This is a genomic window from Agromyces sp. Y558 (assembly GCF_059445415.1).
In genome coordinates this window covers 2,167,436-2,397,491 of sequence record NZ_JCAIUH010000001.1, presented here as the reverse complement: position 1 = coordinate 2,397,491, position 230,056 = coordinate 2,167,436, and the positions used below count along the sequence as shown (strand labels likewise).

Genomic DNA, 230,056 nt, shown 5'->3' with positions numbered 1-230,056 from the left:
CCCAACGCCGAGACGTAGTCGCGAAGCGAGGCGAGCACGATGTTCTCGCGAACGCTTCGCTCGAGCAGTACGCCGAGCTGCTTGCGGTCTTCGGAGAGATACCCGATGCCGAGCCGAGCAGCCTCTGCGGGATTCCCGATCGTCACCGGCCGGCCGTGCACGAGGATCTCCCCGGACTCGATGCGGTCGGCGCCGACGATGGCACGGGCGACCTCGGTGCGACCAGCGCCCATGAGCCCCGCGAATCCGAGGATCTCGCCGGCGCGCACGTCGAAGCCGACGTCGCGCAGCAGGTGCTTCGTCGTGAGCCCGCGCACCGAGAGCACGGGCTCGCCGCTGCCCGTCGCGACAGGCGGGCGCTGTTCGCCCGAGATCTCGCGTCCGACCATGAGCGAGATGATCTCTCGCGGCTCGGTCTCGGCGGTCACCCGCGTGCCGATGTACCGGCCGTCGCGCAGCACCGTGATGCGGTCGGAGATGCGCGCGAGTTCCTCCATGCGGTGCGAGATGTAGATGACGCCCGTGTCTGGAGTGCGGAACCGCCGGATCAGCTCGAAGAGCACATCGACTTCGGTGTCATTCAGGGCGGCGGTGGGCTCGTCCATGATGAGCACCTTCGCGTCGAACGAGAGCGCCTTGGCGATCTCGACCATCTGCTGTCGCGCGACCGTGAGCCGTTCGACCCGCTCGGTGGGGTCGAGGGCGAGCCCCAGTCGGTCGAAGAGGTCTTGGGCTCGCCGGTTGAGGGCTCGCTCGTCGAGGAACAGGCCGCCGGCCCGGTGCTCGCGGCCGATGAAGATGTTCTGCGCGACCGTGAGGTCGGGCATGAGGTTGAACTCCTGGTGGATGATCGAGATGCCGAGCTCCTGAGCATGGCGCGGCCCTTCGATCGTGAGTTCCTTCCCGTTCAGGCGGAAGGTGCCGGCGTCGGGCGTGTAGATGCCCGCGAGGAGCTTCATGAGCGTCGACTTGCCGGCGCCGTTCTCGCCGACGAGGGCGAGCACTTCGCCGTGTCGGAGGTCGAGTCGCACATCGGCGAGCGCCTGAACGCCGGGGAAGCCCTTGCTCACCCCCTCGAGGTCGAGTAGCGGGGTCGCAGCGTCGGCATGTGCGCTCATCACGCAGCCCCGGTCGGCGTGTACGCGTTCACGACGCCCTTGCGCAGCACGATGTTGCCGCATGGTCGCAGCTCTCCCGTGCGCACGATCAGTTGCGCCGCGGCGGCCCGGTCGTAGAAGGCGAATCGCTCGAGCTCTTCGACCCGGTCGGCGGCCGCGTCGGCAGCCGCGACGAGTTCGTGCTGCACGGGCAGCCGCTCGCCACCCTCGGCCGCCATGAGCAGCACTGCAGCGCCCTCGTAGGTATCGAGCGGGACGACGGTGCGGATCGCGGCGACCACGTCGGCCGCGTCGAGTGCCGCGGCCTCGACCACCAGTGCCCCGACCCGGTGGGCGGGAAAGTTCGCGTCGGCGACGACGAGTTCGTCGCCGTGACCGAGCCGATCGAGCGCGGCGAGCAGTTCGCCGCCGAGGATCGGGTTGATGCCACTCAGCACGTGCGCCTCGCTTCCTTGAGATTCGGGATGAGTGTACTACTCATCCGATGTTTCAGCGGGTTTCACTCCGATTTGTTGCCACTCTGTATTTATATAGCGAAAGACATCCGATTACTCGCGCGAATACACGCGTTCGGCAGTGCCACCCAGCACAGCGTCTCGCTCGGACGGAGCAAGCTCGGCGAGACATCCGCTCATGACCGCCCACGTCGACTGATAGCCGCCGTGGGGCACCGACATCGGCCAGTCGCCGCCGTACATCAGGCGAGCCGGCCCGAACGACTCGAGCGCGATCTCCCAGAGCGGCTGCACCGTCGCACTGCCGTACGGCACTCCCGGCAGGTGCAATCCCGAGAACTTCGCGACCGTGTTCGGCAGCGCGGCGACCGCCTCGAACTCGCGTCGCCACGCGTCGAAGTCGCCGCGGCCGACAGGCGGCTTGGCGAGGTGGTCGATCACCACGGTGAGCTCGGGGATCGCGAGTGCGAGTCGCCGCGCCGCGCCGAGGTGGCGCGGCCAGGCGTCGGGCACGTCGAATGCGAGGCCGCGCCGGGCGACCTCGGCGAGCGAGGCGCGCACGCCGCGCAGCTCGAGGAACCCGTCGCGCGGGTCGTCGTGCACGAGGTGACGGATGCCGCGGAGCGCGGTCTCCCCCTCGAGCGCGTCGAGCGCTGCGAACGCCGCGGCGCGATCGTCGAGCGGCACCCAGCCGACGACGCCCGCCACCCAGTCGTGATGCGCGGCGACCCCGAGCATGAATCGCGTGTCGGCGAGCGAGTCATCGGCCTGCACGAGGATGGCAGCGTCGATGCCCGCGGCAGCGAGTTCCGCCCGCGCCTGCTCGGGCCCGAAATCCGCATCGAGCGGCCCGAGCTCAGGCGTGATCCACGCGTAGTCGCTCACCGAGCGATCCCAGAGGTGCAGGTGCGCGTCGATCGTGCGGGCCGGCGCGGTCACGGAATGAGCCCCTCGTCGCGCAGTCGGATCCACAGGGCGTCGGGAACCGGTGCGTGCACCCGAGCGGCGTTCTCGGCGATCTCGGCCGGGCGCGCCGAGCCGACGACGACCGATCGCACAGCAGGGTGCCGGAGCGGGTACTGCAGCGCAGCGACCGGCAACTCGACGCCCTCGGAGCGGCAGACTTCGGCGAGCCGGGTGGCGTGCGCCAGCACCTCGGGCTGCACCGCGCCGTAGTTGTAGCGGCCACCCTCCGCCGGTCTCGACGTCGAGAGCAGGCCGGAGTTGTAGACGGCGGCGGCGACGACGCCGACCCCGCGCTGCTCGCACAGCGGCAACAGCTCGGCGAGCGCCGGCTGCTCGAGCAGCGTGTAGCGCCCGGCGATCATCACGAGGTCGAGGTCGCCTTCGCGAACCGCGCGCGCCGCGGCATCCGCAGAGTTGGTGCCGATGCCGATGGCGGCGACGACACCTTCGTCGCGAAGCTTCGCAAGTGCGGGCAGCCCCTCGCCGATGCCTCGATCGAGGTCGTAGACGTCTGGGTCGTGCAGGAATGCGATGTCGATGCGGTCGAGACCGAGGCGTTCGAGGGAGTCCTCGAGGCTTCGGCGGATGCCGGCCTCGCTCGGGTCGAAGCGGCGTACCGTGCTGTTCGGCACGGCGAAGTCGAACGCCAGGTCGTCGCCGCCGGCGAAGTCGGGGTTCGGGTCGAGCACTCGCCCGACCTTCGTCGAGAGCACGAAGTCTTGGCGGGGCTTCGCGGCGAGGTAGGAGCCGAGTCGCCGTTCGGAGATGCCGAGCCCGTAGTGCGGTGCGGTGTCGAAGTAGCGGATGCCGCTGTCCCATGCCGCGGCGAGCGCGGCCTCCGACTGCGCGTCGCTCACATCGCGGTAGAGGTTGCCGACCGAGGCCGCGCCGTAGCCGAGCGGGCCGAGCCGCTCGGCGGAGGTGACGTCAGCGGTCATGCAGTCACCTCCCCGACCTGCGCACCGCGCCACGTGTACTCGTCGACGGATGCCGCGAGCATCTCGGTGCCCGCTCCGGGCGTGGTGGGCGTGAGGTACCGGCCGCGACGCACCACGGCCGGGGTGACGAAGTGCTCGTGGAGGTGGTCGACGAATTCGATCATGCGTCCCTCCATCGTGCCCGAGAGCGAGACGTAGTCGAACATCGAGAGGTGTTGCACCGCCTCGCAGAGCCCGACACCACCGGCGTGCGGGCAGACGGGCACGCCGAACTTGGCGGCCAGCAGCAGGTTCGCGATGTTCTCGTTGACGCCGCCGACGCGCGTAGCGTCGATCTGCATGACGTGCATGCCGCCGGCCTGCAGCAGTTGCTTGAAGACGATGCGGTTCGCCACGTGCTCGCCCGTCGCCACCTTGATCGGCGCGACGCCGCGGGCGATGGCCGCGTGCCCGAGGATGTCGTCGGGGCTCGTGGGCTCTTCGATCCACTCCACGTCGAATTCTGCGAGCGCGTTGACCCATTCGATCGCCGCGTCGACGTCCCACCGCTGGTTCGCGTCGATGGCGATCGGGAATCCGTCGCCCACGGCGGCGCGTGCGATGCCGAGCCGGCGGATGTCATCGGCGAGATCGGCGCCGACCTTCAGCTTGATCTGCGGGTAGCCGTCGGCGACCGCCTCGCGGCAGAGCCGGTCGAGCTTCTCGTCGGAGTATCCGAGCCAGCCGGGCGTCGTCGTGTATGCGGGGTAGCCGATCTCGAGGAGTTCGGCCGTACGCTCGGCGCGACCGGGTTCTGCCGCGCGGAACAGCTCGAGCGCTTCATCCGGAGTGATCGCATCGCTGAGATAGCGGAAGTCGACGAGCGCGACGAGCTGTTCGGGCGAGAGCTCGGCGACCAGGCGCCAGAGCGGGAGGCCTGCTCGCTTGGCCTTGAGGTCCCAGAGTGCGTTGATCGCCGCGCCGATCGCCATGTGCATGACGCCCTTCTCGGGGCCGAGCCAGCGCAATTGCGAGTCGTGGGCGAGCAGGCGCCAAGCGGAGCCCATGTCGTCGAGCAGTGCCTCGACATCCTGGCCGAGCAAGTGGCCGCGGAGCGCGTCGAGCGCCGCGACCTCGACATCGTTGCCGCGCCCGATCGTGAAGACGAATGCGTGCCCCTCGAGGCCGTCAGCGGCGTCCGTGCGGATCGTGAGGTACGCCGCCGAGTAGTCGGGGTCGGGGTTCATCGCGTCCGAACCGTCGAGTTCGAGGGAGGTCGGGAAGCGGATGTCCCGGGTATCAACTCTGACGATGGTGCTCATGACGTCCTTTCCTGGCGACCCGAGTCGTGGCGATCCTGAGCATAAACATCCGATGTCTCTCCTGTCAACCGCGCGAAGATATGCAAGAATCTCTCTGAATCGGCCTGCGCCTCACCCAGACTTCAGATGTTCACGCAGAGCCACGAATGGAGCAGACCAGCATGAGATTCGCCCGGCTCGGCAATATCGGCACCGAGATCCCCGTCATCATCGAGGGCGACCGCGCGCTCGACCTGCGCTCGATCACCGCCGACATCGACGGCCGCTTCCTGGGCGGCGACGGTATCGAGCGCGCTCGGGTCGCGGCTGCCGGCGGCGAACTCCCCGAGGTGCAGGATGCCTCGAGCCTTCGAGTCGCGGCTCCGATCGCCCGCCCCTCGGCGGTGTACTGCATCGGCATGAACTACGCCGCACACGCTGCCGAATCGGGCTCCGAGCCGCCCACGCAGATCGTCATGTTCATGAAGTCACCGAACACCGTGGTCGGCCCGTACGACGACGTCGCGATCCCCCGCGGCAGCGAGAAGACCGACTGGGAGGTCGAGCTCGGCGTCGTGATCGGTCGCCGCGCGAGCTACCTGGACTCCCCCGCCGATTCCCGCGCGCACATCGCGGGCTACGTCACGGCGAACGATCTCTCCGAGCGCGACTGGCAGATCGCGATCTCGGGCGGTCAGTGGTCGAAGGGCAAGAGTGCGCCCGGGTTCTGCCCGACCGGCCCGTGGCTCGTCACCGACGACGAGCTCGACGCCGACGATGTGCACCTCACGAGCTTCGTCAACGGCGAGCCCCGACAGGACTCGCGCACGAGCGACCTCATCTTCAACGTCGACACGATCGTGTGGACGCTCAGCCAGTACCTCACCCTCGAACCCGGCGACCTCGTGCTCACGGGCACGCCGGAGGGCGTCGCCCTCTCGGGCCGGTTCCCCTATCTCACCGCCGGCGACGTCGTCGAACTCGAGATCGAAGGTCTCGGCCGGCAACGCCAGCAGTACGTCTCATCCTGATTCGAGCCGCCTGACCCGGGCCGCCTGACCCGATCCGCCTGAACCGAATCGCCCGACCCGATCCGCCCGACCCGAATCGCCTGACCCGATGCGCCCGAACCGAATCACCTGACCGACTCGAAAGGTTCCAACACATGAGCAACGAATTCAGCGGCCTCGTCGCGATCGTCACCGGCGGGGCATCCGGCATCGGAGCCGCGATCGCAGCCCGCCTGCAGAGAGGCGGTGCCCGCGTCGTCGTGTTCGACCTGCAGCCGGATGCCGCGGCCCACGCCGATCTGGCCGTCGACGTCGACGTGGCCGATGACACCAGCGTGCGGGCCGGCGTCGAGCGCGTGGTCGCAGAGCTCGGCCGCATCGACATCGTCGTGAACAACGCCGGCATCGGCGCGCAGGGCACGATCGAGGCGAACGCCGACGACGAGTGGCACCGGGTGCTCGACATCAACGTCGTCGGCATGGTGCGCGTCGCTCGTGCTGCCCTGCCGTACCTCCGCGACTCCCCCGCCGCCGCGATCGTCAACACCGCGTCGATCGCGTCGACGGCGGGACTGCCGGAGCGCGCCCTCTACAGTGCCAGCAAGGGCGCCGTCGCGGCGCTCACCCGGGCGATGGCCGCCGACCACCTGCGCGAGGGCATCCGCGTGAACGCCGTCAACCCGGGCACCGCCGACACCCCATGGATCGGCCGCCTGCTCGCCTCCGCCGATGACCCTGCCGCTGAGCGCGCCGCCCTCGAAGCACGCCAACCGCACGGGCGCTTGGTGTCGGCCGACGAGGTCGCCGAAGCCGTCGCGTACCTCGCGAGCCCCGCCTCCGGATCGACGACCGGAGTCGCGATCGCCGTCGATGGGGGCATGCAGGAGTTGCGGTTGCGACCGGCGGCGAGCTGACGCGGCATCCGTTCGCGTGATCGTCTTGTCGACGCGAGGGTGCTCGAAGCGACGTTCGTTGTACATCGCGCACATCGCATTGGCCGAGTCGCCCGATAGCCTGAACAAGTGAAGTTCGCGCACCTGAGAGTCGAAGGCCAGACGATCCCTCGACTCGCGGCGGTGGTCGCGGATTCCGCGATCTTCCTCGACGAGTGCATGCAACAGCCGCCGCGCGATTTGCAAGATCTCATCGAACGCGGCGCCGAGGGCCTCGCCGAAGTGCGCGAGGTGGTCGACTCAGTTGTCGCGCTCGGCAACGACACGACGCCAGTGACTGAGCTCCGGCATTCCTCTGCCGTGTTGCGGCCGGCGCAGGTGATCGCGATCGGTGCGAACTACGCCGCGCACGCCTCCGAGCTGAAACTGCGGTCTGAGACGGCGATGACGATCTTCTCGCTCTGGCCGAACTCGCTGACCGGTCACGGCGCAACGACCACGTGGCCCGACGACCTCACGACGCAGGTCGACTACGAGGCCGAGCTCGGCGTCATCATCGGCCGGCCGGCGCGAGGCGTGCACGTGCGCGACGCCCTCGACTACGTGTGGGGCTACACCGTCGTCAACGACATCACCGCGCGCGACCTGCAGTTCAGCGAAGCGCAGTGGTCACGCTGCAAGTCGTTCGACGGGTTCACCCCCACCGGGCCCGTCGTCGTGACCGCCGACGAAGTCGCCGACCCGCAAGACCTGTGGCTCACGACGAACCTCGACGGTCATATCCTGCAAGATGCCTCGACGAGCGAGATGGTGCGCGGCGTCGCCGAGATCATCTCCTACCTCTCGCGATCGGCGACGATTCCGGCCGGCACACTCATCTCCACCGGCAGCCCCGGCGGCGCCGGGTACTCGCGCAACCCGCAGGTCTTCCTGCGCGATGGTTCGACCGTGACCGTCACGATCGAGGGCATCGGCTCGCTCACGACGCACTGCCGCGTCGTCTGAGGCGCTGGCGAACCCCGCTCAGCCGACGAGTTCACCGGCCGAGAGGCGGCGCCGGAGGAAGTCGCCCGCACGATCGAGCGCGACCCCGGCCGCATCGAGCGTGCCGAGCGCCGTCTGGTAGTTGTGGGGCGCCCGAGCCGCGACTTCGAGCACGACGTCGACGTCGTCGTGCGCCGCGTTGGCGACGAGCCTGACCGCGTCGTCGAGCAGCAGCTCCCGGCTGCCGACTTGCACGAGCATCGGCGGCAAGCCGCGCAGGCTCGCGAAGACGGGGCTCGCGAGCAGCGACGCCGCGGCGTCGGCCGCCCCCGACTCGGGCAGGTACTGGTTGGCGTATCCGCGCAGGTCGTCTTGATCGAAGAGCGGGTCATCGCCGACCCGATCCGAGAACGAGTCACCGCTCAGCGTCAGATCAACCCAAGGCGAAAAGACCGCGACCGCGGCGGGCATCCCGAGGCCGGCATCGCGGGCCGCGAGAAGGGTCGCGATCGCGAGGCCCCCGCCCGCCGAATCACCGGCGACGATCAGGCTCCGTGCGCCGAATCGCTCCAACAGCTCGCGGTAGGCGGCGAACGCATCGTCGACGGGCTCGGGAAAGCGGTGTTCGGGCGCGAGACAGTAGTCGAACGAGTACGCCGTCGTACCCGTGCGCTGGGCGAGTGCCGCCGCCATGCCCACACCGGTCGCCGCCGAACCGATCACGTACCCGCCGCCGTGCAGGTAGAGCAGCGCCCCGGCTCCCCCGCCGTCGCCGGGCACGAGCTCGATCGCGGAACGCTCGCCGATCGCGACGTGGCGAGTGGCGAATCCGTCGGGCGCGGCGACCGCGCCTTCGGTGAAGGCGATGCGCATCTCGGCGACGGTCGCGTCGGCAGCGAAGCGCGAAAGCGCGTAGGACTCGGACAACCGGTCGAACTCGAGGCGTGACATCCTGCTGCTCCTGTCGTAGATTGATTACTAGGAATCAATAGTATGAGCAATTAGCTTCCTGTCAATCTATTTCTTAGGAATATATCTGTGTCTGACGACCTCGCCCTCTTCTTCGACCTCGTGCGCGCCGAGACCCGGTGGTTCGAACAGCTCGACAGCGAGCTGTTCGAAGAGCACGACGTGCACCTGGCGAGCTACGACGTGCTGCGGGTGATCGACTCGGTCGACGGATGCCGCGTGCAGGACATCGCCGATGAGATCGGCATCACCGTCGGAGCGGTCAGCAAATCAGTCGACCGCCTCGAGCGCGACGGCTGGGTGCGACGCGTCGCGAACCCGAGCGATCGCCGATCCTCGCTCATCACCCTCACCGAGGCGGGCACCGCGCTGGTGACCCGGGCGACGCCGTTCGTCGTCGGCGCCGTGCAGTCCCGCCTCGCCTCGATCGGCGGCGACGCGCGGCGCGCGCTCACGACCGGTCTCACGGCACTGCGCGCCTCGCTCGGCTGATCAGACTCGCGCGCGAGGTGCAGCCCTGAGGGTGTCCCGGGCGTGCCCGGAAGCATCCGCCTACTCGCTCGGCTCGCCCTGCAGGTCGATCAACGGGATCGCCTTCGTGATCGGGCGCATGCCCGAGAGCTTGGAGGGCAGCAACTGGGCCATCACTGCCTCGCGAGTCATGAGCCCGGCCTCGACGACCAGGTCGGCGACGGGTCGTCCGGTCTTCAAAGCGAGCTTCGCGAGCGTGGATGCCTCGGTGTAGCCGATGAACGGGATGAGCGCGGTGATCACGCCGACGCTCGAAGCGACCATGGCCTCGAGCCGGTCGACGTTGGCTGTGATGCCGTCGACGCAGTTCACCCGGAGCGTCCAGCACGCCTGCCGCATCCACGTGATCGACTGCAGCAGCGAGTGGGCCATCACCGGCTCGAACGCGTTCAACTGCAACTGGCCGCTCTCGGCCGCCATCATCACCGTGACATCCGCACCGGCCACCGCGTAAGCGACCTGGCTCACCGCCTCGGGGATGACGGGATTGACCTTGCCCGGCATGATGCTCGAACCGGCCTGCTTGGGCGGCAGGTTGATCTCGCCGAACCCGGCCTGCGGGCCGGACGAGAGCAGGCGAAGGTCATTGCAGATCTTCGACAGCTTGATCGCGCTGCGCTTCAGCGCGCTCGAGAACGTCATGAACACACCGGTATCGCTCGTCGCCTCGATCAGGTCGGGCGCCGTCTCGAGGCGTAGCCCGGTAATCGCGCTGAGGTGGCGCACCGCCGCGGCCGCGTAGCCGGGGTCGGCGGTGATGCCGGTGCCGATGGCGGTGGCGCCGAGGTTCACCTCGGAGAGCAGCTTGATCGTCTCGCTCAGTCGCTCGTAGTCTTCGCCGAGCGTCGTCGCGAAGCCGTGGAACTCCTGGCCGAGGGTCATCGGCACGGCGTCCTGCAGCTGCGTGCGCCCGACCTTCAAGACCTCGTGGAACTCCTGGCCCTTGCGGCCGAACGCGACGCGCAGCAGATCGAGCTCACGCAACATCGTGGTGAGCGAGAAGGTCATCGCGAGCTTGACGGCGGTGGGATAGGTGTCGTTCGTCGATTGGCTGCGATTGACGTCGTCGATCGGGTCCAGCACGTCGTAGCGGCCCTTGGGGTAGCCGCCGATCTCCAGGGCGAGGTTCGCGATGACCTCGTTGGCATTCATATTCGTCGACGTGCCGGCGCCGCCCTGGATGACGCCGACCACGAACTCCTCATGAAGCTCGCCGTCGAGGATCCGCTGGCAGGCCTCGTCGATCCATTCCGCTTTCTGAGCCGTGAGCACTCCGACCTCGCGGTTCGCTCGTGCCGCGGCCTGCTTGACGGAGGCGAGCGCGACGACAAGGTCGGGGTAGACCGAGATGGGGCGCTTGGAGATCGGGAAGTTCTCGAGCGCCCGCTTGGTGTGCACTCCCCAGTACGCGTCTGCCGGCACCTCGAGCGAGCCCAGCGAGTCGGTCTCGGTGCGGGTCGGTACGGCGGGTGGTGACGGGATCGGAGCGGTGTCGGTGTACGTGTCGTCGGCCGTCTCGGGCTCGTGCATTCTTCCTCCAACAATGGGCTCGAGTGCACGTCAGCATGTGACGCACCCGCAGCCGGCTCCATCGCCTGTTCGCCCGCGGGATCACCGCGTGCTGCTTCTGCATCGAGCCTATCGTCGCGGGATGCGACTTCCTCCGGCTTCCATCTGACGGAGCTGTCACGGAGCGCGCCGGCACAACGCGTCTCGATACGCTCCTTCGTCGCTACTCGACCAACGAACCCCACACCCGCTGATCGAGTAGCGAGCACCAGCGAGCGTATCGAGATCACCCGACTTCGTCGCTACTCGACCCGCTGCTCGAACCGGACGAACTGCACGGCCGCGTACGTCTCGAGCGCGCCGGATTCGTCGTGGGGCCACGTGTTCAGATCGACCGGACCGGAGAGGAAGGAGCCGACCGTCATCACGATCGTGATGAAGAACGGTTGGTCGAAGGGCCAACCACCCTGGGCGCGCGAGTCGGTCGCCTCTGCGACGTGGTACACCTGCCCGTCGATCGCCCACATGATACGACCTGGCTCCCACTCGAGTACATGCTCCGCCCACCGATCGACGAGCGAGGGCACCGTACCAGTGGTCGAAATCGGTGACTCGCCGGAATAGCCCGGGCCGTGAATGGAGGCGAACGGCGCCGTAGGGCGACCAAGCGCAATCTCCGTGGCGTCGATCTCGCCGCACGCGGGCCAGCCCACGGAATCGATGTCGGCGCCGTAGAGGCACACGCCGAACCCCACGCCCTGTCCTGGCCCGAGGAGTTGACGAGTGGTGAGGCGACCATAGGGTCCGACAGCGACTTTGCCCTTCGAGGAGATGCTCCCGGCGATGAAGGGATACCCGTCCATCTCCTCCTGACGGGCGTGCAGCACGAGGTTGCCACCCTCGATCGCGACCATTCGCGGATCGTTGAACTGCTGCTCGTTCAGGTCCCGATTGCCGCCGGAGTCCTCAGGCGTCCACACCTCGGGATTCAGGCCAGCCGAGAAGTCGTCCTCCCACACCACCTTCCACCCTGGCGTCGGAGACGCGCTCATGGCACGTGGCGATGCACTGTTCGGAGGGGAATGGGGCGTGCATGCGGAGATCGCCGCCGCCAGCCCCGCCACCCCTCCCATGGCAAGCACTGTTCGTCGAGAGACGGTTCCTCCGCACCGACTCGCTCGCGGTGCGGAGGAACCCATGAACACGATTCCTTCTCGGAGGCCGATCGCCGAGCCCTATCCGGCCCTTCCGATCGGGCTGACGTTGCCGGCGTTATCGATTGCGCGGTACTCGAGCACGAATCGCGATGTCCCCGTCAAGACCACTCCCCGGTAGTTCTGCCATGGGCTGACGATCGTGCGCTTGCCGATATGGATCTGGTACCGATACTCGATGCTCGCCACCCCTGAGATCTCGTCTGTCGCCGTCAGCTGGGTGAGGAACCTGAATCGAGTTCGCTCCGCCGTCACGGTGGGTGGCGTTCGGTCGATCTTGATCTCGGTGGTGACGACCTCCGACACGTTGCCCGCCGCATCCGTCGCCCGCGCGCCGACCGTATAGACACCGTCGGCATCGAGCACGAGCTGGCCGTCTTGCACGGCGTACTCGCCTCCGTTGACGCTCACCTCGACGACCGGCGCCGGATCGACCTCGTCCGTCGCTGCGAAGGTCAACGTGACGGGCTCGGTGTACCAGCCGTTGTCGCCGTTCGGCGTCGCCGGATCCGCCGTCACCGACACGGTCGGCGGAGTGACGTCCGGCTGCCCGACGATGATGGTTCCCGTGGCGGGGGTGTCCGCCGAGGAGCCGCCGACGTACAGCGGCACGGAACCGGAGGGCGTCACCCAGGAATCGGTCGCGACATCCCAGTACTGCAGGGAACGTCGGTCGATCGGGATGGCGACCTCCGCGCTCTCGCCGGGATCGAGCGTCACTCGGGTGAAGCCCGCCAGTGCGAGATCGACCGTCTCGACGTCCGTCGGGAGGTTCCCGACGTACGCTTGGACCACCTCAGTGCCGGCGACGCTTCCGGTGTTCGTGACCGTGACGGTCGCCGTCGTGGCAACCGGCTCGTCCGAATCCGGATCCACGGGCGCCGCCTCGACGGCGGAACCATACTCGAACGTCGTGTAGGACAGGCCGTGCCCGAAGGGGAACAGCGGCGTGGCGTCTTGCTCGACATACGCCTTGTATCCGACGTAGATGCCCTCGTCGTACACGGTGGTCGGGTAGATCTGCGTGACCTGATCGAACGGATGCTGGTAGGGGCCGCCGACCGCGGTGACTTGTGCATCATCCACGGGGAACGTCACGGGCAGCTTTCCGGACGGGTTGACGTCACCGAAGAGCAGTCCGGCGACGGAGCGTCCCTGGGCTTGACCCGGATACCACGCCTCGAGCACCGCTGAGACGTCGTCGATCCACGGCATGGCGACCGGACCGCTGGTGGCGAGCACCACGACCGTGTTGTCGTTGACGGCGGCAACCGCCTCGATGAGCGCGTCCTGGTTCTGCGGCAGCACCAGGTAACCGCGGTCGGCGGCCTCGCCGGTGTAGTCGCGCGCAACGACCACCGCGATGTCGGCGTCTGCAGCGGCGGCGACAGCCTCATCGATGGTCGGGTTGAGCACGCCGACCGGCGGCACCCAGCCCAAGCGCACCATCGCCCCCGGCTGATCGTTGAGCCCGCCGTTGAACTGATCCGGGACGTCCGTCTCGTAACTGACCTCGACGAAATACTCCTGCCCCTCGACGAGATCGATCGTCGCGGCGTCGGTGCCGTACGTCGTTCCATAGTCGTCGATGAGGGTCTGGCCGTCGACGAGCAGTTTGGCCGTGCCGAGGTGGCTGAGCGACAGCTCGTACGAACCGGTGGCGGGAGCGGTCAACGTGCCGCTCCACACGACCGAGATCGGCTGAACGGCATATTGGACGCCGGGGCTCGGCACCTGAGAGGTGTTGATCGTGTCATTCGAGATGCCGGTGCGGTAGTTCACCTGCGGTTCGGTTCGAATCAGGGTCGGCTCCCCCGGGAACCCGAGACCGTTGAAGTAGAACGCGGTCAGTCCGTCCTCGTCGGCGCCGCTCGAGGGCCGGAGCACCGACGAGGGAACCGGCACAGGGCCGGGCAGTGTGTCGGCGAGCGAGACCGCATCGGTGCCGCGCTGGTAGGTCACCTCACCTGCGGCGCGGTCGGTGATGCCGTCGAGGATCGTGGTCAGCTCTGCGGGCCGCTGGATCGCGCCACTGCCGCCGCCGTCGATGTACCAGTCCGCGTCGGCTCCGATCACGGCGAGGGACTCCGTATCATCGGCAAGCGGCAGCGTGCCGTCGTTGCGCAGCAGCACAGCCGAGGTGTCAGAGATGGCCTCGGCGACGGCATCGTGCTCGGTGATAGTGGCCGCGTCGAGCGGCGTGGATGCCGGCTGGGGATCTTCGAACGAACCGGGCGGCGGATCGTCGATGATGCCCACCGCGAAGAAGGTCCGGAGCACCCGGCGCGCAGCATCCGTCACCCGCTCCTCGGAGACGAGTCCGCTCTGCACGGCGGCGATCAGGTTGTCCGAGGAGTACTCGTAGCCGGGCCCTGGCACATCCATGCCCGCTTCATAGTCGGCGAACGAATGCGCGGCGTTGAAGTCCGAGGAGACGTACCCGGCGAAGCCGAGCTGGGTCTTGAGGATGCCGTTCAGGAGCTCGTCGTTCCCACAGGAGTACTCGCCGTTGACCTTGTTGAACGCGCACATGACGGCGCCCGGATCGGCGTCGCGCACGAGGGTCTCCCACGGTCGGGTGTACACCTCTTGCAGCGGTCGCTCCTCGATGACGGCGTCGACGTGGCCGCGACGTGTCTCCTGGTTGTTGAGGTTGTAGTGCTTGACGATGACGGAGATGTCTTCGCTCTGGCTACCCGCGGCCTGCGCCGCCGCCATTCCGCCACTGACCAGCGGGTCCTCGCCGAAGGCCTCCCACATCCGCCCGTTGAGGGGCGTGACCAGCAAGTCCATCGTGGGTCCGGCGAGCCCGTTGAAGCCGAATGCCCGCGCTTCCTCGCCGGCGACTGCGCCGTAGGCTTCTGCAGCCTCGAGATCGAACGTCGACGCGAGGGCGATGCCGACGGGCAGTGCAGTCGACTCGGTGTCGGTCACCGCGACACCGCAGCATCCGTCCTTCCCTCGGATCGGTGGAACGCCGTATTGCGGCAGACCCGGTCCGCCGGACTGGATGAGGAGCGTCACTTTCTCCTCGAGGGTGAGGACATCGACGAGCAACTGCGCCCGCTCGTCCGCGGAGAGGGACGTGTCCATCCACGGCTCCTCGGCGGCGGCGACCGGGGTGACCGTCGACCCGATCATGAAGACCGCGGTCAAGACTGCCGCGCCGATGGATGCCGAACGTACTCGCGTGTTTCTCATCGCATTTCCCTCTGTCGAGGGTCGCCGCGAAAGCCCGATCGGTCCTCATCGACGGCCGGATGGATACCGCGCTCAGCCGAAGGCGACGTCGGAATCCCCGGCGAGATCGGGAGCGTGAGTAGCCTGCGACGCTACGGCGCAGCGGGCTGCCCCGATAGCCCCTTGCGGCTCGTGCTCGATGGTGCTATTAAGAACCGCTCACGGTCGATCGAGTGGCGAGCCCCGGCGAACCCCGCACCCGTTGATCGAGTAGCGAGCGCCAACGAGCGTATCGAGATCGCGCAACCGGATCTCGATACGCTCCTTCGTCGCTACTCGACCAGCGAACGCGTCGAACTCAGAGGAATGCGAAGGGCAGCATCGCAAGTCCGAAGACGAGGAAGCCGAGGGTCGCGATGACGGCGCCGGCGAGCATGACGGCGTTCAGCACGATGCCCCAGATGGCCATGGTGCGAGCCGCGGGCTCGCGCTTCAGCGCGAGGATGCCGAGCACGAGGCCGATCGCCGGCACGAAGAAGGTGTAGCTCGCGATGATCGAGACGAGGCCGAGCACGAGACTCGAGATGCTGAACCCGCGCGTCTCCGCGGCCGGCGCGGCGTAGGGGTTCGGCTCCGCGAACGGCGCCTGGGTTGCGGTGTCGGTGACGGTGGTCATGGTGTGTATCTCCTGTTCGTGGGTGTGCTTCAACGCTACGGATGCCGCGGCGCGCGCGGTATCGGGCTATCCCCCCGAACCCGAGGCGGGCGTGCACACCCCCGTGCCGGGCGGATGCCCCTCGCCGCCGTGAGCCGAGCCGATACGAGCCGATACGATCTGATGGATCCCGCCCCTCCTCCCGAACGGAACCACTATGCCCCTGCCCTGGACCCTGCACGGCGACGGCAAGAACGTCAGCCCGGGCGAGGTCGTCGCCCCCGGCGAACGCCTCAGCTGGCCGCGCACGATCGGACTCGGCGCGCAGCACGTCGTCGCCATGTTCGGCGCGACCTTCCTCGTGCCGATCCTCACCGGCTTCCCGCCCGCGACGACCCTGTTCTTCTCGGGTCTCGGCACGATCCTCTTCCTCCTCATCACGAAGAACCGGGTACCGAGCTACCTCGGTTCCTCGTTCGCGTTCATCGCCCCGATCAGCGCCGCGATGGGTGCGAAGGGCATCGCCGATCCGATGGGCGCGGCGCTCTTCGGCATCGTCGTCGTCGGCGTGCTGCTCGCCCTCGTCGGCCTCCTCGTGCAGTGGGTCGGCACCCGCTGGATCGACGTGCTCATGCCGCCGGTCGTCGCCGGTGCGATCGTCGCGCTGATCGGCTTCAATCTCGCACCTGCCGCGAGGGACAACTTCATGCTCGCCCCGCTCACGGCATTCATCACGCTCGCGGCGGTGATCGTCGCGAGCGTCGCGTTCCGCGGCATCCTCGGGCGCATGTCGATCCTCGTCGGCGTCGTGATCGGCTACATCGCCGCCGCGATCCAGGGCGAGATCGACTTCGGACGCATCGCGGATGCCGCGTGGATCGGCCTGCCGAGCTTCCACCTGCCCGCGAACCCGTTCGCGGACGCCACCGTGTGGGGCTTCCTCCCCGCGTTCCTGCCGGTCGTACTCGTGCTGGTTGCCGAGAACGTCGGTCACATCAAGGGCGTTGCACAGATGACGGACCCCTCGGTCAATCGTTCGACCGGGCGCGCGCTCTTCGCCGACGGCATCGCCACGACGATCGCCGGCTTCTTCGGCGGCTCGGGTACCACGACGTACGGCGAGAACATCGGCGTCATGGCCGCTACGCGCATCTACTCGACCGCCGCCTACTGGGTCGCCGGCGCGTTCGCGGTGCTGCTCGGCCTCTCGCCGAAGTTCGGCGAGGTCATCAACACGATCCCGGCCGGCGTGCTCGGCGGTGTGACCACCGCGCTCTACGGCCTGATCGGCGTCATCGGCGTGAAGATCTGGATCGATAACAAGGTCGACTTCGGTAAGCCCGTGAACCAATTCACGGCGGCCACGGCGCTCATCATCGGCATCGCCGACTTCACGTTCGCCGTCGGCGGGGTCTCGTTCAACGGCATCGCGCTCGGCACGATCGCCGCGATCGTTATCTACCACCTCATGAACGGCATCGCGAAGGTGCGCGGCACCAACTGACGCGAGCTCGAAACGACGGATGCCCCGTGGCCCTGATCGGCCACGGGGCATCCGTCGTTCATGGGCGGGTTCAACCGCCGAGGAGCGCCTCGACGGGTCCGCGTGCGAAGTAGAGGAGGAAGCCGGCTGCGACGATCCAGAGCAGCGGGCTGATGTCGCGCGCCTTGCCCGACAGCGAGCGAACCACGACCCACGCGATGAAGCCCGCACCGATGCCGTTGGCGATCGAGTAGGTGAGCGGCATGACCGTGACCGCGAGGAACACGGGCAGGAGCACCGAGAAGTCGGAGAAGTCGATGTACTTGATCTGCGCCATCATCAGGGCACCCACGATGACCAGCGCAGCCGACGCGACCTCGGTCGGCACGATCGAGACCAGCGGTGTGAAGAACATCGCCGCGAGGAAGAGCAGGCCGGTCACGATGTTCGCGAGGCCCGTGCGAGCGCCTTCGCCAATGCCGGCGCCGGACTCGATGAAGACCGTGTTCGAAGAGGACGAGGTGAATCCACCGGCGACGGCACCGACGCCCTCGACGATCAGCGCGGACTTCAAGCGTGGGAAGTCGCCCTTCTCGTCGGCGAGCTTCGCCTCTTTCGAGAGGCCCGTCATCGTGCCCATGGCGTCGAAGAAGTTCGTGAAGACGAGCGTGAAGACGAGCATCACCGCGGCGAGCACGCCGATGCGCTCGAAGCTGCCGAACGAGACCTGGCCAACGAGCGAGAGGTCGGGCAGGCTCACGATCGAGCCGGTGAGTTCGGGCACGGAGAGGCTCCAGCCGCCCGCGTTGAACTCCTCGCCGGCGAACATCGGGCCGAGGTTCCAGATCGCCTCGACGACGACCGCGAGCACGGTGCCCGAGACGAGGCCGATGAGGATGCCGCCCTTGACCTTGCGTGCCACGAGGATGCCCGTGAGCAGCAGGGTGAAGATGAAGACGAGGGTCGGCACCGTCGCGACGGAACCGGCGATGCCGAGGCCGACGGGCGGCGAGGAAGCACCAGTGGCGGTGACGAAGCCGGCATTCACGAAGCCGATGAATGCGATGAAGAGACCGATACCGACGGTGATCGCGAGCTTCAGCTGGATCGGCACGGCGTCGAAGATCAGGCGGCGGAGGCCGGTCGCGGCGAGCAGCACGATGACGAGGCCGTTGATGAGCACGAGACCCATCGCCTCTGGCCAGGTGACCTGACCGACGACCGAGACCGCGAGGAACGAGTTGATGCCGAGCCCCGCGGCGAAGCCGAACGGCAGTCGCGCCACGAGGCCGAAGAGGATCGTCATGACGCCGGCAGTGAGGCCCGTGACAGCAGAGACCTCGGCGAACCCGAGCTGGTTGCCGTCGACGTCGACGCCGGCCGACAGGATGATCGGGTTGAGGATCACGATGTAGGCCATCGTCACGAAGGTGACGATGCCGCCGCGCACCTCCGTCGCGACGGTTGAGCCGCGTTTGGTGATCTCGAAGAATCGATCGACGGGGCTCGCGGGCTTCTCGCTCTGCGGGGCCGTCGCCTCTGGGGTCGTTTCTGGGGCCGTTTCAGTATTCATCCGGGAACCTTCGATGAGGGACGCGTCGGAGTTCGGCGCGACGGGTGGACGGGATCTTTCAGCTGGTGAACAGCTTGATGAGGTGTTCGCCCACGATCAAGTAGAGACCGAAGAGCACGGCGAGGCCGCTGAGCGCGAAGCACGCCCACGCGCCGACGAGCGCGGCGCGTTTCTGCCCCTCGCTCAACGGGCTCTTCTTGGCCGCCTTGGCCGCCCGCTTCTCAGCCTGGCGGATCTCGGCGGGCGTCACCACGGTGATCGCGTCAGTGAACTCGGCCGGGGTCACGATGGGCGTACGGCCCGAGATCGTGAGGAACCGGACTCCGAGCGAGTATGCGGAGACCACGACGACCGTGCCGATCATGGCTGAGACGAAGACGAGAAGGAATGCGAACCAGTCGATCACGGCTTCACCTTCTTCTTCGGCTTGGGGTTGCGCTTGATCTTGACGGCGCGGCCCGAGTGCGCGACTTCGCTCACCACGTTGTGGTGTGAGACCTCGTTGCGGCGCGACCAGATGAAGATCGTCGCGATGACGACGACGCCGACGACCGTATCGATGATGATGCCGATGACACCGAGGTGGGCGACGACCGCGGCGAGCGCGCCGACACCGCCTGCGGCGGGCAGGGTCAGGAGCCATCCCACACCGATGCGGCCGGCCGTGCGCCAGCGCACCTTCGAGCCGCGGCGACCGAGCCCGGAGCCGATGACCGAGCCCGATGCGACTTGCGTGGTCGAGAGCGCGAATCCGACGTGGCTCGACGCGAGGATCGTCGCGGCGGTTGCCGTCTCTGCCGCGAAGCCCTGCGCGGGCTTCACATCGGTGAGGCCGGTGCCGAGGGTCTTGATGATGCGCCATCCGCCCATGTAGGTGCCGAGCGCGATGGCGATGGCGCATGTGACGATGACCCACAGCTGCACGTCTGCGCCGGCCGGCTGCAGACCGGCTGCAACGAGGGTCAGCGTGATGACACCCATCGTCTTCTGCGCGTCATTGGTGCCGTGCGCGAGTGCGACGAGCGAGGAGGAGAAGACCTGCGCGTGGCGGAATCGGTCGCGACCGTCGGGCTTGCCGTCGTAGCGGCGTGTGATGGCGTAGGCGAGTTTCGTCGCGGTGTAGGCGATGAGCCCGGCGGTGAGCGGCGCCAGCAGCGCGGGCAGGATGACCTTCGACAGCACGACGCCGAAGTCGATCGCGCCGAAACCGAACCCGACGAGCGCCGCGCCGATGAGGCCGCCGAAGAGGGCGTGGCTCGATGATGACGGCAGGCCGAGCAGCCAGGTGACCATGTTCCACACGATCGCGCCGATCAGCCCCGCGAAGATGAGCTCGGGGGTGATCAGCACTCCCCCGTCGCCCTCTTTGATGATGCCGCCCGAGATGGTCTTGGCCACCTCTGTTGAGAGGAATGCGCCGACGAGGTTCAGGATGGCGGCGAGGCCGACCGCGACTTTCGGCTTCAGCGCACCTGTCGCGATCGGAGTGGCCATGGCGTTGGCCGTGTCGTGAAAGCCGTTGGTGAAATCGAAGAAGAGCGCCAGTGCGATGACCAGCACGACGATGAGGGTGAGATCCACCGGCGTCTTTCTCTGGGATCGGTGATGCCCACGCCTACGGGATGGATTTCACCAGATGTTCAGGGGACGTGCCTTGCAGAGTCGGCATTCGCCGTGCACTCGTCGATACTACGCGACGGGACTCTGCTCATCCACCACGGTCGCGAGGTCGTCCCCGAACACGAAGCTGCGCCGCACCTGACCGCCGGCGAGTACGCCCGGTAGCCATCGGCGGGCGTCATCCCACATCTGCTCGAGGGGAATCTGCTGCACATCGAACCACTCGGGGTCGAGCTCGTCGGATGCCTCGGGCACGCCCTCCCATCGGCGGCACACGAAGACGTTCGAGACTTGACTCCATGCTTCGCGATGCGGGAAGAAGTAGCTGAGCGCGCCGCGCGGCTCGAGGTCGGCGCCGGCGACGACGAGACCGGATTCCTCGAACACCTCGCGCACCGCGGCATCCGTCGCCGATTCACCCGGCTCGAGCTTGCCGCCGGGCGCGACGTAGTAGCCCTGGCCGAGCCCGAGCTTCTTTCGTCCCAGGAGCACCTCGACCCGTCCCTCGTGCTCGCGCAGGAGGTAGCAGACGCAGACCTGGGGCAGAGGCATGATCAGCCGAAGAGGATCTTCGCCTCGTCGTACCGGGACTGCGGCACTCGGTTGAGACTGCCGACCGCATCGGCGATCGAGACGGTCTTGATGTCGGTGCCGCGAAGCGTGACCATCGAGCCCCACGCGCGGTCGTAGACGGCTTCGATGGCGGCCATGCCGAGCCGGGTCGCGAGCACCCGGTCGTACGCCGACGGGGCTCCCCCGCGCTGGATGTGGCCGAGCACCGTCGCCCGGGACTCGATGCCCGTGCGCTCTTCGATCATCGGCGCGAGCTGCTCTGAGATGCCGCCGAGCCGCGGGCGGTTGAACGCGTCGAGGCCCTTGTGCGAATGCGCTTCGTTCATGCCGGGCAGTGTGAACCCCTCGGCGACGACGACGAGTGGAGCCCGCCCGCGGTCGCGCACCGACTCGACCCACTCGCAGATCTGCTCGATCGACTGGGGCTGCTCGGGAATCAGGATCGCGTGGGCGCCGCCGGCCATACCGGAGTGCAGGGCGATCCAGCCGACGTGGCGGCCCATGACCTCGAGCACCATGCAGCGGCCGTGCGAGTCGGCGGTCGTGCGCAAGCGGTCGATCGCCTCGGTGGCGATCTCGACGGCCGTGTCGAAGCCGAAGGAGTAGTCGGTGGCGGCGAGGTCGTTGTCGATCGTCTTCGGCACGCCGACGACGTTGATGCCGCCCTCGTCATGGAGGCGCCGAGCAGCCGTGAGCGTGCCTTCACCGCCGATCGCGATGATCGCGTCGATGCCGTGCTCATCGAGCATCCGCTGGATGTTCTCGGGCCCGCCGCCCTCACCCTCGAACGGGTTGGTGCGGCTCGAGCCGAGGATCGTGCCGCCCTGCTTCGCGAGACCGCGCACATCGTGCCGGGTGATCGGCATGATGTCGGCCTCGACGACACCCTTCCAGCCCCAACGGAACCCGACGAACTCGGCCTCGTGCGAGATGACGCCCTTCAGCACCGCACCGCGGATGACCGAGTTGAGGCCGGGGCAATCGCCGCCCGACGTGAGGATGCCGATCTTCATGGCTCGTGGGACTCCTTGCAGTGGGGGAAGCGTCGCAGGAGCCACTTCATCGGGGCACGACTCCGGAAGTCTAGCGAACCTCGACTCCCGTGGCCGGGCTGGAGGCACCGAGCGGGAGCGATTCCCGGCTGTTGTGCTCGGTGTTCGCTCGATGTAACTTAGCCACATGGCTCAGTATTCATCCACACTCGATGGGGCATTCCAGGCCCTTGCCGACCCGACCCGGCGCGCTGTGCTTGGTCGTCTCGGCACGGGACCGGCGAGCATCGGCGAGCTGGCAGCGCCGTTCGACATGGCCCTGCCGTCGTTCATGAAGCACATCCACTACCTCGAGAGGAGGGGCTGGGTCAGCACGCGCAAGACCGGCCGTGTGCGAACCTGCGCTCTCGAGAGGACCTCGTTCGATGTGATCGAGACCTGGCTCAGCGAACAGCGAAGCATCTGGGAAGGCCGCACCGACCGGCTCGAGCACTTCGTCACCACCACTCACGACAAGGAAACCTCAGAATGACCGACTCCGCTCGCCCCGAACTCGACCTGACCGTCACCCGAATCATCCGCGCCCCGCGCTCCGCCGTCTGGAACGCCTGGACCGACCCCGCGAGTTTCGAGCAGTGGTGGGTTCCCGCGCCAGAGGTCTGTCGCGTACGGCAGATGGACTTGCGACCCGGCGGGGCCTTCCGAACCGAGCTCAGCCAAGACGGCATCGCATTCGGCCCGCACATCACCGGCTGCTTCCTCGCCGTCGACGAACTCGAGCGCATCGTCTACACCGACGCGCTCGTTGCCGGCTGGCGCCCCGCGGAGGCGTCATTCGTGACCGCCGTCATCATCCTCGAGGATCACCCGGATGGCACCGAGTACACCGCCACCGCGATGCACCGCAACATCGCCGACCGCAACCAGCACGAACAGCTCGGATTCCACGACGGCTGGGCCACCGTCACCGGACAGCTCGCCGAACTCGTCGAGTCGCGGGCGTAGACGACAAACCGCAGCACATGCTGCGGTGCCCGCCTCCGGCTACAACGCGCCGTCGAGCGCCTGCCGCAGCAGGTGCTGCAGGGCGTCCAGCTGCACCGAGTCGGCTGAGCCGGGCTCGACGTCGCTGCCGTCGAGTGCACGGGCGGCGAGCCCCTGCTTGGAGTCGATGAGCTCGGCGATGCGCGCGTCGATCGTGTGCGCCGCGATGATGCGCCAGGCGGTGACCGGCTCGTCTTGGCCGATGCGGTGCACCCGGTCGATCGCCTGCGTCTGCTCGGCTGCCGTCCAGCTGAGCTCGGCGAGTACGACGTTCGACGCGGCCTGCAGGTTCACGCCGACACCTGCGGCAGTGAGCGAGCAGACGGCGACGGCGACCTCTGGGTCGTTGTTGAACGCGTCGATCGCCGCTTGGCGTTGCACCGCCGTCTGATCACCGCGCAGCGATACCGTGCGGAGTTCTCGGGCAGCGAAGGCAGACTCGGCCTGGTCCATCACGTCGATGTGCTTCGCGAAGAACACGACCTTGCCGACCGAACGGGCGAGCTGGGCGGCGTAGTCGGCCGCGAGGCCCGCCTTCGCCTGACCGATGCGCCGCACCATCGTGAAGACGTTCTCACCCGACTTCGTCGACTTCGACTCTTCGAGCTCGGCGCTCGCGACCGCCCGGATGAACTGGTCGCGCTGCTCCTCGTCGAGTTCGCCCACGCGCAAGTGCCGAGCTTCGACGAGGGCGCGGAAGCGACCGGCGAGACGGTTGCCGAGTTCGCGTTCGGCGGCGCGCACCGAGCGACCGAGTTCGTCGTCGAGTTCGACGGGAAGGTCGGCGATGCGCTTGGCGGGCAGGTCTGCAGCCACGTCGACCTTGCGGCGGCGCACGATGCCGAGGTCGATCACGGCACGTCGCGCCGCGCTGTAGAAGCCGGGCTCCGCGGGCGTGAGCCCGGTCTCCTCGAGCTTGCCGAGCAGCTCGGGCGATGGTTTGTCACCCTCGATCCAGCCGAGGAACTTCCAGATGGCACGGAAGTCGTCGACGTCGTTGATGAGCGGTGTGCCCGTGAGGGCGAGCAGCAGCGGGTCGCCGCCGGGCGCGGCGCGGCGGATGCGCTCGGCGAGGGCCAGCACGTTCTTCGATCGCTGCGATTGCAGGTTCTTGATGAAGTGCGCCTCGTCGACGACCATGCCCTTGAATCCGAGGGTCGAGAGCCACGCCATGTGACGGTCGAGCACGTCGTAGTTGACGATGACGACGTCGGCGAAGGCGTCGAGCGTGTCGCCGTCGCCGTGGATGACCGTCGCGCGACGGTGAGGGGTCCACCGCTCGACCTCGCGCGCCCAGTTCATCTTCACGACGTTCGGCACGATCGCCAGCAGCGGGTAGGCACCGGCGACGGATGCCGCGAGCACCGACTGCGCCGTCTTGCCGAGGCCCGGCTCATCGGCGAGCAGGAACGTGCGGTGCCCCTGGCGGGCGCTCTCGATGAAGCGAGCCTGGTGCTTCATGAGCTCGAGGCCGCGCGGCGAGAGCCGGTCGACCTTCGGCGCCTCGGGCAGCTCCATCGTGGCGGCCTGGCCGCCGGAGCCCACCTCGAACGACTTGAACAACGGCCCGAGCAGTTCCCAGTTCGCGAGCCGCCGCACCGGCACTGCCGCGGCGGCGGGCGTGGCGAAGTCGGGCGGAAGGAACGGGTTCGCGAGTTGGCGAGACCGCACGGACGCCGGGATCACCTGGTTCTCGCTGAGCTCGGGCTTGGCTTCGGGCTCACGGGTGATGATGAGCTCGTCGGGCGAGAGTTCAGCGCCCGACTCGAGCAGCCAGTCGCGGCGGAACCGCTGCGCGACCGTGGAGATGGAGGCATCCGGTTCGAGCAGGGCGATGAGACTCGTGTCGCGCGCCGCGGTCTTCGCGAGGATCTGGGCGATGCCGTCAAGCCGTTTGAGCAGCTCGGCGCGCGCAGCATCCGTCACCTCGGTGTCGGCCTTGACCCTGGCGCGCTCTTCGCGCATGAGGAGCGCGATCACCTGGAACTTCGTGCGGTTGGTCGGGCCGAGTTTGCCCTTCTGCGCCTTCTGCTCGACCTCGCGAACCTTGCGCGCGAGGATCGGGATGATCGGTGCGTCATCGTCGCGCGAACGCGTACGCTGTCGCTGCCTCGTCTGGGCCAATGGTCCTCCAGTATCTGGGCCGTATCCGGCACACCCCTCGACGAATCCGATGATCGGAACCGGTCGGTCGCGCCGAACAGGTCGGTGGCTCGCGGTGCGCGAATCCCGAACCGAGCATCGCGCGAACTCAGGTTCATCAACACCCAGCTCACGCGGTCGGACGAAGAGCGGATTCGCCGTGCGCAAGTCTCATTCTAGCGTCACAGCGACCGTCAGCGGTGCAACGCCCCGCCGGAGGCGGCCGGGTCGAGTGAACGGATGCCTCGGCGGCACTGCGCGAGACCGCGTCGTGCTGCGCTGAGCGAACGTGAGAGCCGGGCGAGCGGGGTCAGACGCCGCCGCCTCCTCCGCCTCCTCCGCCACCGCCGGAGGATCCACCGCCGCCGGAGCCGCTCGACGACGAACTCGAGCTCGAGCCCGACCACGAGGCGCTCGACGCCGTCGAGAACGACGCCACTCCCGCAGCGAGCAGGCCCGCGTTGAAGCCGTCGCGCCCGCCGTACCAGCCGGGCGCGGTACCCGCCTGCTCGTAGAGTGCGGCGAGCTCACGGCTCCACTCGCGCTCGAGGCCGAACAGCACGGCATACGGCAGCAGGCGCTCGTTGAGCTTCAGCACCGTGACCGGGTCGAGGTCGACAATCGCGGCCGTCGCGCCCGTGGCATCCGTCGCGGGAGATCCTGCAGCGGATGACGCGGCGGGCCGTTGCACTCGCAACGCACCGCTCGGACTCTGCAGCACGCGCAACCGGTCGGCTTCAGCAAGGCGGATGTAGAGGCGCAGACCCTCGAGGTGGTCGCTGACCGCGCGCCCGCGTTCGGTGAGCGGCCGCACGTCGATGACCGTCACCAATGTGGCGATGGCCGCCGCGATCGCCACGATGAAGCACGCCGCCGGCCAGAAACCGCCCATCTGGCGTTCGAGTGCGATGATGCCGAAGACCACGGAGAGCACGGCCCCGACGACGGCTACACCGGCCAAGAGCAGCCGGGGCCCGCGCGGGGGTCGCCGACGCAGGCCGTCGGTCACCACTCGCTTCGCGACGCGCTGGCGGAGCGCGAGGAGTCGCTTGCCGAGTGACGTGTCGCGAGTGAGTTCCCGGCGAGCACCGACGTGGGGCGTGCCGAACAGCGCTCCCACGACGGCTGCACCGTCGGCGTCGTCCCCTGGCCCGCCGTTCGCCTCACCGCGATATTCCACCGCGTACTTCTTTCGCCCGGACTCGACGATGCGCAGCTCCCCGGCGACGGCACGATCGAGGATCGTCGCGGTCACGCCCTTGTCGGGCCGCCCCACGATGTCGGCCGCGACCATGGCCGAGATGCCGGCAGGCGGTTCGTATTCGGCGATGATCGTGCCCCGCCCAGGATGGTTTCGCCAGCGCGTGCCGCGCACGAACATGGCACCAGCTGCGGCGAGCGCGGCGAACCCCGCCGCGACGGCTCCGGTGATCGCGGCAGGCGAGGAGCCGAACGACTCGTCGCGCGGCACGAAGGTGCCCTCATCGAAGGCCGTGGCCAGGGTGAGGTTCTCGTAGGGCCCGAGATCGAGCGCTTCGGCGGTGATCACCGGCGGCTGCGACTCCTCCACCTCGAGCGAGTCGCACGGCGTGCTCGACTCGTCTGCGCCCTGATAGCACGCGACGTCGCCCGTGAACGCGGCTGCAACGTCGTCGCTCAGGTGCAGCTCGGCGCTCACCCGACCGAAGGGCTGCGCCCAGCCCGTGCCGTTCACGTCCCAGTAGAACTCGTCGATCGCCGCATCGTCGGGCTGCTGCGTCACGTTGTGCTGCCGGTAGCCGATCACATACGTCTGCTCCCCATGCACGTAGTCGTCGGCGCGGATCGTGACGAGGAGGAACTCGTCGTCCTCGTCATCCTCGACTTCGAACGAGCGCGGCGCTCCGGTGCCATCCGTCACGGTGATCTGTTCGATGTCGGTGGGGTGCCCGCGGTAGGAGCTCGGGATCGCGCGCCTGATTCCGCGATTCTGGTCGATCTCGGGGAAGCGGGCCACGATCGTCTCGACCGTCTCGAGCACCGAGTGGCCGCCCTCGTCGCGTGACAGTTCGTAGACGGCTTCGAGGGAGTCGAAGGTGAAGTCGTCGACTCCGGTCGAGACTGCCCCGATGACGGATGCCGCGGACTGGGCGCTCGTGCCATCGGCATCGTTCGTGGACACTGCCCAGGCCGCTGAGGCCGGCCCCACGGCGAGCGCCGCCGCCACGGTCGCAGCGGCGAGCATTCCGGCAAGTCGAGGGGGCGCCATATCCCTACGCTAGCGCGGCGACGGCGGCCGCCGACCCACTCACGCCCGCCGGAGCCGCAGGCTGTTGAGCACGACGAACACGCTCGAGAATGCCATTGCGGCCCCCGCGATCATCGGGTTCAGGAAGCCGGCCGCAGCGAGCGGGATCGCGGCGACGTTGTACGCGAACGCCCAGAACAGGTTGCCCCGGATCGTGCGGAGGGTCGCCCGCGCGAGTGAGATCGCGTCCGCGATCGCGCCCGGCTCGTCTCGCGTGAGCGCCAGGTCGCTCGCCGACGCCGCGGCATCCGTGCCCCCGCCCATCGCGATGCCGAGGTCGGCTGCCGCGAGCGCCGCGGCGTCGTTCACTCCGTCGCCGACCATCGCGACCCGGCTCCCCGCGGCCTGGGCGCTCCGTACGATCTCGAGCTTTCCCTCCGGGCTCACCCCGGCGTGCACCTCCTCGATGCCGAGTACTTCGGCAACGCGCGCCGCAGGTCGATCGGCATCGCCAGTGACGAGCACCGGACGCAGGCCGTGTGCGCGGAGCCGATCGATCGCCTCGCGGGCGCCGTCGCGCACGCGGTCGCCGACCTCGAGGAGTGCCCGCACCTCACCCGCCCAGCCCACGGCGACGAGGGTGTCGTCGGATTCGGTCGCGCGTGCTTCGAGCTCGGCGGGCATGCGGAAGCCGAGCCCGACGAGGAATGCCGGACGACCGGCAGCCGCCTCCGAGCCGTCGACGATGCCCGTGACCCCGAGTCCGGCGTGCGCACGGAACCCGGCCACCGCGACTGTCCGATGAGCGGAGCCCGAGGCATCCGCGCCGGTGACGACGGCTTGCGCGATCGGATGCTCCGAGCCCTGTTCGAGCGCAGCCGCGACGCCGAGCGCTGCCGTGGGGTCGACGCCGCCTGCGCCGGTGACCCGGGTGAGACTCATGCGCCCGGTGGTCAGGGTGCCGGTCTTGTCGAGCAGGATCGTGTCGACGTCGCCCGCGCGGTCGAGCGCTTCGGGGCCGGTGATGAGGATGCCGCGCTCGGCCCCGCGCCCGGTGCCGACGAGGATCGCGACGGGGGTGGCGAGACCGAGGGCGCACGGGCAGGCGATGACGAGCACGGCGACGGCCGCGGTGATGGCCTGCTCGACGGGGCTGCCTGTGGCGACCCACACGATCGCCGTCGCCACGGCGAGCGCGATGACGATCGGCACGAACACCCCGGAGATGCGATCGGCGAGCCGCTGCGCGCGGGATTTGCCGAGCTGGGCGTCTTCGACGAGCTTGGCGATCTGAGCGAGCCGCGTGTCGGCACCGACACGTACCGCCTCGACGACGAGGCTGCCGCCGTGCACGATGGTCGCTGCCGTCACGGCGCTCCCCGGCTGCACATCGGCGGGGGCGGGCTCGCCGGTCAGCATGCTCTCGTCGACTCCGGCCTCACCGCGCACGACCGTGCCGTCGGCTGCGATCCGCTCGCCTGGGCGCACGACGAAACGGTCTCCGGGGCGAAGTGCGACGATCGGGATCCGCTCTTCGTGCTCGGCGGAGCCGCTCTGCCGGAGCACCGACACTTCACGCGGGGCGAGCTCGAGGAGGATGCGCAGCGACTGGCCCGCGCGGCGCTTCGAGCGCGCTTCGAGCACCCGCCCGAGCAGCAGGATCGTGATGACGCCGGCCGCGACCTCGAGGTAGATGTCGCCGCCCGGCGCGCCTCGCACCCCGAAGGTCCATTCGTGGGTCATGCCCGGCATGCCGGCATGGCCGAAGAAGAGCGCCCAGACCGACCAGGCGAACGCGGTGAGGGTGCCGAGCGAGACGAGCGTGTCCATCGTGAGGGCGCCGTGCCGCAGATTCACGGCGGCAGCGCGATGGAACGGCCAGCCGCCCCACACCACGACCGGCGCGGTCAGCACGAGGGAGAACCACTGCCAGTACGTGAACTGCAGTGCCGGCACCATTGCGAGCACGATGACCGGCACGGTCAGCACGGCCGAGATCATGAGACGCGTGAACAGCGGGTCGGGTGCCGCGGGGTTCTCCCCTGCCCGGCCGGCCTCGTGCAGCTCGGCCTCGTCCATCTCGGTCGCGGGCGGTGCGGCGGGAAGGTGTGCGGTGTAGCCCGCCTGGCGCACCGCCTCGAGGAGTTCGTCGATCGGGGTCGTCACCGGGAACTGCACGCGTGCCTTCTCGGTCGCGAGGTTCACCTCAGCCTCGACACCCTCGAGCCGGCCGAGCCGATTCTCGACCCGGGCGACGCAACTCGCACACGTCATGCCCTCGATGCCGAGGTCGATCGTGCGGGTGTCGTGCTGCAGCGCCATCCGTGTCTCCCTGTCGATTCGAATCCCAACAGTACCCCTAGGGGGTATCTGGCGCAAACGGGGTATCCTGTCAAGGTGATCGAGGACATCAAGAAGCGCTCCCTGCACCGCACGAAGATCATCGAGGGCCAGTTGCGCGGCATCGAGAAGATGATCGAGAACGACGACTACTGCGTCGACATCATCACGCTCTCGCTCGCCGTGCAGAAGTCGTTGGGGTCGCTCAACAAGCTCCTCGTCGAGAACCACCTGCGCACCCACGTGACCGAGATGTACGAGGCAGGCGGTGAGCAGCGCGAAGCCGCGGTGGCCGAACTCGTGCGCATCTTCGAGCTCTCCAACAATCGGGGGTAGGCGAGCGGATGCCGCGAATCGAACTCGTCACGGGCGACATCACCATGCAGCGGGTCGATGCGATCGTGAACGCGGCCAACTCCTCGCTGCTCGGAGGCGGGGGCGTCGACGGGGCGATCCACGCCGCAGGCGGACCGGCGATCCTCGAGGAGTGTCGTCGCCTTCGCGAGACGATCCTGCCCGACGGCCTGCCGACCGGTGAGGCCGTGGCGACCGGCGCCGGCAGGCTCTCGGCGCGCTGGGTCATCCACACCGTCGGTCCGGTGTGGCCCGGCCCCGGTGCGGAGGCCGATGCCCGGCGTCTGCTGCTCGCGGCTTCGTACCGCAACTCGCTTGCGCTCGCCGCCGCACTCGGCGCAGTCTCCGTTGCCCTTCCCGCAGTCTCAGCCGGTGTCTACGGCTGGCCTGCAGCGGACGCCGCACGCGTGGCCCTCGGTGCCGCGGCTTCCGCGTCGTCGCCGGCGCTCATGCGCTTCGTGCTCTTCTCCGCTGACATGCACCGCGCCTTCGCCGATGCCGCGGCAGAGCTCGGCATCGCGCCCGTCACTCCCGATTGACCCCCGAACAGGGGTCGGTTCGATAGACTCCGGCGATGCGGTGTCGACGGCGAACCAGATGACCATGCGCTTCGAGGTGCTCGGCCCGCTCGTCGTGCGCATCGACGGCGACGACGTCACGCCCGGTGGAACCCGCGTGCGCACGCTGCTGGCGGTCCTCCTCGCCGCGGAAGGCGCTCGTGTGACCGATGACCGCCTGCGCGACCTGCTCTGGGGCGACGAGGGAACCGCCGCGCGGCTGCAGTTGCTCGTGCACCGCCTGCGCGCGACGCTCGACGACCCCGACAGGGTGGTGCGCGAACCCGATGGCTACCGGCTCACCGCAAGCGACGACGAACTCGACACGATCGAGTTCGAGCGCCTCGCAGCATCCGACCGCGGCCGCGCCGCCCTCGTCCTCGTGCGTGGACCCGCCTTCGACGGGTTCGACGGCGAACCGTTCGAGTCTGCGCGGATCCGCGCTCGCGATGCGCAGCGAGCCGTGCGGCACCGTGTGCTCCACGCCGAGCTCGAACACAACGACCCGGCCGGACTCATCGCCGAGATCGGCGCGGCAGTGGTCGCAGACCCGCTCGACGAAGAACTCGTCGCCCTGCAGATGACCGCGCTCGCCCGGAGCGGCCGGCAGGCGGACGCCGTCGACGCATACTTCTCACTCCGCTCCACGCTCGCCGAAGAACTCGGCCTCGACCCCGGCGCGGAGATCGACGAACTGCACCGTCGCCTCGTCTCAGGCGACGCCCTCGACCCGACCCCGGCCCCGCGGCAACTGCCCGCCGCCGCCAGCCTCGTGGGACGCGACGCCGAACTCGAACGACTCGATGACCTGACCAGCGCCGACGGGCCCAGGATCGCCGTCATCTCGGGCACGGCCGGCGCCGGGAAGACGGCGCTCGCACTCGGATGGGCACGCAGGGCACGCCGGCACTTCGGCGACGGCAGTCTGTTCGTCGACCTCCGCGGCTTCAGCGAGACCCAGCCACGCTCCGCCGGGGAAGTGCTGGCCGGATTCGTACGCGCGCTCGGGTATCGCTGGAACCTCCCAGACGATGCCGAAGAACTCGCTGCGCTCTTCCGCAGCCTCGTGCACGACCGGCGCATGGTGATCGTGCTCGACAACGCGAGATCGGTCGACCAGGTGCGGCCCCTGCTGCCGGGCGGCGACGGCCCGGTCGTCGTGGTCACGAGTCGTGAAGGGCTCGTCGGCCTCGGCGTGCACGCACGAGTGCACACCGAGGAACTCGACGCGCTCAACCTTCGCGCCTCGGTCGAGCTGATCCGCGCCATCGTGAGCGACCCAGTCACACAGCGCGACGCGGAACGACTCGCGGCGCAGTGCGCCTGCCTCCCGCTCGCCTTGCAGATCGCCGCCCGCATCGCCGCTGCTCGCGGCGAGGGCGTCGCTCGACTGGTCGCCGATCTCGACGCCCACCGCGACCACCTCGACCGGCTCGACACCGGAGACGACGCTCGATCCGGCGTGCGCACCGTGCTCTCCTGGTCGTACGAGGCACTCGACTCGAGAATTCGCCGCGTCTTCCGACTGCTCGGGCTCCTACCCGAACAGGGTGCGCCCGAAGCCGCGGCGGTCGCCCTCGTCGGCGGCGACCCGAGCGAGGCACGCACCGATCTGCGCTCCCTCCGGCGCGTGCATCTCGTCGAGGTCGACGATCACGGACGTCACACCCAGCACGATCTGTTGAGGGCGTATTCACTGGAGCTCTCCGAAACGGAGCCTCGTGCGCAAGACGAGCTCGGTGCTCGCGCTCGCCTACTCGCCTACTACGCGGCGGGATGCGCCGACGCCGCCACGGCACTGACCGCCCGATGGGGCCCGCTGCCGATATCGAGCGACACTGCCGAACCCGACGAAGCCGCCATCGCCTCGGTCGATCTCGCGACGCGTGCCGGGCCGTTCGAGGATGCCGAGGCCGCGATGGCGTGGCTCAACGACGAGCGCGGGGCGATCGTCGCCGTCGTCACTGCGGCCGGCCCCGAGGCGGATGCCAGGGCGATCGCGATCGTCCTCCGGCTCCGGCCGTACCTCGCGAGGCAGGGATGGCTCAGCGAAGCGCGTGTCCTCTTCGAAGATCTGCTCGAGCGCGCCACTCGCCGAGACGACCTGCTGGCTCAGGCCACGGCCCTGCGACTGCTCGGTTCGCTCGACGTCGAAAGTGTGGAGTACGGCATCGGCGCCCAGCGCCTCGTCCGTGCACTCGAACTGAGCCGACGACTCGGCGACCGCACGGGCACTTCGATCGCACTGAACAACCTCGCTGAGATGGAGCGACTCCTCGGCGACCCCGCACGCGCGGTCGAGCTGCTCGAGGAGGCGTTGTTGATCAACGAAGATGCGGGCGATCTCACGCGCGTCGGTCTGAGCCACGGCAACCTCGCGCTCGCTCACAATGCCCTCCAGGCGTTCGAGGCTGCAGAGATCGAGAGCCGCCGTGCCCTCCACATCGCCGAGCAGGTCGGCTCCGAACGCCTGTGCTGCCTCGGGCTTCGGGCGCTCGCCGGCGCGGTGCTCGGGCTCGGCTCGCCGCCGGAGGCCGTGTCGATCGCCCAGCGGGCGCTCAGGCTCGCGCGAAGCCTCGATGAGACTGAGATGGAGGTGTGGTCGGCCGAAGTGCTCGGCCGCGCGCTGCTCGCCAATGGTGCACCGGACGACGCGGAGCGGATGTTCGAGAGAGCCGTCGAAACGAGCCGACGCAGTGGCTCACTCACGCAACTTGCGTCCTCGCTCCGGGCGCTCGCCGAGCTCCGCGAGAAGCGCGCGCCTGACGAAGCGGCCCGACTTCTCGACGAGGCCCGGGCGATCAGCGAACGCCTGCAGGCCGGGGCACTCGGCGCCATCGAGCCGTGACCGACGCGCGTCACGCCAATCGCGCCCGCGGCATCCACGGTGCGAGGCTGCGCGTCTCCGCCATCAGTGCCGCAGCGATCCGCCGTGTATCGGCCGGAACCCGGACCACGTGCTCGAGCCGCTCGATGCCGGGTAGGCCCTGACCGACGACGATCGCCCGATCGGCCGACCGCAGGAGTTCGAGGTCGTTCAGGTCGTTGCCCAGTGCGAGCACGGTATCGCCTTCGGTGAGGAGGCGAGCGAGACCATTCGCCTTGTTCGTCCCCGGGGCGACGACGTCGGCGTCTCCGCTCATGTGCGGAAACACCTCGGCGCGGCCCGCGGTCAGCTGCACCAGTTCTCTCGCCCATCGTGCGCCGTCGGCAATACAGATCTTCACGACACCGCCGAGCTGCAGGCCATCGAACGGCGCAACCCTTCGCGCAGTGGACCCCATCCACGGGAGCGCCCCTGGGCTGCTCTCCACGAAGCCGTCCCCGTACTCGAGACAGAAGGCGGCGTCCTCCGCTCCGAGCGCGAGCGTCACCTCGCGGACGACCTCGGGCGCGAGCGCGGCACGGTGCACCTCGCGCCGACCCGAGTTGACCAGGGCGCCATTGCAGCACACTCCGCTGATCTCCTGGGCGAGCGAACCGAACCAGGTGCCGAGCACTCGCGGCGACCGTGCCGTCGCCACCACGAGTCGGGCGTCATAGCCGAACACGAGTCGAGCGAGCATCGTGCGGATCAGGTGATCAGGCGCCCGATTGCCGAACGCGATCGTGCCGTCGAGATCCGTGGCGACGACGAGGCTCATCGCAGGGCCGCCGCGCGCGCCTGCGCCTTTCGGAGTTGCACGACGCCGATCCCTGTCGCCCCGACCACGGCGACGACGACGAAGAGCGATGAGGCGAACATCGCGGGTTCGATGCCGATCGACTCCCCGGCACCGGGCACGAGGCCCGCCGTCGTGACGAGGGCGATTCCGACCGCGCCGCCGATGTTCTGCGCGGTCGTCAACAGTCCGGCCGTCGTCGCTCGAGCCTCCGCGGGCGCGGCATCGACCGCCGCGACCGACACGGCCGGGAACGCCAGGGCGAGCGAACACCCCACGCCGAGCATCGCGGGCAGCACGCCCACCCACGGCGGCGCCGCAAGACCCACGGCGCCGAGCCACACGAGGCTCGCCACGAGCAGCGCGACGCCGATGGCCAGCGTTCGCCAAGCGCCGATACGGGTCACGAGCCGAGCGCCGGTGCCGGCCAGCAGGCTGAAGGCGAGCGGTTGCGGCAGGATGACGAGCGCGACGATGAGCGCGGTCGCCCCGACTTCGACGAGCCCGAGGCTCAACACGTACATCGACGCGACCACCCCGGCGAACACCCCGGCGAGCGCGAGGCACGCAGCACGCACGCCCGGAGAGCGCACGACACTGCTCGGGAACCCGCGCACACCCCGACGAGCCACGAGAGCGGTCACGACGAGGCCGAGCACCACGAGCTCGACCGCGACGAGGCCGACCGGGAGGGAGCCGATCGCCCCGATGACATGAACTCCGATCATGAGGGCGGCTGTGAGCAGCACTGCCCCCGGTACGTCGGGCCGCCCAGGCGAACGGGTTCGACTGGCGCGAATCGTCCAGGTCGCGGCGAGCACCGCGAGCACCACCGGGATCGAGACGAGGAAACTCGTTCGCCAGCCGAGGAGGGTCACCACGACGCCCGGCACGACAAGCCCGAGCGAGAACCCGACGGCCCCCATCGCACCGTAGAGCGCGACCGCCCGGTTGCGTGCCGCACCGCCAGGCAGTCCCTCGGTGATGAGCGCGAGAGCCGCCGGCGCGCTCAGCGCCGCGCCCGCACCCTGTACGAGCCGGCCGACCACGAGCACCCAGGCCTCGGGCGCGAACGCGCAGACGAGGCATCCGAGCCCGAACAGTGCAATGCCGATGAGAAACACGCGGCGACGATCGAGTGTGTCGGCGAGGGAACCCGCGATTGGCAGGAGTCCCGCGTAGGCGATCAAGAAGGCGCTCGCCACAAGAGACAGCTCACTGGGCCCGATGCCGATGTCGTCGCGCATCGCCGCGATCTGCACGTTGATACCCGACGAGCTCATGCCCTCGAGCAGCAACGCGAGGCAGACCACCACCATGCGTGCCCTCGACAGCGGCGTGACCGCCGTTGCCTCACCGCTACCCGCTCGTCGATACCCCGTGTCGCCCATGCCTGCTCCGATCGCCCTCGATAGTCGAGAGCCATCGTCGTGCAGGCTGCTTTCATGTCACTTTCACTCAGGTGCCGGGAGCTCACTCAAGTGCCGGGAGCGGTGAGTGCCAGCCAGTCGTCGAGCTCGCTCGGTTCGTCGGTGATGATGCCGTCGACCCCGAGGGCACTCACCTCCTGCCAGTGCTCATGGCTGTTCAGTGTGTAGCAGAGCACCGCCACGCCCGCCTCGTGCAGGGCGACGAGCGCCTCGGGCACTGCGGTGACGGATGCCGCGGTCGTCCCGAACCCGATGACGCCGAGTCGCTCGGCAAGCGGTACCGGATCGGCAGGAAGCTCCCTGATCAGCATGATCCGCGGGATGGCGGGTGCGACGCGCTGCAGGGTGAAGAGCGTTTCGAGGCTGAAGCTCTGCAGCACGACGCGGCCTCGCAGGCCGTATCGCTCGATGAGGCCCGTGACCGCGCGAACGCCATCGGCGCCCCAATCGGCCTTCAGCTCGATCAGCGCCCTGGCGTCGCTGCGCGCGGCGAGCGCAGCGAGGAAGGTATCGAGCGTCGGGATGCGGGTGCCGGAGAACTCCGGTCCGTACCAGGATCCGGCGTCGAGACGAGCGACCTCGTCGAGGTCGAGGTCTGCGACGGAGCGCGGATCGCCGGTCACACGTTCGAGCGTGGTGTCGTGGAACAGGACGGGCACACCGTCTTCGGTGAGTTGCACGTCGGTCTCGACGAAGGCGAGCTCGTCCATCGCAAGTTCGAGCGAGGGCATCGTGTTCTCGGGAGCCGAGGCGCGGTCGCCGCGATGGCCGACGGTGAAGGCCGGTTCGCCCGGCTCCCGCAGCGCCCCGAACACGTCGATGGCGAACACGGTCGGCGGAACCTGGACGAACAGGAGGACGCCGGCGAGCACAGCCACCGCGAGGCTCGCGAGGGTGAGGCGCGCGACGCGGGGTCGGGCGAGAGTGTGGGACACGGGTTCGGGCCTTTCCACCGTTCGCGCGCCGTTGCGCGATCGGTGCAGGTCACTCTAGCAAGCCCGTTACCATTTCGTTACCTCCCGTTCGCGGGTCGCGACGCGCGGCCTACGCGCTCGCGAAGTACGGGTGGCCCGCTGATCGCCGCTGGAACTCGAGAATGGCGGGGTTGCGGATGCGGCCGCCGGCGATCTCCGTGGCGCGATCGATCGTCTCCGACGCGGCCCACGACTCCGGCCCCTCCATGACTGTGCGCAGGAACGGTATGAGGGCTTCGCTGATCTCCCACGTGGCCGAGTTCCAGAGGTACGACGGGCTGTGATCGACGGCGTAGTAGTTCGTCGACTCCCCCACAGTGAACATGGGGTCATCGAACGACGTGGGGCGTGCCCAGCTGAAGCCCATGCCCTCGTCGACCGAGACGTCGACGATGAGGCTCCCTGGCCGGAAGGCGCCGAGGTCTTCCGTGCGCAGGTAGGTGAGCGGTGCGTTCGGATCCTGCAGCGTGCAGTTCACCACGATGTCGCGTTCGGCGAGGAACGGGGCGAGCGGCACAGGGCCGTCTTCAGTGTTGACCGTGCTCTCGAACGGCGCTTCGGGGTTGTGCTCGAACTGGATGATGTCCACCGAGGGAATCGGCGAACTCACCGCAGCGGTGTCGCGGTTGGTGAGCACCCGCACATCGTGGATGCCGTGGGCGTTCAGCGCGGTGACGGCGCCTCTGGCGGTCGCCCCGAACCCGATGACGACGGCGCTCAGGCGACGGCCGTAGTCCCCCGTAGAACCGCACAACTGCAGGGCGTGCAGCACCGAGCAGTAGCCGGCGAGTTCGTTGTTCTTGTGGAACACGTGCAGCCCGAAGCCCCCGCCGGCCGTCCAGTGGTTCATGGCCTCCCACGCGATGAGCGTGAGGCCCTTGTCGATCGCGAGTTGCGTCATGGCACGGTCCTGCACGCAGTGCGGCCAACCCCAGAGCACCTGGCCGTCGCGCAGCTGCTCGAGGTCGGACGCCTGCGGTTTCGGCAGCAGCACGATATCGGATCGGGCGATGAGGTCGCCCCGAGAGCCGAACCCGGCGACGAGCGGTTCGAGCTGGGCATCCGTGAAGCCGAACCGTTCACCGTACCCGTGCTCGAGGAGCAGGTTCTCGCGAAGGTCGGCATCGATCCGCTCGAGGTGCGACGGATGCAACGGCAGCCGCTTCTCGTCGGGCTTGCTCGAGTGCGCCAGCACTCCGAGTCGGAGGAGTTCCGGAGTGGTCGTGGTCATGGCGGACGTCCTGTCTCCCGCCGGTGCGGTGCACTCGACGGATTCGCTCAGAGGAATCCGCGATGAACAGGTCGCCGTCGAATCACCGGCCGCGCACGCGGCGACCTCCTCCTGAGGTTACGCCATGCCGTCACCGGCGACGCCTGCACGTACGCGCACGCCCCGGGTGCGCCCGGGCCGGGCATCATGCCCGTTCGTTGCCTCGCCGGTAGTTGCCGCTCGCCCGGGCGAGCAGGTGCTGCGCCTGTGCATCGTCCGCGAGTTGGAGCGCGGCAACGAGACGTGCCGCATCGCGGCCGCCGACGGTCATCACGGGCGCGCCTCCGCGTGAGACGATCACGCCGCCCTGTTTCGTGACGCGGTACTCGAACGGGTCGGTGACGAGCCGACCCCGTTCGTCCGACGCTCCAGAGCGACCGGCCATGTCTTCACGCCTACTTCAGGCTCTTCGTGTGCCAGACCGTCTTGGTCTCGGTGAACGCGCTGATGCGGGCGAGCGCGGGCGCCGCAGCATCCGGACCCGACTCGGGACGCAGCACTCGCTTCAAGGTGTCGGCCGCGTCGATCTCGAGCGAGATCCAGTCGAGTTCGCCGGCACCGACGAGGTCGATCGCGTTGACGTCGGCGTGGCTCGCGAGCCACGGTGCGATCTCGGCGGGCGAACCCGTGAGCACGTTGACGACTCCCTTCGGCACGTCGCTCGTCGCGAGCACTTCGGCGAGGCTGATCGCCGACAGTGGGAACCTCTCGCTCGCGACGGCGACGACCGCGTTGCCGGCCACGAGCGCCGGTGCGACGGCCGAGACGAAGCCGAGCAGCGAGCTGTCTTGCGGCACGATGACCGCGACGACGCCGGTCGGTTCAGGCACCGAGATGTTGAAGTACGGCCCCGCGACGGGGTTCGCGTTGCCCGTGACCTGTGCGAACTTGTCGGCCCAGCCCGCGTACCAGACCCAGCGGTCGATCGCTTCGTCGACCTGAGCGGATGCCGCGGCGCGCGTGACCCCCTCGGCCTCCTCGATCTCGGCGATGAACTGCGCCCGTCGACCCTCGAGGAGTTCGGCGATGCGGTAGAGCACCTGCCCGCGGTTGTACGCGGTGGCGCCCGACCATCCGCCGACCGAGGCGCGAGCGGCCACGATCGCGTCGCGGGCGTCTTTGCGAGAGGCCTTCGCGGCGTTCGCGAGGAAGCCACCGTCGGCCCGGAGCACCTCGTAGGTGCGACCCGACTCGCTGCGCGGGAAGGCTCCCCCGATGTAGAGCTTGTAGGTCTTCGGCACGGCGAGGCGGCTCATCGCTTCGATCCCTTCGTCGCGGGCTTGGTTGATCGAGTAGGCCGCTTTGCGGCCGTATCGAGATCACCCTTCGCGGCACCCGAGGTCTCGATACGCGGCTTCGCTCGACCGCCGGTGACGGCTGCCTGGCCGATGGGCGCCGGTGCCAGATACGCCGCCAGACCGTGCCGACCGCCCTCGCGGCCGTAACCCGACTCCTTGTAGCCGCCGAACGGCGACGCGGGGTCGAACCGGTTGAAGGTGTTCGCCCAGATGACGCCGGCGCGCAACTGGTCGGCGACGGCGAGGATGCGACTGCCCTTGTCGCTCCAGATGCCTGCGGAGAGGCCGTAGGGCGTGTTGTTCGCCTTCGCGATCGCCTCGGCCGGGGTGCGGAACGTCAGTACTGAGAGCACGGGGCCGAAGATCTCCTCACGGGCGATGCGGCTCGAGGTCTGCACGTTCGTGAAGATCGTCGGCGCGAACCAGAAGCCGTTCTCGGGGATGTCGCACGGCGCGGTCCAGCGCTCGGCACCCTCGGCGACTCCGATGTCGGAGAGCGTGCGGATTCGTTCGAGCTGCTCTTTCGAGTTGATGGCGCCGATGTCGGTGTTCTTGTCGAGCGGGTCGCCGAGGCGCAGCGTCGAGAGGCGCAACTTCAGTCGCTCGACGACCTCGTCGTGGATGTTCTCCTGCACGAGCAGGCGCGAGCCCGCGCAGCAGACGTGTCCCTGGTTGAAGAAGATTCCGTTGACGATGCCCTCGATGGCCTGATCGATGGGGGCGTCGTCGAAGACGATGTTCGCCGCCTTGCCGCCGAGCTCGAGCGTGACCTTCTTGTCGGTGCCGGCGATCTGCTTCGCGATGGCGCGGCCGACGCCGGTCGATCCGGTGAACGCGACCTTGTCGACTCCTTCGTGTGCGACGAGCGCGGCACCCGTGTCGCCCGCGCCCGTGATGATGTTCACGACACCGGCGGGCAACTCGGCCTGCTGCAGGATCTCGGCGAAGATGAGCGCCGACAGCGGCGTCGTCTCGGCCGGCTTCAGCACGACGGTGTTGCCCGCGGCGAGCGCGGGGGCGATCTTCCACGCGAGCATGAGCAGCGGGAAGTTCCACGGAATCACCTGTGCGGCCACGCCGAGAGACCGAGGGTTCGCGCCGAGGCCCGCGTGGTCGAGCTTGTCGGCCCAACCCGCGTAGTAGAAGAACCATGCGGCGACGAGGGGTACGTCGACGTCGCGCGACTCCTTGATGGGCTTGCCGTTGTCGAGCGACTCGGCGACGGCGAGCTCACGGGCCCGCTCCTGCACGAGGCGGGCGATGCGGAAGAGGTACTTTCCGCGGTCACGACCGCTCATCTTCGACCAAGTGCGATCGTACGCGCGGCGCGCGGCGGCGACGGCCGTGTCGACATCGGCCGCGTTGGCGTTGGCGATCATCGCGATGCGCTCTTCGCTCGCCGGCGAGATGGTCTGGAACGGTTCGCCGCGGCCGTCGACGAACTCGCCGTCGATGAAGAGGCCGTAGTTGTCGCGAAGCGAGAGGATCGCCCGGGACTCGGGTGCGGGTGCGTATTCGAGGAAGCTCATGATGTGGAACCCTCCGGTTCGTGAAGCGTGTGGTCGCGTGTGATTCGGTCCCTGAGGAGGCCCGCCAGGGCCAATCGAAGGGTCAGTCGATCGTCACGTAGTCGGCGCCGGAGTAGTGCCCGGTTGCGATCTTCTGGCGCTGCAGCAACACGTCGTTCAGGAGGCTCGACGCGCCGAAGCGGAAGAGGTGCGGCTGGAGCCACTCCTCGCCCACCGTCTCGGCGACCGTCACGAGGTACTTGATGGCGTCTTTCGACGAGCGGATGCCGCCCGCCGGCTTCACACCGATGCGCTGGCCTGTGGCCAGGTGCCAATCGCGCACGACCTCGAGCATGAGCAGGGTGACCGGCAGCGTCGCCGCGGGTGCGACCTTGCCGGTCGAGGTCTTGATGAAGTCGCCGCCCGCGAGGATCGAGAGCCACGAGGCGCGGCGCACGTTGTCGTACGTGACGAGTTCGCCGGTCTCGAGGATCACCTTGAGGCTCGCGCTCGACCCGTCGGCACGCCGGCACGCCTCTTTGACCGAGGCGATCTGGTCGAAGACGAGACCGTAACGGCCGGCGAGGAACGCACCGCGATCGATGACCATGTCGATCTCGTCGGCGCCCGCCGCGACCGCTTCTGCCGTATCGGCGAGCTTGATGTCGAGCGAAGCACGACCGCTCGGGAATGCGGTTGCGACCGCCGCCACCGAGACGAAGCCGTCATCGGGGTCGCCGTGGGCGCCGCCGAGGGCAGCGATCGCGTGCGGAACCATGTCGCCGTACACGCAGACCGCCGCGACACGCGGGGTCGAGGTATCAGCCGGGTCGGGGTTGACCGCCTTGGCGACGAGCGAACGCACCTTGCCGGGGGTGTCGGCACCCTCGAGGGTCGTGAGGTCGATGAGCGAGATGATGCGGTCGAGCGCCCACTGTTTGGAGCTCGTCTTGATCGAGCGGGTGCCGAGGCCGGCCGCGCGCTGCTCGAGGCCGACGGCGTCGACACCCGGGATGCCGTGCAGGTAGCGCCGCAGGGTCGCGTCGTCGGGCTCACCGCCGAGCACGGCGAGTGCCCGCTCGCGGGCGGTGACGAGGGAGGTGCCTGACATGAGGAATGACCTGGCTTTCGTTTGGTGTTCGGCCGACCGAGTGGCGTCAGCCGTCGAGGAGGTGGAGTGCGGTGGCCTCGTCGGTGACGAGCACCGAGCAGAGCCGACTGCGCACGACGGCGTCGGCCACGGCATGCTTGGCGGGCCCCGAGATGACGGCGATCGCGAGCGGTGCTCTGCGCAGTTCGTCGAGCGTGAGCCCGACCGTACGGGCGTCGAGTGCCGGATCGACGATGTTGCCGTCGGAGTCGATGTAGCGGCCGACGACGTCGCCGACGGCACCCTTCTGCACGAGGAGGTCGACGTCGGGTACCGAGAGGTACCCGCTCTCGACGTGCACCGATGAGCGGTCTGCGGCTCCGGCGCTGAAGAGGTAGGCGTCGGCCGATCGTGCGAGCTCGATCACGCCCGCGACGACGCGGTCGGATTCGATGGCCTCTTTCGTCTCGAGCCGCTCGAGGATCGCCGGGCTCGGCAGCAGGGTGGCGCTGCCGCCGCCCTTCTGGGCGATGCCGACGGCGGTCGCCGCTGCCGTGCCTGGCCGGCGGTTGAGACTCACACCGCCGTTGATCTGCACGACGTTGACGCCGGTCGCCCAGCCGCTTCGCAAGTGCTGCGAGATCTCGAAGAGCGTGCGCCCCCAGCTCACTCCGAGCGTGCGGGGTACCGGCCGGAGCGCGGTGAGGTAATCGGCCGCCGCCTGCGCGGTGCGTGCCTGCAGTTCTTCGGGCGAGGTCACCCCGGCGGTCGAAACGACGATCGCGTCGGCGAGACCGCGCTCTTCGCGTAGCCGCCGCTCGATCGGCAGTCGCCGCGCGCGCGGATGCAGGATTTCGATGCGGATGAACCCGCGCTGCTTCGCCTGGGCGAGAAGTCGCCCGACCTTCCACCGGGTGAGGCGCAACGCCTGCCCGATCTCGTCTTGGGTCTTGTTCTCCTCGTAGTAGAGCTCAGCGGCCCTGATCGAGAGCAGTTCGTCGATCTCGTCCATGCGCCTCCGTCCCGTTCACCTTCGCGCCACGTTCACCTCCCAGCGTAGGCAGCCGGATGCGCATCGGCAACACTCGCAGGCGATGCTGCTCACATGAGCAGACGGGCAACGGATGGCGCGCGTCCTGCCCCCGTCAGCGCTCGCGTTCGTCCTCGAAGTAGCGCGGACGGGCGACGACCGCACCCGCGATCGCCGCAGGAACGGCTGATGCGAGGAGGAACAGGAGGGGCCAGCTCCACCCGCCCGTCCACTGGTGCAGGAGTCCGACGAGGAGCGGACCGACGGCCACGATGAGATACCCGGCGGACTGCACGAACCCTGAGAGTGCGACCGCCCCCGAATGCGTCCTCGTGCGCAGGTTGATCAGCACGAGGGCGAGCGGGAACAGCAGCGGGCCGGTGCCGGCGAGGGCCACCCAGAGCCAGGTCACCCAGCCCGGCACGAGGAGCAACCCGAGATACCCGGCGACGAGGGTCGAGACGGCGATCGCCGTGAGGAGGCGCACCTTGCCGTACCGGGCCGCGATCAGCGGCACGAGCAGGCCCGCGGGCAGGCCCATCGCCGCGTAGAGCGAGAGCAGTGCGCCGGCCTCCGCCGGTGAGACGCCTGCGATGTCGTGCAGGATCGATGGAAGCCATGCGAAGGCCGCGTAGGCGTTGAACCCCGACACGGCGAACAGGACGGCGAGCGACCAGGCGAGCGGCGATCGCAGCGCATGGCGCAACTGACCGGGGTCAGCCTCTTCCGGCAGCGCCTCGAGTGCCTGACGCTTCGGATGCAGCAGCATCGCCACCCACGGCACGAGCGAGATCACCGCGATGAGCGCCCACTCGCCGAGCGAGACGCGCCACCCCGCGGCATCCGCCACCGGCACTGCGATGAGCGGCGGGGTGAAGGTACTGACCGACATCGCCGTCACGTAGATCGTCGTGACGAGGCCGATGCGATCGGGGAAGTACCGCTTCACGAGGGGCGGCAACAGCACATTGCCGACACCGATCGCGGCGAACGTCAGCGTGCTCGCCGCGACGAGCCAGAGCGCCGAGCCGGCAAGCCCCCGCCCGGCGAGGCCGATCGACAAGGCGACGAGTGCGGCGATGAGCGTCAACTCGAGCCCGAATCGCTTCGCCACCATCGGCGTCAGGATGCCGAACACCGCATAACAGAGCGGCGGCAGCATGCCGAGGAACCCCACGACGGCGGGAGAGAGCGACACCTCGGCCTCGAGTTGCGCCAGAATCGGTGACAGCGACGCCACCGCCGTACGGAGGTTGAAAGCGACGAGCACGATGCCGATGAGGGCGAGGGTTCGACCCGCCAAGAGCGGTCGGGGCGGGAGCGAAGTCATCGCCTCGAGTCTAGGCGCGGCGAGCCTCAGCTCTCAGGCGCCGAGGATGCCGCGAGTGCGCTCCACATCGTCGCGGATCGTGTCGATCAACGCCTCGATGCTCGTGAATGCCACCATGCCGCGAATGCGATCGACGAACTCCACGTCGACGACATGGTCGTAGAGATCGAGTTCGCGATCGAGCACGTACGCCTCGACCTGTTTCTTCGCCACGCCCTCGAACGTCGGGTTGTCGCCGACCGAGATCGCCGCCGGGTAGCGCGTGCCTGCGTCCGTCAGCCATCCGGCATAGACGCCGTCGGCCGGGATCAGGCCCTCGGACTCGGGAGTGAGGTTCGCAGTCGGGAAACCGAGTTCGCGGCCGCGGGCGGCGCCGTGCACGACGATGCCCGAGACCGTTGGTGTGTGACCCAGCAGTTCGGTCGCCCGTCGCACGTCACCCACGGCGAGCAGTTCGCGGATCCACGTCGACGAGACCCGCCGCTCGCCCTCGGGGCGAACGTCGTCGATGACGTCGACCGTGAAGCCGAAGGTCGAACCGAGTTCTTGGAGCAGCGCCACATCGCCGGCGCCGCGAGCGCCGTAGCGGAAGTCGCTGCCGACGAGCACCGCCTTCGCGTCGAGCGCGTCGACGAGCACGCGCTCGACGAACTCCGTCGCCGGCACGGAGGCGAGTGCCCGATCGAACGGCAGCAGCAGAGTCGCGTCGACTCCGGTCGTCGCGAGCAGTTCGAGTTTCTGGCGCACGCTGACGAGCGACTCGGGGCATTTCTCGGGTGCGAGCAGGGCGAGCGGGTTGCGATCGAAAGTGACGACGATCGTCGAGAGGTCACGATCGACGGCGATGTGCCGGGCCCGCTCGATCACGGCACGATGCCCCTGGTGCACGCCGTCGAACTTGCCGATCGTGACGACCGACGGGCCGGTGCCGGCGGGCACCCCGGCCAGTCCCTTGAACGTCTTCACGAGGCATCCGCCCCACGCGTCGGCCGATGCCGGGCGAGCCACCACATGCCGAGCACGGGCAGCACGAGTGGGATGAACAGGTACCCGCGGCCGAACCATGACCAGACCGTGTCGTGCGGGAAGAGTTCGGGCAAGACGATGCTCAACGCTCCGACGACGATGACGCCCGTGAACTCGAACGCGATCGTCGCCCACGCGACGCGGTACCACGCGACTCCCGGAAGGATCAGTGCGGCCGTCGCCACGACGTAGACGACCGCCGCGAGCGCCGAGAGCGCGTACGCGAGCGGCGCCTCGTCGAACTTCGACGCGATCTGCACGAACGAACGCCCGATCGCCGCGAGCGCGAGCACACCGTAGACGGCCACGAGCACGCGCCCGATGCCGCTCATCCGCCGGCTCTGTTGCACCTCGGGCCGGGCACTGCGCACGTCACTCATTTCGTTCGATTCTCTCAGACCTGTGTTCACGCCTGCTGCACGGTCCAGATCTGCAGCATGCGGTAGACCATGACCGCGACCGCGAGCGCAGCGACGCCGAGAATCACGGTCGACCAACGATTGCGTTCCAGCAGCGCCCAGAACGCGGCGGCAGGCGGCAGCAGAAGGGCTCCGACGAGGTAGGTGTAGAACTCGAGCAGACTCCCGGTCGGATCGTTGCCGAACGCGGGCGCGGCGATCGCGACGACGAGTTGTGCGACGAGCAGAAGTTCGATGAGGGCGAGCGCGCCGATCGTGAGGTCGCCCGGCACGCGCCCGGCCAGACCCAGGACGATGCCGAGCAGCCCCGCGGCGACGGCGACGGCGAGCAGCACCCAGGTGAACCACTCGATCATGCGCCGACCTCCTGCGACTCGGCGGGCGGGAAGCCTGTGACGACCTTCAGCTGCCGGCCGCGAGGCTCGACGATCGCGACGAGGTGGTCTTCGGGATCGATGGCCGCGAGCACCGCGGGCAGTTCGATTGCGGGGTCGGATGCCGCGAGCCCGTCGACCGCCGCGATGTCGATACGTTTCCCGTGCCCGAGGTCGATGGCCTGCTGTTCGGTCAGTGCTACGACGGGCAGCGCGCGCCGCGCGGCATCCGCTGGACTCATCATCGAGTTCGCCACGTCGAAGCCGTCGAGCTCGCCGGCCTCGTCGACGCCGAACCGGCCGATGCGCGTGCGACGCAGCGCCGTCAGGTGCCCGCCCGTGCCGAGGGTCGCGCCGAGGTCGCGGGCGAGCGCCCTCACGTACGTGCCCGAGGAGCACTCGACGCGCACATCGACGTCGAGGTATGCGTCACCCGAACGGAACGCGAGCACCTCGAAGGCCGAGACGGTGACCCGGCGCGCCGCGAGCTCGACCGTCTCGCCGTCTCGCACCCGTTGGTATGCACGTTTGCCGGCGACCTTCACGGCGCTGACCGCGCTCGGCACCTGCTCGATGTCGCCCGTGAGCGGGGCGATGGCCGCGCGGACCATCTCTTCCGAGACGGCGGCGATGACCTCGGGAGCGGCAGCGGCGAGGGGGTCGCCCTCGGCGTCGTCGGTCGTGGTGTTCCAACCGAGGCGGATGGTGGCCAGGTATTCCTTCTCGAGGCCCACGAGATAGTGCAAGAGGCGCGTCGCCCCGTTCACGCCGAGCACGAGGAGGCCTGTGGCCATCGGGTCGAGCGTGCCCGCGTGCCCGATCTTGCGGGTGCCGGCGAGGCGACGCATGCGTGAGACGACGTCGTGGCTCGTGATTCCCTGCGGCTTGTCGACGAGGAGTATGCCGCTGTTCACGCCGTACAGGCTAACAGCCGCGCGCCGCTCCCCCGTGCCGCGCCCCCGGCGACGCGGCCCATGCCGCCCATCTACGCTGGGACGGTGAGAATCGGCATCATCGGCGCGGGCGCACTCGGCGGCACGTTCGCCGCGCTCCTCGCGCGAGCAGGGCACGACGTGGAGGTCACCGCGCGCGGTGCGGGCCTCGACGCGATCCGCGCCTCCGGCATCAGCCTGAGCGGTGGATACGGCGACGTGCACGCACGGGTCGCCGCCGGTGAGCGACTCTCGGTTGCGCCCGAACTCGTGCTCGTGTGCACGAAAGCACAAGACGCGGCCGCCGCTATCGAATCCAACGCCGACCTCGTCGACGGAGTTCCCGTCGTCGTCGTGCAGAACGGCCTCGACGGGGTCGCGACCGCCACTCGCCTGCTCCCCCGCTCCTCCTGCATGGGGTTGCTGTCGATCATCGCCGCCAACTACACCGAGCCCGGCGTCGTGCGCGTCACCACCTCGGCGACGAGCTACCTCGGGCGCGGTGACGGACCGGCCGACGCCGAGTGCACGCGCATCGCGGCCGTGCTCTCCGAAGCGGTGCCGGTTGTCGCGATCGGCGGGTTCCGCGGCGCGCAATGGACGAAACTCGTCGTCAACATGCTGAACGCCGTGCCCGCGATCGTCGGGCGCAGCGTGCAGGACGTCGTCGACGATCGGCGCCTGCGGCGCGTCGTCACGGCTTCGATGCGAGAGACCGTGCGCATCGGCATCGCGCGCGACGTGCGCTTCGGCGCCCTGCAGGGGCTCAGCAACGGGCGGTTGCGGCTCTTCGCCCGTATGCCGCTCGCGGTCGGCCAGGTGCTTCCGTGGCTCATGCGCGTGCGCATGGGCAGGGTGCCGAATCTCGGCTCCACCCAGCAGAGCGTGCGCCGCGGGCAGCCGACCGAGGTGGACTTCTTGAACGGGGCCGTCGTGCGAGAGGCATCCATCGCGGGCCTCGACGCTCCGGTCAACCGGGCTCTCACCGCGCTCGTGCACGAGGTCGAGCAACGCGGCGAGTCGTTGTCGGCTGAGCGGGTGCTCGCAGACGTTCCCGTTTGACGCGACGGATGTCACGATCCGGCTGATCCACGGATGTCGCGAGCGGGCCCCGACGACGGATGCCGTGGATCGGCGACCCTCGTGATGAACGCGCATGACACGACGAAGGGGGCCCGGCGAACCGGGCCCCCTCAGTGTGCGTCAGTTGATCAGGCGCGCTTGCGTCGGATTCGCGCGATCACGAGGAACGCGAGTCCGGCGACCACGATGATGCCCGCGACGATCGCGATCGTCGTGCCCGCGAAGCCGGTGCTCGCAAGCCCGGTGCCGTCGGAGGCGGCGGGTGTGCTGTCACCGCCGGAGCCCTTCGGGCCGGTAGCGCACTCGGGAGTGGCTGCCGGGTACGAGATCGCCACGGCGAGCTCGGGGTTCACGACGATCGTCGCGTCGATGTCGCCTCGGGTCCACGCGAAGTTGTCGTCGACCTCGACCCACTGGTTGCCGACCTGGGCCCAGCCCGGCCAACCGGTCGGCGTGACGCCGTCGGCGGCGACCGTGGCGCCGGGCCACAGCACCTTGCCGTCGAGCTGGCCGCCGTCGAGCTCGCCGAGCTCGATCGTCTCGGTGTTCGTACCGTCGGTCAGCACGAGTGAAGCGGTGTTGCCGGTCGACTGCTCGTCGGGGTCGATGAGCTCGATGTCGAACAGGATCCACGGGGCATTCGCCTCGCAGACGCCGGTCGCGACCGAGCCGTTGAGGCTCGGCTCGATGCAGTCGGCGTCAGAGTACGAGAAGATCCAGGTGAAGGGGCCGCTCGTGGGGAAGGTGTAGCCGGGCTGCGCCGTGGCCGTCACCGTGATCTCACCGTCGACTCGCTCCGAGTTCCAGTCGATCGTCTCGGTGTCGGTCGGAACCTCCAGCTTCTCGTTCTCAGGACCGCAGGTGTCTTCGAACGTCGGCTCGCCGACGAGGGCGATCACGCAGGGGCTGTCGTCGACCGTGAAGGTCCAGACATTCTTCGCGCCCTCGGGGAACTTCGAGCCGGGCTTCGCCGTGGCAGTCACTGTGATCTCGCCGTCGACCTCTTCCGAGCTCCAGTCGATCGTGTCGGTGTCGGTCGGAACCGTCAACTTCTCGTTGTCGGGACCGCAGGTGTCTTCGAACGTCGGCACCCCGACGACCCCGATGACGCACGGCTCATCATTGATGGTGTAGGTCCACGACGTGGTCGCGCCCTCGGGGAAGGCGTGGCCCGGCTTCGCGGTCGCAGTCACCGTGATGACACCGTCGACCTCTTCCGAGCTCCAGTCGATCGTGTCGGTGTCGGCAGGAACCGTCAGCTTCTCGTTGTCGGGACCGCACGTGTCGGCGAACGACGGCGCGCCGACGACCGGAATCACGCACGGCTCGTCGTTGACCGTGAAGGTCCACGTCGTGGTCGTGTCGTAGGGGAACGTGTAGCCCGGCTTCGCGGTCGCGGTCACCGTGATGACACCGTCGACCTCTTCCGAGCTCCAGTCGATCGTGTCGGTGTCAGCAGGAACCGTCAGCGTCTCGTTGTCGGGACCGCACGTGTCGGCGAACGACGGTGCACCGACGACCGGGATGATGCACGGATTGTCGTTGATCGTGAACGTCCACGACGTCTTCGCGTTCTTCTTGAATACGTAGCCCGGCTTCGCCGTCGCAGTCACCGTGATGACGCCGTTCGCCTCGACCGAGTTCCAGTCGATCTTCTTCGTGTCTTCGGGAAGCGTCAGCTTCTCGTTGTCGGGTCCGCACATGTCGGAGAAGCTCGGCGCGCCCTCGACGGGGATCTCCGTGGGCGTCTTGCCGCAATCGCCCTTGAGGTTCTCAACACGACCGTCGGAGCCCTTGCTGAAATCGTCGGCCCACTTCGTGTAGGCGTAGATCCACGGCCCTGTCTTCGTCGTGCCCGGCAGGTGCTCGGTGCCGAGCGTGATCGTCTTGTTGCCCGTCGTCGTGATCGGGCCGCGATCCATGCCGTTCGCGTTCTTCGGCGTCCCGTCGAAGCCGGTGTCGCCGACGCGCCACTTCGTCGTGCCCGTGTTCCCGTTCGACACGTTCGACAGCTTCAGGGTGTAAGTCACGTCGTACTCGCCGGTGACGGTGTTGCACTCGGCGTTTGCCTTGAGGTCGCCTGTGTGCGCGCTCGCGGGCGCCGCCACGCCGACGAGGGCGAGTCCCGCACCGAGGACGACGGCGGTGACCGCCGCGGCGATGCGTCGCAGCGGATTCCGGGATGTCGTGCGCTGGCGCGCACCGGCATCCCCGTGGGCAGCGTGCGCCTCTGCGGCGCGGGGCTTGCTCATTCGGGTTTCTCCATCGGTCTGGCCCGGCTGGGTCAGCGAATCCGAGGGATGACGAAGGGCGCGTTCGGGGCGCACAGCAGAGTCGACGGGCACGGACGTGCTCGTCGACTGGCGTCGGGTGTTTCGGGTGGTGCGATCGGGTTCGCGAAGCCGGGAGGGCTGGCAGTGTCACCATTATGGCGCCTCAGAGGAGGACTGACCATGAATTCTTCGAATTCGGGCCGAAAATGGCACCCGAATGGGGGACGCCGGTCATTCCGACATCGTCTGGTGGCCTCAGCAGCTGTCGAAGAACCGGCGACGCGGGTGTTCGGGGTCGCTGTTGTCGACGACGATGGATGCCACGAGACGCGGGTCGGCCTCGGCATACGCGATCTCGTCGGCGGGGTCGACGGGCTCGCCGTCGAGGGCGATGCGTACGTCCCAGAGCCCGGCAAGTCGTTGCCGCAGGAGGAACCGGCCGTCGATCACGAGGATTGCGTCATCGGGGCCGGTGATCCACTTCGGCTCGACCCACGTGTCACGTGCTGGATCGAAGACCCGGGTCACGAACGCGGTCGAACCTCCGAGCCGGAATGGCTCGACGAGCACGCGCCGCAATGCCGACTCGTCGAAGCCGTAGCGGAAGTATCGGGCGGGCGTGTCGTCGCCGAAGACCGCCTGCGCCTCTCTCGAGCGATGGAACCCCTCCATGCTCGCGCGGAACACCGCGTGATCGCGTTCCTCGAGTACCGCTGCGAGATCGTCGCCGAAAGCGGTCTTACCGCTCTGCAGCGGACCGTCGATCGCCACGATCATCCGCCCGCGACCGTGGTGCTGCAGGATCTCATCGGCGATCGAACGGAGGAAGGTGACCCGGGGCGTCGTGACAAGCCGCATGCCCCGAGCCTAGCTCCGTGACATCCGCCTCGCCGTAGGCTGGACGAATGCCCCGCCGCCCGACCGCCGATGTACTCACGCGGCCGGTCATCGACTGGTTCGCGGATGCCGCGAGGCCGCTGCCATGGCGAGCGGCCGAAGTTTCCCCCTGGGCCGTGCTCGTGAGCGAGTTCATGCTGCAGCAGACGCAGGTCGCCCGGGTGGTTCCCCGGTGGCAGGCATGGATCGAGCGCTGGCCGACCGCGGCGGCTCTCGCTGCCGAGCCGCCGTCCGAGGCGGTTCGCGCGTGGGACCGACTCGGCTACCCGCGGCGGGCCCTCTGGCTGCACCGTGCCGCCGTCGAGATCGTCGAGCGGCACGGCGGCGAAGTGCCCGCCGATCTCGACGCCCTCCTCGCACTGCAGGGCATCGGCCCCTACACGGCACGCGCGATCGCTGCGTTCGCATTCGGCGAGCGGGTTCCGGTCGTCGACACCAACACCCGCCGGGTGATCGCACGCGCAGTTCTGGGACACGGCGAGCCGGCCCCGCCATCGACGGCACGCGACCTCGCCGCGATGACTGCACTGCTCCCCCGCGACGCCGCGGATGCGCGTGCCTTCAATGCGGGCGCGATGGAACTCGGCGCTACCGTCTGCACTGCCAGAACGCCGCAGTGCGCGGCATGCCCGATCGCCGACTCGTGCGCATGGCGAGCTGCCGGCTACCCCGCGTATCTGGGGGCGAAGAAGGCCGTGCAGGCGCAGTTCGCCGGCTCCCACCGGCAAGTGCGCGGGCTCGTGATGCGCGAACTCAGAGCTGCGCACCGCCCGGTCTCACGAGTCGAGCTCGCACCGCTCTGGCCCGACGCGGCGCAACTCGATCGCGCCGTCGCCACCCTCGTCGCCGACGGGCTCGCAGTTCACGAGGCTGACGGATACCGTCTGCCTGAGGCCTGACCGGCAGGGCGACGCGCTCGCGGTGGTGACGCGGAACCTCAGCGCGCGGTGCCGGGCTCGTCGTCGTCGGAAGCGTCGAGATCGCTCTCACGCTCGCGGTCGAGCATCTCGTCGTCGAACTCCCGCGGCTTCACGTAGGGGTCTGCCTCGCCCGCGTATTCAGCCGTCGAGGCGAGCTCGGCCGTCTCGGTGTCGCGAGTGCGCGCTTCATGCAGGAGCGCGGCGATGTGCTGGGCGTTCTCGGGGATCGCGTCCGCGATGAACTCGAGCGACGGGGTGAGCCGCGCGGTGATGTTGCGGCCGACCTCGCTGCGGAGCATCCCCGTCGCGGCCTTCAGCGCCTTGGCGGAGTCGTCACGCTCTTCTTCCGTGCCGTACACGGTGTAGAAGATGCTGGCGTGCTGCAGGTCACCCGTGACGCGGACGTCGGTGATGGTGACGAAGCCGAGCCGCGGGTCGCGCAAGCCCTTGTCGAGGCGCTTCGCGACGATCTCCTTGATGCGATCGGCCATCTTCCTGGCCCGTGCCGGATCCGCCATGATGTATCTCCTTTCGTGGCAAGGCCAGAACGGCTTCGCCGCCCTGCCCGCCTCGACCTGAATCGGGGTATGGTCCCCGCTCTTCACCGGAGTGAAGAGCGGGGACCCGATCCCACGAGCTATGCCCGGGGCTTCTCCCGCATTTCGATGGTCTCGATCTCGTCGCCGACCTGGATGTCGTTGAACTTGCCGAGGCCGATACCCGCCTCGAAGTCCGTACGGACCTCGGTGACGTCGTCTTTGAAGCGACGCAGCGATTCGATCGCGAGGTTGTCGCCGACGACGACGCCATCGCGGATGACGCGAGCCTTGGCGTTGCGCGTGATCGTTCCCGATCGCACGATGACACCGGCGATGTTGCCGATCTTCGAGGAGCGGAACACCTCGCGGATCTCGGCGACACCCGACTGCACCTCTTCGAACTCGGGCTTCAGCATGCCCTTCAGCGAGTCCTCGATCTCGTCGATCGCGTTGTAGATCACCGAGTAGAAGCGGATGTCGACGCCCTCACGAGCTGCACGCTCGCGCGCCTTCGTGTCGGGGCGCACGTTGAACCCGACAATGATCGCGTTGTCGATCGTCGCGAGGTTGACGTCGCTCTCGGTGATCGCACCCACACCGCGGTGGAGGATGCGAAGCTGCACCGAGTCGTCGACCTCGATCTTGAGCAGCGACTCTTCGAGCGCCTCGACGGCACCCGAGACGTCACCCTTGATGATGAGGTTGAGCGACTCGACCTTGCCCTCTTCGAGTGCACGGGTGAAGTCTTCGAGCGAGATGCGCTTGCGGGCCTTCGCCAGCTGCGCGTTGCGCTCGGCGGCTTCACGCTTCTCGGCGATCTGACGCGCGGTGCGGTCTTCTTCAGTGACGAGGAAGGTGTCACCGGCGCGCGGGACGCTCGAGAGGCCCTGCACCTGCACGGGTCGCGACGGGGTGGCTTCGAGCACGGCGTCGCCGTTCTCATCGGCCATCGCACGAACGCGGCCGTACGCAGTGCCCGCGACGATCGCATCGCCGACGCGCAGCGTTCCCGACTGGATGAGCACGGTCGCAACTGCACCGCGCCCCTTGTCGAGCTTGGCCTCGATGGCCACACCACGCGCTGCCTTGTTGGGGTTCGCACGCATGTCGAGACCGGCGTCGGCCGTGAGCAGCACGGCATCGAGGAGTTCCTTGATGCCGATGTTCTCGCGAGCCGAGACGTCGACGAACATGACGTCGCCGCCGTACTCCTCGGCGACCAGGCCGAACTCGGTGAGCTGCTGGCGCACCTTGGCGGGATTCGCGTCGGGCTTGTCGATCTTGTTCACCGCGACCACGATCGGCACGTTGGCCGACTGCGCGTGGTTCAAGGCCTCGATCGTCTGCGGCATGATGCCGTCATCCGCCGCGACGACCAGGATCGCGATGTCGGTGACCTGCGCACCACGGGCACGCATGGCGGTGAACGCCTCGTGGCCCGGAGTGTCGATGAAGGTGATCGGGCGATCGATGCCCTCGTGCTCGGCGTGCACCTGGTATGCACCGATGTGCTGGGTGATGCCGCCGGCCTCGCCATCGACGACGTTCGCGTTGCGAATCGCGTCGAGGAGGCGGGTCTTACCGTGGTCGACGTGGCCCATGACGGTCACGACCGGGGGACGCTGCTGGAGCTCTTCGTCGGTCTCGTCCTCGAGCTCCTGGTCGAGGTCGATGTCGAAGCCCTCGAGAAGCTCGCGGTCTTCGTCTTCAGGAGAGACGACCTGGATCTTGTAGCCGAGCTCTTCGCCGAGCACCTGGAAGGTTGCTTCATCGAGCGACTCGGTCGCCGTCGCCATCTCACCGAGGTGGAACAGCACGGTCACGAGCGAACCGGGGTTCGCGTCGATCTTGTCGGCGAAGTCGGAGATCGAGGAGCCGCGCCGGAGCCGGACGACGGTGTTGCCATCGCCACGGGGAACGCTCACGCCGCCGAGCGACGGGGCCTCCCGCATCTCGAACTCTGCCCGCTTCGTCCGCTTCGACTTGCGCGACTTGCTCTTGCCGCCACCGCGGCCGAATGCACCAGCGGTACCGCCGCCGGGGCCACGGCCACGGCCACCGCCACCAGAGGGACGGGGGCCGCCGAAGCCACCACCGGGTGCGCCACCGGGGCGCTGGAAGCCGCCACCGGGTGCGCCACCGGGACGAGCACCTGCACCGCCACCTGCGCCACCTGCGCCACCGGGACGCTGGAAGCCGCCACCGGGACGACCACCACCCGCACCGGCCGGGCGCGGAGCGCCGGGACGCGGTGAACCGGGACGCGGCGCCTGCGGGCGGGGGATGTTGCCGGGGCTCGGGCGTTGACCCATGCCCTGGGCGCTCGAGAACGGGTTGTTGCCCGGGCGCGGCTGGGCCGGGCGCGAGCCCATGCCCTGCGCGCTCGAGAACGGGTTGTTGCCGGGGCGCGGGGTACCGGCACCGGGACGCGGAGCCCCGGGACGCGGGGCCGTGCTGGCAGAAGCCGGCGCACCGGACGGCGCGGCGACATCGGTTTCGGTCGAAGCGGCCGCCGGAGCATCCGACGACTTCTCGGCCGCGGCCTGCGCGGCTCGCTCTTCGGCCTGCGCCTGACGCTCGGCGACCGTGAGCGGCACCTCGGCGACGGGAGCGACCTCAGCTTCGGGGGCCGCCGCGGGCGCAGGAGCTTCTGCGGGCGCCTCAGGGGCGGCCGGGCGCTTCGGAGCGGGCTTGGGGCCCGGCTTCGCGCCGGGCTTGGCTCCGGTCGCTGCGGGAGCGGGAGCGGCGGCGGGCGCTGCGGCCCGGGCCGCGCTTGCGGCCTCGAGCGCGGCCTTCAGCCGCCGAGCGACGGGGGGTTCGATGGACGACGAGGGTCCCTTGACGTACTCGCCCATCTCCTTGAGCTTCTCAAGGGCGATCTTGCTGTCGACACCGAGTTCGCTTGCGATCTCGTGTACGCGTGGTTTGGCAGCCACTTCTCTCCTGTTCCGGGTCCGACCCCGGACAGGGGCAGACCATCAATGACGGACGGGTCTCATTTCGAGCCGCTCATGAGTCGTTACTCATTAGTGATCACGCCGTTCAGCCTGTTCTCTACGTTGCTGGTGTCCACCTCGCCGCGAATGCGGAGTGCACGCCCGAAGGCGTGTCGCCGCACGGCGAGCCGGTAGCACTCGAGTGACGGATGCAGCCACGCACCCCTGCCCGGAAGCACAGCCGCATCATCTGCGATGACGTGGGAGTTCTGGGTGACGACCCTCAGAAGCGAGGACCGCGGGGCGCGCGAACGGCATCCGATGCACGTTCTGACGGGTTCCATCTTACACTCTGCGTTGTTCGTCCGCCGACGGCGGCCGTTCGGTGGATATTGGCGTCGGCCGCAGGGCGGCCGTTGGCCTCAGTTCGACTCGAGGACCGAGTCGGGCTGGATGTCGATCTTCGCGCCCGTCAACTTCGCGGCGAGACGGGCGTTCTGACCCTCCTTGCCGATGGCGAGCGAGAGCTGGTAATCGGGAACGAGGGCGCGCACGGCCCGCGTCGACTCGTCGATCACGAACGCGCTCGTGACCTTCGCGGGGCTCAGGGCGCTCGCGACGAACGTCGCGAGGTCATCGTTCCAGTCGACGATGTCGATCTTCTCGGAGCCGAGCTCGGCGGTGACGGCGCGCACGCGCTGTCCGAGTTCGCCGATCGCGGCACCCTTGGCGTTCACGCCGGGCTGCGTGGCGCGCACGGCGATCTTGGTGCGGTGACCGGCCTCGCGGGCGAGCGAAACGATCTCGACGACGCCGGAGGCGATCTCGGGCACCTCGAGGGCGAAGAGCTTGCGCACGAGCGCCGGATGCGTGCGCGACACCGTGATCGACGGGCCTTTCATGCCCTTGGCGACACTCGTCACGTAGACGCGGATGCGCTGGCCGTGCAGGTATTCCTCGCCGGGAACCTGTTCTTCGGGCGGCAGGATCGCCTCGACCGTGCCGAGGTCGATGTGCACCATGCGCGGGTTCGGGCCCTGCTGGATGATGCCGGCGACGATGTCGCCCTCACGCCCGCGGAACTCGCCGAGCACCGCATCGTCGGCGATGTCGCGCAGACGCTGATTGATGACCTGCTTCGCGGCGAACGCGGCGATGCGCCCGAAGTCGCTCGGGGAGTCTTCGGCCTCGCCGATGACGTTGCCCTCTTCGTCGAGCTCGGGAACGTACACCGAGACGTGACCGGTCTTGCGGTCGAGGTGGGCGCGCACACCTTCGGGGTTCGCGTGGCCGTGCTGGTCGGGATGCGTGTGCTTCAAGTACGCCATCAGAATGGCCTGCTCGATGATCTCCACCAGTTCGTCGAATGGGATCTCTTTCTCGCGCTCCATCATCCGCAGCACGCTGAGGTCGATATCCATAACCCGGCCTCCTCTATTCAGCTCTCAAGCCGCTTCCCCTCGGAGCGGACAGGACTCTACGGTACCGGATGTCGCGGCACTCGAGCGGCCACGCAAAGCGCAATACTGAGCACATGCATAGCATCAACGAGTGGGTGCTCGCCGCAGGCGATGCGTTCTGGACGTGGATCGTGCTGCCCGTGGTCGTGGTGCTCGGCGTGTACTTCACCGTACGCTCCGGCGTGGTGCAGTTCCGGCTCATTCCCGAGATGCTCCGCACACTGACAGACAAGACCCCGCGCGACGCCTCGGGCCGGCCGCAGTCGGTCTCCGCATTCCAGGCGTTCACCATCTCCGCGGCCTCGCGCGTCGGCGTCGGCAACATCGCGGGTGTCGGAACGGCGATCGCCGTCGGCGGCCCGGGCGCGATCTTCTGGATGTGGGTCATGGCGTTCATCGGCGGCGCATCGAGCTTCGTCGAGTCGACGCTCGGCCAGCTCTTCAAGGTGCGCGATCGTGACGGCTTCCGCGGTGGCCCGGCGTACTACATGCAACGGGGCCTCCGCGCCCGATGGATGGGCGTGGCCTTTGCGATCGTGCTCATCGTCTGCTTCCCCTTCGCGTTCTCGTCGCTCCAGGCGAACACGATCAGCGCGACGGTCGGCACGACGATCAGCCCCGACGGCGCTCCCGACTGGGTCTCATGGGTCGTCGGCATCGTGCTCGCCGCGCTCATCGGGCTCGTCGTGTTCGGCGGCGTGCGGCGCATCGCCTCGGTGACTCAGGCGGTCGTACCCCTGATGGCACTGCTCTATCTGCTGCTCGGACTCGTCATCGTCGTGATGAATTTCTCGCAGTTTCCCGAGGTCTTCGCCTCGATCTTCACCCAGGCGTTCGGCTACAACGAGGTCATCGGGGCCACGCTCGGCATGATCGTGCTGACCGGCGTGAAACGCGGCATGTTCTCGAACGAAGCCGGGCTCGGCTCGGCTCCGAACGCCGGCGCGAGCGCCGCGGTGACCCACCCGGTCAAGCAGGGACTCGTGCAGACGCTCGGCGTCTACTTCGACACCTTCCTCGTCTGTACGATCACGGCGTTCATCATCCTCGTCTCGAGCCCTGATCTCGAAGGCGCCACCCGCGGCATCGGGCTGACGCAGAATGCGGTCGTCGCGAACCTCGGCGCATGGTCGAGCGTCGTGCTGAGCGTCATCATCTTCCTGCTCGCGTTCAGCTCGATTCTCGGCAACTACTACTACGGCGAGTCCAACATCGAGTTCATCACCCGTCGTCGCTCAGTGCTCGCCGTCTACCGCGTGCTCACAATCGTCGCGATCTTCGTCGGCTCCGTGGCATCCTCTGATCTCATCTGGAACACCGCCGACGGCGTCATGGGCATCATGGCGATCATCAATCTCGTGGCGATCGCGCTGCTGTCGGGCATCGCGTTCAGGTTGCTGCGCGACTACTCGCGGCAACGCAGGGCAGGGCTGAACCCGGTCTTCACCCGCGATCTCCTGCCGGACGTCAGCGGCATCGAGTGCTGGGAAGACGCGCAGAGCGTCACCGGGCCCGTCGACTCCGCGAGGCTCCGCCACGAGGCCGACAAGCACCGCGACCACCTGCACGGCTGAGGCGCGCGGCGGGTCGCCTGAGAGCTGCAACTCGGGCTTGATCCTCTGCTTCGTGCCCTCGGCTCATCCGGCAGGTCACGATTCGGTTACTGCTGTTGACGACACCAACCCATGACCGCTTCGGTGTGGCAATGACATTAACACTTAATAAGAAAGATCTCACTCTGCGACGTATCATCCTCGCAAGCGCGGCAGTGCTGGTAGCAACTCTGATGAGCTCAGGAACGGCAATGGCCGCCGACAGCTGGCACGACGTGCAGGAGCCATGGGAGTCGGTGACCGAGCCGGACGTGACTCGGGCACCCGCTGCTCGCTACTGCGGCGACTTCGACCTCGAGACGCGCACGTTGCAGCAGGGAGTCCGTGGCCGGGTGCTCTCGCGATGGGAGAACGGAAATGTCCGAGAGCAGGAGTACCTCGGCCCTTACATCGTCGAAGCGGTCAATGTCGAGACCGGAGCGTCGAAGCGGTACAACATCAGCGGCCACGCGACCTACACGTTCTCCGAGGCGGGAGCCCTGCAGACGGTCGACGTCAATGGCCCATTCGCCCTGGGCTGGCCGGTCGGGAGCGCTCCGGACCTGCCGAATGGCTACTACTACGTGACCGGCCGGCACATCGTGTCGTTCGCGGCCACCGGGATCCGCTCGATGGAGCTCAACCACGGCCGCGAAGAGAACATGTGTGACGCCGTGAGGTGATCGCCCGCCGATTGGTGCCGAATCGATGAACGCCGTGCCTGTGCATCGATTCGGCACCTATTGCGGATACGTCACGGCGAGGCATCCGCTCGCCGGGTTCAGGCGAGTGCCGTGACGACCGCGCCGATCGGCACTTGCGTGCGCTCGCCGCTCGCGCGATCCCACACCTCGACGAGGCCATCGACCACTCCGCGACCGGCGATCACGATCTTCGGGATGCCGATGAGTTCGGCGTCACCGAACTTCACTCCGGGTGAGACCTTCGGGCGGTCGTCGAAGAGCACGTCGTATCCGGATGCCTCGAGCTGCGCCACGATCGTCTCGGCAGCCTCGAACACGGCCGTGTCTTTACCGGCTGCGAGCACGTGCACGTCGAACGGTGCGACGGACGGCGGCCAGATGAGCCCCTTGTCGTCGTTGTTGTCTTCCGCGATGATCGCGAGGATGCGGGTCACCCCGATGCCGTACGAACCCATCGTGACCGTGACGAGCTTGCCGTTCTCGTCGAGCACCTTGAGGCCGAGCACATCTGAGAAGAAGCGACCGAGCTGGAAGACGTGGCCGATCTCCATGCCTCGGGCCAGCTCGACCGGGCCGGAGCCGTCGGGTGCGGGGTCGCCGGCGCGCACGTTCGCAGCCTCGACGGTGCCGTCGGCGACGAAGTCACGACCCGCGACGAGGCCGAACACGTGCTTCTGGTCGGCATTCGCGCCCGTGATCCACTCGGTGCCGTCGACCACGCGGGGGTCGACGAGGTAGCGGATGCCGGTGGCCGACTCTTCACCGAGCACGGCGCCGTCGGCCGACCACGGGCCGATGTAGCCCTTCACGAGGCCGGGGTGCTTCGCGAAGTCCGCGTCGGTCGCGGGCTCGACCACGCCGGGGGCGAACGCCACCTCGACGCGCTTCATCTCGACCTCGCGGTCGCCCGGCAGTCCGATGACGACGACCTCGCGGGCGCCGTCGGCCTGCACGACGGCGAGCACGACGTTCTTCAGCGTGTCCGCTGCGGTCCACTCGCGGCCGTCGGGTCGCGGGTACTCGGCGTTCGCGAGGTCGACGAGCGTCGCGATCGTCGGCGTGTTCGGCGAGTCGAGCACAACAGCGGCGGGCAGACCGTCGAACGGCAGCGCGGGCGGCACGATCGTCTCGAACGCCTCGACGTTGGCCGCATACCCGCCGGCCGAGCGCACGAAGGTGTCTTCGCCCACCGGGGTCGGGTGCAGGAACTCCTCGCTGCGAGCGCCACCCATGAGCCCGTTGTCCGCCTTCACGATCACGTACTCGAGGCCGAGGCGCTGGAAGATCCGCTCGTAGGCGTCGCGCTGATTCTGATAACTGGCGTCGAGACCTTCGTCGGTCACGTCGAACGAGTACGCGTCTTTCATCGTGAACTCGCGGCCGCGCAGGAGGCCCGCGCGAGGGCGTGTCTCGTCTCGGTACTTGTCCTGGATCTGGTAAATGGCGAGTGGAAGATCCTTGTAGGAGGAATAGAGGTCCTTCACCAGCAGCGTGAACATCTCCTCGTGGGTCGGTGCGAGGAGGTAGTCACCACCCTTCCGGTCGTGCATCCGGAAGATGTTGTCGCCATAGCTCTCCCAGCGACCGCTCTGCTCATAGGGCTCGCGCGGCAGCAGCGCAGGGAAGTGCACCTCGTGTGCACCCGCGTTCGTCATCTCCTCGCGGATGATCCCCTCGATCTTCGCCTTCACGCGAAGGCCCAGCGGCAGCCACGCGAAGATGCCCGGCGCCTGGCGGCGGATGTAGCCGGCGCGCACGAGCAGGCGGTGGCTCGTGACCTCGGCATCGGCGGGGTCTTCACGGAGCGTGCGGAGGAAGTAGTTCGTCAGGCGTGTGGGCACCCGACGATTCTAGTTCGGGCGCTCACCCTAGGCTGGGCGCATGACAGCACGACGCCATCATGTCGCCGTCTCCGCCGCGCAGAGCGAACTCGCCACGGCACTCGCAGAGCTCCGCGATGAGCTCGAGCTGCCCGCCGTCTTCCCGCCGGAGGTCGACGCCGAGGCATCCGCGACGCTCACCTCGACACCGCCGCCCGAGGGTGATCTTCGCGAGATCGAGTTCGTCACGATCGACCCGCCCGGTTCGACCGATCTCGACCAGGCGTTGCACATCGCGCGCAAGACCGCCGGTTTCATCGTGCACTATGCGATCGCGGATGTCCCGGGCTGGGTGCGCCCCGACGGTGCCGTCGACCACGAGGCCAGACGCCGAGGTCAGACGCTGTACGCCGCCGACGGGCGAGTGCCGCTGCATCCGCCCGTGCTCAGCGAGGACCGTTCCTCGCTCCTGCCCGACGCCGACCGCAGCGCGTTCGTGTGGTCGTTCGAACTCGACCGGCACGGCGTGGTCACCGGCACACAGCTCGCTCGCGCAACAGTGCGCTCGCGCGAACAGTTGACCTACGACGACGCGCAAGCGCGCATCGATGCAGGTGACGGGGGCTCATCGCTCACCCTCCTCCGCGAGGTCGGGCTCCTGCGCATCGAGCTCGAGCGCGCCCGCGGCGGCGCCAGCCTCAACTCTCCCGACGAGGAGATCGTGCGCACGCCCGACGGCGGCTACGCCCTCGAACGCCGACACCCGCTGCCGGTCGAGGAGTGGAACGCGCAGCTCTCCCTCATGACCGGCATGGCCGCAGCAGAGCTCATGATCGGTGCGCGCATCGGCATACTCCGCACGATGCCGAAGCCGACCGAGGATCGAATCGCCGCATTCCGCATTCAGACGCAGGCGCTCGGGCGACCATGGCCCGAGACGATCTCGTACGGCGAATACCTTCGCGGGCTCGACCGGGATGATCCCGTCTCGCTCGCGGTGATGCAGGTGGCGTCCGGACTCTTCCGTGGTGCGGGCTATGTCGTGATCGATGGTGCGATTCCGCCCGATCCGATGCAATCGGCGATCGCTGCGCCCTACGCGCACGTCACCGCGCCACTGCGCCGCCTCGTCGATCGGTGGGCGCTCGTCGTGTGCGAAGCGGTCAGCTCCCGCCGCGAGGTACCCGAATGGGCTCGCTCATCGCTCGCCTCGCTCCCGTCGCTCATGGGTGCGTCGTCGCAGCGGGCGAGTCAGCTCGACGCGGCATCCGTGGCCCGGGTGGAGGCCGCCGTGCTGCACGGGCACATCGGGGAACGCTTCACTGTGACGGTGCTCGAGGTGCGCGGTGAGAACGCCGTGATCCAGCTCGCGGAGCCCGCCGTCTCGGCAACGTGCCCAGCGCCGGCGGGAGTGCGCGCCGGCACGGAACTCGACGTCGTGCTGGAGTCGGCCGACATCCGCGCGGGCGCAGTGCAGTTCCGAGTCGCCGACGCGGCCTGACGTCGGAGCGACTCGAGCCGTCGCCGGTCAGACGCCCTCGACGTCTTCCTCGTCGTCGAGCGCGAACTCCTCGAGATCGCCTTCGGCTGCCGTCGCAGCGTCGTCGGTGCCCTCGTGGAGCGTGCCCATGCCATCGGGATACCCCGCTTCGTCAGGGTATTCGAACTCGGTGCCGTCTCCGCTCATCGCGGTCTCCTCTCGCGATCGGATGCCGCAGGGCACCCGTTTTCGCCCACCCTACGCTCGGGCGGGGCCCGCGACTACGGGGTGAGCACCTCGGGCGTGCCGACCGGCGCGTCTGCGCCCATCTCGTCGGCGATGCGGTTGGCCTCTTCGATCAGGGTCGCGACGATCTCGGACTCGGGCACGGTCTTGATGACCTCGCCCTTCACGAAGATCTGGCCCTTGCCGTTGCCGGATGCCACGCCGAGGTCGGCTTCGCGAGCCTCGCCGGGGCCGTTGACGACGCAGCCCATGACGGCGACGCGGAGCGGCACGGTCATTCCTTCGAGACCGTCGGTCACGTCGTTCGCGAGCTTGTACACGTCGACCTGAGCGCGGCCGCACGACGGGCACGAGACGATCTCGAGCTTGCGCTCACGGAGGTTCAGCGACTGGAGGATCTGCAGGCCGACCTTGATCTCCTCGACGGGCGGAGCGGAAAGCGAGACGCGGATGGTGTCGCCGATGCCCTCGCCGAGCAGGATGCCGAACGCCGTCGCCGACTTGATCGTGCCCTGGAACGCGGGGCCCGCCTCGGTCACGCCGAGGTGCAGCGGCCAGTCGCCGCGCTCTGCGAGCAACCGGTAGGCCTTCACCATGACGATGGGGTCGTTGTGCTTGACCGAGATCTTGAAGTCGTGGAAGTCGTGCTCCTCGAAGAGGCTCGCCTCCCACACCGCCGACTCGACGAGCGCCTCGGGCGTCGCCTTGCCGTACTTCTGGAGCAGGCGCGGGTCGAGTGAGCCGGCGTTCACGCCGATGCGGAGTGACACGCCGGCCGCCTTCGCCGCGGTTGCGATCTCGCCGATGCGGTCGTCGAACTTGCGGATGTTGCCGGGGTTCACGCGCACAGCGGCGCAACCCGCGTCGATCGCGGCGAACACGTAGTTCGGCTGGAAGTGGATGTCGGCGATGACCGGGATCTGGCTCTTCTTCGCGATGATCGGCAAGGCTTCGGCGTCGTCGCGGCTCGGCACTGCGACCCGCACGATGTCGCAACCCGAAGCTGTGAGCTCGGCGATCTGCTGCAGGGTGGCGTTGATGTTCGTCGTGGGCGTCGTCGTCATCGACTGAACGCTCACCTGAGCGTCGCCGCCCACGAGCACCTTGCCCACCTTGATCTGGCGGGACTTGCGTCGCGGGGCCAGTACCTCAGGGACTTTGGGCATTCCGAGATTCACAGCAGGCACGATCCGAGTCTACTTCCGCACGAAGGGTCGGCGGCTGCGAAGCGGATGCCGCTCCGCTCAGCGCTCTTCGTGCATCTCGATCGGAGCGGCGGCCTACCGCCGCTCCTCACCCGAATTCTCGGCGTTCCCGTCGTCTTCGTCCGCGTGCTCCAAGCGGATCTTGCGGCCGAGCTCGATGTCTTCCTGCTCCTTCTTCGCAGCCTTGTCGCTCTTGCGGGTGTCGCGCGGCGGGAGCTGGATGTTCTCCTCGGCGCGGATGCCCGCCTGGAGCTGGCGTCCGCGCTCGAGCTCGGCGTCGAATTCCGCCCCGAAGAGCAGAGCGCAGTTCGCGAGCCAGAGCCAGAGCAGGAACACGATCGCGCCGGCGAAGGAGCCGTACGTGCGGTCGTAGTTCGAGAAGTTCGCCACGTAGAGCGCGAACCCGGCGGAGACGATCACGAGCACCACGATCGCGATCACGGCGCCGACGCTGATCCAGCGGAACTTCGGCTGCTTCGCATTCGGAGTGGCGTAGTAGAGGATCGCGATGGCGAGAATCACGGCGAGTGCCAGCAGTGGCCACTTCGCGATCTCCCAGACGATCGTGACGGCCTCTCCTAGGCCGAGTGCTTCGCCGAGCGCCTCGGTGACGGGCCCCGATACCACGAGGATGACCGCCATCACGACGATGAGCAGGAGCGTGATGATCGTCACGACGAGCTGCATCGGGCGCAGCTTCCAGAACGGGCGGCCCTCATCGATCTCGTAGATGGCGTTCATGCCCCGACTGAACGCGCCGACGTACCCGGAGGCCGACCAGATGGCGATCACCAGACCGGTCACGAACCCGAAGCCGGCCGCGGGCGACGTACTGAAGTCCTCGATCGGGCCGCGAATGACGTCGAGCACCTCACCGGGCGCCACTTGTTCGACGAAGCCGAAGATCTGGTCGATCGCACGCTGTCCCTGCCCGACCAGCGCGAGCAGCGACATGATGGCGAGCAGGCCCGGGAAGAGGGCGAGCACCCCGTAGTACGTGAGCGATGCGGCGCGGTCCAGGCACTCGTCGTCGATGAACTCACGGAAGCTCCTGCGAAGCACGTACATCCACGAGCTCTTGGAGACCTCGGCGGGCGTGTCGGGCTTGCGGTCGTCGTCGGGCGCCGGTGCCTCCTGCTTGGTACGGCTTCCTCCATCTGCGGCCACGGTGTCCTCCTCGATCGATGGATGCCTCGACGGTGCGCCGTGCGGACGAGCCGACGGCCGGTGGAGCGCCGACCTCGCCGGGCGGTGACTCGCCCGTGCTTCCAGTGTGGGACCGGGATCTTCCCTGCGACAGACCTTCCCGCCGGGGCCGGTCGCGCGCTATAGTGCAGCGCTCAGGCGAGCCCCGGTGTCGGAGTGCGTCCTCGCGGGTCCGCGCGACGTCGCGATCGCGACGCTTGCCGTTTCGGGGCCTGTGAACGTGACTCCGAAGCTCGGCATGCTGGGCGCTTCGCTCGCGGCCGTCGACGGCGAGGGGGTGACGGGGTTGCCACACAACCTGCGAGCAGTGTCGCAGCGAGCATCGCCGTAACGGTGATCGCGACTGCGTCGCTACGCGCATCTGCGCGCATTGCCTCGGGACACGGTATCGGTGCAGAGGGGCATTCCGGACGTCAGGGTCTGCCCCGATGCGCACCGTCAGACGGTCAGATGGGCGACGAGCGCGTCGCGGAACGCCTCGGGATGCTCGAGGTGCGGCGAGTGCCCGCAGTTCTCGAGCGCGAGCTCGGTGACGACACCACCGCGTGCCGCGTACTCCGCGAGCACCGCTCGCGTCTGCGACACCATCGGTTGGACCGAAGCGACCTCATCACCCGGCCAACCCGGGATGATGCCCGCCTTGCCGAGCTGGTTGAGATCGAAGAACGAGGCGTCTCCCACGATCGCGTCCTTCACGCCATGGATCCAGACGATGGGCGGCTTCACCTCGAGCTCGACGATCCCGACGGTGTTGAAGACGGTCGGCGCCATCGTGTTCAGCACCCCGCGACCGCCCGGCGCGAACCCCGGCCAGTTCTCGGAGGCCGCTGCATCGCCGGGGTAGTTGGCGAGCCCCGTTGCCGTCGAGAGCATCGACTCGATCCAGACGTCTTCATGCTCCGAGACGAAACCGGGCGCGACGTAGCTCGAGCGGTACACGGCTCGTGGCGAACCTGCCTCGTCGCTGCGGTCGCCGGCGGCGAGCCGCGCCACGAAGTCGGGGTTCGCTCCCCCGCCGCCGGTGCCCGCGGCATCCGGTGTCAGCAGCGAACCGTCGAGCGCCGTGCCGCCGAAACCGTACGGCGACACCGTCGACTGCAGGGTGAGGCTCGCGACGAGCTCGGGCCGGTCGAGCAGCAGCTGCATCGCCACGCCGCCGCCCATGCTCCAGCCGACGAGGTGCACGGCGCCGAGCTCGAGGGCATCGAGGACGGATGCCACGTCGTCGGAGAAGTCCCGAAGTCCGCGGGTGGCATCGACCGGCAGCGTCTCGCTGTCGCCGAACCCGCGCAGATCGACGGCGTACGCCGCGATCTCGGGCGGCAAGGCGAGCATCATCGGTTGCCAGAACAGCGATGACGAGACGTTGCCGTGCACGAAGACCACGGTCGCCGTCGGGGCATGCGCTCGCCGCTCGAGCACGCCGGCGACGAGACGCGGCGTCTCGACCGTGCGGGTGAGGATGCCGGGGAAGATCGTTTCGACCATGGTGCTGCTTTCTCGACGCTGGATCCGGGGGGTCTCGGTACGGCCCTGGCGGGCCTACTCGACCAGCGAGGAGGTGATGAGCGGCGGCTCGGTGGCGGCGACGACCTCGTCGACCGTCACCCCGGGAGCGCACTCGACGAGCCGCAGGCCTTCGGGCGTCACGTCGATGACGGCGAGGTCGGTGATGATGCGGTCGACGACGCGTCGTCCGGTGAGGGGCAACGAGCACTCGTTCACGATCTTCGCGGAGCCATCCTTCGCGACGTGTTCCATGAGCACGATCACCTTGCGGGCGCCGTGCACGAGATCCATCGCGCCGCCTGGGCCCTTCACCATCTTGCCGGGGATCATCCAGTTGGCGAGGTCACCCGTCGCCGACACCTGCATGGCGCCGAGGATGGCGGCGTCGATCTTGCCGCCGCGGATCATGCCGAAGCTCGTCGCCGAGTCGAAGTACGCGGCGCCGGGCAGCACCGTCACCGTCTCTTTCCCGGCGTTGATGAGGTCGGGATCGACCGCGTCGTCGCTCGGATACGGTCCGACACCGAGGATGCCGTTCTCGGACTGCAGCAGGATCGTGACGCCATCGGGCACGTAGTTCGGCACGAGCGTGGGCAGGCCGATGCCGAGGTTCACGTAGGAGCCGTCGGCGAGTTCGCGGGCCGCCCGGGCGGCCATCTCGAAGCGGGTCAGTGCCATCTCAGTTCCCCTCTTGCACGGTGCGGCGTTCGATGCGCTTCTCGATGTCAGGGCCGACGACGACGATGCGGTCGACGTAGATACCGGGCAGGTGCACGGCATCGGGATCGAGCTCGCCGGGCTCGACGACTTCCTCGACCTGCGCGATGCAGATGCGGCCGGCCATAGCCGCGAGGGGCGAGAAGTTGCGGGCCGACTTGTCGAAGACGAGGTTGCCGTAACGGTCGCCCTTCAGCGCATGCACGAGCGAGAAGTCGGTCGTGATCGCCTCTTCGAGCACGAATTCGCGCGGCTCGCCGGCGACGTCGAAGGTCTGTACGGGCTTCACCGGGCTGGCAACAGCGATCGTGCCGTCTGCGTGATAACGCCGGGGCAGCCCGCCCTCGGCGACCTGGGTGCCGACGCCGGTCTGGGTGAAGAATGCGGCGATGCCGCTGCCGCCGGCCCGAAGCTTCTCGGCGAGGGTGCCCTGCGGAGTCAGCTCGAGCTCGAGTTCGCCCGAGAGATACTGCCGCTCGAACTCCTTGTTCTCGCCGACGTATGACGAGGTCATCTTCGCGATGCGCTGCTTCGCGAGCAGCACCCCGAGCCCCCAGTCGTCGACGCCGCAGTTGTTCGAGACGACGGAGAGCCCGTCGACCCCTGCATCGAGCAGTGCCTGGATCAGCACCATGGGGATGCCGCAGAGCCCGAACCCGCCGACGGCGAGACTGGCGTCTGAAGGAATGTCGGAGACCGCCTCTTGAGCGGACCCGACGACTTTGTCGAGTGTCACGATGTACCTTCCTGTGTTTCCGCCGCCTCGATGCGGGCACGGATCACAGGGATCACGCTACCCGCGCCGGGCTCGGTCATGACGATCGTGTAGTGATTGACGTCGGCCACTTCGTGCACGACGAGTTGCGGCATCCGCTCGGCCCACTCGGCGACGAGCGCCTCTGCGTAGAGCGGCGCGGCGTCCTGGAGGCCGCGCGGTGCCCGGAAGAAGTCGACCGGGCCGGGCAGCGCCTCGAGCGCGTCGACGTATCCGTTCACCCCATCGAGCTGCACGGCGTTCTCCATGACAGCCGCCGCGACCGCTGAGCTGCGGAGATTCGGCTCCTCGCCGTCGAGGTCATACTCGACGTACGCCTCGATCGACGCGTTCCAGTACGGTCCGAGCGCCGGATGCCGCCGCCAGAAGGCGAGGTATGCCGCGCGATCGGGGAAGGTCATCGAGAGACGCTCGAGCGCCGGGCCGAGCAGCACCGCCGGCAGTTCCTCCTCTGGCACGCCCTCCGGGTTCGGCACCGGCAGGCCACCGTCGACGAGTACCAGGCCCGCGACCCGATCAGGGTGTCGCTGGGCAAGCCGCACCGAGACGAACGCCCCCATCGAATGGCCGACGACGTATGCCCGGTCGACGCCGAGGGCATCGAGTGCCGCAGCGACGTCGTCGGCGTGGCGTTCGAGGCTGTAGGGGCCGGGCAGGGCGTTGCTGCGTCCGCGGCCGCGCAAGTCGGGTGCGATCACACGGCGACCGTCGAGGCCGCCTGCCACGAGGTCCCAGTTGCGGTGGGTCGCCGAGATGCCGTGCACGGCGAGCACCGGCAGGCCAGGGGCATCCGCCCGCCACTGGCCGCCGGCCAGGATGCCGCCCTCGACGGGCGCGGCGAAAGGTGTCGACGTCACCGGGCGCTCCAGCCGCCGTCGATCGTGTAGCTCGCACCCGTGACCATGCCGGCCGACGGCCCGGCGAGCCAGAGCGCCAGGCTCGCGACCTCTTCGGGCTCGACGAGCCGCTTGACCGCCGATTCGGTCAACATCACCTTCGGCACCACCTCGGCCTCGGAGATGCCGTGCAGTCGCGCCTGGTCGGCGATCTGCTTCTCGACCAGCGGCGTTCGCACGTAGGCGGGATTGATGCAGTTCGAAGTGACGCCGTGCGCGCCGCCCTCGAGTGCGGTGACCTTCGAGAGGCCCTCGAGTCCGTGCTTCGCGGCGACATACGCCGACTTGTATGCCGAGGCGCGCAGCCCGTGCACGCTCGAGATGTTGATGACCCGGCCGAAGCCGCGTTCGTACATGCCGGGCAGGGCAGCGCGGATCAGCAGGAACGGCGCCTCGAGCATCACCCGGATGAGCAAGGAGAACCGCTCCGGCTCGAACTCCTCGATCGGCCGCACGTGCTGCAGGCCGGCGTTGTTGACGAGAATGTCGGCCTCGAGCGAGAGTTCGGCGAGCGCGGCGGTGTCGCCGAGGTCGACCTGCCACGCTTCGCCGCCGATCTCGCCGGCGACGCGTTCGGCCGCATCGCCGTTGAGGTCGGCGATCACGACGTGGGCGCCGACCTCGGCGAAGGCGCGCGCGCACGCCTCGCCGATGCCGCTCGCTCCCCCGGTGACGAGCGCGCGTCGCCCGCTGAGATCGGTCACGATTCCTCCTTGCCTGCCGCGTCGCTGCGCGGGCCTCTTGCGTCTTCGGTCATCGAGGCCGGCGCGGTGGCCGGTCGCCCGAGGGCACCCTCGATGAAGCGCATCATCTCGTCGAGCACGTGCGGGGGCACGGCTCGGGTGCCGCTGGCCGTCGGGTCGGCGTCGTCGCCGGGCTCGGCATCGCCATTGCCCCAGAGCACCCAGCGCATGCCGATCATCTCGCCGATGCCCATGAGCGCCCACGCGGCGACCGTCGGGTCGATATCGCCGATCTCGCCATCGTCGCTCGCCTCACGCAGGCCGTCGATGTACCCGTCGACGATGCGCGTGTAGTGCAGTCGCAGCGCGTCGGGCGAGACGAGCTCGGCCTCGCGCACGACCCGGTAGAGGGCCGGATGCTCCGCCGTGAACCTGAAGAAGGCCGCGAAGCCCGCTCGCTCGGCCTCGATGCGGGTGGTGGCACCGCGTGAGCCCTCGCTCATGGCCTGCCGCACGCGGTGGTTCAGGTCTTCGACGAGCTCGTTGAAGATGTCGAGCTTCGTCGCGAAGTAGAGGTAGAACGTGCCCTGTCCGACGCCGGCGTGGTCGGTGATGCGCGAGACGGATGCATCGTGGTAGCCATGGGCCGAGAACACGTGCTCTGCGGCCTCGAGCAGCCGGCGGCGGGTCTTCTCACCGCGTGCGGTGCGGGGTGCGGCGCTCATCTGGCGTCCTCCCGCCGGTACGTCGTTCCAGTGGAGGCAAGTGCGGTCGCACGCTCCACGAGCACGCGCCGCAGTACCTTGCCCGCGGTCGAGCGCGGCAGCTCGTCGACGAGGTGCACCTCGCGCGGCACCTTGAAGCGGGCGAGCGATTCGAGCGCGAAGTCGACGAGCTCGGCGGCATCCGTCGCGTGCCCGCGTGCGGCGACGACCCAGGCGACGCCGGCTTCGCCCCAGCGTTCGTCGGGGACCCCGACGACCGCGACCTCGGCGACGGCCGGGTGACCCATCAGCACCGCCTCGACCCCGGCTGGTGCGACGCCCTCGCCGCCGGAGATGTAGATGTCCTTGATGCGGTCGACGATCGTGAAGTAGCCGTCGCCGTCGCGGCGCACGAGGTCTCCGGTGTGCAGCCAGCCGTCGTGCAGTGCAGCTGCCGTGCCGGCCTGGTCGCGGAAGTACCCGGCGAACACCGATGGACCGCGCACGAGCAGCTCCCCTTCGCCTTCGCCGTCGAGACGTTCGCCGGTGACGGGATCGGCGACCGCGACGTCGACGTGCGGATACGGCTTGCCGGCCGAGCCGGCGCGGCTGCGCGCGTCTTCATCGGGCAGGCAGAGCACGTTGGGCGACGCCTCGGTGAGCCCGTAGCCCTGGGTGAGGGCGACGCCGCGCGCATGCCACGTGCGAAGCAGCGCCGGAGGCATCGGCGCGCCGCCGACGATGGCGTGTTCGAGGCTTGAGAGGTCGGTGCGTGCGAAGTCGGGGTGCTGGGCGAGGAAGAGGTAGTTCGCGGGCACGCCCATCATCGTCGTGATCCGCCGCTCCTGGATGAGGTGCAGCACCCGTCCGGGGTCGAAGGTGCGCTCGAGCACCACGGTCGCGCCGGTCCACCAGGCGAGCAGCGGCTGGATGTTCCAGCCGCCCACGTGGTACTGCGGCATGACCGCGAGTACCGTGTCGGCGGCACGCAACTCGGCGATGCGCGAGAACGAGAGGTTCGTCCAGAAGCAGTTCGCGTGGGTGAGCACCGCGCCCTTCGGCGTCGCGGTGGTGCCCGAGGTGAAGATGATGAGCATGGCATCGTCGTCGGCGACTGCGGTGCGTTCGGATGCCGGGGCCCGGACCTCGCGCGCCGGCGTGGGCACCTCGGCCTCGACGCCGTGAGCCCCGAGCGGTGCAGACGGGACGCGCCGCGGGAGCCGGGCGAGCGTCGCCTTGGCGAGTGACTCGAACTCGCTCTCGACGAGGAGGAGCGCTGGCTCGGCGATCTCGAGCTGGGTGGCGAGCTCTCGCGGGGCGAGCCTCCACGACAGCGGAACGAGCACGAGACCCGCCTTGGCGCACGCGAAGAAGAGCACGACGTGGTCGGCGCTGTTGCCGGTGATGGTCGCGACCCGGTCGCCGATCGCGAATCCCGCGTCGCGGAAGGCCGCCGCAAGTCGCTTCGCGCGCTCGTCGAGCTCACGATACGTGATCACGACGCCGCGGTCGTCGATCGCGATGCGATCGGGGGTCGCGCGGGCGCGATCGGCGGTCCAACGCCCCAGGGTGTGCATGCCGTCAGGCATCGGCGTTCTCCTCAGCTTCGGCCGGGTGCAGCTTCCGGCCCGAACGGATCCGTTGCGGAATCCCCGCGATCCCCCCGGGCAGGAACAGCACCACGAGAATGAAGAGCGTTCCCAGAATGAACAACGGCTCTGAGAGCGGGATGCGGAGAACATCGGGCAGGGCCGCGATCGCGTCCGAGCCCGCGAGCGCCGTCAGTCGCTGGTCGAGCAGTGTGTAGACGATACCGCCGACGATGGCACCCCAGCGATACCCCACCCCGCCGAGCACGACGATCACGAGCAGGGTCAGCGTGAAGTCGGCCGTCGCGACGCGCGGGGACGCCCCCGACTGCAGCAGCAGGTACCCCATGCCGGCGACCGCTGCGAGCACCGAGGCGACGATGAAGATGAGGAGCTTCACGTTGTAGGGGCGGATGCCGATGACGCGCACGCGCAGCTCGTTCTCGCGGGTCGCCTCGGCGACGTGACCGGCCCGGCTCTTCTCGACCCAGAGCACCACGAGATACACGAAGACGAGCACACCGAGTGCGACCCAGTAGAGGTTGCGGGTGTTGAGCACGCCGACGAGGGCGTCGGGCACGTTCGTGATGTCGAGCGAGAGCCCCTCGTCGCCGCCCGTCGCCCCGCCGGGATTGCGCCGGATGATGACCGACCCCGCCTGCGCGAACGCGAGGGTCACCATCGCGAAGGAGATGCCGGTGACCCGAAGCGCGAGCGCGCCGACTGTGGCCGCGAGCACGAGCCCCAGCACGAGCGTGACGACGATCGAGCCGAGGAAGATGAGCTCGCTCGGCCATGCGACCGGCGCGAACGCGTCGAGCGCCATTCCGAGCCCGTATGCGCCGGCCGCGAAGAAGAGCGCGTGCCCGAACGACAGCAGACCGGCGAGGCCGAACATCATGCGGTAACTGAGCGCGAGGGCGGCGATGAGCATCGCATAGGCGAGCAGCTGCAGCGTGCCCGGCGTGTAGGTCGGGCCGGGCAGCACGCCCGGGATGTCGATCGCGAGAAGTGGAAGCACGGCGAGCAGCACCACGAGTGCAGCGCCGCCGAGCGCGAGCCACAGGCGCCGTCGAGCGAATGCCGCGGTGCCCGTCGGTGTCGTCGTGGGAGCGGATGCCGCAGCATCCGTCGTCTGTTGGGCCCCGCCCTGGGCCTTCGGCGCCCTGAGCTTGTCGATGGGTCGAAGTTTCATGCGACCTTCCCCATGAGTCCGCGCGGGCGGATGAGCAGCACCGCGGCGAGCGCGATGACGACGACCAGGTCGCCCGTGCCGCCGAGGTAGAAGTTGGCGAACTGCTGCAGCACGGCGACGAGCACCGAGGCGATCGCCGCCCCAGTCAGCGATCCGAGCCCGCCGATCACCGTGACGATGAATGCGAAGATGAGCAGCGTCGAGCCGAGGTGGGCCGACACGTAGCCGTAGTAGACCGAGGCGAGCACGCCGCCGAGTCCTGCGGCGGCTCCGCCGATGGCGAAGACGAGCGTGAACGAGCGGCGCACGTCGATGCCGAGCGCGGTGACCATCGATCGGTTCTCGACGCCCGCGCGGATGATGAGGCCGTAGCGGGTCCTGCGCAGGAAGAGCACGATGCCGCCGAGCACGAGGAGCGCGCAGGCGATGAGCAGGAACCGGTCGTTCGGGATCTTCGCACCGAGGATCACGGTGGTCTGGCCGAGCCAGTCCGGCTTGTCGGTGTAGATCGGGTCGGTGCCCCAGATGCCCTCGAAGAGCGCGACGCTCGCGAGGGAGAGCCCGACGGTGACGAGGGCCTGCTCGATGTGCCGTTCGTAGAGGCGGCGGATGAGCAGGTACTCGGTGAGCGCCGCGACGATCGCGCCGACCGCGATGCCGACGAGTGCCGAGAGTGCGAGCCCCCACCAGGTGCCGTCGGAGACACGACGGCCGACCTCCCATCCGAGGAAGGCCGAGATCGTCAGGAACGAGCCGTGGGCGAAGTTCAGCACGCCCATGAGGCCGTAGATGAGTGAGAGTCCGCTCGCGACGAGGAAGTAGAGGGCGCCGAGGCCGAGGCCCGTGATGACGAGGAGGACGACGGTGCTCATCGGGTGCTCCCCTCGGGTGCGGCATCGGCATCGTGCACGCCGAGGTAGCGCTGGATGCGATCTTCGTCGTCGAGGAGTTCGGCGGCGTCGCCCGTGAAGACGACCCGGCCGCCTGAGAGCACGACGACGCGCTCCGCGAGCTTCCGAATGACGTGCAGGTTCTGTTCGACGAGGAGCATCGGCACGGTGCGCGCCGCTTCGGCGAGCGCGATCGCGACGTCGTCGACGATCTTGGGCGCGAGCCCCTTGGTGGGCTCGTCGACGAGGAGGAGCCGGTTCTCGTTCACGAGCGCCCTGGCGAGGGAGACCATCTGCTGCTGCCCTCCGGAGAGCGTGCCTGCCCGCTGGGCACGGCGGTCGTGGATGTCGGGGAAGAGCGCGGCGATGAGATCACGTCGCGGCCGGTCGTCGCGTTCGGCGAGTCGCAGGTTCTCGGCGACCGTGAGGGAGCCGAAGACCTCGCGGTCCTCGGGCACGTAGCCGACGCCCTGTTGCACGATGCGATGGGTGGGCAGCCGGTCGATGCGCTCGCCCGCGAGCACGACCTCGCCGCTGCGCTCGATGAGTCCGAGGATCGACTTGATCGTCGAGGTCTTGCCGACGCCGTTGCGTCCGAGCAGGGCGGTGACACCCGTGGCCGGCACCTCGAAGGAGACGTCTTCGACGACCTGCTGGCCCCCGATGCGCCCCGAGAGGCCTCGCACCGAGAGGATCGGGGTCGCGGTTGTCGGCGTGCTCACACCGTCTCCCCGAGATAGGCGGACTGCACGGTGGGATTCGCCATCACGGCCTCCGGGGTGTCGACGGCGAGCAGTTCACCGTGATGCATGACGGCCACTCGATCGACGAGGCCCAGCACGACCTCCATGTGGTGCTCGACCATGAGCACGGTGCGCCCGCCGCGGTGCAGGCTCCGGATCACCTCGGTGATCGCCGGCACGTCGCCCGAGGCGACACCGGCCATCGGCTCATCCAGCAAGATCACCTTCGGGTCCATCGCGATGAGCATGGCAATCTCGAGCTTGCGCTTCTCACCATGCGCGAGCCCGGCGGCCTGCGCATCGGCGCGGTGCTCGAGGCCCACTTCGGCGAGAGCGTCGAGCGCGCGTGCGCTCGCGGCATCCGTCGCCCTCGGAATGCGGAAGACCGAGGTCGAGCCGCCCGCATGGGCCTGCGCCGCGAGCCGCACGTTCTCCTGCACGCTCAGTGCGGCGAAGAGACTCGATGTCTGGAAGGTGCGGCCGAGCCCGGCGGCCGCCCTGCGATGGATCGGTTCGCGCGTGACGTCGACGCCGTCGATGGCGACGCTGCCGTCGCTGGGCCGCACGACGCCCGAGATGACGTTGAAGAGCGTCGTCTTGCCCGCACCGTTCGGGCCGATGACACCGAGCATCTCGCCGGTCGGCACCTCGAGTGAGATGTCGTGGAGGATGCGGGCGCCGCCGATGCGGAGGCCGATGTGCTCGAGGCTGAGCATCGCTGGGTGGGTCATGGTCGCCTTACTGCGAGTTCGGGTGGCGGGGCGGCGGCCGCGTTCGGGAGCGCGGCCGCCGCTCTGGTCACTTGCCGGCGACCGGCGGGGCGACCGTCTCGGCGTCGACCGTGTCGACGAGTTCCGGCAACCAGCCGGCGCCGTCTTGCACGAGCTTGGCCTGGTACATCGGCTGGATCATGGCGTGGTCGTCGGCTCGCACCGTGATCTCGCCTTTCACCGAGTCGAAGGTCCAGCCCTCGAGCGCGGCGATCATGCCGTCGACGGTGTCGCCGCCTTCGCGCACGGCCTGCACGATCATCTGCGCCGCGACGAAGCCGTCGGGCGAGAACAGGTCGGGGGTGGCGCCCGCGGCATCGAGGTGCTCGATCATCGCAGCCTCGATGTCAGTGCCCGCGGCCCCGCCGAAGTAGTGGTTCAGGAACGAGATGTCACTCGAGGCGTCACCGTACGCACCGTAGGTCGCGACGTCGCCGAGGCCGGTCACGACCGGCACCTGCCCGAACACGCCCTGCTGCGAGAGCGAGGTCCACATGGCGCCCGACGAGGCGCCGGCCCACGCGACGAAGACGAGGTCGGGTGCCGCATCGACGAGCTGTTGGGCGAAGGGGGTGAACTCGGTCGCGTCCTCGGCGACGAGCACACCCTCGACGGTTGCCCCCTGCCCGCCGAGCACGGCTTGGACGCCGGCGAGGTTGCCTTGCCCGAAGGCGTTGTCCTGCGCGAAGACGACGACCTTCTTGCCGGCGGGGTCGCCGATGAAGGTGCCCGCCGTGGCGACATCCTGGTACGTCTGGCGACCCGAGCGGAACGTGTACTCGTTGACGCCGGTGATGGCGTCGGCCGCAGCGGGGCCCGAGATGTAGAGGATCTGGTTCTGCGCAGCCTGCTCGGCGAGCGCCGTCGCGATGCCCGATGCGGCGGTGCCGGCGAGGATCTGGTAGCCCTGCCCGATGAAGTCCTTCGCCTTCGAGACGGCGGTGTCGGGGTTGCCCTGGTCATCGGCCCACTCGATCTCGAGTTCGCGGCCGTCGACCGTGCCGGTGCCGTCGGTCGCGTAGTCGAGGCCGGCTTCGAAACCGGCGGTGTACGCCTCGCCGTACGCGGCGAGCGGTCCGGTCTGGCTCGTGAGCATCGCGATCTTCACGGGCGCTGCGGCATCCGTCGACCCGGCGTTGCCGGTGGTGGTCGGGGCGCACCCGACCAGTGCAATGGTCGCGGCGGCGATGACGGCCGTCGCGAGGTACTTCTTCGTAGCCCGCATGGATGTGCCTCTCAACAGTGGATGGCTGAATGTGATGTGGATCGTGTGGTGCATTCGCAAACCTGACAGCTGGTTCAGGTCTCAGGAAAGTACAATAGGCTGAGAGCAGTGCCGCTCGCAACCCGAACGAAGGAGTCCTGGAAATGAGCATCCCCGACGTCGTCATCATTGCGGGGGCACGCACCCCGTTCGCCCGCATCAACGGCAACCTCGCGGGCCAGACGGCGGTCGAGCTCGGCACCGTCGCCATCCGCGGCGCACTCGAGAAGGCCGGGGTCTCTCCCGACGACGTCGACGCCGTGATCATGGGCCAGGTGCTCCAGGCCGGCGCCGGCCAGAACCCCGCGAAGCAATCCGCCGTGGCCGCCGGCATCCCCTGGCGCGTGCCGGCCACGACGGTCAACAAGGTGTGCCTCTCGGGCCTCGTCGCCATCACGGATGCTGCGCGGTTGATCCGCCTCGGCGAGGCATCCGTCGTCGTGGCCGGCGGCCAGGAGTCGATGACCAATGCCCCGCACCTGCTGCCCGGCTCTCGCCGCGGCCAGCCGTACGGCTCCTGGGAGCTGCTCGACCACGCCGCCCACGACGGCCTCACCGACGCCTTCGACCATGACTCCATGGGCGCGTCGACCGAGCGCTTCAACGGCCGATACGAACTCACGCGCGCGGCGCAAGACGAGATCGCGGCTGCATCGCACAAGCGCGCCGGCGCTGCACAGGCCGGCGGCGTCTTCGCCGACGAGATCGTTTCGGTCGAGATCCCCCAGCGCAAGGGCGACCCCGTGATCGTCACCGAAGACCAAGGCGTGCGCCCCGACTCCACGGTCGAGGTACTCGGCAGGCTCCGCCCCGCGTTCTCCGCCGAGGGCACGATCACCGCCGGCAACTCCTCGCCGCTCTCCGACGGAGCCGCGGCGGTCATCGTCGCCAGCCGCGACTGGGCCGAGTCGCGCGGGCTCCCCTGGCTCGCACTCGTGGGCGCCGCGGGCCAAGTGGCCGGCCCCGACAACTCGCTGCACGCCCAGCCCGCCAACGCGATCGCCGCAGCGCTCGAGAAGTCGGGCGGCACAGCCGCCGAGCTCGACCTCATCGAGATCAACGAGGCCTTCGCAGCCGTGTCGCTCGAGTCGGCGCGTGAGCTCGGCGTCTCGGCCGACGTCGTCAACGTGCACGGCGGCGCCATCGCGGTCGGGCATCCCATCGGAGCATCCGGTGCCAGGCTCGCGCTGCACGCCGCGCTCGAACTCTCCCGTCGCGGCGGAGGCCGCGCAGCGGTCGCGCTCTGCGGCGGCGGCGGGCAGGGCGAGGCGCTGCTGTTGTCGCGCTGACCCACCCGCGCGAACGCTGATCGAGTAGTGCAACGCTGATCGAGCAGCGAGTGCCGGCGAGCGTATCGAGATCCCCCCACGGGAACCTCGGTACAGCTCCTCCACCGTCGGGCGCTACTCCACCGACGGAACCGCGTGGCAAGATGTGCCGCATGACCGAGGTGACGCATCCGGCGCTCGACCACCGCCTGCGGCGCATGGTCGGCCGCGACCCCGACGAGCCGAACCGCGCCTCGACACCGCTCGAGCTCCTCTTCGATCTCACGGTCGTGGTGGCCTTCAGCCTGGCCGGCACGCAGACCGCGCATCTCCTCGAGATCGGCCACTGGGGCCCCGCGATCGGCGGCTTCTGCTTCGCGGTGTTCGCCATCTGGTGGGCGTGGCTCAACTACTCGTGGCTCGCGTCGGCGTACGACAACGACGACGTCTTCTTCCGAGTGGCGACCATGGTCGAGATGCTGGGTTCGCTCGTCGTCGCGCTCGGTCTTCCGGCGCTGTTCCATTCACTCGACGAAGGCGAGCACGTCGACAACGGCGTCGTGGTCGCCGGCTACGTCGTGATGCGCGTCGCCACGATCGCGCTCTGGCTTCGTGCCGCGCGCCACGACCCGTCGCGCCGCCGCACCGCGCTCACGTACGTCGTCTTCGTCTCGGCGGCGCAACTCGGGTGGGTGGTGCTCATCTTCGTGAATCTGCCGCTCTGGCCGACGATCGTGTTCACGGTGCTCTGCATCCTCGTCGAGGTCGCCGGCCCGTACATCGCCGAGCACCGGCCCGACGGCGGAACCCCGTGGCACGCCCATCACATCGCCGAGCGCTACGGACTGCTCGTCATCATCACGCTCGGCGAGATCGTGCTGGGAACGATCCTCGCGATCTCGGCGGTGATCGAGGAGCAGGGGTGGTCGGTCGAGACGATCGCCGTCGCGTTCGGCGGCACGGCCCTCGCGTTCGGACTGTGGTGGGTGTACTTCACGATGCCCTCGGGCGACGTGCTGACGAAGTTCCGTCAACGCGGGTTCGTCTGGGGTTACGCGCACTACTTCATCTTCGCGGCCCTCGCCGCAACGGGTGCCGGGCTGCACGTCGCCGCGTTCGAGATCGAGGGCGTCGCGCACATCGGCATCGTGGCGGTGCTACTCACGGTCGTGATCCCGGTCGCCGTGTTCATGGTCACCCTGTTCTCCGTCTACTCATTGCTCCTCCGGCAGTTCGACCCGTTCCGCATGTGGCTCTCCATCGGGAGCATCGCGGCCCTCGCGCTCGCCGTGGTCGCCGTTGCCCTGGGGGCGAGTTTCGGGGCCGGCATCCTGATCACCGCGGCGGCACCCTTCGTCGTCATCGTCGGGTACGAGACCGTCGGGCACCGTCACCAGGCTGCCGCACTCGAACGGGCACTCGGCGGCTGAGACACGGATGCCGCATCGCACACGACGAGGGGCGGACGCCGAAGCATCAGCCCCTCGTCGTCGCCCGTCAGGCGTTCGGCCGGTTCGTGCGCAGCACCTCGAGGCGTGCGCGGTACTCGGTCTCGTCGATGTCTCCCTTCGCGAAGCGCTCGGCGAGCGTCGACTCGGCGCTCGAGCTGCCGCCGCGCATCCACGGTGGGCCGTACGAACCATCGGGTCCGTCGTGCGCCCAAGCGCGTCGGCGACGGCTGACTGCGAAGATGATCAGGCCGATGACGAGAATCCAGAAGATCGGGATGAGGAAGAAGATCCATCCGAACCCGGCCGCCCAGGGGCCGGCGTGAGTGACCACCGCGGTGGTGGCGAGGGTGGAGAGCATTTGTGTTCCCTTGATCGTGCAGCCTGCTGATCAGGCCGTCGATTCGAGTCTCGCGAGCTCGAGGCATCCGCGAATCCGCCCGGCGGAGTCATTTCGGCTGCTCCCCCGGGAGCATGCCGGGCGTCTGGGCTGCTCCCGACCGCCTGCCCGCTCCTTCCTCCTCCGCTTCCGCACGACCGTGAGCGAGCGGATGCCTCGGCTACTGCCAGCCCGGCGCGACGAGCCCCGACTCGTATGCGACGACGACGAGGTGCACCCGGTCGCGGGCGTGCAGCTTCGACATGATGCGCGAGACGTGCGTCTTCGCCGTGAGCGGGCTGAGCACGAGCCGGCCGGCGATCTCGTCGTTCGTGAGCCCGAGGCCGACGAGGCGCAGCACCTCTCGTTCGCGGTCGGTGAGCGCGGCGAGCCGCTCTTCATCGGGGGCATCCCGAAGGCCGACCGACATGCGCTCGAGCAGTCGCTTCGTGACCCCCGGCGACAAGAGGGCCTCGCCGCTCGCGACGACGCGTACCGCACGGATGAGGTCGACCGGCTCGGTGTCCTTCACGAGGAACCCGCTCGCACCCGCACGCACGGCCCGCGCGACGTATTCGTCGAGCTCGAAGGTCGTCACGATGACGACGCGCACCCCCGCGAGTTTCGGGTCGGCGGCGATCTGCTCGGTCGCCCAGAGGCCGTCGCTCCCGGGCATGCGGATGTCCATGAGCACGACGTCGACGGGTTCGCGTCGCACGAGTTCGAGCAGTTCTTCACCGCTCGAGGCCTCTCCCACGACCACGACGTCGTCCTCCGACTCGAGCAGGGCGCGGAACCCCGCACGCACGAGGATCTGGTCGTCGGCGAGCGCGACGCGGATCATGCGACCCCTCCCCAGGGCAGCCGGGCGGTGACGCGGGTACCGCCGAGCGGCGACGGACCGAGTTCGACCGTGCCGCCGAGAAGTGCCGCGCGCTCACGCATGCCGAGCACGCCGCTGCCATCGCGGGCCGCCGGACCCGTGCTGATACCGTCGCCGTCGTCGTCGACGGTGAGCACGAACTCATCGCCCGTACGCTCGACCGTGACGGTCGCGTGCGACGCGCCCGCGTGCCGCACCACGTTCGTCAGTGCTTCCTGCGCGATGCGATATCCGGCGAACTGCACCGCGCGGCGCGGCGACTCGTCCAAGCGGTCGACGAGCTGCGCGTCGAGACCGGGCGAGCGGATGCCGCGCACGAGCCTCGGCAACTCGGCGAGCTCGGCCTGCGGCGCGAGCGGTGCCTCCCCGTCGCGGATCACCCCGAGCACGGTGCGCACCTCTTCGAGCGCGGACTTCGACGTCTCCTTGATGCTGCCGAGGGCTGCGCGAGCCTGTTCGGTGTCGCGGTCCATGAGGTGCAGCCCGACGCTGGCCTGCACGTTGATCTGGGAGAGAGCATGACCGATGACGTCGTGCAGTTCGCGGGCGATGCGCACCCGCTCGCGCTCCTCGGCGCTCTGGCGTCGGCGCATCGCCTCTGCGCGGTACGCCGACGCACGTGAACGGCGCGTTCGAACGAACCAGCCGATGCCGAAGCACACGGCGAGCCCGAGTGTCGTGAAGGCGACACGGAACGGATGCCACGAGAGCCCGATCATCGAACCGAGCACGATCGCCGCGGCCCAGGCCACGACCACGGAGGCGACCGCCCACACCACGGCTCCGCGTGCGACGGCGAGCACGATCGCGAAGGCGAGTGCGACGTACGGCGGCCCGAGGTCGGGGGCGAGCACGAGATCGGCGAGCGCGACGGCCGCGACCACGGCGACCGTCGGGCCAGGGTAACGGCGGGCGCCGAGGAGGGCGAGCGCGCCCGCGGCGGCCAGCGCCACCTGACCGATCGCGGCCGGCCAGGGCACGCCGGTCCACACCGCGATGCCGATCGCGGCGGGCACCTGCACGAGCAGGCTGATGATGACCGGCGCGAACAGCACGACGCCCGGCGGCGGCCGGAATCGTTCGGGGCGACCGTCCCACTGGCGGTCCGCCCACGGGGGCACAGGCATTCCCCGATCGTATCGCCGGCCGCGACGGCTGGAATCGGCCCTGCGGAGGCTCACCCGCTACTCCGCAGGGAGTACGAGTCGATCTGATGCGAGGCGATCGCGATCGGCGCCCCGCTCAGAAGAATTGCACCGGCTTGACGATGTCGGCGTAGATGAGCAGCGCGCTCATCGCGCCGAACACGACGACGACCGCGAGGGTGACCGGCATCAGCTTTGCCAGGTCGACGGGGCCCGGGTCAGGGCGGCGGAAGAGTTTGGCGAAGCCGCGACGGATGCCTTCCCAGAGCGCACCCGCGATGTGGCCGCCGTCGAGGGGCAGCAGCGGGATCATGTTGAACACGAAGAGCGCGATGTTCAGTGAGCCGAGGATGCCGACCATGGTCGCCGCTTTCGAAGCGATCGGGATCTCGTCGATCGTCGCGATCTCGCCGGCGAGCCGGCCGACGCCGACCATCGACATCGGGCCGTTCGGATCACGCTCACCCGGACCGAACGCCGCATTCGCGACGTCGATCATGCGCTGCGGCAGGTTCAGGATGATGCCGGCGACGCCGGCGACGTTCTCACCGACGGCGGGCAGCACCGCGGTCACCGGTTGCTGAACGGTCTCGGTCGCGGGGCTGATGCCGACGAACCCGGCCGATACGGTCAGCTCGGCGCCCGAGGCATCCGTCACTACCTGGCCCTTGTCGTCGAGCACGAAGCGCTCGCTCAGCATCGGGGTGACTTCGAGTTCGATGGTCTCGTCGCCGCGTTCGACGACGAACGCGACGGGCTCGTTCGGACGGTCGCGGATGATCGCCGTCGACTCGGCCCAGGTCTCGATGGGCTCACCGGCGACGGAGACGATGCGATCGCCGGGCTCGATGCCGGCCGCTGCGCCGGGCGCTGCCGGATCGTCAGCCCCGCAGGTCTGCCGCTCGCTCGTCGCCGGCAGTGCGCACGCGGAGACCGAGCCGATGGTCGTCGAGGACTGCGCGACGCCGAAGCCCATGAGCAGCACCGCGAACAGCACGACTGCGAGCAGGAGGTTCATGAACGGGCCGCCGAACATGACGATGATGCGTTTCCACACCGGCAGCAGGTAGAAGGCGCGATGCTCGTCGCCGGCCGTGATGGATTCGGAGCTCGAGTCGCGCGCGTCTTGAACGAGACCGCGGAAGAACCCGGTGCTGTCGGCGTGCACCTGCTCGCCCTTGCCGGGCGGGAACATGCCGATCATCGAGATGTAGCCGCCGAGCGGAATGGCCTTGACGCCGTACTCCGTCTCGCCCCTCTTGCGCGACCATATGGTCGGACCGAAGCCGATCATGTACTGGGTGACCTTGACGCCGAAGAGCTTCGCGGGCACGAGGTGGCCGATCTCGTGCAGGCCGATCGACACGGCGATGCCGATCACGATGATGACGACGCCGAGGATGAAGGCGAGCACGGATTCCACGGCTGCAAGCGTAGTGCGCGAGCCTTTGAGTGCGCTGGCGGTCGGCTGTGAGCTCAGCGCCGGTGCTCGTTGGTCGAGCAGCGACGGTTCCGCTGGTCGAGTAGCGACGAAGGAGCGTATCGAGACCCCGCACGGCCGACGGGCCTTGCTGGTCGAGTAGCGACGAAGGAGCGTATCGAGACCCCGCACGAAGATCTCGATACGGCCCTGGCGGGCCTACTCGATCAACGGGATAGCGGGCCTACTCGATCAACGGGAGACGCGGTCGATACGCGCCTCGGCGGCACGCCGCGCGGCGCGCTCCGCCTCACCCAGCGACTCGATCGTCAGCGCCGCGTCGGATGCCTCGTGCTCCTCGACCACGCCGCGCACCGTGTCGACGATGTCGAGGAAGCCGATGCGCCCGGCGTGGAACGCCGCCACCGCCTCCTCGTTCGCCGCATTGAAGACCGCGGGGTATTCGCCACCCGCGCGCCCGACCTGCTTGGCGAGCGCGACCGCGGGGAACGCTTCGTTGTCGAGCGGCTCGAACGTCCACTGCTGCGCGGTCGTCCAGTCGAGTGGCTTGCCGATGCCTCCGACCCGGTTCGGCCAATCGAGGCCGAGCGAGAGCGGCAGCCGCATGTCAGGTGGAGAGGCTTGGGCGATCGTCGAGCCGTCGATGAACTCGACCATCGAGTGCACGATCGATTGCGGGTGCACGACGACGTCGATTCGGTCGTACTCGACGCCGAAGAGCAGGTGCGCCTCGATGACCTCGAGGCCCTTGTTGACAAGGGTCGCCGAGTTCGTCGTGACGACGAGGCCCATGTCCCACGTCGGATGCGCGAGCGCCTCGGCCGGGGTCACGGCCGTGAGCTCGTCGCGCCGTCGCCCGCGGAACGGCCCGCCCGAAGCGGTCAGCACCAGCCGGCGCACCTCGTCGGCAGCGCCCGCGCGCAGCGCCTGCGCGATCGCCGAATGCTCGGAGTCGACCGGGACGATCTGGCCCGGCTTCGCGAGTCTGGTCACGAGGTCGCCGCCGACGATGAGCGACTCCTTGTTCGCGAGCGCGAGCGTGGTGCCGCGCTCGAGCGCCGCAAGCGTCGGCCCGAGTCCCACGGAACCGGTGATGCCGTTCAGCACGACGTCGGCGTCGACATCTCGCACGAGCTGTGCAGCCTCATCGATGCCGACCGCCGTGTGCTCGACTCCGAACTCGGCGGCCTGGGCATCGAGTACCGCGCGGTTGGAGCCGACGGCGAGGCCGACGACGTCGAACCGCCGCGGGTTCGCCCTGATGACGTCGAGGGCCTGGGTGCCGATCGAACCGGATGAGCCGAGGATGATGACGGAACGCATGCCCCCACTGTATGAGTGTGCGCGTCGGTCGGTGTGCGGGTGTCGGGTGCGGGTTTCTGGTCGGGCGCTCAGCCGAGCACCGCGACCGAAGCGGCCCGGTTGCCCGGCACCTCGATGTCGTGGAATCGGATGTCGCGCCAGCCCGACCCGAACTCGGGCACGCTCCGTTCGATGCGACCGACCCCGCCGTCGTCACTCGGCATGGTGAGCGCAAGGCGCGACGGCTCGATGAAGTCGGTGTGCCCGACCGCGCGCAGGAGCGCGGTCTTCCGTGCCCACAGCGTCGCCCGGGCGATCGCTCGGCTCGCGGGGTCGAACCCGTCGAGGGCTGCGCGCTCGTTCGCATGGAACGCGGCTTCGTCGATCACCTCCCCGGCATCGAGGGTGGCGGCCTCGATGCCCACACCGAGCGGATGCCGCGTGGCCGTCGCCGCGACGATCGCGTCACCGGCGACGGCGACGTCGGCGTACCACGCCCCGCCGGAGGGCGTCAGCGGGTATGCGACCGACGGCCGCCCGTGCCGCGCGCCGCACTCGGCGCAGGCGTGCACGAGCTCCACGTCGTCGGCGGGCACTCCGGTCGCGCGCGCCACGAGTCCGCGCAGCACCGAATCGGCACCCGGTCCGCGCCGACCCCGCGAGACCACGACGACGCGCGCCCCCGAGGCTTCGAGCTCGATCAGCTCCCCCTCAGCTGCGACATCCATGCCCCCATCTTCTCGCACGGAGGCCGCGAACTTCTCGCACGAAAGGCCGCCTCGGCAGCACGCAGCCACTCGCGAACCGCGCGACGCGCGCGGGATCCGGATATGCCGTGCGACGCATGTCGGCGCGCGTAGGGTCGCAAGGTGACTGAGACCGAGGCCGCTGCCGTACCCGCACCAGTCCGGCAGGGACCCCTCTACCGCATCGTGCGCGGCGTCCTCCGCCCGCTCGTGCGCCTCATCTATCGTCCGAAGATCATCGGCGCCGAGCACGTGCCCATGCGCGGCCCGGTCATCCTCGCCTCGAACCACCTCTCGTTCGTCGACAGCATCGTGATCCCCCTCGCGTCACCGCGACCCGTGCAGTTCCTGGCGAAGTCGAGCTACTTCACCGGCACCGGCTTCTCCGGCTGGGTCTCGCGCACGTTCTTCGGCGCGATCGGCGCCGTGGCCGTCGAACGCGGTGCAGGCTCGCAGGCGCAAGAGGCGCTCGACGCCGGCCGCCGCATCCTCGAGGCGGGCAACGCCTTCGCGATCTATCCCGAGGGCACCCGTTCACTCGACGGCCGCTTGTATCGCGGCCGCACCGGCGTGGCCTGGCTCGCACTCATCACCGGTGCAACGGTCGTTCCCGTCGGACTCATCGGCACCGAGCAGATCCAGCCCGTCGGAGCGAAGCTCCCGCGCGTACGACGGGTGACGGTGCGCTTCGGTGAGCCGCTCGACCTCAGCCGTCACGGCCAGGCGACATCGGGCCGTGCCCGCCGGGCTGCGACCGACGAGATCATGGCGGCGATCCACGCGCTGAGCGGTCAGGAGCTCGCCGGTGTGTACAACGAGACCCCGCCGCAGGGCGCCCTCGCCAAGCTCGCCGATCGGGTAGTGCCGCGCGAGCGGATGTGATCGGATTCCCAGCCGATCCCGGCTTCGCCCCGGTATCGTCAGTCCGATGAGTTCCGCCAAGGTCGTCGCCCGCGTCACCGCGGCCGTGCTCGTCATGCTCGCGTTCGCCGCGTGCGCGGGCCCGAGCGAAACGCCACGCGCCGCAGGAGCCGACTCGGGCACAGTCACCGTCACCGACCTGCCGATCCCGCCGGCGACGCAATTCGACCCGAGCCTGATCGTGAGCGACGACTCGTTCTACGACGCCGGTGCGATGAGCGAACAGGAGGTCCAGGCCTTCCTCGACGGGCTCGACTGCCGCCCCGACGGCCGAGTGGCGTGCCTCGCCGACTACAAGCAGAGCACCACCACGCAAGCCGCCGCAGGCCCCGGGCACTGCGCGGAGTATCGCGGCGGCATCCGCGAGCGTGCGAGCCGCATCATCGCGAAGGTGTCCGCGGCGTGCAGCGTCAGCCCGAAGACGCTCCTCGTGCTGCTGCAGAAGGAGCAGTCCCTGCTGACCCGGCCGAGCGAGTCGGGCTACCTGCGGGCAACGGGCTACGGATGCCCCGACACCGCCGACTGCGATACGAAGTACTTCGGCTTCTTCAACCAGGTGTACAACGCCGCGTGGCAGTTCCGGCAGTACACCGAAGAGCCCGACCGCGCATTCCACGTCGGCGCGGTGGACGTGCAGTTCCATCCGGATGCCGCGTGCGGAACGGCATCCGTCGCCATCGCCAATCAGGCCACGGCCAACCTCTACAACTACACGCCCTACCAGCCCAACCCGGCCGCGATCGCCGACCCCGAAATCGGCGACGGGTGCTCGGCGTTCGGCAACCTGAACTTCTGGCGACTCTGGCACCGCTGGTTCGGCGACCCGGGCGCTGAGCGCTACCCCGGCTTCCTGCCGCCGTGCAGCCGGCTCGTCGGCGGGCATGCCTGCCCGATTCCCGAGGCGACGCTGCCGGCCGCGCCGCCGAGGCCGGGCATGGCGGGCTGATCAGGCCTCGCTCGCTGAGCCTGTCGAAGCGAGTCCGTATGACATCGCCATCTCCCTTCGACGAGCTCAGGGAACGACGGTCACGACCGGTTCGTGTCGAACCGGGAAGGCGACGGATGCCGCGATGAAGCACTTCTCGGAGGCCTCGGCGTGCAGTGTCCGTGCGAGCTCGACCATCGAGGCATCCGCGACCTCGATGTGCGGGCGCAGCACCGCCTCGACGAATGCGCCGCCGCCGCGACCGTCTTCCCGCATGAGACCGGTCGCCGCATCGGAGTAGCTGCGCACGATCACGCCGTGGTTGGTGGCCACGTGCAGGTAGGCGAGCATGTGGCATTCGCTGAGCGCGGCGAGGAGCAGCTCCTCGGGATTCCAACGCTCGCGGTCGCCGTGGAAGGCCCGGTCGCTCGACCCTGCGATCTCGTGCACCTTGCCGACGGCGCGCACGACATGCCGGCGGCCGTAGGCGCGGTAGCCCGCGGTGCCCTCGCCACGATCGCCCTGCCATTCGACCTCGATCGCGTAGTGGTGTTCGCCGAGCATTCGTCCTCCGATCAGCGCGTGTCTCGTCAATTCGATTCTCCACCTCACGGCGCTGTGCCGTGGCGCTCCGTCGCGGCGCTCGGCTCGACCGCCGCATCGGCGCGGCCTGCGCGGCGGCGATAAGCTGGACGCACCATGACTGATACCCCCATCGCCGCGCAGACAGCCGCCGCCCCGGTCTACACCGTGCCGCAGGAGCGCAAGGTCGTGACCGCCATCCCCGGTCCGAAATCGCTCGAGCTGCAGGCGCGACGATCGAAGGTCGTCTCGGCCGGCGTCTCGTCTGCCTTGCCCGTCTACATCGAGCGCGCCAACGGCGCGATCCTCGTCGACGTCGACGGCAATCAGTTCGTCGACTTCGGTGCCGGCATCGGCGTGACGACCGTCGGCCACACCGAGCAGCGCGTCGTTGCGGCGGCAGCGAGCCAGCTGCAGGATGTCATCCACACGCTCTTCACGATCACCCCTTACGAGGAGTACGTACGGGTCGCCGAGCTCCTCGCCGAGCACACGCCCGGCAACTGGGAGAAGAAGAGCGTGCTCGTCAACTCGGGCGCCGAGGCCGTCGAGAACGGCGTGAAGATCGCCCGCAAGCACACCGGCCGTCGCGCCGTGGCGGTGCTCGACCACGCGTATCACGGTCGCACGAACCTCACGATGGCCATGAACTACAGGGCGCACCCTTACGCCACGGGCTACGGCCCGCTCGCCGGCGACGTTTACCATGCGCCGAGCTCGTACCCGTATCACGACGGTCTGTCGGGGGCGGATGCCGCGGCCCGCACGATCGCCTACCTCGAGAAGGTGGTCGGTGCGAGCGACTTGGCCTGCCTCGTCGTCGAGCCGATCCAGGGCGAGGGCGGATTCATGGTTCCGGCCGACGGGTTCCTGCCGACCCTGCAGGCCTGGTGCACCGAGAACGGCGTCGTCATGATCGCCGACGAGATCCAGTCGGGCATGGCCCGCACCGGCCGCTACTACGCGAGCGAGCACTTCGGCTGGGAGCCCGACCTCGTGCTCTCGGCGAAGGGCATCGCGGGCGGCCTCCCCCTCGCCGCGGTCACCGGCCGCGCCGAGATCATGGATGCTTCGCACCCCGGCGGACTCGGAGGCACCTTCGGCGGCAACCCCGTTGCGTGCGCAGCGGCGATCGCCGTCTTCGAATCGATCGAAGAGCACGGGCTGCTCGCCGAGGCGCAGCGCATCGAGGCGACCTTCCGTGCCGGTCTCGAACGACTGGCCCGGCGCTACGACATCATCGGTGAGATCCGTGGCAAGGGAGCGATGATCGCCATCGAACTCGTGCAGCCCGGCACCGGCGCGACCACGAAGGCGCCGAATGCCGAGGCAGTCACCGCACTGGTCGCGTACGCGGCCCAACGCGGGGTGCTCTTCCTGAACGCGGGAACCTACGGCAACGTACTGCGCTTCCTCCCGAGCCTCGCGGTCAGCGACGCCCTCATCGAAGACGGGCTCCGTGTGCTCGACGACGCCCTCGCCTCCCTCGGATAGCACAGGTGGCCGGCACATTCTCAGTCACTGATTCCGTCGAACTCGCCGTGGTCGAACGCAGTGGTTTCATCGAGTCCCGGCACGCCGGTTCCGCCGTCGTGCTCTCCCCCGAGGGCGAGGTGATGCGCGCTCTCGGCGACGTGGTCACCCCGATCTTCCCTCGCTCGTGCCTGAAGCCGTTCCAAGCGGTCGCCGTGATGACCTCGGGCGTCACGCTCCGCGGTGAAGACGCGGCGATCGCCACCGGCAGCCACTCGGGCACGGCCGGCCACGTCGCACTCGTGCGGGGCCTCCTCGAGCGGGCGACCCTGCCGGAGTCCGCGCTCGGCTGCCCGCCGGCCGCACCCTCCGACCAGGTCGCGCGCGAGCAGCTCATCCGCTCCGGCGGCGCCCGCGAACGGGTGTTCATGAACTGCTCGGGCAAGCACGCGGCGATGCTCCTCGCCTGCGTCGCCAACGACTGGCCGCTCGAGGGATACCTCGATCCCGAGCATCCGCTGCAGAAACGGGTGCTCGACGTCATCGAGCGATTCACAGGTGAGCGGCCCGCGGCGACCGCGGTCGACGGATGCGGCGCGCCCGTGCACGCCATCAGCCTGAACGGCCTCGCCCGCGGCATCCAGAAGATCACGACCGCCGCACCTGGCTCTCCGTTCGCGCTGTATCGTGAGGCCGCCGCACTCACCGAGGCAGTTCGCGAGCATGCGTGGGCCGTCGGCGGCCCTGGGCAACCCGACACCGTCGCCGTCGAGCGTCTCGGGGTCTTCGCCAAGGTCGGCGCCGAGGGCGTCATGGTGATGACGGCACCCGACGGCACGACGGTCGCGCTCAAGGTGCTCGACGGTTCGTCGCGCGCATCGACGATCATCGCCCTTCGGCTGCTCGCACAGGCGGGCGCCGTCGACGATCAGGCCATCGACGCGGTGCAGACCGAACTCGATCTCTGGGTCATGGGCGGCGAACGCCGTGTGGGCGCGGTCCGCGCAACGATCTGACCTGATCGGAATCGCAATCGGAATCGGGATCGGAATCGGCCCGAGCCTGCATCCAAGAACAGGATGACCCGCTGTGCAGGTCTCGGATTCAGGCAGGGCAGCGCGATTTCAGTCGCCGAGCCCTGTTCCGAGGCAGGCTCAGTGCACGGTGTGCTCCAGCCATGTCGCCCGCCGCGCAGTCGTTCCGGGTTCGACGACCCAGCACTGCGCCTGGGCCTCGTCGAGCAACGGGGGCAGTTCGCGGGCACGCACGAGGGCCCGATACTCGGCGGTGCCACCGCGAACGACCAAGACTGCATCTTCACGGAGTGCGGCTGTGAGCCCCCAGCTCGCCGACCAGGCGTCGCTGTCGCCCACGATGACGGGTGGAGGTGCGTCGGCGGAGTGGATGGCCAGTGCCGCCCGAACGGCGGACTCGCCGCCGGCCGAGAGGAGCAACGGAGTTCGTCCGAGGGCTGCAATCGACGTCGCCGCGGCTCGCGGTGCCGCGGCCGCGACCGCATACAGTCGCTCGGGACTCAACTCGAACTGCGGCACCGGTCGGTGCGCTCGAGGCGCGGGGCGCTCCACCTCGATGAGCTGTATGCGGTGTCCGCGCCACTGACCCGCACCGGGGGTGTCTCCGGCTCGCCAGAGCTCGCCCCTGCCGCCAGCCTGAACGAGGTCTGAACGAGTCGCGTGCCGCAGCACCAACCGCGCGCCGAAGCCGTCGCGAAGGCCGCCTCCGAGCCCGTGCAACTGCACCGCGGACGCTGCGACCGCGGTGCCACGGCCGCGCGCTTCCCTGACGAGGGCCTCGACCATTTCGAGTGCCGCAAGGCGGTAATCGTCGGGCCACGCTCGGAACCGTGCGTCGAGATCGTCGATCACGACGAGGCGAGGTGGCGACGACTCGTCACGGATGGCGGCCAGGGCACCGACGAGCTCTTCCCACACCGCGCCGCGCGTGCCCTCGAGTCGCAGTACCGCGCCTGGCCCGTACGCGCGCACCGCGGCGTGCTCGACCGTCGCGAGCGCGGTGCTGCGGCCGCTCCCGGGCGCACCGAGCACGATCAGGCTGCCGTCGGCTCGAGGCGACCAGTGGGCGATGCTCCGTCGCTGCTGCTCGGGCTCGTCGAGCACGCCGATCGCGAACGCATCGCCCGCGGTGTGCTCCGCCGCGGGTTCGCCATTCGGAGGACGTGACGTGCGACCGGGCGAAACCACGGCCGCGAGCTCTTCAGCGGTGATGCGAGAGGGCAGCGGATCCAGCCATGTGCGTCGCGCACGCGGAAGCCCGGCCGTCGCCGCTGCAAGCGCGGTGATCGTCGCAGCTTCGGCGATCGCGGACTGGAAGAGCACCGGGCAACCGTCGCCGCGATCGACGACTCCGCGACCCGGCGAATCCGGCCGGATCTCTGCTGCCAACGGAGTGCCCACCACCGCCTCGCTGTCGGATCGCTGCATGACTCGAAGCGACACCCGGATCGCACAGTTGGCCGTGACCTGCTCACGCACGACCCCGTTCGGTCGCTGCGATGCGAGCACGAGATGCACGCCGAGCGATCGGCCCCGGGCTGCGATATCGCCGATGATCGCACCGAGGTCTGGGAACCGTTCGATCATCGCCTGGAACTCGTCGACGACGATGACCAGTCGTGCCAGCTCCACCTCATCGCCGAGGTCGGCGATGTCGCGCTTCCCGGCAGCGCCGAGCACCGACTCCCGGTGCTTGAGTTCGGCCCGCAGGCTCGAGACCGCGCGTTCCGCCTCGGCCTCGTCGAGGTCGGTGACGATACCCGTCACGTGTGGGAGGCCACGAATCGGTTCGAATGCGGCACCACCCTTGAAATCGACCAGGAGGAACGAGACACGCGCAGGCGGGTAACCGCTCGCGAGCGCCGCCATCCATGCGAGCAGGAACTCGCTCTTTCCGCTGCCGGTCGTGCCGGCGACGAGCGCGTGCGGGCCATCGCGCACGAGATCGAGTTCCAGCGTTCCGCCATCGACGGCGCCGACCGCCACTACAAGCGTCGAGCGATCCTGTGGTGCGACGGCCGGTCGGTGCAACTCGTCGAGGCGAACGCGCTCGGGAAGCGAGCCCGCCGGCGTGCCGAGACCGGCTCGTTCCGCGGCGAGAGCCGCCGACCGGGCCCAGCCCGCCGCCTCGGCTGCACCGATCAGGAACGGCACGAACCGTGAGTCGGCGACACCACCTCGTCTCCGCAGAATCGCCGCATCCGACGCCTCGAGCACCACGACCGTCTGCAGGCCCGGCGGCAGGTCTGCTGACTCGCGCGCGATGGCGATCAACGTGAACGGCGGTCGATCGGGCTGCGAACGGGCAACAGATGCTGCTGATCCCCCGGGCGCTCCGGTATCGTCCCCCTCGTCGACGACGACCAGCATGCGGCGACTCGGGCTGCCCCAATGGGGCAAGTGGCGCAACCAATTCCACGAGCCTCGCACGGGACCGGCGGGACCCTCGATGCCGAAGCTTCGTGGACTCGCATTGTGAACGAAGTGCACGACGGCGGCGCGCGCCGCAGCGCGGGCCAGCCAAAGGTCGCCCACGAATCCGATGCCGGGGCCCACCTCGGCGACCACGGGCGCGTCCTCCAGCCGTGCCGCCCCGAGCAGCAGGTCACGATCGACTGCATCGACCGGGCTCCCGTCGACCCGCAGCGAACTCGCGACCGCGCCGCGGCCGAGCACGATCGGAGACGGCTCCTCATCGCGCCAGGCCGCATGTTCGCCGGACTCGAGCATCACTCGTGCGGAGGGTGAGCGACGCCATGCACTCGCGCGCTCGAGGCCGTGACGCTCCTCGATCTCAACCGCGAGTTCGTCGAGTCGCTGCTGCCGCTCGCCCGCCGCCCGACGGCGGTGCCGACGCGCCGACCGTCGCGCATCCACCATCGACGCGATCGCCACGAGTGGACCGAGCACGGCGAAGACCAGAGCGAACGGCGAGCTCGTGATCGCCCAGAGGGCGACCGCACCGACGACCGGCGCGAGCGTGGCCAGCAGCGGGAAACCGGCACGGGTGGGCTCCGCAGGCGCAGCGGGCAGCGTGAGCGGTATGTCTACCGAATGCGGTGCGGGGTCGAATCGTTCCACCATGCGATCTGATCACCGAACCCGCGGGACGCGGTCGGCGCGCCGTCGATCGGGGCACGAAGCCGAAGGACGAACACCTGTGGAGGATGGGTCGCACTGCGGAAACGGCTCAGGACACCGCGAAGGACTGCTCGGCCAACTCGACCCGGCTGCCCCGCGGAACGAGGTAGCGTCGACCGGGCTCGCACCGAACCGCACCGTCGTCGCCTCGGCGCACGACGGTGCCGTTGCCCGAGAACCGGTCGGCGATCCAGAGGGTGTTGTCGTGCTCGCCGAACTCCAGATGCGTCTTCGACACCGAGAGAGAACGATCCGCGATCTGCACCAGATGGTCGAATACCTCACCGGGCTGGGGAATCGGCCGGCGACCGATCAGACCGGAACCGAACACGGTGCACGTCTCGCCGGTACTGAAGGTCAGCACGAACCTCGCCAGTGCCGCGACGGGCGCTGCCGCCGCAGCCGCCGCCGCCGGGGCACCGAACTGGGCATCAATCGCCCCGATCTCCGTCGCAGCCCGGAAGCCCTCCACCGGAATGCTGATCACGCCGCTGCCCCGCCGCACCGGCCGCTCGATCACCGTCGTGTCGCCCGGCCGCGGGTCGGGTCGACGCCTCGACTCGGGCGTCGCACTCGTGGAACTGCCGCATTCGCCGCAGAACATCGCCCCGACGGGGAGCTCTGCCCCGCAGATCAGACACGTCACGACCGAGCTCCTCTCCGCGTCACAGCGTACCCGCCGAGCGAGGTGAGCGAGACCGCAGCACGCAGCCGCTCGCGCAGGGAACGAGGCGCACCCAGCCGTTGCTGCAGCTCGTCGACCGATTCCCAGACTCGCAGGTCGTCACCATCGGCTGGACCGTCGGGCGCGAACACCGCCCGGTCGACGGCCGAAGCGAGCACGAGCGGAGCGAGCCCCCCGACCGTCGCCGCCTGCTCGGCGCGCGTCGCAGTCGGACGGATCGCGTACCCGTAGTCGGAGGCCGTGTCGGCGAACTCCTGCCACCCGCCCTCGATGCGTTCGACGGAGTTCGGGGCACGCCGCCGCAACCTTCGCCGACGCAGCTTGGCCACGATGATGGCGAGGAAGGGGCTGGCGATCACGGCGAGCCCGCCCAGCACCACACCGGCGATGCCGAGCACGCGGAGAAGGACCTCCACCCAGGCTTCGGCGTCGTCATCGGGTTCGTCCGGAGGCGCCTCGGGGTCGGACGTGAGTTCATCGACGGGTGTGCGATCCGCCGGCGGCGGCAGCGCCGACTGCGGTCGTGACACGATCGTCGGCTGATCGGGCTCACGCTCGGGAATCTCCCTCGGTACCGGGTTCGGGTCGACCGCGACCCATGCGCCGTCGGCACGCTGCACCTCGATCCACGCCTGCTTGTCGGCGCTCGCGAATCTCGTGACACCATCGGGCACGGCCTCCGCCTCCGCTTCGGCCTCCGCAGTCGCATCCCCCGATGCATCCGCCGCATCACCCTGTCTCGGCAGGAAGCCAACGACCACCCGCGCGGGGAACCCGATGCTGCGCGCCATGAGCGCCGCCGCCACCGCGTACTGCTCGCCGTCGCCCACCATCGGTCGCTCCGTCGCGAGTTCGGCGAGGCGATCGAGAGAATGCCCCGACCTGCTCGGCGGCTCCTCGTCGGTCAGACCGTGGCTGACGTAGCCGTCGCGGTGGAAGCCCTCGATGAGCGCGCGCAGCCGCTCGCCCTGCGTGTCGGATGCCGGCGCCCACTCGTCGAGTAGAAGGGCCAGCTTCTCGGGCAGCTCGGGCGCGCCGGGCAGCACACTCGTGCCGGGTTGCAGTGCGGCGAGGTCGGCCGGATCGACGGGAACCACCGAGATCGCGGTGTATCGATCACCAGCCCGCAGGCCCGTTTGCACCGCCCCGGTGCTCGTCACCTCGTTGTAGAAGAACGACTCGGTGAGGGTCTCGGTGCGAGGACCGCCGAAGGTGATGCGCTCGAGTCGGCCCACGCCGGGCACCCATACCTCCGAGTAACCCGCCACCTCCACCTCGAGGCGCGTGGTGTCACCGGGCGCGCCCGACTGATCGAGGCGATACGGCACCCGGGTGAACCTGCCGGAGGCGGACGCCCCTTCGGCTCCTCCCACTGAGTAGACGATTCCGTCATAGGTGTCGAGGGTCGCCATCCGCACACCGGCACCCTCGGCAAGACCGCGGACGTCGATCATCGTCTGCTCGGCGACATCCTCAGCGAATGCGACGCGGAATCCTGCGAGTGGGCTGTCGTGCTCGCGAGGCTCGAAGGGCGGCTGCAGTTCAGCGCGCACGACGTTGCGTGGCGGCACAGGTAGGGCGACGGATGCCGCGGTGGCACCAACGAGGGCGATGGCCACCAGTGCCGACGCACCGAGCACCCGACGTGCGTCGGTCAGAGCCGCTTCGACGCGGCGACCGCTCGTCAGCGCACGCCGGTTGGCGATGGCGACCCGCACGAGCCACGCCACCGCGGTGATGAGGAAGCCGAGCCCGGCCTCGACGGCGAAGGCCGTGTGCACGACTCCGAGGGCGATGCCCGCGACGAGAAGCAAGGCCGGCGGGAGAGCCGCAGCCGCAGGCCACCGGCTTCGCAGCGCAATCGAGACCGCAGCCGTCGCCATCGTGAGGGTCAGGAGGAACGGCGGCACCAGGAGGGCCTGATAGGAGCCGACCGGAACCGAGATCGTCACGAGCTGTTTCCACGAGAGGGCGGCGCCGGCCAGAAGCTCGACGAGACCGGCCGGGGTCGGCAGCACCCCGGCGATCGCGCGACCGGGCACCGCGGCGGGCACACCGAGCACGACGAATGTGCCGAAGACGGCGAGCACGACGATCCAGGCGGGCAGTCGGAACCGCGCACCGACCACTCCGATGGTCGCACCGGCGAGGATTCCGACGCCTGCTGCGATGACCAGAGCGCTGCTCTCGTAGATCGGCCACCACGGCACCATGGCCGCAACGAGCATGGCCACCACGAGCACGACCGACACCAGCGTGGGGGCGATGCGGGTCGCGCCGGCCGGCGTTCGCGCGTTCATGCGACCGACGCCGATCTGGCGAGCATGGCGCGTAGGTCTTCGAGGTACCCGATGCCGAACACGGTGAGACCGGCGATGGCCCGCGCGCTCGCATCGCCTTCGGGCGAGCACTGCACGGCGATCGTCTCCACCTCGGGCGGCAATCGCGTCGCAGCCGCCCGAAGCGGGGCGATGCCGCGTGCCGTCCCGGTCACGAGGAAGGCGAGCGAGACACCGGCGAGCGACTCCGCCGCGGCGCGCGCGACATCGGGGAGCATCACGGCATCCGGGTCGGTCTCGACGAGGCAGAGCGAATCGAGCAGCCGATCACGGGAGACGGTCGGCAGCTCCCGCATGGCATTCCGCCGCGCATCCATGCCACGAGCCCGACCCGAGACGACGAACGAGACAGTGCGGGCATCGCGGATCGCCCGGGCGCCGACGGATGCCGCGGCGCTGACGGCGAGCTCGAACTCGGCATCGTCGGCGTACGCGCCGGGGTCGAGGTCGAGCAGGATCATGAGTCGGCTGCGCCGGGTCTCCTCGAACTGGCGCACCATGAAGGTGCCGGTCTTGGCCGAACTGCGCCAGTGGATGAATCGCCGATCGTCGCCCGGCACGTACTCCCGAAGCGCGTGGAAGGCGATGTCGCTGGCCGTGAGGTCGCGAGTCGGCGACCCCTCGAGATCGCGGATGAATCCGGTGCTGAGCGCCGCGATCGGCACGGTGCGCGGGTGCACGTGCAACTCGGCCGTCTCGGACCACACGAACTCACGCCGCATGAGACCGATCGGGTCGGCGCGCACGGTGCGTGCCGGCCCGACGGCGACCACGCCACGCCGCTCGGTCGGAATGCGGAACTGCTCGTCGAACGCGCCGCCGCGAGGCAGTCCGGGCAGCACACGCTCGACGACGCGGCGCCCGACCGGCAGCTCGAGCTGCACCCCGCCGAAACGCCGTCGGCCGGGATTCGCCGCGATCAGTCGCGCTTCGGCGGGTTCGCCGACGACAACGCGCGGCGCCGGCAGGACAAGCCGGATGGTTCCCGCCCCGCGACCGACGAGCCAGACGGATGCCGCGATGATGAGCACCACGAGTCCCCACCCGAGCGCGATGAGTTCGAGCCAGCCCCAGCCGTATCCCAGTCCGAGCACCAGAACGGCCGCGGTGATCACGGCCCACCCGAGCGGGGTCACAACGCCCTGCACGGCATGGGCTGCCCGCGTGATCGCGGCGCCTGCTGTGCGGGCGGCTACGACGACGCGCCCGATGACGACCGCGAGCAGGCCATCTTTCTTGGCTTCCTCGGGGATCGTGGTGCGGGTCTGGGTGAGCGTCACACCGCCTGCCTGGTCGAGGGCGGCGGCGTCTCGATCAGCACTTGCGCGATCATGTTCGAGGCGGTGACGCCGTCGAACTCCGCCTCGGGGTCGAGGATCAGCCGATGTGCGAGCACCGGTTCGGCGAGTGCCTTCACGTCGTCGGGCACGACGTAGTGCCGACCGCGGCCGGCTGCGTGGGTCTTGGCGGCACGGATGAGTGCGAGTGCCCCGCGAACGCTGACTCCGAGCCGCACCTCGCGAGCGGTTCGAGTGGCTTCGACGAGCCGGGAGACATAGTCGTGGATGGTCGGATCGACGTAGACGGTGCGTGCGACCGCAGCCATTTCGACGACCTCCTCCGAAGCGAGCTGGGAGTCGACGCGCTGCTCGTGCGCCCGGCGGTCGGCGCCTTCGAGGATGCGGATCGTCGAGGCGTGGTCGGGATAGCCGATGGAGGTGCGCATCAGGAAGCGGTCGAGTTGTGCTTCGGGCAGCCGATAGGTTCCCGCCTGTTCGACGGGGTTCTGCGTCGCGATCACCATGAACGGATGTCCCACAGGGTGCGTTTGCCCGTCGACGGTCACCTGCCCCTCCTCCATGACCTCGAGGAGGGCCGATTGCGTCTTGGGGCTCGCACGGTTGATCTCGTCGGCGAGGACGATACTGGCGAAAATCGGCCCGGGGTGGAACTCGAAGACCCCCGATCGCTGGTCGTACACAGTCACGCCGGTGATGTCGCCTGGGAGCAGGTCGGGTGTGAACTGCACGCGATTGCTCGTGCCGTCGATGGACTGCGCCATCGCCCGTGCGAGCGAGGTCTTGCCAGTGCCGGGCACGTCGTCGAGCAGCAGGTGCCCTTCGCTGAGGAATGCGGTGAACGCGAGGCGGATGACCCGGTTCTTGCCGAGCAGCACTTCCTCGACCGCACCGACGAGTCGGTCGAGCGTCGCGGCGAACCGCGTCGCCTCCTCGGGGGTCATGGTCATGTGGGCTCCTTCTCAGCGATTCCAGTAGCGAACACTCACGCCCGCGATCTCAACATCCAACCAGACCCGATCGCCCGGCTTCGCGTCGGGGATCTGGCAACTCGTCCCCGTCTGCGCGCCGTGGCCGCTGCCATCGCCGTCGACGCCGCATCGGAAGGCGACGGGCAGGCCGGAATTCTGGGGTGCCGAAGTCCAGGACCACGTCTTCACGTTGTCCCAGATTCGGCTCGGCAGCGCGAACGTGAGCGACGGACTGGCATCGGGGGGCAGAACGGCCGACCACGGTCCGCAACTGCCCCACAGCGAACAGGCCTGCACCTGGAAGCGCACCTTCTCACCGAACGGTCGCGCGAAGAGATCGCGCGCCCATCCCGAACCGCTGAACTCCCTCAGCGTGCCTGGGATCTGCGCACCGTTGCCGTCGACGGCGACGATCTTGTACTGCCACGCATCGGGTGCGACATCGTTGATGTACCGGTCCCAGACATCGGCGGTGCGCATCTGCATCCGGCTATCGACGCCCTGGATACCGCCCGGTGCCGGGCGTACCACGACGCCCGCGACCTCGGTGTTCACGCACGCGGCTCTGTTGTACCCCCAGACGAGGAACGAGTAGCGCGTGGACTCGGCAGCGGTGCCCGCGAACTGGAGGCTCGTGGTCTCGGGGCCGACGTGCACGACGTCGGCGACCGTGCCGCCGCTCGACGGGGCGACGACCGAACCTGGCGCCGGGCTCGTCACCGAACAGGCCTGGGCGCCGCCCGGTACGCCGGACGCACCGTCGACGAGTCGCTCCACGAAATAGCCGCCGATGGCGTCGCCGTTGCCGGCGAACGGCGCCCACGAGACGGTGACCGTGCCCGCGGCGGCATCGCCGTTGACCGAGATTCCCCCGGCGACCGGTGCGCCGAAGGGCGTGCCGCTGCCACCGGCTTCGGTCCAGACTGCGAGCGCGGGATACGCCTGGTTTCGGGCGCTGACGGCGATCGGCACCTGGCTGCCGTTCTCGAGCGGTTGCGACTCGATGGAGCAGAGTGTCGCCGTGCAGGCAGTGCCCGCCGACACCTCGTTCGAGACACCCGCGACGGTCACGACATAGGACTCGACGGCGCTACCTGCCCCGGTTGTGACGGGCGACCATTCGACCAGGAGTCGGCCGTCGCGCGGCAACGCGCGCAGTCCGCTGGGCGGCGGCGGGATGACATCGGACCAGATCGGTCCGGGTGCCTCGACCGGATCGGAGAGTCCGATCGCGTTCCTCGCCTGCACACGCACGAAGACGGCGTTGCCCTGTCCATTGCCGAGCGTCGCCACCGTGCACGTTGTCGCCTCGCACGTCGAGGTGCGCAACACCTCTCGAGTGCTCGCGTCGAGGAGCGCGATCTCATATCCCGTGATCGGCGAATTGTTGAACGCACCGGCACCGAACGCGACATCGAGGCTGCCGTCGCCGAACCCGGTGACCTGCGCACCGGTGACGGGGTCGGGGCGGTCTTGCACGGAGATGGTGACCCTTCCCCAGGCGTAGCGACTGGGATCGTCGGTGGCGTCGGCGACCTGGTACTGCACGGTGGAGTTCACCGGTGGCGCGTCGGAGTCGACGGTCACGCTCAGAGTCGAGCGGTCCTCGCTCGGCTCGATCGAAACGCCGGCGGGCAGGTCGTCGGCATCGAGCCCGCGCACCCCGACGACCCTGAGCGGCACATCTGGGAACGGGTTCGTGGCCCCGTCGTTGGCGAGAACGTCGATCGAGGTCGTCTTTCCGCGGGCGGCGATCGCGTTGTCTGGTGAGGGCTGGGCGATGGGCTTCGTCGATGGCACGACCCGCAAGTCGATGCGCCCCGGCTTGCCATCGCCGGAGTCGTCTCCCACCCCGACCGCGACTGCCGCACGGGTGCCCTTCACTGTGGCCGACTCTGCCAGGATCGTGAGCTCGTCGCCGTCGAGTGAGAAGCGGAAGCCCTCCACGGGCGGTGGGAGCACGCGATAGACGAGCTCGTCGACCGCTTCGGGGTAGGGATAGTTCGTGAGTTTCACGAGCTCGATCGTCTTCGATTGGCCCGGCTCGAAGTCGATGACTCCGCCGGTGAACGCCGGCGGTTGGTTCTCGGTCGGCAGTACCGTGATCGGAATCACGATCGTGCCGGTACGCGCCGAAGGATCGGTCGCGGACTCGCCGTCGGTCACGGTGAAGGAAAGCGATGCCGGTCCGAAGTACCCCTCTTCACTGCGGTAGCGAAGCGTGCGCTGGTCGATGACGAGATCGGACCCGTCGCTGTGCGAGGCGCGAACCGTCGCGGCATCCGTGAGTTTGACCGGTCGACCCGAGGCTGCGATCACGTAGTCGTCGAGGTCGAGGGTGATCTCCCGGCCACTCACAACGCGCACGACCGGGGCGTCAGTGCGGAGTTGCGGGAGCGCGTCGTCGCGGCCGGGCACCCAGATGAACGCGTAGGCGATGATGGCTGGGTCTTCGGGGTGCGCGACGGAGAACGGGATGATGCGGCGGCGGTCCTCGACCTGCACGCGGATCGTGCCGTCACGACGCACCTCGGCGCCGCGGTCGTAGCCGTCGACGAGTCCGACCGTGAGTTCGGACGCGTCGCCGTCGGCGAGGAAGGCGTTGCGGAGCACGGGAACATCGATGCGATCTTCGCCCAGGATGTCGCTGAGCGTGAGGACGGTATCGGAGGCCTCGGGTCGGGCCAATGGCGCATCTTCGCGCGCCTCGACCTTGAGGAAGCTCTTGGCTTCGCCGAGATGCTCGTTCTCGATCGTGTAGATGAATCCGTATTCGTTCTCCCCCGGCGGGATCTCGACCTCGACGCGATCGTCGACGACTGTCGCCGTCGCCCCTTCGGTCATCGGCTCGATACCGCGGAGTGTGAGTGTGCTGCCGTCGGGGTCCGAATCGTTCTCCATCACCCGCACCGAGATCGTGCGGTCTGGTCGCACGACCACGGTGTCCTCGACGGCGATGGGGGTGCGAGCTCCATCGAGACGCGGAGCGATGCCGACACGCACGATGCCGGTGGCTCGAGCGCCGAGTGCGTCGACGACGGCGTAGTGGAACTCATCGGTACCCGCCGAGTACTCCCCCGCCTGGTATTCGAGCCAGTCGCCGCCCCGCGCGCTCACGTTGCCGCGCTCGGGGTTGGACTCCTGCCCGAGCAGTTGCACGCTGTCGCCGTCGGGGTCGGCACCACCGAGCGGGATCGGGATGCGGACGGTCTCACCCGCGAGCACCCGAGAGGTCACCGTCACCGGCACCGGCGCCGCGTTCGTCTCGGGATCTGCCGCGCGCACCGAGATCTGCACGTTCGCCGTGGCGAACTGACCGTCGGGTCCGGTGACGCGGTAGACAGCCACGAACTCGCCGGGGGCGTCGGGGGCGAAATAACGCAGGCGGTCGCCGTCGACGAAGAGGAGGCCCGCCTCCGGTGCGGTCACGAGCGCCGGGTCGAGAGTGAGCGGGAGAGCGTCGGGGTGCTCGTCATTGGCGAGCACTCCGATGTCGACGACGTCGCCCGTGCGGGCAGCGATCGTGTCGGGGACCGCCACCGGCGGCTGGGTGCGTTCGGGGTCGGGCATCTGGACGAGGGTCACCTCGCCCTCGGCTTCTGCCAGGCCGTTGCTGACGCGATAGCCGAAGACGGTGCTCCCCGCTTCGAGTGGCCGCGTGAGCGTCACGCGCAGGATCCGGTGCTCGATGACCTCGATCTGCACCCCTGCCTCTGCAGCGGGCTCGCCCAGTCCGGTCACGATGAGCACGCCGCCGGTCGGGTCGATGTCGGTGGCGAGCACGTCGACATCGACCGGTTGCTGGACGCGGAGGAATGCGGTGTGCGGCACCGTGATCGGAGTGGTGTCGCGCTCGGGCGGTGCAGAGACGTCGACGCGGACACGCCCAGTGGTCGTTTCGAGTCCGTCGGTCACGGTGTACTCGAGGTAGTGGGTTCGCACCACCTCACTGGTGAACCGGAAGGTGCCGCCGTCGTAGTCGGGAGGCATCTGCGCATCGGGCTTGGCGGGCACCGCGCTCAAACGAATGACACCCGAACCGCCGCGCACATGCCGGAGCGGGTCGATGCGGATCTCCTGACCGGCGGTGGCAAGGGCGACGAACGGGTCGGCGATGAGCGGAACAGCGCCAGGCGCGCGGACGCCGATGCCGAGTGCGCCGATCGACTCGTCGCGTCCGTCGGAGACGAAGAGCGAGACAGCACGCTCGGCGCCCACCCCACCCTTCTCATCGAACACGACGACGCCGTCTGCCGTCGACGAGAACGAATCCGGCGCGTCGGCGAGGGCCTGCCGAAGGAAGAACGGATCGCCGTCGGGGTCGACCCAATCGCCGAGCACAGCAGTGGTCACTCGTCCGCCGGCCTCGACCAGCGCTCGTGTCGGACGCTGTTGAATCGGGGGCGAGTTCTCGTCGGCGTCGCGCACCGTCACGCGCACAGTCCCGCTCGCCGTGCCGCCAAGGCCGTCACCGGCTGTGTAGCCGAACGCGATGACACCGGATGCCTCGCCGTCGAGCGTGAGCTGCAGCTGCTGGTTGTCGGCGATGAGGTCGAGCTTCGCACCGGTCGGCAGCTCTCCGTCGACCGTGTCGATGACCAAGACGTCACCGTTGGCGTCGTAGTCGTTCAGGAGCACTGGCAGCAGCGTCGCCCGCCCAGGGCGCGCGCCGAATTCGTCGTCGGCGACGACGGGTGGCACCGGGCTCTTCTCGATCGTCGGCGGCGTGTCGGGGTCGTTCTGCTCGACGGTCTCGTCGTCGCGTTCGATCTCCAGCAGATCGTCCCAGTTGTCGATGAGCCCGTAGTCGTCACCGGCGGCCCAGGTCTTGCCGCTGCGGCGATCGTTGAGCGCGAGTGCGCCACCGTTGGCGAGGAAGAAGTAGTCGCCGGTCGCCGCCGCCGACGGCAGCTCGATGGTTCGATCGCCGGATGCGCCGCACGAGCGCCAGGCGCTGCCGAGGCCCCACGCCGCATGGAGGCATCCGTCGTGCACGACGGGCGCGGCGGGCAACCCGGATCGACCATCTACCCGCACCTTCGGACCTTCGCCGTCGAGGCCGACGGTGACGAGGCCGCTTCGGGTGGCGATCGCCACTTCGTCCCCGCTGCTCGAGGGCGTCTGCAGCACCGGTTCGTCTCGCGGTTGGATGAAGTCGGTCAGATCGGTGGTGCCTCCGTCGAGGTGCAACTGGCGGGCTTCGAGATCGAGTACCGCCCAGCGGTCGCCGACCGAGGTGATCTGCACGTCGGGGTCGCCGACGATCGGTTCGATCTGCCATCTGGTCACTACGGTCTCGGCCTCGGCCGCGTCGACCCTCGCGACCACACCGGTCGACGGCGTGTATGCGAAGAGCGTCCCTTCGGCGTCGACCGAGGTGACCGAACCTTCACCGAAGGCGAGCATCGGCTCGGCGTCTGCGTCGAACTGCTCGAATTCCGAGATCGGCGCCGACCAGACAGCGCCCCCGGCGGAGACGATCACGCGTGCACCGGCCAGGGCGAGTGAAACGTCGTCGGGTGGCACAGCGACCGTCTTGGTCAGGCTCGAGGTGGTCGCATCGATGATGCCCACGGTCGCCCGCTCGGGATCCAGCACGAGCACTGTGGATCCCTGTTGCACGATCTCTGCGCCGGCGGACCCGGTCTCGACCACCGAGTTCAGTTCGAGCACAGCTGTGTTGGCTCGCCCGACGGACTGGAGGCGGTCGCTCGCCACCCAGACGGCGGCATCGCCGAGATCGACGCGCTGGGCCGCGTACCCACCGGAAGCGATGGCGACTCCCGCGACGAGGGCGACGACCGCAGTGGTCGTCACTGCGGTGATGACCGCGGACCGCGGTCGTGCGAGGCGCGGCAGGCGCAGCATCATGCCCCCTCGTCGACGCCGACGCCGACGCTGACTTCGACGCAACGTTCGGCGCTCGGCCGGCCCGACTTGCCGTCGCGGGTGACCGTGACGCTCGCGCAGACCCGGTCGCCTTCGGCCGCGGGCACGGTGAGACGGGACTCGCGCTGCACCGGCGATGCCTTGCCGTCGACGGTGACGATGTAGGCGTCACCGCTCTGGATGCCGGGGTCGTTCCACGAGAACGTCACGGTGTCGGTTTCGGCAACGCCCTGGACGTCGGCGACCACCGGAATCGAGCGGGCCCCCTGGATCACGGCGTACGCACCGGCGCCGACGAGTGCGATGAGGAGCGCGGAGACGATCGAGATACCCCATGCCAGCCGCCGGGTCGTCGGTTGGGCGGCGCGGGCACGGCTGCTGCTGGCTTCGTGCGGGCGTGAATCCGCACTGCGTTGCGCTGAACCGTGCGCGGTGTCGGTGGAGCGTCGTCGTCGTCGCCCTCCCTTGTCGTCGACGCTGTGGCTTCCGCTGATGCGGGTGCGTTCGTCGAGGTCGACGGCGGTCGCAAGCGCCCAATCGTCCATTGCGACTTCGAGCGGGGTCTGGGCGAGCCCGAGTTCCTCCTCGACGGCTTGGAGATCGCGAATGAACTCGAGGGCGCTCGCCTGACGGCCTGACGGCTTGCGAGACATCGATCGTGCCAGCACCGACTCGAGGCTCTTCGGCACATCGATACGACCAGTCGGCGCGAGTTTCGCCTTGTCGATACGCGCCATGAGCGCACCGGAGCCGTTGTCATCGTCTGGGACCTCGAACGGGCTGCGGCCTGCGAGCAGCGAGTACACGGTGGCCCCGAGCGACCACACTTCGCTTGCCACGGCGCCCGACACCTCGTCATGGAGCACTTCGGGCGCCGACCACGGGATCGACAGACCGACGGTGTCACTGGCTTCTGCCTGGCCGAGCGTCGCAGCGATGCCGAAGTCGGAGAGCACCGGATGGCCGTACGCCGTCGTGAGGATGTTGGAGGGCTTGATATCGCGGTGCAGCACGCCCTGCCGGTGGGCGGTCTCGACGGCACTCGCGATGCGCACGCCGACCGCGAGCACCTCGGCGATCGGCAGTTGCACAGAGCGGTAGCGCTGCCCGAGCGACGCGGAGCAGTACTCCATCACGAGGTACGGGCGGCCGTCGGCCGCGACGCTCGCCTGGTAGACCGTGAGAATCGACGGATGCGAGGAGAGCTGGGCCATGAGGTTCGCCTCGGCCTGGAACATCTGGCGCAGCTCATCGTTCACGACCTCGGCGAGGAGCACCTTCACAGCGACGAGGCGCCTCGGCATGTTCTGTTCGTAGAGGAAGACATCGGCGAACCCGCCCGAGCCGAGCACGCGGATGAACGCGAATCCGGGCAGATTCGGCGGTGTGGACGGCAGTCGACGCGACACGATCCTCCTGCCTGCTCGGGTCGATGGATCGCCGCCCGGTTGCCGGCGGCGCCCGGTGCCCCCATTGTATTGCGGTAAGGATGCCGCGGCAGCGGCTCTGCACAGGGCTGCTGCCGGCCCGTGGCATCCGTCAGGCGTACTCTGCTTCGCCGTCGACGGGGCGTTGCACCCCCGGCGGCCGCACCACCTTCAGCACGTCGACGATGATGGCGGTCACATTGTCGCGGCCCCCGTTGCCGAGCGCAGCTTCGAGCAGCTGCCTGGCGGCCTTCTCGGGCTTGGGATTGGCGACGAGGAAGTGGCGGATGCCGTACGAGGTGAGCTCTTTCGTGAGGCCGTCCGAGCAGATCAGCAGGCGCATGCCGGGTTCGACTGCGATCGCTCGATAGTCGGGGATCGGCGCCTCGTGGAATCCGACGGCGCGGGTGATCACATTGGAGTGCGGATGCGTGTCGGCCTCGTCGCGGGTGATCTGTCCGGCGTCGACGAGCTCCTGCACGATCGAGTGATCGACCGTGAGCTGCTCGAGCACGCCTCCGACCAGTCGGTAGACGCGGGAGTCGCCGATGTTGAACACGATCCATGCGGGTTCGTCGGAGATCGTCCCGAGAGCGACGCCGGTGACCGTGGTGCCGCTGCCCTCGTCGGTGACGCCTGTGCCGCGCCCCATGTCTTGCACGGCGAGCCGCAGCGCCTGGTCGATCTCGGGCGTGCCGACGAGCGTCTTGCCGCCATGCTCGGCGAGGCGGGTGACCACCGCGGCGCTCGCGAAATCACCGGCTGCGTGGCCGCCCATGCCGTCGGCCACTGCGAAGATCGGCGCCTGAGCGATGAAGCTGTCTTCATTGACCTCGCGTCGCAGGCCGGTGTCGGTGACGGCGGCCCATGCGAGAGTGATCTCGGTGCCGTCGGGCAGGGAGACTCGATGGCGGGCGTTGCCATTGCCGATCTGCGTCACCTGTGAAGCCTGCTGTCTGTTCGGGTCATGTGCCGGGAGAACCCTGGGCGGAGAGGATCTCGATGATCGTACCGTCTCCGAGGTCGAGGATGGTGCCCGGAACCACCACGATCGATTCTCCGGCACGCAGCCGACGCCCACCCGACGGCGTGCGAAGAATCGTTCCGTTCGTGGATCGCAGGTCGGTGGCGATGAGACGCGTACCGACGAGTCGCAGTTCGAGATGCGTGCCCGACACGACTTCGCCGGGCGACTCGACCGTGACGAGCTCGGGCGGTGCGCCCGAGGCCGGGATGCGCGGTGGCAGTGGTCGACGCCCGATCAGCACCGGAGCAGTCACCATCGACGGCGCCCCATGGCCGATTCGGAACCGGGGGCTGCTCGCCCCTCGGGGCGGCACCATCGGCTGTGAGGAATCGTCGGGCGCGCGGCCGGGTGGCGCGACGGTTCTGCCGGGGTGCGGCATCATTCCGGGCGCATCGGTCTGCGCCGCGCGGCTCGCTCCTGGAGTGAGAACCGTATCGGCCGCGGCCTCGTGCCGGCCCGACTCGGCGAGGTGCGGCGCGAGGATCGTATCCGCGTCGAACCAAACGTCGCGCCCGGCGGCATCCGCCGCTCCGTGCGGTGACGCCGACGCCGGAGATGCCGGAGACGACCACTCGATCGCCGATGCTCTGAGGCTCGCCCGCGCATGCACGACCGGATCGGTAGCGACACCGACATGATCGAGTGCCGAACCGGCATCCGTGATGCGAAGTGCGACGACGTCGTCGAATTCGGCGAGGTGCCAGGGCCGGATACCGCGCGCATCGAAGCGCCGACTGCCGCCCGGGGAGGCGAGGTCTACGACCGCATCGCCGCGCACCACCGCGGTCACGCTCGTGATCGAACGCTCATCCCACCAGACGACGCCGAACGACTCGATCGGCTCGACGCGACCCGATGGGATCAGGCCGACGAGCACCTCGAGCCGGAGTTCGAGCTCGCTCGCCACTTCGGCGAGCGCGATCAGCACTCGTTCGGGCGCGGGCGCAGCGAGAGCTGCGATGAACCGGTCACCGACGATCACATCCCACGCGGGCGCGCCGGCCGTCGCTGAACTCGAGACGCCTCCTGCGACCATGCCGAACAGTCTGGCACCGTGGAGCACGAGGCACGAGCTGTTTTGGATGGCTCGCGCATCGTCGGCGTCATGGAGAGGATGCCGCGGCGTCTGCCCCGCCTGCCGGTCGGCAGGTTCATCGGGCGTTGAACGCCCATTCAGGCAACGCGCCACTGCCGATGTGGGCCGCGAGAAGGCCCGCCATCGAGTGGCCCGGTTCCATCTCGAGCGCACGATCGATGAACGCACCGGCCGCCGAGCCGCGACCGAGCGACCAGGCGAGCCAGGCTGCGATGCAGAGCGGCCCGATCCTGTGGGTCGCCGGAGCGTTCGCGATCAATGGACGCAGCACCGCGAGCGCTCGCTCGACTCGCCGCGAATCCGGACGGAGGCTCGACTGCCCGAGCAGGAGTCGGGAGAGCATCTCGCTGATCTCGCCGGTGACGCCGACGGCCATCTCTCGAATCACGAGGCTCTCGACGCTCTCATCGAGCGCCTCGGCGCGATCGGCCGTTGCCATCGCGTCGTCGTACGCCGCCTCGCCGACCACCACGCCGAACGCGCACTGCAGCATCATCGCGTCGCGGAGCGCGGGCAGAGATGCGAGGTGCAGGAACCAGGCGAGGCGGATCGTGGGCTGCACCGCGTCTCGAGCGACGAACGACTCGACGAGCGTGACGGGATCGCTGTTGCCACCGAGGCGGAGGAGTGAGTCACCTCGCGCCTCGCCTGCGAACCCGGCGAGTGCGGCGGCGAGCGCCGCCGCTGCGGCCGGATCGGCTTCGGGCAGCTCACCGGACTCGCCTGCCGAAGCCAGCACCCTCGTCTCCGGCGGGGTCAGTCGCGTTACGGGACTCTCGTCGATCAGCGCGAGCGGATGCCCCGTCGCGGGTGTCGCGGCGTCGAACAGCGACCCCCATGCATCCGCCGCCCTGCACAGCGCATCGCGAACACCGAACCCCGCCTGCTCGGCGCGCTTGGCGATCATGCCGAGGAGCGCACGCTCGGGCAGGCCACGTGCGGCGTCGAAGCGCGCGTCGGTGTAGACGATGGGCACGATCGCATCGACGCCGCTCATGCGGCACAACGTGCCGACGACCGCCGCGACGAGCGGCGCACGGTCGCGGGCGCGCCCTGGCAGGTCGTAGCGCAGCAGACCGGTCGTGCGATTGCCGGCGAACGCAACGCACACGAGGGAGCGTTCAGGCCGGAACCCGGCGAGCGACGGAACGAGGGCGAGGAAGTCATGCGCCGCTTCGGCGCGGATGATGGTCGTCATGCGACGAGCGTGACGCCGAGTCCATGTCCGATGGATCGCCGACGGCAACCCGTGGAGGTTCGCCGCGAACCGGCGCTTGTGGAGGCGGAGTCGATGCGCGAGCGCGGCACGGACCCCTCACTCCTCCTCAACAGGCACGTGGGAGCGCCGAGCACGTGCAATGTCCGATTTCCGCGAGCCACTGTCGGATGCCGCGACTATTCTCGAACCATGACCAACGTGTTCCTCATCCGCCTCAGCAGCCCGATCGGGCGCATCGAACTCGTCGCCGACGACGAGGCCATCACGAGTCTCTCCATCGAGAGCGGCGGCGTGCTCCCCCACGACGCCCTCGCCGAGCGCCCGAACGCCGTGCTCGAGCAGGCGCGCGATCAACTCGCCGAATATTTCGCCGGCCGACGCCTCGACTTCGATATTCCGGTGCGTCTGCGCGGCACCCCGTTCCAGCAGGCCGTCTGGGCCGCACTCGAACGACTCCAGTGGGGCGAGGCCACCTCGTACGGCGCACTCGCCGCTGCGGTCGGTCGCCCCGGGGCGGCGCGTGCCATCGGCGGTGCGGTCGGAGCCAACCCGGTTCCCATCATCGTCGGTTGCCATCGAGTGCTCGCATCCGACGGCCGAATCACCGGGTACTCGGGTGGTGGGGGGGTGCCGACGAAGCTCTGGCTGCTCGGCCATGAGCAGATCGGGTTCGCCGCGTGAGCGTCATTCCCCGCGCCGAGATCATCGTCGGCGACGATGGCCTGGCCAGATGCGGTTGGGGTGCGACCGACCCCGAATACCGTCGATATCACGACGAGGAGTGGGGCACACCGCAGCACGATCCCGTGCGGCTCTTCGAGAAGGTCTGCCTCGAGGGGTTCCAGGCAGGCCTGTCCTGGATCACGATCCTGCGTCGTCGTCCCGCGTTCCGCGAGGTATTCCACGGCTTCGACGCAGTGCAGGTCGCAGCAATGGGCGACGCCGACGTCGCGCGGTTGCTCGACGACGAACGGATCATCCGGCATCGCGGCAAGATCGAGGCGACGATCCAGAATGCGCGGGCCACGCTCGAGCTCGAGGTGCCGATCGACGAGTTGCTGTGGAGTTTCGCGCCGGCACCTCGTGCCGCTGCGCCGACCTCGTTCGCCGAAGTGCCGGCCACGACTCCCGAATCGGTGGCCATGAGCAAAGAGCTGCGTCGGCAGGGGTTCCGTTTCGTCGGCCCCACCACCATGTACGCGCTCATGCAAGCCGCGGGCATGGTCGACGATCATCTCTCCGGTTGCCACCGATCGGCCCAGACCGCGGCGGCCTGACTCGATTCGCCGCCGACGAGTCGACTGAGTCCATTGCCCTCGCACGCGCGAAGTGCGTCAGGCGACGAGTTCGAGCTCTTGCAGGCCCAGCGCACGTTGCGGGCCGAGCGAGAGCTGGAACCCTGCGTCGTGTGCCCAATCGATCAGCTCATCGAGAGATGAGACCTGCGGCCGCGACATAAGCACGGCCCGAGTGAAGCGCCCCTTCGCACGTTTGTTGAAATGGTTCAGGGCGCGGCTCCGGCCCGAACCGTCGACGGCGATGACGCGCACGAACGCGGAGTTTCCGCGCACCGGCGCCGGGCCGAGTTCGGCATACGCCTCCGAGCGAAGATCGAGGAGAACGCCGTGATCGGCACCGGCATCAGCAGTGAGCAGTGCCGAGATCGGCGCCCGCCAGAGCTGCTTCAGGCGCATGCGGGGCAGCCTTGAATCATGCGAGAAGCGATACGCCGGAATCTCGTCGAGGCCGCCGAGGAGACCGAACAGGGCGGAGTGCACGATGAGGTGATCGGCCGCGAACAAACGGGCCCCCGCATCGAGTGTCGGCGCGTCGAGCGCGTCGAAGAGCACGCCGGTGTACCGATCGATCGCCGGCATCGTCGGCGACTCGAACAGTGTCCGGTTGCGTTCGACCTCGTGAGCTTGGCGCGGTCCGAGCTTCAGTACGCGCATCGTGGCCGCAGGGTCGCGGGCGAGCGCACCAACGGCGGTCGCCAGCTCGGTGCGCACCGGATTGAGCGCTTCGAACGAGAGCCGCTCCAGGTCGAGCGGAATCTCGAGGCCGCCGTCACGTTTCGTTTCGGACGGCGGAAGGAGCAGCCGCACTACGAACCGATGAAGGCGAGCGCTGCGTCGACGTTCGATCCGAGCGACTCGATACTGTCGATCGTCACGCGTGCCAGCGCCGACGACGGTCCAGTCCACGCCTCATAGCCCTCGAGGCTCTGTTCAACGGCCCGCCAAGTGGTCTCTTCGAGGTGCGGGAGCTTGCGCTCACGCTTCTCGAGCCGGCTGCGGTGCAGCGACTCATCGGAGCACACGACCTCGATCACCCGCAGCCGCACCTCCGCACGCTCAGCGAGGTCGCGCCACTGCAGGCGCGCAGCTTCGGCCGCGTTCACAGCGTCGACGATCACCGTGCGACCGGAGTCGAGCTCCTTCTCGGCGATCTCCTCGGCCACGAGGTACGCGGCAAGTCCCGTTGGTTGATCTGCGTCGATGCCGGCGCGCAGGATTGCCGACTCGATCGGGTCGACGGACACGACCGTGGCGCCGAGGCGGGCGCCGATGATCTCGCCGATCGTCGACTTCCCGGCACCCGGCAGCCCGGCCATCACGATGAGTTGGGTGACACTCAGGTCACCGAACTGGCGGTCGATCGGCTGCTCCCCCTGCATCCGCGGCTCCTAGGTGAGTTCTGCCCGAGAAGCGACGAGCTGAACGACGTTCGCCTGCACTGAGAGGAACCCGTCCTCCGCGCTCGCGGTGATCTTCTCACCGCCGGGCAGGGTGACACGCACCTCGCCACCAGCGAGGATCGCGAGCATCGGCTCATGACCGGGCAGAATGCCGATCTCACCTTCGACCGTGCGTGCCACCACCATGGTCGCCTCGCCCGACCAGACTTGCTGGTCGGCCGAGACGACACTCACGTTGAGGGCGGCCATGCTCAGCCGTTCTCCTTCTGAATCTGAGCCCACTTCTCTTCGACGTCGGTGATGCCACCGACGTTGAAGAAGGCCTGCTCGGCGACGTGGTCGAACTCGCCCTTGGCGATCGCGTCGAACGACTCGATCGTGTCCTTGAGTGGCACCGTCGAGCCTTCGACGTTCGTGAACTTCTTCGCCATGTAGGTGTTCTGCGAGAGGAACTGCTGGATACGGCGCGCACGCGACACCGTGATCTTGTCTTCTTCGGAGAGCTCGTCGACACCGAGGATGGCGATGATCTCCTGCAGCTCCTTGTTCTTCTGGAGGATCTGCTTGACCGTCGTGGCGACGCGGTAGTGGTCTTCGCCCAGGTAACGGGGGTCGAGGATGCGCGACGTCGACGTCAGCGGGTCGACGGCCGGGTAGAGACCCTTCGACGCGATCTCACGCGAGAGCTCGGTCGTCGCGTCGAGGTGCGCGAAGGTCGTCGCCGGGGCCGGGTCGGTGTAGTCGTCGGCCGGCACGTAGATCGCCTGCAGCGAGGTGATCGAGTGACCGCGGGTCGACGTGATGCGCTCCTGGAGCACACCCATCTCGTCGGCGAGGTTCGGCTGGTAGCCCACCGCGGACGGCATACGCCCGAGCAACGTCGAAACCTCGGAACCGGCCTGCGTGAAGCGGAAGATGTTGTCGATGAAGAGCAGAACGTCTTGCTTCTGCACATCGCGGAAGTACTCGGCCATCGTCAGAGCCGAGAGGGCGACGCGAAGACGCGTTCCCGGCGGCTCGTCCATCTGGCCGAAGACGAGGGCCGTCTTGTCGAAGACGCCCGCCTCCTCCATCTCGTGGATGAGGTCGTTGCCCTCACGCGTGCGCTCGCCGACACCGGCGAACACCGAGACGCCACCGTGGTTCTGCGCGACGCGCTGGATCATCTCCTGGATGAGGACCGTCTTGCCGACGCCCGCACCGCCGAAGAGGCCGATCTTTCCGCCGAGCACATAAGGCGTGAGCAGGTCGATGACCTTGATGCCAGTCTCGAACAGCTGAGTCTTGGACTCGAGCTGGTCGAATGCCGGCGGCTTGCGGTGGATCGGCCAGCGCTCGGTGATCTCGATCTGCTCGCCGGGCGCACCGTTGAGGATCTCGCCGGTGACGTTGAAGACCTTGCCCTTGGTGACATCGCCGACCGGCACCGAGATCGGTGCGCCCGTGTCGGTGACATCCTGGCCGCGCACGATACCGTCGGTGGGCTTCAGGGCGATCGCACGCACGACATCGTCACCGAGGTGCTGTGCGACCTCGAGCGTCAGCACCGTCGTGGTGTCGCCGATCGTGATCTCGGTCTTCAGCGCGTTGTAGATCGCCGGGATCGAGTCGTGCGGGAACTCGATGTCGACGACGGGGCCCGTGACCCGGGCGACGCGGCCGACGGCGCCGGCCACAGGCGCGGCCGCGGCCGAGGCGGTAGCGGTGTCAGTCATGTGTTCTCTCTCTTCGTAAGGGGCTACTTGGCGGACGACAGTGCGTCAGCGCCGCCCACGATCTCGGAAATCTGCTGTGTGATCTCGGACTGGCGCGCGTTGTTCGCAAGGCGCGTGTAGTCCGTGATGAGCTTGTCGGCGTTGTCGGAAGCCGACTTCATCGCCTTCTGCGTCGCGGCGTGCTTCGCGGCCGACGACTGCAGCATCGCGTTGTAGATGCGGCTCTCGATGTAGACCGGGAGCAAGCCGTCGAGCACCGTCTCGGCGTCGGGCTCGAACTCGTACAACGGGAATACCTCGTGCTTGGCATCAGGCACCTCTTCACTCTCAACGACCTCGAGGGGAAGCAGACGAGTGACGACGGGCACCTGGCTGATGCGGCTCACGAACCGGTTGTAGACGATGTGGATCTCGTCGACGCCGCCGTCGGAGGAGTCCCGCAGGAACGCCTCGAGCACGGCATCGCCGATCTCCCTCGCCGTGTCGAAGTTGGGGCTGTCGGTGCCACCGACCCAGCTGCGCTCGAACGAGCGGCGGCGGAACTTGAAGTATCCGACTGACTTGCGTCCGACGAGGAAGTACTCCACCTCTTTGCCCTGGCTCTTCAGCAGCTCGGTGAGTTCTTCGGACTCACGCAGCACCTGCGAGTTGAACGCGCCTGCGAGGCCGCGGTCGGACGTGAAGATCACGATCGCCGCGCGGTCGATGCGCTCTGGCTCGGTCGTCAGCACGTGCGCGACGTTCGAGTAACTCGCGACCGCTGACACCGCCCGGGTGATCGCCGTCGAGTACGGCTCCGACGCCGCGACACGCGCCTGGGCCTTCTGGATCCGCGAGGCGGAGATCAGCTCCATCGCCCGTGTGATCTTCTTGGTCGTCTGGGCAGACTTGATCTTCTGCCGGTAGACCCGAAGCTGCGCTCCCATGTTTCTCCTGTGTCCTGTCTTCCTGGTACTGAGGCTCTCGACGCGACCCCGTGAGGTCAGTTCCCTTCGAGAGCCTCAGGGAACTTGGAATGACTAACGGCGACCCTTGACGATCTTCTCCTGCACGACCTCTTCGGCAGCGATCGCTTCGAACTGCTCGGAACCCACCGAGGCGAGCGGCTTGCCCTCACCAGTCTGGAACTCGAGCTTGAATGCGTCGACGGATGCCTCGAGCTCAGCGACGATCTCGTCGGAGAGCTTGTTCGTCTCGCGCAGCGAGTTCAGCACCTCGCTGTTCCGGGCGAGGTAATCGTGCAGCTCGCTCTCGAAACGCAGGATGTCTTCGACCGGAACCTCGTCGAGCTTGCCCTTGGTACCGGCCCAGATCGAGACGACCTGCTTCTCGACCGACATCGGCGAATACTGGGGCTGCTTGAGGAGCTCGGTGAGGCGGGCACCGCGGGCCAGCTGACGCCGGCTGGCCGCGTCGAGGTCGGACGCGAACATCGCGAACGCCTCGAGCGAGCGGTACTGCGCGAGCTCGAGCTTCAGCGTGCCCGAGACTGTCTTGATCGACTTGACCTGCGCGTCGCCACCGACTCGGGAGACCGAGATGCCGACGTCGACTGCCGGGCGCTGGTTCGAGTTGAACAGGTCGGACTGGAGGAAGATCTGGCCGTCGGTGATCGAGATCACGTTCGTGGGGATGTACGCCGAGACGTCGTTCGCCTTGGTCTCGATGATCGGGAGGCCCGTCATCGAGCCGGCGCCGAGCTCGTCGGAGAGCTTCGCGCAACGCTCGAGCAGCCGAGAGTGCAGGTAGAAGACGTCACCGGGGTATGCCTCGCGTCCCGGCGGGCGGCGCAGCAGCAGTGACACGGCGCGGTAGGCCTCGGCCTGCTTCGACAGGTCATCGAAGATGATGAGCACGTGCTTGGAGTCGTACATCCAGTGCTGGCCGATGGCCGAGCCGGTGTACGGCGCGAGGTACTTGAAGCCGGCGGGGTCCGAAGCGGGAGCGGCGACGATCGTCGTGTACTCCATGGCGCCGGCGTCTTCGAGCGCACCCCTCACGCCCGCGATCGTCGAGCCCTTCTGGCCGATCGCGACATAGATGCAGCGCACCTGCTTGTTGACGTCGCCCGACTCCCAGTTGGCCTTCTGGTTGATGATCGTGTCGATCGCGATGGCCGTCTTGCCGGTCTGGCGGTCGCCGATGATGAGCTGACGCTGCCCGCGGCCGACGGGGATCATGGCGTCGATGGCCTTGATGCCCGTTTGCAGCGGCTCGTGCACCGACTTGCGCTGCATGACGCCGGGCGCCTGCAGCTCGAGGGCACGACGGCCCTCGATGCCGGTGATCTCGCCGAGACCGTCGATCGGGTTGCCGAGCGGGTCGACGACACGGCCGAGGTACCCCTCGCCGACGGGGACAGAGAGGACCTCGCCTGTGCGGGTCACCTCCATGCCCTCTTCGATGCCGGTGAACTCGCCGAGCACGACGACGCCGATCTCGTCTTCATCGAGGTTCAGCGCGAGGCCGAGCGTGCCATCAGCGAAGCGGATGAGCTCGTTCGCCATCACCGAGGGCAGGCCCTCGACGTGCGCGATGCCGTCGGCTGCGTCGGTCACGTACCCGACCTCGGTCTTCTGCGTCTGGCCGGGTTCGTACGACGAGACGAACTCCGAGAGAGCCGAACGGATCTCTTCGGGGCTGATGGTGAGTTCTGCCATTGTCTTTTCCCTTTTCTGTACCGGTTGTACAGCTACTGGTGTGTCGCGGCGCGGACGCCGGTCGTATCAACCGGCGTCAGCCGGCAAGCTTCTGCCGCAGCGAACTGAGGCGGGAGGCGACGCTGCCGTCGATGACGTCGTCGCCGATCTGCACGCGGACCCCGCCGAGCACGGCGGGATCGACGATGATGTCGAAGCGGACACGACGGCCCGCCTGTACAGCGAGGCCCTGCTCGAGCCGGCCCAGTTGGGCGGCGCTGAGCTGGACCGCGGTCGTGACCGTCGCGATGTCGAATCCGCGCTGGTCGGCGACGACGGATGCCCCGTGGCGGAGCAGTTCGCCGATGCGGCGGCCGCGGGGCTGCTGCACGAGGTGCGCCACGATCGCTACCGTCTGCGGCGATGCCTTGCCGACGAGGAGGCGATCGACGATCTTCGTCTTTGCCGCGGGATCGCCGAGCTTCGACCCGAGCGCGAGCTCGAGTTCCGCATCGGTGGCGACTGCGCGCTCGAACGCGAACAGCTCGGCGTCGATCTCGACGCCGTCGGGAGCCGAATCCGCTGCGACGCGGATTCCGAGCTCTTCGATGCCGGCGAGGAAGTCGTCTCCGGAGGACCACCGGCGTGACGCCGCGCTCACCAGGAGCGAGGCTGCTTCGGCCGGGATACGAGAGCCGAAGATCGTCTCGACGAGCGCACGCTTCTGTGCAGTGTCGGCCTCGGGGTCGATGAGTGCCGTGCGCAGATGCGCGGACTCCCCGATCACCCGGCCGGCGGCGAGAAGCGCCTCGGCGACCGGCAGCTCTGCGCGACCGAGTTCGGCCAGCGCAGCCCGCGATGCGTCGAGAGCTCCTCTTGTAGCGCTACCCATGGACTACTTCTTCCCTCCGGCGGCGGCCTCGGAGGCCTCCAGGTCGGCGAGGAACCGGTCGACGACCGCAGTCGCCTTCGCGTCGTCGGAGAGCGACTCGCCGATGACACCCGATGCGAGGTCGATGGCGAGCGTGCCCACCTCGGAGCGCAGCGAGACGAGAGCCGACTGGCGCTCGGCCTCGATCTGCGCCTGTGCGCTCGCGGTGACGCGCGCGGCCTCGACGGTCGCGGCGTCTTTCGCTTCGGCGACGATCTTCTTGCCATCGTCGCGAGCGGTCTCACGGATGCGACCTGCCTCGGTGCGCGCGTCGGCGAGCTGGGCGGTGTACTCCTCGAGAGCCGCCTCGGCCTTGCGCTGCGCCTCGTCGGCCTTCGCAATGTTGCCCTCGATCGCCTCGCCGCGCTCGTCGAGCAGCTTCTGCACGCGCGGCAGCACGTACTTCCAGAAGAAGATGAGGATGATGACGAAGCAGACCGACGACCAGATGATGTCGTAAGGCTCCGGGAGCACCGGGCTACGGCCCGACTCACCACTCTCGGTTGCAGCGCTCAATACTGCATGAAGCACGTTGGCCTCCTCAGTTGGGGCGAGTGGATCAGACGAAGATGAAGTAGGTCGCGATGCCGATGAATGCGAGCGCCTCGGTGAAGGCGATACCGATCCACATCAGCACCTGGAGGCGGCCGGCCAGCTCTGGCTGGCGAGCGACGCCCTCGATCGTCTTGCCGACGACGATGCCGACGCCGATTGCCGGGCCGATCGCCGCGAGGCCGTAGCCGACCGTTGCGATGTTGCCGTTGATCTCAGCGAGAACGGTGGTTGCGTCCACGTTGGGTTTCCTTTCCTAGGGAATGTTCTGGGCGGATGCCCGGGTTCAGTGCTCTTCGGCGACCGCGAGCTGGATGTAGACCGCGGTGAGAAGTGCGAAGACGTAGGCCTGCAGGACGGCGACAAGGATCTCGAACAGCGTGAACACGAAGCCGAAGGCCAGCGTTCCGACCCCGAGGAGAGTCCACCAGCCGCTCATCTGCACGACGAAGAACTGCGTCGCCGCGAAGAAGAGCACGAGCAGGAGGTGGCCGACGATCATGTTCATCATGAGTCGGAGTGTGAGGGTGACCGGGCGGATCACGAACGTCGAGATGAGCTCGATCGGCGTGACGATGATGTAGACCGGCCACGGCACGCCCGAGGGGAAGAGCGAGTTCTTGAAGAAGTTCTTGGGGCTCTTCTTGACGCCCGCGTAGATGAAGGTCACGTACGCGACGATCGCGAGCACGAGCGGCACGCCGATGACCGAGGTGCCGGCGATGTTCAGGAACGGGATGACACCGGTCAAGTTCATGAACAGGATCATGAAGAACATCGTGGTGAGGATCGGCAGGAACCGCTTGCCGTCTTTCTTGCCGAGCAGGTCGTCGGCGATGTTCACTCGAACGAGGTCGAGGCCCATCTCAACGAGGCTCTGGAAGCGGCCGGGCACGACGCGCATCTTTCGCGTACCGAGCCAGAACACGATGATCAGCGCTGCGACCGCCACGAAGCGGACGAGCATGATGCGATCGATCTCGAACCACGTGTCTTCGAAGAACAGCGCTCCGGGGAAGAATTCGTCGATCGACGGCCCGTGGAAGCCACCATCATCGGTTGACATCGGAACCAGCAGGTTCAGAGCGTTAGCTAACAGCGCTTTCTCCTGTTTCGGGGCGTGGAGCTCGGCTCTCGCGGCGACGAACATGGACCGCGGTCGACCCGTGCGTGAGCAGGGCAGAACCGTGGGGGGATCCCCATTACTCTAGCAATACTTCGGGCTGCCACCGAATCGCCGAGGGCGACTCAGTCATCGCTCGGCGCCTTCGGCAACTCGACGTCGCTCACGTACGGCAGCCGCGACTTCGCGACGACCAGCACGTCGACGACGAGCGAGGCGATGACGCCCGCGACGAGGCTGAGGAAGAGCACCGTGGTGTTCAGCCAGGCCGCCTCGCGGAGCACCACGACGAGCACGATGAAGACGATGAACTTCAGGATCCAGCCGCCGAGCACGATGCCGAAGAACGCGCCCACGAAGAGATCGCTCGAGGCGAATCGGTTGGCGGCGAGGATGCTCGCCGCCGTGATTCCCATGAAGACCACGGCCATGAGCGTGCCGATCAGCGCGCCGAGGAGGCCCGGCACGCCGGCGAACACCAGGCCGAGCACGGCGCTGACCACGAGGATCACCCCGGCCAGCAGCGCGCCCCACGCGAGCGCCTTGCGCAACACGGGGTTCGAGGTCGGGGTACGGTCGGGTTCAGCTCGTGCGTCGCTCATCGTGCTCCAGTTCGGGGTCGTCCGATTCTACCGGGCGGCCCTGAACGAGCACCGGGCTCGCGGATGCTTCGGCGCCCTCGAGCTCGTCGGCGCCGAGGGTCGCTTCATCCGACTCCGGAGCCTCGGCCTCGGCGGCCACTGTCAGCCGCTTGCGACGGCCGAGCGGAGCGAGCGTGATCGCCGCGCACACGAGGAATCCGATGCCGATCAGCGCGAGGGCCCATGCCGAGTCGATGCCGAAGTACACGGGGAAGACATAGGTCAGCAGGCATCCGATCGAGGCGACCGCCGTCCATCCGTAGAAGATCAGCACCGCGTTCAGGTGGGAGTGCCCCATGTCGAGCAATCGGTGGTGCAGGTGCTTGCGGTCGGCGGCGAACGGCGACTTGCCGGCGCGAAGACGGCGCACCACGGCGAGCGCGAAGTCGAGTAGGGGAATGACGAGCACTGCGAACGGCAGCAGGATCGGGATGAACGCGGCGAACAGCTGGTCGAAGCCGACCCCTGTCGGGTTGAGCTGCCCCGTGACGGCGATCGCGGAGGTGGCCATGAGCAGGCCGATGAGCAGCGCACCGGCATCGCCCATGAACAGCTTCGCGGGGTGCCAGTTCAGCGGTAGGAACCCGGCGCACGCGCCGACGAGGACGATCGCGATGAGCGACGCGAGGTTGAAGTAGTTCAGCGGTGACGTCTGCTGCACCAAGAGGTAGGTGTAGAGGAAGAACACGCCGTTCGCGATGAGGGTGACACCTGCAACGAGACCATCGAGCCCGTCGATGAAGTTCACGGCGTTCATCACGAGCACGATGACGAACACGGTGAGCACGGCGCTCATCCACGAAGACCCGACGGTGATGCCGCCGATCGGCAGGGAGTAGATGGTCACGCCCTGCCACGCGATCAGGCCCGCGGCGATGAATTGCCCCGCGAGCTTGGTGGTCCAGTCGAGGTCCCAGATGTCGTCGGCGACGCCGATCAGCACGATCAGCAGTGCGGCACCGAGGATCGCGAGGATCTGGCCCGGGTTCTGGAAGACGATCGAGATCGCCGAGAACCGTGCGGAGCCGAGAGTCGAGATGAACGCCGCCGCGCCGATCGCGACGACGATGCCGATGAACATCGCGACGCCGCCGAGGCGCGGAGTGGGCCTCGTGTGCACATCGCGCTCGCGGATCTTGGGGTAGAGCTGGTACTTCAGGCTCAGCTTCCAGACGAGGATGGAGCCGCCGAAGGTGACGAGCGCCGTCAGCAGGGCGAGCGCGAGGAACAGGGTCATGAGGCGGCAGCGTCCGTTTCGTCGGTTGATGCCGCGGGAGCGCCGGTCGGGCCGCCGAGAGAAGCCGGTTCGGCGCCGCCATGGCCGTCGCCCGCTGCAGTCTCGGGCTCGAGGAGTTCCTCCCCCACGACCGCGGCGATGCGTTCGCGGGTGATGACGCCCGCACGTGCGATGCGGAGCCGCCCGCCGTCACGCGCGAGCCCCGTGGCGTCGATGATCGTCGACGAGGTATCGCCTGCACGTTCGCCGACGGGTTCGTACGACCGCCCGGCGGCGCCGCCGTCGAGGTACACGGCAACCGCGTCGCCCAGCATCTCCGCGGCATCCGCTGCCGTCGTCGCCGATGGCCGGCCCGACAGGTTCGCGGATGAGACTGCGAGCGGCCCCGTCTCGGCGAGCAGTTCGAGGGCGACCGGGTTCGCGGGCATGCGGAGGGCCACCGTGCCACGGGTCTCGCCGAGATCCCATTGCAGCGACGGCTGCGCGTGCAGGATGACGGTGAGTCCACCGGGCCAGAACTCGCCGACGAGCGCTCGCACGGCCTCGGGCACCTCGCTCGCGAGCGCGTCGAGCGTCGGGATGCCCGAGATCAGCACGGGCGGCGGTGAGGTGCGCGCGCGACCCTTGGCTTCGAGCAAGCGCGCGACGGCCTTCGCGTCGAACGCGTCGGCGGCCACGCCGTAGACCGTGTCGGTCGGGAATACGACGAGTTCGCCGCGTCCGATCGCGCCGCGAGCAAGACGCATACCGGTGAGGAGCTCTGAGTCGACCGAGCAGTCGTAGATGGCAGTCATGACCTGCCGATTCTAGACCAGCGGGTCGGGCGCAACATCGGCGAACAGCGGATGCCGCGGTGCACTTCGGCACCGCGGCATCCTGTTCAGCACCCGCGTCAGCGACGGCCCGCCTTGCGGCGGAACAGCCAGCCGCCCCAGACGACCGACACGAGGAGGATGCCGACGCACCAGCCGAGCGCCCACCAGACGGTGTCGCCGACCGGCGTGTCCATCAGGAATCCGCGGATGGTCTCGATGATCGGGGTGATCGGCTGGTACTCGGCGATCCATTGCAGCCACTCGGGCATCGTCTCGACCGGCACGAAGGCGCTCGAAAGGTACGGCAGGAACAGCAGGATGAAGCCGAACCCGCTCGCCGCCTCGGGGCTCGATGCTGCGAGTCCGATCGCCGCGAAGAGGTAGGTGATCGCAAGGATGTAGAGCGCCACCAGGCCGAATGCGGCGAGCCACTCGAGCGGCGTCGCCACTGGGCGGAATCCCACGAGGAGGGCGACGACGATGACGACACCGGTCGCCACGAGGTTGCGCACGAGGCTCGCGACCACGTGACCGGTGAGCACCGCGCCGCTGCGCAGCGGCATCGTGCGGAACCGATCGATGATGCCGGTGGTCATGTCTCGCGAGACCGAGATCGCGGTCGACGAGGCACCGAAGCCGGCGCACAGCAGGATGATGCCCGGCACGACGTAGTCGACGTAGCCGCCCGAGGGGTCGATGGCGTTGCCGAAGATGAATGTGAACATCAGCATCAGCATCGTCGGCAGCATGATCGCCATGAGCATGGCCTCGATGTCGCGCACGGAATGGCGGAAGCTGCGAGCGATGAACGTCGATTCCGCGGTGAACGCGCCGAGCGGCGCCCGAGCCGGCGCACCGGCGCGGGCGGAGCGGTCGGGGCGGTCGGTGCGGGCGGGAAGAGTGTTGGTCGTCATGGCGGTCACTTCGATTCGATGAGTTCGGGGGCGGATGCCGCAACGCCGGCGGTGATCGCGAGGAACACGTCGTCGAGACTGGGGCGGCGAATGGAGACCTGTGCACCGTCGACCGCGGCCGCCGGAGAGTGGTCGAGCTCGTCGATGGCCGAGCGGAGGCCGTGCACGCTGCCATCGGTCGGCAGTTCGACGAGCAGGGTGCCGTCGGCACCGCGGAGCTCGACGACGTCGCCGCCGATACGCGCCTTCAGTTCGTCGGCGGTGCCCTCGGCGGCGACGCGGCCACGGTCGAGCACGGCGATGCGGTCGGCGAGCCGGTCGGCCTCCTCGAGGTACTGGGTGGTGAGGAAGACGGTCGTTCCCGCGTCGGCGAGCGCGCGGATGACGTTCCAGAGCTCCTGCCGGCTCCTGGTGTCGAGGCCCGTCGTCGGTTCGTCGAGGAACAGGATCGGCACGTCGACGACGAGGCTGAGCGCGAGGTCGAGCCGGCGGCGCATGCCGCCTGAGTAGGTGCTCACTCGTCGGCGCGCGGCATCCGTCAGTTCGAAGCGCTCGAGCAGCTCTGCCGCTCGATCGCGTGCCTGTTGACGCCCGAGACCCGAGAGCCGGCCCATCATCACGAGGTTCTCGGTTCCGGTCAACACCTCGTCGACCGCCGCAGACTGACCCGTGAGGGCGATTCGCTCCTTCACTTCGGTCGGCGCCGTCGCGACGTCGATACCGCCGACCCGTGCGATGCCGGCATCGGGCTTCACGAGCGTCGTGAGGATGTTGATGGTCGTCGTCTTGCCGGCGCCGTTCGGGCCGAGCAGGGCGAACACGGTGCCAGTGGGCACGCTGAGGTCGAGTCCCGCGAGCACGTCGGTCTTGCCGAAGCGCTTACGCAGGCCGCGTGCGTCGATCGCGAGGGTCATAGGGTTCTCCGTTCTCCGTGTCTGCGACCGTGCATATGAGTATGGCGCAAACTGTTTACGTGCTGCATTGTTGTTTAACATATACACAGTTCTAGACTGTCGTCAACGCCATTTCGAGAACGGAACCCCAGTGAGCCCTGAGCGAAGCGATCCCGAGCTCCCCCGAGCGGTCGCCCTGGCCTGGGGTGTGGCAGCGAATCCGCAGCGCGGCCCCAAGCGCGAGCTCTCGATCGAGCGCATCGTCGATGCCGCCATCGAGATCGCCGACGCCGAGGGACTCGGCGCTGTTTCGATGAGCCGAGTCGCGACGTCGCTCGGCTTCACGACGATGTCGCTCTATCGGTATGTCACGAGCAAAGACGACCTGATCCTGCTCATGCAGGAGGGCGCCGTCGTACCGCCCGTGCCCGACGAGACGCTCGAGCGCGGGTGGCGCGACGGCATCACTGCCTGGGTGCTTGCGATGCGTGCCGCCTACCGCGAGCACCCGTGGATCGTCGACATCCCGATCTCAGGCGCGCCGATCACTCCGAACAGCCTCACGATCGTCGACTGGTTCCTCCGCGAGGTGCGCTCGCTTCCCCTGAGCGACGGCGAGAAGATGTCGACGCTGCTGCTCCTCACGAGCTATGCCAGGGCGATGGGTGCGCAGGAACGCGATCTCATGGTGGCGGCGACTGCAGCAGGCGACCCGGCAGATGTCACAGGTGCGAACGTCTTCGAGGCGCTCCTCGAACTCGTGACGCCCGAGCGATTCCCCTACCTCAGCCCGCTGCTCGCGTCCGGCGGATACCTGGGCGACCCCGGAGATGCCGAGGAGTTCGGCGACTACGACTTCGAATTCGGGCTCCAGCGCATCCTCGACGGCGTCGAGTACCACGTCGGCCGCGTCGAGTCCGGAGCCCCCGACGCCGTCAAGGAGCCGCTGCCCGCCGCACTCGCGCTGCCACGCGACCAGCGTGTGCGCGAGGCGGCGAAGACGCGCCGCGAAGCCGAGAAGACCCTCCGCGAAGCGCAGAAGCGCGAACGCGAGGCGATCAAGCACGCGCTCGAACGCGAGAAGCATGCGCTCGAACGGGAGAAGAACGCCCGCGAGAAGGCCGAGCGGGCCAAGTAGTCCGTCGGCCGGCTCGCCGGTCAGCGCACGGCGGTGGTCGCCCGGTCGCGGGTCGTGAGATCGCGGTGGTGCGCAATCGCCCGCCATCCGTCAGCTGCCAGGATCGCGGCGATCTCGGCCGACTGCGCCTCCCCATGCTCGATCACGAGCGCTCCCCCGGGCCGCAACAGCACGAGCGCGCGCTGCGAGAGCACCCGCACGACATCGAGGCCGTCGGCGCCACCGTACAGGGCGCGCTCGGGGTCGTAGAGCCGCACCTCGGGGTCATGCGGCACCTCCCCCAGGGGAACATACGGCGGATTCGAGACGACGACGGCCACCCGGCCGTCGAGTTCGTGCAGCGCATCCGCGAGGTCGCCGAAGACGAGCTCGAGGTTCGGCGCGCCGACTGTTTCGACGTTGCGCCTCGTCCACACGAACGCCTCGGGCGAATTCTCGACCGCCCATACCTGTGCATGCGGAACCTCGGTCGCGAGCGCGAGCGCGATGGCGCCGCTCCCGCTGCCGAGGTCGATGCCGATCGGTTCGGGCTCCGCCGCCGAGATGAGCGCGTCGATCGCGAGTTGGGCGACCTGCTCCGTCTCGGGCCTCGGCACGAACACGCCCGGGCCGACCTCGAGCTCGAGACTGCGGAACGCGGCACGACCCGTGATGTGCTGCAGCGGTTCACGGCGGGCGCGACGCACGACGAGTTCGGCCAACGCCGCGGCATCCGACTCGCTCACCTCGGTGCCGACGACGATTCGCGCCTGCACGCCGCCGCGGGAGAGCCCGAGCACGTGTCCGATCAGCAGCTCGGCATCGACCTCGGGGTCGGGCACACCGACCGATGCGAGCGCCGCCACCGTGTCATCTCGGAGCTCGCGCAGCGATCGCGCTCTGGCGCCAGGGGTCGTCGTATCCACGCAATGGAATGTAACGCACTCGCCTCCACACCGGCCGAACCGTAGGCTTGGTCTGTTGTTCATCCCGACCCGAGAGGCATCCTCATGGCGCAGATCTACGAGAACATCACCGAGGTCGTCGGTCGTACCCCGCTCGTGCGCCTGAACCGGCTCACCGAGGGCGCGGGTGCCACGGTGCTGGCCAAGCTCGAGTTCTACAACCCCGCGGCAAGCGTGAAGGACCGCATCGGCGTGGCCATCGTCGACGCCGCCGAGAAGTCCGGCGCCCTCGCTCCCGGCGGCACCATCGTCGAGGCGACGAGCGGCAACACCGGCATCGCGCTCGCCCTCGTCGGCGCGGCCCGCGGCTACCGCGTCGTGCTCGCCATGCCCGAGACGATGAGCATCGAACGCCGCGTTCTGCTGCGCGCCTATGGCGCTGAGATCCTGCTCACGCCCGGCTCGGAGGGCATGAAGGGCGCCGTCGCCAAGGCCGACGAGATCGTCGAGGCGACACCGGGCGCGATCCTCGCCCGCCAGTTCGAGAACGAGGCGAACCCCGCGATCCACTACTCGACGACCGGCCCCGAGATCTGGGCCGACACCGACGGCGGCGTCGACATTCTCGTGTCGGGCATCGGCACGGGCGGCACCATCACGGGAGCGGGCCGCTTCCTCAAGGAACAGAAGTCCGACGTGCAGGTCATCGCCGTCGAGCCGGCCGACTCCCCCATCCTCACGAAGGGCACGCCCGGCCCGCACAAGATCCAGGGCCTCGGCGCGAACTTCGTGCCCGACGTGCTCGACCGCGAGGTGTACGACGAGGTCATCGACGTCGCCACGAGCGACGCCATCACGACGGCACGACAGCTCGCGACCGACGAGGCGATCCTCGGCGGCATCTCGTCGGGCGCAGCGGTCTGGGCGGCACTCGAGGTCGCACGGCGCCCCGAGAACGACGGCAAGACCATCGTCGTGGTCGTGCCCGACTTCGGTGAGCGCTACGTCTCGACGGTGCTCTACGAAGATCTCCGCGACTGAGCGGGCGATCGGGCGCCGGCTTGCGACGGAGTCTCCCGGCCCGATCGATCCGGCGGCCGGGTCGTGCGGCACCTGAACGTCTAACAGGCTGACGGACGCGGCGCCTGATTGACTATGGGCGTGAGCATCTTTCGAGCACTCCGCGAAGACATCGCGACCGCGCGCGACCATGACCCTGCCTCACGCGGCAAGGCCGAGGTGTTCCTCGCGTATTCAGGGCTGCACGCGATCTGGGGCTACCGCCTCAGTCACGCACTCTGGCGTGCCGGCATCAGGCTTCCGGCACGGTTGCTCTCGCAACTGCTCAGGTTTCTGACCGGAGTCGAGATCCACCCCGGCGCAACCATCGGGCGACGCTTCTTCATCGATCACGGCATGGGCGTCGTCATCGGCGAGACCACGGTCGTCGGCGATGACGTGATGCTCTATCACGGGGTCACCTTGGGCGGAAAGTCGGCCCGCGGCGCCCAACGGGGCGCGAAGCGGCATCCGACCCTCGACGACGGCGTGACCGTCGGCGCCGGCGCGAAAGTGCTCGGCGACATCACGATCGGCGCCTGGAGCGCGATCGGCGCGAACGCGGTCGTCACGAAGGATGCACCGGCGCATTCGCTCATCGTCGGCATCCCGGCGACGTTCAGACCGCTGACTCACGAGACCGCCGACGCCGCACGAGGAATCCACCACGAGCACATCTGAGCCGTCCGAACCGAAACTCCTGCACGCCCCCACTAGTCCTGCGCGCCCCCGCCACTCGTCCCTCGCACCCTGTCAGCAACAACTCAGGACGGCCGAGCCGCAGCCCCTCTGCGCACCCTCTGCGCGCCGTGTCTTGCAGCAATTCAGGACGGCGCGCGGCGCGCCGCGCCAACACGCCGATCGACCGGCCCGCGACACGCCTCCCGACCTGAATTGCTGCGCGTACCGGCCGGGCCGCATTCGGACGGCCCATGCGAGCGGTCGCATGCGGGCGGTCGCCGAAACGACGGATGCCCCGCACGCTCGAGGCGTCCGGGGCATCCGCTCGGTGCAGTCGGCCGTCGTTACTGGTCGCCGATGTGCGAGAGCCGCGCCTCTTCGTCGGCCTGGATGGCGGACTCGATGATCGGGTCGAGCGCACCGTTCATGACGTGGTCGAGGTTGTACGCCTTGTACCCGGTGCGGTGATCGGCGATGCGATTCTCGGGGAAGTTGTACGTGCGGATTCGCTCCGACCGGTCCATGGAGCGGATCTGCGACTTGCGGGCATCGGATGCCGCGGCCGCGATCTCCTCCTGCTGGCGGGCGAGAATTCGCGCACGAAGCACGCGCATCGCCGCCTCGCGGTTCTGTAGCTGCGACTTCTCGTTCTGCATCGAGACGACGATGCCGGTGGGAAGGTGCGTGATGCGCACGGCCGAGTCGGTCGTGTTGACCGATTGGCCGCCCGGACCCGATGAACGGTAGACGTCGATCTTCAGGTCGTTCTGGTTGATGTCGACCTCTTCGGGCTCGTCGACCTCGGGGAAGACGAGCACGCCCGTCGTCGAGGTGTGGATGCGCCCTTGCGTCTCGGTGACCGGCACGCGCTGAACGCGATGCACGCCGCCCTCGTACTTCAAGTGCGCCCAGACGCCCTGTGACGGGTCGGTCGCATTCGACTTGATCGCCACCTGCACGTCTTTGTAGCCGCCGAGATCGGACTCGTTCTGGTCGAGCAGCTCGACCTTCCAGCCCTTGGACTGCGCGTACTGGATGTACATGCGCAGCAGGTCGGCCGCGAAGAGGGCGCTCTCGGCGCCGCCCTCGCCACCCTTGATCTCCATGATCACATCACGGCCGTCGTCGGGGTCGCGCGGGATCAGGAGCCGCCGGAGGCGCTCCTGCGCCGCGGCAAGCCCCTCTTCGAGCGCGGGCACCTCTTCGGCGAACGCCTCGTCTTCTTTCGCGAGTTCACGCGCAGCGGCGAGGTCGTCTTGGGCCTCGAGCCACGCCGAGTGCGCGGAGACGATGCGGCTCAGCTCGGCGTAACGCCGGTTGACCTTCTTCGCGCGCGCCGCGTCGGCATGGAGCGCCGGGTCGGCGAGCTCCTCTTGGAGCTGCGCATGCTCGGCGAGCAGGCTTTGGACGGACTCGAACACGGAAGCCTCAGCGGTGGTCGGTCTCGTGCCCGTGCGAGTTGCCGTGTCCGGGAGCGACCGGCATCGACTTCTGCATGAGCATGAGGAACTCGACGTTCGACTGCGTCTCTTTCAATCGACCGAGCACAGCTTCGAGAGCCTGCTGCTGCTCGAGACCCGCGAGGGCGCGACGCAGCTTCCAGGTGATCTTCACCTCGTCGGGCGAGAGGAGCATCTCTTCGCGGCGCGTGGACGACGCGTTGACGTCGACCGCGGGGAAGATCCGCTTGTCGGCGAGCTGACGCGACAGGCGCAGTTCGGAGTTTCCGGTGCCCTTGAACTCCTCGAAGATCACCTCGTCCATCTTCGAGCCCGTCTCCACGAGCGCGGTCGCGAGAATGGTGAGCGAGCCGCCGTTCTCGATGTTGCGCGCTGCGCCGAAGAATCGCTTCGGCGGGTACAGCGCCGAAGCGTCGACGCCACCGGAGAGAATGCGACCTGATGCCGGTGCGGCGAGGTTGTACGCGCGGCCGAGTCGAGTGATCGAGTCGAGCAGCACGACGACGTCGTGACCGAGTTCGACGAGACGCTTCGCACGCTCGATGGCGAGTTCGGCGACCGTCGTGTGATCTTCGGCCGGGCGGTCGAAGGTCGAGGCGATGACCTCGCCCTTCACCGTGCGCTGCATGTCGGTGACCTCTTCGGGGCGCTCGTCGACGAGCACGACCATGAGGTGGACCTCGGGGTTGTTGATCGAGATCGCGTTCGCGATCTGCTGCAGCACGATCGTCTTGCCGGCCTTCGGCGGAGCGACGATGAGGCCGCGCTGACCCTTGCCGATCGGGGCGACGAGGTCGATGATGCGCTGCGTGAGCTTGGTGGGCTCGGTCTCGAGCCGCAGACGGTCTTGCGGGTACAACGGCGTGAGGTCGTGGAACTCGACGCGCGCAGCAGCCTCGTCGGCCGTCTGTCCGTTGATCGAGTCGACCTTCACAAGGGCGTTGTACTTCTGGCGGCTGTTCGAGTCGCTGTCGCGCGGCTGCTTGATGGCGCCGACGACCGCGTCGCCCTTGCGCAGGTTGTACTTCTTCACTTGGCCGAGCGACACGTAGACGTCGCTCGGGCCGGGCAGGTAGCCCGTGGTGCGCACGAACGCGTAGTTGTCGAGCACGTCGAGGATGCCTGCGATCGGGATCAGCACGTCGTCGTCGAGGATCTCGGGTTCGAGCTCGTCGCCGGCGCCCTGGCCGCGGCGCTTGCGGTCGCGGTAACGGTTGCGGCGCCCGCCTTCGCCGTCGAGCTGGGCCTGGGCGTCGCGCGCCTGGTTGTCGCGAGTCTGGTTGTCGCGACCTCGGCCGCCCTCGTTCTGCTGCTTGGCCTTGTCGTCATCGCCGCCCTGGCGCGGCTCGCCGGACTTCGCGCCCTGCTCCTCGCCCTTGCGGCCCTGCTGCTCGCCGTTCTGGCGGTCGCCGTTCTGGCGCTCGCCGTTCGAACGCTCGCCGTTCTGACGACCAGACTGACGCTCGCCCTGCTTCTGCTCGCCCTTCTGGGCGTCGTCGCCACGCTCGGTACGCTCGCCACGTTCGGCACGCTCGCCGCCGCGTCGGCCCCGGTTGCGGCCTCGGCCCTGGCGGGGCTCCTCGGCAGCAGCAGCGTCGCCCTCTGCTTCGGCCGGCTGGACGCTGCGGGCGCCCTCGCCGGTCGCCGCGGCGAGCTCTTCGCGCACTGCAGCGCGGGCTGCTTCGCGGGCATCGTCGGTCTCGGGCACGAGGCCCACACCGGCGTCGCCGCTGTTGACATGCTGCACCGCAGCGGTCGTCGCGCTCGTGGCCCGACGGGGCTGGCGCCGTTGACGGGCGGGAGCTGCGATGACTGAGGCGGGCGGCGCCGCCTCAGCCGCGACATCCGGTGCGGCCGGCTCATCGGCGACCGCAGGAGAGTCGTGCTCGGGGCTCGCCTCGGCGGCCTTGGGCAGGTCGAGCTCGATGCGAGGGGTCGCATCTGGCACGACGGTGGAATCGTCGGACGAGTTCTCGCCGGCTGACGCCTCCTGGTGGGCCTGGATCAGCTCGACGAGCTCTCCTTTTCGGCGCTTCGAGCCACCGGCGAGGCCGAGGGACGCAGCGAGCTCTTGGAGCTCGGCGACCTTCAGGGAGGACAGGCGGGCGGTGTTCGCCACGCGGTCGGCGTGGTCGGTTCCGTTGGTCACTGGGTATGTTCCTTTCCCCTGGCGCAAGAGTTGCGGATCCAGGAGAGCTGATCGCTTGCACGAGCGATGTCGGTGCGCACGAAGGCGCAGACGTGCGCGAGAGCGAAAGCAATAGATTGCCGGGAATTGCACGAGCGAGCGGGGACGCGAACAATGCGTCTCCTGCCGGGTGCTGTGTCAGTCTAACATCACCGAACCGGTCATCCCGACACAATTGCGCCAGCGGAATGCGGATGCCGCGACGTCAGCGTGACGCGTCGACGACCGTCGCTCCCTTGAAGTCCACGGCGAGCGGCAGCGCCTGCCACACGGTGTCGGCGGATGCCTCGACGAGCGCGATCGCCGCAGCGCGTGCACTCGGATCGCTCGCGAGCACGAGGATCGAAGGACCGGCGCCCGAGACGACGGCCGGATGCCCCGCCTCGCGCAGCGCCCTGATGAGCCGATCAGTCTCGGGCATCGCCTTCGCGCGGTAGTGCTGGTGCAGCTTGTCTTCAGTGGCTTGGAAGAGCAGCTCGGGGCTCTGGATGAGCGCCGCGATGAGCAGCGCCGATCGAGACACGTTGAAGACGGCGTCTTCGTGCGGCACCGACTCGGGCTGCAGCGAGCGAGCGAGCGCCGTCGACATCTCGTGCTCGGGCACGAGCACGAGAGGCGAGACACCGCGGTGCACGATGAGCTTCTTGTGACGGGGGCCGTCGGGCGTGACCCAGGCGATCGTGAGCCCGCCGAAGAGGGCAGGAGCCACATTGTCGGGGTGCCCCTCGAGTTCGGTGGCGAGGTCGAGCAACTCGTCGGTGCTGAACTCGACGATGCCCTCGAGCAGTCCCTTGGCAGCGACGACCCCGGCGACGATGGCGGCGCCGGAGGATCCCAGGCCGCGGCCGTGCGGGATGCGGTTGTGCGCGACGAGCTTCAACGCCGGCAGTGGAACTCCTGCGCGCGCGAAGGTATGGGCGATGGCGCGCACGACGAGGTGCGATTCATCGAGCGGCACCTCTCCCTCGCCGACGCCGTGCACCTCGATGTCGAGGCCCGGGACGCCGTGCACCGTCGACCCGGTCGACACCGACACCTCGAGCTCGTCGTAGAGGGCCAGCGCCAGCCCGAGCGTGTCGAACCCGGGGCCGAGGTTGGCGGATGTCGCCGGCACCTTCACGAGCACGCTGCGACCGGTGAGCAACGGCGAGAGGCCGTCGCCCGTCGCGACGGCGGCGCTCATCATGACGAGAGTCCGAGCACCGAGGCGACCTGCGCGGTGTCGACCGGCACGATGACGGGCTGCACGTCGGAGCCGTCGGCCGTGCGAAGAGCCCACTGGGGGTCTTTCAGGCCGTGACCGGTGACCGTGAGCACGACGCGCGCGCCCGCGGGCACGACGCCGGCGGCCGAGCGCTCGAGGAGCCCGGCGACCGAGATCGCCGATGCGGGCTCGACGAAGATGCCGACCTCTGCGGAGAGGATGCGCTGCGCCTCGAGGATCTTGTCGTCGTCGATCGCGCCGAAGTAGCCGTCGGACTCGTCACGAGCCAGCAGGGCGAGCTCCCATGAGGCGGGGTTGCCGATGCGGATCGCGCTCGCGATGGTGTCGGGGTCCTTCACCGGCTCACCACGCACGATGGGTGCGGAACCCGAAGCCTGGAACCCGAACATACGCGGCAGTCGCGTCGCATTGCCGGCAGCGATATCTTCGCGGTATCCGCGGGTGTACGCGGTGTAGTTGCCCGCGTTGCCGACGGGCACGAAGTGGAAGTCGGGTGCATCCCCGAGCACCTCGACGACCTCGAATGCCGCAGTCTTCTGCCCCTCGATGCGGTCGTTGTTGACCGAGTTGACGAGGTGCACCGGATAGTTGTCGGCGAGATCGCGTGCGATGTCGAGGCACTCGTCGAAGTTGCCCTGCACCTGGATGAGCCGGGCGTTGTGCGCGATCGCCTGGCTCAGCTTGCCCATCGCGATCTTGCCCTCGGGCACGAGAACGGCCGCAGTGATGCCCGCGTGCGTCGCGTACGCAGCTGCCGACGCCGAGGTGTTGCCGGTCGACGCGCAGATGACGACCTTCGCGCCACGCTCGACGGCCTTCGTCACCGCCATCGTCATGCCGCGGTCTTTGAATGAGCCGGTGGGGTTCATGCCCTCGAACTTCACCCAGACGTCGGCCCCGGTGCGGGCCGACAGTGCCGGGGCGGGCAGGAGCGGCGTGCCGCCCTCGCCGAGGGTGACGACGGGAGTGGAGTCGGTGACGTCGAGCCGGTCGGCGTATTCGCGGATGACTCCGCGCCACTGACGAGAATTTGCCTTGGGGGTGGACTGGTTCACTTACGTTCCTTCGACTCGGAGGACGGACGCGACGGATGCGACGACGGGGCTCTGGGCGAGGGCGGCGACGGTCTCGGCGAGTGCGGACTCCTTCGCCTCGTGCGTCCCGATGACCAGCGTAGCTCGCTCGGAGCTCTCGCTGACGGTCTGCTGCAACTGCTCGACGGAGACGCCGTGCTCGGCGAAGGTGTGCGCGATCTGCTCGAGCACGCCGGGCTCGTCGGCGACCTCGAGCGTGATGGCGTAGCGGGTCGTGATGCGGCCGATGTCGAGCACCGGCAGTTCGGCGTGCGTCGATTCGACCGTGCCGGGGCCGCCGATGACGTGGCGGCGGGCGATGGCGACGAGGTCGCCGAGCACTGCGGAAGCGGTCTGCACTCCCCCGGCGCCTGCACCATAGAACATGAGCGGGCCGGCTGCGGATGCCTCGACGAACACGGCGTTGTTCGCTCCGTGCACCGCCGCGAGCGGGTGACTGCGCGGCACGAGGGCCGGGTAGACGCGCGCGGAGACGCCCTCTTCGCCGGTCTCGGCGTCGGTGAGGCGCTCGCAGATGGCGAGGAGCTTCACGACGTACCCGGCCCGTCGCGCGGAGTCGACCTGCTCGGCCGAGACACCCGTGATGCCCTCGCGGTGCACGGCCTCGACGGGCACGCTCGTGTGGAAGGCGAGGCTCGCGAGGATGGCGGCCTTCTGCGCCGCGTCGAACCCGCCGATGTCCGCAGTCGGGTCGGCTTCGGCGTAGCCGAGATCGGTCGCGGTCGCGAGCGCGTCTTCGAGCGAGGCACCGGTCTGGTCCATGCGGTCGAGGATGAAGTTGGTCGTGCCGTTCACGATGCCGAGGATGCGTTCGACGCGGTCGCCGGCGAGGCTGTCGCGGAGCGGCCGGATGATCGGGATCGCCCCGGCGACGGCCGCTTCGTAGGAGAGCTGGGCACCCACCTGCTCGGCGGCGGCGAAGAGCTCTGGGCCGTGGTTGGCGAGCAGCGCCTTGTTGGCGGTCACGACGTCGGCGCCGGAGCCGATCGCCTGCAGCACGAGCGTGCGGGCCGGCTCGATGCCGCCCATGAGCTCGATGACGATGTCGGAGCCGAGGATGAGCGCGTCGGCGTCGGTCGTGAGCAGCTCGCGCGGCAGTTCGGCGTCGCGCTTGGCCTCGACGTCGCGCACGGCAATGCCGACGAGTTCGATGCGGGCGCCGATGCGCTGGGCGAGTTCATCGGAGTGCTCGAGCAGGAGGCGCGCCACCTGCGAACCGACCGAGCCAGCGCCGAGCAGGCCCACTCGAATGGAGCGGTACTCGATCATGCGGGGTTCCCTTCGGTGGCACGGTCGCCGGCGGCAGGGCCGCCGGGGGCATGGTCGTCGACGGCAGGGCCGCCGAGAGCACGGTCGACGGATGCATCGAGCCCCGCGTCGCGGGCGAGCAGCTGCTCTTCGGTCTCACCGTGCACGATGACACGAGCGCGCCCGTCACGCACGGCGACGACGGGTGGCCGGGGCACGTGGTTGTAGTTGGACGCGAGCGACCAGCAGTATGCGCCGGTCGCCGGCACGGCGAGCAGGTCGCCCGGGGCGACGTCTCCGGGCAGGTATTCGGCATCGACGACGATGTCGCCCGACTCGCAGTGCTTTCCCGCGACGCGCACGAGCGCCGGGGCCGCATCGGAAACCCGTGAGGCGATGCGAGCCGAGTACTCGGCGCCGTAGAGCGCGGTGCGGGCGTTGTCGCTCATGCCGCCGTCGACCGAGACGTAGTGACGCACGCCGCCTTCGATCGGTACGGGTTTGACGGTGCCCACGGTATAGAGCGTGACGCCGGCGGGGCCGATGATCGAGCGGCCGGGCTCGAAGGCGAGCTTCGGCACGGGCACGTCGTGCTCGCGGCATCCGTTCGCGACCGCGCGCACGATGCCTGCGGCGATCTCCTCGATCGGCTCGGGCTCGTCGGCGGAGGTGTAGGCGATGCCGAACCCGCCGCCGAGGTTCAGCTCGGGCACCGGCGCGACCCGCGAGAGTTCTGCGTGCGCGGCGAGCAGGCGTTCGGCCGATTCGGCGAAGCCCGCCGAGTCGAATATCTGCGAGCCGATGTGGCAGTGCAACCCGAGGAAGTCGAGCGAGGCATGCGAGCGGATTCGGGTGCCGAGCTCGACCGCCCGGGCGAGGGAGACGCCGAACTTCTGGTCTTCATGGGCCGTCGCGAGGAACTCGTGCGTCGAGGCGTGCACCCCGCTGTTGACGCGGAGACGCACAGGCTGCACCCGGCCCGCGCGTGCCGCGGCATCCGCGACCCGTTCGATCTCGACCTCGCTGTCGACGACGACGACCCCGACCCCGACGCCGACCGCGCGTTCGATCTCGGCGATCGACTTGTTGTTGCCGTGGAAGCCGAGACGCGCCGGATCGGCGCCCGCGGCGAGCGCGACCGCGAGCTCGCCGCCGGTGCACACATCGACCGCGAGGCCCTCGTCGGTGACCCAGCGCACGATCGCGCCCGAGAGGAACGCCTTGCCTGCGTAATAGACCGTCACAGTCGTGCCGATGGATGCCGCGGCGTCGTCGAACGCCCGCTTGATGCGCGCCGCGCGAGACCTCGCGTCGGCTTCGTCGACGACGTAGAGCGGCGTGCCGAACTCGACGGCGAGCGACGCGGCGTCGCGGCCGGCGATGACGAGCCCGCCGCCCCCGTCGCGGACTGCGTTCGAGGGCCAGACCAGCGGCGCGAGCGCATTGGCGTCAGCGGGCACGCGGAGCCATCCGGGAACAGGTGCGGTGGATACCACGGGGAAACCTCACGGGACGGAGACGACGGCACGGATCGCTCGCGGCGAGCGAACCCGGATCGGTTCCTGAAGCCTGCAGTGCGCGCAGACCTTGTGGGTCGGCGTACGGCGAGTCTACCGAGGCTCGTATGCCGGGCCGAATCGACGACGCCCGGAGCTCCTCGACGCTACCCGCAGCTGCCGTGCTGCTCGAGGCTCTCGGCGTCGAGGGTGAGCCCGTCGGCCTGGAGCCCGATGATCGCGGTACCCGGCGTCACCGTGATCGACTCGAGCTGCACGCCGGCCGGCAACCGGTCGGCGACGCACACCTCGAGCGGGTCGCCGCCGAGCAGGCGATCGATCACGCCCGAGACGTCGATCGACGCGCCTCCGGCACCGACTTCGACCCCTGCGGGTTCGAGGAGCACCGAGTCGCCGGCCGCGATCGGCGCCGCCGTGATCTGGTAGCTGATCGGCACCCCGAAGAGCTTGAGCTCGCCCTCGTATCCGACTGTGCCGTCGCCGAGGCTGAACCCGGCCTCGATACCGGCGATGGAGACCAGCCGGTTGACCGACTCCTCATCGGCGGCGATCGTCGCCGTCAGGTGCTGCACCGGCGACTCGAAGTCCGCCGGCAGGCCCTCGGCCACGACCGAGACATCGATGGGCGCACCGTCGACGTCCAGCTGCGGGGCGTCGAGCTCGACGCGCTCCATCGTGCCCGTCAAGTACTGGGCGATGATCGAGAACCCGCCGATCGTCACGTCGACGTCACCCTCGACGCCGTCGGGCAGAATCGACTCGATCTCTTCGGCGACGCGCTGTTCGGCGAGGTTCCGGGCGATGACGTCGGCGACGAGGAACAGCGCGATGAGGGCCACCAGCACCGCTGCCACGACGATCCATGCGCGGGCCGCACGACCGAGCGGCCGTCGGGTGCGTGCGGCGGGTACTCCGAGCGTCGCGGTACCGCTCGGATCGCGGTCGTCCCCGTTGTTCGCCATCTGCGCCTCCGGTTCGGGTTGGTCGGTCACATGCGCTCGGGGGCGGACACCCCGAGCAGATCGAGCCCGTTGCGGAGGACCTGCCCGGTCGCATCGTTCAGCCAGAGCCGCGTGTGGTGCAGCTCGCCGATCGGTTCTTCGCCGAGGGGAAGCACCCGGCAGTTGTCGTACCAGCGGTGGTAGAGGCCTGCGAGCTCTTCGATGTAGCGGGCGACGCGGTGCGGCTCGCGCAACTCGGCCGCCTGGGCCACGATGCGCGGGAAGTCCTGGAGGGCGCCGAGCAGTGCCGACTCAGTCTCGTGCGTCAGCAGCTCGGGCGCGAACGACGAGCGATCGAGGCCGACGGATGCTGCATTGCGGTCGACCGCGCACGTGCGGGCATGCGCGTACTGCACGTAGAAGACGGGGTTGTCGTTCGTGCGGCGCTGCAGGATCTCGGGGTCGATCGTCAGCGGCGAGTCGGCGGGGTACCGGCCGAGCGTGTAACGCAGCGCGTCGGTGCCGAGCCAGGCCTGCAAGTCGTCGAGCTCGATGATGTTTCCGGCGCGCTTGGACAGCTTGGCGCCGTTGATCGAGACGAGCTGCCCGATGAGCACTTCGATGTCGCGCTCGGGGTCGTCGCCGGCGGCGCCCGCGAGGGCCTTCAGGCGGTGCACGTACCCATGGTGGTCGGCGCCGAGCAGGTAGATCTTGTGGTTGAAGCCGCGGTCGCCCTTGTCGAGGTAATAGGCGGCGTCGGCCGCGAAGTAGGTGTAGACGCCGTTGCTGCGACGGACCACCCGGTCTTTGTCGTCGCCGAAGTCGGTCGTGCGCACCCATACTGCGCCGTCTTCGTCGAAGACGTGGCCTTGAGCGCGCAACCGCTCGACGGCCGTGTCGATGTCGGAGAGACCGTCGTCGCCCTTGACCTGCATGCGTCGCTCGCTCGTCCACACGTCGAAGTGCACGTTGAAGCGATCGAGCGAGGCGCGGATCTCGGCGAGCTGCAGCTCGTACGCGATCTCGGTGGCCGTGTGGAGCGCCACATCGTCGGCGAGCTCGAGCAGGTTCGGCTCGCGTTCGAGCACGCGCAGCGCCAGTTCGCCGATGTAGGCGCCCGGGTAGCCACCCTCAGGCGTCGGCTCGCCCTTCGCCGCCGCGAGCACCGAAGCCCCGAAGGTCTCCATCTGGTTGCCGGCGTCGTTGATGTAGTACTCGTTGGCGACCTCGGCACCGGCGGCCCGCAGCACGCGGCCGATGGAATCGCCGAGTGCTGCCCAGCGGGTGTGGCCGATGTGCAACGGCCCGGTCGGATTCGCCGAGACGAACTCGAGGTTGATGACGCTGCCCGCGAGCGAATCGCTGTGCCCGAACGACGGGCCGGCCTCGACGATCGTCTTGGCGAGCGCACCCGCGGCGGCGGCGTCGAGCCGGATGTTGATGAACCCCGGGCCCGCGACCTCGGCGCTCGCGACACCCTCGATCGCGGCGAGACCCGCGGCGAGTTCGGTGGCGATCTGGCGCGGGTTCGTGCCGAGCGGCTTCGCCACCCGCATCGCGATGCTCGAGGCCCAGTCGCCGTGCTCGCGGTTCTTCGGTCGCTCGAGCGTGACGTCGCCGGGCGCGAGCTCGAGCGCCACCTCCTCGCCCGCGGCACGACGTCGCTCGGCGAGGGCGAGGACGAGGTCGTACAGGGCACGCGAAAGATCGGCGGGAGTCACCCGCAAATCCTACCCGTCGCCATTGATAAGGTTCGTCACATGTCGCGCTCGTTCCAGCTGATCCGCACCCGCCCCGCCGCCGTCGTTCTCCTGGCCGTGGCATCCGTGATGCTGCTGAGCGGATGCACCGGCGAAAGCCCCGAACCCAGCGAGACTGCTGCACCCCCGACGACATCCGAGAGCCCGGTCGCCAGCGCCGAGCCGACCGAGACCGCCGCGCCGCTGGTGCCCTTCGAGATCGCGTGCGACGCGTTGCTCACCGCCGACCAGGTTTACGAGTTCAACCCGAACTACGGCGTCGCGCCCGACTTCGCCCCCTCGGGCGCCGGTGTCGTCGCCGTGGTCGACGAGGCGGGCACCGCGTGCGGCTGGCTGAACCAGACGAGCGGCGAGATCATCGAGATCGGTGTCGCGACTCCCCCGCCCGCCGCACTCGACGTCCACAAGAACGACGCGGCGATGGGCTCGAACCCCGTGCCCACCTACGGCACGCCGCCCGAGGTCGAGGGGTACTTCGGCCAGACCGCGGGCATCGGTCAGGCGCAGATCTTCACCGGCCCGTACTGGATCGTCATCGAGTCCACCGAACTCTTCGAACCCGGCGACGCGGGCCAGCTCGTCGCCGCCATGCTCGGGAATCTCCCCGCCGCCTGACGGCGGCGCACTCGCGATGAGATCGGCGCAGGGAACCCCGTCGTGGCTCGGCGCGGTCAACGACCGTGTCGGCCTCTCGGCTCTGCTCGACCACGGGCCGCTGACCCGCAACCGCATCTGCGAACTCGTCGGGGTCTCCAAGCCCACGGCCTCGATGATGATGTCCCGGCTGATCGCTGCAGGGGTCATCGAGGAACGCGGGCAGGTCGCCGGCAACCCCGGTCGCAGCGCCACGCTGTACGCCGCCCGCACCGACCGGCCGCTCGGCGTCGCGATTGCGATCGAGGCCGACGAGCTGCGGGCGTCGGTCGTCGACGCTGCCGGCGGCGAGCGCCCGGTGGTGCGCACAGTGCTGTCGCGCGACACCGCGAGCCGCGATGCCGTGCGCGAGGTCGACGCAGCGATCCGCGACGCGAGCGCCGCGGCCGGCACCGACCCGGCCGTCGTGCACTCCGTGTGCATCGGCACGGCCGGCTACGTCGATCCCGGCGAAGCCGGCACGCTCTTCAGCGAGACACTGCCGGGCTGGCCCGTCACCGGCCTGCGGCGCACCCTCGAGGCCGAGCTCGGCGTCGCGGCCTTCATCGAGAACGACGTGAACCTCGCCGCGATCGCCGAACGTGATGCAGGAGCGGGCGAAGGTCGAGACGTCTTCGCACTGCTCTGGCTCGGCAACGGTGTCGGCGCATCGTTCGACGTGGCCGGCGACCTGCACCGCGGCAGTTTCGGCGGAGCGGGCGAGGTCGGCTTCCTGCCGCTCTCCGCCGCCGCGGCCGCACTCGACTCCCACGCCGTCACGAGCCAAGACCTCGCGGGCGCGGCGGCCGTTCGCCGCATCGCCGCCGCCCACGGCCTCGATGCGACCGACCACCGCTCGGCCCTGGAGGCCATCGCGGCGAGCGACGCCCGCGACGCGATCATCGAAGAGCTCGGCGAGCGCGTCGCCCACATCTCGCTGCCGCTGCTCGCGACTCTCGATCCTGGTCGGCTCGTACTCGCCGGGCCCACCGCGATCGTCGGTGGGCAACCGCTCGCAACGGCGGTGGAGCGGGGCATCCGTCGCCTCAGCCGCTGGTACCCCGAGGTCGTCGCGACCCGCATCGACCACGACCCCGTGCTGCACGGCGCACGTGCGTTCCTGACTGCGAAGGTGCGCGACGACCTGCTCGGCACGGTCGCCCGGCTCAGCATCTCCTGAGCCGCCAGAGCGCCCGCCCACGGGTCGGGACGCAGCGCTCGAAGTGGTAGTCTCTCTAGCTGTGCGCCTCCGTAGCTCAGGGGATAGAGCGCCGGTTTCCGGTACCGTAGGTCGGGGGTTCGAATCCCTCCGGGGGCACGTAGTGAGTGGTGGCACCGGCACTTCGAGCCGGTCGTCCATCACCTGAATCGAGAAGCCTCGGCCACCCACCGAGGCTTTTCTCGTCGCGGCCCCAACGAAACCGTGCACCCACTCGTCTGAACAGGTGAGGGGGCGAACGCCGTCGTCGGGAGGAGCACGCGTGGGCGGGTCGTGGGACGCCGTGGCAACGTCGCTCGTCGTCGAGCGCGGCGATGCGCTCAGCCGCTACGCGTACCTGCTCACGGGAAGTGTCGACGACGCGGCCGACCTCGTGCAGGACGCCCTCGTTCGCACGTTCGGGCGCCCGCGCATGGCACTCACGCTTCCCCGTGCCGAGGCCTACGTGCGGCGGGCGATCCTGAACGCCGTCATCGACCGTTCGCGCCGCGACGGAACGTGGCGGCGCGTACGGCACCTCGCGCTCGCGCCGGTCTCCGTCGAGTCACCCGCCTCAGCGAGCGACGACCGGCTCGACCTCGCCGCCCGGGTGCGGCAGTTGGCGCCGCGCCAGGCGGCGTGCATCGTGCTGCGCTACTACGACGACCTGACGGTCGACGCGATCGCCGCGGTGCTCGGCATCAGCTCGGGCGCAGTCAAGCGGTACCTCAGCGACGGACTCACGGCCCTCTCCTCTGCGATCGATCCGGCGGGCGAGCGCACCGCGCGAACGGGAGGCAGTCATGTCGGCACCTGAGCGGAACGAAGCGGGCGAGCGCATCGGCGAGCGACTCACAGCCTCAGCGGATGCCGCGACGCCGCGCCCCATCGACGTCGACGCCGTGCTCGCGGCGAGCCGTGCACGCCGGCGCTCGCGGCGCACGGCGATCGCCGGCGGTGCAGCCGCGGTGGTGGTCGTGCTCGGCATCGGCGGTGTCGTGGTCGGCACTAGCGGGCTCGGCACGTCGACGACGGCCGGCGACTCGTCGCTCAGCGAGGCGCCGGCGGCCGCCACCGCACCCGAAACAGACATGGCGCCCGAGGTCGGCGGCGATTCGACGTCCGGCGACGCGCTCGGGCTGAAGCTCTCACCTCTCGAGAAGGTCAACCTGTGCGGCGCGCCCGTCGCAACGGCATCGGATGCCGCGGTGAGCCGGCTCATCGTGACCGTCGCCACCGTCGGGGCCGCCCCGGCCGGGGCATCCGTCGATGCACTGGTCACGGTGACCAACGCGGGCGAGACGCCGGTCAGCGGGCAGCTCGGGCTCTCCCCGGCGCTCACGGTCGCCGAGTCGGACGTCACGGTGTGGCACACGAGCGGCGATTCCGACCCCGCGACCCGGGCGTTCGAACTCGCACCGGGCGCGTCGATCGAACTCACGGGCACGTTCGAGACTCGTCGCTGCTCGCCCGACGACGAGCTCGCCCCGACGTTGCCGGCCGACCTGCCCGCACTCTCCCCCGGCGAATACGGGGTGAGCGCCGTCGTCATGTTCTCCGATCCGGTGGCGGGCGAGATCGACCACTTCGTCTCGCCGCCGACGGCGATCGTCGTCGGCTGAACCGGCCTGACCGGCCCGGGCCGTCGCCCGCGACGACGTCGCCGGAATTCCGTCCTCGTCGGCTGCTCGTTCGACCGTTCACGTTGATCGCCCCGGCCCGACATGGACGGGGCACGCAACGTCCCCATAGAATCGAGATCGTCCGCTCGGACGCTGAAAGGCACTGGTGCATGCGCGCAGTACGCAAATGGTCCGCGGCTCTCGCGATCGTCGCCGGGGCGGTGATCGGAGCAGGCGCCACCGGCATCGCATGGGCTGAAGACCCCGTCGCATTCGAAGCGGGCTCTCCCGTGGTCGACACCGTCGACGCCCTCGGCGGCGATACCGACGAGGTCGTGGCCGCACTCGACGCCGCCGCCGACCGCAGCGGTCGGCAGCTCTTCGTCGCCTACGTCAGCACCTTCACGAACCCCGCGACCGCTACGGCGTGGGCCGACGAAACCGCCATCGCCAACAACCTCGGCGCCGAAGACTACCTGCTCGCGGTCGCCGTCGACGGCGGCGCCTACTACCTCTCGGCGGCGAGTGACGCCGCACTCTCCGACGACGAACTCGACCGCATCAGCCTCGACGTCATCGAGCCGAAGCTCCGCGACGGCGACTGGGCGGGCGCGGCGATCGCGGGTGCCGACGCCATCGCCGGCGATTCCGGCGGCGGCGGATGGGGCTGGGGACTCGTCTGGTTCATCGTCATCGCCGCCGTCGTCATCGCGATCATCGCGATCGTGCTCGCCCGGCGCAAGAAGCAGCGTGCCTCGGGCACCGACGCCGGCCGAGTGCCGCTCCCCTCGATCGACGAGCTGCGCCGACAGGCCGGCAGCGCCCTCGTGCAGGCCGACGACGCAGTGAAGACGAGCGAGGAGGAACTCGGCTTCGCTGTCGCCTCCTACGGTGACGCCGCGACCGAGTCGTTCAAGACCGCCCTCGTCAGCGCGAAGGCCAAGCTCGCCGAAGCGTTCACACTGCAGCAGCAGCTCGACGATGCGACCCCCGACACCGACGAGCAGCGGCGCGAATGGTACGGCGGCATCATCAAGCTGGCCGACGAAGCCGACGCGCTCCTCGACGAACAGGCCGAGCAGTTCGACGAATTGCGCGCGCTCGAGCGCGACGCACCCGCGGCACTCGAGCGGGCGACGGCCGCCGCGACCGAGGCCGAAGCCGCGATTGCGCCGGCCGACCAGCGGCTCGCCGCACTCACGGCGCAGTACGCGGCATCCGCCATCGCACCTGTGACCGACAATCTCACGCAGGCGCAATCGCGCATCGGATTCGCCCGCGAGGCGCTCGCGGCCGCGAGCGCGGATCTCGCTGCGGGCGATGCCGCGCAGGCAGCCGTCAGCATCCGGGCCGCCGAAGAGGCCGTCGACCAGACCAAGCTGCTGACGGTCGCCGTCGAACGGTTGGCGGCAGATCTCGCCACCGCAGACAGCACTGTGGCGGCGGGCGTCGACGAGCTCGACCGCGACGTCGCAACGGCACGTGGACTCGCGAACGAGTCGGCGACGGCCGTCGCCGATCGGGTCGCCGCCGAGTCAGCCGCGATCCGAGCGGCGATCAGCGCTCCCGGGCGCGATCCCCTCGCGTTGCAGGCACGGTTCGAGCAGGCAGACGGTGAGATCGACGCGACCATCCAGAGCGTTCGAGACGCCGCCGAGCAGGCCGCCCGCGCCCAAGCGCAACTCGGCCGGGCCCTCACGACCGCGCGATCCCAGGTGCAGGCGACCGAAGACTACCTCGTCGCCCGGCGCGGCGCGGTCGGCGCCGAGGCGCGCACGCGGCTCGCCGAGGCGGGCCGGCTGCTCGTCGAGGCCGAAGGAGCCGCAGCGACGAACCCCGCCGCCGCCCTCACCTCGGCCCAGCGGGCCGAACGCCTCGCATCCGAGGCCATGTCGTACGCGCAACGCGACGTCAACGGGTTCGGCGGCACCGGCGGCATGAGCGGCGGCTACGGCGGACCCACCGGTGGCGGCAGCTCCGGCGGCGACATCTTCGGTGCGGTGCTCGGCGGCATCCTCATCAATTCGGTTCTCGGCGGCGGCGGCCGCCGCCGAGGTGGCGGTTTCGGTGGCGGAGGCCGCTCCTCGGGCGGCTTCGGCGGCGGGCGGAGCAGCGGCCGCTCGGCAGGCAGCTTCGGCGGCTCCGCGACTCGTTCGCGGCGCGGAAGCGGGGGCCGATTCTGAGCCCCCTGACGCGCCGGAGCGAACCGCGCCAGAGCGCACGCTGAGTCCCCGACCGACCACGACCGTTACGACGGAACTTCGATCACCACGAAAGGAACGACCATGGCAAAACAGTCCATCTTCGGAAGGATCTCGCAGCTCGTGCGAGCCAACGTCAACAACCTCATCGACCAGGCGGAAGACCCGCAGTTGATGCTCGATCAGATGGTGCGCGACTTCACGAACGCGATCGCCGACGCCGAGGCCGCCATCGCCGAGACGATCGGCAATCTGCGTCTGCTCGAAGACGACCATCGCGAAGACGTCGAGGCCTCGCGCGAGTGGGGCGAGAAGGCCGTCGCGGCGAGCCGCAAGGGGGACGAACTGCGCAGGGCGGGCGACCTTTCGGGTGCCGACAAGTTCGACAACCTCGCCAAGGTCGCCCTCAGTCGCCAGATCTCCTCAGAGAATGAGGCGAAGGCCGCAGAACCGCAGATTGCGGCGCAGACCGAGGTCGTCGACAAGCTGAAGGCCGGCCTGAACGGCATGAAGGAGAAGCTCGTCCAGCTGCAGAACAAGCGCTCCGAGCTCGTCGCCCGCTCGAAGACGGCCGCGGCCCAGAAGCAGGTGCACGACGCCGTCAAGTCGATCGACATCCTCGACCCGACGAGCGACATCGGTCGCTTCGAAGACAAGATCCGACGCGAGGAGGCCGTCGTTCGCGGACAGGCCGAGCTCGCCGCGTCGAGCCTCGACGCGCAGTTCAACGAGCTCGACGACCTCGGCGAGCTCTCCGAGGTCGACGCGCGCCTCGCCGCGCTGAAGGCCGGCGGCAGTTCGCAGGGCGCCATCGGCGGCTGAATGAACACCTCCGAGTGATCGGATGACACTTGGCCGTGTCGCGCTTGGTTCGCGCGGCACGGCCGTTTGCATGCGACTGCGGCGCCGCCGCGCGATACTGGAGGACATGCCAGCTACCTTCGTCGTCGTCCCCCTTTGGCAGGGGTCTGTCTCGTCCCGTGCCATGAGTCATGCCGACGGCGCGGACGCCATCCTCGGCGACCTGCCGGCATCGTCGACCATCGTCGTCGAAGTGCCGGTCGAAGCCGGTGAGGCCCTCGGCACGGGCGTGCTGCGCTACAGCACGCTCGTGCGGGTACGTGAACGCACAGCCGAAGCCCTCCGCCGAGTGCCTGACTGGGCGCTCACGATCGGCGGCGACTGCGGCGCCTCCCTCGCGTCGGTCACTCACGCCTCCGCGCGCGCAGGCGGCGACCTCGCGGTGCTCTGGCTCGACGCGCACCCCGACCTGAACACCCCCGAATCCTCGCCGTCCGGCGGGTTCGGCGGCATGACACTGCGTGCCATCGTCGGCGAGGGGGCCGAGGGTCTCGCGTTGGGTCCCGACACCCGTGTCGCTCCCGAGCGGCTCGTGCTCGGCGGCGTCCGCGCGATCGACGACGAAGAGCGCCGCTTCATCGACGCGCACGGCGTGTCGACGCTCACCGTGGAGGATCTCTCCGACCCCACGGTCGTGATCTCCGCGCTCGAAGCGACCGGCGCGTCGCAAGTGTTCGTGCACATCGATCTCGACGTGCTCGACCCTTCGGCGCTCGCCGGGCTCTCCTATCCGATGCCGTTCGGTATCGGTGCCACCGAGCTCGTGGCGCTCGTGCGCGCGGTCGTCGCCCGGTTCCCGCTCGCCGGCGCTGCGATCGCCGGCTTCGCCCCCGCATCGCCGCAGGCTGCCGACGACGACCTGCCGACGATCCTCCGCCTCGTGGCCGCGCTGACCTCTGGCGGAGCGGCCGAGCAACGCTGATTCCGGATGCCCCGGGGCGTCGTTCTGCCTAGGCTTGAGCCAGGCCGTCGGCGAGCGCCGGCACGCCGGAGGGGAACGGGATGGAACGCGAAGTCGACGTCATCGTCATCGGCGGAGGGCCGGTCGGAGAGAACGCGGCGGATCGAGCTCGAGCCGCAGGGCTCGAAGTCGTGCTCGTCGAACGAGAACTCGTGGGCGGCGAATGCTCCTACTGGGCGTGCGTTCCCTCGAAGACGCTGCTGCGAAGCGCCGCCGCACTGCGCGCGGCACAACGCGTCGGCGGCGCCAGGGAAGCGGTGACCGGGCTTCTCGATGTGTCGGCGGTGCTCGCCCGACGCGACTACTGGGTCTCCGACTGGAACGACCAGGGCGGTGCCGACTGGCTGGCGAGCGTCGACATCGGCCTCGAGCGCGGCCACGGCCGCCTCGACGGCGAACGTCGTGTCATCGTGGAACGTCCCGACGGCACTCGCATCACGCTCCTCGCCCGGCACGCGGTTATCGTGGCGACGGGATCGGACCCCGTCGTGCCACCGATCGACGGTCTGGCCGAAGCCCTCGCCTGGACGAGCCGCGAGGCAACGAGCGTCACCGATCCGCCCGCGCGACTCGCGATCATCGGCGGCGGCGTCGTCGCGGTCGAGATGGCGACCGCATACGCCGGATTCGGCACGGAGGTCACCGTGCTCGCCCGCAGCGGCCTGATCGGCGGCATGGAGCCGTTCGCCGGAGAGGCCGTCGCCGAAGGTCTGCGCGGGCTCGGGGCATCCGTTCGCCTCGGTGTGCAACCCTCGCGGGTCGAGCGCAATGATTCCGGCGAGGTCGTCATCACCCTCGACGACGGCGCGGTCGTGACGGCCGACGAAGTGCTCGTCGCCACCGGGCGCAAGCCCCGCACCGAGCAGCTCGGCCTCGAGACCGTCGGCCTCGAACCCGGCGCCTGGGTCGTCGTCGACGACACGATGCTCGCGGGCGGAGCGACCGGCAACGACGATGCGCCATGGCTCTACGCCGTGGGCGACATCAATCATCGGGCTCTGCTGACCCATCAGGGCAAGTATCAGGCGCGCGCGGTCGGCGACCTGATCACGGCGCGCGCGCTCGCACGGGAGCAGCAGACCGCGCCGTGGGGCGCGCACGTCGCCACCGCTGACCACTCCGCCGTGCCGCAGGTCGTGTTCGCCGAACCCGAGTGCGTGTCGGTCGGGCTCACGCTCGCCGCGGCCGAGCGCGAGAGGCGGCGTGTGCGCGTCGCCGACGTCTCGTTCGCCTCCGTCAGCGGTGCCGGCATCCTCGCCGACGACTACCGAGGTCAGGCACGACTCGTCGTCGACGCCGAACGCAACACGGTGGTCGGCGCGACCTTCGTCGGTCAAGACGTCGCAGAGCTGCTGCAGTCGGCGACCATCGCGATCGTCGGCGAGGTACCGATCGACCGGCTCTGGCACGCGGTGCCGGCCTTTCCGACGATGAGCGAGGTCTGGTTGCGATTGCTCGAAGCCCTCGGCAGGCCGGGGGCAGCGGATGTCGCGGACTCGGTGGATGCCGCGGCGTCGACGGACGCTGCAGCGACCGACGGCCCGATCGACGCATCGGAGGCGGCAGCGTGAGCGAGCCCGTCCTCCGCATCAGCCTCACGAGCTCGCCCATCAGTCGCCTCGGCTACTGGTGGGCGACCGCCGTCGGCTTCACCTGGGGCTTCATCTGGAGCACGGGCCCGATCGAGCGCAAGCACGGGCTCTTCATCTTCAGCGGCATGCCGAAGTGGACGTTCGGCCGTGGCGGCTCGTGCGTCGGCGGCTGCTATCTCACGAACCGCAACTCCGGCGACCGCGTGCTCGGTCACGAGGCAGTGCACAAGGAGCAGTGGCTGAAGTACGGGATGCTCTTCCCGCTGCTGTACCTCATCGCCGGGCGAGACCCCCTGAAGAACCGGTTCGAGATCGAAGCCGGGCTCGAGGCGGGCGGCTACCTGCCTACCCCTCGGCGCGGCCGAGCTTCCAGTACCCCATGAACGCGACGCGGCGACGGTCGACGCCGAGCCCCTTGACGAGATGCCGCCGAAGGGTCGTGATCGCCGAGGCCTCGCCCGCGAGCCAGGCGTAGAGTCCGCCGTCGTCGGCCGCCTCGGGCACCTCCCACACGACGTCCTCGTCGTCGAGCGCCGGCAGCTCACGAACCGCTGCGGGCGCGGCAGCCGGTACGGCGGCCGCGGCAGGTTCGGCGGCCACCCACGCGTCGGCCCACTCCGTGACCGCTGCCACGAGGCGAGCGCCGAACTCGACGCTCTGCTCGCCGCGCGGGAGCCAGTTCACCTCGACGCCGACCGGTGCGCGGAGCTCCAACGCGTCGTCGGCCTCGGGCACCTCGAGGAAGACCGCCCCGCGCGCATCGGCGGGCAGTTGCTCGAGAATCGCGCCCACCGCCGGAACGGCGGTCTCGTCACCTGCGATGAGGAGCGTGCGGGCGGCGCCCGGGTGCCACTCCCAGCCGCCCGACTCCTCGTCACTCGTGGCGTCGGGCGCGACGATCAGCATGCGGTCGTCGGGTCGGGCGCCAGCGATCCAGCGGGATGCAGGACCGCTGTCACCGTGGGCCACGAAGTCGACGTCGAGTTCGCCCGATTCGGGGCGAGCAGCGCGGATCGTGTACGTGCGGATCGGGTTGCGCCGCTCGTCGGGCAACGCCCGCCACGCGGCGTACCAGTCGGCCTCGATCGGCACCTCATCGAATCCGCTCGCCTCGAGGGGCAGCACGACCTTGATGCGTTGGTCGGGGCCGTCCCAGCCGAGCTCCCTGAGGTTGTCGGAGCGGAACGTCACGCGCGTGAAGTGCGGTGACATCCGCCTGATCTCACCGACCCGGGTGTCGAAGACGCGGTATCCGGACTTGGCCATGCGGGGTCTCTCCTGTCGAGTTCTCAGGCGGTGCGGCGCGAACGCCACAGCAGCCAGACGAAGTAGGGGGCGCCGACGATCGCCGTCAGCAGGCCGGCGGGCAGTTGGGCGGGGGCGATGAGCGTGCGGCCGAGAGTATCGGCGACGCACACGAGCAGCGCGCCGAGCAGTGCCGCGAGGGGCAGCACGAGGGCGTGACGCGAGCCCACGAGCGCCCGCGCCGCGTGCGGCGCGACGAGCCCGACGAAGCCGATGACGCCGACCGCCGCGACCGCCGTCGCCGCAAGTACGACGCTGACCGCGAGCAGACCGAGGCGTGCAGAACCGAGCCGCACGCCGAGAACGCGCGGCGTGTCGTCGTCGAAGGCCAGCAGGTCGAGCTCACGGCGGGCCGAGGCGAGCAGCGGCACCGAAGCGAGGATCACGAGCGCGAGCGGAATCAACTGCGGGAACGTTCGCCCGTACGTCGAGCCCGACAACCAGGTCAGTGCCTTGGCCCCGTTGTACGGGTCGGTCGCGATGATGAGCATCGAGGTGACGGCGCCCGCGGCTGCGGAGACGCCCAGCCCGATCAGGATGAGCCGCGTCGATGCGAGGCCGCCACGCATCGCGAGTCCGAAGACGATGAGGGCGGCGAGCGCCGCCCCGGCGAGGCCGCCGACCGTCACTCCGAGGAACGTCGCGAACGGCCAGAAGGTGATCACGACCACTGCGCCGACGCCCGCTCCCCCGGTGACGCCGAGGATCGCGGGCTCGGCGAGCGGGTTTCGCGAGACGGCCTGCACGACCGTACCCGCGAGCGCGAGCGCGGCGCCGGCGAGGATCGCCGCGGCGACGCGGGGAGCGCGGGTGTTCATCACGAACTCGACGAGCGGCCCGGCTTGGCCGGTGATCCAGTTGAGCACGTCGCCGCCGAGGAGCTTCGCGTCGCCGAGCAGGAGCGATACGAAGGCGAGCGCGAGGAGCAGCACTGCGGATGCCGCGATCACGAGCCCTCGACCACGCCGCGAGAGTCCGGCGCCGATCACGAAGCCGGTGCCGCTGTCCGACGATGCCCGAGCCCGCATCGCGAGCGCGATGAGGAAGACCGCGCCGAAGATCGTGGTGACGACGCCCGTCGGAACCTCCACTGCGGCCTGGCCGCCGAATGCGAGTCGCAGCAGCACATCTGCACCGAGCACGACGATGACGCCCATCAGGGCGGCAGCGGGGATGAGCAGCACGTGCCGTTGCATGCCGGGCACCCGCACGGCGATGAGCCGAACGATCGCGGGTGCCGCGAGACCCACGAAGCCGATCGGCCCCGCGACGGTGACGGCGGCGGCCGAGAGCAGCACCGCGATCAGGATGCCGATGAGCCGCGTGCGACGCACCCGAACGCCGAGCACCGTGGCGGTGTCATCGCCGAGGGCGATGAGGTCGAACTGGCGGGCGAACAGGAAGAGGCCGGCGACGGCCAGCAGCACGACGGGTCCGAGTTGCAGCATCGGACCCATGCTCGTCTGGGCGAGGTTGCCGTTGCCCCAGGAGTAGAGCCCCTCGGTGCGTTCGGGGTAGAGCAGGATCAGCATCGTGGTGAGCGCCATGAGCGCCAGCGCGATGGCCGATCCGGCGAGCACGAGGCGCACCGTGCCCCCGCCGCGCCCACCGCCAGCCGAGAGCGCGAGCACGAGACCGGCCGCCGCGAGACCGCCGATGAAGGCGACGACCCCGCCGCCGACAACCGGCACCACGATGCCGAACGCTGCCACCGCGACGACGGCGAGATACGATCCGGCGTTCACCGCGAGGGTATCGGGCGAGGCGAGCACATTGCGTGAGACGCTCTGCATCACGAGCCCCGCGACACCGAGCGCGACGCCCACCAGTACGCCGGCGGCGAGCCGAGGCATCCGCGAGGCGACGAGCACGGCTGCCGACTGATCGTCGGAACCGCCTCCGAGCAGTCCGAGCAGCTCAGGCAGCCCGACGCTCGCGGAGCCCTGCGTGACATGCACCGCCGCGAGCAGCGTCGCGATGACGAGGCCGACTGCGAGCAGGAGCACCGCGCCCAGGCGGGGCCGTGCGGCCCCGCCTGGCGCGGGAATCAACGATGCGGCCTGGTCAGCCGGCAAGGGTGGCGACGACGGCATCGATGTAGTCGTTCATCGACGAGGGGCCGCCGAACATCCAGACACCGTCGGGCAGGCGGTGCACCTTGCCACTCTGTACGAAGGGCAGCGACTGCCACACTGCGTTGCCGGCGAGCTCATTCTGGTACGGGTCGATGTCGCCGTTGGCGATGTAGAGGAACTCCACGTCGCCGACACCGGTCAGGCCCTCGACGTCGGTGGTGTCGAGGCCGTAGTCGGCGTCACCCTCACCGGTCCAGGCGTTCTCGAGACCGAGTTCCTCGGCGACCGCGGCGAGCAGGGCACCCTCGGCGAACGGCCGGATCGAGACCTGACCGCCGCTGGGCCAGGCATCGCTCATCATGAACGGTGCGCCGGCGAGACCGGCGTCGGCGAGCGCCGCCGTGCCCTCTGCGAGCTTCTCCTGGAAACCGGCGAGCACCTCTTCACCCTCGGCCTCCTGACCGGTGGCGGTGGCGATGCGTTCGAGGTTCTTCTCCATCTGCCCGATGGGGTCCGAGGCGTCGGCGCCGCGCACCACGAGTACGGGCGCGAACTCCTCGATCTGGGCGATGACCGACTCCGACAGGTCGCTGGTGGTCAGCACGAGGTCGGGTGCGAGGCCCGCGACGGCGTCGACCGAGGGCTCACCGCGCATTCCGACATCCGTCACGCCCTCATCGAGGGGCTCCGACTTGACCCAGTCGCCATAGCCTTTGACATCGGCGACGCCGACGGGCATGACGCCGAGCGCGACCAGGTTCTCCGCGGTGTTCCATTCGAGCGCGACGATCTTCTCGGCCGGTGCCGCCAGTTCGATGTTCTCGCCGCGGTCATCGGTGATGACGATCGCGGCCTCGCCGCTCGCCTCACCGGCGTTCTCGGTGGTGCCGCAGCCGGTGAGCAGCAGCACGGATGCCGCGGCAATGGCGGTCAGGGCGATGGTCGGCCGATTCACGGCAGCTCTTCTCATGGTGTCCTTCGATGGGCGCGCGGGCATGGGAGTCCCACGCGCGGGGGTGGAGGGGTCGAGCCGACGCTAGGCGACGGCGAGTCGTTCGACGCGTTGACGGGTGTTGTACCGGCCGATGGGGCACGTTGTGATGCAGCCCCGGTCGTCGACCTCGACGTCGACGCGAATGCCGTAGGCCGAGCTCAGCACGTCGGAGACGAGCACCTGTGCGGGCGTGCCGACGGCGCGGATGCGGCCGGATTCGAGCAGCACCACCCGGTCGGCGACGGCAGCAGCCTGGTCGAGGTCGTGGAGCACGACGCCGATGGTCACACCGTGCTCGTCGGCGAGCTCGCGGATGAGGTCGAGGAGTTCGACCTGGTAGCGCAGGTCGAGGTAGGTGGTCGGCTCGTCGAGCAGGAGCACGCTCGTGTCTTGTGCGAGGCAGGAGGCGAGCCAGACACGCTGCATCTGCCCGCCCGAGAGCTGGTCGACGGGCTGGTCGGCGAATGCGGTGACGCCCGTGAGTTTCATGGCTCGGGCGACGATCTCGCCTCCTCCGGCGTCGCCGGCGATCCAGCGGCCGCGGTGCGGGTGACGCCCGAATTCCACGAGCTCGCGCACGGTGATGCCGCCCGGGGTGGGGCGGCTCTGGGCGAGCATCGTCACTCGGCGGGCGAAGTCGCGACCGTTCAGTGTGGCGGCGTCGACGCCGTGCTCGAGGAGGTCGGCGGGTTCGGCGCCGGGCGCGCCTTCGCTGATCGTGTGACCGTTGTCGGCGGCGAGCAGCACCCGGCCGGCATCGGGCTGGTGAAGGCGGGCGAGGGCTCGAAGAAGCGTCGACTTGCCGCTGCCGTTCGGGCCGACGAGCGCGGTGACCTTGCCCGGTTCGAGGTGGATCTCCGCACCGTGCACGACTGGGGCACCGTTGTAGGAGAGAGTGAGGTCGAGACCGAGCATGCCTCCACTATAGGTGAGGCTTACCTAAGCTCGTCAAGTCACGACACAACACTCAGTCAGGTCGCAGCCGGCGGGCTCACCAGATCGCCGGATGCCTCCCCGCGCGCCCCACCCGGCGCTCGAGTTGTGCGGCGAGCGCGAACAGCGTGGCCTCGCCGCCCGGGCGGCCGATGAGCTGCACACCCATCGGCACCCCCGCGTCGGTCTCGGACACGGGCACCGTGATCGCCGGCAGGCCTGCGACGTTGACGAACGAGGTGAACGGCGTGAACTGCACCTGCTGCGCGAAATTGTGTTCGCCGTCATCGGGGTCGTACCAGCCGACCGGCCTGGGCGTCATGGCGAGCGCCGGGGTGAGCACCGCGTCGAACGACGAGAACCGCCTGATCACGCGCTCCTCGAACCCCGTCAGCCACGAGAGCGCCTCCGCGAGCTCGCGCGCCGGAACCGCGCGGCCACGAGTCAGAAGCCAGCGGGTCAGCGGTTCGAGCAGCGCCTCGGCCTCGCCGTCGACGGGAATCGTGGCGGCACCCGCCTGCCAGATCGTGCGGAACGCGTCGGAGTACCCCGGCTCGGGTACGGGCGCCATCGCCTCGACGCCGTGCCCCAGCCCGTCGAGTGCCTCGATGCCGAGTTCCAGCGCCGCCCGGGCTTCCGGTGCAATGCCGATCTCGTACGCGTCGTCCCATGGCGAGTCGGTCATCACGCCCACTTGGAAACGACCTTCGCCGCGAATGGCAGCACCGAGGTACGGGCCTTCGTCGCCCGGAGCCCGGACTGCGAAGCGATGCGCCGCCGGATAGCCCGTCGGCGCGATCAAGCCGTCGAGGAGGAGTGCGGCATCGGCGACGGTGCGAGCGATCGGGCCGGCCACGCTGAGCCCCGCAAGGCTCGTGAGCCCGGAACCGGCTGGCACGCGCCCGCGCGACGGCTTCACCCCGACGAGACCACAGGACGCCGCGGGGATGCGGATCGACCCGCCGCCGTCGGAGCCCGGCGCGAACGGCAGCATTCCGGATGCCACGGCTGCCGCCGCTCCCCCGCTCGAGCCTCCCGCGCCGAGCTCGAGCTGCCACGGGTTGCGCGTCGGCGGCGCGCTCAGGCTCTCGGTGTACGCGGGCAGCCCGAACTCGGGCGTCTGCGACTTGCCGAGGCTCACGGCACCGGCCGCATCGACGGCCTGCACGAGCTCATCGGAGATGTCGGGCACGAAGTCGGCGAAGACCCGCGACCCGAACCGCACCGGCACCCGAGCCCTCTGGTACAGGTCTTTGTCGGCGAGCGGCAGACCCCAGAGCGGCGCGGCCTTCGGCACCTCGGCTTCGACCTGTCGCGCCCGCTCGAGTGCGGCCTCCGCCGTCACCGTCACGAACGCACCCACCTCGGGGTTCAGCCGTTCGATGCGGCCGAGGTAGTGCTCGGCGAGTTCGACGGGCGAGATCTCACCCCCCTGCAGCAACTGGTGGAGTTCGAGAGCCGTGTGGTCGTGCAGCGCCGTCATGCTTCGAGCCTACGGCGATGCGCTGCGCGCCGGCACTAACGTGGGGCCATGCGCGCACGGGACGATTCGGCACGGCCGGGCACGGATGCGTCTGGAGCCGCCTCGAAGCTCAGCGCGTCGATCACAGCGCATCCGCTGGCCTGGGGTGCCGTATGGGCCGGCCTCATCGGCGCGATCATCGTCGTCGCTGCGATGCTCGACTGGCCGACCTGGGCGTGGGCGCTGCTGCTCATTGTGCTGGTCGGACCGAGCCTCGTCGCCACGATCCTCGTGCTCCGGGCAACGCCGCGCGACCATCTCGCGCATCGTTCATCGGTCTTCGGGCACTTCTTCGCTCGCTACCTGACGCTCGTGCTCGCCTTCGTGGCGTGGTCGGGATCCGTCGTACTGGGCGCCGCGATCTCGACTTCCATCCAGCTCGCCGCCGAAGGCAAAGAAGACGAACTGACCGGCATCGGCTTCCAGGTGCTCGCGGCCCTGACCCCGGTCGCCGCCGGAGTGCTCTGGGCGGCACTCATCGTGCGCTGCTCGTGGTTCCTCGCGCGCCTGCGGGGCTGGCAGGAGGCTCCCGCGGCGAGCGAAGTGCCGGTCGCGTTGCTCGGCGCCCGCCCGAGGCTCCGCCGGATCGTCATCGGCCTGGCCCACCCCGGCCTCCTGCTCGCGACCGGACTGGCCTCGGCGATGCTCGCGATGCTCGCCGCCGAGGTCGAGTTCACCGCCTTCACCTGAATCACGCCTTCATCTGAGCGACGCGGGCTCGCGGCATCCGCTCGCTATTTCAGTGTCTTCTGCATCAGGACCGTGCCGAGCCAGCGCTCGAACTTGAACCCGACGCGACCCATGCGGCCGATCTCCTCGAAGCCGAACTTCTCGTGCAGCGCGATCGACGCCTCTGCGCCCTGGTCGGCGATGACGGCGATCATCTCCTTGAGGCCCGCAGCCTTCGATCGCTCGATGAGGTCGGCGAGCAGCACCCGGCCGAGCCCCTTGCCGGATGCCGCGGGGCCGAGGTAGATCGAGTTCTCGACGGTGTAGCGGTAGGCGCGCTTCTGCTTCCACGGCGAGACGAGCGCGTAGCCGAGCAACTGGCCGCTCGGCGACTCGGCGACGAGGAACGGCATGCCGAGCTTGGACAGGTAGGCGAACTTCGCCTTCCACTCCTTCAGCGTCATGGCGTCTTCGTCGAAGGTGACGGTCGAGTTGGCGACGTAGTAGTTGTAGATCTCGCGCACCGCCGGCAGGTCGGCTGCGCGCGCGTCGCGGAGCGAATACTCGAAGGGCGTCTCGGCCGGCAGCGGGTGACGAAGGTGGGGCGGCAGTACGCGGCGCTCCTGATATTCCTCTTCGAGCATGCCGCCCAGATTACTCGCGCCGTGTTACCGATGAGTTTCGCGGCCGAACGCCCGCGCTGACGCCTGCTCAGGCCGGCAGGCTCCAGTCGACAGGGGCTGCGCCCTGCGCCTCGAGCAGTGCGTTCGCCCGGCTGAACGGCTTGGACCCGAAGAATCCGCGTGACGCCGAGAGCGGGCTCGGGTGCACCGATTCGATGAACGGCGTGTCACCGAGCAGCGGTTTGAGGTTCTGCGCGTCGCGCCCCCAGAGGATCGCCACGAGCGGGGTGCCGCGCGCCACGAGGGTGCGGATCGCGTGTTCGGTGACCGCCTCCCACCCCTTTCCGCGATGCGAGGCCGGGGCGCCGGGCTGCACGGTGAGCACGCGATTGAGCAGCATCACGCCGTTCGCGCTCCAATGGGTGAGGTCGCCATGCGGCGGCGGCTCGACTCCGAGATCGTCGGCGAGCTCGCGGTAGATGTTCTGGAGGCTTCGAGGCACCGGTCGAACGTGCGGATCGACGGCGAAGGAGAGCCCGATCGGATGCCCCGGCGTGGGGTACGGATCCTGACCGACGATGAGCACCCGCACGTCGCCGAGCGGTGCGCCGAATGCGCGAAGCACCCGGTCGCCCGACGGCAGGTAGCCGCGGCCGGCCGCGGTCTCGCCGCGCAGGAACTCGCCGAGGGCGGCGATCTTCGGCGCCACCGGTGCGAGGGCGGCAGCCCACTCGGGGTCGATGAGCCCCGTCGAGGCGAGTTCGTCGAGCGACTTGGCCATCTCAACCACCGGTCACGTCGCGGTTCTGTCGCGGCGCCCGGGTCGAATGGGCGGTCACGCCGCGCCGGCCGGGGCCTCGACGGGCGGCAGCGCCGACCACGGGAAGACGATCCAGTCGTCGGTGCGGCGATAGTCGAAGTCGGGTGCGAGCACGGTGTGCGACTTCGTGTAGAGCGTCGCGGTGCGCACGTCGGCGCCTTCGTCGATGAGGAGCGCCAGCACCTTCGCAAGGGTGCGGCCCGAGTCGGAGACGTCATCGACGAGCAGCACGCGCTTGCGGCCGAGGGCTGGCGCATCGAGCATCGGCGGATGCAGCACGGGTTCGGGCAGGCGTTCGTCGATCCCGGTGTAGAACTCGACATTGATCGAACCGCACGCCTTCGTGCCGAGCGCATACGAGATCGCCCCCGCGAGCAGCAGCCCGCCGCGGGCGATGGCGATCACCACGTCGGGCTGGAAGCCCGAGCGCAGTACGTCACCTGCGAGTGATCGCGCTGCGTCGCCGAACTCGTCCCAGGTAAGGATCTCGCGCTGAACGGCGTCGATTCCGTGCGCGGCGTCATTGGCATCGAAAGTCATGTCGTCAGGGTATCTGCCGCACGGCGGTGTCTTGCGGCCGAGCGGATGCCGCGGCATCCGCTCGCTTCAGGCCTCGCGGTCGGCCGGAGGCTCGTCATCGTGGCGATGCGCCTCGCGAACCTGCCCGACGCGCTCGTTGATCAGCGAGATGATCGTCGCCGACGCGGTGCCGACGATCGCGACGCCGCCCGCCATGAGGAACACGGCGTAGAACCGGCCTTCGGCGGTGATCGGGTACATATCGCCGTAGCCGACCGTGGCGACGGTGACGATCGCCCACCAGATCGAATCGCCGAACGTCGTGATGGTCGCACCGGGCGCGTTCCGCTCGGCCTGCAGGGTCGCAAGGGCGATGAAGTACACGAACACCACGGCGTAGCTGGCCGCGTAGATGACGATGTTGGTACGCACGGCGGCTCCGCTGCGACGCTGCAGGTACGGCACCTGCCTCAGGAGTGAGAGCACGCGGAACGCACGGAACACGGGGACGATCGCGGAGAGGGCGTCGACAGGGTGCGTCCGCAGAAATGCCCAGCGCCCGCCGCGAGGCGTCAGCAGGATACGCACGACGATGTCGCCGACGAACACTACCCACGTGACGAAGAGCATCCAGAACAGCAGCGCGTCCGGGCCCCGAGGGATCCACGGCGCGAGCACGTAGACCGAGTACGCGACGATGAAGACCACGCCGAGCAAGACCAGCGGCACCGTCGTGCGACGCTCCCACGCGAGTCGTCGCGGGGCGGCCGGCTCGGGCTTCGGCGTCACGGCGCCTCCTCGCGCACGACCAGCGGCCCCTTCGTGAGTCGGTACGGAGCCGCCTGCGCAACGGGTTTCACGACGATGAGGTCGAGGTCGACGTGTCGTGGTTTCAGCACGGCGTCGGCGATGACCGCCGCGATGTCCTCCGCCACGAGTGGTTCGGGCACTTCGTCGTACACCGCATCGGCGCGGGCGCGGTCTCCGCCGAAGCGCACGAGTGCGAACTCGTCGGTCTTCACCATGCCCGGCGCGACCTCGATGACACGCAGGGGTTCGCCGTTCAGCTCGAGCCGCAGCACCTCGGTGAGCGCGTGTGCGGCGAACTTGGCGGCGTTGTACCCGCCGCCGCCGACGTAGGCGGTGTGTCCGGCGATCGAGGTGACGTTCACGATGTCGGCGACGCCGCGCTCGACGGCGCCCTTCCGCAGCAGCGGCAGCAGGGCGCTCGTCACCCGTTTCAGGGCGAGCACGTTGACCTCGAGCATCCAGGCCCAGTCGTCGATGTCGGAGGCTTCGACCGAGTCGAGCCCCTTGGCGCCGCCCGCGTTGTTCACGAGGGCGTGAACGGGACCGGTCGCGGCGAGGTGGTCACGGAGGCGGTCGACGTCCGCTTGCTTCGTGAGGTCGGCCACGACGACGGATGCCCCGGTCTCGGCCTCGAGTGCCCGCAGGCGGTCTTCACGGCGGGCGACGCCGATGACGTTCCAGCCGGCGGCGCGGAACGCCCGCACGGTCGCCTCCCCGATGCCCGAACTCGCACCGGTCACGACCACCCGCAGTTCACTCATGCGCCCATTCTGCCGTGCCGACCCACGTTCCATCAGCTGTACCGGTCCGCGTTCCCTGAGCTGCGCCCGTCCCCGTTCCCTGAGCTGCGCCCGTCCCCGTTCCCTGAGCTGCGCCCGTCCCCGTTCCCTGAGCCCGTCGAAGGGCCCCGTTCCCTGAGCCCGTCGAAGGGCCCCGCCCGCCTCGCTTCGACAAGCTCGGCGGGCTGACCGACAATGGACTGATGCATACGAGGCCGCAGGCGACCCCGCACCGACGCAGACGTGTCCCTCTCTGGGACAACGCCCGGTGGATCGCGATCACCCTCGTGGTCATCGGCCATGGAATCCTGCCGCTCATCGGCGAATCCGACAGCGCGTACAGCGTGTACCTGTTCATCTACTCGTTCCACGTGGCCGTCTTCGTGACGGTGAGCGGCTACTTCGCGAAGTCGGGCCCACCGAACGCCAGGGCCCTGCGCCAGATCCTCACCGACATCGTCTTCCCCTACATCATCTTCGAGACGATCTGGACGATCATCCGCTGGCTGCTCGGCGGAGAATTCACCCTCGACTTCACGACGGCATCGTGGACGCTCTGGTTCCTCATCGCCCTCGCTGTCTGGCGCATCGTGCTGCCCTACCTCGTGCTCCTGCGCTACCCGCTGCTCATCGCGATCGCGATCTCGATCGGTGCCGGCTACACCGAGACGATCGACTCGACCCTCGCCCTGTCGCGCACCCTCGGCATGTTGCCGTTCTTCGTCTTCGGCTGGAAACTGCGCCAATGGCAGCTGACCGGACGCTGGCTGGAGCTCAGTTCGGGGGTGGCGTGGCGCTGGCGTGCCGGTGCGATCCTGCTCTTCGGCGCGACGCTCGCCCTGATGCCCGCCGCGATCGAGACGTGGCGAGACCTGAAGCTTCGCCGCTTCATGCTCTACGACGAGTCGTACCAGGCGATCGGGTACGACGAGCCGTGGTCGGGGGCCATCCGGCTCGGGTTGCTGCTGTTCGCCATGGTGCTCGCGGTGGCCTTCCTCGTACTGATGCCGCGCAGCGCGCACTGGTTCACGCCGTTCGGCACGGCGACGATGTATATCTACCTGCTGCACACCTTCGTGCTGTTCCCATTCCGGGAGACCGGCCTGCTCGCCGGCGACCAGCCGTTCTGGGTGCTGCCGGCGATGATGGTCTTCTGTGTCGGCATCTCGATCGTGCTGTCGCTGAAACCCGTGCGCCGGATCTTCCGGCCGCTCGTCGAGCCGCGAGCCCGATGGTTGTTCCGGCCTGATGCGTCGACCGCGACGGGCACGATCGTGCTGCCGCCCGACCCCGACGACAAGTAGGCGCATACCACGCGTGACGCCGTGTTGCACCGTCCGTTGCCCGCCGACCCGTGCCCGCCTAACGTGGGCTCCAAGCCGCGGCGGACCCGCGCGAGACGACTGAGGAGACTTCCATGAGCGACACCGCCGACTGGCGTTTCGAGACCAAGCAGGTGCACTCGGGCGCGGCACCCGACCCTGTGACCAACGCGCGTGCAACGCCGATCTACCAGACCACCTCATACGTGTTCAACAGCGCAGAGCACGCGCAGAACCTGTTCGCGCTGGCGGAGTTCGGCAACATCTACACCCGCATCCAGAACCCCACGCAGGCCGTGGTCGAAGAGCGCCTCGCCGCGCTCGAGGGCGGCAGCGGCGCACTCCTCGTGGCGTCGGGCCAGTCTGCGTCGACGTTCGCCGTGCTGAACATCGCCCAGGCGGGCGACCACATCGTCTCGTCGTCGTCGATCTACGGCGGCACCTACAACCTCTTCAAGTACACGCTCGCGAAACTCGGCATCGAGACGACCTTCGTCGAGAATCAAGACGATCCCGATGAGTGGCGCCGCGCCGTACGCCCGAACACGAAGCTCTTCTTCGCCGAGACGATCGGCAACCCGAAGATCAACATCCTCGACATCCGCCAGGTCTCCGACGTCGCGCACGAGTCGGGCGTTCCGCTCATCGTCGACAACACGATCGCGACGCCGTACCTGATCCGTCCGTTCGAGCACGGCGCCGACATCATCGTGCACTCGGCCACCAAGTTCCTCGGCGGCCACGGCACGGTCATCGGCGGCGTCATCGTCGACGGCGGCACGTTCGAGTGGTCGAAGAACGTCGAGAAGTTCCCGGGTCTGACCGAACCCGACCCTTCATATCACGGTGCGAGCTACACGGTCGCGGTCGGCGACGGCCTCGCCTACATCATCAAGGCGCGCGTGCAGCTGCTCCGCGACCTCGGCGCGGCCATCGCTCCGGCGAGCGCCTGGCAGCTCATCCAGGGCATCGAGACGCTGTCGCTGCGCATCGAGCGCCACGTGCAGAACGCACAGGAGATCGCGGAGTGGCTCGACACGCACGCCGATGTCGCGAGCGTGAACTACTCGGGACTACCCTCGAGCCCGTGGTACGCGGCGGCCAACATCTACGCCCCGAAGGGCGTCGGCGCGGTGCTCTCGTTCGAGCTCAAAGGTGGCGTGGGCGCCGGTCGGGCGCTCGTCGACAACCTCTCGCTCTTCAGCCACCTCGCGAACATCGGCGATGTGCGTTCCCTCGTCATCCACCCGGCGTCGACGACGCACTCGCAGCTGACTCCAGAGCAGCAGCTCACGAGCGGTGTGACGCCGGGGCTCGTGCGCCTGTCGGTCGGCATCGAGAACATCGACGACCTGAAGGCCGACCTCGAGGCGGGCTTCGCCGCCGCGCGTGCCGCCACCGAGGCCGCGCGCGTCTGAGCCACCACGACACGACCTGCGGATGCCGCGAGCTCACGAGCTCGCGGCATCCGTCGTCTCGGCACGCTCCGATCACCGAGAGGTCGTAGATGGCGACCACGGCGTCGTCTCCGTCACCATCTGCGACCTCTCGACGACCTTCGACCTTCGACCTTCGACCTTCGACCTTCGACCTTCGAGACCGGCGTAACAAAGCACGCCGGGCCGCCCGCCTCGGCAAGAATCGAAGCATGGACTGGCAGACGACGGCTGACGCGATGCCCGCGAGCATCGTCACCGAGGCGCGGGCTGCGTCGCTCGCCGGCCGGCCGCCCACGACCGGCGCCTGGCGTGAGGGCGACCCCGTCGGCGACCGGCGGTTCGTGAACATCGGCGATGTCCCGCTCGAATCCGGCCAGACGCTGCCGACCGCCCGCATCGCCTACGAGCAGTGGGGCACACTCTCGCCCGCACGCGACAACGCGATCCTCGTGCTGCACGCACTGACGGGCGACAGTCACGTGATCGGGTCGGCCGGCCCGGCGCATCCCAGCGCAGGCTGGTGGCCCGGAGTCGTCGGCCCAGGGCTCGCGATCGACACCGACCGTTGGTTCGTGGTCGCCCCGAACGTGCTCGGCGGGTGCCAGGGCTCAACGGGCCCGGCATCGCTCGCGCCCGATCGAGCCGAGTGGGGTCCCAGGTTCCCATTCCTGACGATCCGTGACCAGGTGCGTGCGCAGATCGCCTTCGCACGGGGACTCGGCATCGAGCGTTTCGCGGCCGTCGTCGGCGGCTCCATGGGCGCGATGCACGTGCTGGAGTGGGCGATCATGGCACCCGACTCCGTCGAGCGAATCGCCGTACTCGCAGCGCCGGCTGCGACATCCGCCGATCAGATCGCATTGAACTCAGTGCAGATCGAGGCGATCCGCACCGACCCGGCGTTCCGCGGCGGCGAGTTCTACGACGCGCCCGACGGTGACGGCCCGACGCGAGGGCTCGCGCTGGCCCGTCGCATGGCGATGCTCAATTACCGCACCGCAGCCGAACTCAACCAGCGGTTCGAGCGCAGCTGGCAGTCCGACATCGACCCATTGGGTGGTGAGGGTCGCTTCGCCGTCGAGTCCTACCTCGACTTCCACGGCAACAAGTTCACCCGCCGCTTCGACGCGAACAGCTACATCGTGCTCACGCAGTCGATGAACTCGCACGATACCGGCCGAGGCCGGGGCGGGTCCGCCGCCGCACTCGCACAGGTCGAGGCGCGAAGCCTCGTGCTCGGCGTCGACAGCGACCGCTATTTCCCGGTGGCCGGCCAGCGGGAGCTCGCGGCGGGTCTGCGACACAGCATCCACGGCGATGCCCCGGTGCTCATCTCCTCCGAGTACGGACACGACGCCTTCCTCATCGAAGACGAAGCTATCGGCGGTGCGCTCGGCGAGCTGCTCGCCTCGTAGATCGCCCTCAATCGAGGCGCCACTCACGCGCCGCAGCTCGACTCCGCTACTCTTCGAGAGTGACGGTGCCCGTTTCCACGGCCGCCGACCACGCCGAGGGGGTGTCATGAAACGCATCCACAAAGAACGCGACCGGCTGCTCCGGCGACTCGCGCAGGTCTCCGGGCTGAGCGGAGCGATCGGTGCGCTCGCCTGCCTCCTCGTTCCCGGAGCGACTTCGGGCATCGAGCTGGCGGTCGCAGCCCTCCTGAGCCTCGGCTCGGTCGTCTTCATCGCGCTGCACGCCGTGCGCGGCGCACTCGCCCCCGCGTTGGCCGCTGTGGCGTGCTCGATCGCCCTGATCAGCCTGCTCGGCGTCGCCCCGGTGCTCGACCCCGTGTCCGTCGCCGCGATGGCCATCACGGCCAGCATCACCGCCTCCTCGGTGGCCATTCCGCTCATCGTGCGGCCCGATGGTGCGTACATTGTGCTCGGTCTCGCCGCTGCGACCCTGATCGCGGTCGGTATCGTCGCGATCACCGGGCATCAAGTGATGACCGTGGCGATCGGCACGCTCATGGGCTGGGCTGCGAATGCGTCGATCGGCATCTGGCTCGACCGCGCCATCGTGTCGGCGTCCGAACGCATCAACGAGGTCGGCCGCGCGCACGAGGCCGAGCGTCTCGCGAGCGAACTCGAATCGCAACAGCGTCAGGATGCACGGGTACTGCACGATACGGTGCTCGCGACGCTCAGCCTGTTGGCTCACTCCGGCGTCGGCGTCGGTGCCGCCGCGTTGCGCCAGCAGTCCGGCGACGATGCACGGCTGCTGAAGCAGTTGAGGCTCGGCGCACGAATCGACAGCGGATCGAACGCGATCTTCTCGCCCGAGTCCGACGACGACGCGCTCGGCATGACGTTCGAGTCCGTGCGTCAGCGCTTCGCTCGTATGGGCCTCGACGTGAACTGGCACGGAGCCGGCCGGCTCGTCCTCCCGCGCGACACGCTCGACGCGCTGCTCGGGGCCCTCGGCGAGTGCCTCGAGAATGTACGCCGGCACTCCGGCGTCGCCGAAGCGGATGTCACGGTGAGCGATGACGACCGAACAGTGCGCGCCATGGTGACCGACGCCGGCACCGGATTCGAACCCGAGGCCGTCGACGGTGCACGACTCGGCTACGCCGAATCGGTCGTCGGCCGGCTGGGCACCGTCGGCGGTCGCGCCCGCATCTTCTCCTCGCCCGGGTCGGGCACGACGGTCATGCTCGAGGTGCCGAAGCCATGAGCGACCCGCACATCGCCGCATCCACTTCCGGACGTCCCTTCCGTCGGCCGAGCCGCTCCGCGCGAGCCGCCGGCGATGTGCGGGAGAGCCATGGCGGCCGTCGACTCGCCATCGGCATCACGATCGCGTCGGGGCTCGTCATCGCCGGACATCTCGCGCACGCGGTGACGTTGGCCCCGCTTTTCCCACCCGGCCCCGGCCCATGGCTGGCGTGGCTCGCGCTCGGCATCGTCGTCGGAATCGGCGTGTTGTCGCGCGTGGTGTCGCGCAACTCGCCGCTTCCCGACTGGCTCTACGTCGTCCTTCTCATCGCGCTCATCGTTCCCGTGTGGCTCGACCTGAACGCCACCCAAGGTCTGCTGCACATCGGCGTGACCCCGACGGCCGCGGCCGCGGCCGGTGCCGTGCTCATGCCGGTGGCGGCGATCAAGGGCACGAGGATTCCGGTGCTGGCCGCCGGCGCGATCGCCGTCATCCTGGCCGCGGCGGCGCTGCTGCAGCTCGAGTCTGCCGGACACCACACCGTCACGGCCCTCGTCGTCGCGGCATCCGCTGTGCTGCCGGTCGTCATCGTGGCGTTGGCGATCAACGGCTTCCGCCGGCTCGTGCGCCGCGAACTCGACCTCTCACTCGTGCAGAGCACCGTCGCCACCCCTCGAACCGCGGTGGGCATGCGCGCCTCGGAAGAACTCGCTCAGCTCGACTTCGACGCCGAGACGCTGCTCGACGATGTCAGCTCGGGCCGCATCGCCATTCCGCTGCCGTCCGAGTCCGCGGAGCGCGCGGGCGACCTCGCGGCACGCCTGCGGGTGCGGCTCATCGAAGGCCGCAACGACACCTGGCTGCGTCACGCCGTCACCGAGTCCGCGTACCTCAGCAATCGGGTCACCGTCGATGATCCCGACGGGCTGGCAGGCCTACTCGCCCAAGACCAGCGAGACGGGCTGCTCCTGGCGCTGTGGTTGCTCGTCGGCGAGCAGCCGAAGGGTGCCGGCGAAGTCGCGACGCACATCACGTGCCGCGAACCGGTCGAGACCCCGGGCCTCGCTGCAGACCCCGACGCGCCTGATCTGCTCCTCTCGATCGAGGTCGCGGGTGTCAACCGGCGACGCGTGGATCCCGCAACGTGGGACGCACTCGGTAGTGTCGGTAGTCACGATGTCATTGCGGCACCCGAAACCTTCCGCATCGATGTCGACTGCCGGGTCGACCCGAACGTCTCAGCAGGAGTTCCGGTCGCCCGCGGGGCGACCCGTTCGAGGGGAAGCTGAATGGCCGACACCGCTCCACCGATTCGCCTGGCGATCGTCGACGATCACCGCATGCTCCTCGGAGCGCTCTCCGAATGGCTGCGCGGGGCGGCATCCGACATCGAACTCGTCGCCGCAGTGCCGTCGTGGTCCGAGTTGCTCGCGCATCCCGACTTTCCCGTCGACGTCGTGCTGCTCGACCTCGACCTGCGCGACAACATCCCGATCTCGCTGAAGCTCTCGATGCTGAAGTCCGCCGAAGTGCAGACGATGCTCATGAGCACCTACTCCGAGCCGGCCGTTGTGCGCGAGGCACTCAGTTCGGGGGCACTCGGCTACCTCGTCAAGTCCGAACCGGTCGAGACGATCATCGAGGCGATCCGTGCCGCACGCATCGGCGAGTCGTACCTCACCCCTGAACTCGAGCTCGCGCTCACCGAAGCGGGCACCGCACCGAAGCTCTCGGCGCAAGAGCGCCGGGTGATGGCGCTCTACGGCGCCGGCCAGCCCGTCAAGGCCGTGGCCTTCCAGCTCGGCATCTCCGAAGAGACCGCGAAAAGCTACCTCAAGCGCATCCGCGAGAAGTACCGGGCGACGGGCTACGACGTCGGAACGAAGGTGGCGCTGCGCAAACGCGCGATCCTCGACGGCATCCTGCTGCAATCCGACTGAGGTCGGCCCACCCACCGGCCGGTCGTCCCGCATCGGATGCCGCGGCATCCGATGCCCGTCGACGCCCTCTAGGGTTCGACGGCCTCGATCGAGCCTGTCGCGTATGGAACGGCCACGCCGCGTCGGCCGCGAGCACGGTCGAGCGCGAACGAGGCCACCGCGAGCAGCGCCCCTGCGATCGTGAGCACGAGACCGATCCAGATCGGGGCGACGTAGCCGAGCCCGCCGGCGATCGCGATGCCGCCGAGCAGGGCGCCCAGACTGTTGCCGATGTTCAGCGCCGAGTGGTTCAGCGCGGCGGCGATCGACTGGCTGTCGCGTGCGACATCCATGAGCCTCGCCTGGATCGTCGGTGAGAGTGCAGCTGATGCCCCGCCGACGAGCAGCACACCCGCGAACAGGCCGATCGGGCTGCCGGCAGTGAACGCGAGCAGCACGAGCGCGCCCGCGAGGATCGCGAAGAACAGGTACATCGAGCGGCGCACACTCCAGTCGGCGAGCCGACCGCCTGCGATGTTGCCGATCGTCATTCCGACGCCGAAGGCGATGAGCACGACGGGCACGAGCTGCTCCGGCAGGCCGGCGACGTCGGTGGCGAGCGGCGCGACATAGCTGTAGACGGCGAAGAGTCCGCCGAAGCCGACGGCACCGATGCCGAGGGCGAACCACACCTGGGCGCGCGTGAACGCACGGAGTTCACGTCTCATCGTCGCGTGCGGGTCACCGGCCTGCCATGGCATCGCGACGAGCACCGCAACGAAGGTGAGGGCGAAGATCGCCGCGACCACGAGGTAGGCGATGCGCCACCCCGCTGCCTGCCCGAGCCACGTGATCGCCGGCACCCCGATCACGTTGGCGATCGTGAGACCCGAGAGCACGAACGCGACGCCCCTCGCCCGTTTGCCCGGCCCCATGAGGCTCGCGGCGACGAGGGAGGCGATGCCGAAGTACGCGCCGTGCGGCAGGGCGGCGACGAAGCGCGCGACGAGCACGAGCTCGAACGTCGGCAGCAGGGCAGAGGCGACCGTGCCGAGAGTGAAGGCGGTGAGCAGGGCGAGCAGCAGTCGCTTGCGCGGCCAGCGTGCTGCAGCGGCGGCGATCGTGGGCGCACCGACGACGACGCCGAGGGCGTAGGCGGAGATCATCCAGCCGGCGTTCGCATTCGCGTCGGCGGAGGACTGCGCGTAGAGCTCGGGCAGCAGGTCGTGTGCGATGTTCGGCAGCAGGCCCATGGCAACGAACTCGGTGGAGCCGATGCCGAAGCCGCCGAGTGCGAGCGCGAGGAGCGCAAAACGAATACGGGCCGGCGACAACGTCGTCGGCCCGTCAGAGGAGCGGGTCACTCAGCGATTCTCGCACGAATCGAATCGATTCGACAGTCGGCGCCCAGGCGCGTTCGCCTTACGCGACGCCCGCGTCGTCGATCGCGGTTTCGAGCCGCTCGATCTTCGCGTCGAGCTCGCCGGAGTAGCCCGGTCGGATATCCGCCTTCAGCACGAGCGACACCCTCGATCCGTATTCGCCGACCGCCTCCGTCGCACGGCGGACGACGTCGAATACTTCGTCCCACTCGCCTTCGAGCTCGGTGAACATCGAAGTCGTGCGGTTCGGGAGTCCCGATTCGCGAACGATCTTCACGGCCGCCGCGACGGCGTCGTGAACGGATCCATCGGCGTGACCCGTTCCGCTCGGCGCTACTGAGAATGCAACCAGCATGTTCGTCTCCTTCAGTTGTTCACTCGTCGAGACCCATTCTCCCGCTCACCACGTCGACCGCACCCCGCACCGAGCGCGGTGCGCCGACCCGCCAGAGGGCTCGGATGCCCCAGGCCAGAAGCACTACGAGCAGCACCGACTTGGCCGTCAGCAGGAACACGAACGCCGGATTGGCGACCAGGAGCCATCCGTACCAGTACGGGTAGATGATGTGTGTGAAGAGCGCGATCGCGGCGGCGAGGATTGCGGGCACGGCGAAGCGCGCCGGCCGATACACCAGCCCCAGAACGACGGGTGCGGCGAGCCACGTCACGAACTGCGGCGACCCGACCTTGTTCGCGAGCATGAGCACGACGACGAGGCTGAGCGCGAGTGGCGGCAGCAGCAGTCCGAATGCGGCTCCGCGGCGAGCAGCCCGAACCCCGATCAACACGACGGCAAGCACACCGATCGCCATGATCGGAGTCGTGAGGGCCGCTGCGACATCCGCACCCGGCCCGTAGATCTGAAACGTCAGGATCTCGCGGTCGTACTCGATCGTCACGGTCTTCGACCCGGCGACGATCTGCCACAGCCAGGCGACCGCGAGCGGCGCCTCGATCTGGAGCCCACGGCCCGCCTGCTCGGCGATGAAGCCGACTGCGTTCGACCCGGCACCGGCGAGGAGACTGACCCCGAGGATGCCGACGCTCAGCGCGAATGCCGACGCGCCGACCTCGAGCCGCCTTCGGGCGGCGATCACGAGCGCTGCGACGAGCGCCGCCGGCCACACTTTCACCCAGGCGCCGATCGTGAGCAGCACGGCGGCCACTCGTGGGCGGCCCGCCGCCCAGAGCAGCCCCATGATCGCCAGCGGCACCGTGATCGCGTCGATGCGACCGAACGCGATGGGCCCGAGCAGCGCGAGGAATCCGAGCCACCACCAAGCCGCGAGCCGGCGAGGGCGCGAGAGTCGGGCGCGGCCGATGAGCACGCCGAACGCGATCGCATCGAGCACGGTGACGATCGTGAGCCAGGTGTGCGCGTAGACCGCCGATCCGAGGGCGAGCGCGGCCGCCATCGGCACGAAGGCGAGAATCGGATACACCCACGGCGCGTCGATGCCCATGCGCACCCAGCCGTGCGCGGCATTCTCCGCCCACAAACGATAGACAGCGGTCACATCGCCGAGGGGGTACCCGGGAGCCGTCAGGTTGAGCCAGATGAGCGCGAAGTGCACGATCGCGAAGGCGGTCCAGAGCGCGGCGCGAGTGCCGAGGAAGGAGCGAAGCGGGCTGGCGGATGTCGCGCGCTCGGCCCCATCCGTCATGGCAAGAGCCTAGCGGCGTCACATTCCGCCACGCGAACCCGCTCGTTCGCAAGCTGGCAGATGGCGGCACGACCATCGTGATGGCGACGCACGAGATGGCGTTCGCGCGAGACGTGGCCGATCGGGTCGTGTTCCTCGACCGGGCGCATCATCGAGGACGCACCGGCGACGGAATTCCTCGAGTCACCGCGCGAGGAGCGCACCCGCGAGTTCCTCACCCGATTCCGCAGCGCCTGAGCGTCAGCGGGAGAGCAGCGTGCCGACCACGCCGGGCACCGCGTGCGCGATGTCGAGCGCGGTGACGGGGCCGCCGGCGACGTCGGCGCTCGCGCGTCGCGCCGCCTCGCCGTGAACCCATGACGCCGTCGCGGCGAGCGCAGTGAGCGCCTCGGCGTCGTCAGCGAGTCGCTCGTGGTGCGTGGCGACGAGGGCGCCGAGGATGCCCCCGAGCACGTCGCCCGTGCCCGCCGACGCCAGCCAGTGCGTGGGCGCGGTGACCGTGTACCGATCGCCGTCGGGGTCGCAGATGTGCGTGACCGCGCCCTTGAGCAGTACGGCGACGCCGAGCTCTTTGGCGGCACGCTGGGCCCATTCCGCGGGCGCCTCGCGCACCTCGGCGACGCTCGTCTCGATCTCTCGCGCGGCGAGCAGCGCGGCGAGCTCACGTGCGTGGGGCGTGATCACCGTCGGCGCCGAGTGCGTGCCGACGAGATCGAGGGCGCCGGCATCGAGCACGACCGGCAGCCGTGAGGCGAGGGCGCCCTGCAGGTCGCCCAGCAGCATGAACGATCGACGACCCGCATCGATGCCGGAACCGATGAGCCAGGCCTGCACTCGTCCGGGGGTCGTCACGGTCTCGGGCCTGCGCGCGAGCACGGCCGTGCGTACGGCGCGAGGCCCGGTGTAGCGCACCATGCCGACGCCCGCCCTGTGGGCGGCCTCGACGGCGAGCACGGCGGCTCCGGGGTAGTCCGGTGATCCGGCGACGATGCCGAGCACGCCGCGCGAGTACTTGTCGTCGGCGGCGACGGGTGCAACGATCCACTCGGCCGCGTCGTCGGCGGTCCATTCCTGCCACGGCCTGTCCATGCTCCAACGATAGGTTGAGTGGGATGCCTCCGACAGTCCCCGCACCGATCAGTCTCGCTCCCCGTGTCGTCGTCTTCGACTACGGGGAAGTCATCTCCCGCGAGCCGAGTGACGCCGACCGCGCCGCGCTCCTCGACCGGGCCGGCGTGCGCGCCGACCCCGAGCCGTTCTGGACCGCATATTGGGCCCACCGAGCGGACCTCGATCGCGGTACCGCGTCGATCGCCGAGTATTGGCAGGCGGTGGCCGCCGACCTGGGCGTCGAGTGGAGCGCGATCGACGTGCACGAGCTCTGGGCGATCGACCACCGCAGCTGGCTCTCGCTCGACCCAGATACGCTCGGCGTTCTGCACGCCCTGGCTGCGGGCGGCACTCGCCTCGCACTGCTCTCCAACGCCGGTGCCGACTTCTCGGGCTGGCTCCGTCACGGCTCCTTCTCCGAGCTCTTCGAGCAGGTCTTCGTCAGTGGCGAACTGAACGTCGCCAAGCCCGACGCGGCGATCTACGAGTACGTGATCGATGAGCTCGGCATCGCGGCATCCGACTTCGTGTTCATCGACAACCGGGCCGAGAACGTCGAGGGCGCCAAAGGGGTCGGCGGCGACGGGCACGTCTTCACGGATGCCGCGACGCTCGAGTCCTGGCTGCGAACTCTCGCCTAGCGGGAAGCGCGCTCCAGGCGCTGTCCGAGGGCGATGGTGTTGCCTTCGCTGTCGTCGAACCAGGCGGTGCGCATGCCGCCGTCCTCGATGACCCCGTTCTCGGTCTTCACACCCGGCAGGTCGTACTCGTTGAACGTGACGCCGCGCTCGCGCAGCGCGGTCATGTCGCGGTCGAGATCGTCGGTGTCGATGCCGAGCGCGGTGTTCTGGGCAGTGCCGGCGAACTGGGTCTCGTAGACGAGCACTGGCGTGCCGCCGATCTTCAGCATCACTCCCCCGGGTGAATCCTCCACCGGATCGAGGCCGAACACGTCCTTCCACCAGCGCTTCGCGCGCTCGAGGTCGGTGGCTGGCAGCACGGCGTATCCTTCTGCGGATTCAAACATGACGATACCTCGCCTCTCGGGTCATGCGGATTCTACGCTCGACGTCGAACGGCGGGCAGCCCCCGTCTGGGACCACCCGCCGCCGCACCCGCCGCCGCATCGGCCGCGTGCGAGGGGCGGACACGAGCCGCGCCCGACGCTCACCTGCGTCGGGTCGCGTCCTGCACCTCGCCGACGAGCTCCTCGATGATGTCCTCGAGGAAGATGACTCCGGTCGTGGTGCCGTCTTCGTCGAAGGCCCGCGCCACGTGCGTGCCGAGCCGGCGCATCGTCGCGAGTGCGTCTTCGAGGTCGGTGCCGGCATAGATCGAGACGAGCCGGCGCACCCGCTTCGCCGGGATCGGGTCGTCGAACTCGTCGTCGTCGAGATCGATGACGTCTTTCAGGTGCACGTACCCGTCGGGCTCGCCCGCCGGGTCGAGGATCGGATAGCGGGAGAACCCGTGCCTGGCCACGGCCCGCTCGACGTCGGCCGGCGTGGCCGCGGGCGGCAGGCTCACGAGGCCACTGAGCGGCACCGCGACATCCTGCACTCGCTTCGTCGTGAACTCGAAGGCGGCCGAGAGGGTGCCGCTCGCGTCGTCGAGCACGCCCTCGCGGCGTGACTGGTCGACGATCGTCTGCACCTCCTCGAGCGTGAACGTGGAGTTCGCCTCGTTCTTCGGCTCGACCCCGAAGAGGCGCAGCACACCGTTGGCGGTGGCGTTCAGTGCGACGATGATCGGCCGGAAGATGCGGGCGAGGAAGACGAGCGGCGGCGCGAGCAGCAGCACGGCGCGGTCGGGGATAGAGAACGAGAGGTTCTTCGGCACCATCTCGCCGAAGACGACGTGCAGGTAGGAGACGAGCACGAGCGTCACGATGAACGCGATCGTCGAGACGACCTCGACCGACCAGCCGGTGAGGTGCAGGGGCACCTCGAGCAGGTGGTGGATCGCCGGCTCCGACACGTTCAGGATCAGCAGCGAGCAGATCGTGATGCCGAGCTGGCTCATCGCGAGCATCAGCGTGGCATGCTCCATCGCCCACAGTGCCGTCTTCGCGCTGCGCTTTCCCTGCTCGGCGAGCGGCTCGATCTGCGAGCGCCGCGCCGAGATGACCGCGAACTCCGCGCCGACGAAGAAGGCGTTGGCGATGAGCAGCACCACGAGCCATGCGATTCCAGCCCAGTCGCTCATCGGTCACCACCTTCCACTTCGTCGGCGTCGGGCAGCGGCGTCGGCACGAATCGAACGCGGTCGATGCGCCGACCGTCGAGTCGCTGCACGGCGAGGGTGCCATCGTCGATGAGCACCTCGTCGCCGACCACGGGCAGTCGCCCGAGCTCGGCCATGACGAATCCGGCCACGGTCTCGTAGTCGCCGTTCTCGGGCACGCGGATGCCAGTGCGTTCGAGCAGTTCGTCAGGTCGCAGTATTCCGGGGAAGCTGATGACATCGCCGCGGTGCACGATGCCGGCACGAGTGCGATCGTGCTCGTCGGCCACCTCGCCGACGAGCTCCTCGACGAGGTCTTCGAGGGTGGCGACGCCCGCGGTGCCGCCGTACTCGTCGACGACGACGGCCATCTGGTAGCCCCGCCCGCGGAGCTCACCGAGAAGTGCGTCGAGCTTCATGGTCTCGGGCACTCTGAGCGCCTCCGACTGCAACGCCGATGCGGGAACGTCGCGCCGCTTCTCTCGCGGCACGGCCACCGCCTGCTTCACGTGCACGAGGCCGACGACGTCATCGAGGTTCTCGTCGTAGACCGGGAACCTGGAGTAGCCCGTCTGACGTGCGAGCTCGAGCACGGCCTCCGCCGGCTGCTGGCGTTGCACCGCGGCGACAGCAGGGCGCGGGGTCATGACGTCGGATGCATCGTGATCGGCGAAGCGCAGGGTGCGGCCGAGGAGGGTCGCAGTGTCCTGTTCCAGCAGCCCGGCGCTCGCGGAGCGGCGCACGAGCGAGGAGAGCTCTTCAGCTGAACGTGCACCCGAGAGCTCTTCCTTGGGTTCGATGCCGAAGGCGCGCAGGATTCCATTCGCGCTGCCGTTCAAGAGCGAGATCGCCGGACGGAACACCCATGAGAACGCGGTCTGGAACGGCATCACGATGACGGCTGTCTGCCTCGGGAGCGCGAGCGCGAAGTTCTTGGGAACGAGCTCGCCGATCACCATCGACAGGAGCGTCGCGACGACGATCGCCGTCGTCGCCCCGACCGGACGCACGAGCGCCTCGGGGAGTCCGACGGCTGCGAGCGGGCCCGCGAGCAGCGAGGAGATCGCGGGTTCCATCGTGTAACCGGTGAGGAGGGTCGTCAGCGTGATGCCGAGCTGGGCGCTCGAGAGGTGCGTCGACGTGATCTTCAGCGCCGAGATCGTGAGGCTGAGCTTCGTCTCACCTCGCGCGCGCCGTGCTTCGAGGTCAGCCCGATCGAGATTGACGAGGGCGAACTCACTGGCAACGAACAAGCCCGTGCCGATCGTGAGGAGGAGTCCGATGCCGAGGAGTATCCACTCAGACATCGCCACCTCCCCGAGCAGTCACGGGCGAGGGTCTATGGCCGGGAGTGTTCGCAGAGGGAGGATCGTCCATTGTCCGCCCAGTATACCGGCGAGACCCGTGCGATCACCGAGCGGTCCCACGCCGGATCGGCTGCGCGAGTACTTCGAATGGATGCGACATGGCACGGCAGCGTTGCGAGTCGGACGAGCGCGCCGCGGCCTCTGTCCACAGTCCGACGGGTCACCTCACCAACTGACCGGCAGCGCCTTGCCCTCCTCGTACCCTGCGGCGGACTGGATGCCGACGAGCGCGCGGTCGCGGAACTCTTCGATGGTGCGGGCGCCGGCGTACGTGAACGAGCTGCGCACGCCCGAGGTGATCATGTCGAGCAGGTCTTCGATCGACGGCCGCAACGGGTCGAGGTAGATCGCCGACGAGGAGATCCCCTCGGCGAAGAGCTCCTTGCGGGCGAGCTCGTACGGCGAGAGCCGATCGAACCGCTCGCGCACGGCCTTCGTCGATGCCATGCCCCAGCTCTCTTTGAAGAGGCGCCCGGACGCATCGCGCCGCAGCGTGCCCGGCGCCTCGATCGTGCCCGCGAACCACGAGCCGATCATGACCGACGCCGCGCCCGCCGCCAACGCGAGCGCGACATCGCGCGGGTAGCGAACGCCGCCATCGGCCCAGACCTTCGCGCCGAGCTCGCGAGCGGCCGCAGCCGTCTCGAGCACCGCCGAGAACTGGGGCCGGCCGACCGCGGTCATCATCCGGGTCGTGCACATCGCGCCCGGGCCGACACCGACCTTCAGCACGTCGGCGCCCGCATCGACGAGGTCGGCGACCGCGCCGGCGGTGACGATGTTGCCGGCGACGATCGGCACGTCGAGGCCGAGGTCCCGCACGATCGACACCGCCCGGATCATGCCATCCTGGTGCCCGTGCGCGGTATCGATCACGAGCATGTCGACGCCCGCCGCAACGAGCGCAGTCGCCTTCGCAGCGACGTCGCCGTTGATGCCGACCGCGGCGGCCACGCGAAGTCGCCCGTCGGCGTCGACGTTGGCATCGTAGATCGTGCCGCGCAGGGCGCTGCGGCGGCTCAACGTGCCCACGACCCGGCCATGCTCGAGCACGGGGGCGAAGTCGACACCGGCATCGACCATCAGATCGAACGCCCGCCTCGGGGTCGCCACGTCGTCGGCGTCGAGCGAGGCGAGCCCGCCATGCACCAGGTCGCCGAGCCGGGCGTCGGGCAGCGCGGTCGCGAGCCGGTCGGCCGGGATGCATCCGACGTACGCCCCACGGGAATCGTGCAGCACGATGCCGTGGCCGGCGACGGGCGGCAACGCGGCGAGAGCGTCGGCGGCGGTGGCATCCGGGCTGAAATCGTGCGGGGTGTCGAAGCGGGGCGACTGGTGCTTCACCCAACGGATCGCCTCGTCGAGGTCTTGCAGGTGCAGGTCTTGCGGCAGCACGCCGAGACCGCCACGGCGAGCGAGCGTGGCCGCGAGCCGCGGCCCGGTGATCGAGTTCATGTTCGCCGAGACGATCGGCACGGATGCCCCCGAGCCGTCGTCGGGCGCGAGCGACACGTCGAGGCGGCTCGTCACTCCGGAGCGACTCGGCACGAGGAACACGTCCGAGTAGGTGAGGTCGTGACTGGGTGTCGTCCGGTAGAACTCCATGCCGCCACGCTACCGCCGCCACGGGCCGTGCGGGCGAGTGCTCTCGGCCGCGCGCAGGGGTTTAGGCTTGTGTAGGTGATCCGGCACGGCCCGCGTGCTCGTGGCGCGATCGCCGCTGCAGGTATTCCAGCATCAACGGAGAGAGTGGGCGAGAGGCTGTGTCGAGCCAATTGACCGGGTCAGGATCCGACGAGACGACGTCGGGCGAATACGGAGCCAATGAGTGGCTCGTCGACGAGATGTACGAGAAGTTCGTCGTCGATCCCGAGTCGGTCGACAAAACCTGGTGGCCGGTGCTCGAGCACTACCGCCAGGTGAAGACCGGCGCCGGCGACCCGTCGACCACCGCACCGACGACGGATGCCACGGCATCCGCGCCGCCCGCCGAGGTCACCGCCCCTGCGGCATCCGCACCACCGGCCGCCGCCCCTGCGGCATCCGCACCACCGGCCGCCGCCCCTGCACCCGCGACTCCGGCGGTCGAGCCGCCTCCGGCCACCGCCCCCGTGCCTGTCATCGGGCAGACCTCCGCGGCGCGCACGACCTCGGTCGCCCCGCGTACCCAGCCCGTTCCCGCTGATGTGCCGGTCACGAGCCCGCAGCCGATCATCGCCGAGGCACCGCACGAAGACGAGGTCCTTCCGCTCAAGGGCATGTCGAAAGCCCTCGCCGCGAACATGGACGCATCGCTCACCGTGCCGACCGCCACAAGCGTGCGCACCATCCCTGCGAAGCTCGTGATCGACAACCGCATCGTGATCAACAACCACCTGCGGCGCTCGCGCGGCGGCAAGATCTCGTTCACGCACCTCATCGGCTGGGCGCTCATCCAGGCGCTCAAGGAGTTCCCGAGCCAGAACGTCTTCTACTCCGAGATCGATGGCAAGCCGAGCCTCGTCAGGCCCGCTCACATCGGACTCGGCATCGCGATCGACATTCCGAAGCCCGACGGCTCCCGGGCGTTGCTCGTGCCCGCGATCAAGCGCGCCGAGACGATGACGTTCAACGAGTATCTCGCCGCCTACGAAGACCTCGTGCAGCGTGCCCGCCAGAACAAGCTGAAGGCCGACGACTTCTCGGGCGCGACCATCTCGCTCACCAACCCGGGCGGCATCGGCACGGTGCACTCGGTGCCGCGGCTCATGAAGGGCCAGGGCTGCATCATCGGCGCAGGCGCGCTGGAGTACCCGGCCGAGTTCCAGGGCTCAAGCGAGAAGACGCTCGCCCACCTCGCGATCGGCAAGACGATCACGCTCACCTCGACCTACGACCACCGCGTGATCCAGGGCGCGGGTTCCGGCGAGTTCCTGAAGAAGGTGCACGAGCTCCTCATCGGCCAGCGAGGCTTCTACGAGGGTCTCTTCTCGGCGCTGCGGCTGCCGTACGAGCCGATCCGTTGGGCACCCGACATCTCGGTCGACATCGCGAGCGCGATCGACAAGACGGCCCGCGTGCAGGAACTCATCAACGCGTTCCGCGTGCGCGGTCACCTCATGGCCGACATCGACCCGCTCGAGTACGTGCAGCGTTCGCACCCCGACCTCGACATCGCCAGCCACGGGCTCACCTTCTGGGACCTCGACCGCGAGTTCGTCACCGGCGGCTTCGGTGAGAAGCGCACGGCACTGCTGCGCGACATCCTCGGCGTGCTGCGCGACTCGTACTGCCGCACGATCGGCATCGAGTACATGCACATCCAAGACCCCGTGCAGCGCAAGTGGATCCAAGACCAGGTCGAGCGCAGCTACGAGAAGCCGACCCACGACGAGCAGATGCGCATCATGGGCAAGCTCAATGAAGCCGAGGCATTCGAGACGTTCCTGCAGACGAAGTACGTCGGCCAGAAACGGTTCAGCCTCGAGGGTGGCGAGTCCGTCATCCCGCTCCTCGACGAGATCCTGCAGGGCGCTGCGAAAGAGGGCCTCGACGAGGTCGCCATCGGCATGGCGCACCGCGGGCGCCTCAACGTGCTCACCAACATCGCCGGCAAGACCTACGGCCAGGTGTTCCGCGAGTTCGAGGGCACCCAGCACTCGAAGGGCTTCTCCGGCTCCGGTGATGTGAAGTACCACCTCGGCACGCAGGGCACCTTCACCGCCGACGACGGCCACCAGATCCCCGTCTCCCTCGCGGCGAACCCCTCGCACCTCGAAGCCGTCGACGGCGTGCTCGAGGGCATCGTGCGGGCAAAGCAAGACAGAAAGCCCATCGGCACGTTCTCGACCCTGCCGATCCTCGTGCACGGCGATGCGGCCATGGCCGGCCAGGGTGTCGTGCTCGAGACGATGCAGATGTCGCAGCTGCGCGGGTTCCGCACGGGCGGCACGATCCACGTCGTCGTGAACAACCAGGTCGGCTTCACCACGGTGCCGGGCGATGCACGCTCGTCGATCTATTCGACGGATGTCGCGAAGACGATCCAGGCTCCGATCTTCCACGTGAACGGCGATGACCCCGAGTCCGTCGTTCGTGTGGCCGAGCTCGCGTTCCGCTACCGGCAGGAGTTCAAGCGCGACGTCGTCATCGACCTCGTCTGCTTCCGCCGCCGCGGCCACAACGAGGGCGACGATCCCTCGATGACCCAGCCCCTCATGTACAACCTCATCGAGGCCAAGCGCTCGGTGCGCAAGCTCTACACCGAAGCACTCGTCGGCCGTGGCGACATCACCGAGGCGGAATACGAAGACGCCCACCGCGACTTCCAAGACCGTTTGGAGCGTGCCTTCGCCGAGACGCATGCCGCGCAGACCGGGGCGATCCAGATCATCGGTGCGACCGAGACCACCAAGCCGGTCGAGCCGGTCACCGGCGAACTCGAGACCACCGGCGTCTCGACCGAGGTCGTGCACGCCATCGGCGATGCGTTCAACAACAAGCCCTCGGGCTTCACGGTGCACCCGAAGATCCAGCAGTTGCTCACGAAGCGCCTCGACATGAGCCGCAACGGCAAGATCGACTGGGGCTTCGGCGAACTGCTCGCGCTCGGCTCGCTCCTCCTCGAGGGCACCCCGGTGCGCCTCTCCGGCCAAGACGCCCGGCGCGGCACCTTCGTGCAGCGCCATGCGGTGCTGCACGATCGTGCGAACGGCCAGGAGTGGCTCCCGCTGCAGAATCTCTCCGACAACCAGGCGCGCTTCTGGATCTACGACGCACTGCTCTCCGAGTACGCGACGATGGGCTTCGAATACGGCTACTCCGTCGAGCGGGCCGACGCGCTCGTGCTGTGGGAGGCGCAGTTCGGCGACTTCGCCAACGGCGCGCAGACCATCATCGACGAGTTCATCTCGTCGGCAGAGCAGAAGTGGGGCCAGCGCTCGAGCGTCGTGCTCCTGCTCCCCCACGGCTATGAAGGCCAAGGGCCCGACCACTCAAGCGCCCGCATCGAGCGGTACCTGCAGCTCTGCGCCGAGAACAACATGACGGTGGCCCGGCCATCGACGCCGGCGTCGTACTTCCACCTGTTGCGTCGTCAGGCGTACGCCCGCCCCCGCCGGCCGCTCGTCGTGTTCACGCCGAAGGCGATGCTTCGCCTCCGTGGCGCGACGAGCGAGGTCGCCGAGTTCACGCAGGGCAGGTTCGAGCCGGTGATCGACGATGCACGCATCGCCGATAAGGCCGCGGTCAAGCGCGTGGTGTTCGTCTCGGGCAAGATCTACTACGACTTGATCACCGAGCTCGACAAGCAGCAGAACACGGAAGTCGCGGTGGTGCGTCTCGAGCAGCTCTACCCGCTGCCAGCCGAGGCGTTGAAAGACGTCGCCGATTCCTACCCGAACGCCGAGCTGATGTGGGCACAAGACGAGCCCGAGAATCAGGGTGTGTGGCCCTACTTCATCATCGAGACGAACAAGCTCGGGTCGCGCGCCGTCTCGGTCGTCGCCCGCGCCGCAGCGGCGTCGCCTGCGACCGGCTCCGCGAAGCGGCACGCCACCGAGCAGGCCGAACTCGTGCGCCACGCGACGACGATCTAACCACGACACGAACGAACGAACGAACGAAGCGAGCGGATGCCCCGGGGCATCCGCTCGCTTCGTCAGTGACGCTGGTCTCAGCGCATGCCGCGTGCCAGCTTGCTCGGCCACCAGATGGCGCGTCCGATGTCGTACGCGAGCGCGGGCACGAGCAGGGTGCGCACGAGGAACGTGTCGAGCAGCACCCCGAACGCGACGATGAACGAGATCTGCGCGAGGAAGAGGATCGGCAGCACCCCCAGCGCTGCGAACGTCGCCGCGAGCACGAGGCCCGCCGAGGTGATCACTCCGCCCGTCAGCCGGACGCCGCGCACGATGCCCGCCCGCGTACCGAACCGCATCGACTCCTCCCGCACCCGCGTCATCAGGAAGATGTTGTAGTCGACTCCCAGCGCGACGAGGAACACGAACCCGAACAACGGCACCGAAGGGTCGGCGCCCGGGAAGTGGAAGACGTGCTCGAACACGAGCGCCGACACCCCGAGCGCCGCCGCGAACGACAACACGACGCTGCCGACCAAGATGAGCGGGGCGACGATCGAGCGCAGCAGCAGCATGAGGATCACGAGGATCGCCGCGAGCACGAGCGGGATGACGAGGGTGCGGTCTGCGATCGCCGCGGTGTTCGTGTCGAGCGCCACCGCCGTCTGCCCGCCGACGAGCACCTCGGTATCGACCTCGTCGAGGCTCTCGCGGAGCTGCTCGACGGTCGCCTCGGCCTCGAGCGAGTCCGACGGGTCGGTGAGGGTCACTTGGAGCTGCACATCGCCGTCGACGACCGTCGGGGCGGGCGCAGGGGTTCCAGGCGGGCCGAACGCCTGGATGCCGTCGCTCGTGACGGGCGCGGTGCCGGCTGGCGAGTCGGCGCTCACCACGGCGACGGAGTCCACGCCGGAGGTGTCGAGCGCGACATCCGTCATCTGCTGCAGCTCGTCCTGTGGGCCGATCACGATCGCCGGTGTGCCCGATCCCGCGGGAAAATGCTCGCCCAGTAGCGCTTGGCCGTCGCGAGCCTGCGACTCACCGAGCACGAACTCACTCGAGGCGACACCGCCTGCATCGAGCTGCACGAGGCCGAGCGACATGACGCCGAGCGACAGCACCGAGACGATCCAGACAGTGCGGGGGCGCTTCGAGACGAGCCGGCCGACGCCCGCCCAGATGCCGCGATCCGGGAGATCCGCTTCATCGGGAGCCGAGGCGTCGTGTACGCCGGCCGCGTGCCGGGCGTGCGCCTCGACATCATCGCCGATGTGGGCGACGCGGCGAGGCCAGAACGCCGCCCGGCCCGCCCAGAGCAGCAGCGCCGGCAACAGGGTCAGCGCGGCGAGGAGCGCGAAGACGATGCCGATCGCCGCGACCGGTCCGAGGATCTTGTTCGAGGTGAGCTCGCTCACGAGCAGGATGAGGAGGCCGACGATCACCGTGCCGCCCGAGGCCACGATCGGCTCCCACGAGCCCTTCAGCGCCGCCCACGTGGCATCCCACTTGCGTTCGTAGCTGGTGAGGGTCTCCCGATACCGGGAGATGTAGAGCAGCGCGTAGTCGGTGGCGGCGCCGATCACGAGGATGAACAGGATTCCCTGCGTCTGCCCTGAGAGAAGAATGATGTCGGCTCGCGCAAGTGCGACGACCGTGAACACCGACGCGCACAGCGCGGTGAGGCTCGTGAAGAGCACGATGACCGGCAGCAGTGGCGATCGGTAGACGACGATGAGGATGATGAACACCGCAGCGAGGGCGACGGCCAGGAGCAGCCCGTCAATGCCGCTGAACGCGCCAGCGATATCGGCGCTGAATCCTGCGGGCCCCGTGATGGCGGCCGTCGTGCCGTCGATGGCGTGCTCGTCGAGCACGGTGCGCAGCTCTCCGACGATCTCGGCGGGCTTCGCACCATCTTCGACCTGCTCGATCGGGATGACCATCTGGGCCGCGTTGCCGTCGTCCGACGGCAGCACCGGCGAGGCACCTTCGGCGTTCACGCCTTCGACCGCGAGCAGCTCGTCACGGAGTTCGTCGATCGCCGAGAGCTGCGCCTCGTCGAGTTCCTGATCGCCCGCGACCACGACGATCGCCGGTAGCTCATCGGTGTCGCGGAACCCCTCTTGCAACTCGGTGACCTCGGTGGCCTCGGCCGACGAGGGTAGGAACTGCGCCTGGTCGTTCGTCGAGACGTCGCTCAGCCCGCCGAAGGCGGCGCCGCCCGCGCCGAACAGCGCGAGCCAGACGAGAATGAGGGTCGTGGGAATGAGCACGCGCAACCACGTGGGCACGCGTCGCTTCGAAGGCGGGGCGGAATTCTCGATCACACCGTCGACGTTACAGATCGACCTGCACACGCGCATCGAACGAACGATTGAATGCGCGCCGGATCCGGGCGGAACCGACGAGGATCAGACGACCGGTTCGTGCGAGGACTGGAACAACCGGATGCGCTCCAAGACGAGCACGCGCAGCTCAGCCGGTGCGCTCTCGCGGCATGCCCGCTGCACGACCTCGGTGATCGCCACGCCGACGCGCAGTTCAGCCTGGCAGTCGGCGCAGTTCTCGACGTGCTCACGGATGTCGGTGGCATCCGCGCCACGCAATTCATGGTGCAGATATTCTTCGAGTTCAGCCCTGGCCTTGTCGCAGCCGCAATCAGTCATCGTGAGCTCCTCGGCATGTTCTGCCTCTTGGGCATGCTCTGCCTCCTGGTGGGTGACGCCGGCTCGCCCGCAGCGAAACCCTGTTCGCGGGCGTAGTCGGCGAGGGACTCGCGGAGCAGGCGCCTGCCACGGTGCAGACGGCTCATCACGGTCCCGATGGGGGTGTTCATCATGTCGGCGATCTCCTGATAGGAGAACCCCTCGACGTCGGCGAAGTACACGGCGAGACGGAAGTCCTCCGGCAGCGCCTGCAGCGCGTCTTTCACCGCACTGTCGGGCAGGTGGTCGATCGCCTCGGCCTCTGCTGAGCGGCTCGCGCGAGCGGTCGTCGATTCGGCGCCGCCGAGCTGCCAGTCTTCGAGGTCGTCGATCGTGCCCTGGTACGGCTCGCGCTGCTTCTTGCGATAGCTGTTGATGAAGGTGTTCGTGAGGATGCGGTACAGCCATGCCTTCAGGTTCGTACCCTGCGTGAACTGCCCGAACGCTGCGAACGCCTTCACGAACGTCTCTTGCACGAGGTCTTGCGCGTCGGCAGGATTCTTCGTCATGCGAAGCGCTGCCCCATAGAGCTGGTCGATGAACGGCAGCGCCTGTTCCTCGAAGAGTTCACCGACCGGCCGGGCGGCCTCCGCGGTCTCGGGGTCGGTCGGCGTTGCGTCGATCTGGTCGGCAGTCATCACCGGCCATCTTAGATCGTCAACCGCAGCGACCGTCTTGCGTTCGAGCACTCCAACCGACACGTGCACCATCTCCTTCCGCGTTTCCTGACGCTACTGTTGGTAACCGATGCAGATTTCGAGGTATTCCGCACCCGAGTTCGATCCGTACGGCGAAGCGAGGCAGACCGAGACGGATGACGGGTGGCGCGCGCCACTCGCCATCGCTCCGCTCGCCTCGGTGCTGGCCCTACCGGGGTCCAAGTCGCTCACCAATCGCGAGCTCGTGCTGGCCGCACTGGCCGACGGGCCTTCCACGCTTCGCGCTCCTCTTTGGTCTCGTGACAGTGAGCTCATGATCGAGGGTCTGCGCGCGTTCGGCACCGGATTCGAACGTCTCGCGGGCAGCGGCGGCTTCGGTGACGATCTGCGGGTCACTCCCGCGACCGAGCTGCTCGGTTCGACGACGATCGACTGCGGTCTCGCCGGCACGGTCATGCGATTCCTGCCCCCGGTCGCAGCACTCGCGCTCGGCCCGACGACGTTCGACGGCGACGAGGGAGCCCGACGACGACCGATGAGCGCATCGATCCATGCCCTGCAGGCCCTCGGCGTCGACCTCGACGACGACAGGCGCGGCGCCCTGCCCTTCACGGTGCACGGCACCGGACGCGTCGAGGGCGGCGCCCTCGCGATCGACGCGAGCGCCTCGAGCCAGTTCGTGTCGGGTCTCCTGCTCTCGGCTGCACGCTTCGAGCAGGGGCTCGATCTCACTCATACAGGCGATCGACTGCCGAGCATGCCGCACATCGAGATGACCATCGAGACACTGCGCGCGCGCGGAGTCGACGTGCTGAGCCCGGAACCCGGGCACTGGCTCGTCTCCCCCGGCTCCATCCGCGCGATCGATGTGGACATCGAGCCCGACCTGTCCAACGCCGCACCGTTCCTCATCGCCGCACTCGTCGCCGGAGGCTCGGTGACGATCACCGGCTGGCCCGCCGAGACGACGCAAGTGGGTGCCCAGCTCGCTGAGCTCCTGCCTCGCTTCGGAGCGAGAGTCGAACGCGACGGCGACCGGCTCACCGTGCACGCCCCGCCACTCGGCAGCGACGGTCGCCGAGGCATCCGCGGCGTCGAGCTCGACCTGTCCGAGGCCGGCGAACTCGCACCGAATCTCGTTGCGCTCGCCGCCCTTGCCGACGCACCATCGACGATCCTCGGCATCGGGCACATCCGCCACCACGAGACCGACCGTCTCGCCGCCCTCGCCGCCGAGATCAACGGACTCGGCGGCATGGTCACCGAACTCGACGACGGACTGCGCATCGAGCCGGCGCCCCTCCACGGCGGCCCGTGGCGCGCCTACGCCGATCACCGCATGGCCACGACCGGTGCGATCCTCGGCCTCGCCGTGCCCGGCGTCGTCGTCGACGACATCGCGTCGACCGGCAAGACCCTCCCCCAGTTCACCGCCCTCTGGGAACAGATGCTGGCATGACCTGGTGGAGCGCCGACGACGACGAGGACGAGGAACCTGAGTTCGACGAGTCCGACGTGCGCGTGCGGCCCAGCCGCCGCGGCAGCCGTCCCCGCACCAAGCAGCGCCCAGAGCATGCCGACGCCGTGAACGGCATGGTGATCGGCGTCGACCGAGGCCGCTACAGCGTGCTCATCGACGAGAACGGCCCCACCGAACGTGTGATCACCGCGGCGCGGGCGAGCGAACTGCGTCGCAAGTCGGTCGTCACCGGCGATCACGTCGATCTCGTCGGCGATACGTCGGGCGAACCCGGCACACTGTCGCGCATCGTTCGTGTCGGTGAGCGCACGACTCTGCTCCGCCGCAGTGCCGACGACACCGACGAAGTCGAGCGGGTCATCGTCGCCAACGCCGACCAGATGCTCATCGTCGTCGCCGCGGCGAACCCCGAACCTCGCATCCGATTGCTCGATCGCTACCTCGTGGCGGCGTTCGACGCCGGCATCCGGCCGCTGCTCGTCGTCACGAAGACCGACCTCGCCGATCCCGAGGAGTTCCTGCGGAACTTCGCCGGTCTCGACCTGCCGGTCTTCCTGAGCGGAGAGGACCAGATGCCGCTCGGCGACATCGCACACGTGCTCGTCGGCCACCGCACCGTCTTCGTCGGTCACTCGGGGGTCGGCAAGTCCACCCTGGTGAACGCGCTCGTGCCGAGCGCTCAACGGGCCACGGGGCGGGTCAATGTCGTCACCGGCCGAGGTCGGCATACCTCCTCCTCGACCGTCTGGCTCCGGTTCGACGCCGCCGACCTCCCCGGGAGCGACGAGCTCGATACCACCGGCGGCACCGGCTGGGTCATCGACACCCCGGGTGTGCGGTCGTTCGGACTCGGCCACGTCGATCGCGCGAACATCCTGCGCGCCTTCACCGATCTCGATCGCATCGCCGAGCGCTGTCCCCGCGGGTGCACGCACCTGCCCGACGCGCCCGACTGCGCCATCGTCGAGGCCGTCGAGGCCGGCGAGCTCGGCGAGACCGGGCCGGCTCGTCTCGAGTCGCTGCAGCGCCTGCTCACCACCTTCGCCGGCGGCACCGCCTCCTGACCCCGCACGTCTCGGCGCCGTGGTTGATTCCGACTCCGGCAAGGCGCGAGTTCGCGGCATCCGTCGATCTGCCTACCATGGAGGCATGACCGATGCTCGACTCGCCCCCGGCGACCTCGCTCCAGATTTCACCCTGCTCGACCAGAACGGCGAACCGGTCACCCTCTCGGCCCTGCGCGGCTCGAAGGTGGTGCTGTACTTCTACCCCGCGGCGATGACCCCGGGTTGCACCACCGAGGCGTGCGACTTTCGCGACAACCTGAACTCCTTCGCGAGCGCCGGCATCCGGGTGCTCGGCGTCTCGAAAGACGAGGTCGCCAAACTGGCCGCGTTCGCCGAACGCGACCACCTCACGTACACGCTGCTCTCCGATGCCGACCTCGCCGTGCAGCAGGCGTACGGCGTGTGGGGCGAGAAGTCCCTCTACGGCAAGATCATCGTCGGCTCCATCAGGTCGACGTTCGTGATCGGCGAAGACGGCCGCATCGAGCGGGCGTTCTACAACGTCAAGGCCACCGGACACGTGGCGCGCCTGCGTCGCGAGCTCGGCCTCGACGGCTGAGCCCTGGTCAGGCCTCCGAACGCTCCTCGGGGCGCGAATAGGCGAGACGCACGGGCGCCCACAACAGCAGGCCGATCACCGTGATCGCAGGCACCAGCAGCGCCCAACCGACATCCGGTCGAGCGAAGAGGCCCTGGAACGCGCCGACCGCGACCGACATCTGCAGAATCTGCCAGACGATCGCTGCTGCGCGCGACCACGGCGCCCGCCGGAGTGAGGCGAAGGCGACGGCCACCACCCAGATCGCGCCGATCGCGACGAGCACGAGCAACGCAATCGCCGTCGCGTACGACGACGGCTGCAACGAGAGCAGGTCGATGATGAGCCAGATCACGAGTGCGGTCATCGCGAACGCCTCGAGGAACAGCATGATGCTCACCACTGCAAGTGCGCCTCGCACTCCGCCTCGAGGTCGAGCAGCGGATGCCGCACCGTCGTGTAGCACGTTCTGCCCGCCGTCGTCGCGCCGATTCACAGGGTTATCCCATACACAGCTATTGATTCGATCTCTCCGCTATGCGACCCTTTATGAGGCCGAATTGATGCTCACAGGGACGTGAGCCGATCAGTCACTGATCCTACTTCCCGAGATTCGGCTTTCCCCCAAGCAGCAGCCGGATTCGGCAAGCGCAATCGTGCGCGTCTGCAATCGAAGTACACCCGCAAGGAGCATCTCCATGGATTGGCGCGACAAGGCTGCCTGCCTCACAGCAGACCCGGAACTCTTCTTCCCGGTCGGCAACACGGGTCCCGCCGTCGACCAGATCGAGAAGGCGAAGGCCGTCTGCGGCCGCTGCACGGTCACGGAGATCTGCCTGCAGTACGCACTCGAGACGGGTCAGGACTCGGGCGTCTGGGGAGGCCTCAGCGAAGACGAGCGCCGCGCCCTGAAGCGCCGCGCTGCGCGCGCACGTCGCGCATCGTGAGGCGCTCTCGGCCACGCGTGGCGCGCAGCGACACGCCTGGCCGAGAAAGGCGACAGCCGTAGCTCTCGCGGCGCGTGAGCACCGCGAAGCGTACGCGGCAGACGCCGAACCCTCCCCTACACCGCCGCGATCCAGCGCAACGGCACGTCGATCGTCACTTCGGTGCCGCGACCGACGACCGTATGCCAGTCGATCGTGCCTCCGAGCTCGCCCTGAATCAGGGTGCGCACGATCTGCGTGCCGAGTCCTTCGCCGACCTTGCCTTCGGGCAGGCCCGACCCGGTATCGCGCACCTGCACGGTGAGCGTCGTCGGCGACCGATCGGCGGTGATCTCGACGTCACCCTCCTGGCCGGCGAGACCATGCTCGACCGCGTTGGTGACGAGCTCCGTGAGCGCGAGCGCGAGCGGCGTGGCGTACTCGCTCGGCAGTACGCCGAACGACCCTGAGCGCTTCGGATGCGCCGTCGTGTTGTGCGCCGAAGCGACCTCGGCGACGAGTAGCAGGGCACGGTCGAAGACGGCATCGAAGTCGACGTTCTGCGTGAGTCCTTCTGAGAGGGTGTCGTGCACCACAGCGATCGCGCCGACACGGCGCATGGCCTGCGTGAGCGCCTCGCGCGCCTCGTCGGAGTGCGTGCGACGGGCTTGGATGCGCAGCAGCGACGCGACCGTCTGGAGGTTGTTCTTCACCCGATGATGGATCTCGCGGATCGTCGCGTCTTTGGTGATGAGCTCCTGCTCCTGGTGGCGGAGCTCGGTGACGTCCCGGCTCAGCACGATGGCGCCGATGCGCTCACCGTGGTGGCGGATCGGGATGGCGCGCACCGACACGGTGACTCCGCGCGATTCGACGTCGGTGCGCCACGGTGCCCGGCCGGTGACGACGAGCGGCAACGACTCATCGACGACGAGCTTGCCGGCGAGGAGCCGCGTGGTCACTTCGGCGAGAGACTCGCCCTCGAGCTCGTCATCGAAGCCCATGCGGTTGAAAGCGGAGAGCGCGTTCGGGCTCGCGAACGTCGTGATGCCATCGACATCGAGCCGGATGAGGCCGTCTGAGGCGCGCGGCGCACCTCTGCGCGGCCCTGTCGGCGCGCCCAGGTCGGGGAAGTCGCCCGACGCGATCATCTGGAAGAGCTCTTCAGCGCACTCGTTGAACGTGACCTCCTGCCGGCTCGGCGTTCGCGTGGCGCCGAGGTTCGTGTGCCGCGTGATCACGGCCACGGGGTTGGGTGCGACAGCAGTACCGGCGGTCGTGAGGCGCCGCATCACCGGCACGGCGCGCACGCGAGTCGGCATCTCTTCGTACCAGTCGGGGGCGGACGAGTCGACGATGCGTGCGCTCGAATACGCCTGGCCGACGAGTTCACGCCACTGCGGCTTGATCTGCTGGCCGACGAAGTCGCGGTAGAACAGGGTCGCCGCACTCGACGGTCGAGCGTGCGCCACTGCGACGAAGCCATCGTCGCTGGATGGCACCCAGAGCACGATGTCGGCGAAGGCGAGGTCGGCGAGCAACTGCAGGTCACCGACGAGCATGTGCAGCCAATCGACGTCGGGCTGACTGCTGCGGCCCTGGGCGAGGACGAGATCACTGAGGGTCGACACAGCACCAGCGTAATGCCCGGACTCCGGTCAGCTTGTTGCAGCCCGCCGCAACGCCGGAAATGCGAAACTCCTGCGGCGCGCCTGCGGTACCGGCAAGAGGCTCTCGAGCGCATACTCGCGAATGGAGGCGCGCAGCGGCGAGCGCGGTGCCGCGTCACGCAGTGTGCGTGCGGTGAGGATCGCGGCATCCGTCGCCTTGGCATCGTGCGGCAGCAGTGTCGCGTCGGAGAGCCCACCGAAGCGGCGCAGCGTCTGGCGCACCTGCGCGTGCGCGTCGATGCCGAGCGCACTGGTGCGCACCCGATTCACGACGACGTCGATGCGCTCCGGATCGACGTGGTCGATGAGTTCGCCGTGCCCGCGAAGCAAGCGGGAGAGCCCGACCGGGTCGGCCAAGCCGACGGCGACCACTCGGTCGGCGGCGGCGAGAGCTGCGAACGTCGCGGCGTTGCGTCGCGGAGCGAACTGGTCGCTCGTGAGTTCTTCGTCGTGCTCGAGGCTGAACCCGGTGTCGACGATGACGTACTCGACCCACGCGCGCATCGCGCCGATCGCCGCGGTCACCCGCTCGCGCGAGAGTTCGGGCCAACGGCTCGGACCGACGAGGCCGGTGAAGACGTTGAACGCCGCGCGTGGCACCGAGTAGCGCTGGGCGATGCGTTCGAGCTCGGCGCGGTCGAGCGCATCGCCGCCGGCGAGCCGGCACGCCGAGGCGAACCCGGGGGCCTCGTCGAGCAACCCGAGCGTCGGCGCGATCGCACCACCATAGGGGTCGGCGTCGACGAGTGCGACGGTGTGCCCTGCAGCGGCGATCTCGGCTGCGAGATTCACGGCGAGTGTGCTGCGTCCGGGCGCGCCACCGGGGCCCCAGACGGCGATGACCGAAGCTGTGCGGTCGTTCCTCGACCGAGGATCGCCGACGCGCGACGGCACCGGCACTCCCCCGCTCACGATCATTTCGATCTCCGGCCAGGGTGCAGCGCTGTCGATCACCTCGTGCAACCCCAGTTGTGCGGCCTCAGCGCGCTCGGCGTCGCTACCGGCCAGTGCAACCAGACGAATGCCCCGCTCGTCGCACGCGGTCAGCAGCTGCTCGCTCAGCGTGCCGCGGCCTGCGCCGACGAGCACGACTTCAGGAGCCAACAGGTCGAGGCTGTCGACGAGGTCGCGCCATCCGACGAGCCGGGCGACGATCGTGTGGCCGTGCTCGACGACGTCGGCGAGGATACGGTCTTCCGTCGTGCTGTCGAGGGCGAGGGCGAGGCGCGCCATCTCACTCGCCTGCCGAGCGGGCGGGCACGAGATCGATCGCGTCGCTTGCGGTGAGCGCCTCGAGAAGCGCCGCCACCTTCTCTCGGGGAATCAGGAGCTCGACCGAGACGCCGCCGGACGAGACCATGCCCTCGCTCTCGATGATGCCGGCGATCTCGGCGTCTGAAACGAGCACCGCGGGCGGCTCGAATCCGCCGCCCTCGACCTGCTTCGCGGTCCAGACGTCGACTCGTGCACCGGCGGCGATTCCGGCGGGAAGGGCCCCACGGCTCGGCACCACGACGGTGGCCAACCCCGTGCGGTCGGCATCGTCGACCGCCGATTCGGGCACGAGCTCGCCGGCGGTCACGGTGCGCGCCACGACGAGCCCGACGGCGGGGATTTCGCCGACTTCGAGGTATTGGCCGGCGGTCGTGCCGAGCCGCACGGACTCGGTGGTGAGGTCATCAGCGTGGATGCGCGTGCCCGGAGTCATCGTGTCGCGGGCGACATAGACATCGACGCCGTCGTCGAGGCCGGTCACGAGGGCGGAGACACCGAGGGTGGAACCCGCGATGAGCACGATCCCGATGATGAGGCGCGGGTCGAGACGCAGCGCTCCCCGCTCCCCGCGTTCCTGACGACGTGCCATCGTGTTGGTTCCTTCCGCTCTGCGTATCGCGCCGGGGTCTATCGTCGCCCGAACCCGCGAGATTGGCTGGAAGTTATCCACAGCCGCCCCGACCAGCCCGCTTCCGGTCGATAATCGAAGACATGACCTCTCCAGGTTCGGGCGACGAGATCGGCCGCTTCCTCACGCTCGCAGACGCCGCCGAGATCCTCGCCGTCGATGTGACGGCCGTTGACGACCTGGTCCGCTCCGGCGAGCTGCCCGCGATTCGTATCGGCACGGCCGGTCCATGGCGCATCGAGCGCGTACAACTCGAGGTCTGGATCGAGCTCCAATACGAAGAGACGCGTCGGCACTCGGCGTGGAATCAGGGCGAGTTCGCGAACATCGCCGAGCTCTCCGGGGCACGCAGCGGGCGCCTTCGGCCCGTCGACTGAACGGGCGGCCGCGTCAGCAGAAGTCGATGAGCAGCACGCGCGCGAGCGGCACTATGCGATAGCCGTGCACCGCGTGCTCGCGTCGCGGTGCGCCGGGTTCGTGCAATGCGAGGTCGATGTGGTCGCGCGCGACCCGGTCGATCGTGCCATGCGTCTGGCCATCGAGCGTGCTCACTCGCACCGCCGTGCGGCGGCGGCACAGGTCGCGCAGCACGAAGGGCATTCCGATGCGTTCTGCGAGGCGAGCGGATGCCTCGGGCACCGACTCGAGGCTCGGCTCCAGTTGCTCGCGGGTGGGCAGCACCGCGGCGATCGCGGCTATCGGCACAACGCATTGGGCACCCGACTGCCCGGACTCGATCGATCGCCCGCTCACCCAATCGCGACCGAACACCTGGGGCCGCAATGCGATCGTTCGACCACCATGGAGCTCGATCCTGACGAACGCAGCGGGATCGTCGGACTCCGATCGGGCGATCGCAGCGAGCCGATCGCGAAGCGTCAGCCGTCCGAGTCGCAGCCGTTCCTCTTCGATCGCGAGCGCGCGTTCCTCGTCACGCTGGTCGTGGTCGATCTGCGACTCGAGATCATCGAACAACAGGTCCCAACGCATGCAGAGACGCTATCGTGCGTCGCGCCATGACGGGAACGTTTTCCACAGGCGAGGAAAACTCTTGACACGGTTTCGCCGCCTGATTACGGTTCACTCAGGGAACACCCGATGTCCCCCACACGGGGGTGTACCCGTCGCCCGATCGCACGTCAGGCGAGCCCTCCTCCCCCCTGGAGCACAGATGACCGCACGCGACGCGATCGCCACCCGAACCGCCGTGATCCGAGGATCCGCCGCGCAGTTCCTCGACGATGACGACGAGTACTTCGCCCGCCAGCCCGCCCGCCGCACCGAGCTGCCCGATCCCGAGCCGTTGCTGCGCAACCTGACCCACTGCGTGATCGAGGCGCTCGGCGGCGCTCGCGACCTCGAACAGCTCGCGAGGTGGGTCAACGACGACGTCTACCGCAACCTCTCCAAGCGGGTGGTGCTCGCCGCCCGCGCACGCAGGGTCAAGGGACAATCGCCGCAACGGCCCGCGTTCTCCGTCGGACGCGTACTCATGTGCGAGCCCGCCGACGGCGTGGTCGAGGCGGTCATCATGGTGCATCAGAAGGCGAGGTCCCGGGCGGTCGCCATCCGCATCGAGGGCTTCGACCAGCGTTGGCGCGCGAGCGCCATCAGCGTGCTCTGACCCGAGACACCTGAGCACGCGCACGCCCTGAGCACGCGCACGCCTGCGCGCACCTGCAGCGGATCACGCTGACGCGCCGGCCCCCGCTCACGCGAGACCCCGGTCGGGTGCAACGCACCTGACCGGGGTTTCAGCGGTGGGTTCAGCGACCCTTGCGGTCTTGAGCCCGGCGCTCCGCGCGATTCTGCGGTGCCACTTCGCCGCCCGTGCGCTGGCCGAATGCGCCGCGCGACTCTTCGGCAGCGGGCGCCTGACTCTCCGCGACGGCCCGACGTGCGCGTTGCGTCGCCGCCTGCTGCACCTGTCCGCGCTCATTACGCACCTCGACGCCGCCGGCATCGCTCGGTGCCGAATAGCTGAGCTTGTCGTCGGTCGCGCCCTGGCGGCCGAGGCCCTTCGCTTCGATCTTGGCTCCAGCGCCTGCCTGCGGCGCGACCTCGACCTCGAGGTTGAAGAGGAAGCCGACCGTCTCTTCGCGGATCGAGCCCATCATCTGCTGGAACATGGCATAGCCCTCGCGCTGATACTCCACGAGAGGGTCGCGCTGCGCCATGGCGCGCAGGCCGATGCCGTCTTTCAGGTAGTCCATCTCGTAGAGGTGGTCGCGCCAGCGACGGTCGATGACCGAGAGCACGACACGACGTTCGAGTTCGCGCATCGCGGGCGAGCCGAGTTGCTGCTCGCGCCGGGAGTAGGCCATCTTCGCGTCGGAGAGAATCTCTCGGCGGATGAAGTCGCGGTTCACGCGACCCTTCTCGCCTGCCTCGGCGACGACCTCGTCGATCGTGATGCCGATCGGATAGAGCGTCTTGAGTTCAGTCCAGAGCGCGTCGAAGTCCCACTCGTCGGGGTTGCCTTCGGCAGTGTGGGTGTCGAGCACCTCGTCGATGACGTCTTCGAGGAACCGCTGCGTGCGCTCGTGCAGGTCGTCGCCCTCGAGGATGTGACGGCGGTCGCTGTAGATGGCCTCGCGCTGGCGGTTCAGCACATCGTCGTACTTCAGCACATTCTTGCGGATCTCGGCGTTCCGGGCTTCGACTTGAGATTGCGCAGATCGAATGGCGCGCGAGACGACCTTCGACTCGATGGCGACATCGTCGGGCACTCCGCGCGACATGAGGCTCTCGGCGGCACCGGCGTTGAAGAGTCGCATGAGGTCGTCGGTGAGCGAGAGGTAGAAACGGCTTTCGCCGGGGTCACCCTGACGGCCCGAGCGACCACGCAGCTGGTTGTCGATGCGGCGCGATTCGTGACGCTCGGTACCGAGAACGTAGAGCCCGCCGGCGCTGAGCACCTTCGCGGCTTCGACCCCGACCTCGCCCTTGACCTTCTCGAACACCGTGTCCCACTCGGCTTCGTACTCGTCGGGGGTGTCGACCGGGCTGAGGCCGCGCTCGTGCATGAGCTGCACGGCGATGAACTCGGCATTGCCGCCCAACATGACGTCGGTGCCGCGACCGGCCATGTTCGTCGCGACCGTGACGGCACCGTGCCGGCCCGCCTGCGCGACGATCGCGGCCTCACGCGCGTGGTTCTTCGCGTTCAGCACCTCGTGCCGCACGCCCTTCTTGGCGAGCAGTCGGGAGAGGTATTCGCTCTTCTCCACGCTCGTCGTGCCGACGAGCACGGGCTGGCCCTGCTTGTGGCGTTCCACGATGTCTTCGACGACCTGCGCGAACTTCGCCTCCTCGTTCTTGTAGACGAGGTCGGGCTGGTCGAGGCGCACCATCGGCTTGTTGGTGGGGATCGCCACGACGCCCAGCTTGTAGGTCGCCATGAACTCGGATGCCTCGGTCTCGGCGGTACCGGTCATACCCGAGAGCTTGCCGTAGAGGCGGAAGTAGTTCTGCAGCGTGACGGTGGCGAGGGTCTGGTTCTCGGCCTTGACCTGCACTCCCTCTTTCGCCTCGATCGCCTGGTGGATGCCCTCGTTGTAGCGACGCCCGACGAGGATTCGGCCGGTGTGCTCGTCGACGATCAGCACCTCGCCGTTCATCACGACGTAGTCCTTGTCGCGCTTGAACAGGGCGTTGGCCTTGATGGAGTTGTTCAGGAACGAGATCAGCGGCGTGTTCGCCGACTCGTAGAGGTTGTCGATGCCGAGGTAGTCTTCGACCTTCTCGATGCCGGGCTCGAGCACGCCGACGGTGCGCTTCTTCTCGTCGACCTCGTAGTCTTCGCCCGCCACGAGTCGCTTCGCGAGATTCGCGAACTCGGTGAACCACCGGTTCGCCTCGCCCGAAGCGGGGCCCGAGATGATGAGCGGCGTGCGAGCCTCGTCGATGAGGATCGAGTCGACCTCGTCGACGATCGCGAAGTGGTGGCCGCGCTGCACCATGTCGCTCGACTGCCAGGCCATGTTGTCGCGCAGGTAGTCGAAGCCGAACTCGTTGTTCGTGCCGTAGGTGATGTCGGCCGTGTACTGCTCGCGTCGCACTTGCGGGTTCTGGCCGGCCACGATGCACCCGGTGGTCATGCCGAGGGCGCGGAACACACGGCCCATGAGTTCGGACTGATAGCTCGCGAGGAAGTCGTTGACCGTGACGATGTGCACGCCACGGCTGGTGAGCGCGTTGAGGTACGCGGCGGTGGTCGCGACGAGGGTCTTGCCCTCACCGGTCTTCATCTCGGCGATGTTGCCGAGGTGCAGGGCCGCCCCGCCCATGAGCTGCACATCGAAGTGGCGGAGACCGAGGGTGCGCCGACTCGCTTCGCGCACCGCTGCGAACGCCTCGGGCAGCAGGTCGTCGAGCGATTCGCCGTTCGCGTAGCGCTCGCGGAGCTCGACCGTCTCGTTCCGCAATTCGTCGTCACTGAGCGACTGGAATCCGTCTTCGAGGGCGTTGATCGCCGCTGCGTAGTTCTCCAGCCGCTTGAGGGTGCGGCCCTCACCGACGCGGAGGACCTTTTCCAGAATCGAAGCCACGAATGTTCTCCTGTTGTTGTTGGGCGCAGGGCCTCGGGTTGAGCCCCGGGCACGCCCGTTGCCGCCGCGCAGACGGCCATCATAGCCATGCTAGCGGTGAACGAGCCGGGTCTCACTGAGCTGCCGGAGGCTCCGCCCGTCACGTTCACCGAGCTCGTCGAAGTGAACACGACGGCACCGGGCCGCCCGTCGCGTTCACTGAGCGTGTCGAAGGGATCGCGGCCGCGCCGGTCTGCTCGCTTCGACAGGCTCAGTGAGCAAACCCGCTCAGCGAGCAAACCCGCTCAGCGAGCGGATGTCACGCGCTGGCGCGCTGCAACTCGACCGGAGAGGTCGATGGCGCCCGCTCCTCGGCGCGTTCGTCGAGCCCGATGAGTCCGTAGTCCCACCCCTTGCGCCGGTAGACGACGCTGGGACGCCCCGACTCCGCATCGACGAACAGATAGAAGTCGTGACCGACGAGCTCCATGAAGTACAGCGCGTCGTCGACGGTCATCGGCGTGGAGGCGAACACCTTTCGGCGGATCACGACGGGGCAATACACCTCGTCTTCCTCGACGTGCGGCTCGTTCTCGTCGACGACGGGGATGCTGCCCGTGCGCACCTGCTCGAGCACTTCGGACGCTGCGGCCTGCACACCGACGTCGGAGAATCCGACATCGGTCGCCTCACGAAGCGAGGTCGGCCGTCGGGACCCGCCGCGGTGTACTTTGCGGCGGTCCTTCGCCCGTCGGATGCGCTCGAGCAACCGCCCGAGCGCGACGTCGAACGCCGCATACTTGTCGGATCCGTCTGCCTCGGCGCGGACCACTGGCCCTTTACCGACGAGAGTGAGTTCGACGCGGTCGGGGCCTGGGTTGCCGTTCTTCTCGTTGTGACGGCTGAGCTTCACGTCGAGTGAGATCGCGCGCTCGGCCAGATGCGTCACCTTCTCGGCCTTCTCCGCCGCATAGGCGCGGAATCGGTCCGTGATTCCCAGGTTTCGTCCGACGATGTTAAGTTCCATGACGACCTCCGTTCACCGACGTGTCACCCGGTTCTGAAGGGTGGATCGACCACGCCTGTCCTGCCACCGTAGCCCCCTTGTACGGCAATGTCACGGCGAGTTTCCCGTGAGGTTCCTGCACGCCGCGGGAACCTCCGCGGTGTCTCGGCGAGCACCGCGACCGCGACAGTCTCACCCCCCGCCGCGGTGAGCACGCGCACCGCTTCGGTGAGGGTGGACCCGGTCGTGACGATGTCGTCGACGAGGAGGAATCGGCGTCCGGTGAGGTCGGCGCCAGCGCCGCCGGCCTCCGTCGCCGCGGCGAGGATCGTTGGCCGGCGACCGCGGACCGCGAGCCCACCCGCTGCATTCCGACGCCGGGAATCGGCGTCGAGGCCGGCCTGGTCGACACGTTCCCGAGCAAGCTTCAGCACGCGCGACGAGCGGATGCCGCATCGCTCGAGCAGCACGTCGATGGGCACGTACCCGCGCGCGCGCCGCGCAGCAGGCGTCGACGGAATCGTGCACACCTCGATCGGCGAGCCGGCGGGAACTTCGGCGAGGGCGGCGAGGATCGCACCGCGCAGGGCGGGGGCGAGCGCCCACGCAGCATCCGTTCGCGCACCGTCTTTGAACGCGCCGATCACTGCGGCAGCCACTCCCGCGTACTCGAGGCCCGCCCACCCCCTCAGCGCGTCTCGCTCGACCCGCCGAGGCGCAGGGACGAGTGCGAGAGCACACACGGCGCACACGCTGCGGTCGGGCGCGCCGCAGCCCGAGCACGTGACCGGCAGCAGAATCGCGAGTGCGTCGCGCACCGCGGTCTCCACGAGCCCCGCGAAGCGTGATTCCGCCTGGCGCGGCGCGAGCTCGTGGTGCATCGCAACACCCTGGCGGGTCCGGAAGAGGCGTGCGCGCGCGCCCGCAGAGTTCGGGCGACGATCGTGCGTACGGTCGCTGTGGAGGACGAGTCGACTCAGTCGGGCTGCTGCGCTGCGACGAGAGTGATGCCGCTGGCCCGTGGTTGCCAGCCGACACCGCTGCGCGCAACGAGCACATCATCGGCGGTCAGCACTCGCAGCTCGGATTCGCTGTTGCCGCCGACGATCGAGCGACCGCCCTCGGGCCCCTCGCTGATCGCTGCGAAGCCTCCGAGCTCTTGGATCACCATCTGTGTGCCGCCGCCCGGCAGTTCCGTGAGGGAGGCGACGGTGCGGTCGTCGAGCCAGGCCACGTCGAGGGGGGTGCCTTGGGCATCCGCAAGGCCGAGGATCGGGCCGAGCGCGATCGGCGTGCCCGAGGCGTCGCGCTGGATCGCGACGGCCACGAAGTGCGTACTCGCCCCGTCGCCGAGGAGCGCGATGAGTCGGGTGGAGTCGCGCGACACCTCGATCGCGGCGATCGAGGAACCGCTCCACGGCACCGGCATCTGCACGCCCTCGCTCGGCTCGTCTGCTGGGTACCAGATGAGCTGGTCGGGGGATTCCGTCGGCACCGACCAGACGATGCCTTCGCCGTCGATCGAGGGCACCACGAGCCCCTCACGCGGATCGAGGCGCACAGGCTCCTCGCCTGCGCGCACGACCCAGACGCCCTCGGCGTTGCGCACTGCGGCCGCCTCGCCGCCGACGCCGAGCGAGACTCCGGTGGGCAGAAGCAGGTCGACCTGCGGCGAGATGCCCGGAATCTGTTCGATACCCTCCCCCGACGTCGCGAGATGGCCGAAGGTTGTGCCGTCGGAGACCGCCGGCAGAGGATCCACCGATGGGTTCACGACCGGAACCGGTGAGAGCTCGGGAACGTCTTGCTCGGCACCGTTCAGCGAGAGGGTGACGGAGTCGACGTTCCGCACACCGTCGAGGCTCTCCTCGAGCTGCAGATGCATGCGTTGCACGGTGACGAGGTCGTCGAAGGTCGCTCCGGCGAGGTCGACGCTCGCCACACGACCGCTGATGGGCACCGATGCCGGGTCGAGTCGCACGCCCTCGGGGAATGAAGAGACCACGCCCGGCGCGAGCCATGCGGCCGGCCCAGCGAGCAGCGCACGCACGATGCTCGTCTGTGCCGAGTCCCGCCCTGCGAACCAGCGCAGGTCGGGCACGAGGTAGTCGTACTGCGGGTCGAAGAAATAGAGCGCGTAGTCGCGGAAGACCTGGGTGAAGGTCGTCTCGTCGAGCAGCAGGCCCTGCGGCGCCGACGAGATTCGCCACTGCCCGTCGATCTGTTCGAAGTTGTACGGGAGCGGAATCGGCGACGTCGACTCCGACACGACGTACTGCCCGGACTCGGAGAGCGATGCCGCGGGAGTGGCTTCGACGACCATCGACGTCTCGCCGGTGACCACGAATTCACGATCGGCGAGGACGTCGATCGTGGCCCCGGCGGCCCGCCATTCGTCCGCGAAGGCGGTCGTGAGGAACTGGCGCGCCACCTGGTAGTTGTTGTTGGGGCTCGCCGCAGCCGCAAGGAACCCATCGAGGATCTGCTGCTGCGTCGCATCCTTCGCCGGCGGCGCCGCAATCGTGTCGAGCTCGAGCGGCTCCTCGACGGGTGCCGGATCGCCCGCATTCACGCCGCCGGAACTCGGAATCGAGACGCACCCGGCGAGCAACACCGCCACGGCGAGGGCCGCGGATACCGCGAACACACGTCTACGCATCGCGCACCTCCTGCTCTGCGACATCCGTCTCGACCGCGGTCTCGGTCTCGACCGCGGCATCGGGGGCGACCGCACGTACGACACCGGTTGCCGGCGGCCCCGTCGCATCGATGTCATCGGGTTCGAGCGGCAGCGGGGACTCGACGGCCCCGAGATCAGCGTCGGCCGTGCGAGGCAGCGTGAGCCGGAACACGGTGCCCGAGCCGCGCCTCGACCAGACTTCGAGCGAGCCGCCATGGGCGACGGCGTCTTCGAGGGCGATGGCGAGTCCGAGACCGGTGCCGCCGATCGTGCGAGTGCGACTCGGGTCGGCCCGCCAGAACCGGTCGAACACCCGCGCGGCTTCATCGGCGGTCATGCCGTGACCGTAATCGCGCACCGAGAGGGCGATGGCCGACTCGTTGCTGTCGACGGCGACGACGATCGGCCGCCCCTCGCCGTGCTCGATGGCGTTGCCGAGGAGGTTGCGCACGATACGGCGGATGCGGCGCGGGTCGACGCGCGCATCGAGATGGCCGCCGGGGGCGTCCAGCCGCAGCTCGCTGCCGCGGCTGCGGGCGAGTTCGTGCATCGACTCGATCGCGTCGCCCGCGAGGTGCACGAGGTTCGTCGGCTCGGTCTCGAGTTCGACCGAACCCGCGTCGTAGCGACTGATCTCGAGCAGGTCGGCGAGAAGCGTCTCGAACCGTTCGGTCTGCGTGTGCAGCAGCTCGACGGTGCGCGAGGTCGGGCCTGGAAAATCGTCGCGCTGACCGTAGAGCACGTCGCCCGCGAGCCGGATCGTCGTGAGCGGCGTGCGCAGCTCGTGAGAGACATCCGAGACGAATCGCTGCTGCATCACAGAGAGTTCCGCGAGCTCGCGAATGCGGGCCTGCAGGCTGTCGGCCATGCCGTTGAACGAGGCCGCGAGCGTCGCCAACTCGTCTTCGCCCTTCTCGGGCATGCGCACGCCGAGATCGCCGGCCGCGAGCCGCCGGCTCGTCGCCGCCGTCGAACGGATCGGCTCGATCACCCAGCGCACGACGAGCAGGGTGATCGCGCTGAGCAGCAGGAGCAGCGCTGCGGCGCCGATGAGGCCGACGAGCTGCATGAACGCGAGCGTCTTTTGCGCTGCGGCGAAGTTGTACCCGATGTAGAGCTCGTACGCTCCGGCGGCCGGCACCACGATCGTGCTGCCGACGACGACGCCGGGATCGTCGGCGCCGTCGTCGTCCTCGAGCGCGACCGACTGCCAGTACTGACCGCTTTCATCGCCCTGCACCCGTTCGCGCAACTCGGGTGTGATGACGCCCGCGAGACTCGGCGCGATTCGGGTGGGCGGAGCGCTCGAATTCGGCACCTCGTCTGGATGACGGAAATAGGCGATCGACGCGCTGCCCGACACGCTCCGTACCGTGCGTACGACGTCTCCCATCACGGCCTGCAACGACGCCGGATCCAGATCGGTGGCATCCGACCCTTCGAGGATCTGCTGGGCCGCGACGGTCGCGTCGTTGGCATCTTTGAGGGCCCCGTCGAGCTGCGCCTGGAAGAGGTTCGAGGCGATGCTGAACGAGATGTAGATGCCGATCACGAAGATCGCGAGCGACGAGAGGGCGAGCGTGATGATGACCGTGCGAAACTGCAGCGAGCGCCGCCAGAGCTCGGTCACCTGGCGGGGCAGAGCTGCGACGCGACGCCCCGCGTCACGCCACGAGCCGGCGCTGAGGAGCGCCGGGGACTCTGCCTGCGACATCCGCTCGCCTAGGTGGTCGGGCCGGCTCGGTAGCCGACGCCGCGCACGGTCATGACGATGCGCGGGTTGTCGGGGTCGTGCTCGACCTTCGCGCGAAGGCGCTGCACGTGCACGTTCACGAGGCGCGTGTCGGCCTTGTAGTGATAACCCCACACTTGCTCGAGCAGCATCTCGCGGGTGAACACCTGCTGCGGCTTCGAGGCGAGGGTGAGCAGCAGGTCGAACTCCAGCGGTGTGAGATTGATGCGGGTCTCACCGCGGCGTACCTCATGCCCGGCCGCATCGATCGTGAGATCCCCGATGCGGAGCGTCGCGGCCACCGGTTCGGGTGCCGGGCGCAGGCGCGTGCGGATGCGGGCGACGAGCTCTTTCGGATTGAAGGGCTTGACCATGTAGTCGTCGGCGCCCGACTCGAGCCCCTTCACCACGTCGGCGGTGTCGGTCTTCGCCGTCAACATGATGATGGGCGTGCCCGACTCGGCGCGGATGCGCCCGCACACCTCGATGCCGTCGATGCCCGGCAGCATGAGATCGAGCAGCACGAGGTCGGGCTTCGATTCGCGGAACGCGGCGAGCGCGCCCGTGCCGTCGGCGCAGAAGTAGGGCTCGAAGCCCTCGGTGCGCAGCACGATGCCGATCATCTCGGCGAGGGCCGTGTCGTCATCGACGACGAGTACGCGTGGAGTCATCCGTTCATTCCTGTCAGCACCGCCGGGTCACGGTCGAAACCAGTGCGTCAAGCGTAGTCGGTCGCGGCTGGGAGGGTATCCGGGGCCCTGTGGACAGGCATCATCATGCCCGTGGAATGTGCGAGCATTGTGGGGAATCCGCCGGAAGGAGCCGCAATTGGTGTCAGACCACGACTGGCAGGCGCCCGGCGGTGCTCCCGCACAGCCCCCGGTGCCAGATGCCCAGAACCCGTCGTACGGGCAGGCGCCCGCGTTCCCGCCGCCACAGCCGCCCGCGGCATCCGCCGGTCCATATCCAGGTGCGCCGCCCGCGCCGCAGGCGCCGTTCGGAGCCCCGTTCGGCTGGACGCCGCCGCCGAAGCCCGGGCTCCTGCCCCTGCGCCCGCTCGGTTTCGGCACCCTGCTCTGGGCGCCGTTCCGGGTGCTGCGACGCAACCCGGCCGCGACGTTCGGCACGGGTCTCGTCGTTCAGCTGGTCTCGGTCGTCGCGACGCTCGCGGTCGTACTGCCATTCGCGGTGCTCGGCTTCACCCGCATCGAGGGGGCGTCGTCCGAAGACGTCGACGCCGTGCTCTCGGGCGCCGTGGGCGGCTTCATCCTGCTGATGCTCGTGCCGGTCGTGCTGTCGCTCGTCGCGAGCGCCTTCCTGCAGGGCGTGATGGTCGTCGAGGTCGCCAGCGGCACGCTCGGCGAACGACTCGGCTTCGGTGCGCTCTGGAAACGGGCGGCGAAGCGCATCTGGCCGTTGCTCGGCTGGACGGCGATCGTGACGGGCGCGGTTCTCGTCGTGGTCGCAGTGTTCGTCGTGGTCATCGTGGTCGCGGCGCTCACCGACCCGTTCACCCTGATCATGGCGATACTCGTCGTGCTGTTCGCCGCACTCGGCCTCGTCGTCCTCGCCGCTTGGCTCGGCACGAAGCTCTCGCTCGTGCCGAGCGTCATCGTGCTCGAGGGCGCCGGCATCGGCACCGCCATGCGTCGTTCCTGGCGCCTGACCGACGGCTACTTCTGGCGCACCTTCGGCACACTGCTGCTCGTCGGGTTCATCCTGAACCTCGCCTCCCAAGTCGTCGTGCAGCCGGTGTCGCTCGTCGGCGCGATCCTCGCCGCAGTGATCGACCCGACCGGCAGCGGCGCAGCCGTCGCGATCACGGTCGTGACGACGGTCGTGACCGTCATCCTCTCGCTGTTGATCGGCGCCATCACCGCGGTCGTGCAGGCCTCGCTCGTCGCCGTCATCTACATCGACCTGCGCATGCGCAAAGAAGCCCTCGATCTCGAACTCGTGCGGCATGTCGAACAGCGTGACGCCGGGTCGCCCGTGACCGATCCCTACCGCGCACCCGCGCCCGCCGCGCCGGTGGGCACCGCACCAGCTCCGCCGTGGTCTTGACCCTGTTCCGCGGCACGCCCATCGACCCCGACGCGCCCGAGGCGCGTCGGTGGCTCGAAGACGAACTCGCCAAGCCCGAGTACCAAGCGGCGAAGCCGAGTCCCTTCGATCTCTTGATGCAGGCGATCCGCGACTGGTTCCTCGGGCTCTTCGACGGCGCCACTGGGTTGCCCGCGCCGATCCTCACGCTGCTGATCGTGCTGCTGGTGATCGCGGTGGTGGTGGTCGGCATCCTCGTGTTCGGGCTGCCGCGGCTGCGACGCCGACGCCGGAGCGAGGTGCCGCTCTTCGACGACCACGATCTGCGCGACCTCGAGACATTGCGGCGGGCGGCCGCCGCAGCTGCCTCGGCAGGCGACTGGCCCCTCGCCATCGAGGAGCGATTCCGCGCGCTCGTGCGGGGTCTCGTCGAGCGCGAGGTCGTCACGGTGCATCCCGGCACGACGGCGAGGGGGTTCGCGGATGCCTCGGCACGCCCCTTCCCCGAGTTCGGAACGCAGCTGCGTGCCGCCGCCGCAGACTTCGATGGCGTGCGCTATCTCGGCCGCGCCGGCTCGCCCGAGGACTACGAGCGACTGAGTGTGCTCGAGCGAGACATCTCGGGTGCCCGTCCGGCGAGAGCCGACCAACTGGCATCCGACACCGATGACGGCACCGAGACCGGCACCGGTGACCGCGAAGCCGCCGGGGTCTCTCGATGAGGGCCTCCGTGGCCGACGCGCCTGCGCCCGCGTCTGTGCCCCCGTCTGCGCCAACAAGCACGGTGCCACCGAGCACGGCGCCCGCCGTGACCCCCACGGTTCGTGCTTTCGTGCGGCACCGTCGGGCCTGGATCGTGATCGCCGCCGTGCTCGTGCTCGGCGCGCTACTCGTGATCGCGATCCAGGGTGGTGCCCGCCAGCCGGGCTCGCCGCTCGCCGCCGACAACCCGGCCCCCGCGGGCGCGAAGGCGCTCGTCGAGGTGCTACGCGGCCACGGCGTCACGGTGCTCGAGGCGCGGTCGCTCGAGCCCGCCCTCGACGCAGCCACTGCCGGTGCGACGGTGATGTTGTACGACGAATACGGCATCCTCGACGATCGACGACTTGCCGAACTCGCCGACGCGGCCGACCGTCTGGTCATCGTCGAGCCCGGGTTCACGGCACTCGAGACGCTCGCACCGGGTGTGCGCCTCGCCGGTGCGGCGAGCGGCCCCATCGACGACGTCGACTGCGATCTCGGCCCTGCCGCGCGCGCCGAGTCGCTTTCAGACGGGCAACGGCTGCTCACGATCGACGATGAGGCGGCCGACGCCGGGTGGCAGGGCTGCTTCCGCGACGGCGAGTTCGGTTTCGCCGTCGCGGCCGGTCCCGGCCCGAGCGGCGGCGGCGAGATCACGATCGTCGGCGCCACAACGGTCTTCGCGAACGAGACGATCACCCAGGCAGGCAACGCGGCGCTCGCGATCGGGCTCGCCGGGGCATCCGATGACCTCGTCTGGTACCTGCCGGGCCCCGGTGACGCCGACGCGGCCGACGCCCCCACGATCGGTGAGCTGACGCCCGGTTGGGTGAGCCCCGTGATGGTGCTCGCCATCATCGTGGTGATCGTCGCCGGCATCTGGCGCGGTCGCCGCTTCGGTCCGCTCGTCGTCGAGAACCTTCCCGTGCACGTGCCCGCAGGTGAGACGAGCGCAGGTCGGGCGCGCCTCTACGCGCGCACCGCTGCACGAACCCACGCACTCGACCAATTGCGAATCGGCACGATCCGCCGCATCGCGCTGGCGCTGCGGCTCCCCCGTTCGGCCGATGTCGACCAGGTGACGGATGCCGCAGCGCGCGCGACCGGCCGCGACGAGGCATCCGTGCGGCGACTGCTCGTCGACGCCGATCCGATGCACGACCGCGAGCTCGTCGACCTCGCCGGCGCGCTCGCCCGGCTGGAGTCCGACGTGCACCGCACCCTCGACCCGCATGCTTCGCGCCCTGAGCCCGTCGAAGGTGGCGCACGCGCTTCGACAAGCTCAGCGAACGAGACAAGCTCAGCGAACGACGCAAGCTCAGCGAGCGACGCAAGCTCAGCGAGCGATGCTCAGACAACCGACCCCACAGGAAGGCTCCCATGACCGACCCCACCTTCGCTCCGACCGGCGCAGCGACCGACGATGAGCTCCGCGCCGCGCTCAACCGCGTGCGCAACGAGGTCGGCAAGGCCGTCGTCGGCCAAGACGGCGCCGTCACCGGCCTCATCATCGCCCTGCTCACGCGCGGCCACGTGCTGCTCGAAGGTGTGCCGGGCGTCGCCAAGACGTTGCTCGTGCGCACCCTGAGCCGCACCCTGCAGCTCGACACGAGACGCCTGCAGTTCACCCCCGACCTCATGCCGGGCGACGTCACCGGCTCACTCGCGTACGACCCGCGTTCCGGTGAGTTCGCGTTCCGCGAGGGGCCCGTGTTCACGAACATCCTGCTCGCCGACGAGATCAACCGCACGCCGCCGAAGACGCAGTCCGCACTGCTCGAGGCGATGGAGGAGCGCCAGGTCTCCGCCGACGGCGTGACCCGGCCTCTCCCCGACCCGTTCATGGTCGCCGCGACCCAGAACCCGATCGAGTACGAAGGCACCTACTCGCTGCCCGAGGCGCAGCTCGACCGGTTCCTGCTGAAGCTCGTGCTCGACGTGCCCGAGCGAGTCGACGAGCTGAAGCTCCTCCGCCGCCATGCCGACGGCTTCGATCCGCATGACCTCGCCGCGGCGGGCGTCACCCCGGTGCTGGGCGCGGCCGAACTCGCAGCGGCTCGAGCCGCGGCATCCGCTGTTCGCGTCGAAGACGACGTGCTCGGTTACCTCGTCGACCTGGCGCGAGCCACTCGCCGAAGCCCGTCGATGCGGCTCGGTGTGAGCCCGCGAGGCACGACGGGCCTGCTCGCCGCCTCGAAGGCGTGGGCGTGGCTCACCGGCTACGAGTCACTCACGCCCGACCACGTGCAGGCGATGCTGCTGCCCGTGTGGCGCCATCGCGTGCAACTGCGGCCCGAGGCAGAGCTCGAGGGCGTCTCGGTAGACGCCGTGCTGGCGTCGATCGTGCAACAAGTGCAGGTGCCGCTCTGATATGACACGGATCTGATATGACACTGACCGGTCGGTTCGCACTGCTCGTGGCGCTCGGCGTCGTGCCCGTCGTCGTCGCGGGCGTCGTCGGCGCGCCCGAGGCGTGGATCGCGCTGCTCGGTTGGCTCGCACTCGTCATCGGCGCCGGCGTGCTCGACCTGTCGCTCGCTGCATCGCCTCGACGGGTGGCGCTGCACCGTGATCTGCCCGATCGGGTGCGGCTGGGCGAGCGGATCATCGCGTCGCTCAGCGTCGAGAATCTGGGGCAACGGATGCTCCGGGCGACGGTGCGTGACGGATGGGAGCCATCGGCCGGGGTCACCGGCTCCAATCGTTCGCCACTGCGAGTGCCGCCAGGCGAACGTCGGCGTGTCTCCCTGGAGCTCACACCATGGCGTCGCGGCGACCGGCGCACCGAGCAGGTCACGATCCGCTCGGCCGGTCCCCTCGGCCTGTGGTCGCGGCAGGCCACGCTCGCCGCTCCGGGCCGTGTGCGGGTACTGCCGCCGTTCCACTCGCGCGTGCACCTGCCATCGCGGCTCACTCGCCTGCGCGAACTCGACGGGCGCACGCCGCTTCTCATCCGCGGGCAGGGCACCGAGTTCGACTCGATCCGCGAGTACGTGCGCGGCGACGACGTGCGCTCGATCGACTGGCGGGCGACCGCTCGGCACGCCGACCCCGAGGTGCCGGGCAACATGCGGCTCATGGTCCGCACCTGGCGCCCCGAGCGCGATCGCCGCATCGTCATCGTCGCCGACACCTCGCGCACCGCCGCCGCACGCATCGCCGATGAACCGCGGCTCGACACGGCGTTCGAGGCGTCGCTACTGCTCGCCGCCCTCGCCTCCCACGCCGGCGACCGGGTCGACTTCCTCGCGTGGGACCGCCGACTTCGCGGACGCGTGCACGGGGCGAGCGGGCCGGAACTGCTCGCCCGCATGGTCGACGCCATGGCCGGCATCGACGCCGAGCTGATCGAGGCGGACTGGGCTTCCGTTCCGAGTCAGGTGCGACGCATCACGAGCCAGCACGCCCTCGTCGTGCTGCTCACCGCGGCGGACTCGCCGGGCAGCGCCCGCGGGCTGCTCTCGGTGCTGCCGCAGTTGACCGGGCGGCACACGGTGGTCGTGGCATCCGTCGCCGACCCTGCACTCATCGACGCGAGCCGCACACGCGACGACCTCGAGCAGGTGTACGCGGCGGCGGCGGCCGAACGCGGCCTCCTCGACGGCGAGCGCGTGGGCGGCGCCATCCGCAGACTCGGCGCGCTCACCGTCACAGCCGCCCCGCATGAGCTGCCTCCGGCCCTTGCCGACCTCTACCTCGATCTGAAGGCGTCAGGGCGCCTCTGAGGCCAGGGTGACGTCGCGCATCACCGAATGCCGCCGCGTTTCGTCGCGCGTCGCGATGTTTCCCCCACGCTCAGCGGATTCTCAACATTTGCGCGCGGTTCACCGACGGCGACGATCGGGGTCGCTATCGTCACAGCAGGCGCTGCCGGGGGGTCGCGCCATCATTCGACTTCCCATTGCAGGAAAGGAACTCCCGTGTCTGACACCGCAGTTGTCGTCGAGGCCCCCTCGACCGCGCAGAAACTCACCGCCGAACTCCTCGGCACCTTCATGCTCGTCTTCGGCGTGGTCGGCGCGGTCGTCTTCGCCGCGGGCTTCGCGGGCGGCGAAGGAGGCCTGAACATCGGGTTCCTCGGCGTGTCCCTCGCCCTCGGTCTCTCCGTGGTCGTCGGTGCGTATGCCTTCGGTCCGTTCTCGGGCGGGCACTTCAACCCCGCAGTGAGCATCGGTCTCGCCGTCGCCGGCCGATTCTCGTGGCGAGAGGTCGGACCGTACATTGCCGTGCAGATCGTCGGCGGCATCCTCGCGTCGAGCCTGCTGCTCGCGATCCTGTCGGCCGGCCCGAAGTTCGACATCATCATCTTCACCGGCGCATCGACCGGCTACGACGAGCTCTCGCCCGGCGGTTACGGCCTGTGGTCGGTCTTCCTCATCGAGACGATCGCCACGGCCGTCTTCCTCTTCGTGATCCTCGGCGTCACGGGCGCTCGCGCCGCCGCCGGTTTCGCCCCGCTCGCGATCGGGCTCACCCTGACGCTGCTCGCCCTCGTCGCGATCCCCGTCTCGAACGCCTCGTTCAACCCGGCGCGCTCCATCGCCACCGCGCTCTATGGCGGCGGCATCGCCTGGAGCCAGCTGTGGGTCTCGATCGTCGCACCGATCCTCGGCGCGATCATCGCCGGCGCGATCTACAAGGTCGTCTTCGACCGAACAAAGCAGCTCACGGCGTAGTTCGCGCGTAGTCCGCACCGCGATGGCGGATGTCCCACGGGGCATCCGCCATTCGTCATCTCAAGCGACTCGTCACGACGACCACCACCGATTTCATGTGCAGCTATTCAGGAGCGGAGAGGTGTCGCCGACTCCCAGAGAACCTCCCGCGACGCGACACGCACTCCGCTCCTGAATTGCTGCACACGTTCAGACGCGGGCGGCGCCAAAAGGTGCCGCAGACGGCGAAGCGGATGGCGCGGCATCCGCTCGATCAGCCGGCGACGATGCGCCGCGCGCCCGCGTCGAACTCGACGAGATCACCGGTCTCGCCCGCGAGATAGGCCCGCCGTCCGAGCACCAGCATGTACGCGAGGAAGCCGCCGAGGGCCGCCACTCCGATGCCGATCTTCACCGGCCACGGCCACGGGGCGGGAGTCACGAACCCCTCGATGAGCCCAGAGACGAAGAGGAAGAACACGAGCCCGATCGCGACGCTGAACAACGACCGCGCATCTTCGGCGAGTGCGACGCCACGCGGGCGCGCCCCTGGCGCGACCCAGGCCCAGAAGATGCGGAGCCCGGCCGCTGCTGCGACGAAGACGCACGTGAGCTCGAGCAGCCCGTGCGGTGCGATGTAGAGGAAGAAGGTGTCTGCCTCGTCGTAGGCGAACATGATCGCCGCAGTGATGCCGAGGTTCTGCGCGTTCTGCAGCACGACCCACGGCACCCAGACACCGAGAATGCCGAAGGCGACGCATTGCGCGGCGATCCATGCGTTGTTCGTCCACACCGCGCCGGCGAACGACGCAGCCGGATTCTCGGAGTAGTAGGCGACGAACCCCTCTTCGGCGAGCTGACGGAACTCGGACTCACTGCCGAGGGACGCCAGCACGCGCGGGTCTGCGCCGATCCACCAGGCGTAGAGGGCCGCGACGGCGACCGTCACGAGTGCCACGGCCAGGGTCAGCCAACGCAACCGGTACAGGGCTGCCGGCAGGCTCACGACGGCGAAGCGCGTGAACTGGCGCAGGGGGTTCTCGGGTGCGCCGGTGAACGCCAGCCGGGCGCGCGCGAGCGAGACCGACAATCGGTCGCCGAGCGCCGTCGAGCCGGCCGTCGTCTGCACGAGCGAGAGGTCGGATGCCGCGCCCTGATAGCGCTCGATGAGCTCATCTGTCTCGGAGCCGGCGAGCCGGCGGCGGCGTGCGAGCGCGTCAAGCCTCTGCCAGTCATCGTGACGAGCGGAGGCGAGTGCGTCGAGGTCCATCTGCTTGAATACTACCCATGCCCCAAGCCCCCGCCGTCGCACACCGCGTCGCCCGATTCGACAACGAGGGCGTGCTCACGGGTGAGGCCGTCGCACTCGATGTACGCCCCGCGAGCGCGCTGATCCGTGCCGGCGGAGCGGCGATCGATGTGCTCGTCTCTGTGCTGCTCTTCCTCGGCCTGCTGCTCGCGCTGGCGGGGCTCGGCATCGATGAGACCGGGTTCCAAGCCATCCTGATCGCGGGCATCGTGATCTGCATCGTCATCGTGCCGACCGCTGTCGAGACCGCGACACGGGGCCGCTCTCTCGGCAAGCTCGCGCTGGGCCTTCGAGTGGTGCGCGACGACGGCGGGGCGATCGGGTTCCGGCACGCGTTCATCCGTGCCCTCACCGGTGTTGTCGAGATCTACATGACGTTCGGCGGCCTGGCGGTGCTCGTCGGATTCCTGAACTCCTCATCGAAGCGGCTCGGCGACCTCCTGGCCGGCACCCATGCGCAGGTCGAGCGGGTGCCGAAGCTCCCCTCGACCGCCTTCGGCGTGCCCGCCGAGCTCGTCGGCTGGGCGTCGATCGCCGACGTCGGGCGCCTGCCCGACCCGCTCGCGCGCCGCGTCGCCGCGTTCTTCACGAACGCCGGGCACCTCGTTCCCGAGAGCCGCGCGCGCGTCGCGGCCTCGCTCGCCATCGAGGTCGCTCCGTTCGTCTCCCCCGTGCCCGATGCCTCGCCCGAGCTGTTCCTCGCGGGCGTCGCCGCCCTCCGGCGCGAGCGCGACGCCGCGGCGATCGCGCTCGAGGATGCACGCATGGCAGCGCTCGCCCCGGTGCTCACGGCGAACCCGACCGGGTTTCCAGAGCGCTGACGAGGTCGTCGGCCGAGTAGGCGCGCCAGCGCCGTATCGAGACCACGTGACAGGCCTCGATACGCTCCTGCGTCGCTACTCGACCAGCGGGTGTGGGCTCAGTAGCGGTACTGGTCGACCTTGTACGGACCCTCGACGGGCACGCCGATGTACGCGGCCTGCTCGGGCGAGAGCTCGGTGAGCTCCACGCCGAGCGAGTCGAGGTGCAGTCGCGCGACCTTCTCGTCGAGGTGCTTCGGCAGCACGTACACACCCACGGGGTACTGCTCGGGGCGAGCCCAGAGTTCGATCTGGGCGAGCACCTGGTTGGTGAACGAGTTGGACATGACGAACGAAGGATGCCCCGTCGCATTGCCGAGGTTCATGAGCCGCCCCTCGGAGAGCACGAGGATCGAACGCCCGCTCGGCAGCCGCCACTCGTGCACCTGCGGCTTGATCTCGATGCGCTCGGCGCCGGCGAGGGACTCGAGGCCGGCCATGTCGATCTCGTTGTCGAAGTGTCCGACGTTCGCGACGATCGCGAGGTGCTTCATGCCGAGCATGTGCTCGACCCGGATCACGTCTTTGTTACCGGTGCAGGTGACGAAGATGTCGACCTCGCCGATGACGTCGGCGAGACGGGCGACCTGGTAGCCGTCCATCGCAGCCTGCAGTGCGCAGATCGGGTCGACCTCGGCGACGATGACCCGAGCGCCCTGCCCACGCAGGGCTTCTGCGGCGCCCTTGCCCACGTCGCCGTAGCCGACGACGAACGCAACCTTGCCGCCCATGAGCACGTCGGTGGCGCGGTTCAGCCCGTCGGGCAACGAGTGACGGATGCCGTACTTGTTGTCGAACTTCGACTTCGTGACGGAGTCGTTGACGTTGATCGCCGGGAAGAGCAGCTCGCCCTTCGCGTGCAGCTCGTACAGGCGGTGCACGCCGGTCGTGGTCTCTTCGGTGACACCTTGGAGCTCGGCCGCGATGCGGGTCCAGCGGTCGGTGCTGAGCTCGAGCGAACGGCGCAGCGTGTCGAGCACGACGCGGAACTCGTGACTCGCGTCATCTGCCGCCGCCGGCACGACGCCCGCGGCCTCGAAGTCACGGCCGTGGTGCACGAGCATCGTCGCGTCGCCGCCGTCGTCGAGGATCATGTTCGGGCCGATCCAGTCCGCATCGGATGCCGCGGCCTCGGCCGACCAGTCGAAGATGCGGTTAGTGCACCACCAGTACTCCTCGAGCGACTCGCCCTTCCAGGCGTAGACCGGCACGCCCGCGGGCGCGTCGACAGTGCCCTCAGGGCCGACGACGACCGCCGCGGCGGCCTCGTCTTGCGTGGAGAAGATGTTGCAGCTCGCCCAGCGCACCTGCGCGCCGAGCGCGACAAGCGTTTCGATGAGTACCGCGGTCTGCACGGTCATGTGCAGGCTCCCGGCGATACGGGCACCGGCGAGCGGCTTCGACGCGCCGAACTCCGTGCGGAGGGCCATCAGGCCGGGCATCTCGTTCTCGGCGAGCCGCAGCTGATGCCTGCCTGCTTCGGCGAGTGAGAGGTCGGCGACCTTGAACGGGAGGGCGGTGGTGACGGCAGCATCCATGCCGACCATTCTCGCAGGCTCACGCGTCCGGTTGTGCAGAATCATCGTGCGAGCCGTCAGCAGGCCGGCAGGCGGCGTCGGATCAGTGGCGCGCGACCCGTTTCGTCTTCGACGACGCTCGTTCCTCGGCCGGATATCCCGGCAGGTGTCCGGTGACACGCACCCAGACGCGCACGCCGACGAGCTCCGACGTGAGGTCGAGCGTCGCGGCGGTGGCGCCCTCGATTGCCTCGCCGGCGGCGTACCACTGGTACGTATGCTGCGTTCCCGTCGTCCAGACACCCGGATCCGCCGTGATGGTCGACGACGCGGTGGGTCTGCCCGAGACCGTCGGCACGCCGACGAGGAGTACCCGAAGCGTCGGCTCCGACGTTCGTCGCTCCAGTACGACACCGCGTCGCAGCGTGGTGACCCGCACTTCGATCTGTGCACCCTCCTGCTCGGCGGTGAGACGGATCGTCGCGCCGGTCGCGCCGATGATCGGAGCGCCATCGGCGTACCACTGATAGGCGAACACCCTTCCCGGTGACTTCTCGCCGGGATCCGCCTTGAGCTTTCCGCCCACGACCGGCGTTCCTGAGATCTGCGGCAGAGTCAGGTCGGGCTCCGCGGTCGTGACCTTGTCGGTCTGGGGGGACGTCAAGGTCATCGGAAGGTACCCGTCGGCCGATGCGGTCACCCGGACGGACATCCGCTTGCCGACCTGGTCCGACGTGAGGCCGAACGCTGCGTCGGTCGCGTCGGCGACGACGACATCGTCGGCGAGCCACTCGTATGTGAGGGATGCCCCCTCGATCGCCGACGCGGCGGTGGCCGCCAGGGTCTCGCCCGCTCGTGGCGTGCCGGAGACCTGCGGAGCGGTCAGTTCGACCGCGACCGTTCCGATCTCGTTCAGGGCGGCGTCGACGCGCAACGTCTCCTGGCCCGCCGCGACCTTCACCACGGCGGCAGAGGCGGCCGAGCCGGCGTCCTGCCACCATTCGGGCAGGAACCCGGGAGTCGACGGCTCGTAGGGTACGAACCGCAGCTTGTAGTCGCCGGCCGTGAGGCCGGGGAGCACATACGCCCCGTGTATGTTCGCCCGCTCCTCCCCGATGTAGTTGCCACCGACCGAGTAGACCTCGATGGTTGCAGACGGGGCGCCGAGACCGCCGGTGCCGGTGACCCGCCCGCTGATGGCGCCGCCGCGCGCGAGCTCGGCGTCGACGCCCGTCGTCGGTGCGGCGCCGGGCACGACCGTCGCCGCCGAACCGGGCGTCGACGCGTCATCCCACCACTCCGTGCCGAGATCGTTCCAGACGCCGCCGAACTGCACGGTGTGCGGTGCGTCGTTCTGCAGGCCCCAGATGCGGTAGGTGCCATCCGCGATCGACACTGCCGAGGCCCCGCCTCCAGCATCATCCCTGGCAGTCACCCGCACACCTTCGATCGGCTCGGGCCCTGCGCCGAGATCGGCGATGATCGTGCCCTCGATCACACCGCCCGTCTTGAGATCAGCGTCGAGTTCGAGTGTGCCCGTCTGCCCGGGCAGGATCGTGACCCGGTGCGAGAAGCCGGCCGCACCAATGTCCGCCATCGTGCCGAACGAGACGAGGTACTCGCCGGGGCGGAGCCAGTACTCGTACGCGCCGCTCGAATCCGTGCACGCGCCGTCACCCCCGCCCCTTCCCGGCACCCCGACGACCCGTGCAGTCAGGCAGCCTGCGACGGGCTGTCCCAGGTACGTGAGCGTGCCTGCCAGCTTCACGTCATGGTCGAGGTGGATGTCGCGCGTGATCGCACCGACAGCCGTGCCGATCTCAACGACCACCGGTTCGTGAGCACTGGCTCCGAGCGCGCCAGCGGTCACTGCGTAGTTGCCCGCCTCCAACCCGGTGACCCGATAGGTGCCGGAGTCATCGGTCGATTCGTAGTAAGAAACCATGGAGTCGTCATCAGGTCTGATGGTGACCGACGCCCCTGCGAGCGGCTGCCCGTCGGGGGCGTACACGACGCCACTGAGCACCGTGTCGAGCGACAGTATCGCGTCTGCTCTCGTCTCGACGCCGATGGGCACGGTGAGCGTCTGGGCGCTTGCGAAGTCCGCGGCACCGCCCCACCACGAGTCGCGGACGGGTCCGGTGAAGCGGACCTTGACGTCCCCGGCGGGGACATCCCACAGGATGGACTCGTTCCCGTCGAATGAACTGGCCCCTCCGACCGCCTCGCCGGTGACGGCGTCGAAGGCTTCGATGCGGACATACCCTGTGTAGGCGCCGTCAACCTGGAGGGTCGCGGTGATCCAGCCGAGGCCGGGCAGCACGAAGTCATGCGCGATGCTCTCGGTCGCGCCGACTTCGAAGAGCGGTGCCGCATCGTGTGTCGTGCCGTCCCACCACCACGAGGTCGATGACCACGTCGACTCCGCGAATCGCACCGCATAGTGCCCCGCGTCGAGTGCCTCGAAGCGGTACCCGCCGTCGACATCGGCGACCGTGCTCCGCAGCATGCCGCGCTCGGTGTACAGCTCGACGACTGCGCCCGCCGCAGGGCCGACGCCATCGGTCGTCATGGCTGACACCGTGCCGGCGATCTCGCCTGATGCAGCGACAGCCCCCGCGACATCCAACACGGTTTCGCTCGAAGCAGCAACGGAGAACACCGTAGCGCCGGCGCGTGAGGTCGAGGCACCCGACCATGTAGTGCGGATGCCGGGGCCGGAGACCTCGAGCAGGTACCGTCCGGCTACGACCGGCGCGATGGAGTACTGCCCGTCGGCGTCGGTTGTCGCAGAACCTGCCGTCGCGCCGCTGAATGCGTGGAGCGTCACTTTCGCCCCGGAGACGCTCGCGTCCGAGCCGGAGACCGTGACACGCCCACCCACACTCGCGGCGCCCTCAGGGGTGAAGTCAAGCACGGCGGCACCGCCGGCAGGCACCTGCACTGCGGCGCTGCCGTTGAAGTAGGGGCTGCCGTTCGGCATGCCGAACCAGACGGTGTGGGAGCCCGCAGGCAGACCGGTCAGTTCGTAGCGTCCGTCGGCGTCGCTCGTTGCCGATACCCCTCCCAAGCCGGCGACCGAAACGTGCACTCCCTCGATCGGGTCGCCGCCCGCGGCGGCGATGACCCCGGAGATCGTCGCGCCGCGTGCGAGCTTCGCGTCGATGGCGGTCACGACCTCGCCTGCGCCGACCGTCACGAGGTCGGCATCGACCTGGTTCTGCTTGTCGTCCCAGTACTCGCGAAGATAGCCGGATACGGTGCCCGGGTCGAACGAATCCGGGTCGAACGAGATGGTGTAGTCAGCCGCCGCGAGACCCGAGATCCGGTAGCGTCCCTCGGCATCGGTGACGGCGGAAACCCAGCTTCCCGAACCCATCGCGGAGACACTCACACTCTCGAGCGGCACGTCGTCCGGCCCCGTCACCACACCGGTGATCGCGCCACCGACGGCCAGCTCGGCGTTCACGCCCGAGACGGTCTCACCAGCCACCACATCGAACGTGTCGGCAACATTCTGATCGGGCTTGTCGTTCCACCACTCGCCCGAATAGTCGGAACCCCACGGCGGGCTGAATTGGACGGTGTACGTCCCTTCGGGTAGACCGGTGATCGCGAACGCACCGCTCTCGTCGGTCGAGGAGCTGCCCCGGTACTGGGCATCGCCGTTGTCGTACGCGTACGCCGTAACGTTGGCGTACGGCACCGGGGCGCCGCCGAGACCGGACACGACGCCCTCGATGGCACCACCGATCGCGAGTTGCGCGTTCATGCCCGAAACGATGGAACCGTCGGCGACCTCGAACGAGTCCGACGACGATTGGTCGGGCCGGTTGTTCCACCACTCGGCGACGAGCGCCGATTCGATCGAGGGGCTGAACTGCAGTGTGTACGTGCCGGCCTGGAGCGAGTCGAATGCGTAGGCGCCATCGCCTGCCGTCAACACTCCCGCGGTGTACTCGAAGTAGTCGCCGTTGTGCCGATACGCGCTCACGCTCACGCCGTCGGCCGCCGAACCATCTGCGAGGGTGACAGCGCCCTGGATCGATGCACTCTCCGCGATGCCGGCCTCGACGGCCTCCCCGTCGGTCGGTGCGGACGACGCGGGCGGCGCTTCGATGATCGGTGCGACCGGATGACTCTCCTCGGCGGATGCTGGGGACGCATCGCTCAGGGCGAGACCGGATGCGATGAGGGCGGCAACGGTGAGGTAGACGGCGCTGTTGAGGGCAGGCCACAGCGTTCGGGTACTGCGAGGCACGTGGTCTCCGGCTTGTCGGGTTCGGTCGGGGGAACCGGATGCGCAGCGACTCTGCCGCAATGCCGGACCGTGTTCGGTTTCCCGAGAATACTGGGAAGTACGACCAACGCGACTCCCCCCATTCGGGTGTCACGACATCCCCGGATGCACCGCGAGTCGCTCGGCGTGCTGTCGTCGATGTCTCAACGCCCGGTGACGTCGATCTGCCGCAGTGCCGGCGTCAGTCGCGAATGAGCGCAAGCACCTCGTCGCGGACGGCCTCCATCGTCGCGGCGTCAGCACCCTCGACGTTCAGGCGCAGCAACGACTCGGTGTTCGAGGGCCGCACGTTGAACCACCAGAACGACTCGTCGCCGCCCGTCGTGCCGATGACGGTGAGTCCGTCGAGCTCATCGAACTCGGCCCGACCGGTGAATGCCTCGACGATGCGCGTGTAGGCGGAGGGCACGTCTTCGACGACCGAGTTGATCTCGCCCGACAGCGAGTAGGGCGTGAAGCGCGTCGACATCTCGGAGAGCGGGCCCTGCTGGGTGCCGAACTCGGCGAGCACGTGCATTGCCGCGAGCATGCCGTTGTCGGCGCCCCAGAAATCGCGGAAGTAGTAGTGAGCCGAGTGCTCGCCGCCGAAGACGGCGCCGGTCTGCCTCATCTGGTCTTTGATGAGCGAATGCCCGACCCGGGTGCGCACCGGAGTCGCCCCCGCCTGCTCGATCACCTCGGGCACGAACCGCGAGGTGATGAGGTTGTGGATGACCGCGACATCCGTCTCGCCTGCCGCATGCACGCGAGCGATCTCGCGAAGCGCGACGATCGCGGCCACCGCCGACGGGTTCACGGCACCGCCCTGCTCGTCGACGACGAAGCAGCGGTCGGCGTCGCCGTCGAAGGCGAGGCCGAGGTCGGCGCCGTGCTCGACGACGGCGCGCTGCAGGTCGACGAGGTTGGCCGGTTCGAGCGGGTTGGCCTCGTGGTTCGGGAAGGTGCCGTCGAGTTCGAAGTAGAGCGGCACGATCTCGAGGGGCAGCTCGGGGAGGCCGGCGGCCGTGCCGAGCACGGCGGGCACGGTGAGCCCGCCCATGCCGTTGCCGGCGTCGACGACGATCTTCAGTGGTCGGATGCTGCTGAGGTTGACAAGCGATCGCAGGTACGCCGCATAGTCGGCGAGCACGTCGACGGTCGAGACCGAGCCGGGCGACTCGACCGAGGAGATGCCCTGCTCGAGGTATTCGACCGCTCGGTCACGGATGGCCGCGAGCCCCGTGTCGCGCGAAATGCCCTGGGCACCTGCCCGTGAGAACTTGATGCCGTTGTACGCGGCGGGGTTGTGGCTCGCCGTGAACATCGCGGCGGGCGCGTCGAGGGAGCCCGACGCGAAATAGCTCTCGTCGGTCGAGCACAGCCCGATCGAGACGACGTCGGCGCCGCGGGCGACCGCGCCGCGAGCGAAGGCTTCAGCGAACCCCGGCGAGGAGTCTCGCATGTCGTGGCCGACGACGACTCGGCCGCCGCCCGCGCCGACCTCGTCGACGAAAGCAGCGGCGAGCGCCTCGACGGTCTCTGAGGTGAGCCCGTCGCCGACGATTCCGCGAACGTCGTAGGCCTTCACGATCGCGTCGAGGCGCGCGCGAGCGTCGGATGATGCAGCGGGATTCATGCCTTGAAACCTACCTCACCGAGGCTGACGTGCCGCACGATCTGCCATCCCACAGGCGCCGAGGTGCGTGCGGTGTGGCGCGCGCAGAGGTCGTAACCGTGCGGCTCTCTGGTCAGTGCGAGCGGGCCGAGTACGGCCATGGAATCGGCGTAGTCGAAGGTCATCGTGGCGACCGCTTCTGCGGCGCATGCGGTGCGCGAACAACGTCTCATGGCTCCCCCAGAGTAGCGAGCGCCACGGTCGATCGCAGCCAACGACTCAGTACGATGGAGGGTATGCCCCGATCCCGTCGTGTCGCCTCCGAGCCGCGCTCGCCTCGACGGCTCGCCCGAGATCGCCATGGGCGCGGTCTCCGCTCGGCGGTCACCGGACCGCACCTTCCGATGCTGCACAACAGGCTCGACGAGTTCGAGCTCACCGTCGGCACGACTGCAGCGTATCTGCGCGGCCTCTGGCCCGAGCTCGAGGGCGTCGTCTTCGAGGTGGCGCAGGGCCCCGCCGAGGCGATCCACGAAGATCACATCGATCGGTGGAAGGTCTTCCACGACGAACGCCGCATCGTGTTCTTCCGGCTGCCGATCGTGCGTTTCCTGCGCCTCCAGGAGGGTGAGGAGCGCGAGGAGAAGCTCCTCATCGAGAGTTGCGTCTTCCGCGCGATCGCCGATCTACTCGGCAAAGACCCGTGGGAGCTTGCTCCGGGTCGTTACCGGCACCTCTGAGGGCTTCGCTCCCTGAGCTGGGGTTTCGCTCCCTGAGCCCGTCGAAGGGGACCCGCTTCGACAGGCTCAGCGAACTTCGACAAGTTCAGCGAGCGCTTCTTACCGTGGGAACACGCGGATCGGCGAATCCAACGGCCCCGGCGGCTGCACGCCGAATGAGGCGAGTTCTCCTTCGCCGGAGAACGACACCGAGGCGTGCACCCCCTGCACGCCGGTCAGGGTGACGATCTCGCCGGCCTCGACGTCGACGGATTCTGCCGAACCGGCATCGATCGTGACCGCCAGGGTCTCCCCGTCGATCGTGTACTGCACCTCGGCGATCTCGCCACTCGCGTTGGCCAGGTGCAACGTCGGCGCCGGCCCCTCGGGCACCGCGACGACCGCGTCCTCCAGGAGCGGCGTCGTCGCGACCGTCCAGGCAAGGTCGACGGATGCCGCGGCGTCCGTCTCGCCCGGCAGAGTCACCGCGACCGGGCTCCCGGTCGTCGCGCGTGCTGCAGCCACGATCGGACCGTCGGCGTCGAGCCTGATCGTGTACGCCCCCGCATCGAGTACTCCGAGCGGCACGTCGAGCGCGCGCCCGGGCTGCAACGTCACCTCGATCGTGGCGCCGACCGCACCGGACTCGGGCATGATGCCGATCGACACGTCGACGGGTTCGTCGCCGGTCGCGAGGAGCCGCACCGCCGGGTGGTCATCGCCTTCGGCGTGATCGTCGGACGGATCGACGCCGCCCGCTTCGGCCACGACGAAGCCGGGGATGGTCTGGCTGTTGGCCGGCGTCGCGACGGAGCCCGTGAACTCGACGCCCGCCGGCGCCAGGCCATCGACGGCGGACTGCTCGAGAGCCGCGGCGATCATGCCGCCCGTGCTCGTGACGTGCACGACCGGCGAGGTCAGGTTGGGTGCGATCCCGGCGAGCGAGACCACCCTCTGGGTGCCCGCGGGAACGATGATGCCGAGCGCCGAACCGGCCTCGACGGCACCTGTCTCACCGATCACTCGCACATCGACGGTGGCAGCGACGTCGGTGGGATTGGCCAGCGACACGAGGCTGGTCCGTCCGAGCGTCGTCGCGCCGGCCACGAGCCATGATTCCGCGCTCGCCTCGGCGCACGCCGTTGCCGCGAACCCGGCGACCGTCTCGGTGTCGGCGGACTGCGATTGCGCTGCGGCCATCATGCCGGCGTCGACCGTTCCCGGTTCGACGGAGATCGCCAAGGGCGTGCCATCCCGGTCGGCCCGCGGGTTGCCCGGCGCGGCGAGTGGGGTCTCGGTGATCTCGGCGTCATCGGGGTCGGCGCCCGAGGTCAGGTCGGCCGAGCCGATCGACGATGCGGTCGTCGCGGCGGCAGCGTCGTCGGCGAGGGTGAGCAACGGGCCCGGGCAGACGCGCTGCTGCAGACTCTCCGCAGGCTGAACGACGAGCGACGGCGGATCGACCCGATGGTCCGGCCACGGCACCAGGGCCGCGGCGGCGAGTGCGGCCGCGGCGATCGCAGCGGCTGCGAGGAATCCGACGGCACGGCCGCCGATGCGGGCGATGGTGCGACTAACGGGCATCGTCGTCCCCCTTCGGCTCGGTGGGCTCGGTGGGCTCGGTGGGTTCGTCAGGCTCTGTTGCTTCGTCAGGCTCTGTTGCTTCGTCAGGCTCTGTTGGTTCGTCAGGCTCTGCCGAGTCTGACGAGTCGGCGGGCTCAGCGGGTGCCGCAGGTTCGGACGGCTCGTCGGTGGGTTCGACCGATTCAGTCCGCTCGGACTCCCCTCGGACGTCGGCGGCCTCGCCCGGGTCTGAACTGTCGGTGTCGGCTTCCTCCGCAGCACCGGCACCGCCATCGGCACCGGCATCGGCACCGGCACCGGCACCGGCACCGGCACCGGCATCGGACGCCGCAGCATCCCCTGCTTCTGCCTCTGCCTCTGCCGCGTCGGTCGGTGGTGCCGATCGCGGTTTCCGCCTACGTCGGCGCACGGGCCTCCGGTCGGCTTCACGGCCGACGCCGGTCGGAATCGACAGCAGCAGGGTCGCGCCGAGCACGATGAGTTGCACCGCGGTGATCACGCCGGCGAGCGCGCCGCCCGCACCGGGCGGGATCTGGGCCGCCGGGGCATCCGGCTCGGCCGCGCTGAATCGCCAGAGCGTGCCGAAGTCGGTCTCGCCCACCGCGACCAGCGCCGCGTTGCCGTCGAGGGCGGTGCGCGCCCTGGTGGCGGTCGATTCGGCGTCGCGGTCATCGCCGACCGGCGGGGTCAGCAGCACGAACGACACGCCGAATTCGCGGATCGCGGCATCGGAGTCGAACCCGCTCCGGGAAGCGAGGTTGCCCGCGATCGTGGCCAACTCACGCTCCGCTTCGCTCATTCCCACACGAGTCTGTTCGAGCGTCGACTGCTCGTCGAGCGTCGTACCCGCGCCGTGTTCGAGCGTCGCCCTGATGCTGCCGTCGTCTTCGGGCTGGATGCGCAAGGTGGTGACGCGAGGGTCGGTCTCGGCCTCGGCTCCGACGAATGCAGGCAGCGTGCGCTCAGCGGCGGGCTCGATCGACGTCGACGCGGTGGCGATGCCGAGCCCCGTCGGCAGCACCGCGACGACGGCGCACGCGGCGACGAGCCAGCCGAGCAGCGCACCGCCGCGGCGCACGGCGCTGAGGGCGATGACGGCCGCCAGGATGAACCCGAGCCAGGCGAGGCTGAGGCCGGCTCCGGTCCAGAGCTGCACGGCTTCGGGGCCGGCGACCGCAAGCGCGAGATGGGCGGCGGCGACAGCGGTCGCGAACCCCAGCAGAGCGGTTCCGAGGCTGAGCACCGCGCCGCGGATACCGGGCGCGAGCACGGCCGCCAGCGCGGCGAGGAGCAGCGGCAGCACGAGGAGCGTGACGAGCAGCTTCGGATCGACGGAAGCCGCGTCGCCGAGGAAGGCGCCCCAACCGCCCCACGGCGCACCGGGGAAGCCGAGCGCGAGCTGCCACACCGACGGCGCCGTGCTGCCCACCGGCACACCGGGATCGGCGAGCAGGGCGAGCGGCGTCCCCCGCCCGAGCTGTTCGATGACGAGCGGCGCAGCGAGCACGGCGGCCGGCAGCGGGAGCGCAGCGAGGCGCACCGCGGCACGCCCGCTCACCGCAAGGCTCACGAGCCACGCGACGAGCAGCGCTGGTGCGAGACTCGGCGCGGACGCCACCACCGCGGCGAACAGGAGGGAGGCTGTGGCGGCTGCCGCCCACGACGTGGCAGCACCGAACACTGCGAAGGCGAGCCAGCCCAGCAGCACGTGCGCGAGCACGGCACCCGGACGGCCGTCGCCGAGCGCGACGAGCAGCGGCGGGGCGAGTCCCCACACGAGTGCGGCCACAGCACGCACCGAGCCGCGTTCGGTCAGCCTCGATGCGGCGAACCACGCGCCGAGGGTCGCGACCGGCACAGCGAGCAACCAGAGCAGCACGAGTCCGAACGATGGCGCCCAGAACGCGAGCGAACCCAGCACGGCGAGCACTCCCGCGAAGGGGTCGGCGGCGCCGACGAAGCCGGCACCGATGTCGCGCCATCCGTAGGCAGCATTGCGCCACAGCTCGCCGAGACCGTTCGAAAGCGGGAGGATTCCGCCGCCGCTGAGCCCTCGGGCGCCGAGCAACCAGGTGAACAGGGCGACGGATGCCGCGACCGACGCCAGCAGCACCCAGCCGCCGCCCGTGCCGAGGAACTGCAGCTCGTGCTTTCGACCGCGCGCACGCGCGCGTCGCGCTTCCGCGGCATGCTGACGACGCCGCCGCACCTCGTCGGGCTGCATACGCAATGGGGCGATCGCCGACCAGCCGACGGTGCGTGCCGCCTTGAGCCGGCGCCGGGCGCGGGCAACGCGCATGCCGGAGAACATCGTGCCGAGTGCTGCCGAGAACTCCCCTGGGATCGCCCCCGGCGACTTCACGAGGAGCAGCCTGATCGAGCGGATGATCGCCAGCGGCAGGAAGCTCAGCCAGTGCACTGGCACCGCCGCCGCGGGTGCGTACACGAGCCGACGATGCAGGGCGGCAGCTCGCGCGGCCCGGATGCGCCGCCGGGTCGCACGGGCCCGCGGGTCGGCGGGCGGCCCTGCGACCCCGTCGCCGGCGAACAGCACGAGTGCTTCGGGCACCACCGAGACGCGGTGCCCGGCCAGTCGAGCGCGGATCGAGAAGTCGAGCGCATCGTCGACGGTCGGCAGCGCTGGATCGAAGCCGTCGAGCGAACGCCAGACCGAGTGGCGAACGAGGAGCGCGGCCGGGTCGAGCCCGAGCACGTCGCTCAGTCCGTCGTGCTGTCCCTGGTCGAGCTCGTCCGAGACGAGCGACACGCTTCGCCCGAACCGCGTGATCGTGCGACCGAATGTCGCGATGCGATCGGGGTCGTCCCATTCGCGCAGCTTCGGCCCCGCGATCGCGACGGACTTCGCCGTCTCGAGCGTGGCGACGAGTCGTTCGAGCGCGTCGGGCGCGGGCGCCGTGTCCTCCGCGAGGAGCCAGAGCGCATCGGCATCCGATGTCGGTGCTTCGAGCACCCGCTCGGCGGCGCGGACCGCCTCGCCGAACGAGAGTCGCTGCGAGAGTTCGATGACGTGGGTGGGCGAGGCCGCTGCGACGAGCTCGCGCGCCTCGGCATCTGCTTCGGTGAGCACGACGACGAATGCGTCGGGTGTGCGGCGCTGGGATCGAATCGCTTCGAGCGAGCGCGCGAGGTGGTCGCCGCCGAGATGTGCGACGAGGACGGCGGTGACTCTGGGGAACATCGGGGTCAGCCTAAGCGGCTCGCGCCGCGGCATCCGTCACCGCACCGGGCGTGCCTCGAAACCGCGAGACGAATGTCGAGCGGGTTGAGGAGGCGCCCCAGCGCCGTCTCGAAACACCCACGAAAGTCGAGCGGGTTGAGGAGGCGCCCCAGCGCCGTCTCGAAACACCCACGAATGTCGAGCGGGTTGAGGAGGCGCCCCAGCGCCGTCTCGAACACGGCGCGAGCGCGGAGCCTGCCGAGGCAGACTCCGCGACTCAGACCGCTCGCTTACGGAGTTTGCGACGCTCGCGTTCGGAGAGCCCGCCCCAGATGCCGAAGCGCTCGTCGTTGCCGAGCGCGTACTCGAGGCACTGGTTTCGTACCTCGCATCCGGTGCAGATCTTCTTCGCGTCCCTCGTCGATCCGCCCTTTTCAGGGAAGAACGCTTCAGGATCGGTTTGCGCGCATAGCGCGTCGCTCTGCCATGCCAGTTGATTGTCATCGTCTGTGACCGGACGAACCCCCGGAACGCCCAGCCTTACCGGATCGATGAACCAATCGTCAGGTACTCCAGAACGATATTCAGGATTGCCCATATCGTCTCCCACCCAGTTGTACCGACCACCCAGAAGGTGTGTCAGGACCAATTACACCGGTGTAATTCGCGAGAGTCAAGTCGCAGATCGTAAACCCTCAAGCGGCGATCGAGGCTTCATCACGATCTCGACACGCCGGGTGTTGGTCATACGTTATGAATCGGATGCCGCGCGGCGGGCCTGCCACGCACTCTCGACCATCTCGGCGAGCGTGTGGCGCATGCGCCAATCGAGGTCGCGAGCGGCGAGTTCACCCGACGCGACGATACGGGCAGGGTCACCCGCGCGACGTGGCGCGACCTCGGGCGTGAAGCCGATGCCGGTGACCTCGGCGACCGCCCGCATGATCTCGCCCACCGAGACGCCGTCACCCGACCCGAGGTTGTAGACGGTCTCGAGGGGCTCACCGCCGTCGAGGCGGCGCGCAGCGACGACATGGGCTTCCGCGAGATCGGCGACGTGGATGTAGTCGCGCACGCACGTGCCGTCTGGAGTCGGATAGTCATCTCCGTTGATGCGGGGGGTGCGGCCGTCGAGGAGGGCATCGAAGACGAGCGGGAAGAGATTGTGGGGGCTCACGTCGAAGACATCGGGCGTACCCGAGCCGACGACATTGAAGTAGCGCAGGCTCGTGTGCGCGAGTCCGCGCGCTCTCGCCTGGTCGGCGAGCAGCCATTCGCCGATGAGCTTCGATTCGCCGTATGGCGACTGCGGCTGCTTCGGGGTCGACTCGGTCACGAGGTCGACGTCGGGTGTTCCGTATACGGCAGCGCTCGAGGAGAAGACGATGCGGTCGACGCCTTTCGCCTCCATCGCGGCGAGCAGGGTCGCGGTGCCGGTGACGTTCTGCTGGTAGGTGTGCAGCGGGCGGTCGACCGAGACCCCGGCGTACTTGAAGCCGGCGAGATGCACGACCCCCTGCACGTCGTAGCGGTCGATCGCACGTTCCACTGCACTTCCGTCGAGGATGCTGCCGTGCACGAAGGGCGTTTCGGCGGGGATGAACTCATGCTTTCCGGTCGACAGGTCGTCGAGCACGACGGCTCCGATGCCCTGGGCCTCGAATGCGCGCACGACGTGCGCTCCGATGTATCCCGCGCCCCCGGTGACCAGCCAGCTCATGTTCCCGCCTTCCGGCGACGGAACCTCCGCGCCGGAATGATCGTATCCGGCGGGTCAGGCTTGGCGTGTCGGCTGGTGTTCGATGTGACGGGCGCGGTCGCGGATCTCGGGGCGACCGTAGCCATCGGTGTCGAGGCGGAGCACGGTGGCGAGGACACCCCAGATGGCGAGTCCCGCAAGGACGAGGAGGATGATCGTGGTCATGGCAGTAAATCTATGACTTGTTAGATCCTGCCGACAGTGGCAGAATAGCCATCAAACGTTCGATTTCTGCCAACCCGGAGGCATCCGTTGCTTCAGACCATCGCCTGCATCGCCATCCCGCAGATGGCCCCGTTCGAGTTCGGCGTGATCTGCGAGGTGTTCGGCATCGATCGCAGCGACACCGATGGTCCGACGTTCGACTTCCACGTCGTGGCCGCAGACCCCGGCCCCATCCCGACGAAGCTCGGTTTCGACGTCGTCGTGCACGAGGGCCTCGAGTTCGCCCGCAACGCCGACCTCATCGCCATTCCGGCCGCGCTCATCGATGCTCCGGTCGACGAACGCATCTCCGAGTTGCTGCGCGACGCCGTCGAGCGCGGCGCCTGGGTGCTCTCCGTCTGCTCGGGCGCCTTCACCCTCGGCCGCGCCGGTGTGCTCGACGGCCGCCGTGCCACCACCCACTGGATGTACACCGACCGGATGGCCGCGATGTTCCCCCGCACCGAGGTCGACGCCGATGTGCTCTTCGTGCAAGACGACAAGGTCGTCACCGGTGCCGGCACTGCAGCTGGAATCGACGCCGCCCTGCATATCGTGCGTACCGAGCTCGGCGCGAGCGCAGCCAACATGATCGCCCGGCGCATGGTGGTGCCGCCGCAACGCGACGGGGGGCAGTCGCAGTTCATCCAGACTCCGGTTGCCGAGTGCCGCAGCGACTCGTTCGCCAAGATCACCGAGTGGATGGTCGAGCACCTCGACGAGGATCTGACCGTCGACCTGCTGGCCCGCAAGGCCCTGATGTCGCCGCGCACCTTCGCGCGCCGGTTCCGGGCCGAGACCGGCACCACGCCCAACGCGTGGCTCAATCGTCAGCGACTGCTGCGCGCCCAGCAGCTGCTCGAAGAGACGTCGTTCACCCTGGAGGAGATCGCGCGTGACACCGGCTTCGGCGCCGCCGCCGTCATGCGCCACCACTTCGTGAAGGTACTGCAGACGACGCCGACGGCGTACCGCCGCCTCTTCGGCGTGCGCGTCGCCTCCTGACGTCAGGCCGCCGGGGACCCTGTCGTCGCGATCCAGGCGATGCCATGGCCGGTGACCTCGAGCACGCCCTCGTCGGGGGTGATGTAGACCGATTCGCCGCGAGCGAGTCGCGCCGCGGCACCCGTCGCGCCGCGCAGCGTGACGCCCTCACCTTCGACGAGGGCGATCGCCGGGCCGTCGATCGTGACGCGCGCGGCATCCGCGCCCGGCTCGACCCGGTAGAGCACGAAATCGGGCACATCGGGGCGAAATACGGAAACCCCGGGTGAGACCTCGACGGGTTCGAGCAGCGGGGGCGCGATGGGCGTGAAGTCCAGCACCTCGATCAGCTCGGTGACATCGATGTGCTTCGGCGTGAGACCGCCGCGCAGCACATTGTCACTCGCCGCCATGAGCTCGATGCCGAGGCCGTCGAGGTAGGCGTGGATGTTGCCCGCCGCCAGGTAGAGCGCCTCGCCGCGCACGAGCCGCACGCGGTTCAGCAGCAGTGAGATGACGACACCAGGGTCGCCAGGGTAGGCCTCGGCGAGTGCCGCAACCGTCTCGAACGAGAGCGCATACGGCGAAGTGAGTGCGAGTTCCGATGCGGCGAGCGCCGTGACCCGTTCGATCACCCACGAGGCCTCTCCCGTGTCGCCGCCGCGCCCGTCGCGCAGCAACCACTCGACCGTGTCGCGCAGCGGGTGCGCACCCGACAGGTGTGCGGCGAGCAGGTCGAGCGCGCCCGGTTCCGGCGCGGGCGTCGCGGCATCCGCTGCTCGGAGCACCTCGAGCACGCCGCGCACCTCATCGAGCGGGCGGAACCCCGAGAGGGCGTCGAAGGTGTCACTCACCGCGACGATGAGCTCGGGCTTGTGGAACTCGTCTTTGTAGTTGCGGTCGTAGGCCGTGATCGGCACACCGTCGGCCTCTTCGAGCGCGAAGCCCGCACGAGCCTGCTCCGGCGTCGGGTGAGCCTGCAACGACAGCGGCCCGGCCGCGGCGAGGAGCTTCAAGAGAAACGGCAGCCGCGCACCCTGCTTCGCGAACCTCGCACCGAGGGCCGTCTCAGGATCGGCGGCGATCCATGCGGCCAGGTCGTCCTGACCGACGGATGCCGCATCGAGCACCCGAGCCGGCGAGCCCGGGTGCGCCCCGAGCCAGAGCTCCGCTTCAGGGCCGCCCGACGCCTCCGTGCCGCGGAAACCCGCGATCGCCGTCGTGGAGCCCCAGGCGTAGTCACGGGGGGTGTTGCCGATCGCCACAAACATGCTCGGGAGTTCCTCTCGGTCGTTTGGGTCAAAACTACCAACGCGGCAGGCCGTAGCGGGGTCGCGGCATAGGCTCGAAGCACCCGACGACATATTGGAGCTGTCATGACCTTCGAGCCTCTCGCGAGCGATTTCTACGCCTACGAGTCCCTCCTCAGCGACCGGGAGAAGGAGGCGCTCGCCGACCTGCGCGCCTGGCTCGAAGCCGACGTGAAGCCGATCATCGGCGGCTACTGGGAGCGCGCCGAGTTCCCGATGCAGATCGTGAAGCCGCTCGCCGACCTCGGCACGCTCTCCTACAACTGGGAGGAGACGAAGCCGTTCGAGAACTCGGCCGTCTTCCGCGGCTTCGTGGCCCTCGAACTCGCCCGCGTCGACCCGTCGGTCGCGACCTTCGTCGGGGTGCAGAACGGTCTCGCCACCGGCACGATCAGCGTGTGCGGCTCGAAGGAGCAGCGCGACGAGTGGATTCCGAAGCTCGCGAGCGGCGAGATCATCGGCGCCTTCGGCCTCACCGAGCCGCTCTCGGGTTCCGACTCTGCGCAGGGCCTGCGCACGACCGCGCGGCGCGAGGGCGACACCTGGGTGCTCAACGGCTCCAAGCGCTGGATCGGCAACGCCACCTTCTCGGACATCACGATCATCTGGGCGAAAGACGTCGCCGACGACCAGGTCAAGGGCTTCATCGTGCCGACCTCGACACCCGGGTACACCGCTACCAAGATCGAGGGCAAGATCAGCCTCCGCGCCGTGCAGAACGCCGACATCACGCTCGAGAACGTCGTCGTGCCCGAGTCGCTCCGTCTGGCGAACGCGCACTCGTTCCGCGACACCGCGAGCGTCTTGCGCCTCACCCGTGCCGAGGTCGCATGGGCCGCGGTCGGCACAGCCGTCGGCGCCTACGAAGCCGCCGTGAAGTACGCCGGCGAGCGCGTGCAGTTCGGCAAGACCATCGGCTCCCATCAGCTGATCCAAGACCTGCTCGTCAAATGCCTCGGCAACATCACCGCCTCGCTCGGCATGGTCGTGCGGGTCTCCGAGATGCTCGACCGCGGCGAGCAGCGCGACGAGCACTCGGCACTCGCGAAGGCGTATACGACGGCGCGCATGCGCGAGACCGTCGCTTGGGCGCGTGAGGTGGTCGGCGGCAACGGCATCACCCTCGAATACGACGTCGCCCGATTCTTCGCCGACGCCGAGGCGCTCTACTCCTACGAGGGCACGCGCGAGATGAACACTCTCATCGTCGGGCGCAAGATCACCGGCAAGGCCGCGTTCGTCTGACAGGGTGGCCTCCGCTCCCTGAGCGTTGTCGAAGGGAGCTCAGCGCGCTTGACAAACTCCGCTTCGACAAGCTCAGCGAGCTCAGGGAATTCGGCAGTCACAGCGAGTTCGACAGTCACAGCGAGCGTCATCCGATCGCAACGCGCCGCGCGATAGCCTGTACCCCATGATCACCGCCCGACGACGCTGGATCGGTGCGTTCGCGACATTCGCGCTGTTCACGTTGCTCGCCGGCCAGTTCTGGCGGAACCTCCTCGGGTGGTGGGGCTTCGGCGTCGTGGCTGCCCTCGTACTCATCGGCGCGGTCGCGCTCATCGTGCAGGTGCGCCCTGCGTGGACCTGGCGCCGGGTGCCGAAGTCGACGCTCGTGTTCGTGCTGCTGGCAACCCTGTCGATCGCCTGGTCCTTCTACCCCGGCGCGTCGGCGCTCGGGGTGGGCATCACCCTCGCAACGACCCTCACCGCCGTCGCACTCGTGCTGTGCCTGAACTGGACGCAGTTCGTGCGAAGCCTCGGCGGTGCGATCAAGTGGGTGCTCGGCCTCTCTCTCGCATTCGAGCTCTGGGTCGCGATCTTCGTCGGCAGGCCGCTGCTGCCGAACTTCCCCGACTTCACCGCCGAGGCCGGTGACAAGATTCCGATGGCGTACTACTGGTCGCGCGGCCTGCTCTTCGCGGGCGGCCCGATCGAGGGCATCGTTGCGAACCGAAACCTACTCGGCATGGTCGCCCTTCTCGGACTCATCGTCTTCGGCGCGATGCTCGCCGCCGGCAGCGTTCGGCGTGCATCCGGTACGGGTTGGCTCGTCGTCGCCGGTGCAGTGATGCTCCTCACCCGCTCGGCGACAGTACTGCTCGTCGGCGTGCTCGTCGCCGTCGCACTCGGGTTCGCCCTGTGGGCCCGGCGAGCCGGCCCCGATCGCCGGGCCGGCGTCTACTGGGCGGCCGGCGGCGCGCTCGCGGCATCCGTAGGTCTGCTCGTCGTGTTCTGGGGCCGACTGCTCGAGTTCTTCGGAAAGAGTGAAGACCTCACCGGCAGGTTCGACATCTGGAACGCGGTCATCGGCCTCGCGAGCGAGCGCCCGTGGTTCGGCTGGGGGTGGGTCGGCTACTGGGTGCCGTGGGTCGAGCCTTTCGACGGTCTCGCCGTACGCAACGGCGTCACCTACCTGCAGGCGCACAACGCGTGGCTCGACGTGTGGATGCAGCTCGGCATCATCGGCCTGCTCACATTCGCATCCATCGTCATCGGCGCACTGTGGCGTTCATGGTTCCTCGCCGTCGATCGACCGATGGATGCCGCGGGGCGACTGCTCCCCCATTCGGCCGCCGCCCTCGTGCCGCTGCTCGTGCTGGTCGC

General features: G+C 68.9%; 199 protein-coding genes, 1 tRNA gene and 1 pseudogene (2 of these 201 cut by a window edge). 63 read left to right on the top strand and 138 right to left on the bottom strand.

Going from position 1 to position 230,056, the window contains the following annotated elements:
- The 5 genes from AC1C2T_RS11155 to AC1C2T_RS11135 all read right to left on the bottom strand — a co-directional run.
- On the bottom strand, positions 1-1,118 hold the 5' portion of the coding sequence (locus AC1C2T_RS11155; RefSeq protein ID WP_495362627.1) for a sugar ABC transporter ATP-binding protein. 418 nt of this gene lie to the left of the window's left edge; 1,118 of the gene's 1,536 nt are visible here — the first part of the coding sequence; its start codon is at positions 1,116-1,118; its stop codon lies beyond the left edge, outside the window.
- On the bottom strand, positions 1,118-1,555 hold the full coding sequence (locus AC1C2T_RS11150) for an RbsD/FucU family protein (protein WP_495385296.1): 438 nt from the start codon (positions 1,553-1,555) through the stop codon (positions 1,118-1,120). Before AC1C2T_RS11150 ends, AC1C2T_RS11155 begins: the two co-directional genes overlap by 1 nt.
- 111 nt (positions 1,556-1,666) lie before the next feature.
- Positions 1,667-2,512: an amidohydrolase family protein gene (locus tag AC1C2T_RS11145; protein ID WP_495385295.1), complete on the bottom strand. Its 846-nt coding sequence runs from the start codon at positions 2,510-2,512 to the stop codon at positions 1,667-1,669.
- Positions 2,509-3,477 carry an aldo/keto reductase gene (locus AC1C2T_RS11140; RefSeq protein WP_495385294.1) on the bottom strand — a complete coding sequence of 323 codons (969 nt, stop codon included), beginning with the start codon at positions 3,475-3,477 and terminating at the stop codon, positions 2,509-2,511. Before AC1C2T_RS11140 ends, AC1C2T_RS11145 begins: the two co-directional genes overlap by 4 nt.
- Positions 3,474-4,778 carry an L-fuconate dehydratase gene (locus AC1C2T_RS11135; RefSeq protein ID WP_495362623.1) on the bottom strand — a complete coding sequence of 435 codons (1,305 nt, stop codon included), beginning with the start codon at positions 4,776-4,778 and terminating at the stop codon, positions 3,474-3,476. Before AC1C2T_RS11135 ends, AC1C2T_RS11140 begins: the two co-directional genes overlap by 4 nt.
- A 161-nt stretch (positions 4,779-4,939) precedes the next feature.
- Between AC1C2T_RS11135 and AC1C2T_RS11130 the strand changes: the two genes are divergently transcribed.
- The 3 genes from AC1C2T_RS11130 to AC1C2T_RS11120 all read left to right on the top strand — a co-directional run bounded on the left by AC1C2T_RS11130 (position 4,940) and on the right by AC1C2T_RS11120 (position 7,665).
- The gene (locus tag AC1C2T_RS11130) at positions 4,940-5,788 is read left to right on the top strand and encodes a fumarylacetoacetate hydrolase family protein (RefSeq protein WP_495385293.1); all 849 of its coding nucleotides are present in this window, start codon (positions 4,940-4,942) and stop codon (positions 5,786-5,788) included.
- A 134-nt stretch (positions 5,789-5,922) separates the two neighbouring features.
- On the top strand, positions 5,923-6,681 hold the full coding sequence (locus AC1C2T_RS11125) for an SDR family NAD(P)-dependent oxidoreductase (protein WP_495385292.1): 759 nt from the start codon (positions 5,923-5,925) through the stop codon (positions 6,679-6,681).
- A 108-nt stretch (positions 6,682-6,789) separates the two neighbouring features.
- Positions 6,790-7,665, top strand: a complete 876-nt coding sequence (locus AC1C2T_RS11120; protein WP_495362620.1) for a fumarylacetoacetate hydrolase family protein — start codon at positions 6,790-6,792, stop codon at positions 7,663-7,665.
- Between the two features lie 18 nt (positions 7,666-7,683).
- Here the strand turns inward: AC1C2T_RS11120 and AC1C2T_RS11115 are convergent, their stop codons facing one another.
- Positions 7,684-8,595, bottom strand: coding sequence for an alpha/beta hydrolase (locus AC1C2T_RS11115; RefSeq protein WP_495385291.1), 912 nt, complete (start codon positions 8,593-8,595; stop codon positions 7,684-7,686).
- Between the two features lie 87 nt (positions 8,596-8,682).
- Between AC1C2T_RS11115 and AC1C2T_RS11110 the strand changes: the two genes are divergently transcribed.
- Positions 8,683-9,105, top strand: coding sequence for a MarR family winged helix-turn-helix transcriptional regulator (locus tag AC1C2T_RS11110; RefSeq protein ID WP_495362618.1), 423 nt, complete (start codon positions 8,683-8,685; stop codon positions 9,103-9,105).
- A 60-nt stretch (positions 9,106-9,165) separates the two neighbouring features.
- Here AC1C2T_RS11110 and AC1C2T_RS11105 read toward each other — a convergent pair whose 3' ends face one another.
- The 4 genes from AC1C2T_RS11105 to AC1C2T_RS11090 all read right to left on the bottom strand — a co-directional run bounded on the left by AC1C2T_RS11105 (position 9,166) and on the right by AC1C2T_RS11090 (position 15,723).
- Positions 9,166-10,674: an aspartate ammonia-lyase gene (locus AC1C2T_RS11105; protein ID WP_495385290.1), complete on the bottom strand. Its 1,509-nt coding sequence runs from the start codon at positions 10,672-10,674 to the stop codon at positions 9,166-9,168.
- 281 nt (positions 10,675-10,955) lie between these two features.
- On the bottom strand, positions 10,956-11,705 hold the full coding sequence (locus tag AC1C2T_RS11100) for a glycoside hydrolase family 16 protein (protein ID WP_495385289.1): 750 nt from the start codon (positions 11,703-11,705) through the stop codon (positions 10,956-10,958).
- 183 nt (positions 11,706-11,888) lie between these two features.
- Complete coding sequence (locus AC1C2T_RS11095) at positions 11,889-15,068, bottom strand: glycoside hydrolase family 3 C-terminal domain-containing protein (protein ID WP_495385288.1); 3,180 nt, start codon at positions 15,066-15,068, stop codon at positions 11,889-11,891.
- Between the two features lie 337 nt (positions 15,069-15,405).
- The gene (locus AC1C2T_RS11090; protein WP_495362608.1) at positions 15,406-15,723 is read right to left on the bottom strand and encodes a hypothetical protein; all 318 of its coding nucleotides are present in this window, start codon (positions 15,721-15,723) and stop codon (positions 15,406-15,408) included.
- A 196-nt stretch (positions 15,724-15,919) separates the two neighbouring features.
- Here AC1C2T_RS11090 and AC1C2T_RS11085 point away from each other — a divergent pair, with 196 nt between their 5' ends.
- The gene (locus tag AC1C2T_RS11085; protein WP_495385287.1) at positions 15,920-17,206 is read left to right on the top strand and encodes a uracil-xanthine permease family protein; all 1,287 of its coding nucleotides are present in this window, start codon (positions 15,920-15,922) and stop codon (positions 17,204-17,206) included.
- Positions 17,207-17,276: 70 nt separating this feature from the next.
- Here AC1C2T_RS11085 and AC1C2T_RS11080 read toward each other — a convergent pair whose 3' ends face one another.
- The 5 genes from AC1C2T_RS11080 to AC1C2T_RS11060 all read right to left on the bottom strand — a co-directional run bounded on the left by AC1C2T_RS11080 (position 17,277) and on the right by AC1C2T_RS11060 (position 21,964).
- Positions 17,277-18,758: an NCS2 family permease gene (locus AC1C2T_RS11080; protein WP_495362606.1), complete on the bottom strand. Its 1,482-nt coding sequence runs from the start codon at positions 18,756-18,758 to the stop codon at positions 17,277-17,279.
- 58 nt (positions 18,759-18,816) lie between these two features.
- Positions 18,817-19,164 (bottom strand): peptidase, encoded by a 348-nt coding sequence (locus AC1C2T_RS11075; protein ID WP_495362605.1) that lies wholly within the window; start codon positions 19,162-19,164, stop codon positions 18,817-18,819.
- On the bottom strand, positions 19,161-20,339 hold the full coding sequence (locus AC1C2T_RS11070; protein ID WP_495385286.1) for an inorganic phosphate transporter: 1,179 nt from the start codon (positions 20,337-20,339) through the stop codon (positions 19,161-19,163). The genes AC1C2T_RS11075 and AC1C2T_RS11070 overlap by 4 nt, the downstream gene beginning before the upstream one ends.
- Positions 20,340-20,447: 108 nt before the next feature.
- The gene (locus AC1C2T_RS11065) at positions 20,448-20,930 is read right to left on the bottom strand and encodes an 8-oxo-dGTP diphosphatase (RefSeq protein ID WP_495362603.1); all 483 of its coding nucleotides are present in this window, start codon (positions 20,928-20,930) and stop codon (positions 20,448-20,450) included.
- Positions 20,931-20,932: 2 nt separating this feature from the next.
- A complete protein-coding gene (locus tag AC1C2T_RS11060; protein WP_495362602.1) occupies positions 20,933-21,964 on the bottom strand; it encodes a 6-phosphofructokinase in 1,032 nt (343 codons plus the stop codon).
- Positions 21,965-22,130: 166 nt separating this feature from the next.
- Between AC1C2T_RS11060 and AC1C2T_RS11055 the strand changes: the two genes are divergently transcribed.
- Both AC1C2T_RS11055 and AC1C2T_RS11050 read left to right on the top strand, forming a co-directional pair.
- Complete coding sequence (locus tag AC1C2T_RS11055) at positions 22,131-22,475, top strand: ArsR/SmtB family transcription factor (protein ID WP_495385285.1); 345 nt, start codon at positions 22,131-22,133, stop codon at positions 22,473-22,475.
- A complete protein-coding gene (locus tag AC1C2T_RS11050) occupies positions 22,472-22,948 on the top strand; it encodes an SRPBCC family protein (RefSeq protein WP_495385284.1) in 477 nt (158 codons plus the stop codon). The genes AC1C2T_RS11055 and AC1C2T_RS11050 overlap by 4 nt, the downstream gene beginning before the upstream one ends.
- A gap of 39 nt (positions 22,949-22,987) precedes the next feature.
- On the opposite strand, the gene AC1C2T_RS11045 is transcribed toward AC1C2T_RS11050, so the two are convergent.
- From AC1C2T_RS11045 to AC1C2T_RS11035, 3 genes are all read right to left on the bottom strand, one after another.
- The gene (locus AC1C2T_RS11045) at positions 22,988-25,111 is read right to left on the bottom strand and encodes a DEAD/DEAH box helicase (protein WP_495385283.1); all 2,124 of its coding nucleotides are present in this window, start codon (positions 25,109-25,111) and stop codon (positions 22,988-22,990) included.
- Between the two features lie 328 nt (positions 25,112-25,439).
- Positions 25,440-27,377: a DUF2207 family protein gene (locus AC1C2T_RS11040; protein WP_495362598.1), complete on the bottom strand. Its 1,938-nt coding sequence runs from the start codon at positions 27,375-27,377 to the stop codon at positions 25,440-25,442.
- A gap of 39 nt (positions 27,378-27,416) precedes the next feature.
- Positions 27,417-29,678, bottom strand: coding sequence for a heavy metal translocating P-type ATPase (locus AC1C2T_RS11035; RefSeq protein ID WP_495385282.1), 2,262 nt, complete (start codon positions 29,676-29,678; stop codon positions 27,417-27,419).
- A 75-nt stretch (positions 29,679-29,753) separates the two neighbouring features.
- Here AC1C2T_RS11035 and AC1C2T_RS11030 point away from each other — a divergent pair, with 75 nt between their 5' ends.
- Genes AC1C2T_RS11030 through AC1C2T_RS11020 form a run of 3 tightly spaced genes read left to right on the top strand, consistent with a single transcriptional unit; the run spans position 29,754 to position 33,455 of the window.
- The gene (locus AC1C2T_RS11030; RefSeq protein WP_495362596.1) at positions 29,754-30,032 is read left to right on the top strand and encodes a metal-sensitive transcriptional regulator; all 279 of its coding nucleotides are present in this window, start codon (positions 29,754-29,756) and stop codon (positions 30,030-30,032) included.
- 8 nt (positions 30,033-30,040) lie between these two features.
- Positions 30,041-30,589 (top strand): O-acetyl-ADP-ribose deacetylase, encoded by a 549-nt coding sequence (locus tag AC1C2T_RS11025; protein WP_495385281.1) that lies wholly within the window; start codon positions 30,041-30,043, stop codon positions 30,587-30,589.
- 58 nt (positions 30,590-30,647) lie between these two features.
- A complete protein-coding gene (locus AC1C2T_RS11020) occupies positions 30,648-33,455 on the top strand; it encodes an AfsR/SARP family transcriptional regulator (RefSeq protein WP_495385280.1) in 2,808 nt (935 codons plus the stop codon).
- A gap of 10 nt (positions 33,456-33,465) precedes the next feature.
- Here the strand turns inward: AC1C2T_RS11020 and AC1C2T_RS11015 are convergent, their stop codons facing one another.
- The 14 genes from AC1C2T_RS11015 to truB all read right to left on the bottom strand — a co-directional run bounded on the left by AC1C2T_RS11015 (position 33,466) and on the right by truB (position 46,932).
- Complete coding sequence (locus AC1C2T_RS11015; RefSeq protein ID WP_495362594.1) at positions 33,466-34,251, bottom strand: HAD family hydrolase; 786 nt, start codon at positions 34,249-34,251, stop codon at positions 33,466-33,468.
- A complete protein-coding gene (locus tag AC1C2T_RS11010; protein ID WP_495362593.1) occupies positions 34,248-35,660 on the bottom strand; it encodes an MFS transporter in 1,413 nt (470 codons plus the stop codon). Before AC1C2T_RS11010 ends, AC1C2T_RS11015 begins: the two co-directional genes overlap by 4 nt.
- An 86-nt stretch (positions 35,661-35,746) precedes the next feature.
- On the bottom strand, positions 35,747-36,634 hold the full coding sequence (locus tag AC1C2T_RS11005) for a glycerophosphodiester phosphodiesterase (RefSeq protein WP_495362592.1): 888 nt from the start codon (positions 36,632-36,634) through the stop codon (positions 35,747-35,749).
- 109 nt (positions 36,635-36,743) lie between these two features.
- The gene (locus AC1C2T_RS11000) at positions 36,744-37,904 is read right to left on the bottom strand and encodes a N(5)-(carboxyethyl)ornithine synthase (protein WP_495362591.1); all 1,161 of its coding nucleotides are present in this window, start codon (positions 37,902-37,904) and stop codon (positions 36,744-36,746) included.
- Positions 37,905-38,088: 184 nt separating this feature from the next.
- Positions 38,089-38,328, bottom strand: a complete 240-nt coding sequence (locus AC1C2T_RS10995; protein ID WP_495362590.1) for a hypothetical protein — start codon at positions 38,326-38,328, stop codon at positions 38,089-38,091.
- 10 nt (positions 38,329-38,338) lie between these two features.
- Positions 38,339-39,199 (bottom strand): aldehyde dehydrogenase family protein, encoded by an 861-nt coding sequence (locus AC1C2T_RS10990; RefSeq protein WP_495362589.1) that lies wholly within the window; start codon positions 39,197-39,199, stop codon positions 38,339-38,341.
- A complete protein-coding gene (locus AC1C2T_RS10985; RefSeq protein WP_495362588.1) occupies positions 39,196-40,770 on the bottom strand; it encodes an aldehyde dehydrogenase family protein in 1,575 nt (524 codons plus the stop codon). The genes AC1C2T_RS10990 and AC1C2T_RS10985 overlap by 4 nt, the downstream gene beginning before the upstream one ends.
- Before the next feature lie 82 nt (positions 40,771-40,852).
- Positions 40,853-41,860 (bottom strand): deoxyribose-phosphate aldolase, encoded by a 1,008-nt coding sequence (gene deoC / locus AC1C2T_RS10980; RefSeq protein WP_495385279.1) that lies wholly within the window; start codon positions 41,858-41,860, stop codon positions 40,853-40,855.
- 46 nt (positions 41,861-41,906) lie between these two features.
- Complete coding sequence (locus tag AC1C2T_RS10975) at positions 41,907-42,851, bottom strand: sugar-binding transcriptional regulator (protein WP_495362586.1); 945 nt, start codon at positions 42,849-42,851, stop codon at positions 41,907-41,909.
- 133 nt (positions 42,852-42,984) lie between these two features.
- On the bottom strand, positions 42,985-44,199 hold the full coding sequence (locus AC1C2T_RS10970) for an MFS transporter (RefSeq protein WP_495385278.1): 1,215 nt from the start codon (positions 44,197-44,199) through the stop codon (positions 42,985-42,987).
- Between the two features lie 33 nt (positions 44,200-44,232).
- Entirely contained in the window at positions 44,233-45,165 is a 933-nt protein-coding gene (locus AC1C2T_RS10965; protein ID WP_495362584.1) for a bifunctional riboflavin kinase/FAD synthetase, read from the bottom strand.
- A complete protein-coding gene (locus AC1C2T_RS10960) occupies positions 45,162-45,605 on the bottom strand; it encodes a hypothetical protein (RefSeq protein ID WP_495362583.1) in 444 nt (147 codons plus the stop codon). The genes AC1C2T_RS10965 and AC1C2T_RS10960 overlap by 4 nt, the downstream gene beginning before the upstream one ends.
- Before the next feature lie 26 nt (positions 45,606-45,631).
- A complete protein-coding gene (locus tag AC1C2T_RS10955) occupies positions 45,632-46,000 on the bottom strand; it encodes a hypothetical protein (RefSeq protein WP_495362582.1) in 369 nt (122 codons plus the stop codon).
- A complete protein-coding gene (truB, locus tag AC1C2T_RS10950) occupies positions 45,997-46,932 on the bottom strand; it encodes a tRNA pseudouridine(55) synthase TruB (protein ID WP_495385277.1) in 936 nt (311 codons plus the stop codon). Before truB ends, AC1C2T_RS10955 begins: the two co-directional genes overlap by 4 nt.
- 84 nt (positions 46,933-47,016) lie before the next feature.
- On the opposite strand from truB, the gene AC1C2T_RS10945 reads away from it, so the two are divergent.
- A complete protein-coding gene (locus tag AC1C2T_RS10945; RefSeq protein WP_495385276.1) occupies positions 47,017-48,012 on the top strand; it encodes a ketopantoate reductase family protein in 996 nt (331 codons plus the stop codon).
- A 149-nt stretch (positions 48,013-48,161) separates the two neighbouring features.
- Here AC1C2T_RS10945 and AC1C2T_RS10940 read toward each other — a convergent pair whose 3' ends face one another.
- Positions 48,162-50,285, bottom strand: a complete 2,124-nt coding sequence (locus AC1C2T_RS10940; protein ID WP_495385275.1) for a hypothetical protein — start codon at positions 50,283-50,285, stop codon at positions 48,162-48,164.
- 276 nt (positions 50,286-50,561) lie between these two features.
- A complete protein-coding gene (locus tag AC1C2T_RS10935) occupies positions 50,562-51,164 on the bottom strand; it encodes a nucleoside/nucleotide kinase family protein (RefSeq protein ID WP_495362578.1) in 603 nt (200 codons plus the stop codon).
- Between the two features lie 47 nt (positions 51,165-51,211).
- On the opposite strand from AC1C2T_RS10935, the gene AC1C2T_RS10930 reads away from it, so the two are divergent.
- Entirely contained in the window at positions 51,212-52,102 is an 891-nt protein-coding gene (locus AC1C2T_RS10930; protein ID WP_495385274.1) for an HhH-GPD family protein, read from the top strand.
- 38 nt (positions 52,103-52,140) lie between these two features.
- On the opposite strand, the gene rbfA is transcribed toward AC1C2T_RS10930, so the two are convergent.
- The 4 genes from rbfA to nusA form a co-directional block, all read right to left on the bottom strand.
- Entirely contained in the window at positions 52,141-52,641 is a 501-nt protein-coding gene (gene rbfA / locus AC1C2T_RS10925; RefSeq protein WP_495362576.1) for a 30S ribosome-binding factor RbfA, read from the bottom strand.
- A gap of 119 nt (positions 52,642-52,760) precedes the next feature.
- A complete protein-coding gene (gene infB, locus AC1C2T_RS10920; RefSeq protein WP_495385273.1) occupies positions 52,761-55,598 on the bottom strand; it encodes a translation initiation factor IF-2 in 2,838 nt (945 codons plus the stop codon).
- Between the two features lie 83 nt (positions 55,599-55,681).
- Positions 55,682-55,942, bottom strand: coding sequence for a YlxR family protein (locus AC1C2T_RS10915; protein WP_495362574.1), 261 nt, complete (start codon positions 55,940-55,942; stop codon positions 55,682-55,684).
- A gap of 78 nt (positions 55,943-56,020) precedes the next feature.
- Positions 56,021-57,019 carry a transcription termination factor NusA gene (gene nusA / locus AC1C2T_RS10910; protein WP_495362573.1) on the bottom strand — a complete coding sequence of 333 codons (999 nt, stop codon included), beginning with the start codon at positions 57,017-57,019 and terminating at the stop codon, positions 56,021-56,023.
- Between the two features lie 113 nt (positions 57,020-57,132).
- Here nusA and AC1C2T_RS10905 point away from each other — a divergent pair, with 113 nt between their 5' ends.
- A complete protein-coding gene (locus tag AC1C2T_RS10905; protein WP_495362572.1) occupies positions 57,133-58,632 on the top strand; it encodes an alanine/glycine:cation symporter family protein in 1,500 nt (499 codons plus the stop codon).
- A 230-nt stretch (positions 58,633-58,862) separates the two neighbouring features.
- Positions 58,863-59,333, top strand: coding sequence for a hypothetical protein (locus AC1C2T_RS10900; RefSeq protein ID WP_495385272.1), 471 nt, complete (start codon positions 58,863-58,865; stop codon positions 59,331-59,333).
- A gap of 98 nt (positions 59,334-59,431) precedes the next feature.
- On the opposite strand, the gene AC1C2T_RS10895 is transcribed toward AC1C2T_RS10900, so the two are convergent.
- Complete coding sequence (locus tag AC1C2T_RS10895) at positions 59,432-61,195, bottom strand: proline--tRNA ligase (protein ID WP_495385271.1); 1,764 nt, start codon at positions 61,193-61,195, stop codon at positions 59,432-59,434.
- Between the two features lie 40 nt (positions 61,196-61,235).
- Here AC1C2T_RS10895 and AC1C2T_RS10890 point away from each other — a divergent pair, with 40 nt between their 5' ends.
- A complete protein-coding gene (locus AC1C2T_RS10890; protein WP_495362569.1) occupies positions 61,236-62,675 on the top strand; it encodes an RNB domain-containing ribonuclease in 1,440 nt (479 codons plus the stop codon).
- A gap of 27 nt (positions 62,676-62,702) precedes the next feature.
- Here the strand turns inward: AC1C2T_RS10890 and AC1C2T_RS10885 are convergent, their stop codons facing one another.
- The 15 genes from AC1C2T_RS10885 to AC1C2T_RS10815 all read right to left on the bottom strand — a co-directional run bounded on the left by AC1C2T_RS10885 (position 62,703) and on the right by AC1C2T_RS10815 (position 77,007).
- Entirely contained in the window at positions 62,703-62,861 is a 159-nt protein-coding gene (locus AC1C2T_RS10885) for a hypothetical protein (RefSeq protein WP_495350659.1), read from the bottom strand.
- A 74-nt stretch (positions 62,862-62,935) separates the two neighbouring features.
- Positions 62,936-64,066: a flavodoxin-dependent (E)-4-hydroxy-3-methylbut-2-enyl-diphosphate synthase gene (gene ispG / locus AC1C2T_RS10880; protein ID WP_495362567.1), complete on the bottom strand. Its 1,131-nt coding sequence runs from the start codon at positions 64,064-64,066 to the stop codon at positions 62,936-62,938.
- Positions 64,067-64,180: 114 nt separating this feature from the next.
- Complete coding sequence (locus AC1C2T_RS10875; RefSeq protein WP_495385270.1) at positions 64,181-65,272, bottom strand: YihY/virulence factor BrkB family protein; 1,092 nt, start codon at positions 65,270-65,272, stop codon at positions 64,181-64,183.
- Positions 65,273-65,749: 477 nt separating this feature from the next.
- Positions 65,750-66,799 carry an alpha/beta fold hydrolase gene (locus AC1C2T_RS10870; protein WP_495385269.1) on the bottom strand — a complete coding sequence of 350 codons (1,050 nt, stop codon included), beginning with the start codon at positions 66,797-66,799 and terminating at the stop codon, positions 65,750-65,752.
- Positions 66,800-66,853: 54 nt separating this feature from the next.
- Complete coding sequence (locus tag AC1C2T_RS10865; protein WP_495385268.1) at positions 66,854-67,498, bottom strand: CoA transferase subunit B; 645 nt, start codon at positions 67,496-67,498, stop codon at positions 66,854-66,856.
- Between the two features lies 1 nt (position 67,499).
- Positions 67,500-68,273: a CoA transferase subunit A gene (locus tag AC1C2T_RS10860; RefSeq protein WP_495385267.1), complete on the bottom strand. Its 774-nt coding sequence runs from the start codon at positions 68,271-68,273 to the stop codon at positions 67,500-67,502.
- A complete protein-coding gene (locus AC1C2T_RS10855) occupies positions 68,270-69,169 on the bottom strand; it encodes an alpha/beta fold hydrolase (RefSeq protein ID WP_495385266.1) in 900 nt (299 codons plus the stop codon). The genes AC1C2T_RS10860 and AC1C2T_RS10855 overlap by 4 nt, the downstream gene beginning before the upstream one ends.
- Positions 69,166-69,912: a 3-hydroxybutyrate dehydrogenase gene (locus tag AC1C2T_RS10850; protein WP_495362560.1), complete on the bottom strand. Its 747-nt coding sequence runs from the start codon at positions 69,910-69,912 to the stop codon at positions 69,166-69,168. The genes AC1C2T_RS10855 and AC1C2T_RS10850 overlap by 4 nt, the downstream gene beginning before the upstream one ends.
- Positions 69,909-70,616, bottom strand: a complete 708-nt coding sequence (locus tag AC1C2T_RS10845; protein WP_495385265.1) for a TetR/AcrR family transcriptional regulator — start codon at positions 70,614-70,616, stop codon at positions 69,909-69,911. The genes AC1C2T_RS10850 and AC1C2T_RS10845 overlap by 4 nt, the downstream gene beginning before the upstream one ends.
- Positions 70,613-72,184, bottom strand: a complete 1,572-nt coding sequence (locus AC1C2T_RS10840) for a class I adenylate-forming enzyme family protein (RefSeq protein WP_495385264.1) — start codon at positions 72,182-72,184, stop codon at positions 70,613-70,615. Before AC1C2T_RS10840 ends, AC1C2T_RS10845 begins: the two co-directional genes overlap by 4 nt.
- Complete coding sequence (locus tag AC1C2T_RS10835) at positions 72,177-73,379, bottom strand: branched-chain amino acid ABC transporter permease (protein WP_495385263.1); 1,203 nt, start codon at positions 73,377-73,379, stop codon at positions 72,177-72,179. Before AC1C2T_RS10835 ends, AC1C2T_RS10840 begins: the two co-directional genes overlap by 8 nt.
- Positions 73,376-74,251: a branched-chain amino acid ABC transporter permease gene (locus AC1C2T_RS10830; protein WP_495362556.1), complete on the bottom strand. Its 876-nt coding sequence runs from the start codon at positions 74,249-74,251 to the stop codon at positions 73,376-73,378. Before AC1C2T_RS10830 ends, AC1C2T_RS10835 begins: the two co-directional genes overlap by 4 nt.
- Positions 74,248-74,991 (bottom strand): ABC transporter ATP-binding protein, encoded by a 744-nt coding sequence (locus AC1C2T_RS10825; protein ID WP_495362555.1) that lies wholly within the window; start codon positions 74,989-74,991, stop codon positions 74,248-74,250. Before AC1C2T_RS10825 ends, AC1C2T_RS10830 begins: the two co-directional genes overlap by 4 nt.
- Positions 74,988-75,743, bottom strand: coding sequence for an ABC transporter ATP-binding protein (locus AC1C2T_RS10820; protein ID WP_495385262.1), 756 nt, complete (start codon positions 75,741-75,743; stop codon positions 74,988-74,990). Before AC1C2T_RS10820 ends, AC1C2T_RS10825 begins: the two co-directional genes overlap by 4 nt.
- 67 nt (positions 75,744-75,810) lie before the next feature.
- Positions 75,811-77,007 carry a substrate-binding domain-containing protein gene (locus AC1C2T_RS10815; RefSeq protein WP_495385261.1) on the bottom strand — a complete coding sequence of 399 codons (1,197 nt, stop codon included), beginning with the start codon at positions 77,005-77,007 and terminating at the stop codon, positions 75,811-75,813.
- A 143-nt stretch (positions 77,008-77,150) separates the two neighbouring features.
- Here AC1C2T_RS10815 and AC1C2T_RS10810 point away from each other — a divergent pair, with 143 nt between their 5' ends.
- A complete protein-coding gene (locus AC1C2T_RS10810) occupies positions 77,151-78,335 on the top strand; it encodes an acetyl-CoA C-acetyltransferase (protein ID WP_495385260.1) in 1,185 nt (394 codons plus the stop codon).
- Between the two features lie 152 nt (positions 78,336-78,487).
- Positions 78,488-79,744 carry a low temperature requirement protein A gene (locus AC1C2T_RS10805; protein ID WP_495385259.1) on the top strand — a complete coding sequence of 419 codons (1,257 nt, stop codon included), beginning with the start codon at positions 78,488-78,490 and terminating at the stop codon, positions 79,742-79,744.
- A 67-nt stretch (positions 79,745-79,811) separates the two neighbouring features.
- On the opposite strand, the gene AC1C2T_RS10800 is transcribed toward AC1C2T_RS10805, so the two are convergent.
- The 6 genes from AC1C2T_RS10800 to AC1C2T_RS10775 all read right to left on the bottom strand — a co-directional run bounded on the left by AC1C2T_RS10800 (position 79,812) and on the right by AC1C2T_RS10775 (position 85,640).
- Entirely contained in the window at positions 79,812-80,123 is a 312-nt protein-coding gene (locus AC1C2T_RS10800) for an SHOCT domain-containing protein (protein ID WP_495362550.1), read from the bottom strand.
- Between the two features lie 199 nt (positions 80,124-80,322).
- The gene (locus AC1C2T_RS10795) at positions 80,323-80,985 is read right to left on the bottom strand and encodes a response regulator transcription factor (RefSeq protein WP_495362549.1); all 663 of its coding nucleotides are present in this window, start codon (positions 80,983-80,985) and stop codon (positions 80,323-80,325) included.
- Complete coding sequence (locus AC1C2T_RS10790) at positions 80,982-82,151, bottom strand: sensor histidine kinase (protein WP_495385258.1); 1,170 nt, start codon at positions 82,149-82,151, stop codon at positions 80,982-80,984. The genes AC1C2T_RS10795 and AC1C2T_RS10790 overlap by 4 nt, the downstream gene beginning before the upstream one ends.
- Before the next feature lie 115 nt (positions 82,152-82,266).
- A complete protein-coding gene (locus tag AC1C2T_RS10785; RefSeq protein WP_495385257.1) occupies positions 82,267-83,592 on the bottom strand; it encodes a M50 family metallopeptidase in 1,326 nt (441 codons plus the stop codon).
- A gap of 249 nt (positions 83,593-83,841) precedes the next feature.
- Complete coding sequence (dxr, locus tag AC1C2T_RS10780) at positions 83,842-84,933, bottom strand: 1-deoxy-D-xylulose-5-phosphate reductoisomerase (protein ID WP_495362546.1); 1,092 nt, start codon at positions 84,931-84,933, stop codon at positions 83,842-83,844.
- A gap of 68 nt (positions 84,934-85,001) precedes the next feature.
- Positions 85,002-85,640, bottom strand: coding sequence for a 4'-phosphopantetheinyl transferase family protein (locus AC1C2T_RS10775; protein WP_495362545.1), 639 nt, complete (start codon positions 85,638-85,640; stop codon positions 85,002-85,004).
- A 141-nt stretch (positions 85,641-85,781) separates the two neighbouring features.
- Here AC1C2T_RS10775 and AC1C2T_RS10770 point away from each other — a divergent pair, with 141 nt between their 5' ends.
- Together AC1C2T_RS10770 and AC1C2T_RS10765 are read left to right on the top strand one after the other, a co-directional pair.
- Positions 85,782-86,540: a lysophospholipid acyltransferase family protein gene (locus AC1C2T_RS10770; protein ID WP_495362544.1), complete on the top strand. Its 759-nt coding sequence runs from the start codon at positions 85,782-85,784 to the stop codon at positions 86,538-86,540.
- A gap of 46 nt (positions 86,541-86,586) precedes the next feature.
- Positions 86,587-87,525: a hypothetical protein gene (locus AC1C2T_RS10765; RefSeq protein WP_495385256.1), complete on the top strand. Its 939-nt coding sequence runs from the start codon at positions 86,587-86,589 to the stop codon at positions 87,523-87,525.
- A gap of 66 nt (positions 87,526-87,591) precedes the next feature.
- Here AC1C2T_RS10765 and AC1C2T_RS10760 read toward each other — a convergent pair whose 3' ends face one another.
- On the bottom strand, positions 87,592-88,068 hold the full coding sequence (locus AC1C2T_RS10760) for an OsmC family protein (protein ID WP_495385255.1): 477 nt from the start codon (positions 88,066-88,068) through the stop codon (positions 87,592-87,594).
- 135 nt (positions 88,069-88,203) lie between these two features.
- On the opposite strand from AC1C2T_RS10760, the gene gabT reads away from it, so the two are divergent.
- Together gabT and AC1C2T_RS10750 are read left to right on the top strand one after the other, a co-directional pair.
- Complete coding sequence (gene gabT / locus AC1C2T_RS10755; RefSeq protein WP_495362541.1) at positions 88,204-89,580, top strand: 4-aminobutyrate--2-oxoglutarate transaminase; 1,377 nt, start codon at positions 88,204-88,206, stop codon at positions 89,578-89,580.
- Between the two features lie 5 nt (positions 89,581-89,585).
- Complete coding sequence (locus tag AC1C2T_RS10750) at positions 89,586-90,575, top strand: asparaginase (protein WP_495385254.1); 990 nt, start codon at positions 89,586-89,588, stop codon at positions 90,573-90,575.
- A 138-nt stretch (positions 90,576-90,713) separates the two neighbouring features.
- Here AC1C2T_RS10750 and AC1C2T_RS10745 read toward each other — a convergent pair whose 3' ends face one another.
- The 10 genes from AC1C2T_RS10745 to AC1C2T_RS10700 all read right to left on the bottom strand — a co-directional run bounded on the left by AC1C2T_RS10745 (position 90,714) and on the right by AC1C2T_RS10700 (position 109,664).
- Positions 90,714-93,677 carry an FtsK/SpoIIIE domain-containing protein gene (locus AC1C2T_RS10745; RefSeq protein WP_495385253.1) on the bottom strand — a complete coding sequence of 988 codons (2,964 nt, stop codon included), beginning with the start codon at positions 93,675-93,677 and terminating at the stop codon, positions 90,714-90,716.
- A 106-nt stretch (positions 93,678-93,783) separates the two neighbouring features.
- Positions 93,784-94,380 (bottom strand): FHA domain-containing protein, encoded by a 597-nt coding sequence (locus AC1C2T_RS10740; protein ID WP_495385252.1) that lies wholly within the window; start codon positions 94,378-94,380, stop codon positions 93,784-93,786.
- The gene (locus AC1C2T_RS10735) at positions 94,377-96,719 is read right to left on the bottom strand and encodes a transglutaminase-like domain-containing protein (RefSeq protein ID WP_495385251.1); all 2,343 of its coding nucleotides are present in this window, start codon (positions 96,717-96,719) and stop codon (positions 94,377-94,379) included. Before AC1C2T_RS10735 ends, AC1C2T_RS10740 begins: the two co-directional genes overlap by 4 nt.
- Positions 96,716-98,038: a DUF58 domain-containing protein gene (locus AC1C2T_RS10730; RefSeq protein WP_495385250.1), complete on the bottom strand. Its 1,323-nt coding sequence runs from the start codon at positions 98,036-98,038 to the stop codon at positions 96,716-96,718. The genes AC1C2T_RS10735 and AC1C2T_RS10730 overlap by 4 nt, the downstream gene beginning before the upstream one ends.
- The gene (locus AC1C2T_RS10725) at positions 98,035-99,006 is read right to left on the bottom strand and encodes an AAA family ATPase (protein WP_495362535.1); all 972 of its coding nucleotides are present in this window, start codon (positions 99,004-99,006) and stop codon (positions 98,035-98,037) included. The genes AC1C2T_RS10730 and AC1C2T_RS10725 overlap by 4 nt, the downstream gene beginning before the upstream one ends.
- Before the next feature lie 12 nt (positions 99,007-99,018).
- Entirely contained in the window at positions 99,019-104,898 is a 5,880-nt protein-coding gene (locus AC1C2T_RS10720) for an Ig-like domain-containing protein (RefSeq protein WP_495385249.1), read from the bottom strand.
- A complete protein-coding gene (locus AC1C2T_RS10715; RefSeq protein ID WP_495385248.1) occupies positions 104,895-106,325 on the bottom strand; it encodes a serine/threonine-protein kinase in 1,431 nt (476 codons plus the stop codon). Before AC1C2T_RS10715 ends, AC1C2T_RS10720 begins: the two co-directional genes overlap by 4 nt.
- A gap of 130 nt (positions 106,326-106,455) precedes the next feature.
- Positions 106,456-107,283 carry a PP2C family protein-serine/threonine phosphatase gene (locus tag AC1C2T_RS10710; RefSeq protein ID WP_495362532.1) on the bottom strand — a complete coding sequence of 276 codons (828 nt, stop codon included), beginning with the start codon at positions 107,281-107,283 and terminating at the stop codon, positions 106,456-106,458.
- 25 nt (positions 107,284-107,308) lie between these two features.
- On the bottom strand, positions 107,309-108,406 hold the full coding sequence (locus AC1C2T_RS10705) for an FHA domain-containing protein (RefSeq protein ID WP_495385247.1): 1,098 nt from the start codon (positions 108,404-108,406) through the stop codon (positions 107,309-107,311).
- Positions 108,407-108,521: 115 nt separating this feature from the next.
- The gene (locus AC1C2T_RS10700; protein WP_495385246.1) at positions 108,522-109,664 is read right to left on the bottom strand and encodes a DUF4192 family protein; all 1,143 of its coding nucleotides are present in this window, start codon (positions 109,662-109,664) and stop codon (positions 108,522-108,524) included.
- A gap of 210 nt (positions 109,665-109,874) precedes the next feature.
- Between AC1C2T_RS10700 and AC1C2T_RS10695 the strand changes: the two genes are divergently transcribed.
- Complete coding sequence (locus AC1C2T_RS10695; protein ID WP_495362529.1) at positions 109,875-110,366, top strand: methylated-DNA--[protein]-cysteine S-methyltransferase; 492 nt, start codon at positions 109,875-109,877, stop codon at positions 110,364-110,366.
- Between the two features lie 5 nt (positions 110,367-110,371).
- Positions 110,372-110,962, top strand: a complete 591-nt coding sequence (locus AC1C2T_RS10690) for a DNA-3-methyladenine glycosylase I (protein WP_495385416.1) — start codon at positions 110,372-110,374, stop codon at positions 110,960-110,962.
- 57 nt (positions 110,963-111,019) lie between these two features.
- Here the strand turns inward: AC1C2T_RS10690 and AC1C2T_RS10685 are convergent, their stop codons facing one another.
- The 15 genes from AC1C2T_RS10685 to AC1C2T_RS10615 all read right to left on the bottom strand — a co-directional run bounded on the left by AC1C2T_RS10685 (position 111,020) and on the right by AC1C2T_RS10615 (position 123,864).
- A complete protein-coding gene (locus AC1C2T_RS10685; protein ID WP_495385245.1) occupies positions 111,020-111,790 on the bottom strand; it encodes a YaaA family protein in 771 nt (256 codons plus the stop codon).
- Positions 111,790-112,362 carry a P-loop nucleotide/nucleoside kinase family protein gene (locus AC1C2T_RS10680; protein WP_495362527.1) on the bottom strand — a complete coding sequence of 191 codons (573 nt, stop codon included), beginning with the start codon at positions 112,360-112,362 and terminating at the stop codon, positions 111,790-111,792. Before AC1C2T_RS10680 ends, AC1C2T_RS10685 begins: the two co-directional genes overlap by 1 nt.
- A 9-nt stretch (positions 112,363-112,371) precedes the next feature.
- Positions 112,372-112,632: a F0F1 ATP synthase subunit epsilon gene (locus AC1C2T_RS10675; RefSeq protein ID WP_495362526.1), complete on the bottom strand. Its 261-nt coding sequence runs from the start codon at positions 112,630-112,632 to the stop codon at positions 112,372-112,374.
- A gap of 2 nt (positions 112,633-112,634) precedes the next feature.
- The gene (atpD, locus tag AC1C2T_RS10670; RefSeq protein WP_495362525.1) at positions 112,635-114,098 is read right to left on the bottom strand and encodes a F0F1 ATP synthase subunit beta; all 1,464 of its coding nucleotides are present in this window, start codon (positions 114,096-114,098) and stop codon (positions 112,635-112,637) included.
- 23 nt (positions 114,099-114,121) lie between these two features.
- Complete coding sequence (locus AC1C2T_RS10665; protein ID WP_495362524.1) at positions 114,122-115,024, bottom strand: F0F1 ATP synthase subunit gamma; 903 nt, start codon at positions 115,022-115,024, stop codon at positions 114,122-114,124.
- A gap of 93 nt (positions 115,025-115,117) precedes the next feature.
- Positions 115,118-116,758: a F0F1 ATP synthase subunit alpha gene (gene atpA / locus AC1C2T_RS10660; RefSeq protein ID WP_495362523.1), complete on the bottom strand. Its 1,641-nt coding sequence runs from the start codon at positions 116,756-116,758 to the stop codon at positions 115,118-115,120.
- Between the two features lie 76 nt (positions 116,759-116,834).
- The gene (locus tag AC1C2T_RS10655; protein ID WP_495362522.1) at positions 116,835-117,629 is read right to left on the bottom strand and encodes a F0F1 ATP synthase subunit delta; all 795 of its coding nucleotides are present in this window, start codon (positions 117,627-117,629) and stop codon (positions 116,835-116,837) included.
- A 3-nt stretch (positions 117,630-117,632) separates the two neighbouring features.
- A complete protein-coding gene (locus AC1C2T_RS10650) occupies positions 117,633-118,184 on the bottom strand; it encodes a F0F1 ATP synthase subunit B (protein WP_495362755.1) in 552 nt (183 codons plus the stop codon).
- 43 nt (positions 118,185-118,227) lie between these two features.
- Positions 118,228-118,461 carry an ATP synthase F0 subunit C gene (gene atpE, locus AC1C2T_RS10645; RefSeq protein WP_022888426.1) on the bottom strand — a complete coding sequence of 78 codons (234 nt, stop codon included), beginning with the start codon at positions 118,459-118,461 and terminating at the stop codon, positions 118,228-118,230.
- A 45-nt stretch (positions 118,462-118,506) separates the two neighbouring features.
- Entirely contained in the window at positions 118,507-119,286 is a 780-nt protein-coding gene (gene atpB, locus AC1C2T_RS10640) for a F0F1 ATP synthase subunit A (RefSeq protein ID WP_495362521.1), read from the bottom strand.
- A 182-nt stretch (positions 119,287-119,468) separates the two neighbouring features.
- A complete protein-coding gene (locus AC1C2T_RS10635) occupies positions 119,469-119,945 on the bottom strand; it encodes a Cg1360 family ATP-synthase-associated protein (protein WP_495362520.1) in 477 nt (158 codons plus the stop codon).
- Positions 119,926-121,221 (bottom strand): MraY family glycosyltransferase, encoded by a 1,296-nt coding sequence (locus tag AC1C2T_RS10630; RefSeq protein ID WP_495385244.1) that lies wholly within the window; start codon positions 121,219-121,221, stop codon positions 119,926-119,928. Before AC1C2T_RS10630 ends, AC1C2T_RS10635 begins: the two co-directional genes overlap by 20 nt.
- Entirely contained in the window at positions 121,218-122,015 is a 798-nt protein-coding gene (locus AC1C2T_RS10625; RefSeq protein WP_495385243.1) for an L-threonylcarbamoyladenylate synthase, read from the bottom strand. Before AC1C2T_RS10625 ends, AC1C2T_RS10630 begins: the two co-directional genes overlap by 4 nt.
- 98 nt (positions 122,016-122,113) lie before the next feature.
- Entirely contained in the window at positions 122,114-122,950 is an 837-nt protein-coding gene (locus AC1C2T_RS10620; RefSeq protein ID WP_495385242.1) for an ABC transporter permease, read from the bottom strand.
- Positions 122,951-122,955: 5 nt separating this feature from the next.
- Positions 122,956-123,864 (bottom strand): ATP-binding cassette domain-containing protein, encoded by a 909-nt coding sequence (locus AC1C2T_RS10615; protein ID WP_495385241.1) that lies wholly within the window; start codon positions 123,862-123,864, stop codon positions 122,956-122,958.
- A 130-nt stretch (positions 123,865-123,994) separates the two neighbouring features.
- Between AC1C2T_RS10615 and AC1C2T_RS10610 the strand changes: the two genes are divergently transcribed.
- Positions 123,995-124,981 carry a TetR/AcrR family transcriptional regulator gene (locus AC1C2T_RS10610; protein WP_495385240.1) on the top strand — a complete coding sequence of 329 codons (987 nt, stop codon included), beginning with the start codon at positions 123,995-123,997 and terminating at the stop codon, positions 124,979-124,981.
- Positions 124,982-125,001: 20 nt separating this feature from the next.
- Here the strand turns inward: AC1C2T_RS10610 and prmC are convergent, their stop codons facing one another.
- Positions 125,002-125,886, bottom strand: coding sequence for a peptide chain release factor N(5)-glutamine methyltransferase (gene prmC / locus AC1C2T_RS10605; RefSeq protein WP_495362514.1), 885 nt, complete (start codon positions 125,884-125,886; stop codon positions 125,002-125,004).
- Positions 125,887-125,970: 84 nt separating this feature from the next.
- Here prmC and cysK point away from each other — a divergent pair, with 84 nt between their 5' ends.
- Both cysK and epsC read left to right on the top strand, forming a co-directional pair.
- Positions 125,971-126,906: a cysteine synthase A gene (gene cysK / locus AC1C2T_RS10600; protein WP_495385239.1), complete on the top strand. Its 936-nt coding sequence runs from the start codon at positions 125,971-125,973 to the stop codon at positions 126,904-126,906.
- 120 nt (positions 126,907-127,026) lie between these two features.
- Positions 127,027-127,605, top strand: coding sequence for a serine O-acetyltransferase EpsC (gene epsC / locus AC1C2T_RS10595; RefSeq protein ID WP_495385238.1), 579 nt, complete (start codon positions 127,027-127,029; stop codon positions 127,603-127,605).
- A 344-nt stretch (positions 127,606-127,949) separates the two neighbouring features.
- Here epsC and prfA read toward each other — a convergent pair whose 3' ends face one another.
- The 8 genes from prfA to AC1C2T_RS10555 form a co-directional block, all read right to left on the bottom strand.
- Positions 127,950-129,026, bottom strand: a complete 1,077-nt coding sequence (gene prfA, locus AC1C2T_RS10590) for a peptide chain release factor 1 (RefSeq protein WP_495362511.1) — start codon at positions 129,024-129,026, stop codon at positions 127,950-127,952.
- A 7-nt stretch (positions 129,027-129,033) separates the two neighbouring features.
- Positions 129,034-131,214, bottom strand: coding sequence for a transcription termination factor Rho (gene rho / locus AC1C2T_RS10585; protein WP_495385237.1), 2,181 nt, complete (start codon positions 131,212-131,214; stop codon positions 129,034-129,036).
- A 244-nt stretch (positions 131,215-131,458) separates the two neighbouring features.
- Positions 131,459-132,436, bottom strand: a complete 978-nt coding sequence (thrB, locus tag AC1C2T_RS10580; RefSeq protein ID WP_495385236.1) for a homoserine kinase — start codon at positions 132,434-132,436, stop codon at positions 131,459-131,461.
- Positions 132,436-133,533: a threonine synthase gene (gene thrC / locus AC1C2T_RS10575; RefSeq protein WP_495385235.1), complete on the bottom strand. Its 1,098-nt coding sequence runs from the start codon at positions 133,531-133,533 to the stop codon at positions 132,436-132,438. The genes thrB and thrC overlap by 1 nt, the downstream gene beginning before the upstream one ends.
- Positions 133,534-134,841 carry a homoserine dehydrogenase gene (locus tag AC1C2T_RS10570; protein ID WP_495385234.1) on the bottom strand — a complete coding sequence of 436 codons (1,308 nt, stop codon included), beginning with the start codon at positions 134,839-134,841 and terminating at the stop codon, positions 133,534-133,536.
- Positions 134,838-136,316, bottom strand: a complete 1,479-nt coding sequence (lysA, locus tag AC1C2T_RS10565) for a diaminopimelate decarboxylase (protein WP_495385233.1) — start codon at positions 136,314-136,316, stop codon at positions 134,838-134,840. Before lysA ends, AC1C2T_RS10570 begins: the two co-directional genes overlap by 4 nt.
- Positions 136,317-136,483: 167 nt before the next feature.
- Positions 136,484-137,299 (bottom strand): LmeA family phospholipid-binding protein, encoded by an 816-nt coding sequence (locus AC1C2T_RS10560; protein WP_495385232.1) that lies wholly within the window; start codon positions 137,297-137,299, stop codon positions 136,484-136,486.
- 26 nt (positions 137,300-137,325) lie between these two features.
- Positions 137,326-138,999 carry an arginine--tRNA ligase gene (locus AC1C2T_RS10555; RefSeq protein ID WP_495385231.1) on the bottom strand — a complete coding sequence of 558 codons (1,674 nt, stop codon included), beginning with the start codon at positions 138,997-138,999 and terminating at the stop codon, positions 137,326-137,328.
- A gap of 39 nt (positions 139,000-139,038) precedes the next feature.
- Here AC1C2T_RS10555 and AC1C2T_RS10550 point away from each other — a divergent pair, with 39 nt between their 5' ends.
- From AC1C2T_RS10550 to AC1C2T_RS10505, 10 genes are all read left to right on the top strand, one after another.
- A complete protein-coding gene (locus tag AC1C2T_RS10550; protein WP_495362503.1) occupies positions 139,039-139,653 on the top strand; it encodes an iron ABC transporter ATP-binding protein in 615 nt (204 codons plus the stop codon).
- A gap of 16 nt (positions 139,654-139,669) precedes the next feature.
- A complete protein-coding gene (locus AC1C2T_RS10545) occupies positions 139,670-140,851 on the top strand; it encodes an ROK family protein (protein ID WP_495362502.1) in 1,182 nt (393 codons plus the stop codon).
- A gap of 65 nt (positions 140,852-140,916) precedes the next feature.
- Positions 140,917-140,989 (top strand) — tRNA-Arg (locus AC1C2T_RS10540).
- Positions 140,990-141,152: 163 nt separating this feature from the next.
- Positions 141,153-141,686 (top strand): sigma-70 family RNA polymerase sigma factor, encoded by a 534-nt coding sequence (locus tag AC1C2T_RS10535; RefSeq protein WP_495362501.1) that lies wholly within the window; start codon positions 141,153-141,155, stop codon positions 141,684-141,686.
- Complete coding sequence (locus AC1C2T_RS10530; RefSeq protein WP_495385230.1) at positions 141,673-142,491, top strand: hypothetical protein; 819 nt, start codon at positions 141,673-141,675, stop codon at positions 142,489-142,491. Before AC1C2T_RS10535 ends, AC1C2T_RS10530 begins: the two co-directional genes overlap by 14 nt.
- Before the next feature lie 170 nt (positions 142,492-142,661).
- On the top strand, positions 142,662-144,674 hold the full coding sequence (locus AC1C2T_RS10525; RefSeq protein WP_495385229.1) for a TPM domain-containing protein: 2,013 nt from the start codon (positions 142,662-142,664) through the stop codon (positions 144,672-144,674).
- Positions 144,675-144,776: 102 nt separating this feature from the next.
- Positions 144,777-145,514 (top strand): PspA/IM30 family protein, encoded by a 738-nt coding sequence (locus AC1C2T_RS10520; protein WP_495362498.1) that lies wholly within the window; start codon positions 144,777-144,779, stop codon positions 145,512-145,514.
- 163 nt (positions 145,515-145,677) lie between these two features.
- Positions 145,678-146,475 (top strand): arginase family protein, encoded by a 798-nt coding sequence (locus AC1C2T_RS10515; RefSeq protein WP_495385228.1) that lies wholly within the window; start codon positions 145,678-145,680, stop codon positions 146,473-146,475.
- Between the two features lie 80 nt (positions 146,476-146,555).
- Positions 146,556-148,085 (top strand): dihydrolipoyl dehydrogenase family protein, encoded by a 1,530-nt coding sequence (locus AC1C2T_RS10510; RefSeq protein ID WP_495362496.1) that lies wholly within the window; start codon positions 146,556-146,558, stop codon positions 148,083-148,085.
- Complete coding sequence (locus AC1C2T_RS10505) at positions 148,082-148,489, top strand: Fe-S oxidoreductase (protein WP_495362495.1); 408 nt, start codon at positions 148,082-148,084, stop codon at positions 148,487-148,489. The genes AC1C2T_RS10510 and AC1C2T_RS10505 overlap by 4 nt, the downstream gene beginning before the upstream one ends.
- On the opposite strand, the gene AC1C2T_RS10500 is transcribed toward AC1C2T_RS10505, so the two are convergent.
- From AC1C2T_RS10500 to AC1C2T_RS10480, 5 genes are all read right to left on the bottom strand, one after another.
- Positions 148,452-149,372 (bottom strand): siderophore-interacting protein, encoded by a 921-nt coding sequence (locus AC1C2T_RS10500; protein ID WP_495362494.1) that lies wholly within the window; start codon positions 149,370-149,372, stop codon positions 148,452-148,454. The two genes, AC1C2T_RS10505 and AC1C2T_RS10500, sit on opposite strands and share 38 nt — an antisense overlap.
- A gap of 23 nt (positions 149,373-149,395) precedes the next feature.
- Positions 149,396-151,504 (bottom strand): iron ABC transporter permease, encoded by a 2,109-nt coding sequence (locus tag AC1C2T_RS10495; protein WP_495362493.1) that lies wholly within the window; start codon positions 151,502-151,504, stop codon positions 149,396-149,398.
- Positions 151,476-152,441 (bottom strand): iron-siderophore ABC transporter substrate-binding protein, encoded by a 966-nt coding sequence (locus tag AC1C2T_RS10490; RefSeq protein ID WP_495385227.1) that lies wholly within the window; start codon positions 152,439-152,441, stop codon positions 151,476-151,478. The genes AC1C2T_RS10495 and AC1C2T_RS10490 overlap by 29 nt, the downstream gene beginning before the upstream one ends.
- Before the next feature lie 81 nt (positions 152,442-152,522).
- Entirely contained in the window at positions 152,523-153,395 is an 873-nt protein-coding gene (locus tag AC1C2T_RS10485; protein ID WP_495362491.1) for an ABC transporter ATP-binding protein, read from the bottom strand.
- A gap of 76 nt (positions 153,396-153,471) precedes the next feature.
- A complete protein-coding gene (locus AC1C2T_RS10480) occupies positions 153,472-154,896 on the bottom strand; it encodes an amidase (RefSeq protein WP_495385226.1) in 1,425 nt (474 codons plus the stop codon).
- Positions 154,897-154,944: 48 nt separating this feature from the next.
- On the opposite strand from AC1C2T_RS10480, the gene AC1C2T_RS10475 reads away from it, so the two are divergent.
- Positions 154,945-155,625 (top strand): hypothetical protein, encoded by a 681-nt coding sequence (locus tag AC1C2T_RS10475; RefSeq protein WP_495385225.1) that lies wholly within the window; start codon positions 154,945-154,947, stop codon positions 155,623-155,625.
- 44 nt (positions 155,626-155,669) lie between these two features.
- Here AC1C2T_RS10475 and AC1C2T_RS10470 read toward each other — a convergent pair whose 3' ends face one another.
- The 5 genes from AC1C2T_RS10470 to AC1C2T_RS10450 all read right to left on the bottom strand — a co-directional run bounded on the left by AC1C2T_RS10470 (position 155,670) and on the right by AC1C2T_RS10450 (position 159,137).
- Complete coding sequence (locus AC1C2T_RS10470) at positions 155,670-156,248, bottom strand: GNAT family N-acetyltransferase (protein ID WP_495385224.1); 579 nt, start codon at positions 156,246-156,248, stop codon at positions 155,670-155,672.
- A 67-nt stretch (positions 156,249-156,315) separates the two neighbouring features.
- Positions 156,316-157,008, bottom strand: coding sequence for a uracil-DNA glycosylase (locus tag AC1C2T_RS10465; RefSeq protein WP_495385223.1), 693 nt, complete (start codon positions 157,006-157,008; stop codon positions 156,316-156,318).
- 54 nt (positions 157,009-157,062) lie between these two features.
- Positions 157,063-157,587 carry a phosphoribosyltransferase gene (locus tag AC1C2T_RS10460; protein WP_495385222.1) on the bottom strand — a complete coding sequence of 175 codons (525 nt, stop codon included), beginning with the start codon at positions 157,585-157,587 and terminating at the stop codon, positions 157,063-157,065.
- Between the two features lie 66 nt (positions 157,588-157,653).
- Complete coding sequence (locus tag AC1C2T_RS10455) at positions 157,654-158,355, bottom strand: potassium channel family protein (RefSeq protein WP_495385221.1); 702 nt, start codon at positions 158,353-158,355, stop codon at positions 157,654-157,656.
- Positions 158,352-159,137, bottom strand: a complete 786-nt coding sequence (locus AC1C2T_RS10450) for an SDR family NAD(P)-dependent oxidoreductase (protein WP_495385220.1) — start codon at positions 159,135-159,137, stop codon at positions 158,352-158,354. The genes AC1C2T_RS10455 and AC1C2T_RS10450 overlap by 4 nt, the downstream gene beginning before the upstream one ends.
- A gap of 221 nt (positions 159,138-159,358) precedes the next feature.
- Here AC1C2T_RS10450 and AC1C2T_RS10445 point away from each other — a divergent pair, with 221 nt between their 5' ends.
- The 7 genes and pseudogenes from AC1C2T_RS10445 (at position 159,359) to AC1C2T_RS10415 (ending at position 166,517) form a co-directional block, all read left to right on the top strand.
- Positions 159,359-160,459, top strand: coding sequence for an acyltransferase family protein (locus tag AC1C2T_RS10445; RefSeq protein WP_495385219.1), 1,101 nt, complete (start codon positions 159,359-159,361; stop codon positions 160,457-160,459).
- Between the two features lie 110 nt (positions 160,460-160,569).
- A pseudogene (locus tag AC1C2T_RS10440) lies at positions 160,570-161,895 on the top strand (bifunctional o-acetylhomoserine/o-acetylserine sulfhydrylase); the annotation flags it as partial.
- A 22-nt stretch (positions 161,896-161,917) separates the two neighbouring features.
- Positions 161,918-162,085, top strand: coding sequence for a hypothetical protein (locus tag AC1C2T_RS10435; RefSeq protein WP_495385218.1), 168 nt, complete (start codon positions 161,918-161,920; stop codon positions 162,083-162,085).
- 40 nt (positions 162,086-162,125) lie between these two features.
- Positions 162,126-163,331, top strand: a complete 1,206-nt coding sequence (metX, locus tag AC1C2T_RS10430) for a homoserine O-acetyltransferase MetX (protein WP_495385217.1) — start codon at positions 162,126-162,128, stop codon at positions 163,329-163,331.
- 106 nt (positions 163,332-163,437) lie between these two features.
- Complete coding sequence (locus AC1C2T_RS10425) at positions 163,438-164,595, top strand: sensor histidine kinase (RefSeq protein ID WP_495362480.1); 1,158 nt, start codon at positions 163,438-163,440, stop codon at positions 164,593-164,595.
- The gene (locus AC1C2T_RS10420) at positions 164,592-165,866 is read left to right on the top strand and encodes a hypothetical protein (RefSeq protein ID WP_495385216.1); all 1,275 of its coding nucleotides are present in this window, start codon (positions 164,592-164,594) and stop codon (positions 165,864-165,866) included. Before AC1C2T_RS10425 ends, AC1C2T_RS10420 begins: the two co-directional genes overlap by 4 nt.
- A complete protein-coding gene (locus AC1C2T_RS10415) occupies positions 165,867-166,517 on the top strand; it encodes a response regulator (RefSeq protein ID WP_495385215.1) in 651 nt (216 codons plus the stop codon).
- 68 nt (positions 166,518-166,585) lie between these two features.
- Here the strand turns inward: AC1C2T_RS10415 and AC1C2T_RS10410 are convergent, their stop codons facing one another.
- From AC1C2T_RS10410 to AC1C2T_RS10395, 4 genes are all read right to left on the bottom strand, one after another.
- Positions 166,586-167,860 (bottom strand): MFS transporter, encoded by a 1,275-nt coding sequence (locus AC1C2T_RS10410; RefSeq protein ID WP_495385214.1) that lies wholly within the window; start codon positions 167,858-167,860, stop codon positions 166,586-166,588.
- A 58-nt stretch (positions 167,861-167,918) separates the two neighbouring features.
- Positions 167,919-168,233, bottom strand: a complete 315-nt coding sequence (locus AC1C2T_RS10405; protein WP_495362476.1) for a thiamine-binding protein — start codon at positions 168,231-168,233, stop codon at positions 167,919-167,921.
- Between the two features lie 19 nt (positions 168,234-168,252).
- Positions 168,253-169,542: a hypothetical protein gene (locus tag AC1C2T_RS10400; RefSeq protein WP_495385213.1), complete on the bottom strand. Its 1,290-nt coding sequence runs from the start codon at positions 169,540-169,542 to the stop codon at positions 168,253-168,255.
- Positions 169,543-169,782: 240 nt separating this feature from the next.
- Positions 169,783-170,631 carry an ADP-dependent NAD(P)H-hydrate dehydratase gene (locus AC1C2T_RS10395; protein WP_495362474.1) on the bottom strand — a complete coding sequence of 283 codons (849 nt, stop codon included), beginning with the start codon at positions 170,629-170,631 and terminating at the stop codon, positions 169,783-169,785.
- Positions 170,632-170,654: 23 nt separating this feature from the next.
- Between AC1C2T_RS10395 and AC1C2T_RS10390 the strand changes: the two genes are divergently transcribed.
- Entirely contained in the window at positions 170,655-171,293 is a 639-nt protein-coding gene (locus tag AC1C2T_RS10390) for an HAD family hydrolase (protein WP_495385212.1), read from the top strand.
- Here the strand turns inward: AC1C2T_RS10390 and AC1C2T_RS10385 are convergent.
- The 4 genes from AC1C2T_RS10385 to guaB1 form a co-directional block, all read right to left on the bottom strand.
- On the bottom strand, positions 171,290-171,652 hold the full coding sequence (locus AC1C2T_RS10385; protein WP_495362472.1) for a VOC family protein: 363 nt from the start codon (positions 171,650-171,652) through the stop codon (positions 171,290-171,292). The genes AC1C2T_RS10390 and AC1C2T_RS10385 overlap by 4 nt on opposite strands.
- A gap of 167 nt (positions 171,653-171,819) precedes the next feature.
- On the bottom strand, positions 171,820-172,857 hold the full coding sequence (locus tag AC1C2T_RS10380; protein ID WP_495362471.1) for a hemolysin family protein: 1,038 nt from the start codon (positions 172,855-172,857) through the stop codon (positions 171,820-171,822).
- Positions 172,854-174,182, bottom strand: coding sequence for a hemolysin family protein (locus AC1C2T_RS10375; protein ID WP_495362470.1), 1,329 nt, complete (start codon positions 174,180-174,182; stop codon positions 172,854-172,856). Before AC1C2T_RS10375 ends, AC1C2T_RS10380 begins: the two co-directional genes overlap by 4 nt.
- A gap of 225 nt (positions 174,183-174,407) precedes the next feature.
- Positions 174,408-175,847, bottom strand: a complete 1,440-nt coding sequence (gene guaB1, locus AC1C2T_RS10370; RefSeq protein WP_495385211.1) for a GMP reductase — start codon at positions 175,845-175,847, stop codon at positions 174,408-174,410.
- A 158-nt stretch (positions 175,848-176,005) separates the two neighbouring features.
- On the opposite strand from guaB1, the gene AC1C2T_RS10365 reads away from it, so the two are divergent.
- Positions 176,006-179,818, top strand: coding sequence for a multifunctional oxoglutarate decarboxylase/oxoglutarate dehydrogenase thiamine pyrophosphate-binding subunit/dihydrolipoyllysine-residue succinyltransferase subunit (locus AC1C2T_RS10365; RefSeq protein ID WP_495385210.1), 3,813 nt, complete (start codon positions 176,006-176,008; stop codon positions 179,816-179,818).
- Between the two features lie 77 nt (positions 179,819-179,895).
- On the opposite strand, the gene AC1C2T_RS10360 is transcribed toward AC1C2T_RS10365, so the two are convergent.
- From AC1C2T_RS10360 to AC1C2T_RS10350, 3 genes are all read right to left on the bottom strand, one after another.
- Positions 179,896-182,091 carry an MMPL family transporter gene (locus tag AC1C2T_RS10360; RefSeq protein ID WP_495385209.1) on the bottom strand — a complete coding sequence of 732 codons (2,196 nt, stop codon included), beginning with the start codon at positions 182,089-182,091 and terminating at the stop codon, positions 179,896-179,898.
- Between the two features lie 120 nt (positions 182,092-182,211).
- The gene (locus AC1C2T_RS10355) at positions 182,212-182,466 is read right to left on the bottom strand and encodes a zf-HC2 domain-containing protein (RefSeq protein ID WP_495362466.1); all 255 of its coding nucleotides are present in this window, start codon (positions 182,464-182,466) and stop codon (positions 182,212-182,214) included.
- Positions 182,463-183,143 carry a sigma-70 family RNA polymerase sigma factor gene (locus AC1C2T_RS10350; RefSeq protein WP_495362754.1) on the bottom strand — a complete coding sequence of 227 codons (681 nt, stop codon included), beginning with the start codon at positions 183,141-183,143 and terminating at the stop codon, positions 182,463-182,465. The genes AC1C2T_RS10355 and AC1C2T_RS10350 overlap by 4 nt, the downstream gene beginning before the upstream one ends.
- 109 nt (positions 183,144-183,252) lie before the next feature.
- On the opposite strand from AC1C2T_RS10350, the gene aroA reads away from it, so the two are divergent.
- The 3 genes from aroA to bcp all read left to right on the top strand — a co-directional run bounded on the left by aroA (position 183,253) and on the right by bcp (position 186,270).
- Positions 183,253-184,623, top strand: coding sequence for a 3-phosphoshikimate 1-carboxyvinyltransferase (aroA, locus tag AC1C2T_RS10345; protein ID WP_495362465.1), 1,371 nt, complete (start codon positions 183,253-183,255; stop codon positions 184,621-184,623).
- Positions 184,620-185,708 (top strand): ribosome small subunit-dependent GTPase A, encoded by a 1,089-nt coding sequence (gene rsgA / locus AC1C2T_RS10340; RefSeq protein ID WP_495362464.1) that lies wholly within the window; start codon positions 184,620-184,622, stop codon positions 185,706-185,708. The genes aroA and rsgA overlap by 4 nt, the downstream gene beginning before the upstream one ends.
- A gap of 85 nt (positions 185,709-185,793) precedes the next feature.
- Entirely contained in the window at positions 185,794-186,270 is a 477-nt protein-coding gene (bcp, locus tag AC1C2T_RS10335) for a thioredoxin-dependent thiol peroxidase (RefSeq protein ID WP_495362463.1), read from the top strand.
- 7 nt (positions 186,271-186,277) lie between these two features.
- Here bcp and AC1C2T_RS10330 read toward each other — a convergent pair whose 3' ends face one another.
- Positions 186,278-186,745, bottom strand: a complete 468-nt coding sequence (locus AC1C2T_RS10330; RefSeq protein WP_495362462.1) for a hypothetical protein — start codon at positions 186,743-186,745, stop codon at positions 186,278-186,280.
- Between the two features lie 202 nt (positions 186,746-186,947).
- On the opposite strand from AC1C2T_RS10330, the gene AC1C2T_RS10325 reads away from it, so the two are divergent.
- On the top strand, positions 186,948-187,196 hold the full coding sequence (locus tag AC1C2T_RS10325) for a WhiB family transcriptional regulator (protein ID WP_022881603.1): 249 nt from the start codon (positions 186,948-186,950) through the stop codon (positions 187,194-187,196).
- Positions 187,197-187,312: 116 nt separating this feature from the next.
- Here the strand turns inward: AC1C2T_RS10325 and AC1C2T_RS10320 are convergent, their stop codons facing one another.
- From AC1C2T_RS10320 to AC1C2T_RS10310, 3 genes are read right to left on the bottom strand one after another with little or no spacing between them, the layout of a single operon-like run.
- On the bottom strand, positions 187,313-188,806 hold the full coding sequence (locus AC1C2T_RS10320) for a sensor histidine kinase (RefSeq protein ID WP_495362461.1): 1,494 nt from the start codon (positions 188,804-188,806) through the stop codon (positions 187,313-187,315).
- A 27-nt stretch (positions 188,807-188,833) separates the two neighbouring features.
- Complete coding sequence (locus tag AC1C2T_RS10315) at positions 188,834-190,078, bottom strand: CpaE/TadZ family protein (RefSeq protein WP_495362460.1); 1,245 nt, start codon at positions 190,076-190,078, stop codon at positions 188,834-188,836.
- A gap of 1 nt (position 190,079) precedes the next feature.
- Positions 190,080-190,709, bottom strand: a complete 630-nt coding sequence (locus AC1C2T_RS10310; RefSeq protein ID WP_495385208.1) for an SAF domain-containing protein — start codon at positions 190,707-190,709, stop codon at positions 190,080-190,082.
- Between the two features lie 122 nt (positions 190,710-190,831).
- On the opposite strand from AC1C2T_RS10310, the gene AC1C2T_RS10305 reads away from it, so the two are divergent.
- Positions 190,832-191,125 (top strand): helix-turn-helix domain-containing protein, encoded by a 294-nt coding sequence (locus tag AC1C2T_RS10305; protein WP_495385207.1) that lies wholly within the window; start codon positions 190,832-190,834, stop codon positions 191,123-191,125.
- Positions 191,126-191,138: 13 nt separating this feature from the next.
- Here the strand turns inward: AC1C2T_RS10305 and AC1C2T_RS10300 are convergent, their stop codons facing one another.
- Positions 191,139-191,738: a hypothetical protein gene (locus AC1C2T_RS10300; RefSeq protein ID WP_495362457.1), complete on the bottom strand. Its 600-nt coding sequence runs from the start codon at positions 191,736-191,738 to the stop codon at positions 191,139-191,141.
- A gap of 181 nt (positions 191,739-191,919) precedes the next feature.
- Here AC1C2T_RS10300 and AC1C2T_RS10295 point away from each other — a divergent pair, with 181 nt between their 5' ends.
- Positions 191,920-192,372 (top strand): Rv3235 family protein, encoded by a 453-nt coding sequence (locus tag AC1C2T_RS10295; protein WP_495362456.1) that lies wholly within the window; start codon positions 191,920-191,922, stop codon positions 192,370-192,372.
- 142 nt (positions 192,373-192,514) lie between these two features.
- Here AC1C2T_RS10295 and secA read toward each other — a convergent pair whose 3' ends face one another.
- The 6 genes from secA to mtrA all read right to left on the bottom strand — a co-directional run bounded on the left by secA (position 192,515) and on the right by mtrA (position 201,366).
- Complete coding sequence (gene secA / locus AC1C2T_RS10290; protein ID WP_495385206.1) at positions 192,515-195,298, bottom strand: preprotein translocase subunit SecA; 2,784 nt, start codon at positions 195,296-195,298, stop codon at positions 192,515-192,517.
- Between the two features lie 298 nt (positions 195,299-195,596).
- Positions 195,597-196,304 (bottom strand): ribosome hibernation-promoting factor, HPF/YfiA family, encoded by a 708-nt coding sequence (hpf, locus tag AC1C2T_RS10285; protein ID WP_495362454.1) that lies wholly within the window; start codon positions 196,302-196,304, stop codon positions 195,597-195,599.
- Positions 196,305-196,327: 23 nt separating this feature from the next.
- A complete protein-coding gene (locus tag AC1C2T_RS10280) occupies positions 196,328-197,164 on the bottom strand; it encodes a ComF family protein (protein WP_495385205.1) in 837 nt (278 codons plus the stop codon).
- Between the two features lie 95 nt (positions 197,165-197,259).
- Complete coding sequence (locus AC1C2T_RS10275) at positions 197,260-198,942, bottom strand: LpqB family beta-propeller domain-containing protein (RefSeq protein ID WP_495385204.1); 1,683 nt, start codon at positions 198,940-198,942, stop codon at positions 197,260-197,262.
- Positions 198,935-200,677 (bottom strand): MtrAB system histidine kinase MtrB, encoded by a 1,743-nt coding sequence (gene mtrB / locus AC1C2T_RS10270; protein WP_495385203.1) that lies wholly within the window; start codon positions 200,675-200,677, stop codon positions 198,935-198,937. Before mtrB ends, AC1C2T_RS10275 begins: the two co-directional genes overlap by 8 nt.
- Before the next feature lie 8 nt (positions 200,678-200,685).
- Positions 200,686-201,366, bottom strand: a complete 681-nt coding sequence (gene mtrA / locus AC1C2T_RS10265) for an MtrAB system response regulator MtrA (protein WP_495362450.1) — start codon at positions 201,364-201,366, stop codon at positions 200,686-200,688.
- A 160-nt stretch (positions 201,367-201,526) separates the two neighbouring features.
- Between mtrA and AC1C2T_RS10260 the strand changes: the two genes are divergently transcribed.
- The 6 genes from AC1C2T_RS10260 to aqpZ all read left to right on the top strand — a co-directional run bounded on the left by AC1C2T_RS10260 (position 201,527) and on the right by aqpZ (position 208,155).
- Positions 201,527-202,759, top strand: a complete 1,233-nt coding sequence (locus AC1C2T_RS10260) for a DUF7847 domain-containing protein (protein ID WP_495385202.1) — start codon at positions 201,527-201,529, stop codon at positions 202,757-202,759.
- Positions 202,750-203,460, top strand: coding sequence for a DUF4129 domain-containing protein (locus tag AC1C2T_RS10255; RefSeq protein ID WP_495385201.1), 711 nt, complete (start codon positions 202,750-202,752; stop codon positions 203,458-203,460). The genes AC1C2T_RS10260 and AC1C2T_RS10255 overlap by 10 nt, the downstream gene beginning before the upstream one ends.
- An 86-nt stretch (positions 203,461-203,546) precedes the next feature.
- Entirely contained in the window at positions 203,547-204,863 is a 1,317-nt protein-coding gene (locus AC1C2T_RS10250) for a DUF4350 domain-containing protein (RefSeq protein ID WP_495385200.1), read from the top strand.
- The gene (locus AC1C2T_RS10245; RefSeq protein WP_495385199.1) at positions 204,860-205,849 is read left to right on the top strand and encodes an AAA family ATPase; all 990 of its coding nucleotides are present in this window, start codon (positions 204,860-204,862) and stop codon (positions 205,847-205,849) included. Before AC1C2T_RS10250 ends, AC1C2T_RS10245 begins: the two co-directional genes overlap by 4 nt.
- A 17-nt stretch (positions 205,850-205,866) precedes the next feature.
- Positions 205,867-207,204 carry a DUF58 domain-containing protein gene (locus AC1C2T_RS10240; RefSeq protein WP_495385198.1) on the top strand — a complete coding sequence of 446 codons (1,338 nt, stop codon included), beginning with the start codon at positions 205,867-205,869 and terminating at the stop codon, positions 207,202-207,204.
- A 195-nt stretch (positions 207,205-207,399) separates the two neighbouring features.
- Positions 207,400-208,155: an aquaporin Z gene (gene aqpZ / locus AC1C2T_RS10235; protein ID WP_495362444.1), complete on the top strand. Its 756-nt coding sequence runs from the start codon at positions 207,400-207,402 to the stop codon at positions 208,153-208,155.
- Between the two features lie 253 nt (positions 208,156-208,408).
- On the opposite strand, the gene AC1C2T_RS10230 is transcribed toward aqpZ, so the two are convergent.
- Entirely contained in the window at positions 208,409-209,404 is a 996-nt protein-coding gene (locus AC1C2T_RS10230) for a stage II sporulation protein M (protein ID WP_495385197.1), read from the bottom strand.
- Positions 209,405-209,421: 17 nt separating this feature from the next.
- Here AC1C2T_RS10230 and AC1C2T_RS10225 point away from each other — a divergent pair, with 17 nt between their 5' ends.
- Positions 209,422-210,264 (top strand): RDD family protein, encoded by an 843-nt coding sequence (locus tag AC1C2T_RS10225; protein ID WP_495385196.1) that lies wholly within the window; start codon positions 209,422-209,424, stop codon positions 210,262-210,264.
- Between the two features lie 98 nt (positions 210,265-210,362).
- On the opposite strand, the gene ahcY is transcribed toward AC1C2T_RS10225, so the two are convergent.
- The 4 genes from ahcY to AC1C2T_RS10205 all read right to left on the bottom strand — a co-directional run bounded on the left by ahcY (position 210,363) and on the right by AC1C2T_RS10205 (position 217,947).
- A complete protein-coding gene (gene ahcY, locus AC1C2T_RS10220) occupies positions 210,363-211,841 on the bottom strand; it encodes an adenosylhomocysteinase (protein ID WP_495385195.1) in 1,479 nt (492 codons plus the stop codon).
- Between the two features lie 82 nt (positions 211,842-211,923).
- The gene (locus tag AC1C2T_RS10215; protein WP_495385194.1) at positions 211,924-216,081 is read right to left on the bottom strand and encodes a carboxypeptidase regulatory-like domain-containing protein; all 4,158 of its coding nucleotides are present in this window, start codon (positions 216,079-216,081) and stop codon (positions 211,924-211,926) included.
- A 220-nt stretch (positions 216,082-216,301) separates the two neighbouring features.
- The gene (locus AC1C2T_RS10210; protein ID WP_495362440.1) at positions 216,302-217,735 is read right to left on the bottom strand and encodes a phosphomannomutase/phosphoglucomutase; all 1,434 of its coding nucleotides are present in this window, start codon (positions 217,733-217,735) and stop codon (positions 216,302-216,304) included.
- Entirely contained in the window at positions 217,732-217,947 is a 216-nt protein-coding gene (locus AC1C2T_RS10205) for a DUF3499 family protein (RefSeq protein WP_495350785.1), read from the bottom strand. Before AC1C2T_RS10205 ends, AC1C2T_RS10210 begins: the two co-directional genes overlap by 4 nt.
- 63 nt (positions 217,948-218,010) lie before the next feature.
- On the opposite strand from AC1C2T_RS10205, the gene AC1C2T_RS10200 reads away from it, so the two are divergent.
- Positions 218,011-218,454, top strand: a complete 444-nt coding sequence (locus AC1C2T_RS10200; RefSeq protein WP_495362439.1) for a hypothetical protein — start codon at positions 218,011-218,013, stop codon at positions 218,452-218,454.
- Between the two features lie 99 nt (positions 218,455-218,553).
- Here AC1C2T_RS10200 and AC1C2T_RS10195 read toward each other — a convergent pair whose 3' ends face one another.
- The 5 genes from AC1C2T_RS10195 to AC1C2T_RS10175 form a co-directional block, all read right to left on the bottom strand.
- On the bottom strand, positions 218,554-220,017 hold the full coding sequence (locus tag AC1C2T_RS10195; protein ID WP_495385193.1) for a DUF5719 family protein: 1,464 nt from the start codon (positions 220,015-220,017) through the stop codon (positions 218,554-218,556).
- Positions 220,007-223,216 carry a glycosyltransferase gene (locus tag AC1C2T_RS10190; RefSeq protein ID WP_495385192.1) on the bottom strand — a complete coding sequence of 1,070 codons (3,210 nt, stop codon included), beginning with the start codon at positions 223,214-223,216 and terminating at the stop codon, positions 220,007-220,009. Before AC1C2T_RS10190 ends, AC1C2T_RS10195 begins: the two co-directional genes overlap by 11 nt.
- Positions 223,217-223,472: 256 nt before the next feature.
- A complete protein-coding gene (locus AC1C2T_RS10185) occupies positions 223,473-223,793 on the bottom strand; it encodes a WhiB family transcriptional regulator (RefSeq protein WP_495362436.1) in 321 nt (106 codons plus the stop codon).
- A 153-nt stretch (positions 223,794-223,946) separates the two neighbouring features.
- The gene (gene galE / locus AC1C2T_RS10180; protein ID WP_495385191.1) at positions 223,947-224,915 is read right to left on the bottom strand and encodes a UDP-glucose 4-epimerase GalE; all 969 of its coding nucleotides are present in this window, start codon (positions 224,913-224,915) and stop codon (positions 223,947-223,949) included.
- Positions 224,916-224,969: 54 nt separating this feature from the next.
- A complete protein-coding gene (locus AC1C2T_RS10175) occupies positions 224,970-225,119 on the bottom strand; it encodes a hypothetical protein (RefSeq protein WP_495362434.1) in 150 nt (49 codons plus the stop codon).
- An 87-nt stretch (positions 225,120-225,206) separates the two neighbouring features.
- On the opposite strand from AC1C2T_RS10175, the gene AC1C2T_RS10170 reads away from it, so the two are divergent.
- A complete protein-coding gene (locus tag AC1C2T_RS10170; protein WP_495362433.1) occupies positions 225,207-226,163 on the top strand; it encodes a GlxA family transcriptional regulator in 957 nt (318 codons plus the stop codon).
- A 2-nt stretch (positions 226,164-226,165) separates the two neighbouring features.
- On the opposite strand, the gene manA is transcribed toward AC1C2T_RS10170, so the two are convergent.
- Positions 226,166-227,413 carry a mannose-6-phosphate isomerase, class I gene (gene manA / locus AC1C2T_RS10165; RefSeq protein ID WP_495385190.1) on the bottom strand — a complete coding sequence of 416 codons (1,248 nt, stop codon included), beginning with the start codon at positions 227,411-227,413 and terminating at the stop codon, positions 226,166-226,168.
- Between the two features lie 105 nt (positions 227,414-227,518).
- Between manA and AC1C2T_RS10160 the strand changes: the two genes are divergently transcribed.
- Together AC1C2T_RS10160 and AC1C2T_RS10155 are read left to right on the top strand one after the other, a co-directional pair.
- Positions 227,519-228,697 carry an acyl-CoA dehydrogenase family protein gene (locus AC1C2T_RS10160; RefSeq protein ID WP_495385189.1) on the top strand — a complete coding sequence of 393 codons (1,179 nt, stop codon included), beginning with the start codon at positions 227,519-227,521 and terminating at the stop codon, positions 228,695-228,697.
- 166 nt (positions 228,698-228,863) lie between these two features.
- On the top strand, positions 228,864-230,056 hold the 5' portion of the coding sequence (locus AC1C2T_RS10155; RefSeq protein ID WP_495385188.1) for an O-antigen ligase family protein. The gene runs 190 nt beyond the window's last position; only the first 1,193 of its 1,383 coding nucleotides appear in the window; the start codon lies at positions 228,864-228,866; its stop codon lies off the right edge, out of view.

Bases quoted from the DNA above. Each gene is read 5' to 3' on its own strand.
- AC1C2T_RS10900 (WP_495385272.1), top strand. From the start codon at position 58,863: ATGGCCGCCGACAGCTGGCACGACGTGCAGGAGCCATGGGAGTCGGTG.
- nusA (WP_495362573.1), bottom strand. From the start codon at position 57,019: ATGGATATCGACCTCAGCGTGCTGCGGATGATGGAGCGCGAGAAAGAG.
- AC1C2T_RS10840 (WP_495385264.1), bottom strand. From the start codon at position 72,184: ATGCCTGACGGCATGCACACCCTGGGGCGTTGGACCGCCGATCGCGCC.
- AC1C2T_RS10885 (WP_495350659.1), bottom strand. From the start codon at position 62,861: ATGAGCGGAGACGGCACCGAGTTCGAATACCCTGACGAAGCGGGGTAT.
- AC1C2T_RS10915 (WP_495362574.1), bottom strand. From the start codon at position 55,942: ATGGAACCCGTCAGAACGTGCATCGGATGCCGTTCGCGCGCCCCGCGG.
- AC1C2T_RS10300 (WP_495362457.1), bottom strand. From the start codon at position 191,738: ATGCGTTGGGACCTGTTGTTCGATGATCTCGAGTCGCAGATCGACCAC.
- rsgA (WP_495362464.1), top strand. From the start codon at position 184,620: ATGACCTGGTGGAGCGCCGACGACGACGAGGACGAGGAACCTGAGTTC.
- AC1C2T_RS10835 (WP_495385263.1), bottom strand. From the start codon at position 73,379: ATGAAACTTCGACCCATCGACAAGCTCAGGGCGCCGAAGGCCCAGGGC.
- AC1C2T_RS11130 (WP_495385293.1), top strand. From the start codon at position 4,940: ATGAGATTCGCCCGGCTCGGCAATATCGGCACCGAGATCCCCGTCATC.
- AC1C2T_RS11100 (WP_495385289.1), bottom strand. From the start codon at position 11,705: ATGAGCGCGTCTCCGACGCCAGGGTGGAAGGTGGTGTGGGAGGACGAC.
- AC1C2T_RS10230 (WP_495385197.1), bottom strand. From the start codon at position 209,404: ATGGACCTCGACGCACTCGCCTCCGCTCGTCACGATGACTGGCAGAGG.
- aroA (WP_495362465.1), top strand. From the start codon at position 183,253: ATGCAGATTTCGAGGTATTCCGCACCCGAGTTCGATCCGTACGGCGAA.
- AC1C2T_RS10560 (WP_495385232.1), bottom strand. From the start codon at position 137,299: ATGGCGAACAACGGGGACGACCGCGATCCGAGCGGTACCGCGACGCTC.
- AC1C2T_RS10890 (WP_495362569.1), top strand. From the start codon at position 61,236: ATGACAGCACGACGCCATCATGTCGCCGTCTCCGCCGCGCAGAGCGAA.
- AC1C2T_RS11115 (WP_495385291.1), bottom strand. From the start codon at position 8,595: ATGTCACGCCTCGAGTTCGACCGGTTGTCCGAGTCCTACGCGCTTTCG.
- AC1C2T_RS11015 (WP_495362594.1), bottom strand. From the start codon at position 34,251: ATGAGCCTCGTCGTCGCCACGGATCTCGACGGCACGATCGCGTTCGGC.
- AC1C2T_RS11040 (WP_495362598.1), bottom strand. From the start codon at position 27,377: ATGGCGCCCCCTCGACTTGCCGGAATGCTCGCCGCTGCGACCGTGGCG.
- AC1C2T_RS10185 (WP_495362436.1), bottom strand. From the start codon at position 223,793: ATGGGCAATCCTGAATATCGTTCTGGAGTACCTGACGATTGGTTCATC.
- AC1C2T_RS10280 (WP_495385205.1), bottom strand. From the start codon at position 197,164: ATGCACCACGAGCTCGCGCCGCGCCAGGCGGAATCACGCTTCGCGGGG.
- AC1C2T_RS10700 (WP_495385246.1), bottom strand. From the start codon at position 109,664: ATGACGACCATCATCCGCGCCGAAGCGGCGCATGACTTCCTCGCCCTC.
- AC1C2T_RS10935 (WP_495362578.1), bottom strand. From the start codon at position 51,164: ATGCGGCTTGTCACGACGCCCCGGGTCACCTTCCTCCGTTCGATCGCC.
- AC1C2T_RS10620 (WP_495385242.1), bottom strand. From the start codon at position 122,950: ATGACGACCAACACTCTTCCCGCCCGCACCGACCGCCCCGACCGCTCC.
- AC1C2T_RS10520 (WP_495362498.1), top strand. From the start codon at position 144,777: ATGGCAAAACAGTCCATCTTCGGAAGGATCTCGCAGCTCGTGCGAGCC.
- AC1C2T_RS10225 (WP_495385196.1), top strand. From the start codon at position 209,422: ATGCCCCAAGCCCCCGCCGTCGCACACCGCGTCGCCCGATTCGACAAC.
- atpD (WP_495362525.1), bottom strand. From the start codon at position 114,098: ATGACTGACACCGCTACCGCCTCGGCCGCGGCCGCGCCTGTGGCCGGC.
- AC1C2T_RS11050 (WP_495385284.1), top strand. From the start codon at position 22,472: ATGACCGACTCCGCTCGCCCCGAACTCGACCTGACCGTCACCCGAATC.
- AC1C2T_RS11035 (WP_495385282.1), bottom strand. From the start codon at position 29,678: ATGGCGCTGCAGCACGACACCCGCACGATCGACCTCGGCATCGAGGGC.
- AC1C2T_RS10495 (WP_495362493.1), bottom strand. From the start codon at position 151,504: ATGCCGTCGTCGCCACCCTTGCCGGCTGACCAGGCCGCATCGTTGATT.
- AC1C2T_RS10810 (WP_495385260.1), top strand. From the start codon at position 77,151: ATGAGCATCCCCGACGTCGTCATCATTGCGGGGGCACGCACCCCGTTC.
- AC1C2T_RS11080 (WP_495362606.1), bottom strand. From the start codon at position 18,758: ATGAATACTGAAACGGCCCCAGAAACGACCCCAGAGGCGACGGCCCCG.
- AC1C2T_RS11125 (WP_495385292.1), top strand. From the start codon at position 5,923: ATGAGCAACGAATTCAGCGGCCTCGTCGCGATCGTCACCGGCGGGGCA.
- AC1C2T_RS10795 (WP_495362549.1), bottom strand. From the start codon at position 80,985: ATGATCCGCGTCGCGCTCGCCGACGACCAGATCCTCGTGCGTGCGGGG.
- AC1C2T_RS10775 (WP_495362545.1), bottom strand. From the start codon at position 85,640: ATGGATGTCGCAGCTGAGGGGGAGCTGATCGAGCTCGAAGCCTCGGGG.
- AC1C2T_RS10420 (WP_495385216.1), top strand. From the start codon at position 164,592: ATGAGCGACCCGCACATCGCCGCATCCACTTCCGGACGTCCCTTCCGT.
- AC1C2T_RS10445 (WP_495385219.1), top strand. From the start codon at position 159,359: ATGCATACGAGGCCGCAGGCGACCCCGCACCGACGCAGACGTGTCCCT.
- AC1C2T_RS10390 (WP_495385212.1), top strand. From the start codon at position 170,655: ATGCCTCCGACAGTCCCCGCACCGATCAGTCTCGCTCCCCGTGTCGTC.
- cysK (WP_495385239.1), top strand. From the start codon at position 125,971: ATGGCGCAGATCTACGAGAACATCACCGAGGTCGTCGGTCGTACCCCG.
- AC1C2T_RS10415 (WP_495385215.1), top strand. From the start codon at position 165,867: ATGGCCGACACCGCTCCACCGATTCGCCTGGCGATCGTCGACGATCAC.
- thrB (WP_495385236.1), bottom strand. From the start codon at position 132,436: ATGAGCGCCGCCGTCGCGACGGGCGACGGCCTCTCGCCGTTGCTCACC.
- AC1C2T_RS10805 (WP_495385259.1), top strand. From the start codon at position 78,488: ATGACCGAGGTGACGCATCCGGCGCTCGACCACCGCCTGCGGCGCATG.
- AC1C2T_RS10725 (WP_495362535.1), bottom strand. From the start codon at position 99,006: ATGACCATGACCCCCGAGGAGGCGACGCGGTTCGCCGCGACGCTCGAC.
- atpA (WP_495362523.1), bottom strand. From the start codon at position 116,758: ATGGCAGAACTCACCATCAGCCCCGAAGAGATCCGTTCGGCTCTCTCG.
- galE (WP_495385191.1), bottom strand. From the start codon at position 224,915: ATGAGCTGGCTGGTCACCGGGGGCGCGGGATACATCGGAGCGCACGTC.
- AC1C2T_RS11135 (WP_495362623.1), bottom strand. From the start codon at position 4,778: ATGAGCACCATCGTCAGAGTTGATACCCGGGACATCCGCTTCCCGACC.
- AC1C2T_RS10240 (WP_495385198.1), top strand. From the start codon at position 205,867: ATGACACTGACCGGTCGGTTCGCACTGCTCGTGGCGCTCGGCGTCGTG.
- AC1C2T_RS11025 (WP_495385281.1), top strand. From the start codon at position 30,041: ATGCCGCGAATCGAACTCGTCACGGGCGACATCACCATGCAGCGGGTC.
- AC1C2T_RS10160 (WP_495385189.1), top strand. From the start codon at position 227,519: ATGACCTTCGAGCCTCTCGCGAGCGATTTCTACGCCTACGAGTCCCTC.
- rbfA (WP_495362576.1), bottom strand. From the start codon at position 52,641: ATGGCGGATCCGGCACGGGCCAGGAAGATGGCCGATCGCATCAAGGAG.
- AC1C2T_RS10765 (WP_495385256.1), top strand. From the start codon at position 86,587: ATGAGTTCCGCCAAGGTCGTCGCCCGCGTCACCGCGGCCGTGCTCGTC.
- mtrB (WP_495385203.1), bottom strand. From the start codon at position 200,677: ATGTCGCAGGCAGAGTCCCCGGCGCTCCTCAGCGCCGGCTCGTGGCGT.
- AC1C2T_RS11140 (WP_495385294.1), bottom strand. From the start codon at position 3,477: ATGACCGCTGACGTCACCTCCGCCGAGCGGCTCGGCCCGCTCGGCTAC.
- AC1C2T_RS10625 (WP_495385243.1), bottom strand. From the start codon at position 122,015: ATGACTGCCATCTACGACTGCTCGGTCGACTCAGAGCTCCTCACCGGT.
- AC1C2T_RS10635 (WP_495362520.1), bottom strand. From the start codon at position 119,945: ATGAGCGACGCACGAGCTGAACCCGACCGTACCCCGACCTCGAACCCC.
- AC1C2T_RS10665 (WP_495362524.1), bottom strand. From the start codon at position 115,024: ATGGGAGCGCAGCTTCGGGTCTACCGGCAGAAGATCAAGTCTGCCCAG.
- AC1C2T_RS10475 (WP_495385225.1), top strand. From the start codon at position 154,945: ATGCGCGCACGGGACGATTCGGCACGGCCGGGCACGGATGCGTCTGGA.
- AC1C2T_RS10460 (WP_495385222.1), bottom strand. From the start codon at position 157,587: ATGACTTTCGATGCCAATGACGCCGCGCACGGAATCGACGCCGTTCAG.
- AC1C2T_RS11065 (WP_495362603.1), bottom strand. From the start codon at position 20,930: ATGCCTCTGCCCCAGGTCTGCGTCTGCTACCTCCTGCGCGAGCACGAG.
- AC1C2T_RS10425 (WP_495362480.1), top strand. From the start codon at position 163,438: ATGAAACGCATCCACAAAGAACGCGACCGGCTGCTCCGGCGACTCGCG.
- AC1C2T_RS10975 (WP_495362586.1), bottom strand. From the start codon at position 42,851: ATGGACGAGATCGACGAACTGCTCTCGATCAGGGCCGCTGAGCTCTAC.
- AC1C2T_RS10485 (WP_495362491.1), bottom strand. From the start codon at position 153,395: ATGCTCGGTCTCGACCTCACTCTCTCCTACAACGGTGCCCCAGTCGTG.
- AC1C2T_RS10790 (WP_495385258.1), bottom strand. From the start codon at position 82,151: ATGCCTGTGCCCCCGTGGGCGGACCGCCAGTGGGACGGTCGCCCCGAA.
- AC1C2T_RS11000 (WP_495362591.1), bottom strand. From the start codon at position 37,904: ATGACCACGACCACTCCGGAACTCCTCCGACTCGGAGTGCTGGCGCAC.
- AC1C2T_RS10695 (WP_495362529.1), top strand. From the start codon at position 109,875: ATGACCAACGTGTTCCTCATCCGCCTCAGCAGCCCGATCGGGCGCATC.
- AC1C2T_RS10175 (WP_495362434.1), bottom strand. From the start codon at position 225,119: ATGACCACGATCATCCTCCTCGTCCTTGCGGGACTCGCCATCTGGGGT.
- AC1C2T_RS10470 (WP_495385224.1), bottom strand. From the start codon at position 156,248: ATGCTCGAAGAGGAATATCAGGAGCGCCGCGTACTGCCGCCCCACCTT.
- ispG (WP_495362567.1), bottom strand. From the start codon at position 64,066: ATGCCCAAAGTCCCTGAGGTACTGGCCCCGCGACGCAAGTCCCGCCAG.
- bcp (WP_495362463.1), top strand. From the start codon at position 185,794: ATGACCGATGCTCGACTCGCCCCCGGCGACCTCGCTCCAGATTTCACC.
- AC1C2T_RS10990 (WP_495362589.1), bottom strand. From the start codon at position 39,199: ATGAGCCGCCTCGCCGTGCCGAAGACCTACAAGCTCTACATCGGGGGA.
- AC1C2T_RS10435 (WP_495385218.1), top strand. From the start codon at position 161,918: ATGCCGCGAGCTCACGAGCTCGCGGCATCCGTCGTCTCGGCACGCTCC.
- dxr (WP_495362546.1), bottom strand. From the start codon at position 84,933: ATGCGTTCCGTCATCATCCTCGGCTCATCCGGTTCGATCGGCACCCAG.
- AC1C2T_RS11020 (WP_495385280.1), top strand. From the start codon at position 30,648: ATGACCATGCGCTTCGAGGTGCTCGGCCCGCTCGTCGTGCGCATCGAC.
- AC1C2T_RS10275 (WP_495385204.1), bottom strand. From the start codon at position 198,942: ATGCGTAGACGTGTGTTCGCGGTATCCGCGGCCCTCGCCGTGGCGGTG.
- AC1C2T_RS10615 (WP_495385241.1), bottom strand. From the start codon at position 123,864: ATGACCCTCGCGATCGACGCACGCGGCCTGCGTAAGCGCTTCGGCAAG.
- AC1C2T_RS10745 (WP_495385253.1), bottom strand. From the start codon at position 93,677: ATGGTGGAACGATTCGACCCCGCACCGCATTCGGTAGACATACCGCTC.
- ahcY (WP_495385195.1), bottom strand. From the start codon at position 211,841: ATGGATGCTGCCGTCACCACCGCCCTCCCGTTCAAGGTCGCCGACCTC.
- AC1C2T_RS10510 (WP_495362496.1), top strand. From the start codon at position 146,556: ATGGAACGCGAAGTCGACGTCATCGTCATCGGCGGAGGGCCGGTCGGA.
- AC1C2T_RS10720 (WP_495385249.1), bottom strand. From the start codon at position 104,898: ATGATGCTGCGCCTGCCGCGCCTCGCACGACCGCGGTCCGCGGTCATC.
- AC1C2T_RS11085 (WP_495385287.1), top strand. From the start codon at position 15,920: ATGCCCCTGCCCTGGACCCTGCACGGCGACGGCAAGAACGTCAGCCCG.
- AC1C2T_RS10190 (WP_495385192.1), bottom strand. From the start codon at position 223,216: ATGTTCCCCAGAGTCACCGCCGTCCTCGTCGCACATCTCGGCGGCGAC.
- atpB (WP_495362521.1), bottom strand. From the start codon at position 119,286: ATGTCAACCGATGATGGTGGCTTCCACGGGCCGTCGATCGACGAATTC.
- AC1C2T_RS10465 (WP_495385223.1), bottom strand. From the start codon at position 157,008: ATGGCCAAGTCGCTCGACGAACTCGCCTCGACGGGGCTCATCGACCCC.
- AC1C2T_RS11055 (WP_495385285.1), top strand. From the start codon at position 22,131: ATGGCTCAGTATTCATCCACACTCGATGGGGCATTCCAGGCCCTTGCC.
- AC1C2T_RS10355 (WP_495362466.1), bottom strand. From the start codon at position 182,466: ATGACTGATTGCGGCTGCGACAAGGCCAGGGCTGAACTCGAAGAATAT.
- deoC (WP_495385279.1), bottom strand. From the start codon at position 41,860: ATGTCAGGCACCTCCCTCGTCACCGCCCGCGAGCGGGCACTCGCCGTG.
- AC1C2T_RS10245 (WP_495385199.1), top strand. From the start codon at position 204,860: ATGACCGACCCCACCTTCGCTCCGACCGGCGCAGCGACCGACGATGAG.
- AC1C2T_RS10200 (WP_495362439.1), top strand. From the start codon at position 218,011: ATGCCCCGATCCCGTCGTGTCGCCTCCGAGCCGCGCTCGCCTCGACGG.
- AC1C2T_RS10985 (WP_495362588.1), bottom strand. From the start codon at position 40,770: ATGAGCTTCCTCGAATACGCACCCGCACCCGAGTCCCGGGCGATCCTC.
- AC1C2T_RS10450 (WP_495385220.1), bottom strand. From the start codon at position 159,137: ATGAGTGAACTGCGGGTGGTCGTGACCGGTGCGAGTTCGGGCATCGGG.
- AC1C2T_RS10630 (WP_495385244.1), bottom strand. From the start codon at position 121,221: ATGACCCTGTTCCTCGCGCTCGCCCTGCTGACGGCGCTCGTCACCTTC.
- metX (WP_495385217.1), top strand. From the start codon at position 162,126: ATGGACTGGCAGACGACGGCTGACGCGATGCCCGCGAGCATCGTCACC.
- AC1C2T_RS10995 (WP_495362590.1), bottom strand. From the start codon at position 38,328: ATGGCCGGTCGCTCTGGAGCGTCGGACGAACGGGGTCGGCTCGTCACC.
- AC1C2T_RS10515 (WP_495385228.1), top strand. From the start codon at position 145,678: ATGAGTCATGCCGACGGCGCGGACGCCATCCTCGGCGACCTGCCGGCA.
- AC1C2T_RS10480 (WP_495385226.1), bottom strand. From the start codon at position 154,896: ATGACGGCGCTGCACGACCACACGGCTCTCGAACTCCACCAGTTGCTG.
- AC1C2T_RS10680 (WP_495362527.1), bottom strand. From the start codon at position 112,362: ATGCAGGGGGAGCAGCCGATCGACCGCCAGTTCGGTGACCTGAGTGTC.
- hpf (WP_495362454.1), bottom strand. From the start codon at position 196,304: ATGGAACTTAACATCGTCGGACGAAACCTGGGAATCACGGACCGATTC.
- AC1C2T_RS10500 (WP_495362494.1), bottom strand. From the start codon at position 149,372: ATGGCCAAGTCCGGATACCGCGTCTTCGACACCCGGGTCGGTGAGATC.
- AC1C2T_RS10705 (WP_495385247.1), bottom strand. From the start codon at position 108,406: ATGGTCGCAGGAGGCGTCTCGAGTTCAGCGACGGCCGGCGCGCCCGCG.
- AC1C2T_RS10905 (WP_495362572.1), top strand. From the start codon at position 57,133: ATGCATAGCATCAACGAGTGGGTGCTCGCCGCAGGCGATGCGTTCTGG.
- AC1C2T_RS10325 (WP_022881603.1), top strand. From the start codon at position 186,948: ATGGATTGGCGCGACAAGGCTGCCTGCCTCACAGCAGACCCGGAACTC.
- AC1C2T_RS10735 (WP_495385251.1), bottom strand. From the start codon at position 96,719: ATGAACGCGCGAACGCCGGCCGGCGCGACCCGCATCGCCCCCACGCTG.
- AC1C2T_RS10380 (WP_495362471.1), bottom strand. From the start codon at position 172,857: ATGAGCGACTGGGCTGGAATCGCATGGCTCGTGGTGCTGCTCATCGCC.
- AC1C2T_RS10310 (WP_495385208.1), bottom strand. From the start codon at position 190,709: ATGGCACGTCGTCAGGAACGCGGGGAGCGGGGAGCGCTGCGTCTCGAC.
- AC1C2T_RS10350 (WP_495362754.1), bottom strand. From the start codon at position 183,143: ATGACTGCCGACCAGATCGACGCAACGCCGACCGACCCCGAGACCGCG.
- AC1C2T_RS10845 (WP_495385265.1), bottom strand. From the start codon at position 70,616: ATGAGCGCCGCACCCCGCACCGCACGCGGTGAGAAGACCCGCCGCCGG.
- AC1C2T_RS10295 (WP_495362456.1), top strand. From the start codon at position 191,920: ATGACCGCACGCGACGCGATCGCCACCCGAACCGCCGTGATCCGAGGA.
- AC1C2T_RS10830 (WP_495362556.1), bottom strand. From the start codon at position 74,251: ATGAGCACCGTCGTCCTCCTCGTCATCACGGGCCTCGGCCTCGGCGCC.
- gabT (WP_495362541.1), top strand. From the start codon at position 88,204: ATGACTGATACCCCCATCGCCGCGCAGACAGCCGCCGCCCCGGTCTAC.
- AC1C2T_RS10400 (WP_495385213.1), bottom strand. From the start codon at position 169,542: ATGACGGATGGGGCCGAGCGCGCGACATCCGCCAGCCCGCTTCGCTCC.
- AC1C2T_RS10525 (WP_495385229.1), top strand. From the start codon at position 142,662: ATGCGCGCAGTACGCAAATGGTCCGCGGCTCTCGCGATCGTCGCCGGG.
- AC1C2T_RS10970 (WP_495385278.1), bottom strand. From the start codon at position 44,199: ATGACTTCGCTCCCGCCCCGACCGCTCTTGGCGGGTCGAACCCTCGCC.
- AC1C2T_RS10955 (WP_495362582.1), bottom strand. From the start codon at position 46,000: ATGATCGAGTGGTTCACCTGGGTGCTGCTCGCCGTCGCCGTCGCCGCG.
- AC1C2T_RS10655 (WP_495362522.1), bottom strand. From the start codon at position 117,629: ATGGGTAGCGCTACAAGAGGAGCTCTCGACGCATCGCGGGCTGCGCTG.
- AC1C2T_RS10315 (WP_495362460.1), bottom strand. From the start codon at position 190,078: ATGGCGCGCCTCGCCCTCGCCCTCGACAGCACGACGGAAGACCGTATC.
- AC1C2T_RS10210 (WP_495362440.1), bottom strand. From the start codon at position 217,735: ATGAATCCCGCTGCATCATCCGACGCTCGCGCGCGCCTCGACGCGATC.
- AC1C2T_RS10870 (WP_495385269.1), bottom strand. From the start codon at position 66,799: ATGGTCGAAACGATCTTCCCCGGCATCCTCACCCGCACGGTCGAGACG.
- AC1C2T_RS10570 (WP_495385234.1), bottom strand. From the start codon at position 134,841: ATGATCGAGTACCGCTCCATTCGAGTGGGCCTGCTCGGCGCTGGCTCG.
- AC1C2T_RS11010 (WP_495362593.1), bottom strand. From the start codon at position 35,660: ATGGGCGACACGGGGTATCGACGAGCGGGTAGCGGTGAGGCAACGGCG.
- AC1C2T_RS10940 (WP_495385275.1), bottom strand. From the start codon at position 50,285: ATGAGCAAGCCCCGCGCCGCAGAGGCGCACGCTGCCCACGGGGATGCC.
- AC1C2T_RS10820 (WP_495385262.1), bottom strand. From the start codon at position 75,743: ATGACCCACCCAGCGATGCTCAGCCTCGAGCACATCGGCCTCCGCATC.
- AC1C2T_RS11105 (WP_495385290.1), bottom strand. From the start codon at position 10,674: ATGCACGAGCCCGAGACGGCCGACGACACGTACACCGACACCGCTCCG.
- AC1C2T_RS10550 (WP_495362503.1), top strand. From the start codon at position 139,039: ATGTCGCGCTCGTTCCAGCTGATCCGCACCCGCCCCGCCGCCGTCGTT.
- mtrA (WP_495362450.1), bottom strand. From the start codon at position 201,366: ATGACTCCACGCGTACTCGTCGTCGATGACGACACGGCCCTCGCCGAG.
- AC1C2T_RS10960 (WP_495362583.1), bottom strand. From the start codon at position 45,605: ATGAGTGACGTGCGCAGTGCCCGGCCCGAGGTGCAACAGAGCCGGCGG.
- AC1C2T_RS10395 (WP_495362474.1), bottom strand. From the start codon at position 170,631: ATGGACAGGCCGTGGCAGGAATGGACCGCCGACGACGCGGCCGAGTGG.
- AC1C2T_RS10195 (WP_495385193.1), bottom strand. From the start codon at position 220,017: ATGCCCGTTAGTCGCACCATCGCCCGCATCGGCGGCCGTGCCGTCGGA.
- AC1C2T_RS11095 (WP_495385288.1), bottom strand. From the start codon at position 15,068: ATGAGAAACACGCGAGTACGTTCGGCATCCATCGGCGCGGCAGTCTTG.
- AC1C2T_RS11090 (WP_495362608.1), bottom strand. From the start codon at position 15,723: ATGACCACCGTCACCGACACCGCAACCCAGGCGCCGTTCGCGGAGCCG.
- AC1C2T_RS10545 (WP_495362502.1), top strand. From the start codon at position 139,670: ATGAGATCGGCGCAGGGAACCCCGTCGTGGCTCGGCGCGGTCAACGAC.
- AC1C2T_RS10205 (WP_495350785.1), bottom strand. From the start codon at position 217,947: ATGAGACGTTGTTCGCGCACCGCATGCGCCGCAGAAGCGGTCGCCACG.
- AC1C2T_RS10760 (WP_495385255.1), bottom strand. From the start codon at position 88,068: ATGCTCGGCGAACACCACTACGCGATCGAGGTCGAATGGCAGGGCGAT.
- AC1C2T_RS11060 (WP_495362602.1), bottom strand. From the start codon at position 21,964: ATGAAGATCGGCATCCTCACGTCGGGCGGCGATTGCCCCGGCCTCAAC.
- AC1C2T_RS10375 (WP_495362470.1), bottom strand. From the start codon at position 174,182: ATGTCTGAGTGGATACTCCTCGGCATCGGACTCCTCCTCACGATCGGC.
- manA (WP_495385190.1), bottom strand. From the start codon at position 227,413: ATGTTTGTGGCGATCGGCAACACCCCCCGTGACTACGCCTGGGGCTCC.
- AC1C2T_RS10675 (WP_495362526.1), bottom strand. From the start codon at position 112,632: ATGGCCGCCCTCAACGTGAGTGTCGTCTCGGCCGACCAGCAAGTCTGG.
- guaB1 (WP_495385211.1), bottom strand. From the start codon at position 175,847: ATGGAGTTCTACCGGACGACACCCAGTCACGACCTCACCTACTCGGAC.
- AC1C2T_RS10930 (WP_495385274.1), top strand. From the start codon at position 51,212: ATGCCCCGCCGCCCGACCGCCGATGTACTCACGCGGCCGGTCATCGAC.
- AC1C2T_RS10800 (WP_495362550.1), bottom strand. From the start codon at position 80,123: ATGCTCTCCACCCTCGCCACCACCGCGGTGGTCACTCACGCCGGCCCC.
- AC1C2T_RS10305 (WP_495385207.1), top strand. From the start codon at position 190,832: ATGACCTCTCCAGGTTCGGGCGACGAGATCGGCCGCTTCCTCACGCTC.
- AC1C2T_RS10530 (WP_495385230.1), top strand. From the start codon at position 141,673: ATGTCGGCACCTGAGCGGAACGAAGCGGGCGAGCGCATCGGCGAGCGA.
- AC1C2T_RS10865 (WP_495385268.1), bottom strand. From the start codon at position 67,498: ATGGCACTGACCCGCTTCGAGATGGCCGCCCGGGCGGCCCGCGAACTC.
- AC1C2T_RS10405 (WP_495362476.1), bottom strand. From the start codon at position 168,233: ATGCTGGTTGCATTCTCAGTAGCGCCGAGCGGAACGGGTCACGCCGAT.
- AC1C2T_RS10815 (WP_495385261.1), bottom strand. From the start codon at position 77,007: ATGCGGGCTACGAAGAAGTACCTCGCGACGGCCGTCATCGCCGCCGCG.